Consider the following 230,686-nt stretch of genomic DNA (forward strand, 5'->3'; position numbering starts at 1 on the left):
CAATGGGTCCAGAGCCTAGCTTTGAAGGAGATCAGTGCCAAATGACGCATGAAGCTCGAGGTTCTCAGGAGCGCCACCACATCCATGCCTCAAACCAGAAATCTGGACTCATATGCAGCGCGATCTTTTTTGTCATTTACTTCATTGTTTCTTGAAGAAGTCTGGCTATCGCGTCTCTGCTAAATCCACGGTCCTTTAGAGCAGCCCAATATGCATCAAGGGTTTCACGGCGTTGGTCGCAATCAAATCCATTCTCTATGGCTCCAAAAATGTATTGGTTGAGAAAATAAATTTGTCCCTCGGCACTATAACGGGAAGATATGTTAACAATCATTTCCACAGACTGCACAAGGAAAATTTCATTTCCAGGCCGGGACGGGTATTTTTTCCCTAAGCACTCCCTTCCGAACGAAACCTGGGTTCCCAGCGTTCGGCCCAAAATAGGCGTTGTTGCAGGGACCAGCGAACAAGCGCAGATTGCCCTTAGCCATGAATTAGCTCAGCCGACACGCTCGAACTTAGCGCGGCCAAGTTCGGTCATTCTGTTAAGAGCTTGCACCCCGATCCGTGCCTCTGTTTTCTGGTTGTCGAAGGTCCGAGATCTCAGTTTCGGCCCAATCACAGCTTTCCAGCGCCCGATTTGTGCTTCTGCCCGGCTACGCTGATTGTAGCCGCTGTTGGCTTGCCAGGCCAATCGGCCGTGGGCTTGTATCTGGGAGATATGCTTGTCTCGGGGTGAGGGATCATCAGGCGATTTCGAGGTAAGAACGGCATTTCTTGGAGGTGGGATGACAATTTCGACGCCGTCACCGAAATGCGCCGCGAGCAGCTCATTTGTTGGAGCGCCATCATATGCACCGTCAGCAAGGAAACGCGAAACCGGATCGTCAATTTGGTACAAAAGCCCTGGTAAGGCGGTTGGATCACCAACGTCGTCCAGCGTCAGTTCCGCGCAAACGACCTCTCCGCTTGCAAGGTCCAGACCCAGATGGCGCTTGCGCCACGATTTACGTTTGGGATTGGTTTCATGCTTGCTTTGTTGCCACTCACCTTCGCCGAAGATTTTCAAACCGGTACTGTCCACGGTCAGGTGGATCGGTTCAGTATTTTCAATCCGCGGCTTTTCGGGCAGTTTCAGACCCTGAGTACGTCGTGACAGCGTCGAGAAATCCGGCACCGGAACTTCCACTCCCATCAGTCGTGCAATGCTGCGCATCAGCCCTTGCGTCTGGCGAAGCGGCAGTTTGTAAATCGTGCGCATAATCAGGCAAGTTGCGATGGCTAAGTCTGAGTATTTCGACTGACCTCCCGGCGTCGACCGGCGCGGCGCTCGCCATTGTTTCAGCGCGTCGTCAGTAATCCAGATCGTCAGATCGCCCCGCTGCCGGAGGCTCTCATTGTATTCTGACCAGTTCGTCACACGATATCGCTTCTTGGTAAACTTGTGCCGGCTGGCATCATTGTACTTGTGCGGCATCAGGGGCTTCCAAACTGGTGAACAAACGCTCTGGTATCAGCCAGACTGCGATCTGTGCAACAACGCCTGTGCGAGGGATCGACCAGCGCCACATCAATCGCGCCGTCGCTGTCCTTGGAACCCTACATCTTTTGCCACTGTTTCCCGTTTACCCGCGCAGGATAGAGGTTCCGGCGTATTGGGCGGTTTCGCCCAGCGTTTCCTCGATGCGAATCAGCTGGTTGTACTTGGCCAGCCGGTCGGACCGCGCCAGCGAGCCGGTCTTGATCTGACCGCAATTGGTCGCCACCGCCAGATCGGCGATGGTGGCATCCTCGGTCTCGCCCGAGCGGTGGCTCATCACATTGGTCATGCCCGCTCGGTGCGCCATGTCCACGGCGCGCAAGGTCTCGCTCAACGTGCCGATCTGGTTCAACTTCACCAGCATCGAATTGGCGCAACCCCGTTCGATCCCCATCGCCAGACGCGCGGGGTTGGTCACAAACAGATCATCTCCCACAAGCTGCACCCGATCGCCCAAAGATTCGGTTAACGCCGCCCAGCCGTCCCAGTCATCCTCGGACATGCCGTCCTCGATCGAGATGATCGGGCAATCATTCACCAGCGCCTCGAGATAGGCGACATTCTCTGCCGGGCTCAGGGTTTTGCCTTCGCCGGAAAGGATATATTTACCATCGCGGAAATATTCTGTCGCGGCACAGTCCAAAGCGAGGTAGATATCTTCTCCGGGCCGGTAACCGGCCGTCTCGATCGACTTCAGAATGAAGTCCAGCGCGTCGCGGGTGCTGGAAAGATTGGGCGCAAAGCCGCCCTCATCACCGATCCCGGTGGCCAGACCCGCCGCCGAGAGTTCCTTTTTCAGCGTATGGAACACTTCGGACCCCATGCGCACCGCGTCGCGGATGTTTTCCGCCGCGACCGGCATGATCATGAATTCCTGAATGTCGATCGGGTTGTCGGCATGTTCACCGCCATTGATGATGTTCATCATCGGCACCGGCAGCATCCGCGCCTGGGTGCCGCCCACATACCGATAGAGCGGCTGGGTGGTGAAATCGGCCGCCGCCTTGGCCACTGCCAGGCTGACGCCAAGGATCGCATTGGCGCCCAGACGCGCCTTGTTGGGCGTACCGTCCAGCTCGATCATGGTGGCGTCGAGGGCCTCTTGTTCGGTGGCGTCAAAGCCGACCAGCGCCTCGGCGATCTCGCCGTTGACGGCGGCGACGGCCTCCAGCACGCCTTTGCCCAGATAGCGCGCGCTGTCGCCATCGCGCTTCTCCACCGCCTCATAGGCCCCGGTCGAGGCCCCCGACGGCACCGCAGCCCGGCCTATCGTGCCATCGTCCAGCACAACATCAACCTCAACCGTCGGATTGCCCCGGCTGTCCAATACCTCACGACCAAAGATGTCGATTATCGTGCTCATGACCCTATCCTCAGATCAGCTTTCCCATGGCGACGGCGGTGTCCGCCATCCGCATGGAAAAGCCCCATTCATTGTCATACCAGCTCAGAACGCGGCACATATTGCCGTCCATCACCTTGGTCTGATCGGTGGCAAAGATCGAGGAATGCGGATCATGGTTGAAATCCATCGAGACCAGTTTTTCGTCGGTCACCCCCAGAATGCCCTTCAACGGCCCGTTCGCAGCAGCGGTGATCGCGGCGTTGATCTCCTCTGCGCTGGTGTCGCGGTCCGCCTCGAAGGTCAGGTCGACCACCGAGACATTCGGCGTCGGCACGCGGATCGCGACCCCGTCCAGCTTTCCATTCAGCTCGGGCAATACCAGCCCCACCGCCTTGGCCGCCCCGGTCGAGGTCGGGATCATGTTCATCGCCGCCGCGCGGGCCCGGTAGAGGTCCTTGTGCAAGGTATCCAGCGTCGGCTGATCTCCGGTATAAGAATGGATCGTGGTCATGAAGCCGCGCTTGATGCCGACCGTATCATTCAGAACCTTGGCCACAGGTGACAGGCAATTGGTGGTGCAGGAGGCATTCGAAACCACCAGATCAGAGCCAGTCAGAGTGCCGTCATTCACACCGTAGACGATGGTCTTGTCCGCATCCTTGCCAGGGGCTGAGATCAATACCCGCTTCGCGCCGTTTTCCAGATGCGCCTGGCAGGCTTCTTTCGAGGAGAAGATGCCGGTGCATTCCAGCACCACATCCACATGGTTCCAGGGCAGATCGGCCGGGTTGCGGATGGCGGTCACCTCGATCGGGCCACGGCCTGCGTCGATGGTGGTCTCGGTTGTGGTGACCTCGGAGGGGAAGCGGCCATGCACCGAATCGTAACGCAGCAGATGCGCGTTGGTTTCGACCGGGCCCAAATCATTGATGGCGACAACCTCGATATCGGTGCGACCGGATTCGATGATCCCGCGCAGCACATTGCGGCCAATACGGCCAAATCCGTTGATTGCTACTGTTACGGCCACGGTTTTCTCCTCAGACCTTGAATGACGTAGAAATTCTGATGTTGGACCGGCAGCGCATCATAATGGCCAAAGCACCCTGATCGCCCCGAGAGTGTTAGCGGTAACAAGCACAGATCCTGACCGATTGTCAAGCAAATGCCAGACCAGGAGTGTCACGCTGTCCTTCGATACCGGGCCCTGATTGCGGCTGGTCTCAGGCGGTAAAGCCCGGCATAGTCGGGTTATGTCAATTCATCCATAGCGCGCCCAATCATGTCACGACGCCACTACAACCTGCCCCCTTTCGCTACGCTTTCGGCTTTTGAAGCCGCCGCCCGGCATCAGAGCTTCAAGGACGCCGCGCAGGAATTGTCGGTGACCCCCGGCGCGGTCAGCCATCAGATCAAGGCGCTGGAGCGGGAACTGGGCCTTGCCCTGTTCCAGCGCCGACATCGCGGAGTGGAACTGACCGAGGCGGGGCGCGACCTGTTTCAGGGGTTGTCGACCGGGTTCAGCCGGATGTCGCAGAGCCTTCAGGCACTGCGCGACCGGTCCGAGGACAAGGTGGTGACCATCGGCTCGACCTCTGCCGTGGCGACGCTGTGGCTATCGCAAGCGGTGCTCCGGTTCTGGCGCGAGCACCCGGATATCAACGTGAACCAGATCGTGCGGGACCGTCCTTTTGCTAACCCGAACGACCTCGACCTGTTCATCTGGTATGGACCCTATCGCCATTCTGAGATGGATCGCACTGTGCTTTATCGCGACCGGCTGTTGCCGGTGGCGCAGCCGGAGCTGGCGGCATCACTGAACGAGTCGGGTCTGGCGACACTGGCCGGTCAGCGGCTGATCCACACGACCTCCGACAATTCAAACTGGACCGAATGGGGTGACTGGTTTCGTCAGTTGGGTCATGACGGCCCGGTCAATCCTGGCATACGCGTGAACAATTACGCCATCGCGCTACAGGCTGCACAGGACGGGGCCGGGCTGGTACTGGGATGGGAACGCCTGATTGCGCCACTTCTGAGCAACGGCGCCTTGGTGGCAATCACGCCGCATATGCTGCGCGCGCCGCATCGGTTTTACCTCCATGGCAAACCGGATGCCGATCTTTCGGCCAGCGCGATGCAGTTGCGCGACTGGATCATCCGGGAAATTCGCTCGGGCTCGCATGATCTGAGTTCATCTCAAACGCAACTTTTCTGAGGTTGTGAGAACCCGCCAAAGCGCGTTCAATACCGCTCCGACACATCACAGCGGAGGCAGCCCGATGAACAAACCGACACAGCTTGCACCGGTCATGGCATCGGTGAATACCGCCAACGGCCTGCCGAACGCGCACTACACTGATCCTGAGACCTTTGCAGAAGAGCGTTCAGCCGTCCTGTTCGGGAACTGGGCCGGGGTGGGATTTGGCAAGGACATTCCGGAAACCGGCGATGCAAAGCCCACCGACTTCCTCGGCATGCCCCTCCTGCTGGTGCGCGACAAGGACGGCGAGGTTGGCGTGTTCCAGAACACCTGCCGCCATCGCGGCATGATCCTGGTCGATGCGCCAAAGAAGATCACCGGCGCGATCCGCTGCCCCTACCACAGCTGGTGTTATGATCTGAAAGGCCGGTTGCGCGCGACGCCGCATGTGGGCGGGCCGGGCCAGAACCGGCATGAGGATGTGAAGCTGGACGAACTCGGTCTGGTGCGCATCCGGTCCCATGTCTGGAAGGACGTGATCTTCGTTAATATCGACGGCACAGCGCCCGCATTCGAAGAGGCCCATGCCGACCTTCTGGACCGCTGGGCCGAGTTCGAACAGCCCCTGCATGCGGGCGGCGGTACATCTTCCTTCAAGCTGGAGGTTGCCACCAACTGGAAACTCGCGGTCGAGAATTTCTGCGAAAGTTACCACCTGCCCTGGGTGCATCCCGGCCTCAACAGCTATTCCCGGCTGGAGGACCATTACAATATCGAGAAACGCGGGGCCTATTCCGGGCAGGGTACGCTGGTCTATCGACAGCTCAAGGGTGCGGATGGCGCGGTTTTTCCCGATTTTGCCGGGCTCAGCGACAAATGGGATGAGGGGGCGGAATATATTGCCGTCTATCCCAACGTATTGCTGGGCGTGCAGCGCGACCATAGCTTTGCGATCGTGCTGGAACCGGTCGGCTGTGAGCGCACGGTCGAGCATGTGGAACTCTATTATGCCCAGTCCAGTACGGATACGCCCGAGTTGAACGCGCTGCGCGAGGCAAATGCGCAACAATGGCTCGGTGTGTTTGAAGAGGATGTCTTTGTCGTCGAGGGCATGCAGCGCGGGCGCCATGGCATGTTGTTCGATGGCGGACGGTTCTCGCCGGTGATGGATGGGCCAACGCATAATTTCCACCATTGGGTGGCCAGTCAGGTCGAAGGGCGGCGGGCCACGCCGTGAATGCCCGCGCACTTGATCAGCAATTGCTGCAGGCCCATGCTGCGGAGGACAAAACAGCGCTGGTGCGGCTCTATACGCAGGCGGCGGATCACAGCGAAGCAGGCGGTGATCTGGACGCCGCCTGTTTTTATCTGACTCATGCCTTTGTTTTTGCGCTGGAAATCGGCGTGCCCGAAGCGCGGGCTCTGAATGCGCGTCTGGTCGACAAAGGCCGCGCGCACCCGTGGCAGCCCTGAGCGGTCAGGCGAAATTCACCGCAACCGCGCCGAAGGGGCCGAAATCCGCCTGGATGCGCGAGCCGGGCGGGCATTCGACAGGCCGGATAAAGCTTCCCGACAGGATGATCTGCCCCGGCTTGATGCGCTGGCCATAGTGCGCCATGCGGCGGGCCAGCCAGACGACGCTTTCCACCGGATCGTTCAGCACCCCCGCGCCCAGCCCGGTTTCTTCAACCTCATCGTCGCGGAACGTCAGCGCACCGACCCAGCGCAGGTCAAAATCATCGACGTCATGACGTTCGGCACCCAGCACCACACCGGCATTGGCGGCATTGTCGCTGATCGTGTCAAAGACATTGCGGGCGCGGCCACTTTCTGGGTCAGCGCGCAGGATGCGCGTATCCAGGATTTCGATGGCAGGGCAGACATAATCGGTTGCCGCGCGGATATCCTCCGCCGTCACCTCTCCGCCCACGGGGGATTTCATCACAAAGGCGATCTCGGTTTCGATCCGGGGCTGGATAAAGCGGCCCTGCGGCACCATCGCACCGGTCTCGAACGCCATGTCATCAAACAGAATGCCGCTATCGGGGATATCGATCTTCAGCGCCGATTGCATCGCTTTCGAGGTCAATCCGATCTTCCACCCGATCACCCGTCGGCCCTGCGCCAGTTTATGCGCCATCAATGCGGCCTGCACCGCATAGGCGTCATCCATATCGATCTCGGGATGGCGCAGGCTTAAAAGCCCGATCTGTTGGCCGGTCTCTTCGGCGCGCAGTAGATCCGAGGCCGCCTGCGCATGCTCTTCGGGCGTCATGCCTCGTCCTCCACCCCGTTGCGCAGGAGGCCGATGCCCTCGACCTCGACCTCGACGACATCACCCGGAACCAGATAGCGCGGCGGGTCGAACCGCGCGCCAGCACCAGTGGGGGTGCCGGTGATGAGGATGTCGCCGGGTTCAAGCGTGGTGAAGGTCGAGATATAGGCGATCTCTTCGCGGATCGGGAACATCATGCGATCCAGCGTATCCTCCTGCCGCACCTCGCCATTCACTCGCGTTACGATCCGCGCCGCATCCAACTGCGCGGGATCGGTGAAAGGCACCAGCCACGGCCCGATTGCGCCCGAAAGGTCCCAGTTCTTGCCTTGAGTGACGTTGAATTTCGCGTGCCGTACCCAGTCGCGAATGGTGCCCTCATTGCAGAGCGTCAGCGCCGCGATGTGGTCATAGGCGTCCTGCGTGGCGATCCGACGACCCCCTTTGCCGATCACCACCGCCACCTCGCCCTCGTAATCCAGCGTGTGGTTCTCGGGCGGGCGGATCAGGGGCTGGCCATGTCCGGTAAAGGATGAGGCAAAGCGCGGAAACAGCGACATGTATTTCGGCAGCGCGCTGCCATCCTTGTATTCTGCGTTGCGGTCGGGAAAGTTGACGCCCACGCAGATGATCTTGCCGGGGTTCGGCACCGGGATCTGATAGATGACATCGGCATGCGTGACCTCCCGGCCCTGCGCTGCCTGCTCCAGCACCGGCAGGCCCTGTGCTGCAATCACGTCGCGCAGCGTCGGCCACTGCGGAAATTCTGGGCTGAGCGCGATCATGCCGGCATCGGTTACGGCGCCATAAAATGTCTCGCCTTCGGCGGAATAGGTGGCAAACCTCATGCGATCTCCTTCCAGACCTCGTCGATGACCTGCGCTGCCATCATCACATCGTCGCGGGTGCAGTCGAACTGGCCAACCGAAAACCGGATGATCTTGCGGCCCTTGTGCATCCCTTGGGTCAGGTAGATGCGGCCATCATCGTTGAGCGCATCAACCAGCCTTTGCTGGGTTGCATCATCACCGGGACAGCGAAAGGAAAACAGGCTCAGGATCGGTTCGGTCACAATCTCGAACCCGTCAAGCGCGCGGATACGTTCACAAAGCTCACCGGCCCAGGTGACGTGGTTGCGGATACGCCCGCGTAGCCCCTCGACGCCGTAGGCACGCAACAGGAACCAGATTTTCAGCGCCCGGAACCGGCGGCCCAGCGGGATCGTCCATTCGGAAAAATTGGTGACCTTGGCACCCGAGGTTTTCAGATATTCCGGCTCGATCTTCAGCGTGTTGAGCTGCGCCTGCGGGTCACGCAGGAATTGGACCGAGCAATCGAACTGCGCGCCCAGCCACTTATGTGGATTGAAGACGATACTGTCGAATCCGTCCACATCCGCCCAGAAGTCATTGCGAAATTCCGGACAGATCATCGCCGCTCCGGCCCAGGCGGCATCCAGATGGGTATAGAGGTCCTCGTCCCGCGCCACCTGCAGCACCGGGCCCAGAATGTCGCTCGCTCCGATCCCCGTCGCGCCGGTCACGGCGATGATCCCCGCTGGGATATGCCCCGCAGCGCGATCTGAGGCGATGGCACGGCGCAACACCTCCATATCAATCCCATGGCGTGGTCCTGTTGTGCTGATCTTGACCAGATTGTCCTGCCCGATTCCGGCCACCCAGCAGGCCCGGTCGATCGAGGAATGGACCTGATCCGAACAATAGATCCGCAAGGCCCCCTGCCCCGACAACCCCTCGCGGTTGCCGCGCCACCCGGTGGCGCGCTCGCGCATGGTCAGCACCGCCGACAGCGTCGCCGAAGACGCGCTGTCCTGAATGACACCGCTAAAGCCCGCGCCCAGCCCCAGCGCCTGACGCAGCCAATCGACCATGACGCCCTCGACCTCGGTAGCGGCGGGCGAGGTCTGCCACAACATGCATTGCGCGGCGATCGTGGTGACCAGCATCTCGGCCAGCATCGAGGGTGGCGCGGCATTGGCCGGGAAATAGGCAAAGAAGCGGGGATGTTGCCAATGGGTGATACCCGGCATCACGATCCGCTCGAAATCGGCCATGATGGCATCCATCGCCTCAGCGCTTTCCGGCGGTGCGGTGGGAAGTTGTGCCGCGATCTTACCGGGTGCTGTCTGCGCGCGCACTGGCCGGTCCCGCAGGGTCTTGTGATACTCCGCCGCCCAATCCGAGATATGCTTGCCCCAATGGGCGAATTCATCCCACTCCATTGTTGACCTCAAGGTGCGATGATCGGGCTGGCATCCAGATCCGGGTCGTTCACCGGAACGCCCACAAATTCGGTGCCATGTTCAAACCAGCTGCGCGGTGCGGGGGCACCCCAGAGTGTTTGACGCTGCGGGTCTTTCAGGTCCCATTTGATCGGCTCGTGATCGGAATCGACGGTTTGGTAATCCGAGCTGTAGATCTCGATCCGGTGGCCGTCCGGGTCCAAGATATAGAGGAAGAAGGCATTGGAAATCCCATGCCGCCCCGGCCCCCGCTCGATATTGCCCACGTAGCCGGTGGTTGCCATCACATCCAGCAGGTCGATGATATGCAGCGGGTTGGCCACCCAGAAAGCCACATGATGCATCCGCGGCCCGCGCCCGTTGGTGAACGCCATGTCATGCACGCCGCCCTTGCGGTGCAGCCACGCGGCCCAGAGGCGCTTGCTCTCTTCATCCTCGGTATATTCCGTCACTCGGAAGCCGAAATCGCTGTAGAAGGCAACGCTGTCATCCACATCGGTCGAGAAACAGTTGAAATGGTCGATCCGGAGCGGCCGCACCCCGTGATACCGCCCATACTCCTGATGGATGGGTGCCAGCCGGTCCATCTGGTGATAGAACTCCAGCGGAATGCCCATATTGTCCGAGGTCAGCAAGGTGCGGCCCTGAAACGGGCGCTGCGCCCATTCGGTTGGCCGCCCCTTGGCGCGGAAATAGGCATCGGCCCGGTCCAGATCGCCCTCATCGAAGGTCTTGAACCCCATTACCTCAACCGTGCCGGGCTGGTCGGAGCGCTGCAGAATCACCGAATGATGCCCCCGCTCTTCCAGCGCGCGCAGGTAGATATAGGTGTCATCCTCATCGGTGACCTGCAGCCCGAACATATCGACATAAAAGGCGCGCGAGGCGGCCAGGTCGCTGACATTGAGGCACACATGGCTGAGCCGGATCGTGTTGAAAGCGGGATAAAGATTGGGGGCGGGAACGGGCATCAGGTCTCTCCTTTACGCACCCAGACGCGGGATCTTGTGAGCACCGGTGGCAAAACCGATATGTTTCTGCTCCATGTAAAATTCGAAGGACCAGTCGCCGCCATCACGCCCGATACCGCTGGATTTGACGCCGCCGAAGGGCGTGGGCAGGTGGCGGACATTCTCGGAATTTACCCAGATCATCCCCGCTTCCAGCTGGTCGGTAAAGCGCAAAGCGCGGGTCAGATCGTTGGTCCAGACATAGCCCGTCAGCCCGTATGGCGTGTCATTGGCGAGGGCGAGCGCCTCTTCCTCGGTTTTAAATGGGATCGCGGTCAGGACGGGACCAAAGATTTCTTCGCGCGCGATACGCATGTCATTGCTGGCCCCGGTGAACAGCGTGGGACGCACGAAATAACCTGCGTCACCCACCGTCTCACCCCCGGCAGCAACGGTGGCACCATCCCGCCGCGCGATATCAAAATACGAGGTGACCTTGTTGAAATGCTCCTCGCTGATCAGCGGCCCGATCTCGGTCGCCGGGTCCAGCGGGTGGCCGACATTGATGTTGTTCACCCGCTCGACCAGCTTCGCCTCGAATTCTTCGCGGATCGTGTCCTGCACCAGCAAGCGCGAGGACGAGGTGCAGCGCTCGCCATTGATCGAATAGATCATGAAGATCACCGCATCCAGCGCCCGGTCCAGATCAGCGTCGTCAAAAACGATCACCGGGTTCTTGCCGCCCAGCTCCAGATGGTTGCGCTTGAGCGTGTCCGCCCCCTGTTTGGTGATCAGACTGCCAGTCCGGCTTTCGCCGACAAAGGCAATCGCGCGGATCAGGGGGTGTTCGCACAGTGCGCGGCCCGCATCCTCGCCAAATCCGTTCACCATGTTCAGCGCACCGGGCGGCAGACCCGCCTCTTCGGCGATCTCGACCAGCAGGCGTGCGGTCAGCGGGCTGGCCTCGGCTGGTTTGTGCACCACCGTGCAGCCCGCCGCCAGCGCCGGAGCAATCTTCCAGGTGCTCAGCATGAAGGGCGTGTTCCACGGCGTGATGACCCCCACCGGGCCAATCGGTACTCGGGTGGTGACATTCATCAGCGTCGGCGATTTCAGATGTTGACCATCGCGGGCCTGTACCACCTGATCGGCGAAATAGCGGAAATTCTCGGCCCCGCGCAGTGCCGCCTTGGACATGAAACGCAATGCCTGTCCGGTGTCCCAGCACTCACATAGCGCGATTTCCTCGGCGCGCGCCTCGATGCCCGCTGCTACGTTGAACAGGATTTCGCGCCGTTCACCCGCTGACGTGTCGCGCCAACCGGCAAAGGCTGCCGCCGCCGCCTGTGCCGCCGCGTCGATATCGGCAGCGTCGCCACGCGCCACGTCGCAGATCACGCTCTTGTCCACCGGTGAGATCGTCGGAAACGTGCCACCCGATCCGCCCCGATCCTGCCCTGCGATGCGATGCCGGATACCCTTGGCGCGAAACCGGGTCAGGAACCCGTCGAGTCGTTCGATGTTCTGGGACAGCGCTGTCATCGGGGGCCTCCAAGGTGTTCACGGATCGTGCCGGTTTTGGGCGACAGCTCGGGGTCAATGTCGCGCATCTCCAGCGACAGGGCCAGCGAGTTCTGCGCCATGTAAGGCGCAAGAAATTCTTCCGCCGCGCGGAACAGTACATCCGCCGCTGCCTTGCGGGTTTCCATCGGGCGACCGGCCCGCAACCGGACCGAGATATCGACAAAGCCATGCTTGGGATCGCCATCGGCAATGGCATAGTGATCGGCGCGCAAGGCCCGCACCTGCAGCCCGGCCAGAGGAAACGCCTCGATCCCGGCAGCAGCCTGTCGCAGATGCGCGCATAGTGCCGAGATATCGACGCAGTCATCCAGATTTGCCGAATATTCGATCGACAGGTGCGGCATCACAGGTTCTCCGACTCTATTAGTTATCATGTTAATGAAAATGTAGGAAAAAGTCAACGAACTGGTTCCGTGTGCAATACCGTGATCAGATAAGGTGTTGAAATCTGAACTGGCTGTGACTGCGGTATGCCCTGTCCGGGGTCAGAATCGCGTCGGGAAAACGCGTCTGGTTCATCGCATCCGGCCAGACCTGCGGCTCAAGCGCAAGACCGCCATACCGTTGATACGGCCCGCCTTGCAGGCCGAGGCGATCCGGCTCATCGAATTGGCTGTTGGTGTAAATCTGCAAGCCTGGCTCGGTGGTGTGGAGGCTCATGCCCAGCAATCCATCAGACGACATCAATCGCCCCACTTGGCGCAGTTCTGACCGTTCGGATGACAGGCAGAGATTGTGGTCGAAAGGGTGATCACCAACCGCGCGGAGCTGGCGAAAGTCGAACCCGGTGCCCGCGACGGGATGCTGTACGCCGGTAGGGATCAGATCGCCATCAACCGGCAGGTAGTGATCCGCGGCAATCTCAAGCTGATGGTCCCGGATACTGCCGCTGCCATCCAGAATGAAGTAGTTATGAGGTGCGAAACTGCAGGGTGTTTCCTGATCGGAGTGCGCCTCGATCACGATTTCCAGCACCGCACTAGGCCGGATCGCATAAGTGACCTCCACGCCCAGATTGCCGGGAAAGCCCATTTGACCATCTGGCATTTCCAACGTCAGCGTCACCGCATCCTCGGTCTGTGCGGCCAATGACCAGAGCAACTTGTCACTGCCCTGACGGCCTCCATGCAATGTATGGCGGCCACGGAAATTCCGGTCAGTTTGGTGCCAGCGCCCGCCTGCGCGAAACCGCCCCTGCGCGATCCGATTGGCAAAGCGCCCGACAATGGCCCCGAAGTAGGCGCCGCTTTGCAGGTAATCCGCTAGCCTGGGCCAACCCAGCACCAGCGGATAGGCGACCCCGTCCAGCCGCAGGTCCTGCAGTATCGCCCCATAGGTCAGCACCTGCGCGCATAACCCGTCTCGGGCAATGGCAATGCGCTGAACCTGCCGACCATCGGGCAGCGCTCCGAAGCGTGTGACCCGCGCAGGACTCATTCGCCGTAGGGGATCCAGACGTTTTTGACCTCGGTTGCCTGCCGCAGATATTCCTGACCTTCGGCCTGTTCGGGGTTCAGCCAGTCGATGGCCTTGCCATAATTCACCCAGGTCCGTTTCAGGTTGGCAGCGGCGGCGTGTTCCACCATCTTCGACCCCTCGGCCGAGCCGTGATACCAGACCCCGTCGACGCCATAGTGATCGGCCAGCGTCTTGCTCAGCTCGTCCCGATCTCCGGTCACGATATTGACCACCCCGCCCGGCAAGTCGGAAGTGTCGAGGACCTGATAGAGGTCGGTGGCCACCAGCGGATGTACCGGCGAGGGCACTGCCACTACAGTGTTGCCCATGGCAATTGCCGGTGCCACGAGAGAGACAAAGCCCAGCAACGGTGCCTCATCCGGGCAGGCGATGCCCATCACGCCGACCGGTTCCTTCATCGCCACGGTCACGCCGCGCACCGGCACCGAATGCACCTGCCCGTCATATTTGTCGGCCCAGGCGGCATAAGTGAACAGCCGGTTGACGGCGGCGTCGACCTCTTGCGCGGCGGATTTGACCGATGCTCCGGTCATTGCGCTCAGACGGGCCCCGAACTCTTCAGCGCGTGCAGCGAGGTTTTCACCGATGAAATAAAGGATCTGCGCTTTGTTATGCCCCGAGGCTTTGACCCAGCCGCCCGATGCCGCAGTCGCCGCCTCGACCGCGTTGCGAATGTCCTTGCGGTTGCCCAGTCCCACATGGCTGATCAGCTTGCCTTTGGGGTTGGTCACCGGTGCGCTATAGCCGCTATCGGGCCGCGCCTGCTTGCCGCCGACATACATCTTGGCGGTGCGGTCGATGCCCTCACCGCCCCCTTCGCTGAGCGCATGAGGTTTGGCCGGAGCGGCATCCTTCAGCGACTTAAGGTAGCTCGGTTTGACATATTCATAGAGCCCCTCGCGCCCGCCTTCGCGCCCGAACCCGCTTTCACGGTAACCGCCGAAGCCTGCGGCGGCGTCAAATTGGTTGGTGCAGTTGACCCAGATCACCCCCGCCTTGATCTGCGGCGCGACACCAAGGGCGAGGTTGATATTTTCGGTCCAGACGCTGGCCGCCAGCCCGTAGCGGCTGTTATTGGCTAGCTGCACCGCCTCGGCGGGGGTGCGGAAATTCATCGAGACCAGAACCGGGCCGAAGATCTCTTCCTGCGCCAGAGTGTCACCTGCCTCGATCCCGGTCAGCAGGGTCGGCGGATAATAACAGCCATTCTCCGGCAAGGAGGCTTCGCCGCGAAACGCTGTGGCACCCTCGGCCACGCCCTGATCCACCATCGCGGTGATCTGCTTGTGTTGGACCGGATCGACGACGCAACCAATATCGATGGACTTGTCCAGCGGGTCTCCTACCCGCAGGCTCTGCATCCGCAGCCGCAATCGGTCATGAAAGGTCTCGGCGATGTTCTCCTGTACCAGCAGGCGCGACCCGGCGCAGCAGACCTGCCCCTGATTGAACCAGATCGCATCCACGATCCCTTCGATCGCGCTGTCCATATCGGCGTCGTCGAAGACGATGAAGGGGGATTTTCCGCCCAGTTCCAGCGTCAGCTTCTTGCCGGTCCCGGCGGTCTGTTCGCGCAGGATGCGACCCACCCGGGTTGAACCGGTAAAAGCCACCTTGGCCACGTCCTTGTGTTCGGCAATCATCGCGCCGACGGGACCGTGGCCGGTTACGATGTTCACCACACCCTCGGTCAGCCCCGCCTCGACACAGATCTCGGCAAACAGAAGCGCGGTGAGCGAGGTGTATTCAGCCGGTTTCAGCACCACCGCATTGCCCATCGCCAGCGCCGGAGCGATCTTCCATGCCAGCATCAGGAAGGGGAAGTTCCACGGGATCACCTGTCCGGCGACACCGATCGGCTCATAGCCCTGCATCTCGCTTTCCACCAGCTGTGCCCAACCGGCGTGATGGTAAAAATGGCGTGCGGCCAGCGGAATGTCCGCATCGCGGCTTTCGCGGATCGGTTTGCCATTGTCGAGGCTTTCCAGCACGGCAAACAGACGGGCGTGTTTCTGGATCAGCCGTGCCAGCGCATATAGATGCCGCGCCCGCCCGGCCCCGCCAAGCGCAGCCCAGCCTTTCTGCGCTTTCGAGGCGGCTTTGACGGCGGCGTCCACATCCTTGGCCGTAGCCTCGGTCAGCGACGCCAGCACCTCGCCATTTGCAGGGTTCACGCTGTCGAAACACGCCTTGCCGGGCTTGGTGAAAGCTCCGCCGATGAACAGGCCGAACGTGCGATCATGGCGGTCGAGCCAGGCGTTCACCTCGGACGCGCTTTCGGGGGCGGTGCCGTAATCCATGGTCTTGAAGATCTCTGAAACTGTCATGCCCTGTATCCTAGCTGATGCCGTGGCGAAACGCGGCCGAGTAGCGGCCCGTTACGAAATGTTCGAGTTGGCGTTCGATGTCGCCCAGAAGGCTGGAGGCGCCAAAGCGGAACAGGTCCGGCTCCAGCCAATCATTGCCGCGCTCTTCCTTCATCAGCGACATGTAGACCAGCGCATCCTTGGCCTTTGATATCCCACCCGCCGGTTTAAAGCCGATCTTGTAGCCGGTGCGCGCCTCGTATTCGCGTGTGGTGCGCACCATGGTGAGGCTGACGGGGAGCGTTGCGTTGACGCTTTCCTTACCGGTCGAGGTCTTGATGAAATCGGCCCCCGCCATCATGCAGACATGAGAGGCGCGCGCCACATTGCGCAGGCTGCCCAGATTGCCGGTCGAGATGATCGCCTTCACATGCGCCTCGCCGCAGGCCTCGCGATAGGCGCGCATCTCGTCATAAAGCGCCTGCCAGTCGCCACTCAGCACGTGGCGGCGCGAAATGACGATGTCGATTTCAGCTGCACCGGCCTTGACCGATTCCTCGATCTCCTGCACCCGCAGGTGGAACGGGCTGAGCGCGTCGGGAAAGCCGGTCGAGACGGCGGCAACCGGGATGCCGCTGCCCTCGAGCGCCTCGACCGCCGTGCCGATCATGTCGTGATAGACGCAGACAGCGCCGGTGGTGATGTTGAGGTCTTGGACCCCCAGCGCCTCAACAAGGTCCTGGCGCAATGGGCGTTTGGCCTTGGCGCAAAGGCGGCGGACTTTGCCGCGCGTGTCGTCACCGTTGAGCGTCGTCAGGTCCATCAGCGTGATCGCGCGCAGCAGCCAGGCGGCCTGATAGTCCTTCTTGACGCTGCGCCGCGCACCGAGGCTACCAGCGCGGCGTTCCACGGCAGAGGTGTTGGCCTGAACCGAGGACACCCAATCAAGGTCTAGTGGTATGCCGGGATTGCGCGGGAACCGCGCAGGGTGCGGCGCGACGGGCAGTTGGTCCGCCGTTTGGGTGATGTCTTTGCTGGAAACAGTCACTGTTTCTCTCCTCGCAGGGGCAGGAAGCTGGCGCCATGTGGCGTGGCGGGTACGCCCAGATGGGCGGCGATGCTGGCACCGATATCGGCGAAACCGCGCACACCCAGCGAACCGGGGGCCAGGGATTTGGATTTGATGAGAACCGGCACCTGTTCTCTTGTGTGATCGGTGCCAGCCCAGGTGGGATCGTTGCCGTGATCGGCGGTGATGATGAGCAGGTCGTCGGGGGCCATTTTTGCAAATAGCTCGGGCAGGCGCGCGTCAAAGTCTTCCAGCGCGCCCGCATAGCCCAGCGGGTCGCGGGCATGGCCGAACTCGGTGTCGAAATCGACGAAATTGGCAAACATGAGGCCACCCTCCTGCAGGTCGTCCATGGCGGCAAGTGTCAGGTCAAACAGGGCCATGTTGCCATGGGTCTTGCGGGAATCGGTGATGCCGCGTCCGGCATAGATGTCACTGATCTTGCCCATGGCCAGAACCTGCCGCCCGGCAGCGGTCAAATTGTCAAGCAGCGTATCCTCATCGGGAGGCATGGTGAAATCGCGGCGGTTGCCGGTGCGTTTGAAATCCTCGGGCGTGGTGCCCACAAAAGGCCGGGCGATGATGCGACCGACGCGATAGTCGTCGCAGATCACCCGGGCGATGCGGCAGAGGTCATAGAGGCGATCAAGGCCGAAATGTTCCTCATGGGCGGCAATCTGCAGCACGGAATCGGCCGAGGTATAGACGATGGGTTTGCCCGTGCGGATGTGTTCTTTGCCCAGTTCGCGCAGGACCGGCATGCCCGAGGCGTGTTTGTTACCAAGGATACCCGGCAGGTCGGCTTGCGCGATCAGCGCATCAAGCAGCGCTTGCGGAAACGAGCATTCCAACGCTTCGAAGACATGCGGTGGCTCCATCACCGGCAGGCCGGTGATCTCCCAATGGCCCGAAGGTGTGTCCTTTCCCCGTCCCACCTCGCGCCCCACCGCCCAAATTGCGTTTGGGCGTGGTTGCGGATCGCTCCAGGCGGTGTCGCTGGAATGGGCCAGAGCCTGATAAAGCCCCATATCGGCGAGGTTCGGCAGGACCAGCCCGGCCTCGCCCCGCGCATCGAGGATATGGCCAACAGTGCTCGACCCTTCGTCCCCGAACGCAGCCGCATCCGGCGCGCCACCGATGGCGACGGAATCCATCACGATAAGCAAGGCGCGGGTCATGAGGTGCCACCGAAACTGACGGGGGCCTCGGACAGGACGGCGCGGGCCAGATGCTCGTCCAGCACGATCTCGTCGATCAGGCCCGAGCGCAGCACGCCCAGCACCGCTTGCGTCTTGCGCAATCCAGCAGCCATGCCCAGCACGCGGCGGCCCGCCAGTTCCTGCCCCCGCATGCCCACTGTCTTGCGGCCCAGTTCGGTTTCCACGATGCGACCATGAATATCATAGAAACTGCCCGCAATATCGCCCACCACACCTGCTGCGCGCAGGTCGTTCAATTCCTGCGCGCTGATCTCCTGCGTGCGGGCCAGATTGCTTTCTGCGTCGATCGAACCGATGCCGACCACAAAGATGTCGGATTTTCGGGCCAGCTCCATCAATTCCTGCACGCTCTGATAGGACTGGAAGCTTTCGCGTTCCTCGACCGAAGAGGCAAGATACGGCACCGGCAGGAAATAGGCCTCTCCCCCGGTTTTGCGCTGCATCTGCATTACCACGTCCAGCGGGTTGGCGGAGAGCTTGCGCAACAGGCTGCCGGTGATCGAGACGATTTTCAGATCAGACCGCTGAGCCGCGTGCATCGCGGCCACGGCAGCACTCATGGTTTCGCCCATGCCGACGCCGATCTGGGTGATCGCCTTTTTCTCCAGCAGGTGCGACAGGTAGTGCCCGGCGGCCTCGCCCACGCTCTGCAGCAGCGCCTCATGGTCGTCGCGCCCGGACATGCCCGCCGAGGCCACGGTGCAGCGGGTCAGGCCAAAGCTCTGCTTCAGGCGGTTTTCCAGATCCAGCAGCTCTTCCGAGCCGCCCTCGATCCGGATGGTGACATAGCCCTGTTCCAGCGCGTGGTTGATCAGCCGGTGCACCTTGGACTGGGACATCTCAAGTTCGCGGGCGATCTGCGACTGGGTCTGGCCTGCCACAAAGGACATCCAGGCCGTCTTGGTCGACAGGTATCTGAGAGTGTCAGTGCTCTTTTTCATCTCACGACTCTGCGGTGTGCGGCTGACCCGTTTGGGTCAACGCTCTTTGGTGTAGGGTTCGCCACCGGCCAGTGGCGGGATGGCACGGCCAACCAGACCGGCCAGGATCACCACGGTCAGGATATAGGGCAGCGCGTCCATGAACTGGACCGGGATCACGAAGTTGCCGATCTCGATATTCTGGTAGCGCAGCGCCACAGCCTGCAGCACACCAAACAGCAGACAGGTCCACATGGCAGGCCACGGCTTCCACTTGGCAAAGATCAGCGCGGCCAGCGCGATGAAGCCGCGCCCAGCAGTCATGTCCTTGACGAAGCCCGCCTGCAGCGCGGTGGCCAGATAGGCCCCTGCCAGCCCGCAGAGAACGCCGCAGATAATTACCGCCATATAGCGCAGCCGCGTGACCGAGATACCGGCGGTGTCCACGGCGGCCGGGTTTTCACCCACCGCGCGCAGACGCAGGCCAAAGCGGGTACGATAGAGCACCCACCAGGTCAGCGGCACGACCAGAACTGCGATATAGACCAGCAGGAACTGGCCCGAGATCAGCTCGTAGTAGATCGGTCCAAGCACCGGCACGTTTCTCAGCGTTTCGGCCAGTGGCAACGTCACCGACTCGAACCGACCATCTCCCGTCAGGGAAGGCGTGCGCCCGCCCTGTTCGAACCAATGCTGGGCGACCAGCACAGTCACGCCAGCAGCAAGGAAGTTGATTGCCACGCCCGAGATCAACTGGTTGCCCCGGAAGGTGATCGAAGCCAGCCCGTGGATCAGCGCCAGCGCCACCGATGACGCAATGCCTGCCAGCAGCCCAACCCAGACCGAACCGGACATATATGCGATGGCGGCCGAGAAAAACGCCGCCACCAGCATCTTGCCCTCAAGGCCAATGTCGATAACGCCCGCGCGTTCCGAAAACAGCCCGGCCAGACAGGCCAGCAGCAGCGGTGTGGCCAGGCGCACAGAGGAATCGAGCACTTGCAGAATGGTCAGGAAATCCATCACGTATTCCCCCTGCGCATCATGGCAAAGAGCGATTCAAGCGGCATTCGGACCATGTTGTCCAAGGCGCCGGTGAACATGATGACCAGCGCCTGAATAACCACGATCAGCTCGCGCGGGATATCGGTCCACAGCGCCAGCTCGGCCCCGCCCTGATAGAGGAAGCCGAAAAGAAGCGCGGCCAGCAGCACCCCAAACGGGTGATTGCGGCCCATCAGCGCCACGGCGATGCCGATAAAGCCCGCGCCTTCGACCGAGTTCAGGACCAGTCGTTCGGCCTCGCCCATGGTGGTGTTGATCGACATCAGCCCCGCCAGCGCGCCCGAGATCAGCATGGCGATCACGATGGTGCGCTTGGGGTGGATGCCCGCATAATTCGCCGCTGTTTCCGACTGGCCGAAGCTGCGGATCTCATAGCCCAGCTTGGTGCGCCAGATCAGCAGCCAGACCAGCACGCAGGCAAGCAACGCCAGAAAGAAGGTGACATTCGCGGGCGCGCCGCGGAACAACGGTGTTTCTGCGGTCGAGAACATGGCCTGGAAGGTCGGCAGATTGGTCGCGTCGGGGAACGGACCCGAGGCCGGGTCCATCGCGCCAGTCGGGCGCAGCAGATTGACCAGCACGTAGTTCAGAAGTGCTGCCGCGATGAAGTTGAACATGATCGTGGTGATCACGATATGGCTGCCGCGTTCAGCCTGCAGATAGGCCGGGATAAAGGCCCAGAGTGCCCCGAACAGCCCCGCTGCGACCGTCGCCCCGACAAGGGCGATCGACCAATGCGGCCAGGGGATATAGAGGCAGACCAGCGCCACGCCGAGACCCGCAACAATCGCCTGCCCTTCACCGCCGATATTGAACAGCCGCGCGTGAAAGGCGATCGCCACCGCAAGCCCGGTGAAGATGAAGTTGGTCGCGTAATAGAGCGTATAGCCCCAGCCCGCCGAGCGCATCAGCGAGCCCTCGACCATCAGCTTGAAAGCGGCCCAGGGGTTTTCGCCGATGGCCAGCACCACCAGCGCCGACAGCAAGCCCGCCAGCAGCAGGCTGATCAATGGGATCAGGACGACATCCGCCCAATGTGGCAAGGTCCTCATGCGGCGTCCTCCCCTGTGACGCCCGCCATCAGCAGGCCCAATTCGCGTTCATCGGTGGCGGCGGCGTCGCGCTCGCCCATGATATGGCCGTCAAACATCACCGCAACCCGGTCGGCGAGCGACAGGATCTCCTCAAGTTCGACGCTGACCAGCAGGATCGCCTTGCCCTGATCGCGCAGCGCCACGATCTGCTGGTGGATAAACTCGATGGCACCGATATCGACGCCCCGCGTCGGCTGGCCGATCATCAGCAGATCCGGGTTACGCTCGATCTCGCGGGCCAGTACGATTTTCTGCTGGTTGCCGCCCGAAAAGCTTTTGGCGGCGAGGCGGGGATTGGGCGGGCGCACATCGAAGCGCCCCATCATCTGATGCGCCTCTTCCAGAATGGCGGCGTTTTTGATGAACGGTCCGGATGTCCAGCGCGCGTCATGGTGATAGCCGAAGACCGCGTTTTCCCAGGCGCTGAAATTCATGATCAGTGCCTCGCGGTGGCGATCTTCGGGCACATGGGCGATATGTACCGCCCGCCGCGCGCGCCCGTCAGAGCCCGAGCCCGTCAGTGGCAGTTCCTTACCGTTCAACCGCACGGTGCCTTCGCCCGGGCGCATGCCGCCCAGAACCTCAAGCAGTTCGGACTGGCCATTGCCTGCCACCCCGGCGATGCCCACGATCTCTCCGGCGCGGACGGTAAGGTCGATGCCCTTGACCCGCTCGACGCCGTTGCCATCCACCACGCGCAGCTTCTCGACCTCGAGTATGGGTTTGCCCGGTTGGGCCGGGGTCTTGTCGACCCGCAGCAGGACCTTTCGCCCCACCATCAACTCGGCCAGATGCTCTGGGTTGGTCTCGGCTGTCTTGACGGTTGCGGTCATCTCGCCGCGCCGCATCACGCTGACCGTGTCAGTGTATTCCATGATCTCGCGCAGCTTATGGGTGATCAGGACGATGGTTTTGCCTTCGGAGCGCAGTCGGTCAAGAATTCGGAATAGCTGATCGGCCTCGGAGGGTGTCAGCACACCGGTGGGCTCATCCAGGATCAGGATCTGCGCCTGCCGGTAGAGCGCCTTGAGGATTTCAACACGCTGCTGGTGGCCAACGCTGAGATTTTCGGTGACCGCATCGGGGTCGACATTCAGCTCATATTCCTTGGCCAGATGTTCCAGCTCGCCGCGCGCCTTGGCCAGCGACGGGCGCAGCAGGCCCCCGTCTTCGGCCCCCAGAACGATGTTTTCCAGCACGGTGAAGTTTTCGACCAGCTTGAAATGCTGGAACACCATGCCGATGCCCGAGGCGATGGCGGCCTGGCTGTCGGGGATGTCGGTCTTGGTGCCGTTGATCCAGACTTCGCCTTTGTCGGCCTTGTAAAAGCCGTAAAGGATGCTCATCAGCGTGGATTTCCCGGCGCCGTTTTCACCGATGATCCCGTGGATCGAACCGGGTCGGACCGAGATCGAGATATCCTTGTTGGCCTGAACAGGGCCAAACGCCTTGGATATGCCACGTAGCTCAATGGCGGGGGGCTGGGTGTTGCTGGCTGCCATGTCAGATACGGCTCTGCCGCGTTGCGATCACTGTCATAATGTCCTCACTCCTGGCCCGTGGACTCCATTATGACTGGCATTTCTATGGTGCACGACGATTCGGCGCAATGAATTTTAATTCACGATTGGCATATTTCTTCATTTTCTTTGGCAGCAACCCCCGGTCTACGCGTCCTGAACGCAAATTCAGACACAGAACAGCTGGAATTCAAAGGGCGGGCCTTCTTTTGGAGCACCAAGGCTGGTAGATCAGTCCCGGCAGACAATAGCATCCGCAGGCGGTTAGGAATGACGGACGATCTGGCTAAGGTTGAAAGGCGCAATTTCCCGATCATCACGGGGCAGAGCACGGTTGCGCAGGTGGCCTGGACCATGGCCAGCCCGTCGATCGTGCTGACCTTTCTTGCGGTCGCGCTGAATCTTCCGGTGTTATTTGTCGGCGCGTTGGTGACCATCCGGCAGTTGGCGGGCACGCTGGCGGATATCTTTCTGTTTGATCCGATCTCGCGCATCAGGAACCGCAAGCTGGCCTTGTCGCTGACCGATATCGCGCTGGGGGTCTGTTTCGTGCTGGCCATCGCGGCGACGCTGCTTGGGACGACGCCGGTAATCATGGTGGTCTTTGCGGTGGTGATCTTCGTTCTGGGCCTGATTGACGAAAGCCAGACCCTGCTGTTGACCGATTTTATCAGCGACAACCTGCAGTCGAAGTCGCGGATGCGGATGAAATACGCCCAACTGGCCCTGGGTGGGGGCATTGCCATCGCGTTGACTTTGGCGGCGCATGAAATGTCCAAACAGATGCCGCCCCTGCAGCGGCATTCGATCGTCATCACCATCGCGATCCTGTGTTTCATGGTGGCTGGTTTTGTCACGCTTGCCGTGCGCGATACCGGAACGAGTCTCAAACGCGAGACCGCGCCGATCCGCTCGCCCATTACGGCGCTGAGAGACTATATCCTCAACGCGTATGACATGCTGACACATCCCTGGTTCCGCAAATACATGAGCGTCCGGCTGCTTTATGTGGTGACCCTCCTGTCGGTGCCCTTCTTCGCGCTGATCTCGGCAGAGACCCACAAGCATTCCGACAAGGGGCTGACCGCGCTGATCATCTCCACCGCGGCAGGTGCTGTGGTGTCAGGGCCGCTCTGGCGGGTGCTGAACAACCGTTCGCACCGCACGGTCATGGTGACTAGCTGCCTGATGGTGGCCGCGACCGGGATGGTTCTGGTCGGGGCGCATTTCCTGCATCTGGACAACAATGTACACCTGCATGCGGTGGCGATGTTCGTCATCACCGTGGCGGTGAACGGGCTGGTCACGGTGCGGGGGCTTTATTACATGGACCTCGCCCCGAAAGAGGAGCGGGTCCGCGGCGTCGCGGTGTCGCGCAGCCTGAGCCGGTTGACCGCGATCGTCGTTTCGGCGTCGCTGGCGGCGATCGCACATATGCACGAGACGGTCTGGGCGTTGGTGATGATCGTCGGGTTCAGTATCCTCTCGGCGCTGGTCAGCTATATCGTCGCCAAGCCCGAGGTGCAGGCACAGCCCGCCTCGGCCTGAGGCGTCATTGCCCGAGGTTCAGTGGGTTCCGTTCAGATACGGAACCCGTCCTCGCGCGAGAAGAAATGCACCGCGCCGGGGTTGATGCCCACCGGAATCGTGCCGGTTCCGGCCTCGTGATCCTTGTTGACGTTAACCGAAAACGCCTGCCCGCCCAGCGTGCCATGCAGCAGCCGCTGCGCACCCAGTTCCTCGACGATCTGCACGTCGAAGGGGGTCGTGCCCTCGCCCAGCGTCAGGTCCTCGGGGCGGATGCCCACCAGGATCGGACCCGAGGAGGCGGCGGGCGCGCTGACCGGCAGTTCCAGCCCCGCGTCCAGCGTCACCTGCTGGTCGCTGACGGTGGCGTTCAGCACATTCATCGGCGGTGCGCCCATGAAGCTGGCCACAAAGGTCGAGGCGGGCGTGTTGTAGATTTCCTTGGGGGTGCCGATCTGTTCGATCCGGCCGCCGTTCAGGACGATGATCCGGTCGGCCATGGTCATCGCCTCGACCTGATCATGGGTCACATAGACCGCCGTGGTGCCAAGGCGGCGCTGCAGGGCGCGCACCTCGATGCGCATCTGATTACGCAGCTTGGCATCCAGATTGGACAGCGGTTCGTCAAACAGGAACAGGTCGGGCTGGCGCACGATGGCGCGGCCCATCGCCACCCTCTGACGCTGGCCGCCCGAAAGCTGACTGGGTCGGCGGTCGAGATAGTCGCTGAGGTTCAGCATATCCGCCGCTTCGCGCACCTTGGCCTCGATCGCGGCCTTGGAAATCCCCCGGTTCTTGAGTCCGTAGCCCATGTTCTTGGCAACCGTCATATGCGGATAAAGCGCATAGTTCTGGAACACCATCGCGATATTGCGATCCGCCGGGTCGACATCATTGACCACCCGGTCCCCGATGCTGAGCGTACCTTCTGTGATCTCTTCGAGCCCCGCAATCATCCGCAAAAGGGTGGATTTGCCGCAACCCGACGGGCCGACCAGCACCACAAACTCGCCATCCTGAATGGTGAAGCTGCAGGTTTGAACGGCCTCGAACCCGTTCGGATAGACTTTGTGAATGCCCTCAAGCAAGACCTGGGCCATATGCGTATTCCTTATTTGTCAGATTCCGTGAGGCCCTTGACGAACCAGCTCTGGAAGAAGATCACGATCAGCACCGGCGGCACCATGGCGACGATCGCCAGTGCCAGCGCCTGCCCGTGTTCGGGGATTGCGGCGTCGGAATAGGTGAGCACGATCTGTTTGATCCCGCGTACCAATGTGAACAGCGATTCATCGGTGGTGATCAGTGTGGGCCACAGATACTGGTTCCAGCCAAAGACGAACATGATGATGAAGATCGCCGCAATCATGGTGCGCGACAGCGGCACCAGAATGTCGATGAAGAACTTCACCGGCCCCGCCCCGTCGATGCGGGCGGCCTCGACCAGTTCCTCGGGCACCGCGCGAAAGAACTGCCGGAAGAAGAACGTGCCCGTGGCCGAGGCGATCAGCGGCACGATCAGACCGGTATAAGTATTCGCCAGACCCAGCCGCTGGATTGCCTCGTAGGACGGCAGGATACGCACTTCCAAAGGCAGAAGCAGCGTGGTGAAGATGATCCAGAAGGCAAAGGTCGCAAAGCGCAGCCGGAAATAGACGATCGCATAAGCCGCCATCATCGAGATGACGATCTTGCCGACCGCAAAGCCGATGCCAAGGATGAACGAGTTCTTCAGCATCACCATCCCGTCCACGGTCTTGGTGAACCCGCCCTTTTCGAACATGGCCTTGTCAAAATTGGTGCCCAGTTGGTCCCCGAAGGTCAGCGCCAGCCCCTCCCGGTGAATGGTCACCGGGTCATAGCTGGCGGTGACGAAGGCATAAACCAGCGGCATCAGCATCAGCAGCGATCCGGCGATCAGCACCATGTGATCGAAAAGCGTGCTCCATTTGAAGCGCAGCCGCGAGGGCGTCGGTTGGGCAACTCGGGTCTGTGTCAGTTCAGCCATGTCCCGCCTCACGTATAATGGATGCGCCGCTCGATCAGGCGGAACTGGAAGATTGTCAGAACAAGGACCAGCACCATCAGGATCACCGATTGCGCCGATGAGCCACCTAGGTCGTTGCCCCGGAACCCATCGATATAGACCTTGTAGACCAGCGTCATCGGGTTGGCGCCGGGCTCGCCCTTCATCATCGTGTCGATGATGCCGAAGGTGTCGAACATCGCATAGGTGATGTTGATGATCAGCAGAAAGAACGCGGTGGGTGCCAGCAGTGGAAAGGTGACATCCCAGAACCGGCGAAAGCCCGAGCCATTGTCGATCAGCGCCGCTTCGCGCACGGCGCGCGGGATCGACTGCAGACCGGACAGAAAGAAGATGAAATTGACCGGGATCTGCTTCCACACCGCCACGATGATCATCGCGGTGGCAGTGTCGAAATAATCGACCCCCAGTTTGAAGTCCCAGCCAAAGAAGCCAAAAAAGCGCGTCAGCGGCCCGTGGCTCTGATCAAAGAACATGATGCCAAGGAACCCGGCCACCGGCGGGGCAATGGCATAGACCCACATCAAAAGCGTACGATAGGTTTTGGCCCCGCGCAGCACATTGTCGGCCTTGACCGCCAGCAAAAGCGCGATCGACAGCGACAGAAAGGTCACGATGGCGGTGAAATACACGGTGAACCAGGCCACCTTGCGATATTCGGTCGATTCCGCGATGTCGGTGTAGTTTTCGGCGCCCACATAGGTCGAGCCAAATCCAAACGGATCCTGCAGGTAGAAGGACGATTGGATCGCCCAGGCCGCAGGCCAGTAGAAAAACACAGCGATAATGGACAGTTGTGGCACAAGCAGCAGGATGGGCAGCCACGGGTTGGTGAAACCGGCTCGCTTCACGGGCGTATTCCTTTGAATGAACCCGGCGGCCGCTTAGAGGCAGCCGCCGGTCGTATTGCGGTCAAACGCGCGTCAGTTCTGCGTCTTGGCGAAGCGTTCCAGCAACTTATTGGACTCGGCCTCGATATTGGCGAACGCGGTGTCGACATCGGTTTCACCGGTCAGGATGCGGCCGTATTCACGGTTCATCACGTCTCGGATCTGCACGTAGAAGCCCATGCGATAGCCCTTGGTGTGGTCCCCCGCAGGCAGCGAGAGCTGCTGGATGCCGACCTCGGCCGCCGGGAACTTGTCGTAATGACCGTCTTCCTTGGCCACGCCATAGGCAGCCTCGGTGATCGGCACATAACCGGTGTCCTTGTGCCAGCCATACTGAACCTCGGGGGTGGTCAGGTAGCGGAAGAACTCGGCGGTGGCCTTGTTTTCCTCATCCGACTTGCCCGACATCGCGAACAGTGCGGCCCCGCCGATAAAGGTCTGTTTGGGGTCAGGATTCACACCTTCCCAATAGGGCAGCATGGTGGCCGAAAACGGAAAGTCGGCCGTCTGAAGCAGGCCGCCGAACGAACCGGAGGAACCCAGCCACATGGCAACCTTACCTTCTTCGAACGGCTTGACATTGTCACCCCAGCCGGTGCCGTACCATTCAAACAGGCCCTGATCTTTCCAGTCTTTCAGGGCGGTGAAATGGGATTTGATGGCGTCATTGTTGACCAGAATCTGGGTGTCACCGCCATCATAGCCATTGTCGTTGGTCGCAAATGGCAGATCGTGGCGCGAATGGAAGTTCTCGGTAAAGATCCAGGGCAGATGCGACTGGCTGAGCGGGATGTACCCGGCCTCTTTAAGCGCCGGTGCGGTGGTTTCAGCAAACTCTTCCCAGGTTTTTGGCGCGGTTACGCCCGCCTTGGCCAGCGCATCCTCGTTGTAGTAGAGAACCGGCGTGGAGGAGTTGAACGGCATGCCGATCATCTTGCCATCTGCATCGGCGTAGAAATAGCGCACGCCGGCAATGTAGTCGTTGATATCAAACGGAATATCGTTGGCGGCAAGCAAATCCTCGACGGGGATGATCGCGCCCTCGGCCCCGATCACAGTGGCAGCGCCAGCGTCGAACACCTGCATGATGTTGGGCTATTCACCAGCGCGGAAGGCGGCGATACCAGCGGTCAGGGTTTCCTCGTAGGAGCCCTTGAATACTGGGGTGATCTTGTACTCGCTCTGGCTGGCATTGAAGTCTTCGGCGATCTGGTTGACGGTTTCGCCCAGTTGACCGCCCATGGCATGCCACCATGTGATTTCCGTCTGCGCAGAGGCAGATGTGGCGGCAAAAACCAACCCTGTTGCGGCGATTTTTAGGAGTTTCATTTCCATACTCCGATTGTTGAGCCGCTGGTCGCGGCCATTAAAATTTTCGCAGCGCTTGTTTAGCGCTACCAGGTTCCATTGGCACGCAATTAGCCCCCTCCCGCAAGCGGAAAATTGCATTGCTACAGCTGGCGTCGAGTGACCCCATCAACGTGCACCCGCGACCAGTTATAGGGTTTGTTTGACGATTCTGTGAAACAAAATACGTGATCTACGAATTAGTTCGTTGGTTCTGATACCGGATGGCTTTTTTGCCCATCTAGAATCCTACGGGCAGAAACATACATATTTTCAATGGGATGAAAAAACTTTCGAAAACCGCCATGCCCGCGATGCCCGTCCCTTACCTGCGATGCAGAAGCTCGGTGGATATGTTACGCAAGTGTTGTCGAAACCCTGCTAAGCTCGGCTGAGTTGCCATTGCGAACCCCAAGGACCTGCCCCCGTGTCTGACCTTTATTCCCTCTGGCTCACCTTTCCGCAGCCGCTTGAAGAACAACTTGGCGAACATGTGGCGACGCTCGCCCGGCTGACCACTGGGCCGGTCTTCCAGCCGCATGTCACGCTTGTGGGCGACCTGCCTCAGGACCGGGCGCGTGAGATTTTCACTTCTGAACGGATCGGACCGATCGCGCCGCGCCTGCAGGGACGGTTCGGGCAACTATCCCATGGCAACACATACTTTCAGTCGCTCTTTCTGGAGGTCGCCCTACCCGTCCAAGTCGCCCATGCGCGGCACCAATTGCTGGAGGAACTTGACCTCGATCCGGCCTACCCGCCCCATGCCAGCTTGGCCTATGGCAGTCTCGCCGGAGAAGTCCCGTTTCCACATCTCGACCGAATCACGGCCACGTTTTGCAACCAACCTGCACCGATTGCCTTTCTGGCTCTGGTTGCCTCGTCTGAAACCCGACCGGTGGAAAGCTGGAAGATCATTGAGCGCCTGCCGCTGAACGTCTGAATCTCATTCAGGTTCCGTCAACGCTCTGCCTGCCGCGCATCCAGGACAGGGTCCTCTCGCGCAGCGATTGGAAGGTCAGGTAAAGCACCGGGATCATCAAAAGGCCGACCGTGCTGTCAAAGATCATGCCGACCAGCACCGGGTAGCCGATCGAGACCCGCCCCGCCGCTCCGGCTCCGGTGGCCAGCACCAGTGGCAGTACGCCAACAATGAAACACAGCCCCGTCATCGTGACCGGGCGGAACCGAAGCTCGGCCGCTTTCAGTGCTGCTTCGCGGATCGGTGTGCCGCGCGCGCGTTCGTCATTGGCAAATTCCACCACCATGATCGCCTTCTTGGCCGCCAGACCGATCAATAGCACCATCCCCACCTGCGCGAAGATGTTGTTGCTCAGATGCGGGATCAGCGCCAGCGGCACCAAAGCGCCAAAGACCGCGAATATTGTCGAACTCATCACCGCCAGAGGCAGCGTCCAGCTTTCGTAAAGCGCCACCAGAAAGAGATAGGACAACACCACCGCACCCATCAGGATATAGGTCACCAGCCCGCCCGCCGCGACCTCTTGCTGGGTGACGCCGGACCATTCGATGTCGAAATCGTCCGGCAGGGTGGTATTGGCAATGGCCTGCATCGCGGCGATGGCCTGGCCCGAGCTCATTCCGTCGGCAAGCTGCGCATTGATCGAGGCAGCGGTGTAGAGGTTGTGGCGCGGAATGCTGTCCGGACCCAGTACCGGCGCGTACCGGACCAGCACGCGCAGGGGGAAGGACTCGCCATCGGCATTCTTGACATAGATATTGCCGATATCGTCCAGCGATTGCCGGAAATCCGCATCCGCCGATATGACGATCCAGTGGACCTTGTTGCGCTTGATGAAATTGCCGACATAGTAGGAACTCAAACTGGCCTGCAGCGCCGAGAAGATGTCGATCACCTCCACACCCAGCGTTTCGGCCCGGTCGCGGTCAACTGATAGCAGGTATTGCGGCACGCTGGCCGAGAAACTGCTATGCACATGGCTGAATTCGGGCGCGGCGTTCAGCGCGGTCAGGAACGCGGTCTTGGCCGCATCCAGCTTGTCGACATCGCCATCGGCAAGATCGACCAGTTCCGCCGACACGCCGCCGCCAACACCCAGCCCATGGATCGAGGGCAGCGGGAACACGAAAGAGGTCGCCTCGGGAAGGGTCGCCAGCTTGTCATTTGCCGCTGCCATGATCGCATACCACTGCAGTTCGGGCGTTTTACGCTGATCCCAGGGGGCAAGCGCGATCACCACCATGCCGGTGCTGGGCCTAGTGCCGCTCATCATGCTGAAGCCCGACACGGTGGTGACGCTATGCACCCCCGGCATCGCCCGGATCATGGTATCGACCTGGGTCATCACCGCCTCGGTCCGCGCCAGCGAGGCGCCGTCGGGCAGGTCAATACCAGCAAGCAGGATGCCGCTATCTTCGGGCGGAATGAACCCGGAGGGCACGGTCTTGAACAGATAGACCGTGCCGCCCACGAACCCGGCAAAGACCAGCAGGCTGAGCGCCAGATAACGCAGCATCAGCCCGACCAGCCGCATATAGAGCCCCCGCACCCAGGCGATCAGTGCCGGCACCAGCCGCAGCGGCCCGCGCGGGCGGCCCCCCTGCCGCAGCAGCAACGCGCACAGCGCCGGGCCCAGGGTCAGCGCATTCACCGCCGACAGCATGAAGGCAAAGATGATGGTCAGCGCAAATTGCAGATAGATCTTGCCGGTGATGCCCGGAAAGAAACAGACCGGCACAAAGACCGCCGCCAACACAAAGGTGGTGGCGATGATCGGGCGGGTGACCTGATCCATGGCCTTTTCGGTGGCAGCGCGCGCTTCAAGCCCCTCATCCTCCATGATCCGTTCGGCGTTTTCGATGATGACGATGGCGTCATCGACCACCAGCGTGATCGCCAGCACCAGCGCCAGCAGGGTGATCATGTTGGCGCTGAACCCGATCAGAAAGATCAGTGCCACCGCCCCCAGCAACGAGACCGGGATCGCGATGGCGGGCACGATGGTGGCGCGCCAGCTGGCCAGGAACAGGAACGTCACAAGGACCACCAGACCGGCGGTCAGGCCCAGCGTGAACAGGATGTCGCGGATCGACAGCCGCACCGCAGTGGTGATGTCATAAGGAACCTCATAGCTCACACCATCGGGGAATTTCTGCGCCAGATGGTCTAGTTCCGCTTGGACAGCGGTGGCGATATCGAGCGCATTGGCAGTGGCGTTTTGATGAATGGCGATGGCGGCCGAGCCCTTGCCGTTGAAGCGCGACGCACCCGAATAGCTTTCCGCCCCGAGCTCGACCCGCGCCACGTCGCCCAACCGCACCAACGACCCGTCGGTGTTTGAGGCGACGATGATGCGCTCGAATTCCTCAGCTTCGCGCAACAGTCCGCGCGCCTGCAGCTTGAACTGGAAATCAGGCGTCTTCGCTCCGAATGGTGGCGCGCCCAGCTCGCCTGCGGCAGCCTCCACATTCTGGTTCTGGATGGCTGTGGCAATGTCGGAGGCGGTTATGTTCAGCGCCGCCATCTTGTCGGGCCGGGTCCAGACCCGCATGCTGTATTCCAGCGGGCCGAACTGCGTCACCGCGCTGACGCCCGCGATCCGGGCCAGCGGATCCTGCACGAAATCGGCGGCGTAATTGCTGAGATACAGCTCATCCCGCGAGCCATCGGGCGAAGTCAGGTTGATGACCATCATCATCCCGCCCGAGCGTTTCGAGACATTGATCCCCTGCTGGATCACCGAGGGCGGCAGCATCGGTTCGGCCAGCGCAACACGGTTCTGCACATCGATTGCCGCAATATCGGGATCGGTGCCGATCTCGAAAGTCACGGTCAACTCATAAGTCCCGCTGTTGGAACTGCCCGACGACATATAGAGCATGCCGTCCACGCCATTGACCTGTTCCTCGATGGGTGTTGCGACTGCCTCCTGGATCAGCGCCGCATCGGCACCGGGATAGCGGGTGGTGACATAGACCTGCGGCGGCGTGATCTCGGGGTATTGCGCGATTGGGATCAGGCGGACGCCCAGCAGCCCGGCCAGAACCATCAGGATGGCGATGACGATGGCGAAATTCGGCCGCTCGATGAAATAGCGCGAGATCATTGCGTTGGGTGACCGCTGGCATCCACCGGGGTGACCGTGGCGCCGTCATGGATTTTCTGCAGCCCCTGCACCACCACTTTTTGCCCTTCTTTCAGGCCTGAGGTGATCTGCCATGCCCCGGCAATCTGCTGGCCGGTGTCGACAGGCTGGCGGTGAACCATGTTCTTGTCGTCGAGCACAAAGACGAAATGCCCGTCCTTGTCCAGTTGCAGCGCCGATTGCGGCACCGTCAGGCTTGGCGTGGCACCGGCATCCTCGAGAAAGGCCGAGACGAACTGGCCGGGCAGCAGGGCACCATCGGGGTTTGCGAAACTGGCCCGCAATTCGATCGTGTCGGTATCCTGCCGGACTTGCGTGCCGACATAGATCACCTGTCCGCTGGTGCCGTACTCACTGCCATCCGACAGATGAATACGCGCCTTCAGCTTGATCGCATGGTCGGCGATCAGCCCTTTTTTGCGCACGTCGATCAGGGTTCCTTCGCTGACGAAAAAGCTGACATAGATCGGATCAACGCTGGTGACGGTGGCAAGCACGCCACTATCCGAATTGATGACATTGCCGGCATCCACCGACGACCAGTCGATGCGGCCATCCAGCGGGCTGGTGATCTCGGTATAGCCCAGGTTGATCTGTGCCAGCTTCAGCGCGGCTTTGGCCTGATCCACCGCCGCCAGGTCCTGACCGTAGTCGGCCAGCGCTCCGTCCACTACCGATTGCGGCACATCGCCTTTTTCCAGCAGGTTCTGGTTTCGTTTGAGCACCACATCCGAGCCTTTGGCAGTCGCTTCGGCCCCGGTGACGGAAGCCCTGGCGCTGGCAACATCGGCTTCATAGACATCCTGCTCAATCCGAAACAGCACGTCACCCTTGGACACCTGGCTGCCGGGGATGAAATTTACCTCCTGCAATATCCCCTCGACCCGCGCCTGCAGATCAACGCGCTGCTGCGCGATCACCCGTCCCACATAGGCGTCGGCGGTCTGCACAACCGCGCTGGTGACGGTGGCCACAACCACGCCCGGCGCCGCATCATCCTGGGTTTGCGCAGCAGCGGTGCCGCCCAGGCAAAGCGTAAAAAGACAAGGGGTTACAAGTCTTGGAATTGGCACATCACACCCCGGATCAAGGCTATTGGCATTGCACGCACTATGAGCCGGTTGCAGCAACCAGACAACCATTATGAGCGGTCTGACACAACGCGCGCTTTGGTGAACGCGACCGCCCGGGCATGCCCGAACCGGCGCAAACCTTAGGTCGGCGATGCTCCGCCGCTTGGCCATTCCGCTCGTCACCGACAGGCCAGCCGCTTCTTGCGTTCCTGCCGGAATCTCGCCAAGCACCCGCATATGCGCCGCCTATCCGCCTTCCTCTTCATCCTTGCCACCCTGCTTGCCGCTGTTGGTGTGTTTCACCTGTCCTACCGCTATTTCCACGCAGAAGAGCTGTCGCGCGCCAAGGGGCGACTGTCGCTCTACCGCAGTTCGGTCACCGCCGAGCTTGAGCGGTTCTCGCATCTGACCCACGTGCTGGCCCGCGATACCTATGTGGTCGACACTGCCGCCGGAGCATCAACCGGGGCTCTGAACCAGCGGCTGGAAGGGTTTGCCGATCAGGCGGGACTGGATGCAATCTATCTGATGGGCGCCGAAGGACTGACCATCGCAGCCTCGAACTTTCGCGCGCCCACAAGCTTTGTCGGACAGAGCTATGCGTTCCGCCCCTATTTTCGGCAGGCGCTGGAAGGGCGGCAGGGGCGGTTTTATGCGATCGGCACCACCACCGGCCTGCCGGGCTATTTCATCGCCGACGCTGTACGCAACGCAGCCGGTCAGGTGGATGGCGTGATCGCAATCAAGATCGATTTCTCTCAACTCGAAGACAGTTGGCGCAACGCGGGCGAGCAGGTGTTTCTGGCCAATGAAGATGGTGTCATCCTGCTGGCCTCGGACCCGGGTTGGCGCTACCACGTGCTGCAAGCGCTGAGCGCCGACCAGCGCGCCCGCATCGAGGCGGCGCGGCAGTTCCCCGGCCAGAAGCTGGCGGTTCTCGACTGGTCCGGCCTGCCCGATCAGCGCGCCCGTCTGACCGGGGTCGAGCGGTTGCATCTGACCTCGGCCGACCTGCCGCATGGTTGGGAGCTGCATTACTTTACCAGCGATGATCGGGCGGTGGACCGCGCATGGCTTGTTTCCGTCTCGGTCGTGCTGCTGGCCGGGCTGGGGTTCATCCTGTTGCAGGTCCAGCGTGCCCGCCGCATGGGTGCGGCGCTGAAACGCTCGGAAGAGGAAGAGGCGCAGCTGCGTCAGGCCAATGAACGGCTGGCTGTCGAGATAACCGAGCGCCGCACCGCCGAGCACCAGCTGCAGCGTACCCAGAACGAGTTGGAACGCGCCAGCCGTCTGGCGGCGCTGGGTCAGTTGGCGGCGTCGGTCACCCATGAGCTCGGCCAGCCCATTGCCGCCATGCGCAACCACCTGGCTGCCGCCGAGATTGCCGCGCGCGAGGGCACCGGCCTCACCTCCAAGATCGGTGCGCTGGTCGAACGGATGGAAGGCATCACGCGGCAGCTCAAGTTTTTTGCGCGCTCGGATGTCGAGGAGTTCGCGAATTTCGACCTGCGCGAGGCAATGGAGGCGGCTTTGGCGCTGGTTGCGCCCAACGTGGCAGAGATCGGCGCAACCCTGCAAATCAGCTTGTCTGAGGCTCCGGTCACACTGCGCGGCAGCAAGCTGCGGGTCGAGCAGGTTATGACCAACCTGCTGCGCAATGCGCTCGATGCTGTAGAAGAGGTCGAGACGCCGACGGTCTCGGTCCGTCTGGGTGCCTCGGACAGCGAAAACTGGTTCGAGATCCGCGACAATGGCCACGGTCTGGGTGCTGCCACGCTGGCCGAACTGCAGGAACCTTTCGTGACCACACGGGAAAGCGGGCGCGGCATGGGGCTGGGGCTGGCGATCTCGGCCAGTATCGTCAAGGATCATGGCGGCGTGATGACCGCCCGGAACGCCCGCACGGTGGGCGCAGTGTTCCGGGTGAGTTTTCCCAAGGTCGAAGCAGAGCAAAGCGGGGCGGCATGACGGACAAACCTGCGTTCAACATTCTGATTGTCGATGACGACCGGTCCATGCGCCAGTCGCTGGTCGAACTGATCAAGGCCGCGGGCTGGCAGGCCGAAGCGGTGTCACGCGCCGAACGGGTGGCTGCGCATCTGGTGAATGCGCGGCCCGACGTGATCCTGTCGGATGTGCGGATGCCGGGCATGTCCGGGCTGGATCTGCTGGCCAGCCTTGATACCGGCAATGGTCCGCCCGTTGTGCTGATCTCGGCGCATGGTGACATTCCGATGGCGGTCGGGGCGATTCACAACGGCGCCTACAGTTTTGTCGAAAAGCCGTATGAGCCACGCCGTCTGCTGACCATCCTGCGCAACGCCGCTGAACGGAACCGTATGAAGCAGCGCAATCGACGGCTGGCCGACCGGCTTTACAGATTGTCGGGTCTGGACCGAATCCTGCTGGGTCAGAGCGATGACGTGATGGCATTGCGCCGCGACATTCTCGATCTGGCTGACACCGATGCGGCGGTCCTGATCGAGGGTGAAACCGGCACCGGCAAGGAACTTGCCGCCCGCGCGCTGCATGATCTGGGTACCTCACCCGACAGCCCTTTCGTGGCGCTGAACTGCGCGGCGCTCACCCCTGACCGGTTCGAGGTCGAGATGTTTGGCGTTGCGGGCGAATCCGGCGGCAGGCTGCGTGCGGCGGCGGAAGGCACCCTGTTTCTGGACGAGGTCTGTTCCTGCCCGTCACCGGTGCAGGCCAAACTGCTGCGGGTGATCGAAGACAAGCAGGTGCTGCCGGTGGGCGCCACTGCCCCGGTGCCTGTCAGGTTCCGCGTGATCTCGGCCACCAACGAGGATGTAAGCCTGGCTGTCTCAGAAAGCCGGCTGCGCCAGGACCTGCTGTTCCGGCTGAACACTGTGGTGCTGTCGCTGCCGCCGCTGCGCAACCGTCGCGGGGACCTGACCATGCTGATGACGCATTTTCTGGATCACTACGCCCAAACCTACGAGATCGCCGCACCTGAACTGAGCGCCGACGATCTCGCGGCACTGATGGCCCATGACTGGCCCGGTAATGTGCGTGAATTGCGCAATGTTGCGGAACGCCGGGTGCTGGCGGCGCGGCGTGGGGGCGGCTCGGTCGCGCAGGCGCTGCAAAGCGCGGTGCAGGCCGAAGAGGTGCCCGACACCCTGCGCGAAGCGGTCGCCGCCTTTGAACGCGAGTTGATCGGCAAGGCGATCCGGACCCATCAGGGCCGCATGGACGCCGCCGCCGAGGCGCTCGGCATCGGGCGGCGCACGCTGAACGAAAAGATCGTGAAGCTGGGGCTCGACAAAGAGGCACTGCTGTAGATTGGCTGGGCGCAGGCTGACATGTCTTGACCCGACACCTGGGCACAGGACTATGGCTCGGCCACCCTCGGATATGGGTGGCCCGTATTGATCTATACGACCTCCTTCCATTCTGGTTGCCGGTGCGAACCCACATAGGTGCGGCGGACATGTCAGACTTAGGCTGGTCTGATCGCAAACACCGCTCCTTTGGGTGAATGCGCGGTTCTAAATTGCCCGAATTGGTGCTGGGATATTTTCCGGGGTTACCACCTGAATGGCGGTGATACGTCTTTGCACCGGTTCCGAGGCAAGTTTGTGAAATGCCAGAAAGGCGTCGAAGGCGTTTTTCAGATCCAAGGGCAAGTCGTGGTGCAGAATGAAATCCAGCCGCTGATCCGCGATCAGGTCCCGATTTTCCTGGTCAAGATCATGGGCCACAAAAACATCGGGCCTGATCCCATTGTGCCGAAGTGTTTCCAGGATCGATCGATTGCCACCCCCCATCGAATAGACGGCGCGTAAATCGAGGATGCCACCAATTGCGCCCGTCAGGATTCTGGACGTTTCAAAACTGACACCACTGCCGCCGTGGACCCCCATGACCCGCAGCTTCGGACAACGACGCGTCAGTGCTTCAACGAAGGCGGTCTCGCGCTCTTCCTCTCCCAGAAAACGCTCATGGCTGCGGGTGGCCAGAACCGTCCCGGCGACATCACCGATCGACCTGGCCACAAGATAGGCGGCGGTGCGCCCGGCCCCTTTGTTGTCCAGCCCCACATAGGTCAGGCGATCAGTGTCACCAATGTCGGTCACGAGCGTCACAACCGGGATCTTGGCGACGGCCAACGAGTTCACGGCTTCCCTGATTCTTGGGGTGTCCCGCGCCTTGAGGCACACGCCGTGGCTGCCGCGTTTCAAGATGCGCATTAGCGTCGCGACAACCACGTCTTCATCCATGATCTCCTGAAACAGAAATCGCGGGCGGCAGACCGCCCTACCGATCTGCGGCAGGATCGCTTCGGCAGCCGCCTTCACTTCGCGGCTGAAACGCGCAGGCGCCTCGACGACGAAGTCGAAGAACAGACGCCTGCCCCGGGTGGCCAGCTGGACCTCTTGCGCCGCCAGTTCTTCAATCGCGGAGGCCACACGCAACCGGGTTTGAGGGCTGACATTTGCCCTGTTGTTGAGGACCCGGTCAACCGTGGCTGTCCCCAACGCGGCTTGCCGGGCAATTTCCTTTATTGGAAAGCGATGAGTCATTTGATGTGTTTTTGATGTGTTTTGAAACCCAACACAATCCCCGTTGCCACGATAATGGTCCCGAAAGAGGAGAAGCTTCCATGACAGACCTCGCCGCGACCACCGCTGCCTACTACGATCCCGATGCCTGTGACCTGCGGGAATTTACCGCTCTTATTGACCGGACCACCCGCCCAGATCAGGTGCCGCATGCCGCAGCCGTCGAAAAGAACATACCCGTCTATGACATGAAAGCGCTGCGCCCGTCTCTCGAAGATGAGGCCGCCCGCCGGATGATCATGGCAGAGTGGGCGCATGTCCTGCGCAAAGGGGCCGGGGTGGTTGCGCTCAAAGGGACTTATGCCGACACGGCGGTGCTGGATGACGCAACAAGCATCTATGAACAGATCATCGCCGATGAAAAGCAGCGCAGCGGCGGCGGTGGCGATCATTTCGCGGCGTCAGGCGCCAACGACCGAATCTGGAACTCCCTGCAGAAGCTGTGCGAAGCCTCGCCCGAGGTCTTCTTGAACTACTTTGCCAACTCTTCCATCGCTGCCGTCTGCGAGGCATGGCTGGGGCCGAATTATCAGATGACGGCACAAGTGAACCTCGTCCATCCCGGCGGTGCGGCCCAGCAGGCCCATCGTGACTATCATCTGGGGTTCCAAACTGCCGATGTCAGCGCGTCCTATCCGGCGCATGTCCACGATGTTTCGCCGATTTTGACGTTGCAGGGGGCCGTTGCGCATTGCGACATGCCGCTGGAAAGTGGCCCGACGAAACTGCTGCCCTTCTCGCAAGCCTATCGTCCGGGTTACGCAGCATGGCGCAGGGATGATTTCAGGGCCTTGTTTGAAGAGCGCCATGTGCAGTTGCCCCTGGCCAAGGGAGACACCGCATTCTTCAACCCCGCCCTGTTTCATGCTGCTGGGGCGAATACCAGCCAGGACATTCACCGCTTTGCCAACCTTTTACAGGTTTCGTCTGCATTCGGTCGCGCGATGGAAACGATCGACCGGGACAAGATGTGCAAGCTGCTCTATCCGCACGCCGCCAAGGCCCGGGCAGAGGGCCGATTGCATCCGGCGGACTTGTCTGCCGCGATTGCCGCAACGGCGGAGGGCTATTCCTTCCCGACAAATCTTGACCGGGATCCGCCGACAAACGGGCTTGCCCCCGAAACCCAGGCGGCCTTTTTCGCGCGCGCCCTGTCCGAAGGAATGAGCAATGAGGATTTCGGTAGGCATCTTGATCACACCAACGCCATGCGATTGGCCTAGCGGGCAGGATCAGGCATCCGGCCTTCTCACTCATCGCCCTGCAGTGTGGGGTTGGCGAGAGTCGCCAACAGCCGCCACTCATCAAGCGGCCTCAGCTGTGGCTCATCGAGTTCGGCGCGCACCGGATCGCTCATAAGCAGTACAGCGATGCGGCGCGAGGCCTGGGGCTGGGCATCCACCGCGATCATCAGCCGCTGAAGTCCGACATTGGGATTCTGCGCATCGCAATCGGCGTCATATGCCGTGTCGCAGGGATTGGCCGAGCGCTGCTCAAAGCGCGCCCCGGCGGGCGACAGGATGAGCGCCGTCATCTCTTGCCCCCCCTGCTTCAGCACCGCCTGCGCGCCGTCCAGGCCGAGCTCAGCTTCGGTATGCATGGTCCATGTCACGGCACCGGCAACCTCGCCGGTGATCTCATCCTGTATCAGCACCGCCGCATCGTTTATCAACGCCACGCCGCGCCGGACCGAGCCTGATTGCGCCCCATAAGGGTCGGACAGATCAGCAATGGCGAAGGTGAAGCCCGGGACCTGCGCAAAATCCTCGACAAAGGCGCGACCCGTTACCTGCTGATTGGCCCCGTCAAAGGCCAACGTGTTCTGGCCAATGGTCGCGGTCCGGTAATAGTCGAACCGCTTTGATGTGAAGTAGCCCGGCAGATCGTAATTCCCCAACCCCAGATCAACAGCCCACCGGACGCCTTTGGCATCAATCACAAAGGTGCCCGCATCGAGGTTGTTGTGATGGCTTTGCAACGGCCCGGCCTTGAACCCCACATAGGTGGCGTCAGCATCATTCCAAGCCGAGCGCATGGCGACCAGACCGCGGCCCCCGAACCACAACGCTTTTGGTTCGCGAACTTGCGGGCTGACACCCGCGCCATACCGCCAGAGCAGGTTGAGCGCGGGATGGGATGAGCCCGGCGCGCCAGTCTTGCTCCAGTCATAATCGGGCCGTCCGAACCGGTGCGACAGCCATGGCAACACCACCGGATCGGTGGCGGTGTCACTGTCGCCATAGTTGAACAGCAGGCCGGTGGGGCCGGTCATATGCATCAGGTAGTCGCCGAAACCCGGCAGGCCAGCAGCCTCGGACAGGTCGAAATCATGGCCATAAACGCTGTCCAGCGCGGTGACGAGAATTGCGGTGTCGCGCGCCGACAGGGCCCCATACATGGGGCCTTCGGGCCATGCACCGTCAGGCGCAAACAGCGCCAGCCCGTTTCGCAGCGACAGCTGCGCGCTTTCGATCACCTGCGCAGCCAGGTCCGGCTCGGCCCCCGAGACCGCCAATGCCGCGACGATCAACCCGGTGTTGCACACGATGTTCCAGTTGAACGAGGCGACCGGCCAGGTGATATCCGCCGTTGCGGTCCCGTCGGGCAACGTGTCCGGCACCTTGACCGGCGGCAGCCAGTCATGCGGCCGAATCCAGCCGGTATCGAAATACTGCCGATCCTTGTCATAGATGGCGATACCCGGCTTCAGCGCCTTGTCGACGAGTGCTGTGCGGATGATCTCATGATCCTGCACCTCAAGCGCGTCGCTCAGCCAGCTATATCCCAGCGCCACCGCCAGCGTGATCCGAGTCAGGCCCAGAAAATGCGCGGGGTACCAGCTGTCTATCTGTGCAAGCCCCAGCAATTCCTGCCTGCCGCGTGCGGCATAGCGCGCCTCGCCAGTCACACGCCAGGCCATGGCGATCGTCGTCAGACGTTCGACCGCCTTCTCGCTCAGCCCGTGCAGTGCGCTTGGATCGCCCTTGTAGTCGGTGCGGAACGCTTCGGCGATCGTCGGCTCTTTCAGATAGGCCCGCGCTGCTGCAATCAGAACCTCGTGATCCTGCGCAATCGCGGGATCGGTCTGACGCAGCGCCTTCAGCCGCGCCAGCACGTCATCGGTGAGTATGATCTGAGGAACCATGACGCCATTTTCGGGCGTCGAGCGCTGAGACGCGGTCTGGGCTTCTGGACGCGAGGCCGCCCCTGAAAACGACAGCACATGTATCACGACCAGGAAAGCGATCAAACAGGTGCGGGACATCGGGGTTTCCTTGCTTTGAGCGTCAAAAATACCGGCGGAGAACACCCCGTCAATGCTCCTGCGGATATCCGCAGGGATCGGCGCGGGGCACGCGCGGATTCCTTCATTGCCAAGCCGGAACACACAGGCGATGCTTCCCGTCATCGCATTCGAGCGCTTCTGGGAGGAACCATCATGCGCAATTATCTCACCGGGACGGCTGTTGCCGCCCTAACCCTTGCCTTTGCAGGCGAAGCGCTGGCCACTGAGTGGAATGTCTCGCTCTGGGGCAAGCGGCGCGCCTTTACTGAACATGTGGAAAAACTGGCCGAACTGGTCAATGAAAAGACCGGTGGCGCGTTCACGCTGAACATCAGCTATGGCGGGCTGTCCAAGAACAAGGAAAACCTCGACGGGATCGAGATCGGCGCCTTCGAGATGGCGCAGTTCTGTGCCGGATATCACCGCGACAAGAACCCCTCGATCACCGTGCTGGAACTGCCCTTTCTGGGTGTGAATTCGTTGGAGCAGGAGATCGAGCTGTCGATGGCGGTCTATCAGCATCCCGCCACGGTCGAGGATCTGGCGCGCTGGAACGCAACGCTGCTGATGCCTTCGCCGCTGCCGCAATACAATCTGGTCGGTGTTGGCGACGCCCCTGCCTCGCTGGCGGATTTCGAGGGTCTCAACGTGCGGGCTACCGGCGGTATCGGCAAGGCGATGGAAACCGTGGGCGCGGTGCCGACATCAATGTCCGCCACCGAAGTGCGTCAGGCGATGGATAGCGGTGTGGTCAAGGCGGTGGCCTTTGCCCCCCATGCGCATATGTCCTTTGGCACCATCGAAAATGGCGCCTGGTGGACCTCGAACCTGAACCCCGGCACGGTAAACTGCCCGGTGGTGGTCAATACCGATGCGCTGAACGACCTGTCGGAGGAACATCGCGCCGCACTGCTGGGCTCGGTCGAGGAATCGCTGGCCCATTACGTGGACAACTACAACAACAACACCATGAACGCCTGGGGTCCGGCGCTGGACGAACGCGGGATAACGCAGGTGACCTTCTCGGACGGGGATATCGAAGCTTTCAAAGCGGCCGCCGCTGCACCTGCCGCCGCGGCCTGGATCGAGGAAAACAAGGCTCGCGGCCTGCCCGCGCAGGAGCTTTATGACCTCGTGACCGGCATGATTGCCGAGGGCAACAGCTAAGCCCGACACCCCGCGCCCCTCAGCGGGGCGCGGGGCTGTGCCCAGCCAACACTTCACATGGAAGGAGCGTCCGTCATGGCCGGTTCATCTCTGGTGCTTTCCGATGACAGTCTGCTCAGCCGGTTGGACCAACGCCTGTACCGCCTTGAGGGGGTGCTGGCCCTGCTCAGCGGTCTGGCGGTGTTTTCGCTGATGCTGCTTGCCGTCGTCTCGGTCGGTGGACGCAACCTGTTCAACCAGCCGCTGCCGGGCTATGTGGACTGGATCGAACAGGCGATGCCGCTGATCGCGTTCATGGGAATCTCTTACACCCAGCGCGATGGCGGCCATATTCGCATGGACATGATCGTCGGCAAGCTGCGCGGACGCACGCTGTATCTGGTCGAGTTCATCACCACGTTTGCGATCCTGATCCTGATGGCGCTGCTGGTCTGGGGCAGCTGGGCGCATTTCGACCGCAGCTTCGATTTCGGTGCGCCGCTGTGGAGCCGCGACAGCTCGATGGATATCGCTCTGCCGATCTGGCCCGCCAAGCTGCTGGCGCCGGTTGCGTTCGGCGTGCTCTGCCTGCGGCTGGTGTTGCAACTTATCGCTTATGGCAAGGCGTTCCGAGACAATGATGCGAGACCAGTGGCGGTGCCACTGATCGCCGATGCCGCGACGCAGGCCGCGATGGAGGCCGAGCATGTCTCGGCCCACGAAGAATAGGGGTAGCAGGCCATGGAACCGATTGAAATTGGTCTGATCGTTTCAGGCGGTATGCTGGTGCTGGTCGTGCTGGGAATGCGGGTGGCCTTTGCCGCCGGGCTTGCCGGGCTCATTGGCCTGATCTGGATCTTCTGGGCCAAGTTCGGCTATGATCCCGAGCGCTTTGGCAAAGCGGTCACCGTTGCGGTCAAGACCGCAGGTCAGGTCCCGCATTCCAAGATCTCGTCCCAGGCGCTGTCGCTGATCCCCACCTTCATCCTGATCGGATATCTCGCCTATTACGCCGGCCTGACCAAGGCGCTGTTTGAGGCCGCCAAGCGCTGGCTGGCCTGGGTGCCGGGCGGGCTGGCCGTCTCCACGGTCTTTGCCACCGCGGGCTTTGCCGCCGTGTCCGGTGCCTCGGTCGCGACCTCGGCGGTCTTTGCCCGCATTGCCATCCCAGAGATGCTGAAGATCGGCTATGACAAACGCTTTGCAGCCGGTGTGGTGGCCGCAGGCGGCACGCTCGCCTCGCTGATCCCGCCCTCGGCCATCTTGGTGATCTACGCAATCATTGTCGAGCAGGATGTGGGCAAACTGCTGCTGGCGGGCTTCATCCCCGGCGCGTTTTCAGCGCTGATCTACGGGCTGCTGATCATCACCATGGCGCTGATGATCAAGGGCTTTGGCCCGCCGGTCTCGGGCTTTACCTGGCGCGAGCGGTTTGTGTCGCTGCCCCCGGCGCTGCCCATCCTCTTTGTTGTCGTGACCATCATCTTCTTTGTCTACAACCCCTTTGGCGGCGATGCCTGGGGAACCCCCACCGAGGGCGGTGCTATCGGGGCTTTCGTGGTGTTCCTGATGGCGCTCTATCGCGGTATGCGGTGGGCCGAGTTGAAGGACGCGCTGCTGGAAACCGCCAAGCTCAGCGTGATGATCTTCACAATCATCTGGGGCGTGCTGATTTATGTGCGCTTCCTGGGTTTTGCCGATCTGCCGGGTGCGTTCTCCGACTGGATCACCTCGCTGACCATGTCTCCAATGCTGATCCTGGTCTGCATCCTGCTGGCCTATGCGGTGCTGGGCATGTTCATGGACGCCATCGGCATGCTGCTCTTGACCCTGCCCGTGGTCTATCCGGCGGTGATGGCGCTGAACGGCGGCGAGGCTGTGTCAGCGGCGGACAGCACCTTTGGCATGAGCGGGCCGATGTGCGCGATCTGGTTCGGGATACTGGTGGTGAAAATGGCCGAGTTCTGCCTGATCACCCCGCCCATCGGGCTCAACTGCTTTGTGGTGGCGGGCGTGCGCGACGACCTGAGCGTGCAGGACGTGTTCAAGGGCGTGACACCCTTCTTCATCGCCGACGCAATCACCATCGCGCTGCTGGTGTCTTTCCCGGCAATCGTGCTGTGGCTGCCCAGTCAGGTCTGAACAGTCGCGGCCATCCGATTTGGCGCAAACGGATCGGCGGGTGACGGTATCCGCGCAGCGGTCGCACCCCCACGCCGACAGGCTGAGACAATTGCGATGGAGGGTTCGTTTTGGGTTTTGACGGTAGATGCATTCTGGTCACCGGCGGCGTCAGCGGGATTGGCCATGCCATTGCGCGCAAGTGTGCCTCAGCCGGTGCGGTTGTTGCCGTTGCGGACCAGAACGAAGCAGGCGCGCGCGACGCGGCTGCCGCTATTACAGCTTCCGGCAGCAAGGCAGTCGCAATAAGAGCCGACATATCCGACCCTGAAGATGTCAGCTGGATGTTCACCTTTGCATCAGCGCTCACCGGGCGAATAAACGGCATGGCGCACTGCGCCGGGATCGCGGCCAACCGCTATGGCACGCCGGAGGAAGTTGCTGAAGTTGCAGCCTTCCTGCTCAGCGAAGCGGCGGCTTACGTGAACGGCGTTGTGATGCCGATTGACGGCGCGTTCATGCGTTCAGGCGTGATCAAAAGAAACATGAACCCTGGTCGCTAGGTATCGGATCAGGCAATTTGATGGTGTGATCCGTTCGTCGGGCGGAAATCTGGAGCGTCTTAATCGGCCATTGATCTCAGAAATGCCGTGACCTCACCATGGAAAGGAATGGACGCTGCGGCACCGGTTTTCTGCACCTTGAGCGCCGCGCCCGCGCTGGCGAAGCGCATGGCCTGCGCGACCGGTTCTCCGGCAGCGTAGCGCGCCAGAAACATGCCAAAAAACGTGTCCCCTGCCCCGGTGGTATCCACTGGATCAATCCGGAAGGCCGGGACCGAGATCTCTTGGCCCTGCGACCAGTGAACGGCCCCTTTGCTGCCATAGGTGATCAGGAAATCGGGCGCGGTTAGATCGCGGTATGACCCGCCTATGGCGGCCTCGAACTGGGCGGTTTCGGTCTCGTTCATCGACACCAGATCCACCTGCCGGATCAGGTCCGGCAGGGTATCGCCATCAAAAGGCGCGGCCACCAGCGCAACCTTCATGCCCTTTTCGCGGGCAATCTTCAGCCCCAGATCATTGGCATTGGTTTCGTTCTGCAACAGCAGCCAGTCGCCCGGCAGCACCCCGGCAAGGGCGGCACGCACCATCTCTTCGGTAAAGCTGTGATTGGCACCGCCATGAATCACGATGCTGTTTTCGGATGCCGCATCCACATAGACGATCGCATGACCAGTGCTGGCCTCAACCTCGGCAATCAGTTCGCCTTTGACGCCCAGATCATCCAGCATCGCGCGCACCTGCGCGTCGCCCTGCCCGACCGCGCCGACATGTCGGATGTCACCACCCGCGCGCAGCGCGGCGACGGTCATGTTCAGCCCCTTGCCGCCCATGTTCACGATATAGTCGCGCGCCGACAGGGTCTCTCCCGGGGTGGGCAGGTGATCGACCAGATAGAGGTGGTCGATATTAATTGAGCCGAGATTGTAGATGGTCACCGGTCACCCCTATTCCAGCGTGGCGACAACATCGAAGAACCGCGCCTTGACTGCCTCGGCATCGATGCCGAGGCAGATGTCGACCGGCGGGTTTGACGGGTCGCGGATTGTCTGGCCCGAGGCCGCTTCGGTCAGGTCGACGGTCAGACCGCTGCGTTCGGTCGTGAACAGCCCCATATGCGTGGCCGCGATCACCGCCGTGGCATCATGCATGGCGCAGCCGGTCTCACCAACGACGGTTTCGTAGAAATTACGGTAGAATTCACTGATCTTCAGCAGGAACCCTCCGGCCTTGGGCGCGGCTTGGGCAAGCGTCACGAAATCCTCGCGCAGACAGAGCGTCTGCATGGTCACATCCAGACCAACCAGCGTGATCTTGGCGCCGGAGGCAAATACCTCGGCAGCGGCATGGGGGTCGTGAAAGATGTTGGCCTCGGCATGGCCGCGGATATTGCCGGGCACGTCCACCGCCCCGCCCATGATGACAATGCGCCCGACATTTGCGGCAAATTTGGGATCAAGCCGCACTGCATCAGCGATGTTGGTCAGCGGAGACACCGCGCAGACGGTCAGTTCGCCGGGATTTTCCCGCGCCATGCGCACCAGAAATTCCGCAGCGCTTTCGTCGATTGGAGCGCGCGTTGTGGCGATGTCGATATGGTCCCCGAACCCTTCGGGTCCGTGCACATGCGCCGAAGGCTTGAACCCGGTCATCTCGTAGGGAGCGGCGGCGCCCTGCGCCACCGGACAGTCCGCGCCCAGAAAGTCGACCAGGTAATTGGCGTTGCGGGTGGCCTGTTCGACCCAGACATTACCGAATACCGAGGTCAGCCCCACCAGTTCGATATCTGGCGCGGCATGGGCGTAAAAGATCGCCATGGCGTCATCCACGCCCGGATCGGTGTCTATGATGATCTTCATCGCTGCCTCCGCTCGCGGCCCGGATCGCGTCAGTACTTACCCGGGAAGACCTGCCAGATACGCCTTTAGCGCGCCCGGATCAAATGGCTTGTGCAACAGCAACGCACCCAGGCGCTCTGCCGTGTCCCGCAGCGCGATGTCGCGATCAGCAGAGACCAGACAGGCCGGCAGCGGGCCAAAGCGGTTGCGGAGCGCCGTGATTGCGTCAGAACCCGACCGCCTGTCATCCAGTTGCATGTCCGCAACCACCACATCGGGTGCGACGCCGATCTCGCCCAGCAGGGCGAAAGCCTCGTCTTCGCTGCAACAGGCCAGCACATCGAGGCCCCATTGTTCCATCGTCACGGTCAGCGCATTGCGCAGTTCCGCGTCATTTTCGATCAGCAGCACGATCAGATGGCCGATCTGCCCGTCCTGCGCTGGCGCGGCCACTCCGGGTTCGGGCGCGGCAACCCGCCCCGCCCTGGGCAATTCGACCCAGAACACGGTGCCCCCACCGGGCTGTGACGACAATCCTAGCGGATGCCCCAGCAAGGCACAGGCCCGTTCAACGATGGCCAGCCCCAGACCCATACCGTCGGCGGCGCTTGCGCTGGCGTTGAGGCGCTGAAACTCGCCAAAGATCCGGTCCTGTTCCTCTTCTTCAATACCAGGTCCGGTGTCCCAGACCTCAACCCGTACTGCCTTTCCCAGATGCCGCACACCGACCAGCACGCGGCCATTATCAGTGTAGCGGATCGCGTTCGATATGAGGTTCTGCAGGATTCGCTGCAGATAGGTGGTGTCGCTTGCAACCTGAACTCCGGTGGCCAGGACCCTGAAATCCAACCCTTTGGCATCGGCCATCGGTCGCCACTCGTCGCGCAGCTGGTTCAGCATCAGACCCAGCGAGACCGGAAGCACATGCACGCTGGCCTGCCCCGAATCCAGTTTCGAGATATCAAGCAGCGCGCCCAGAATGGTCTCGACGCTTTGCAGCGCTTTGGTCGCCTTGGAGGCCATCTCGCCGGGCGGGCCCCCGGCAAGCTCCTGTTCAAGTGACGCCAGATAGAGCTTGGCCGCCGACAAAGGCTGCAGCAGATCATGCGAGGCCGCCGCGACAAAGCGCGATTTCGAGGCGTTGGCCCGTTCTGCTTCGCTCAGTGCATCCTCAAGGTCCAATGTGCGGTCCAGAACACGTTGCTCCAGCGTTTCCTTGGCCTCGATCACCGCCCGGATCGCCTGCCGTTCCGAGGTGACATCGGTAAAGCTGATCACGAAACCGCCATCGGGCATCTGCTGCATGAAAACGGTCAGCACCCGACTGCCACGGCCCTGGATTTCGAACGAAAGCGGCTCCCGCCTGCCCTTGTGACCGGCCCAGTCCAGCACCAGCCGGGGCGAGGCATGGTCGGAAAAGCTGTAATCGCCGCGCAACCGCTTGAAGATCGTCGAGAATCGGTTACCGATTTGAAACTGGCCCACCGGGATCGACAGCAATGCGCCCGCCCGGCGGTTCCAGCCAACCAACCTGCCCTGCGTATCGAAGATGCAGACCCCCTGTTCGAGATGTTCCAACGTCGCCCGGATCAGCCGCGCCTGATCATCGAGCATGCGCTCACGTTCGCGGCGTTCCAACCGCATGATGTCGGTCACATCGGTCTGCAGGATCACGGTACCGCCATCGGTCGTGCGGTGTTCGCTGACCTGAACCCAGCGCTTGCCGGTCATTCGCGCGTTGAAGATGACCGAGTTGTCCTGATGATGCCGCATCCGCCGCTGTGCCCAGGCTTGCGGCGTCTCGCCATCCGGAAGCGACAGAAACACACTCTGGCTGACCACCTGCACATAATCCGCAAAACCCAGCCCGGGTTTCAACTGATCGCGGATGTCGGGCATATGCATGCCGAACCGGCTGTTGCACATGACCAGTTCGTCCGCAGCATTGAACAGCGCGAACCCCTCCTGCACCGTCTCGATCGCGTTAGCGAGGTTGGATCGGGCGGCTTCGGTCTCGCGGTTGGCGATGGCCAGCCTGGCATTCGATTCGTTGAGCAGATCCAGCGCACGTTCCAGGTCCTGCGTGCGCGAGCGGACCTCTTCCTCCAGCATCACGGCGCGCTGGAACTGGGTATAGGCCAAACCCGAAGCGTCGGTGTCCTGTTCAACCCGGCGCATCAGGGTTTCGGTGATCCTGAGCAGTTTCTCGTTCTGCCGGGCCAGCGAATCTCGTGGGTCGATCAAGGCATGCGGCATGGGTTACGCCCCCTTGGGCGGATAGATCGCAACGCCGGTCAAGGTCTGGTTCACATGCATCGAGTTGATCTGTTCACCATAGGTACTGAACCCCACGACCCGGTTTTCTGCCAATATCCGCGACAGCTGGCCAGTTTTCTGCTTCTGTTGCGCCTCAAGCTTTCGCAACAGGCAGTCGCAGGCCAGAATGATGTCGGGCGGACCCTCTGCGGTCAGCGCGTCCAGCTCGGATTGCAGATGCTCGCCCATGTCGCGCGGATCGGCCAAGGTCAATACAACCCCTTCGTCGATGGCTGAAAAGAAAACCAGATCGCCGTTTTCGGCAACCTGCTGGATCGAACGTACGTGATGCTGTCCACCCAACCGGACCACGACCGGATGCGCCGCAAAGGTGAACGTGTCGAGTTGTTCCGGGTCCTTGCCCAGCAGGCGGGCATATTCGCGCGCGGCGGGTTCGGCGTTGATCTCATGCACGATCCGTCGCGCCGGATCGGCGCCTGTCACCACCATGCGCTGCTCGGTCGGCAGCAGGTGGTCGGTATTGAACACCCGGATCGGGCAATTCGTGCGCACCTGAACCAGCACCGCCGCATTCGACCGCACAACCCCGTCATACAGGACATAAGCCTGCCCGAAATCGGTGCCGTCCCCGGACGAGCCGCCAAAGAGTGGAACCGGTCCAAGCCCGGGGGCCAGATCGGCGGTCAGCGCGTCTTCCTTGATTGACAGCCCGTCGATCATCATGAAGGTGAATTCGAAAGGCCAGTCGGGCGTTTCGCGCGCCATCTCGTTTCGGTGACGGATGATCTGATCGATCAGACCCTGACTGTCATAACTGTCCAGATCGTCAATCTGCAGAACCCGGGTGCAGAAATTGCCGCGCGGCAGGCCAATGGCGACGATCCCGCCATCGGAATACCCCTGTCCGGACAGCTCACCAGCGGTAGTGCATCCAACTACGTGGGCCGGGGCCAGCAAGTGCTGCGCCTGCGCCGTCACCAGCGGTAGATCGGCGGTGGGTGAGGCGAACAGGATCACAAGCTCCAGATCCGCAGGCAGAAGATCGCGCGCGAGGTGCTCAACCGCATCGGGATCACTGGCATCTGCAAAGGCTGAGCGCACGATTTCCGGGGCGCTCGCCAGCGCCCGCGCAAGACCGAGGGCCTGGCTCATCGGGTCTCCTCCCCATTTTGTGGGCGGATCGTACGCGGCCTAGACGCTGTCTTGCAAGGTGTTGGCGAAACTGGTGCTCTTGGCGATCAGCACTGCCTGGGTCCGGCTCTGGACCCCCAGCTTGCGCATGATCGCAGTGACATGCGCCTTGACCGTGGTTTCCGCGATCGACAGGTCATAGGCGATCTGCTTGTTCAGCTTGCCCTCGCAGATCAGTTGCAGGATGCGCGCCTGCTGCTTGGTCAGCGAGGCCAGGCGCGAGATCGCATCATCCGGCCCAGCCTCTTCTCGGTCCAGCAGCACATGGCCCGGCGGTAGAAAGCGCTGCCCGTCATGCAACACCCGGAAGGCGGCCTGGAACACTTCGCGCTGGCTGTGCTTGGGTACAAACCCTGACGCGCCCGCATGAATGGCCGCGCTGATGACCCGGTCATCATCCATTGAGGACACCACGATCACCGGCACCTTGACCATGTTCTTCAGCCGCACCAACCCCTCGAGCCCGTTCACATCCGGCAGGTTCAGGTCCAGCACGATCACATCGGGCGTGCCGTTCTGTGTCACAATCTGCACGGCACTGTCCAGATCGGCTGCCGTCCACACCTCGCTGATCCCGATCGACGCCTTGAGCGTCATCGACAGGGCATCGCAGAAGAGCGGGTGGTCATCCACGATCAGGGCAGAGTTGAATTCGGGGGCCGGAGGTGCCGTCAAACTGCTCATGGATTTCTTTCGGTTGCGCGGGCGTGTCTTATGCCCGCAAGATGCCATATCGCATCCTACGTGCCGAAAGGTCGTGGCTTCAATGCAGAGATGTGAGGAAACCGGGGCGGTGTGCCCTTTGACGGGCGCGGCCGGAATGCGCAACTGCGCCTTTGGTCGAATATGCCAGCCTGTCCCTTGCGCATAGGTTCGAACCACAATTTGGAGATTACAGCATGCAACTGAGCGACAGCCGCGAAATCGCCGCTCCCCGCCCCGAGGTCTGGGCCAACCTGCTTTCTGCCGAAACCCTCAAGGGTTGTGTACCGGGATGCCAGGAAATGACCGGGTCCGCCGCCGAGGGGTTCGAGGCCGTCGTCGTGCAGAAGGTCGGCCCGGTGAAGGCGACGTTCAAGGGCGCGGTGACCATCTCGGATGTGGTCGATGGCGAAAGCCTGACACTGACCGGCGAGGGCAAGGGCGGTGCTGCAGGCTTTGCCAAGGGTGGTGCCAAGGTGAAACTCAGCGATGGTGACAATGGCGCGACGCGTCTGGAATATGATGTCGAAGCCAAGGTCGGCGGCAAGCTGGCGCAGCTTGGCAGCCGCATCATCGACGGCTTTGCAAAGAAGATGGCCGACCAGTTTTTCGAAAGGTTTCAGCAGTCTGTCGAAGGGCCGGTCGAAGAAACTGTAGCCGAACGCGATGAATCATCCCAAGATGGCGATGGGGAAGCAAAGAAAAAGGGCTGGCTCGGGCGTGTTCTGGGCAGCAAGAAAGACAAATAGGGAGGAAAGGTCATATGACCAAGGTGACCATGACGATCAACGGGAAACCCAGGTCCGGCGAAGCGGAGGGGCGCACATTGCTGGCGTCGTTCCTGCGCGAAGAGCTGGGGCTGACCGGAACCCATGTGGGCTGCGACACCAGCCAATGCGGCGCCTGCGTGGTGCATGTGGACGGCAAAGCCGTCAAAAGCTGCACCATGTTCGCGCTCGAGGCTGACGGCGCGCAGGTCGACACGATCGAAGGACAGGCTGACGCGGATGGCACGCTCAACTCGCTCCAGCAGGCCTTTCAGGATTATCACGGTCTGCAATGCGGCTTCTGTACGCCGGGCATGGTGATGAGCGCGGCGGCGCTGCTCAAGGACAACCCCAAACCCAGCGAGGCGGAAATCCGTCATTATCTGGAGGGTAATATCTGCCGCTGCACCGGCTATCACAACATCGTCCGCGCCATTCTGGCCGCCAGCGGTCAGGACGTGCCCGCCGTGGCCGCCGAATAACCCGAACCAGGGAGGAGAATTTACATGCCTAAAGACAGTGGCATCGGCGCCAGCCCAAAGCGGCGCGAAGACATCCGGTTTCTGACCGGAACCGGTAACTATACCGACGACATCAACATCAACGGCCAGACCTATGCCTGGTTCATCCGCTCGGATGTGGCCCATGGCACGATCAACAGCATCGACGCTTCCGCCGCCGAAGCGATGGAGGGTGTACTCAAGGTGTTCACCTCTGCCGATTTCGCGGAAGCCGGGGGAATTCCCTGCGGCTGGGAGGTGACCGACCGGCATGGCCAGCCCATGCAGGAACCCAAACACCCGATCCTCGCCGAGGGCAAGGTGCGCCATGTTGGCGACCCGATTGCCGTGGTTGTGGCCGAGACGCTGGAACAGGCCCGCGACGCCGCCGAGGCGGTCGAGATCGATATCGACGAGCTTGAGGCGGTCATCGACATGAAAGCCGCCGTGGCCGAGGGCGCAACCAAGGTCCATGACGATCTGACCTCGAACCTTTGCTATGACTGGGGTTTTGTCGAAGAGAACCGCGAAGCGGTGGATGAGGCGATCAAATCCGCAGCCCATGTCACCACGCTGGAATTGGTCAACAACCGCGTCGTTGCCAACCCGATGGAACCCCGCGTGGCCGTTGGCGACTATAATCGCGCAGGCGATGAGCATACACTCTACACCACCAGCCAGAACCCGCATGTGATCCGCCTGCTGATGGGCGCGTTTGTGCTGTCCATCCCCGAGCACAAGCTGCGGGTGGTAGCCCCCGATGTGGGCGGCGGTTTCGGTGCCAAGATCTATCACTACGCCGAAGAAGCGTTTGTGACCTATGCCGCCAAGGTGCTGAACCGTCCGGTCAAATGGACGTCGAGCCGGTCCGAGGCCTTCATCTCGGACGCCCATGGCCGCGATCACGTGACCAAGATTGAACTGGCGATGGACGAAAACCACAAGTTCACCGCAGTTCGCACCGATACCTATGCCAACATGGGCGCTTACCTGAGCACCTTTGCACCATCCGTACCCACCTGGCTGCACGGCACGCTTATGGCGGGCAACTACATCACGCCGCTGATTTATGTGAATGTGAAGGCGGTCTTCACCAACACAGTGCCGGTGGACGCCTATCGCGGCGCGGGCCGCCCCGAGGCGACCTTCCAATTGGAACGCGTGATCGACAAGGCCGCGCGCGAGCTGGGCATGGACCCGGTCGAGTTGCGGCGCAAGAACTTTATTCAGCCCGATCAGTTCCCCTACGACACGCCTGTGGCCGTCACCTATGACACCGGAAACTATGACGCGACGATGGACAAGGCGCTTGAGGTTGCCGACTATGCCGGGTTCGAAGCACGCCGCGCCGAAAGCGAAGCGCGCGGCAAGCTGCGCGGTATCGGCGTGGCCCATTATATCGAGGCCTGCGGCATCGCGCCGTCGAACCTTGTGGGCCAATTGGGCGCCCGCGCCGGGCTTTATGAATCCGCGACCGTGCGGGTGAACGCCACCGGCTCGATCAGTGTCTTCACCGGATCGCATAGCCACGGCCAGGGCCACGAGACCACCTTTGCACAGGTCGTGTCCGAGATGATTGGTGTGGATGCCAGCCAGATCGATATCGTGCATGGCGACACCTCCAAAGTGCCGATGGGCATGGGCACTTACGGGTCCCGCTCTATCGCGGTGGGGGGCTCGGCCATGGTGCGCGCGACCGAGAAGATCATCAACAAGGCCAAAAAGATCGCGGCCCACCTGATGGAAGCCTCGGAGGCGGATATCGAGCTGAAGGACGGTGCCTTCAGCGTCGCGGGCACCGACAAGTCGGTGGCCTGGGGCGATGTCACTTTGGCGGCCTATGTGCCGCATAACTACCCGCTGGAGGATATCGAACCGGGGTTGGAGGAAAGCGCCTTCTACGATCCAGCCAACTTCACCTACCCGTCGGGCGCCTATATCTGCGAGTTGGAAGTGGACCCCGAAACCGGGGTGATCGACATGCTGAACTTCACTGCGGCTGATGATTTCGGCAATGTCATCAACCCGATGATCGTCGAAGGTCAGGTCCATGGCGGCCTGGCCCAGGGCATCGGTCAGGCGCTGATGGAGGCATGCATTTATGACGAGAACGGCCAGCTGCTGAGCGGGTCTTTCATGGACTACACGATGCCACGCGCTGACGACATGCCGATGATGAACGTCGACCATTCCTGCCAGACGCCGTGTACCCACAACCCGCTGGGCGTGAAGGGCTGCGGCGAGGCCGGGGCCATCGGATCGCCGCCTGCGGTGGTGAATGCGGTGATCGATGCGCTGCACCGGGCCGGACACAAGGTGGAGCATATCGACATGCCCGTGTCTCCGGCGCGCGTCTGGAAAGCGATGCATGGGTGAGACCGGGAGGAACGTGGGGGCCAGCCCCCCACACCCCTCGGGATATTTATAGCCAGATGAAGGGCGGATCGACGCTCTTTGGGAAGGTAAGACAAGATGTACAACTTTGAGTTTGTAAAACCCTCGACGGTCGAAGAAGCCGCGGCCGCCTTGCAGGGTGAGGGCGCGCAGGCGCTTGGTGGCGGGCAGACCCTGCTGCCGACGATGAAACAGCGGCTGGCCTCGCCGGAAACGCTGGTCAGCCTGACCGGTGTTGAAGGTATGGTGGGCATTTCCGCTGGGGACGGTACCGTCACCGTGGGTGGGGCCACCACCCATGCGCAGGTGGCGTCCGAGGCGGCCTCGGCCTATCCGGCGCTGGCGGCGCTCGCGGGCCAGATCGGCGATCCGGCGGTGCGCAATCGCGGCACGATTGGCGGGTCGCTGGCCAACAATGACCCGGCGGCCTGCTACCCGTCGGCGGCGCTGGGATCGGGCGCGTCTATCTCGACCAACAAGCGCAATATCGCGGCGGACGACTATTTCCAGGGCATGTTCGAAACCGCGCTGGACGAGGATGAGATCGTCACCTCGGTCAGTTTCCCGGTGCCCGAAGCCGCAAGCTATCAGAAGTTCCTGCAGCCTGCCTCGCGCTTTGCCCTGACCGGCGTGTTTGTGGCGAAATTCCCCGGCGGTGTCCGTGTGGCGGTCACCGGAGCGTCCAATAACGGCGTGTTCCGCTGGACCGAGGCCGAAGAGGCGCTGAGCAAGGAATTCCGCGCCGATGCGCTGATGGATCTGCGGATCAACCATCTGAACATGATCAGCGACCTGCATGGGTCGCAGGAATACCGGGCGCATCTGGTCGGTGTCATGACGAGACGCGCGGTGGACGCGGCGGGTTGAACCCGGCAGAAACCTTAAAAGACCCCATTCATGTGGGGTCTTTTTCATTTCGGTGCAGTTGCGCGTGGGTTCGGTAAAATTTTTTTGCCTTATGTGGCCTGGATTACAGAACTGCTCACAAAATTGTGGCTCAATGAGGTCATGCGGTAAGATATTCGCCGCTGTAGTTTGGGGGCAATTGACCGAAACTATTCAACCGAAGCGCACGATAATTTTCTGCGTTGGCCTGGTATTTCCGACAGGCCGCGCCTCCGGAGATCGATTTTCGATCAGTGAGTGACCCGGTGATGAACATGCGCGACAGAAACGATTATAGGCCGCGATGCGGTGTTTGATTTTGACGCTCTCCCAAAGGCGTGGTGTACCGAAACGGGTTGTCCCCGTTTCGGTTTCCATTTTTCTGCACCCGGCTTTGCGATACTCTGACTGACGCGATCACGAGTGTGACGGGCGCCGGTTCTGCGACAGGCTGCCCAGCACCAACACGATCGCCGCCACACAAGCCACGCCCGAGGCCACCAGAATCACGGTTCGGAAATCATAGGCCTGGGCGATCAGACCTGCGGCCGGACCCGCCAGGATCCCGGTCACCATCAGCGTGTTCCAATAGAGTGCGGTTGCCCGCGCGGGCCGGTTCGGAGCAAAGGACTGGACAAAGCTGATCCCAAGGCTGGCATACAGCCCATAATAGAACCCCTCCATCGCCGCACCGGCCAGCATCTGCGGATAGCTTTCCACCGAGGCCAGTACCTGAATGGTAACGATCGCCAGCAGCGTCACTGCCAACAGTGATCTCCGCAATCCGAATCGCGCGATCAGGTAGGGCGTCGAAAAGATCGCGAACACCTCGACAAAGGTCTTCACGCTGAAGGCGGTGCCCGGCGCATAGCCGGGCAGGCCTACTTCTTGCACGTAATAGAGCGGCAGTGCCGAGAAGGTCAGTGAATGTGCCGTCGACAGGCAAAACACAAACGCCGCCGCCAGCCACAGCCCGGTGTTAAGACCGCCCTGCCCTTGCTTGGATGATTGATCGTCTTTGGTCTCAAGGCGCATGTCATGCGGCACGGCCCGCCACCACAGCGCCAGCCAGAGCAGCGACAGGATCGCGCTTAGCTTGAACACCGCCGTCGCGCCCAGTTGATCGGCAACCAGAAAGGATACCGCCGGGCCGATCATCCACGCGGTCGAGGTGGTCGCCCGCATGTAGGCGTTGAACCGGCTGCGGGCGATCCCATGCCGTTCGGCCATGCTTCCACCAAGGCTGAACAAGGTCGAAACTGTACTGGTGCTGATCCCGAAGCCCAGCACACCAACGCTCAGCACCACCCAGAAGACAGGCGCGATCGACAGCACAAGATTGGCGATCAGAAAAGCGGTCGCGGCGATACCGATCAGCGGAAAGGCATTGGCCCCACCATCCAGCCGCACGGCGAAATTGCGGTTCACCAGAATCGCCAGGCAGGACACCAGCCCGGCATAGATGCTGATCGTCCAGGGCTCGTGCCCAAGCCCGTTGACGATAAAGAACCCCATATACGGCACGATCATTGCGCTGCAGACAGTTCCCACGAAAAGAAGCAGCAAGAAAGGCAGCAGCGCGGCGGGAAATGTCCTGAACATGACACTCAACCAAAAAGTGAAATTCTATGCCAGTGGCATCGCATGTGTGATCGCATAGAACAAGCCTCGCATCGGCACCAGTTGGCATCAGGGCACGGAACGGCAACACTGCCACCAAGAAAGCCTCTGCCCAGACAGGACCCGGCCCATGCCCCGATTACATTTCTGGTACGAATTCGCCTCGACATATTCCTATCTCAGCGCCATGCGGATCGAGGGGTGCTGCCGCGCCAGGGGGATTGACGTGATCTGGCACCCGTTCCTGCTTGGCCCGATCTTCCACGCGCAGGGGTGGGAAACCTCGCCTTTCAACATTTACGAAGCCAAGGGTCGATACATGTGGTGTGATCTGGAGCGTCGCGCGGCGGCACACGGGTTGCCACCGGTGCATCGCCCTGATCCGTTTCCGCAAAATGGCCTGCTTGCCGCGCGGATCGCCACCATCGGTGCCGAGGCCACCTGGGCCCCCGCTTTCACGCGCGCTGTCTATAGCGCGCAGTTCGCGACAGGGGCGTGTATCAGCGACGCTGAATTCCTGACTTGCCTGCTCGACAGCCTTGATCAGGATGGGCCGGAAATTGTCCACAGCGCGCAAACCGACCCTGCTGTCAAGGACGGGCTGCGCAAGTCTACGGAAACGGCGCAATCTCTGGGCCTGTTCGGCGCACCGAGCTTCACCACCGATGACGGAGAGCTGTTCTGGGGCGACGACCGGCTTGAGGAGGCTATGGGCTGGGCCGCGCGCCCAAAAACCTGAGCGCGCCGCCTGACCCGTTACACCGAAAGGCAGATGTATTTCATCTCCAGGTAATCCTCGATCCCGTGATGGCTGCCTTCGCGGCCAAGACCCGATTGCTTGACGCCACCAAAGGGGCCGACCTCGGTCGAGATGATACCGGTATTGACGCCAACAATGCCATATTCGAGCGCCTCGGCGACCTTGTAGACCCGGCTCAGATCCTTGGCATAGAAATAAGAGGCAAGGCCGAAGATCGTGTCATTGGCCATGGCGATGACCTGGTCCTCATCCTCGAATTTGAAGAGTGGCGCGAGGGGACCAAAGGTTTCTTCCTGAGCGACCTTCATGTCCTGGGTCACCCCAGTGACGACGGTGGGTTCATAAAACGTCCCGCCCAAAGCGTGCCGTTTGCCACCGGTCAGAACCTGCCCACCATGGGCGGTCACGTCCTGCAGATGCTCTTCGACCTTGGCCACAGCCTCGGCGCTGATCAACGGGCCGGTGGTGACGCCTTCGGTCAGCCCGTCGCCGACGTTCAGCTTCTCGACTGCCACTTTCAGCTTGGCGGCAAAAGCGTCATAGACGCCGGCCTGCACATAGATGCGGTTGGCGCAGACGCAGGTCTGGCCATTGTTGCGGAACTTGCACAGCATCGCGCCTTCCACGGCCGCATCAAGGTCGGCGTCGTCGAACACGATGAACGGTGCGTTGCCGCCCAATTCCATCGAGCATTTCATGACCTGCTCGGCGGATTGGCGCAGCAGAATGCGGCCCACCTCGGTCGAGCCGGTGAAGGTTAGCTTGCGCACCACCGGGTTTTCGCAGAACTCCTTGCCGATCTCGCTGGCCGAGGATGAGGGAACGATGTTCAGCACCCCGGCAGGAAGGCCCGCACGTTCTGCCAGCACGCCCAGCACCAGCGCCGAGAGCGGGGTTTCCGAGGCCGGGCGCGCAACAAAGGCGCAACCCGCCGCCAGCGCCGGACCCGCCTTGCGGGTGATCATCGCGTTGGGAAAGTTCCACGGCGTGATCGAGGCTGCCACGCCGATGGGCTGTTTCAGCACCATGATCCGCTTGTCGCGCTGGTGTCCGGGGATCGTCTCGCCATAGATGCGTTTCGCCTCTTCACCGAAGAATTCGATGAAGGAGGCGCCATAGCCGATCTCACCCACCGCCTCGGCCAGCGGTTTGCCCTGTTCGGCGCTCAGGATTTTGCCAAGGTCATCGGCGTTTTCGATCATCAGCTCGAACCAGCGGCGCAGGATCACCGCGCGCTCTTTGCCTGTCAGCCTGACCCAGTCCTTCTGCGCGGCTTCCGCGGCGGCGATGGCTTGTGCAACCTGTGCACGGCTCAGATCGGCGACCTCTGCGATCACATCCCCGCGTGCCGGGTTGGAAACCGCGAATGTGCCTTTGGCGCCATCCACCCACTGCCCGTTGATATAGGCTTGCGTGACCAGCAGTGAGGGGTCTTTCAGCATTGATTTCAGATCGGTGGCGGTGTCGAGCATAGTGATTCTCCGAAGGGTGTTGGATTCCGGCATCGCGGATCGTTGTCGCAACGCTAGTTGAGCCCGCGCGCCTGTGAAAGGGCCAGTTTTACCTGCCGAACGATCCAGATTGGCGGGGTCGCGACACTTGGCCGGAACAGTTTGCTCGACACCGCCGGACCCATTTGCCACATATACCAGTGAACCCCGAACCGGCCAAAGGGCACCGAAATGATCGCGGCGTTGAGATTTCTGATTCCGCTGCTTGTTATTCTGACGGTTGTCTATGTCTGCCTGTCGCTCTATTCCCGCAATGTGCGACGCGGCAAGCTCGAGGCGCGGTGGCGGGAAAAAGGCATGACGGGCGACCGGGATGCCTTTGTGAGACGGGGTCTGAAGAGATATGATGCCTCATTCCGCCGCAAGCTGATCCTTGGGGTCTATGTGGTGCCGCTCGGGCTGATCGGGCTGCTGATCTATGTAACGAATTTCATGTGAGGACCCGCCATGGTCTATGTCAAATGGGCATTCATCCTTCTCTTCTGGGGCACGGTTGCGGCGGCGCTGCACTACACGTTGCCGCAATATGACGTGGTGCGGATCACCGATACCTATGAAAAGCGTATCGACCCGGGTGACAACAGCCTGTTCTGGTCGCGCGCCGATGTGGGCAGCGATACCACGACGCCGAACCGGGACGTGTTCTTCATCCAGACCCGCAAAGCGGATGGCAAGGTCATGGTCTATCGCAACGAGGATACCGGCTGGGGCTGGCCGCCCTATTTCAAGGTGCATTCCTCGAACCTGCAAGCCGAGGCGGTGGACATGAAATCGACCGCAGAGAACCCCAAATGGGTGCTGATGCGCCATTATGGCTGGCGCAATGAATTTCTGTCGATCTTTCCCAACGCGGTATCGCTCAAGCCGGTAGAGGGACCAGACTACAAGGTCGTCAACTGGTTCAACATCGTCTTCCTGACGGTCTTTTTCGCCCTGCTTTGGGCGCTCTATGTGCGTTGGCGCCGTTTCCGCCAGCGCCGGATCGACCCGATGCTGGAAGATGTCGAAGACAGCTTCTACGCGGCAGGCGACGCCATCGCCGAGAAACAGGGACGGCTCAAGCGCTGGTTAGGTGGTTCAAAGGCCAAGTAGGTCGCTCAGTCGGCATAAAGATGGTCGGTGGCGGCGATCTGCAGACCTTTCTCTGACGAGATGGACAGGAACGCGGCCAGCTTTTCGCCATTGGTTTCCGCATCGGCGGCCTGATGGATGCGGCCATATTTCTCAAAGCCCGCGTCGCGAATCCGGTCAGCCTCATAGGTCAGGTCGTTGCGGATGGTGGGCAGCAGCCGTTCCAGCGTTGCCTGCGACGTGCGCTCGCCCGCCAGACCGACCCGGCGGGCATGACCGATCAGGTAGTCGTCGGTGAACTGACATTCGATCTCCAATATGCGCGTTTTTGAACGGTCGGAATAGAAATCGTTCAGCAACTCGATATTCGACGGGTCCATGCAGACGACAAGCCGGTCGGTGTCGAAATACTCAAACAGCATCCGCATCAATGCACGGCGGTGGCGGGTGCGTTTGCCAAGCGTTGCCTGAATGCCGCCCAGATCGGGCAGCGCGGTGGCCTCTTCGTCAAACAGATAGTCGATGGCGGGCAGGTTGGTGACCTGCCTGATCTGTTCCAGCAGGCGCTTGGCCACATGCCATTTCTTGCAGACCACAATCATCAACTCGCGCTCGCGGCCCAGCGAACTCTCAGTCTCCCAAAACCGCATCGCGAAACGACGCCCGATCCGGCCGCGCCCGGTCAGGAATTTATAGAGACTGCGCCCCTCGTTCGAAATCTGGAAATCAACGCCGCGCGTTGCATAGAGCCGGCCGAGACGGATCTTCAACTCTTTTGCCTCTGGGCTGATCTTGCGGGCGAACAGGAAATCCTGGCTCAGCAGCAGATCATAGTGATCGTTATAGAAGCTGACCGGCATGCCGTAGTCCGAAAACATCAGAAAAGTCAGCGTCCGGCTGTCGATCTCTTCCTCGGGGATCAGATGGCGGACCAGCGTCTGAAAAAAGGTCTCATCCGGGATCCAGGTGGTCCGGAAAAACCGCATCACATCGCGGCGGGTGCGGCTAAACTCCAGAATCGCCTCAATGGTCTGTCGCCGTAAGCACCACCATTGGCTGCCGATCATCATCTGGAGGTCGGCAGGAATCTCTCGTGTCAGGCCCAGTTTCCTTTGCAGGTTGAACGACGCATAGAACAGTTTTTTGTGCTTGCGCTCGTTGAAATAGTGGCGATAGATCAGCCGCTCTTCGCGCATGCCGGTCTTGATCCAGTAGCTGTCGAAGAAATCGACGCTTTCAACGAAGTCCTTGTCATTTTCATCCAGAAACTCATGGGCATATTCCGCCGTCTTGATCGCCATGCAGTCACCCGAGAGCATGTAGAAATGCGTGGCATCCGGGAACGCCTCGACTGCGGCTTCGATGGCGTTGAGCGAGGCCTGCACCAGCGACCATTCCCCCCAACCGCATTTGATGCGCTTGCGGGCGAAGGTGACATTCGGGTTGTCGTGCAGAACCTGTTGGATTTTCTGGAAATGCCGGGAATTGGCGCGGGCGTCGAAATGGATCGACATGTAATCGCCCGCCGCCGTCAGACGTTCGGCCTGCAGGATGATCGCGTCAGGATCCTTATGACAGAGAAGGATATAGGCGATTTTTGCCATTTTTAACGATCAGTCCCTGTTTCTGCCCGCCATTTGCCCATTCGCCGCTAACACCGATTGAACAAACGGAATATTTTTGCTTGGTTTAAGGTCAAGACGCCTGCGGTCAATTATGACGAAGCGGGGACAGGAGGCAAGGCAGATGGGCTTTCCAGGAACCTGGATGACTGAAAGCGAAAGCGTGGTCTATCGCGTGGTGCCAAAATGCGCCTGCTCGACCATCGGTCAGATCATGTATTACTCGGACCACGGCCAGTTTTTCGACGGCGATATCCATGATGCGCAATCCGGCCTGCACAAATGGGCGCTGGAGGGCAGCCAGCAGCCAATTGCCCACAATGTGCAGACCCATAAATCCTACGCATTCACCTGCGTCCGCAACCCCTATACCCGGATCCTGAGTTCGTTCTTCGACAAGATCTGCGGCATCCAGCGCAATGGCAGCCGGTATCGCGGCAACATGGTGCCGATGCTGGTTTATAAATACGGGGTCGAGGTCGGCGGCGACGACGGCAAGCAGGAGTTCGACCAGATCGCAAGCTTTCGACGCTTCCTGCTCTTTGCCCGTGACACCATCCGCTGGCGTCGCCCGATGGACCCGGACATCCATTGGTCGGCCATGTCAGGCCATGTCTCGACCTTCATCAGCAATGGCGGGCAGTACGACAACATCTTCTGGACCGAGACCTTCAATGACGGCATGCAGAAGGTCGTCGATGCCATTGACACCCCGCATCAGGTCGATCTGGAGACAGTGCCGCGGTTCAACGAATCCGAAGGGCACGGACCAAAGCGGCAGCATCCGGTCGAGGACTATTTCGACGATCTGTCGATGCATATGGTTTATGAGATCTACAAGCGCGATTTCGACTTGTTCAAATACGATTTCGAAAACCCGGCCAACAAGATGCCGACCGGAGAGATTGATCTGGACGAGGTCCACGCCAAGCTGGGCGCGTGATGCTTAGCGCCCCATCGCGATCCCTTCGCGACGCGGGTCTGCCGCACCGATCAGTTTGCCATCCTTGATCAGGATCGCGTGCAGCCCGCTATTGAGGTCGCGCGGGTTCACCTCATGACCCTTGCCGCCAAGCGCCTCGGCAAAGCCCGCCGCGCTTGTGCCTTCCTCCAGATCAACCGCGCCGGTGTTGCGATGCACGAAATGGCCGGTTTCGATGGCGTCCTGCGGATCCATGTCCCAATCCAGAACGGCGATGATGGTCTTGGCCACATAGTTGATGATCCGGCTACCGCCGGGGGAGCCGACCAGCAGATACGGGGCGTCGTCCTTCATCACAATTGTCGGGGCCATTGAGCTGCGCGGGCGCTTGCCGCCTTCGACCCGGTTCGCCACCAGCCGGTCGCCATCTCTTGGTGCGCGGTCAAAATCGGTTAGCTGGTTGTTCAGCAGAAAGCCGCGCGCAAAAACCCGGCTGCCAAAGAATGTCTCGATGGTCGTCGTCATCGACAGCGCGTTGCCATAGGCATCTCGGATCACGATATGGCTGGTGCCGGGGCGACCCGGGTTCTTGGAGGGCGCAAGGTTCAGCGCGCTGTCCTGATAGGGCGGGTTGCCCGCCTCGCGTTTGTCAGCCGCGCTGTTCTGATCAATCAGCTTGGCGCGCTCGGCGAGGTAAGCCGGGTCCACCAGACCCTTGACCGGAACGTCGATAAAATCGCTGTCGGCCATGTAAAGTCCCCGATCTGCGTAGGCCAGTTTGGCGGCCTCGGCATAGAGATGCACAAATTCCGGCGACCAACCCATATCCTTGATGTCGAACTTGTCGAGGATTCCCAAAATCTGCCCAACCGTCAGCCCGCCCGAGGTGGGCGGCCCCATTCCGCAGATGTCATAGGCGCGGTAGGGCGCACAGACTGCCGGGCGAATCTTGACCCGGTAGTCGGCCAAATCCTGCAACGTGATGTTGTTTTCCACCGTCGAGGTCCCGGCAACGGCGGCCACAATATCCTCGGCGATGGGACCGGCATAGAATGCATCGGCACCCTCAGCGGCCAGAATGCGCAAGGTGTCGGCAAATTCGGGGTTTTTCAGCAACGTGCCCTCGGTCAGGGGCGCGCCCGCTTCGTCAAAGAAATAGACATCCGCGCCTGGATATACATCCAGCGGCATTTCGAAATCGATCGTGCTCTGCAGCGAGCTTGCCATGCGCGGCGACACTGCGAATCCGGCCTCGGCGGTCTGAATCGTGGATTGGAACAGATCGGCCCATGGCAGCTTCCCATAGAGGTTATGGGTCACCTCCATCAGCCGCAGGATACCCGGTACGCCAACCGCCTGCCCGCCCGAGATTGCCTGTTTGAACGGCATCTTCTCGCCGTTCTCATCCAGAAACCGCTCTGGCGTGGCAGTGGCGGGGGCGGTTTCGCGCGCATCAAAGGTCATCAGCTGCTTGGTCGAGGCGTCCCAATACAGCATGAAGGCCCCGCCCCCGATGCCCGATGATTGCGGCTCGACCAGGTTCAGCATGAGTTGCACGGCGATCATCGCATCCACCGCCGTGCCGCCTTCGGCCAGCACGTCATAACCTGCCTTCACCGCCAGCGGGTTTGCCGCGGACACCATGAACTCCTGCCCGGTTACCGAGTGCTTTTCTTCCCACCCATAGCCGACCTCGGGCGCGGGGTCCTGCGCCTGGGCTGCGCTGGCCAGCACTAACCCGGGCACCAAAGCTGCGATCAACGAATATCTGTGCATTGTGGGTTTCTCCTGCGCATGTGAGGTGGCGATCACCGTGACCCGAAGCCACCAGAGGTTGCGAGGCGGCATGAGACTCACCCCCAAGCCTAACGCGACGGCATTGCAAAGCCACCTGAATTTGCAGCACCTGCCCGGCCCTCGCCGATTGCCGCCCGCGACGTTACAATTCCGTCGCTCAAACGTGAGAACAGTTTTCTTTTACCTCTAGCGGCCTATGGCTATGTCACAGGAAACAAACCGGTACGGAGACACTGATGGCGCATCGCTGGAAAAATGACCTGAGCTACGGGGATGTGACGCCGGAACATGTCTATCTGAACCGGCGTCAGGTGATCGCAGGTCTTGCAGGAACAGGCCTTGCGGTGGCAGCTGGTTCCCTTTCGGCCGAAACCCTGGAACCCAATAGCTGGGAAGAGATCACCACCTACAACAATTTCTACGAATTCGGCACCGGTAAGGAAGATCCGGCCAAGTACGCTCATCAGATGAAAACCGACCCCTGGAGCGTCAAGATCGACGGTCTGGTCGACAATCCTGGCGAATACAGCTTTCAGGACATCCTGTCCGAGATGACGGTCGAAGAGCGCATCTACCGGTTCCGCTGCGTTGAGGCATGGTCGATGATCGTGCCGTGGAACGGGTTCGAACTGGGTGATCTGCTGGCCATGGCTGGGGTTCAGGAGGGCGCAAAATATGCCGCCTTCGAGACCCTGCTGCGCCCCTCCGAGATGCCGGGCACCGCCTATCGGACCATCGACTGGCCCTATCGCGAAGGCCTGCGTCTGGACGAGGCGCTGCATCCGCTGACGATCATGGCGACCGGGATCTATGGCAAGCCGATCCCAAACCAGAACGGTGCGCCATTGCGGCTGGTGGTGCCCTGGAAATACGGGTTCAAATCGATCAAATCCATCGTGCGCATCACTCTTACTGACAAAGAGCCGCCCACAAGCTGGAGCACGCTGATCCCCGGCGAGTACGGGTTCTACAGCAACGTGAACCCGAAAGTGGACCATCCCCGCTGGTCGCAGGCCAGCGAGCGCCGGATCGGGGGCGGTCTGTTCTCCAAACGCCAGCCTACGCTGATGTTCAACGGCTATGAGAATGAAGTGGCCAGCCTTTACGAGGGCATGGATCTGGCCCAGAATTACTGACGTGCTGGACCGCTTGAATCCATATCTCAGAAAGCTGCCCGTCTGGGCGGTGTATCTGGCGGGCGCTCTGCCGCCGATGGTCTGGCTCTGGATGGGTGCGACGGGCCGGTTGGGGGTCGAACCGATCAGCGCGCTGGAGCACAAACTGGGTGAGGCGGCGCTGCAATTGCTGATCCTGGGTCTCGCGGTCACGCCGCTGCGGCGCCATCTGGGACTGAACCTGATGAAATTCCGCCGCGCCATCGGCGTCCTGGCCTTTTTCTACCTGTCCATGCACCTGTTGGTCTGGCTGCTTCTCGACGTCCAGATTCCGCAACAGATCTGGGCCGATATCGTGAAACGCCCCTATATCACGGTTGGCATGGCGGGATTTCTGCTGCTGCTGCCACCGGCGCTGACCTCGAACAACTTCTCGGTCCGCCGTTTGGGACCCAGATGGCGATCGGTGCATCGGCTGGTCTATGTGGGCGTCGTGCTGGGCGGGCTGCATTATCTGATGCTTGCCAAAGGGTTCCAGATCGAGCCGCTGATCTACCTGACAATCATCGGCGTGCTTCTGTTGCTGCGCCTTCAAGTGCAACGCAAGCGACAACCGGGATTGCCAGAGCCGCGCAATAGTCTAAAGCAGGTGTGACAGGCACGCCCCGGCAGCATGCGCTTGACGACCCGCTTGCCTCCCGGTAACCTGAAAGTAAATCAGGTATTTGCCATGGCACGAACTCTACCCCGACGGGAACCGGTGCGGGCCCCCATTCAGAAAAGAAGTCAGAAGCGGGTTGAACTGATACTCAACGCCGCCAAGAAACTGGCTCAGGAAAAGGGCACTGCTGGCATAAAAATGGGGGACATCGCCAAGACGGCCGGTGTGACCATGGGATCAATCTATCAGTATTTCCCCAACAAGCGCGCCATCGTTGCTGAACTTGCGACCGCCTATCTTGATGACAACACCAGAAAGAACCAGGAGATCCTGAGCGATCGGCCAAATTCTCTGGCCGAGTTGTCCCGCACCACCGTCAAGCTGGTGAACCAGTATTACGATCTTGGCCGCAAGGACCCGGTCGCAAGTGACATCTGGCTGGGCTACGCGACCGACAAGGAATTGCAGACCATTGATGCCAATGACACGTTGCGCAACCGGGACGCCGTTTTTGCTGCCTCAAAGCATCTGTTTCGCGAAGAAGCCTATGACCGGGCGAACCGAGCACTGCTGCTGATCATCTCGCTTGGCGGCGCGGCAGTGGCGACGGCGCTGCAGCATGACGAAGAAGAAGGCCGCAGGATTCTCGATGACGCTATCGAAATGCTGCTGGCGGCCTGGGATGTCTCGATCCTGCCTTTGGGGCATGACACCTGAGACATCCGTAAAGCGACTATCGAGTCAGCACATTTTCCGGCATTTGCTTTGGGCTGCACAGGTTCGGATCGCCGAGTGGAAAACAGCGGTCGATGGAAAACGCCGCATAGGCCAAACAAAGATAAAGCACAACAACCGCGAACCCGATGGGACCGACGCGCTTGCATCGCATCAATACGGTCTCCCCCCACGTTGGGTCGCCGAGGACGCCGTAAGGCAATGATCCGGTTGTGCCTGTTGTCTCCATGAGATGCATCCGCTCCTCAACCTGAATTATTGTCAGCTTTAGCTTTGTCAGGGCTTTGCGTCAATCATTAACTGACAAACTTTAAGATTTAGAACTTGGCAACTTGCGTTATCCGGCCGTCCCCGTCGTACCAATGCGTTACCGGGCAGGAACCGGCACACGCGGCCCGATCAGGGCTGGCCAAAGCGCAAAGAGGAAGAGGCCAAAGGCCGCGATCCACAGCCCCCCCGTCGCCAGAAGCGCTGGCAGATAGAAGATATCCAACTCAACCCCCGCCCATCTGGTGAACGCCGCCAATGTGATCAGCGCGTATCCCACTGCCATCGGGCGCGGGGCGATCAGGGCACGCCCCGAATGACCAAGCGCCGCACGGCTCATCACCGCCAGCGTCATACCCCCAACGCAGCCAATCCCCAGAACATGCAGCCCGGCCAGTTCATTGCCGATCCCAAACCGGGCCAGACCTGTCAGGATCATGCCAAGCGCCAGCATTGCCATGCCAAGATGCAGCGCCAGCAGGATCGGTTGGTTCCAGCACCATGCCCCGCCCCATCGCATGATGCGAACCCCCTGTACGCCTCCGAACAGAAGGGCAACCGAACCAATCAGCCAATCCGGCGCCGACAACATGGTCAAAGGCGGCAACGCAAGTGCACAGACAAGCGACAGGCGCTCTATCACTTTGTGGCTGCTGGGCCAGTTAACCTCGGGCACCCCCGCCCGTTTCATCGCATTGCGGGTAAAGGCGGGTGTCACACGCCCGCCCAGCACTGCGATCAGCGCACACAGGGTGATCAACCCGCCGCGCAGACCTGCAGCGGCCGTGTCATCAGTGACGCCCAGCCATTCCAGATGCACCAGCAGGTTCGAAACCCAGAGATAGACAAGAAACAGCAGAAACATCACGTTCTGCGGTTTCGGACGTTTCAGCAACTGGGTGAGAATTTTAAGCGCGAGAATCGGCAGAAAGGCCAGATCAACCACCGCGACCAGCAGCGGCGGCAGCGCGGCGGCGTACCAGATGGCCAGGCGCCCCGCCAGCCATAGCGCTGCGGCAAGCGCGATGAACCCCTGCCGGGCGCCTTGGGTATTGGTCCAGCTTGGCACCGCGGTCAGAAAGAATCCGCCTATTGCGGCGCTGGCATAGCCGAAGATCATCTCATGCGCGTGCCACATCACCGGTGGCGGCCCCAGAACGGGGGCTGCGTCCAGACCGCTCAGAAACAGCTCCCAGACCAGCCCGGTGAACAGGGCGTATAGCCCGGCCGCCAGAAAGAACACCCGGAATCCCTCGGAAAACAGGCGGTTCACGACACCCATGTCTTATCTCCTGCCCGCGCTGGCCCAAAGCTGCGCGGATCTGCTCGCTCGTTGTCCAGTCAGAGTTAGCGGCGCGATGACCGGGCGACCTTAACTTAAGTCAAGGCGGGGCACGCGCGCGGCTGACAGACTCAGGGGGCCTCACCAGCCACCGACGGAGATACCGTTATGAGAACGACCACAGCCATTCGCAGAACTTTGCTTCTGACCAGCGCTTCTTTGGCGCTGGGTCTGGCCGCACCCATGGTTTCCGCACAAGAGCAAGATCATGGCGATGACGCGACAGCTTCCTACCAACCTAGCATGACCACACTCGGAGAGTTGAACCTCGAGATCCCCGGCCGCAAGGAAGGCGATCCGGTGATGACGCAGGAAGAGTATGACATAGGAAACAAGATCTATTTCGAACGCTGCGCAGGCTGCCATGGCGTGCTGCGCAAAGGGGCGACGGGCAAACCGCTGACCACCGACCTGACCCGCGAGAACGGGTTCGAATATCTGCGCGACTTCATCACCTACGGCTCGCCCGCCGGGATGCCCAACTGGGGCACCTCAGGTGATTTGAGCGAAGAACAAATCGACCTGATGGCGCGTTACATCCTGCTGGAACCCGCCTCGCCGCCTGAGTTTGGCATGGCCGAGATGCGTGACAGCTGGCAACTGGTCATCCCGCCCGAGGACCGTCCGACCGAGAAGATGAACGATATCGATATCGACAACCTCTTCTCTGTCACCTTGCGCGACGCGGGCCAGATCGCCCTGATCGACGGCGCGTCTTATGAGATCAAGGCGGTGATCGACACCGGTTATGCGGTGCATATTAGCCGGATTTCCGCATCGGGCCGCTATCTGTTCGTGATCGGGCGCGATGCTCGGGTCAACATGATCGACCTGTGGATGGAAGAGCCCGCCACAGTGGCCGAGATCAAGGTCGGTTCCGAGGCGCGTTCGGTCGAGACCTCGAAATTCGAAGGGTTCGAGGACAAATATGCGATTGCCGGGTCCTACTGGCCGCCGCAATACGTGATCATGGACGGCAACACACTTGAGCCGCTCAAGATCAAGTCGACCCGCGGCATGATCTATGACGATCAGGAATATCACCCTGAACCGCGTGTGGCCTCGATCCTCGGTTCGCATTACAAGCCGGAATTCATCGTTAACGTGAAGGAAACCGGCAAGATCCTGATGGTCGACTACTCGGACATCAAGAACCTGAAAGTGACCGAGATCGAAGCCGAACGTTTCCTGCATGATGGTGGCCTGGACAGCACCAAGCGCTACTTCCTGGTTGCGGCAAATGCCCGTGGTAAAGTCGCCGTAGTCGATACCAAGGACTCCAAGCTGACCGCGTTGATCGAAACCGGCGGCGAAACACCGCATCCGGGCCGTGGTGCAAACATCATGCACCCGACCCATGGACCGGTCTGGGTGACCTCGCATCTGGGCGACGAAACGGTGGCGCTGATTGGCACCGATCCCGAAGGCCACCCCGATCAGGCCTGGACCGTGGTTCAGACGCTCTACAGCATGGGCGGCGGGTCACTGTTCGTGAAATCGCACCCGACCTCGAACCACCTCTATGTGGATGCGCCGCTGAACCCCGATGCCGATATCACCGGAACGATCGCGGTCTTCAAGATCGACGAACTGACCCAGGAAGAGCCGGAATACACCGTTCTGCCGATCGTGGAATGGGCCGGGATCACCGAGGGGCAGCCCCGCGTGGTGCAGGGTGAGTTCAACCAGGAAGGCAACGAAATCTGGTTCTCGGTCTGGAATGCCAAGGACCTGACCAGTGCCATCGTGGTGATCGACGACAAGACGCTTGAGCTGAAGCATGTGATCAAGGACGAGCGCCTTGTGACACCGACCGGCAAGTTCAACGTCTACAACACACGGGCTGACGTCTACTGACGCAGCCTATCGGGCGGGCCATTTCGCGTTCCTTTGGGCCCGCCCGCCAATTCATCCTCGCCAGCACCTGTCCGACCAAATGGAGCCCGCCATGACCCAGCCCGGAAAAGTCTTTCTGATCGGTGCCGGTCCGGGCGATCCCGACCTGATCACGCTCAGGGCGCTCAAGATGCTCAAAGCCGCGGATGTGGTCGTGTATGACAAGCTGGTCAGCCCCGAGATCCTTGCCCTGGTCACACCGGGCTGCCGTATGATCGCGGTCGGCAAATCCCCCAAATGCCATCCGGTGCCGCAGGAGCGGATCAATGACATTCTGGCGTCCGAGGCGCGCGCAGGCCACACCGTCGCGCGGCTCAAGGGCGGTGATCCGATGATCTTCGGGCGCGGCTCGGAAGAGGCCGCGTATCTGGCGGAACGCGGGATTTCGGTGGCCTACGCACCTGGCATCACCGCCGCGCAAGGCGCAAGTTGTGTTACTGGCGTGCCGCTAACCCATCGGGGGCTGGCCACCTCGGTGCAATATGTCACCGGGCACCGTCAGGCGGGCAAGGTGCTGGATCTCGACTGGAAGCGGTTGGCCGATCCCGACACCACACTGGTGGTCTATATGGGCGTGGCCAATATCGGCCAGATCGCCATGGGCCTGATGACCGAGAATCTGCCGGGCGGCACCCCCGTCCTTGCGATCAGCCGTGCCACCACCCCGGACGAGCGCAGGCTGGTCTCGCGCCTCGACCGGATTGCGGCGGATGTGCGCGATAAGGCGTTCAAAGCCCCCACACTTTTCATTATCGGCAAGGTGGTGTCGCTTTGCGAAGGCCAACCTGTCGCCGATCTCGTCGACCAGGTGAAGGCCCATGGCTGAACGCGTCTGCCTGCAATGGATTGCGCCACGCGCCCGCCTTGCCACCGCGATGGTCGCGCTTGTGGCAAGCTCGACTTTTGCCGCCGAGACCATTGATCCCGGCGCATTGAAACGTCTGGTGCATCAGGATTGCGGGTCGTGCCACGGGCTGACGCTCAAGGGTGGGTTGGGTCCCGATCTGCGCGCGCAGAACCTGCGGCACCATGATGCGGAAACCCTCAGTGGCGTCATTCTGGACGGCATCCCAGACACCGCCATGCCCGGCTGGCGTCCCCTGATGAGTGAGGAAGAGGCCGAATGGGTCGCCCGTTATCTGTTGGAGCCCGAGCAATGAGATACCTTGCCTTGATTGCCGCAATGTTGACCTTACCGGCGCAAGCGCAGCCCACCGCCACCGGTGATCTGGGGCTGGTAATCGAGCGCGCGACCGGTTCGGTATTGCTGATCGACCAATCCGACCGAGCCGCGCTGGCCCGGATCGACGGGCTGGGCGATCTCAGCCACGCCTCGCTGGTTTACTCGCCCGATCAGCGCTTTGCCTATGTCTTTGGCCGCGATGGCGGGTTGACCAAGCTTGATATCGTTACCCGCCAGATCGCGGGACGCGTGGTGCAATCGGGCAATGCCATTGGCGGTGCGATCTCGGATGACGGGCAACTGGTCGCCGTGTCGAATTACGACCCCGGCGGCGTACGCGTCTTCGATGCCGAGACGCTGGAAATGGTCGCCGACATTCCAACCGGTGGTAAAACCATCGGGCTGGTCGACGCGCCGGGCCGCCGCTTCGTCTTCACCATCTGGGACAGCGGCGAGACCTGGATTGCCGATTTCTCAGGCACCGCGCCCGAGATAACCAAAATCCCGGATATGGGCCGCAACCCCTATGACGCGCTGATCACTGCCAATGGCCGCACCTATATCACCGGGCTGTTTGGCGAGGACGGGCTGACGGCGCTCGATCTCTGGTCCGATGACCCGCAACCCATCCGCGTGTTGCCCGGCTACGGACGCGGTCAACAGGAAATGCCGGTCTACAAAATGCCCCATCTGGAGGGCTGGGCCGATGCGGGCAGCGAATTTGTGCTGCCCGCCGTCGGTCACCACGAGGTGCTGTGGATCGACGCCAGAACACTGAAAGAAACCGCGCGCACGCAAACCCATGGCCAGCCGGTTTTTGCCATGGCGCGGCCTGACGGGCGGCATGTCTGGGTCAATTTCGCCCACCCGCTGAACGACACGATCCAGGTGATCGACACGCTCAGCAAGCAGGTGATCCACGAATTCAAACCCGGCCCTGCCGTTCTACATATGGAATTCACGCCGCGCGGGCATGAGGTCTGGATCAGCGTGCGCGATGCCAACAAGGTGATGGTCTACGACACGCAAAGCTTCGAGAAACTGCGCGAGATCGACGCCGAGAGCCCCTCGGGCATCTTCTTTACGGCGCGTGCGCACAAGACGGGGCTATAAGCGATGCATCACGTCACCGACCCCATCGACCGCCAACTTCTGGACAATTGGCAGCGCGGGTTTCCGATCACCGGGCAGCCCTTTGGCGAACTGGCCCGCGCGCTCACCCTGTCCGAGGGTGAGGTGATCGCCCGGCTGCGCCAGATGCGGGCCAGCGGTCGGATCACCCGTGTCGGCGGCACTATCGCACCGGGCACCATCTCGGCCAGCACATTGGCCGCCATCGCGGCCCCCGAAGACCGGATCGACGAGGTCGCCGCCCGCATTGACGCCGAACCGGGCGTCAACCACAATTACCTGCGCGAGGATCACTGGAACCTCTGGTTTGTCGCCACCGGCCCCGACCGCACCCATGTGCAGGGCACGCTGGGCCGCATTTCCCGCGACACCGGGCTGCAGGTGCTGAACCTGCCGCTGCTGCGGCCCTTCAATGTCGATCTGGGGTTTCGCATGGGCGTCGGTCACGGCGCGGTGCCTGAACGCCGCCCGACCGATCTGAGCGCCCTGCAAAAGGGCGACCGCGACTTGCTGCAAAAGCTCAGCAGCGGCCTGCCCCTGACCCCGCGCCCTTACCACGATCTTGCCCTGCAGCTTGGCCGGGATGCAGATGCTGTCATGGGGCGGATTAGCATTCTGCTCAATGCAGGCATTATCTCTCGGCTGGGTGTGATCGTACGCCACCGGGCGCTGGGATGGACATCGAACGCGATGGTCGTCTGGCAGGTGCCCAAGGCCCAGGTGGATCAGGCCGGACCGGCGCTGGCCAGCGTGCCGGGCGTGACGCTGTGTTATGAGCGCCGCCCGGTGGAGGGTGTCTGGCCCTACAGCCTTTATTCCATGATCCATGCCAGATCGCGCTCCGAGGCGCGCGAAGTTCTGGCCCGTGCCGCTGACTTGCCAGTGTTGCGGGGCGTCGCCCACAAGGTGCTGTTTTCAACCCGCTGTTTCAAACAGACCGGCGCGCTGATAAAACCGAAGGAGGCCGCCGCATGACCCCGCTGGACGACACCGACCGCCGCATCCTGAATCACATGCAGGAGGACCTGCCGCTGGTCGCGAACCCCTATGTGCTGGTTGCCGACGAACTCGACCTGACCGAAGCAGACCTGCTGTCCCGCCTGAGCCGCATGAAAGACGACCGTGTCATCACCCGGTTCGGTCCGTTCTTCGATGCCGCCGCCATGGGCGGTGCGTTTTGCCTTTGCGCCATGGCGGTGCCCGAGCATGACTTCGACTCCGTCCTGATCAAAGTCAATGCGCACCCCGAGGTCGCGCATAATTATGAACGCACGCATCATCTGAACATGTGGTTCGTGCTGGCGACCGAAACACCCGAGGGGATCGGGGCCACAGCTGATGCGATCGAACGTGAAACCGGGCTGACAGTGCTCCGGTTTCCGAAACTGCAGGAATTCTTCATCGGCTTTCGGGTGGCGGCATGAGCATCACGGACACGGACCGACAGATCATCGAAGCGTTGCAGGGCGGGCTGCCATTGGTGCCCGCACCCTTCGCGCAGGTCGCCAAAGGTCTCGGCATGAACGAGGCCACGCTGATCGACCGGATCGCCGCGCTGAAGGCCAGTGGCGTGATCCGCCGTATCGCAGCCGCGCCGAACCACTACAAGCTGGGGATGGTGGCCAATGGCATGACTGTCTGGGACGTGGACGACGCACGTATCTCCGCATTTGGTGCCCGGATCGGCGCGCTGCCCTTCGTCACCCATTGCTATGAGCGCCCGCGCGCGTTGCCGGACTGGCCCTACAATCTGTTTGCCATGGTACATGGGGCAACGCGCGACGAGGTCTTCGAGAAACGCGCGCAGATCGCAGCAATCCTTGGTGATACCTGCCGCTCCAGCGACATTCTTTATTCCACCCGCATCCTGAAAAAGACCGGTCTGCGTCTGAAGGAAAGGACCTGACATGTTCCGACTGACAGAATACATGCACCAGCTTGTCGATCCGACCCCGGTGCGCAAACGGTGCGGAACGGGGCCTGTCAAACCGGTGGTGATCTGGAACCTCACCCGCCGCTGCAACCTGAAATGCCGCCATTGCTATACCGTATCGGCGGATGTGGATTTCCCCGGCGAGTTAAGCCACGAACAGGCGATGGAGACGTTGGAGGATCTTGGCCGCTTCAGGGTCCCCGCCCTGATCCTGTCGGGTGGCGAACCGCTGGATCGCAAGGACCTGTTCCAGATCGCAACGCGTGCGCGGCAACTGGTGCGGATGCTGGCGCTGTCGACCAATGGCACCAAGATCCATGGCGCGACCGCCGACCGGATCGCCGAGATCGGGTTTGACTATGTCGGCATCTCGCTGGACGGGATCGGCGCCACCAATGACTGGTTCAGGGGCGTCGACGGTGCCTTTGCCGACGCTTTGCGCGGTGTGCGCGAATGTAAGAAACGCGGCATCAAGGTCGGCCTGCGTTTCTGCCTGACCGAAGGCACGCAACACCACCTGCCTGACCTGCTGACGCTCTGCGACGACGAGGGCGTCGACAAGTTCTATCTCAGCCATCTGGTCTATGCCGGGCGCGGCGACAAGAACCGGGCTGAGGACGCCGCCCATAAACGCACCCGCCACGCGCTGGACCTGCTGCTGGAGAGCGCCTGGGCGGCTGTGACCAAGGACGCACCGCTGGATATCGTAACCGGCAACAATGACGCTGATGCCGGGTATTTCCTTGGTTGGGTCGCCCGCAATTTCGATGCCGATCGCGTGGCGCATCTGCGCGATCATCTGGCGGCCTGGGGTGGCAATTCTTCGGGGCTGGGGGTCGCGAATATCGACAATCTGGGCCGCGTTCATCCCGACACCTATTGGTCGGACTACACCGTCGGCAACGTCAAAACCACGCCGTTCTCGCAACTCTGGACCGGCGACGACCCGATGCTTGCGATGCTGCGCACCCGCCCGCGTCCGCTAAAAGGGCGCTGCGGGGCCTGCAGGCTGCAGGATGTCTGTGGCGGCAACACCCGCATTCGCGCACTGCAACTGACCGGCGATCCCTGGGCCGAGGACCCGGCCTGTTACCTCAGCGACGCCGAAATCGGCGTCACCGGCTCCGAGCGGCTCGAAGTCAAACCATTCCGGGGAAAACGCCATGATCCGGCGCATCAGTTCTTTTGACCGCCTAAGGCGACTGGCAAAACCTGTGCTGGTTCTGACGGGCCTCATGCTGGCCACGTCCCCCGTCGCGGCACAGGTGGACCCCGCTGCGGATTATGCTGAACACTGCGCGTCATGCCATGGCGCGGACCGGTTGGGCGGGCTGGGGCCTGCCCTGATCCCCGAAACGCTGCGCCGGATGCGCGGACCGAAAGTGGCCGCGGTGATCCGCGACGGGCGCGCGGCGACGCAGATGCCTGCTTTTGATGATGTGTTGGAGGCCGCGTCAATCGAAACGCTGACCGCCTACCTCAAGGAACCGCTGGTCGGCATACCGCCCTGGGGCGTGGCTGAGATCATGGCGAGCCGCGACATGGTGCCCGACTATGCCCCATCCTCCGCGCCGGTCTGGGACAGCGACCCGATGAACATCACGCTGGTGGTAGAGACCGGCGATCACCATGTCTCGGTTCTGGATGGCGACACGTTCGAGGTGCTTGACCGCTTCGCCACGCCTTTCGCCGTGCATGGCGGCCCGAAATTCAGCCCCGACGGGCGCTATGTGTTCATCATGTCGCGCGATGGCTGGGTGCAGAAATACGATCTGTGGTCACTGGCAGAGGTCGGTCGCGTGCGCGCGGGCCTCAACAGCCGCAACATTGCCATCAGCCATGACGGCAAATGGCTGGCCGTTGCCAACTACCTGCCGATGAGCCTGACCCTGCTGTCGACCGAGGACCTCTCGGTGGCCCGCGTGATGGAGGTGGTGGCCAGGGATGGCACGCCGTCCCGCGTCTCGGCGGTCTATCAGGCCCCGCAACGACAGAGTTTCATCCTCGCCCTGAAAGACGCCCCAGAGATCTGGGAAGTGGCGACCGATCCGAATGCCGATCCGGTCTATGAAGGCTTCGTGCATTCGCGCGAAAAGGGCATGATCGAGGGGATACCATCTAGCGAAGGTCTATTTGCCCGCCGCCGGATAGAAGTGAGCGAACCGCTGGACGATTTCTTTTTCGACGATGATTACCGCAACCTGGTCGGTGCGGCGCGGGACGGGGTCCGGGGCGTGGTGGTCAACCTGAATGTTGGCCGCGAGATCGCAGAGCTGCCGCTGCAGGGGATGCCGCATCTGGGGTCGGGCATCAGCTGGCTGCGTGACGGCAAACGGGTCATGGCGACGCCACATCTGAAGGAAGGCAAGCTGTCGATCATCGACACCGAAAGCTGGCAACGGATCACCACGATCCCGACCGAGGGGCCGGGTTTTTTTCTGCGCAGTCATGAAAACACACCCTATTTCTGGGCTGATGTGTTCTTTGGTCCAAACAAGGACGCCATGCATGTGATCGACAAGCAGAGCCTTGAGATCGTGCGCACCCTGCGTCCTGTGCCCGGCGCCACCGTGGCCCATGTAGAGTTCACGCGCGACGGCAAACATGCCCTCGTTTCGGTCTGGGAGGATGAGGGCGCCGTTATCGTCTATGATGCGCAGACGCTGGAGGAACTCCGCCGCCTGCCGATGCGCAAACCTTCGGGGAAATACAATGTCTGGAACAAGATCACATTCTCGGAAGGCACCAGCCACTGAGGACGGCCGCTGGCCGATCTGGAAATTGGCGCTGCTGTTTTATCCGTTTGCAATGGCAGCGGTTGCCATCAACCTGTTCATGCTCGGTCTGATCGGCGTCGCGCTGGGATGGCAGGCGATTGACCCGGTGCGCTCGGTGCTCTGGGCGATCCCGCTGGGCGTGCCTGCTGCGTGGCTTGCCGGGCGCTGGGTGCGCGGGTTGATGGATGAGGCGGAGTAGCTGGCAATCGCCGCGCGGCGTCAGGTCGCGACCTCAAGCCGCGCACCCGCGAACTGGTCTATGATGCGCGATGCCTGAGCCGGCGCACTCAGGCACAGCGCCGTGGACAACCCATCAGCAATCACCGCACGCGGGGCCGACACCGCGACCAGCCTTGGCGTTGTTGCCCGGCCATCGGGATGCAGGATATGCCCTGTTGCGCCGTTCAGCAGTGTGCCCGCCGTGGCCGATGTGGCCAGCGCCCGGTCGCTCAGGCGCACCTTGTGCCGCAGCTCGCCCGTGGGGTCGGCGACACCCACACTCCACGGCTGGCTATCCCCCCGCGATCCGTGCGCAACTATTTCACCCATGTCGATCAGCAGGTTCTTCAACCCACGCCCAGCAAGGACTGCGTGGACACGATCGCTCACCATACCCTGCGCGATGCCGTTCAGTGTCAGCGCCATGCCGGGCGTCCGCAGCACCACCTGCCCGGTGTCGAAGATCACATTCCGCCACCCGACCCTGGCCCGCGCAGCAGCGATTTCCGCAGGCGGCCGCCCCAGAGCAAGCGCGACCCAGAGAGGCTGAACGGTCGGGTCAAAAACCCCATCGCTGGCGTGATGTATCGACGCCGACAGGCTGAGAACCTCAAGCAATTCCACCGATGGCGCATCAATCCTCCCGGCATCGTTCAGGCGGCTGATCTCCGATCCCGGGCGATAGAGGCTGAAGATGTCTTCCAGCCGCAGCACCTCGCGCTCAACCGCTGCAAAGATCGGATCGGCCTCGGCCTGCGAGAGACCCTCCAGCCGCATACTGGCAGGCGCGCCAAGCGCCACACCCCGCCAATGGGCCGAGACCGAAGGCCCGGCAAAACCGGGCAGAGCTGCCGCGCTGGCAGCGATGGTCAGGAAGCGGCGGCGGGTCAGAATAGTCATACCGGGGTCTCCAGTGTCTGATCCAGATCAACGGGGCCGAGGGCCGCCTCATCGGGGATATCGCGCAGCGGTACGGCCTCGCCGCCATAGGTCGAGATGAAGCCCTGCGCGCCCTCTGCATCGCCAAAGGGCACGATCTCGGGCGCGCCCATGCCACCGGCAACGCCCGCACCGACCACATAAAGTGCCGTATCGGCTGGAATCCAATTACCTGTGCCGGGCACCTCCCAGCTCAGCGCCATTGCCATGTCGCTGACATAGGCGCCGGTGATGTCGGCCTCGCGCTCGGGGCTTTTCAGATAGGCCACCATGTCGCGCACCTGCGCAAAGAACAGCGGTTGTTCGTGTCCCTTGAGGTGAACCTGCCCCTTGGGTCCGCCATGTTCGGAGATATGCATCTGGCAGAAATAACTGAGCGCGGTTTCCGTCAAGTCAGCGGGCGGTGGCGGGGTGGCAGCCTGCTCCTCTTTGCAGCCCGTCAGTGCCACAAGCCCGATCAGGACCAGATATCTCATGGCTCGACCCTCCGGAATGCGGCACGCGCCAGCAGCAATGCCAGCACCGGCCAGATCAGCAAGGACGCCGGTGCGGCCCAGACCGGCAATGCCTGCGCAGCCCCTGTCATGCCGCTGGCCATCGCCACGCCCTCGGTCGCGGCGATGTTCCACAGACGGAAGGCGTCGGCCGGGTTGGCCACCATCACCCAGGGAAAAACGGACCGGGTGAAGGTCCCGCTTTGGTCCATGACCACTGCGCCCAAAAGGCCGAGGTCGTAGAGGACAACAAAGATCAGCCACAGCCCGGCCGACATACCCGCTGCCGCGGTGCTACCCCCGGCACACGCCGACAGCAGGTATCCCAGCGCCAGAAACACGGCGCCCAGCAGGATTGAAGTGAGGATGAGGCGGCACAGCGCCACGAGGCTCTCGGAACCGGCCCCGCCGAACCATGCGGCCAGTGCCCCGGCGGTACCAAAACCCACGGTCATGGCAAAGGCAAGCGCTGCCAGATGAGCCGTGAATTTGCCCAGCAGGATCTCACCACGGCCCGCCGGATAGGACAGCAGCAGCGCGAGACTGCCCCGGTCCACGTCGCCTGCGATGGCATCAAAGGCGATCATCAGCGCCAGAAGCGGCGCAAGATAGACCGACAGTGTGGTCATCGACGCGACCGAGACGGTCAGCATGTCGACCCCCAGCGTGCCGGTGGGCGCGCTGCCCGCAAATGTCAGGGCCAGCGCGAACAGCACCATGATCAGTGTTGCCACCAGCAGCCAGCGATTGCGGCGCAGGATCAACAGCTCGGCCCGGGTAACAGCCAGGAAACGGGTCATTGCAAAGCTTCCTTCGCGTAGTGCCGGTAGAGGTCCTCCAGCCGGGGCGGCGTCATTTCAAGGTCAACAACGGCCTCGCCCATGGCCGCGATCCGGCGCAGGGCCTGCATCTTGTCGGCGGGGGAACACAGCATCTCGACTGCGGCCCCATTGACCCGGTTACCCCCCAGATGCGCCGCCAGCGCCTCGGGGTTTTCGCGCGCACGGACGCGCAGACGGATCGGCAATCCCGCCAGGTCCGACAGGTTCGCCAATGTATCGTCGGCCACCATCACGCCCTTGCGCAGGATCGCGATGCGGTCGGTGCGGGCCTCGACCTCGGTCAGGGCGTGGCTGGCGATCAGCACCGCCGTACCCTGCCCTGCCAGTTCATCAATGATGGCATAGAGATCCTGGCGCGAGATCGGATCCAACCCGCTGGTCGGCTCATCCAGCAGCGCCAGTTTCGGCCGCCCCAGCAGCACTTGCGCCAGCCCCAGCCGCTGCCGCATCCCTTTGGAATAGGCCCCGATCCGGCGGTCCATGGCATCGTCCAGTCCGACGCGATCAAGCAAGCCCGGCACATCCCCACCCGCGCCGGAAAGCTGCGCAAACAGCGACAGTTGCTCACGACCCGTCAGGGCCGGGTGGAACGACACTGCCTCGGGCAGATAGGCCGTGTTCCGGCGCGCATCTGCGCTGCCAGGTCGTGCGCCATCAATATGGATTGCCCCACCCGCAAACGAGGTCAGCCCGAGAACACATTTGATGAGGGTAGATTTACCCGCACCATTGTGACCCAGCAGCGCCACGCGCTCGCCGGGGGCAAGGCTCAGGTCAACATCATCCAGAACGCATAGTTTACCACGAGATTTGCAGACGCTTTTGAGGGTGAGGGTCATGTCACTCATGCGGCACCTTTTTGATTGCCGGGGGTTTCGGGGCGGACATCAGCGGATGGCTGTCCACCACGCCGCCGGGCAGCAGCGCCGGGAACGCCGATTGCGACCAGCGCACCAGTTGCACGGCGGGTGAGCCCAGCAGCAGCTTGGCCGCGGGCTGGGTCCAGAGAACATGGTCCATACTGTCATTGGGCCGGTAGGGCGCGTCGGCGATGCCATTGCCATCCACGTCATAGGCGGCAAAGTCAGACCAGTAATTGCCGCGCCCCTCCTCCGACCATTCGACCCATTTGGTCGAGACATATTTCACCTGCGTACGGTTGCCGACAAACGCGTTGCCGACGATCCGGTTGCGGTCGGACCCGGCGGTGAAGTGAATGCCGATGCCGCAGCCTTCGAACCAGTTATCGGTGAATTCGTTCTTGTTGGCATTGTAGAGGAAGGTGCATTTTTCCTGCGCGCCCACCACCACATTGCCCGAGATCACGCTCTGGTTGGCATAGTTCAGCATGACGCCGTGCTCACGGTCATTGATCGAGACATTATCCGTGACCCGCACCCGTTTGGTGAACATCACCGCATAGCCCAGATCATTGCCGATCGAGACATTGCCCGAGACCTCGGAATTGTCGGCATACATATAATGCACGGCAAAGCGCAGATCGCGGAACAGGTTGTTTCGGAAGGCGTTTTTCTTCGAGGAGTTCACGAAAATCCCGTCGCGCCCGTATTGGATGTCATTGTCTTCGACCACGGCACCCGGCGCGTTCCAGACATAAACACCGTTGCCACGCGCATTCATGCGACGGTCCTGTCGGCCCTCGATCCGGTTGCCTTTGACAAGGCTGTCTTTCGCCCCGTGGATATCGACCCCGTAGAGATTGCCGATCAGCACATTATTCAGAATGTGCGGCGCGGTTGCGGTCTTGGTCAACTTGATGCCGCTGTCGATCCCTTCGTGATCCGAGCCGGACCCCACCACGGTCAACCCGCGCAGGGTCACGCCCGGCCCGGTGACAGTGATGACACTGCCCGCGCCCTTACCGTCGATGGTGGCGTGACCCATCCCGTCAATGGTGACGGGACGGTCCAGAACCAATGTCTCGGCATAGGTGCCCGGCGACAGGCGGAGGGTGTCGCCCTCCTCCGCCTGCGCCAATGTCTCGGCGATGGCCCCGGCCCGGTTGGGCACGTCCCATTCGCCCGCCCAGAGGGGTGTGGCGAGCAGGAGTGGTATAAGTCGGAGCCAGCGCATGGCTTATGCCCCCTGCGGCTCGACCAGCATCCGACCGCGCATTTCCATGTGCAGCGCGTGGCAGAACCACTGGCAATAGAACCAGTGTACGCCCGGACGGTCAGCGGTGAAGGTGACCGAGGCGGTTGCCATCGGGGCCACTTCCATCGCAATGCCGTAATTGCCCAGGCAGAATCCGTGGGTCACGTCATCCACGTCATCGAGATTGGTGATATAGACAGTCACCTCGTCGCCTTGTTTGACAGTGAACTTTTCGAGGCTGAAGGTCGGGGCCTGCGATGTCATGTAGACCCGCACCTTGTTGCCGTCGCGGATTGGCTCCTCGGCACCGTCCTCCAGATCGATGCCATCGGCCTCGGCCTGTTTGCGCGCATCTTCCCAGGTGACGTCGTTGCGGTCCCAGATATTGACCGGATTGACGATGTCGCGGCGGACCATGATCGAGTCATGCGGCTCGGCAAAGGTCGGGCCATCGTGGACCACTTTCATCTCGTTGGTCGAAATGTCGATGAGCTGTTCGTTCTCGGGCTTGAGCGGGCCCACGTTCAGGAACCGGTCTTTCGAGAACTTGTTCATCGAAATCAGCCATTTGCCGTCGGCTTCCTTGGTTTCCCCCATGGTGGTGGAGTTGTGGCCCGGCTGATAGTGCACATCTACCTTCGAGATGATCGGGTCAACATCAGAACCCGCGTAAGCTTCGATCGCTTTGCCGATGTTCCACTTCACGATCTGGCTGTCGAGGAACAGCGTGGTGAACGCATTGCCCTGACCATCATAGGCGGTGTGAAGCGGGCCAAGACCTAGCTGAGGTTCACCCACGATGCAGGACCGCGGATCGGCATCGCTGTCGAACAGAGCGTCCAGCTTGGTCACGTCCATGATCGATACGGTTGGCGACAGCTTGCCGTTGATACAGACGTGCTTGCCGTCAGGCGCGGTGTTGATGCCGTGCGGCGAGTTCGGGATCGGGATGTAACGGGTGTAGTTCTTGTTCTGGCCCTTACGCCCATCCAGAACCTTGACACCCTTCAGTTCCTGATAATCTCCGGCTTCGATCCCCGCTTCGATTTCTGCAAGGTTGAAGACGACGACATGGTCCAGCTCGTTCTCGGTCATCTCGGCGAGATTCATGCCCATTTCCGAGTTGTACGAGGTCGAATAGGCGTATTTGCCCTGATAGTCGCAGTCGGTATTGTCGAGGTTCCCCGACACGATCACCTGCCACGCCACTTCCATGGTGTCGCCGTCCAGCGCGGTGAAGATGTTCACGTATTGCGATGGATCGTCCAGCACGGTGCCGTCATTGACCAGCGGGGTTTCATCCTCGCCATTGGCAAAGACGTATCCGGTCCGCGGGAATTTCTGCGGGCGCAGACCGTGGATTGCCTTGGCGTTCGGAATCTCGGTGATCTTGTCGCATTTCATCACATCGCAGCGCACGCGGGCGACGCGGGTGTTGGCCTTGTCGTTCATGAACAGGTAGCGCCCATCATAGGTGCCGTCGGTGAACGACATATGCGGGTGGTGCAGGTCGCCATTGTCATAGGTCTTCATGCCGCGCTTGGCGAGGAAGTCCTTGGTTTCCGGCAACAACCCGTCGGACATGATCTTCAGCGACTCGTTGGTCTGACCCCAACCGGTGGCCGAGCAGCGGTTGAACACCGGCACCCGCATCAGCTCGCGCATGGACGGGAAGCCCAGAATGCGCAACTCGCCGGTCTGGCCCGAGGACCAGAAGCCGTAATATTCGTCCAACTCTCCGGGCTCCAGATTGACCTTGGCGGCAGCGCTTGCTTCGCGCGCGGTCATCAGCGTGGTGCCAAGCCCGGTCGCCGCCAGGGCGGCCCCGGTTGCGGTGGCCCCCATCAGGCCTCGGCGCGTGACGTTCAGTTTCTTGTCTTGTTCCGACATGGATGTTCCCCTTTCAGGAAGCAGTTTCTGGTTTTGCGTTCGGATGGTTCGCCGGTGGTTGGCCAAGCGGCGCCTTCAACGCGACACTGCCGACCTTGGCGCGCCGCTTGAGCTGGCGGATCACCACCGGGCATTTTGTCTCGGACTGGTAGAGCACCTGACAATGCAGGCAGGTGACGCATTCGTTCGGATTGATCTCGCCGGTGGGGTGGATCGCCTGAACCGGGCATTCATTGGCGCAGGTCTGACAGGGCGTGCCGCATTCCTTGTAGCGCTTGAGCCAGTCGAACATGCGCACCCGCGCCGGAATGGCCAGCGCCGCGCCCAACGGGCAGAGATAGCGGCAATAGAAGCGTTCAATGAACAGCCCAATCCCCAGCAGGAGCAGCGCAAAGACCACGAACGGCCAGTCGCGCATGAATTTCAGGATGATCGCGGTCTTGAACGGCTCAATCTCGGCATATTTCTCGGCCAGCGGGATCGAGACAAAGCTGAGGCCGAAGAGACCGAGGAAGATCATATATTTTGCGGGCCAAAGCCGTTCGTTCAGGCCCCACGGCAGGGTCCATTGCGGCACGTGCAATGCCCGCGCGATCTTGTTGGTCAGCTCCTGCAGCGCGCCGAATGGGCAGAGCCAGCCGCAATAGGCCCCACGACCCCAGAACAGCAGGGCGGCGGCGACAGCGAACCATTGGATGAAGACCAGCGGGTCCAGAAGGAAAGCATCCCATGAGAAGCCCGTGCGCAGGCTGCCCGCCAGCGCCATCAGGTTCACCACACTCAGCTGTGCATTGGCATACCAGCCGATAAAGAACAGGGTCATGGTCAGATAACCGATGCGGAACCAGTAAAAGACCCGGGCGTTCATCGTGGCGTGGAACTGGAAGAAGAAGGTCGCGGTCAGTATCAGCAGCATGACGCCCAGACCGGCAATCTCGACCGTGCGATCCTTCCAGATACGTTTCCACAGGGCGGCTTTGGCGGCGGCTTCTCCGGTGGCGTCATCCACTACAGTGGGGGCTGCGACTGGCAACAGGTACTGCTCGGGCAGCTTGTAGCCCAGATCGAAGGTCAGGAAGGTTTTCTCAACCGCACCCACGGCCCGTTGCACCAGCAGTTGCAGGCGGAAAGGCTCGGACGGTTTAAACTCGGCCTCGGCGGGGATTTTGAAGATGTCCAGCTCGGTGAAACTGGGCGCATCCGGGGCTGCAACCCTGCCAAGGCGCTCTTGCTGCTTGTCAAAGAAGCGGACCGAATTGTCGCCCTGAATAAGCTGAATCCGATCAAAAATCCCGCCGCGGACATAGCCGGAGCCCTTGAAACTGTAGGCCCCGCGTCCCAGCACCAGAATGGCCTGTTCGCCTTCGTCCAGCCATTCGGTCAGGTTCGCGTATTCGGCCTCACCCAGCAGCGACTTGCCGATCGACGGAACTGAGACCAGCGCCATATGCATGTCGATGAAGGTGTCATCCGGCTTGCCTGGTTCGGGGCGTTTGATCGCACGCTGATCACCGGTGGCCTCAAAGGCCGCGTTGACCTGGCCTACATCCAGTGTCAGCCGTCGGATCGAACCGTCGCCCGAAAGCGTTGCCCAGTCGTATACGGTGTCCTGCGCCATGTCGACTTCGCGCTTCGGTCCATCTGCCTGTAACGGAGACAGGTCCCCCAGACCCAGTGCACGGGCGACCTTGATCCCACCACGCACAAGGCTGTCATCGATCACCATGATCGTCACCGTCGCGCCCGAGATGATGTCCAGATCGTGGCCCTCGCCACCGGTCTCGGCCTCGCGTTTCAGATCCAGCCCGGTATAGCCTTCGGTCAGCGCCACCATGCGCGAGTTCGGAATACCGATCAGCACGATGGGCTCGGAGTGTTTGACCAGTTTCACACCGGTCAGCACCGCATCCGCATCAATGGCGGCAACCACGTGGATGGGTTTACCGGAATAGCCCGTCGTGCCCACAAAATCTGAGGTCAGAAAGGCCCAGGCCACAGTCTCGCCACCCCGCAGTACGGGCGCGACGGGCACATCCTCGCGCACCGGGCCAAAGCCATCGGCATCCGGCGCAAGCTCGGCAGGGGAAATGTCGGGCAGGAAGCTGGCCAGACTGTCGGCCCGCGCGCCAAGCGCCAGAAGGCAGGACAGGACAAGGACCAAAAACAGTTGGGTTGCGCGACTTACGACCATGGCGCACCTCCGGTTCTGGGGTCGGACGCCATGGACGCGCGCAGGGCGCGTTCAGCAATATTCAGGGCCGCGCGCGGAGGCCCCCGGTTGTCCGGCCAGAACTGCGCCGGATTTCGGACATCGCTTTGGGCCAGATGGCGCGATTCCACGTTCATTGGCTCGGATGCCATATTCAGGACCGGTTCCGAGATCAACGGCGCGCAGGAACTGATCGCGCAGAGCGTGCAGTTCTGGCACTTCGGGCAGGGTTCGCTGTCTCGTTCTTCACCTTCGCTGTCAATCTGGATCCAGACCGCCGCACCATCGGAGCAAATCTCGATCCAGTCGCCGTTACCCGCGCGGGCCAGCGACGGTGCCATCACCTGCAACAGAATCAGCACAACTCCAAAAACCGCAGAAGCGCTTTTGGGAACGGCCCTGAGTATTTTTGTGAGGTGGTTCATGAGTCCAGTTCAGCAATGCGACGCGCGACTTCTACGCCAAACCGTTCCCGCACCTCTTGACATAGATCATGTCGCAGCGGTTTTACGGTACGGAGCCGGTTGACAAAGCTGGCAGCGGGCGTGATTGCTCCGGGTCTATCGGCTTCTGCTCTAGCAAAGGTGCCAGACGTGACGCATGACGCCCATAAACTCGTGGCCCGCAAATCGCTGCTGGTCCGGTCGCTTCCTGAAAAGCATGTCGAGAATGTGCTGAGTCATGCCTTGTGGCGCAGCTATGGCCGGGGTGAAACGCTGTTCCTGCAAGAAGAGAGCGCGCAGGCGATCCATGTGGTTCTGGACGGATGGGTCAAGCTCTACCGAGTTTCGCCGACCGGTGCCGAGGCTGTGGTCAGCGTCTTTACCCGCGGCGAAAGCTTTGGCGAGGCGGTGGCCCTGCACAACCGCCCCTACCCGGTCTCAGCCGAGGCGGTGACCCCTTGCGAGGTGATGCACATTCCCGCCAATGTCCTGATCTCGCTGATGCGCAAGGACCCCGAAATCGGGATTTCGATCCTCGCCGCGACGTTCAGCCATCTGCACGGGCTGGTGGCACAGCTTGAGCAGCTCAAGGCACAGACCGGTGCACAGCGGGTGGCCGAGTTCCTGCTGAATCTGTGCCAGAACAGCGCCGGTGGCTGCGAGGTCACGCTGCCCTATGACAAAATGCTGATCGCTGGGCGTCTGGGCATGAAACCCGAAAGCCTGTCGCGCGCCTTTTCCCGCTTGAAAGCGGCCGGTGTGAGTGTCAGCCGCAACCATGCCGAGATCGCCGACATCGAGGCCCTGCGCGACTATGCCGAAACCGATCGCGCGGATAGCTGGCACAAGGGCTAGGTCAGGCGCCCACCAACTGCCGATAGATCTGCGGCAATGCCATCGTCAGACGCGCCGGATCGGGGATCACCGCGAACCCGCCCTGCCCGAACATGCGCGGGAACCAGCTTTTGCCGGTTTTGTCCACGGTCACGCCAAAGACCGATTGCCCCGCGCGGCGCGCCTCTCGCACCGCCATGGCGGTGTCCTCAATCCCATGGCGGCCCTCGTAATGGTCCAGATCGTTGGGTTTTCCGTCAGTGATCACCAGCAGCAGGCGGCGTTTGCGGCTCTGCTCCGCCAGATCGGCCGAGGCATGGCGGATCGCCGCGCCGAGCCGCGTGTAAAAGCCGGGGCGCAGCGAGGCGATGCGCTGTTCGACCCGTGGTCCCATCGCTTCGTCGAACCCCTTGCAGCGTTGCACATAGACCCGGTCGCGCTTGAGCGATGAGAACGCGTGGATCGCAAAATCATCCCCGCAGGCATTCAGACCCCAGGCCAGCGCCGCCAGCGCCTCTCGTTCAACATCGATGACCGCCTGCCCGGACACAGCGCTTTCGGTCGAGCGGCTGACATCCAGCAGGATAGACACCGCCAGATCGCGCGCCTCGGGCCGTGACTGCATCCAGATACGGTCATTGCCCTGACCGCTGACAACGCGGTCGGATTCGGCCCGCACCGCTGCATCCAGATCCATCTGATCGCCATCCAGATGGCCCCGCGTCATCACCCGCCCGGGACGCAGCGCCTCGAACTGGCGCTTGACCATGCGGATACGGCGGGCGGTGGCGGGGTCCTGAACAAAGGCGTCGGCCTCGTCCCTGATATCGGCGACTGAGGTCAGAACGTTCACGTGATCGGGCAGATACTGACCCGAGCGCACATCCCATTCGGGATACAGCACCCGGCCCGACAACCGCTCGCGATCCACATCCTCTGGGGCAAGGTCGAGATGCAGCTTCAGGCGCGTCGGCGGCGCCTTGGAAATCTGGCCGAGCCCGATCTCATCCTGATCGTCTGCGGCCTTCTTGGCGTTGTCGGGATCGTCATCATCCACGCGCCGATTGAGATTGAGGAATTCGGTCCAACTGAGGATCGCTTCGAACTTGTGCAGGATGAAGCTGTCGCTACGGGCAGCCTGATCCGATTTGCGACGCCGTGCACGATGGGTCTTCTCTCCGGACTCTTCCGGCGGTCCCTCGGTTTCGCGGCTTTCCACCTCATGCGCGTCGGAAAATGTCACCGCCCGCAACTCGGGCCAGAGGGGCACCGGGCGAAACGGCTGATAGCTGCGCGGGGCGCGCGTGTCGGGATCAAGCTGCCGTGCCTGCTCAGAAAGCGGGTTGGGATCACCCAGCATTTGGCAGATCAGCTCCTCCACCGCCGCTTCGACGGGGGGCAGGTTCGGCACCCTGCGCAGATGCAGCAACCCTTTGCACAACTCTTCATAAAGCGGACGCAGACCGGGCGCGTTTTCCAGCGTTCGGGCAACCATTTCGCGGGCCGCATCCAAGGCGCTCAGATCGGCGCGCAGCGGGTCGTGCTCTGTGATCTGCGTTCCGGCATGGGCCGAGACGGCGGCCAGCCAGACATAAAGCGCGGCATTGGCTGCGCGCACCGGATAGACCGCCAGCCGGTCCGGCAGGCGCAGGACCTCACCGTCGAAACTGGTGCGCGGCAGCGCTTCGGCTTCGGTGCCAAGCTGTCGCCGCCAGCCCAGCCGGTGACGCGAGACTTCGGGCGAGACCGGGCGCAGTTCTACACTCGCCCCACCGCCAAGCCCGCGAAAAAGAACGGCCAGCCGCCCGGCAACCTCAGAGAGGTCGACCGCGGCCTCGTCATGCGCCAGTGGCGCATCCAGACGGCTGGCAAGGCTGTGCCACAGTTTCCCGATGGTTTCTTCGGGTTCCCATGGCTCGAACTCGATCCTGGCCATCTGCCGGCCTCACCCAAAGACGGCAGTGACAAGATCGAGGAGGCCGCGTTTGATATCCTCGTCATCGGTCAACGGCTCGACCATCGCCGCAAGAATCGCGCGGTCGACCGACATGCCCTGCGCGATCAGCGTTGCGGCATAGACCACCAGCCGGGTCGAGACGCCCTCTTCCAGATCCTGGCCTTTCAAACCACGCAGCTTGCCCGCCAACCGCACCAATGCGGCGCAGCGATCCGGGTCGAGCCCGCTTTCCTGCGCTACGATCCGCGCCTCGACAGGTGCGGCAGGAAAATCGAACTCCATCGAGAGGAAACGCTGCCGGGTCGATGGTTTCAGCGTCTTGAGGATGTTCTGGTATCCGGGGTTGTAGGAGGCCACCAGCATGAAGCCGGGCGCGGCCTCCAGCTCTTCGCCGGTGCGGTCGATCGGCAGGATGCGTCGGTCATCGGTCAGCGGGTGCAGCACCACCGTCACATCCTTGCGCGCCTCGACCACCTCATCAAGGTAGCAGATCGCACCTTCGCGCACCGCGCGGGTCAGCGGGCCATCGACCCAGACGGTCTCGCCCCCTTTCAGCAGGTAACGCCCGATCAGATCGGCGGCGGCCAGATCATCGTGGCAGGCAACGGTATAAAGCGGCCGACCCAGCTGCGCCGCCATATGCGCCACAAACCGGGTTTTGCCGCAACCGGTCGGCCCTTTCAGCAGGACCGGCAGGTTGTTGGTATAGGCTGCGGTGAAGACATCACATTCATCGCCCTGGGCGAGGTAGAAGGGGGCGTCTGCCGCCCCCGTCTCAAGATGCAGGGATCCATCCATATCCATTACTCCGCAGGCGTTTCAGCCGCGCCGGGCTCGATGACCTCTTTGCGAGGCACCCAGATGGCGTAGATGAACAGCAGCGCGCCGATCACCACCACAAGGCCCGAGCCGAAGCGCATCCAGTAGAAGATTTCGACCTGATCCTGCACGTCCATGTAATAGTCACCCAGCACCCGCTGCATATGGGTCTGGATGGTGCCCGCGAAGGTCAGCACGAAGGTCATGAAGACCATGCCACCCGACATCATCCAGAACGACACCATGTTCAGCACCTGATTGTAGGGGTCACGCCCTTTCAGGATCGGCATCGCATAGGTGAAGATCGCCAGATTCAGCGAGACATAGGCCCCGAAAAACGCCAAGTGACCATGGGCAGCGGTGATCTGCGTGCCGTGGGTATAGTAGTTCACCCCGTGCAGCGTATGCAGGAAGCCCCAGACACCCGCCCCGAAGAAGGCCAGCGTGGCACAACCCAGCGACCACAGCAGCGCGGCCTTGTTGGGATGATCCCGGCGGCCCTTCCAGACCATCACAAAGGCAAAGGCCATCATCGCGAAGAACGGGACCACCTCAAGCGAGCTGAAGATCGAGCCGATCCACTGCCAATACCCCGGTGTGCCGATCCAGTAATAGTGGTGCCCGGTGCCCAGAATGCCCGAGAACAACGCGGCAGCCACAATGACATAGAGCCATTTTTCCACCACTTCGCGGTCAACGCCGGTCAGTTTCAGCATCAGGTAGGCGAGGATCGAGGCCATGATCAGCTCCCACACGCCTTCGACCCACAGATGGACGACATACCACCAGTAAAGCTTGTCCAGCCCCAGGTTTTCCGGGTTGTAGAAGGCGAACAGGAACAGCAGCGCCAGACCCCAGAGGCCCAGAAGCAGAATGTTGCTGATCGCGGTCTTGCGGCCCTTCAGCACCGTCATGGTGACGTTGTAGAGGAAGATCAGGGCGGCAACGACGATCCCGGCCTTGACCCATTTGGGCTGCTCAAGGAATTCACGCCCCTCCTTGCCGAGAAAGAAGTTCCCCTCGAACAGGTTGAAGACATAGGTGACCACGACGCCAAGCGTGCCGATTACCAGGATGGCCAGCTGGATATAGGCCAGCTTGGTCGAATGGATCTCGCGCTCGGTCTCTTCGGGGATCAGGAAATAGGCCGCGCCAAAGAAGCCGGTGATCAGCCAGACGATCAGCGAGTTGGTGTGCAGCATCCGCACGATATTGAACGGCAGCGCTTCCGACAGCGTGTTCGGAGAGACATAGATCCAGCCGGCCAGCAAGCCGCCAAGCACCTGGATCGCAAACAGCGCCATGGCCACGGCGAAGTAGGCCAGCGCGATTTTCTGGGATTGATATTTCATAGGGTTAAGCCCTCCTTAACCTGCGTCATTCGGCGGCCATTGCTGGGCGTCGATATGGTCTGTCCAGATGAGGAAATCGGTGAGGTTCTGTATGTCTTCATCGCTCAGGTCAAAATTCGGCATCTGCCGCCGCCCTTCGATCCCGGTCGGCTGGCTTTCCATCCAGCCCTTGAGCGAGTCGTAGGCTGATTCCGGGTCGTCCAGCACGCCCCAGCGGGTCATCACATTGGCCAGCTCGGGGGCAAAATAGGCGCCCTCGCCCAACAGGGTGTGGCAGTTGATGCAAGCGTGGTCCTCCCACACGCGTTTGCCGGCGGCGACGCTTTCGGTCAGCGGCTGGGACGCGGTCGAGGTGTTTACGATGTAGCGGTGTGAGTGAATTGTCAGCCCCACAAAAATGAGGATGAAGAACAATGACCCGCCATAGAAAATATTGCGGGCCATGCTTTTGGTCATGACTTCGCGCATTGCGCTCTCCTTTGCGCCGCGTTGGTGATGAGGGCAACCATGTCGGGTGCGGGCGACCGGGGCCTTAACGAAAGTCAAGCCTGCGGGATTAAGCCCGCTATTTCGGGTGCCGGGCACGGGACAGGGGAAATTTGACGACCAAAGTGGCAATCCACTTTGAACCGGATTTGATGCTAGGGTTCCGATGAACACCAGAAAGATGACCAAGCCGAAAGCGAACAATCGGCTTGCGCGGGATGGTCACATCGCACAGCCCTCCGGGCCAATGGCTATTGGTGGCCCGGACCTGCCAATAACTGAACGAAGAAACACTCAGGGAGGACAGAATGCTCGATACAACACTTGCCGACCGGACTCAGGCTTTTCTGGACGATTTCGGACAACTGAAAGCACAGCAGGAGGGGATCGACACCCCGGTCTATGGCCTGCAGAAGGTGCATCACCTGGGGCGCTGATGCCACGTGTTCTGAATGGATCTGGAGATCAGGGCATCGGGTTTGGCCCGCGCGAGTTCGTCACCAAAACTGGTAAGCCCACCACGCGCGAGCAATTCCGGTCGGTCCGCCAGCATGTGCGCGCGCCGCTCCATCAGGCGCTCTGAAATGTCAGGCTGGCCGGCTTGCAGCGCCAATTCGCCCAGGTCTTTTGTGTCGTCGACATAATCTTGCGGGTTTTCCATCGCCTGATCAGCCTCCAGCGCCGCCAGAAGCATTGCAGTCGCTTTGCTGTTTTCACCGTTGGCCAGATAAGCCCTTACCAACATTCGGTGGATCGACAGGTCGTTGGGGTTCAGTTGATGTGCGGCCTCGAGCAACGCAATACCGCGTTGAGTATCGCCGCCCGACTTTGCGGGTAAGAGCAGAATCTGGCCCAGCAGCCTCTGGCCTGTGCCCTCAAGCGCCTCGGGGTTGTCGGCGATCGCGCGTTCCAAGTCCACTGTCGCCGAGCGAAGGGCAGCGATGCGCTGTGCGGAGGTCGTGTCTCGCCGGGTCGAGGCGGTCGCGAAAGCAGCCCGCAGAATGCGGGCTTCGGGAATTGAGGACAGCAAAGGCTTGATGCGGGCGATAATCTCGGCGCCCGAGGCACGGGTCTGCTCCCAGCGAACTGCCAGTTCGCTTGATAGGGCGACGCTCAGGTCGGGGTCGGAATAGCGCTTGTCCAGAACATCAAAATATTCGACATGCGCTGCTAGGACACCCAACGTGGTTTCGACCTTGTCGGCGCGAAAAGTCAATATCGCCCAAAGTGCCGAACTGGGCGCGGAAAGCTGCTCCACCGCCTCAGTTCCGTACAAAATCGCGCACCCCATCGTGGCGCGGTCCCACTTATGCGTTGCAGCCGCCTCGAACGCCTTCATTTGCGCGCTCCAACCCTCGATCTTGGGGCATTTGATCGACGCCTCCACCTTGGCCCGGTGATGTGTATTCACTGCGGGATCAGAAGATTTCAGGCTTGCGGTTTGCGCAATCGCAGCGCTGCCGCACAATGCAACTGTCAATGCCACCCGGCACAGAGACCTTGGGAGTGTCGACCATGCCCGCGCCGCTTTCCCGCGCGTCGTCCGGGAACGGGCGCAGCGAAGCAACCGGCGTGTCGCCATTGGATTGCGGGCTTGAGACAGGGTCATATTCTGGGTGCTTTTCTGGCGAAGGGCCTGCGACGATATCTCATGTTGTCTGTCACGCAAAAATAGACCTTCCGGCGCGATCGGTATTGACCAACCCAACAGCATTTTTGACATTTCGAGACAAATGCGCCCAGATCACGCGGTTGTTGCATGCCGAAGCCCCGGCTCGGGTGGCCTGATTGGGGACGCCCAATAACCGGCGACCAACCCTTTCTTGAGAGGCATGGACGAACGGACCGGCATCTGAGCCGACTCCAATGCGATCACGCCATCGGAGTCATTCCACGCCAACAAGCCGGGAGGTTAGATCGCGGACAGCCCGGCGTTTGTGTTCAGCAGATATTGCGAGAAAAACGGAGTGCTTGCCGCGCCGATCCCACGGGCGTTACCGCCAATACCGCCCGGATCAATATTGGGGACCACCAATCCGCGCGTGTCCTGGTTGACCAGGTAGCGTCGCACCCGCTCCACCAGCTCATTGCGAACGGGTTCGGGAAAGGCACCGTCGATCAGGATCCCCTCGAAATCGATTACCGAGCAGATAGACAGGGACGCCTTGGCAAGCTCCTGCGCCGTCTCGCCGATCCAGGGGTCGACATAACGTGACAGGGCGCTCCAGTCCTGTGGTTGTTGCCAGAGCAGTTGCGGGTCCAGGCCCGCCTCGATCAGACGCGCCTCGAGCAGGTGGATTGAGGCCACGTCGATCAGTTGTCGGCTTTCCCCCAGGGGTCCGGTGCTGCGCATTGATCCAAGTGCCCCGGCATTCCCCTGGTTGCCCTCAAAAACCGTGTCATTCAGCACAACCCCACCGCCAATGAACGATCCAATGAAGAAATAGGCGTAGTCGTGGTATTTCTTGGCACTGCCGTAAAGATGCTCGGCGCGGCAGGCCGCGGTCGCGTCATTGACTACAAAAACCGGCAAGTCGCTGAAATCCGCGACCCGCGCCGCAAAGCTCAGGTCTTTCCAGACTTCGAGCTTTCCAGCAGGTGCGCCCACCAGATCGTGCCATTTCCACAATTGGAACGGCACCGCTACTCCAATGCCGCAAAGACGGGCGCGCGTGCTCTCGTCCATCTCCTGGCACAGGGATTCGATGCCCTGTTCAAGAAATTCCAGAAGCGTTTCGGGCATCGGATAGGGAAACGACGTATGCAGCTGGTTGCGCACCCTGCCCGCGAAATCGAGCAACAACAGATCCGCGCTGCGGCGCCCGATCTTCAATCCCAACGACAACACGCCGTCGGGGTTCAACTCCATCGGAATCGACGGTTTCCCGACCTTGCCCCGGATCGGCTGACCGCGCGTGACGAACCCGTCTTTCTCTAGCTTGCGCAAGATCACCGAGACCGTCTGCGGCGACAGCCCGGCGCGGCGCGCCATGTCGATCCCCGGCAAGGCGCCGTTGCGTTGCAACATGGACAGAAGCAGACGTTCGTTATAGTCGCGAACCCCACTTTGGTTCACGCCTCCGGCACGTCCTCTGACATCCTGGCCATCCATGACGCCGACCATACTCATCTCCTGTTCAGAGGAAAGATGCCAATCACCGTTTAATAAATCAAGTTTATTTATTTATTGACAGGTCGCAGGGAATCAGGCTTGCTAGAAGCCAACCTGAAGCCGGGAGAGCGTTCAGGTGCAGGCCGGGTGAGTTTGCCCCGGCGTCAGGATAATTCCTTGGGAGGACATCATGAAAAGACTTTTGACTTCGTCGGCATTGGCTTTGACCGCGCTGGCCGGAACCGCGTCGGCGGATGAGGTTGCCGCCTGTCTCATCACCAAAACGGACACCAACCCCTTCTTCGTCAAGATGCGCGAAGGTGCCGAAGCCAAGGCTGCCGAACTTGGCGTGAGCCTGAACAGTTATGCCGGCAAGGTTGATGGGGACCACGAAACCCAGGTCGCCGCCATCGAAACCTGCATTGCAAGCGGTGCCAAGGGCATCCTGCTGACGGCGTCCGACACCAGTTCGATCGTACCGGCCGTTGAGCAGGCCCGCGACGCAGGACTGCTGGTCATCGCACTGGACACGCCGCTTGAGCCGATCGATGCCGCGGACATGACCTTTGCCACCGACAATTTCCTGGCCGGTGAACTGATCGGTCAATGGGCAGCGGCGGCTCTTGGAGACGAAGCAGCCAATGCCAAGATCGCAATGCTTGACCTGGCCGTCAGCCAGCCGACAGTGGGCGTGCTGCGCGACCAGGGTTTCCTGCAGGGGTTCGGCATTGATCTGGGCGATCCCAACAAATGGGGCGATGAGACCGACCCCCGTATCGTCGGCAATGACATCACCGCCGGTAACGAGGAAGGCGGTCGCAAGGCGATGGAAAACCTTCTGGCCAAAGATCCGGAAATCAATGTGGTCTACACCATCAACGAACCCGCCGCCGCCGGGGCCTATGAAGCGCTCAAGGATATCGGGCGCGAGAACGACGTTCTGATCGTCTCGGTCGATGGCGGCTGCCCTGGCGTGGACAACGTCAAGGATGGTGTGATTGGTGCCACCTCGCAGCAATACCCGCTGCTGATGGCGGCCAAGGGGATCGAGGCTATCGCGGCCTGGGCCAATGACGGCACCAAACCGCAAGCCACCGATGGCAAGGATTTCTTTGATACCGGCGTGTCGCTGGTCACCGACCAACCCGTCGATGGCGTGGACAGCATTGACACGGCCAAGGGAACCGAGTTGTGCTGGGGCTGACCTGCCTTCGCGCCACCTGAACATACAAGGAAAGAGCGGGAACCGCCCCGCTCTTTCCGGCCACCCTTTTCTACGCTTCTGCCGAGAGAAAACCGATGCCCCCATCAGACAATTACGAGTCTGTCGCCACAAGCGCAGAACCCGAGATCGCCTCATTTGATGACACCGGGAAAGGGTTGGTCGGACGGTTTCATCACGCGCTTCATACCACGCCGGCACTTGTTCCGCTGATCGTTCTGCTGGCAGCGATCACGATTTTCGGCCTCCTGCTGGGCAGCAAGTTCTTCTCGCCTTTTGCCCTGACCCTGATCCTGCAGCAGGTGCAGATCGTAGGCATCGTGGCCGCCGCACAAAGCCTTGTCATCCTGACGGCAGGCATCGACCTGAGCGTCGGGGCCATTGCAGTGATCTCATCGGTGGTGATGGGCCAGTTCACCTTCCGCTACGGTTTGCCGGTCGAGATTTCGGTGATCTGTGGCCTGCTCTGCGGCACCGCAATCGGATACGCCAACGGCTGGCTGATCGCGGTGATGAAACTGCCACCCTTCATCGTGACGCTTGGTATGTGGCAGATCGTGTTGGCCGCCAATTTCCTCTACTCCGCCAACGAAACCATCCGCAGCCAGGATATCGAAGACAACGCGCCCCTGCTGCAGGTGCTGGGCGCCAAGGTCAATGTCGGTGGTGCGGTCTTTACCGTGGGTGTGATCTTCCTGATTTGTCTTGTTCTGGTGCTGGCCTATGTGCTGCGACATACCGCCTGGGGGCGGCATGTCTATGCGGTGGGCGACGACCCCGAAGCGGCCGAATTGTCGGGGGTCGACGTTCGCCGGACACTGATCTCGGTCTATGCGCTTGCCGGTCTGATCTGTGCTTTCGCGGGCTGGGCTCTGATTGGCCGCATTGGATCGGTTTCGCCCACTTCAGGACAGCTTTTGAACATCGAAAGCATCACGGCCGTGGTGATCGGGGGCATCTCGCTTTTTGGCGGACGCGGTTCGATCCTGGGCACGTTTTTCGGGGCACTGATCGTCGGTGTCTTCACGCTGGGCCTGCGCCTGCTGGGTGCGGATGCGCAATGGACCTTCCTGCTGATCGGCGCGCTCATCATCGCGGCCGTCGCCGTGGACCAGTGGATCAGAAAGGTGGCAGCATAATGGAACCGATCCTGAAAGGCCGTGGACTGGTCAAACGCTATGGCAAGGTGACCGCGCTGGACAAATGCGATTTCGACCTGATGCCCGGAGAGATCCTGGCCGTAATCGGCGACAACGGTGCGGGCAAAAGCTCTTTGATCAAAGCGGTTTCGGGCGCCGTGATCCCGGATGAAGGCACCGTGACGCTGGAAGGTCAGGATGTACAGTTCTCCTCACCGATCGAAGCCCGCGAGGCGGGGATCGAGACCGTGTACCAGACCCTCGCCATGTCCCCTGCCCTGTCGATTGCGGACAACATGTTCATGGGCCGCGAGATTCGCAAACCCGGCTGGCGCGGCAAGTATCTGCGCCAGTTGGACCGCACGGCGATGGAGAAGTTCGCACGCGACAAGCTGACCGAGCTTGGGCTGATGACGATCCAGAACATCAATCAGGCAGTGGAAACGCTGTCGGGCGGGCAACGGCAAGGCGTTGCGGTGGCCCGCGCCGCCGCCTTCGGGTCAAAGGTCATCATTCTTGACGAACCCACCGCCGCGCTGGGGGTGAAGGAAAGCCGCAAGGTGCTGGAACTGATACAGGACGTGAAATCGCGCGGCATCCCGATCATTCTGATCAGCCATAACATGCCTCATGTCTTCGAGGTCGCCGACCGCATTCATGTGCATCGGCTGGGCAAGCGGCTCTGTGTGATCGATCCAAAGGATTACACCATGTCCGACGCCGTGGCCTTCATGACCGGCGCAAAAGAGGCGCCCGTTGCCGCATGATGGCGCTGGACCCACCGGTCGCGACGCTGATCGACACCATCCGCGCCGCCCCCCGTGCGGGCCGACGGCGGCTTGTGGCGCTGGCCGGAGCGCCTGCCAGTGGCAAATCCACATTGGCCGAAGCGCTGGCGCAGGGGCTCAACGCCTGCGGATGTAACACCCAGGTGGTGCCCATGGACGGGTTCCACCTGCACAACCCTATCCTGATCGAGCGCGGATTGCTTGACCGCAAGGGCGCGCCCGCGACTTTCGATGTCCTGGGTTTTGCCCACCTGATATCCCGCCTGCATGCCGAAGACGAGGTCTTTTACCCGACCTTCGACCGCGCCCGCGACATCGCGATTGCCGGAGGCGGTCTGATCGGCCCGCATTGCGACACGGTCATCATTGAGGGGAATTACCTGCTTCTCGATACCCCCCAGTGGCGTGACCTGCACAAGCACTGGGATCTCTCTATTCGCCTGGACGTGCCATTGCCAACCCTCGAGAAACGGCTGATTGACAGGTGGCTGGATCACGGGTTGTCCCAAGAGGACGCCACCGCCCGCGCAACCCGGAACGACATTGCAAACGCCCACACCATAGCGCAGGCCACCCTACCCGCAAACGTGACAGTCACGACAGTTTGACACGGCCCCCACTGGCAATTTCACAGAGCATCCGGCGCAGGCCTGATGGTTTCGCCAAATCCCCACGCAAATGCCATTGACCAGCATAGGTTGCAGTCCTGCCGGGCCACCCTTATGGGCGAAACCTTGCGCAGATCAGGAGGGGCGTTTGACGGAACCGGGGTCGGATGGTACCATTTCGCCATATATTTTTAAGTTACTGCAATTTTTTGTGCGCACCCATTTGCGCAAAACCAAGGTAATGAGTGACTACAACTTTCGAAGGCCAGCCCCATCCGATCCAAGCGACCCCACACGTCTAACGCGTCTTGTGATCTAGAAATTTTCGCATCGGTCGTTCGATAACCAAACCCTTGTCGCTCGTTATTCAGAACCTCAATTTCAGAGGAGCGTCTGATCATGGCGAATTCTAAGTCGACGAAACCAAAGACACGAAAACCCAGGAAAAAGGGCTCTGGCGGCTCCGGCGGTGGGAACGGCCGGGGATACGGCGACGGCGGAGGCGATGACGAGCCTACCGGCGAAGTGCCTGAAAACCTCGATGTTCACGAGGCCTTTCTGAAACACCGGCTCGAAGGGGGTGAAGAACCCTCTTCGCAAGCCTATGCCCGCGCTGTCGAACAATTCAAGAAACTTCCCGGCGCCATCCGCGGCAAGCCTGCCTTCATCCCACCCACCCCTCCGGACGACGATGACGGAGACGACGGCGATAGCAGTGGCGGAGCGGAGGGCAAGAAATGATACCGGGAACAGTTTGGAAACCCATTGGCCCCAGCCCGATCACGGGCGGGCGCGAAGATAACGGTCTGATCACATCCATCGCGACGCATCCCAGCGATCCGGATATCGTTTATGTCGGCACTGCCGATGGCGGCATCTGGAAAACCGGAGACGGAGGAGCAAATTGGCTGGCCCTTTTTGACGAAGAACTGTGCCTGGCGATCGGTGAACCCAATTGCGTGGCCATCGACCCCGGCGACACCGATGTGATCTATGTCGGCACAAGCACGCGGGGTGCAGTCTCGGTGCAGCAGAGGGTCGGCATCTTCAAATCCTTCGACGGCGGGTCCAGTTGGATTCTGCTCGGTTCGGGCTATCCCGAGGGCAATGACGGCAATGCGGATGATTTCGCGAACCGCAATGTTAATTCGATCGTTGTCGATCCGGCAAACTCGCAGATCGTTTATGCCGCGACGAGCAGTGGCGTCTGGGTCTCGAACGATGGTGGCCAGAACTGGGTTCAGGGTGCCGGGACGGCGACTTTCGACGCAAGATCGCTGGAGCTTGACACCACCTCACCGGCAGGTGCGCGCATCCTTTATACGGGTATGAGCCGTCAGGGCGTGTTCCAGTCCACCGATGGCGGTGCCAACTGGGCACCGATCATGACGACAGCCACCCCGGCGGTTGCGGCCGTTCTGGGCGGCGGTGTGGTGATGGGCCAGGTCCTGGCGCGGCTTGCACCCCCGACCTCGCCCCCTGCTGTGGGCGGTATTCAGGTTATCTATGCGGTCATCGCCCATAACGTTCGGGGCTCCAACCCCGATCCGATCGGTCTGTTCATGAGCACGGATCAGGGCGCGACTTGGACCCAACAGGCCGCAGCAGGTGCTGCCGCCGCGACCACCTTTGCGGGCTACTGCATGACGCTGGCGGTTGATCCGGCCTCGCCCGGGGATGGGGCCAACGATATCCTGTATTGGGGCACCCAGAACCAGGTGCGGTCTTCCGATTCAGGCGCAAACTTCGCCAATGTCTCGAACGGTCTGCATGCCGATACCCATGCCTGGGGCTTTTTCCAGCCGCCAGCGCCCGCGTCTACCACGGTCTATTGCGGAAATGACGGCGGCATCTTCCGGTCGACGGATGATGGCGCGACATGGACTGCGCTGAATTCTGGCGGCTTCCAGACCACGCTGATCTACAACATGGACATCAAACCCGGAGCTTCCGGTGACGTGACCGTCGCGGGCTTTCAGGACAACGGGCACAAGCGCACTAATGGCGCGCTGGGATGGACATCAATCGGCGGCGCGGATGGCTGGGACATTGTCTATGACGGCGTGACCGCCGATCGCATGCTGTTCACGCGCAACGGCGGCAACCCCGCAACCCGGGTGCGCCGGTCGACCGATGATGGCGGCAGCAACAATGACGTAACACCATGGGCTGGAGGCAGCGCCGAAGATGCCTTCTATCTGGCTAGCCTTGCCGCTGATCCCGGAAATGACGGAGTCTTCTACGTCGCGAGCAACGCGAATATCTGGCAGAGCCTCGATGGTGGTGTCACCTGGCGTGCGATCTTTCCGATTGCCTCGGGCTTTGTCACACCAAGGATCTCTGTCTCGCCCACCAACGGCAATAACGTGGTCGTTTCCGCCGGCAGTCAGGTTTTCGTGTCGACCAACGCGATGGCGGCAACGGTCGGGCTTCCCAATGGCGTCACTTTCACCAACATCACACGGAACTTGCCGGGCCGAAATGTCACCCGGTCGGCCTTCGATCCCAACGATGAAACGGCGATCTTCAGCGTGCTTGGAGGTTTCGCCACGGCTTTCGCGCCGGGGCACGTTTTCCGTACCACGATTGGCGGCACCCAATGGGCCGATATATCGCCCGATGTGAACGTGCCGTTCGGCGCCATTGCTCTGGACGGTGACGAGACTCCCTCGACCATTTATGCAGGCTGCGATTTGGGCGTGCTGCGCTCGGTTGATCGGGGCAATACATGGTACGTGCTGGACGACCTGCATTTTCCCAACGCGCCGGTGACCGATATCGTTGTCGGGCGCGGTTCAAACGTGTTGCGTGCGGCGACCTATGGGCGTGGCGTGTTCGAATTTGCCGCGCCAGAAGGCCCGGTTATTGCCGTCAACCTTGAGGACAGGTTCGAATTCGGCAGAGTCTGCGAAGGCCCGGTGTCGTTGACCTTGCAGATCTTCAATGTCGGCACTGAAGATCTGATCATCAAAAGCGTGCAGCGTATCCTCGGCTCGACCGCGTTCAACGTCGAAGCCTTCCCTTCCACACCCCTGTCGATTGCCCCCGGAGGAGAGGTCGACTTCACGCTGACCTATACGCCTTCGGCTCCGGGCGCGACGGACCTGGCAACCATCCGGATCGCAAGCAACGACCCGGAATCGCCAACCGTCGATCTGCTGGCAAGCGGCGAGGGCGGCACTGCGGCAGCCGAGTTGTCGATTGCCGATAGTGGCGATTTTGGTGAGGTCTGCGTCGGCAAATTCCGCGATCAGGGGCTCGTGATCAACAATTCCGGCCACTGCCCGCTGCTGGTCAGCGGTATCGCGTCTTCCGCGCCGGAATTCTTCGTGCCCAATACGGTGTCCTTCCCGCTGAAGATCGCACCCGGTGCAAGCATGACGCTGCCGCTGCGCTATCAGCCTACGGCGTTCGGCAATGACCTGTCGGTGATCACCGTCAGCAGCAATGACCCGGACAGCCCTGCGCAGCTTGAGGTGCGTGGAACCGCGCCACCTCCGCGTCTGGTGCTGTCATTCGCCGATGACGGCGATTTCGGAAAGGTCTGTGTCGATCATTTCAGCGACAAGACGCTGGTGTTGTCCAACAGTGGCAAATGCCCGTTGACGATCACGGCAATCTCGTCGAATTCGGCAGAGTTCATCGTGCCGCAGGTCCTGACCTTCCCGATTGTCATCGCTTCGGGGGCTGCAGTGCCGGTGACCATTCGGTTCCAGCCGACCTCCTTCGGCCCAAAAGCAGGCACCAACACGGTCGTCAGCGATGACCCGGCGAGCCCGGCAACCATCGATCTCACCGGGTTTGCCCCAAGCGGCAAACTGACGATCACCGGCACAGGGTGCTTCGGCGGGGTCGAACTTGGGACCCACGCCCTGACCACCTTTGCGATTTGCAATACCGGCGATTGCGATCTTCATGTGACCAAGGTGGGCTTCAAACCACCCAGCCGCTGCGAAGAGCTCTCTCATTGCGACAACTGCGGATGCGATTGTGACTGTGGATGCGATTGCGGATGCAAGGACGACGGCTATGGCAAACACGGGAGGAAAAAGCCGCACTGCGATCAGAAATGCCTGAATTTCAAGATCGTCAGCAATCCGTTCCCGGCGACGGTCAAGCCCGGCTCCTGTCTGGACCTGATCGTGAAATACACGCCGACCTGCAACAATTCGGCCTGTTGCAAGCTGGTGGTCAGGACCGACGACCCGGACAATAGAAAGGTGTCGATCTTCGTGACCGGCCACCTGAAACGCACTTTGCATTCGGCCCTGAAATGCTGGGCCGGGCAAGAGCTGAGTGACATGATCAAGGCGGGGAAATCCTGTTGACCCATCGCCGCACGATCACCCGTTACGAAGGCGACATGCCAGTGGTGCGGCAGCGTTTCGGCAGAAAAGCGCTGCTTGCACTGTCACCCGAGCTCGCGGTTCTCCTCTCGGCCTTTTTGGCCGGGGCGGTGGCCGCCATGTTGATCATGAGTGTGTTTATTCTGGCAATCACCGTGTTGGTTCTGGGCTTGATTGCCCTAGGGGCAGGCAGGCATATGAGTGGCCGCTGCGGTCCGACCCGGCAGCAAAGGCGTAATGACATGGACCGAGGTTAGGTTTGTTGCCGCGTGAGAACGCCCTGGCCGGGGGATCGGCGCTTGTCGCGCTGTTCCTCGCCGACCTGATCGTGCGGACAAGCTATCAGATCGGCAAGGCGCCAGTGTTGCCGGTCTTTGCGCACGGTCTTGGTGCCTCGCCCCTGTTGCTCGGCGCAATCATATCGGTATCGACCGCGACCGGACTGTTTCTCAAGCCACTGTTTGGCCTGCTGTCGGATTATCGCGGTCGGTGGATCTGGCTGCTGACAGGAACCACGCTGTTCACTGTCATCCCGTGCCTCTATCTCTTTGTCGAACGACCCTCCGACCTGTTCGTGCTACGCCTAATCCACGGGCTTTCGACTGCAATTTATGGGCCGGTGACCCTGGCCTATATCGCCGCCTGGCGCAGTGAAAAAGCGGCCGAAGCCTTTGGCTGGTTCGGGCTGGCACGCACCACGTCCTACATCCTTGGCCCGCTTATCGGAGGTGTCGCCTTGACGTTCGCCGCGCCTGAGATGATCTATGCCGCGACCTGCTTCCTTTCCGCGCTGGCCTTCATTCCGACATTGTACCTGAAAAACGCCGATCACGTCGCGGTTCCGCAAAAATGGTCGCTGACTGGCGCGGTGCGAGCCATCGCATCCAATCGCCCGCTGTTCATTCTTGCCGTTGTCGAGGGCACAACCTATGTGGCGATCTACGCGGTCAAGGCCTTTATGCCGGTCATGGCCCTTGTTGCCGGTCACCAGCCTATCGAGATTGGCACATTCCTTGCGATCCAGGAGGTTGCAAATGCCGTGTTGCGTCCGCCCATGGGACGGCTCGCCGACCGGACCCGCCCCGTGGTTCCGCTACTGCTTGGCCTGGGAGCGCTTGCCACGGGGCTGCTGGTTTTATCGGCTATGGGTCCAACGTGGGTCGCCATGCTGACGGCGGCACTGTTCATTGGCGCGGGTCAGGGCGCGTTCGGCCCGGCGACATTGTCGCTTGTCGCGGGCGCAACATCGGCGCAGCATCTCGGCCTTGCCTTTGGCAGCATCGGCGCCATCCGGAACGCGGGCAAGATCGCCGGCCCAATCGTGGCAGGTGCGCTGGTCAGCACGATGTCCTACCAGGCCTCGTTCGCAAGCATCGCGGCGATCCCCTTGCTGATTGCGCTGTGGATTCTGTGTCTATCCGGAACCTCGTTGGCGATACCTGCCAATGAGGCCATGCGCGTCGAACGGGCGAAGGCACCCCGGAGAGGACGCTAGCGCGCAGTCCGAAAAGCAGCACGTGATGTCTCGATCGATCTTGCCGCTCTGGCAGTTCTATTGCGACGCCCCGAGCTTGATCGCCAACCAATCTTCGACATGTGGCATGTAACTCGCGATTTCTTCTGCAATAGCGGGGGTGCTTTTGAGCCAGGTGTCATAAGCAACAACGTTCTCGGGCCATTGAACCGCCGTTCCAAGCCGATCCGTGATGACACGCAACCAAACGAAGGTGATCGGGTAACCGCAGTCGAACAGTCGCAATCGCTCATGGTCAAACCCCGAAAGCATCGTGTCGAGTTGTTGGAGTCTGGCATTCATCGCAATGATCGCGGCACCAATAATGTCTTGATCTCTGGTGGCCGGATCGACCAGGGGAAAGAACAGCCTGAGCGCTGGCTCCAGTCGGGTATCGTGAAACCTGCTCATCTCGCGGTATTTGGCCCGTTGTCGCGGGTTTTCCGGCATCAGCGGATTGGTCGGGTAAGCCTCTTCCAGATACTCGATGATTGCCTCTGAATCCCCCAGGATGAATTCGCCATCTTTCAGCGTCGGCAGGTTGCCCGAGGGGATGATTGACCTGTATTTGTCAGAACCGACGCCATCCGGTGGCAGTTCCTCTTGCCAGACCAGTTGCTTGTGCCGCAGGGCTATACGCAGTTTCGCGCAGTACAGGCTGTGAGGTATCGCGTAGATCGTCAGCATTCATCCAACCGTCAAACCGTCTGACCGCTCGCCGTGGCGGACAGTCAGACATAGACCCAATCATTGGTCTGCTACTGGGTAAGCTTCCACTTCAGGGCAAGGTCATCAAAGAAATTGCGCTCTGATTTCAGCGCGATCCAGGTGTTCACATAGTTGATCCACACCTGATCCGACTGCGGCAGCAACATGGCAATGGGCGTTGGCGACCGCGGCTCCGATACCGGCACGATCATCATCTGCGGGTATTTTTCCACCAGCTTGATGGCCTCGACATTGGAGGTAATATGGGCGTCTGCGCGACCGGACAGCACCTCCTGAAAATCGCGCGCCGGGGCTTCCACGATCTGATGCTTGGCATCCGGGAAATACTGTTTGACCTGTTTTTCCTGGGTTGTGCCAAGCGTGGCGGCCACGGTTGTTTCCGGCGTGTTCAAATCGTTCCAATCCGAAAAGCGCTCGGCATTCTCGGACAGGATCAATGGAACCGTGGCGAGCGAGAAATAGCTGTCGGAATACCCTGCCGCCTTGGCACGCGCGGCCGAAACCGAGGCCGACCCGGTAATGTGGTATTTGCCCGAGCTGACGCCGTTGACGAGCGTCTTCCAATCCGTTGGCACGAACTCCACCTCGACCCCCAGATCGGTGGCAAGCGCCGTCATGACGTCGATATCATAGCCCGTGTAGCTGTTGGTCGCCGGGTCTTTCATCGTCATCGGGTTCCAGTCACCCGTTGTGCCGACCTTCAGGACCCCCGTACTCAGGACGTCCTGCAAAGCGGATTGCGCTGCTGCCGGCACGGCAAACAGCATCAGCAGAACAAATCCAAGGAGCGGCTTGAGACATTTCATTGTTGGGTCCTCCGGTACACCTGACAGAGAAAGCATTGCTTCAAGATTAATTTATTGCATTTAGGTCAACTAATTACTACCCCTATCTTTAGCAGGAGGAGGTCGCAGGCATGCCAACCGCTAGCCCACTTATCAAGCTGGACGCCGTTTCTAAGCACTTTGGAGAGTTCCAGGCATTGAAACAAGTGTCGCTTGAGGTGAAGCGTGGTGAAAAGGTTGTGATCTGCGGGCCATCCGGGTCCGGGAAATCCACACTGATCCGGTGTGTGAACCGTCTGGAGGCACATGAAAGCGGCACAATTGTCATTGATGGCATCAAGCTGGATGAGAATCCGCAAAACATGCGAAAGATCAGGTCCAAGGTTGGGATGGTCTTTCAGCAATTCAATCTGTTTCCACACCTGACCGTTCTGGAAAACCTGATGCTGGGACCGGTGCGGGCGCGAAAGCTGTCTGCTGACAAGGCCCGCGAAACGGCCCTGACATATCTGGGACGCGTGCGGATTCCCGAACAGGCGGACAAGTATCCGCGGCAATTGTCCGGCGGTCAGCAGCAACGCGTCGCGATCGCGCGCTCCTTGTGCATGGAGCCGGAGATACTGCTGTTCGACGAACCGACATCCGCGCTTGATCCCGAGATGATAAACGAGGTTCTGGATGTGATGGTTGAACTTGCAGACAGCGGGATGACGATGATCTGCGTGACCCATGAAATGGGCTTTGCCAAAAAGGTCGCGGACAAGATGATCTTCATGGATCATGGCGAAATTGTCGAGGAAGCAACGCCGAAGAAGTTCTTCGCCGCCCCGGAAAGTCAACGCTGCCAGGACTTTCTGGAAAAGATCCTGCAACACTGAAGCATTGGAGGTAGGGATGCTGGTGACGCGCCCGTTAAACAAAATCCTGGTCTTGCTGCTTCCACTACTGCTGTCAGGTTGTGCTGCGGACTGGGGTTGGTACGTGGTCAATCCGACAACCAAAACCGGCATGACCAACCTCAGATTTCTGCTCAGCGGGCTGTATTATACGGTTTCCCTCTCGCTGATTGCGATTTTGATTTCCGTTTTTGTGGGCTTGCTGGTTGCCTTGCCGGGGTTGTCACAAAAACCCTACTTGCGGCGGATCAACAGGGTCTATGTCGAACTGGTCCGCGCGATCCCCATTCTGGTTCTGATCTTGTGGGTCTATTATGGCTTGCCGCAGGTAACCGGCTTGTCCATCGGTGTGTTCTGGGCCGGGGTGATTGCGCTCGCGCTGTCCGACAGCGCCTTTCAGGCCGAGATTTTCCGGGCCGGCATCCAATCCATCGACAAGGGGCAGTACGAGGCCTCGCACAGCATCTCGTTGAGCTATACCGACATGATGCGGTTCGTGATCCTGCCGCAGGCGATCAAGCGCATCCTGCCTGCTTTGGGCAACCAGCTGGTCTATATGCTCAAGATGTCCTCTCTGGTTTCCGTGATCGGGATGCAGGAACTGACCCGCAAGGCAAACGAGCTGGTCGTGTCCGAATACCGACCCCTGGAGATCTACACGATTCTGGTACTGGAGTACTTGGTTCTGATCCTGATCGTATCCGCCGGTGTCCGTTGGCTGGAACGAAGGATGAAGACAGATGAGCGTTAATGACCCATGATTTCCATGATGGAAACACGATCGGATCGACTTGAATTTCGAGATGCAATAAGTTGAAATTAATATAAAAATTGACAGTTCATCAATGCAAAATCAGGAACAGGGTGAAACTTAGTACCTCGTTGTGTTGCAACCGTTGCAACATGGCCGTCACTCCGACCAGGCCTGCATCTTGCGGTCGATGGTCTTGCGGGATACCCCCAGACGACGGGCCGCTTCGGCGCGGTTGCCGCCACACAGGTCAACCATGCGCAGGATATGCCGCTGCACAACGAGATCCAGATTTTCGATCGCCTGTGTCCCGATGACACTGCCACCACCGGAAAATTCCTCGGGGAAACCGCCCAGGATCACCGATCTTTCGATCAGGTTGCGCAGCTCTCGGACATTGCCTGGCCAGTCATAGCGGCGCAGCTTCAGCAAGGTTTCCTCGTCCAGCTGCAACGAGGGCATGGCAAGTGCCGCTGAAAACTGGGCCATGAAATAGGCGGCAAGTTCGACGATGTCATCCATCCGGTCCCTGAGCGGCGGCATGTCGATCTTCACCACATGGATGCGGTGATAGAGATCGGCGCGGAAGCGCCCCGCCGAGACAGCCGCCTCGATGTCATCATTGGTGGCGAACAGGAACCGGACATTCAGCGGTATCTCACGCTCGGCTCCCACCGGGCGCACTTTCTTATCCTCAAGCACGCGCAATAACGCGGCCTGCACCGTTTCGGGCATCTGTGCAATCTCGTCCAGCAGCAGCGTACCGCGATCGGCCAGCAGCAACAGGCCTGGCTTCAGCCGATCCTCGGCCCCGACGATGCCGAACAACTCCTCGGCAAAGCGGTCCGGCTGGATCGTGGCGCAGTTGACCGGGACAAAGGGGGCCACCGCCCGGTCTGACGCGTCATGCAGATGCCGTGCGGCCAGTTCCTTGCCGGTACCACTGCCGCCGGTGAACAGAACCGACGTTGGCAGCGGTGCAAGACGCGCCAGCATGGCACGCACCTCTTCCATCGGCTCGGAATTGCCCAGCAATTTGCCATGCCCGCTGCCCGAGGACAGTTCGCGCCGCAGCAGCGTGTTGTCGCGTTCCAGATACTTGCGGTCAAGAGTCCGGGCGACGGCGCTCAGGATCTGGTTCGCGCGAAATGGTTTGAGGACAAAGTCACTGACCCCGGCCCTGAGCGCCGCGATGGCCGTTTCCAGATCGGCATAGGCGGTGATCAGAATCGCGTCGGCAAAGAACCCCTTGCGCTTCTGCTCGGTCAGCCAATCCAGACCTGTGCCACCCGGCATCAAGTTGTCGAGGATCACCAGGTCATACTGCGCCTCATCCAGCGCTCTGGTCGCCTGCGCGGGTGAGCCAACGGCATCCGCGCGCTTCACCCGTGTCTCCAGCGTTTTTGTCAGAAAGTGGCGCATTCCCGGCTCGTCATCGATCACCAGGATCGACGCCCCCGACAACGAGGGGCCGTACATGTCCAAAGAGTGGCTTGGTGGCGCATTCATGATGTCAATCAAGCCTCACAGTGTCGCCCGGACTGCGCGCATCGGTCGAATAGCCCAGTTCGTGCAGCCCGAAATACGCACCCACCGAAATGACGATCATCGCGGCAAAGCCCATCATCATGGCCTTCATGGTCAGTCCTCCCTTGTTGCTCGGCGCAGGAATGCGATCAGATCGGCCCGGTCGCGCTCACCGGCAATCACCTGCATCGGCATTTTCGAGCCGGGGATATAATGGTCCGGCCCCTTGTCGAACAGCGTGTCGATAGTAGTGTCGGTCCAGATAATTGCAGACCCGTCGAGCGTTGGCGAGTAGCGATAGCCCGGCACGACCCCGGCCCTGCGCCCAAACAGACGGTGCAGCGTCGGCCCCGCCTTGCGCGATGGACCGGCCTTGAGACTGTGGCAGATCGAGCATTTGCGCATAAATTGCCGCTCGCCGTTATCCATGGTGGCTACATCGCGCAGGAAACTGCGCCTGCCACCCCCGGCGGGGTCGTAAGTGTCCAGCAACGCGACGGGCCAGGCAAAGATCACGTCCTCGATCCCGCCCGCGTGAATCACGGTGCCATCGGTGGAAAAGGCCAGCGCCCAGACCGGCCCCTCACGCATGGCGCGGAAATCACGGGTGATCAGCCAGGTGTTGGTGTCCACGATCATGATATGCCCCTCGCCGTCCCCGATAGCAAGCTGGCCGGTCTGCGGGTGGTGCTCCATCGACAGGATCGGGCGGCGGTCGAGCGTGAAATCAGCCAGTTGCGCACCCGTCTCCGGGTCGATCACGCGCGTCGCGCCGTCAACGGCGCCATAGGCAATCCAGTCATCATGCACGACAATGCGGTTGATCCCGAAGCCGTGATTGGCAATCACGCGCGCGGTCAACTGGCTGTCCGTTCCCTCCCAAACCCGCAGGGTTCCATCTGATGAAGACGAATAAAGAGTGCCATCTGGTGAGAACGCGACATCCGTCACGTTTGACCGGTGGTCCAGCAAGTCAAAGATCTCAAGGGCCAAAGAGTCTGGCACATCGGTGCCTGACAGATCAACAATGTGCAGCAGGCGGATGGTTCCATCCCAGCTCGCGACAGCGATACGAACGGGATCGGCGCCAATGGCGATGGCGCTGATCTTGCCTTTGAGTTTTGTTAACTCGACAGGGTCGTTTCGCTGCGAGTGCCAGAGAAGAACACGAAAGTCGTCGCCCCCCGACAGCAACGCAGGCGCAGCCTCGTAATTCAGAGCAGTCACCGCGGCATCGTGGCCCTCCAACCATTCCGGCCCCGGCCAGAGCCCCACCGAGTTGTCAAAACTCGCTGACGCGAGCCGACCCTCGGGCGACACGTCAAGCGCCATGATCGGCCCGCCATGACCCTTGTAGGTGATAAAGTCCTGTGCCGCAGCAGGCAGCGCCAGACACAGGCACAGGCACAGGCACAGGCTATTGAGCAGGCGTTGCATCTTTGGGTGCCGCCTTGCCTTCTTCTTCCAGCTCTTCCAGCCAGAGCGAATGATGCTGTCGGGCCCAGGCCTCGTCCACCTCGCCCGAGCCCATGGCATCATAGGCGCCTTCCATCCCGACAGAGCCGATATAGATATGGGCGATGATGATCGCCATCAGGACAAAGGCGACGATGGCGTGCCAGGCTTGCGCATATTGCATCTCTTCATGCGGGGCGAGGTCCGTGGGCAGCGGGCCGTAGAAAGGCAGTTCGGTAATCCCCACGCTGCGCAGGATGTCGAAGGTTTTCAGGAACATCGGGAATTCAAACGGGAACAGCAGCGACACCCCGGTCAGAGAAATTGATGCCCCCAGCAGGATCACGCTCCAGAAGATGATTTTCTGACCGCCATTGAACTTCTTGGCGGGCGGGTGTTTGGAACCGACAATGCCCCCGGCCTGCGCGAACCAGGTAAAATCAGTGCGGTTCGGGATGTTGTGCCAGACCCAAAGGCAGAACACGGCGATCAGCGCGACTTCAAAGGCCCAGGCCACGTTGTTGTGAATAAGTTTCGCCCCCATCAGCAGGGTCGCGTTGAATTCCTTTGAAATGTAGGGCGCAACGAACATACGCCCGAACAGGGTCAACAGGCCGGTGATCCCCAGCAGGATGAATGACCCCGCCAGCAACCAATGGGCCGCGCGTTCAAAGCTCTTGAACCGTGTCACGGTGCGCCCCGTCTTCTCATAGTCCAGCCTGATCCGGCCCCGCAGGACAAAGAACACCAGCAACAGTGCAAGGGTGCCCAGCAGCAGATACCCGCCATAGGTCGCCAGCGGCCCCTTGCGGAATTCCAGCCAGGCCATGCCGCCATCCTGCATCAGCACCGAGGCGACCTCGCCCCCTGAGGACACGGTTATGTCCGCCGACCCGTAGCGCAGCGCGCGCCACAGCTCGGGGTCTGACGCTCCGCCGAGCGTACCCAGCTGGCCCGACAGATCACGGGCCGCACCGGCGGCGTCACCTGTCTTGGGCGCGACCTGCTCGCCGCGCTGGCGCGCCATGATATCCTCAAGCGTTTGCGCCCCGCCGGTGGCAGAACGGTCCGGTGTCGGCGTAGCTTCCTGCGCCGCGACCGGAAGCGCCAGACAAAGGGCGAGTATACAAAGAAGAAAGCGCATAGGAGTCCTCAAGTAGCGAAGCGATAGGACATTGAAGAGGTCCTCACGTGGTGAAGCGGCAGGGCACGAAGAAACATCCTCAAGTAGCCGGGCAGCGGATCACCCCACCACCCTTAATCAGAAATGCACCCAACGTTGCGATATCCAACAACACCTTCAGGGACAGTCTTGCCACGGTTCCGGCCTGATCAAAGCGGCGCGCGCTTGAACCCGCGCCGTGAATAGCTCCCGGGATTACCCGTCCTGACGGCCATAGGCTGAACCCCAGCCCCACGCGCCCGAACCGAAACCACGGGCAACCACACGCTCGCGGTAGATGGCCGACACGACATCGCCATCCCCGGCCAGCAGCGCCTTGGTCGAACACATCTCGGCGCAGATGGGCAGCTTGCCCTCGGCAATCCGGTTGCGCCCGTATTTTGCAAACTCGGCGGTGGAGTGGGTTTCTTCGGGGCCGCCAGCGCAGAAGGTGCATTTGTCCATCTTGCCGCGCGACCCGAAATTGCCTGCCTGCGGGAATTGCGGCGCGCCGAAGGGGCACGCGTAGAAGCAATAGCCGCAGCCGATGCAGAGGTCCTTGGAGTGCAGAACCACCCCTTCTTCGTTCTGATAGAAGCAGTCCACCGGGCAGACCGCCATACAGGGCGCATCGGAACAATGCATGCAGGCCACGGAAATCGACCTCTCACCGGGGTCCCCATCGTTGATGGTTACCACGCGGCGGCGGTTGATGCCCCAGGGCACCTCATGCTCGTTTTTGCAGGCCGTGACGCAGGCGTTGCACTCAATGCAGCGCTCGGCATCGCAGAGAAACTTTGCTCTTGCCATCTCTCGGGTCTCCTTACGCTGTCCAGATCTTGCAGAGAGTCACTTTGCTCTCCTGCATCTGGGTGACTGAATCATAGCCATAGGTCTGGGCCGTGTTGCAGCTTTCGCCCAACACATAGGGGTCCGCCCCTTCGGGGTATTTGGACCGCAGATCCTCGCCCTGGAAATGGCCACCAAAGTGGAACGGCATGAAGGCCACGCCCTCGCCGACCCTGTTGGTGATCATTGCCATCACCTTGACCTTGCCGCCTTCGGGTCCTTCGACCCAGACTTGGCTGCCGTCCCGCAAGCCCAGATTGTTGGCGTCACGCGGGTTGATCTCGACAAACATGTCCTGTTGCAGCTCGGCAAGCCACGGGTTCGAACGGGTTTCGTCGCCGCCGCCCTCATATTCAACCAGACGACCGGAGGTGAGGATGATCGGATAGTCCTTTGAAAAGTCCTGCTTCTGGATCGATGCGTACATCGTCGGCAGGCGATAGAACTTACGGTCCTCATAGGTCGGATAGTCCGCCACCAGGTCCCTGCGGTTGGTGTAAAGCGGCTCGCGGTGCACCGGCACCGGATCGGGGAAAGTCCACACGACCGTGCGGGCCTTGGCGTTCCCGAAGGGCGCACAGCCGTGCTTGATCGCCACCCGCTGGATGCCGCCTGACAGGTCGGTTTTCCAGTTTGTCTCGGGGCCCGCCACGGCATCAATCGCGGCGCGTTCCTCGCTGGTCAGATCACCATCCCAGCCCAAATCCATCAGCATCTGCATGGTGAATTCCGGATAGCCATCCTGAATTTCCGACCCCGCGCTTGCGACCCCTTCGGCCAGCAGGTTCTCACCGTCCCGCTCAACACCAAAGCGCGCGCGGAAGGTCAGGCCACCCTCGGCCACAGGCTTGGACATGTCATAGAGGTTCGGCGTACCCGGATGGTTCATCTCGGGCGGACCCCAGCTGGGCCATGGCAGACCATAATAGTCGCCATCTGCCGGACCACCCACGGCTTGCAGCGTCGTCCGGTCGAAGGTGTGCTGGTTCGCCATATGCTTCTTGATCCGCTCGGGGCTTTGGCCGGTATAGCCGATTGTCCACATGCCGCGATTGATCTCGCGCAGTGTATCCTCGGGCTCGGGTGTCAGGCCGTCTTCTTCCAGCTTGATATTGCGGAAGATGCGGTCATGGAAACCGAACTTCTTCGAAAACAGAGCGATAATCTCGTGATCCGGCTTTGATTCGAAGAGCGGGTCGATGACCTGCTCGCGCCACTGAAAGGACCGGTTCGAAGCAGTGACCGAACCACGGGTTTCGAACTGGGTCGTCGCCGGCAGCAGGTAAACCCCGTCGGTGCGGTCATGCAGCACCGCCGAGACGGTTGGGAAAGGGTCGATGACGACCAGCATGTCGAGCTGCTCCATCGCCGTCTTCATTTCCGTCATTCGGGTCTGCGAGTTGGGCGCGTGGCCCCACAGTACCATGGCGCGGACCTTGCTGGGCTGATCGGTGTTTTCCGGGTCTTCCAGAACACCGTCGATCCAGCGCGACACCGGGATACCGGTGAGGTTCTGCAGCGACTTCTCCTTGCCGTCCGCACCTGTGGTCTTGTCAAACTGACTGGCCAGCCATTCTGGGTCTTCGCCCCAAACGCGGGCCCAGTGGCCCCAGGCCCCTGCTGACAGGCCATAATAGCCCGGCAGCGTGTGGCTGAGAACGCCAAGATCGGTCGCGCCCTGCACATTGTCATGACCGCGGAAGATGTTGGTACCGCCACCTGCGGTCCCCATGTTCCCCAGCGCAAGCTGCAGCACACAATAGGCGCGGGTGTTGTTGTTGCCATTGGTGTGCTGCGTGCCACCCATGCACCAGATCACGGTGCCGGGGCGGTTGTTGGCCATGGTCCGGGCAACGCGCTTGAGCTGCGAGCCGGGGGCACCGGTCACACGCTCGACCTCTTCGGGGGTCCAGCGGGCAACTTCGTCCTTGATCTGATCCATGCCCCAGACGCGGGTGCGGATGAACTCTTTGTCCTCCCACCCGTTGTCAAAGATGTGCCACAGGATCCCCCAGATCAGCGCCACATCAGTGCCGGGGCGGAAGCGCACATACTCGTCCGCATGGGCCGCGGTGCGGGTAAAGCGCGGATCGCAGACGATGACCGGCGCGTTGTTCTGCTCCTTGGCGCGCAGCAGGTGCAAGAGCGAGACGGGATGCGCCTCGGCCGGGTTGCCGCCGATGATGAAGATCGCCTTGGAGTTATGGATGTCGTTGTAGCTGTTGGTCATGGCGCCGTAGCCCCATGTGTTCGCAACACCCGCAACGGTGGTCGAGTGGCAGATACGCGCCTGATGGTCGACGTTGTTCGTGCCCCAGTAGGCTGCGAATTTGCGGAACAGATAGGCCTGTTCGTTGTTGTGCTTGGCCGAGCCCAGCCAATAGACGCTGTCCGGGCCGCTTTCGTCCCGAATCTTCATCATGCCGCCGCCGATCTCGTCGATCGCCTGTTCCCAGCTGATGCGCTTCCACTCGCCACCCTCTTTCTTCATCGGGTATTTGAGACGGCGCTCGCCATGGGCGTGCTCACGGACCGAAGCCCCCTTGGCGCAGTGCGCCCCCAGGTTGAAGGGGCTGTCCCAGCCGGGTTCCTGACCCGTCCAGACACCGTCCTGCACCTCGGCCATGACCGTACAGCCGACCGAGCAATGCGTGCATACCGTTTTCTTCAAATCAACTTTGCCCGCTGCCGCCGTGGCAGCGTCGGCTTGGGTGACCGTCCCGCCCGTGGCGGCGATCGCCGACAGGCCCCCAATCACCAGCCCCGAACCGCGCAAAAAAGCGCGCCGGTCTACCGAGGCATTGGCTGCTTCAGACAGGATACTTGTCCGCTGGGGGCGTCGCGCAACCCCGTTGGTCTTTTTCCTCAGCATGGTTTCCTCCCTTGCTTGCGTCCCGTTGACCCGGGTTGCTCGCTTGGTTTCGTCTTTGGCCTGCAGCAGTCGGGCGTCACGCAACCAGTCGCTGTTGGCCTGCCTCGTCCGGGCTGATTCCCGGGCGCGGCCCTCCTCCCGTGTTGGCGCGCCTAAAACCGCGCGCTGTCAAAATACGCGCGGGTATGCGCCGTATCCTGCATCGTTTCCTTGCTCAGGTCCGGTTCAACCGCCTCGGCCTGTGTACCGGTCGCCACTGCAACCGCCGCAACGGGTGCCGCCGTTGTGGCCAGTTTCAGAAAGTCGCGGCGCGTTGCACCGTCTTCTTTCCCGTTCATCGACATGTCTCCTTTTGATGTTGCCGGCAGGTTGCCCTGCCCTTGATGACGCCGATCACTCGGTGCCGCTCATCCGGAAGGCTTCCGCCTCCACCGTCATGAAAATCCGCCCCACCGTGCCCACCGGCGTGTAAAAGACCGAGGTCTTGGCCTCTTCGAGGTCGGCAAAGAAATGCCCGGCCCAAGGGCCGATATGCGTGTTGAAGAACTGTTTTTGCGCGGCAAGCTCCGCTGGCGGACCGAAACGGCCAACGATCATGGCCGCCATCATCTCCATCAGGCTGGCAATGCTGTCTTCGGGTTCGAACACGGTCTCTGACCGCTGCATTCCCTTTGCCGCCATGTTCTGGCGCAGCAGCGCCAGCGGTTTTTCGTTCAGGAACCCGGTCAGGTAGTAACTGGCGAAGGGCAACAACTCGCCCCGCCCCAGACCGATGAAAAGCTTGTTGAACTCTGTTTCCGCCGCCTTGGGCTTTGTCACGCGGGCCAGCTTGGCCAGCATGCCGATGGCCTGCCCCAACTCTGTTGCGTCACCGTTCAGGCTGCCAGTCTGCGCCAACAGCATCTCGTCGGGCGGGCTGGCCAGCAGCGCGCCGAGAAAGTTGTAAAGATCGGCGCGGGCGCGATCCATGTCTGCAATCTGAATGTCCTGGGCGGCGTTCATCTTCGTGTCTTCCATTCTTAGGCCGTGTCAAAACTGAACCGCATCCGCCGCTGCGGCATCGCAACGGGCGCGGGATCAGGCTCTGGTAGAGGCTGCGGGTCGGCCTGCGCGACAAGCGGCGCGGTGTCGGCTTCTGGCTCAATCTCTTCGGTGACAGGGTCCCGCGTCGCCTGCTCTTCGGTCTCCTCGACAAAGGCTGTCAGCATGCCTTTGCCCACCTGATAGGCGGTCTGCAGGTTTTCGACGACGGTCGCGGCGTCGGTGTAATCCTCGCCGTAATCGACCAGCCCGTCGAGATTGGCGAGCGTCGGGTTCAACCGCCAGAGCCGCCGCAGCGCGCGGGTCTTGAGACGCTGAGGCAGTTCGGCCCGCAGGAAATCCCGAACCGCGTCGGGACTGTCCAACGCCTCGGGTTCGGGCAGGTCGAGTTCCGTCAAAATCTCGTCATCCGGGCGGGCCTCAAGCCTGGCAGCCTCAGTTTCGACCATGCGGACCTCGACCGCCTGCGCTTCGGCCTCAACCCCGGCGCGGCGCCGGGACCAGAAATCGCGCCCGTCACTCAATGCACCCGCCTCCGCTGCCGCGCAGGCGAGGCATAGATGTCCCCCGCTCCTGCGATCCGTGGATCACCGATGCCGTCCTGGGTCAGGTCGGTGCGTTTCTTGTCTCGCTTTCGTTTGATGAAAACCTCATCGTGATGGAAGTCGGTGACAAAGGCCTGCACCCAGGCCATCAGACCATCGGGCATCGGCACTTTCTCGACGATCTCCTCGCCGCTATCGGTGTAATCCTGCGCCTCGTAAGGCGACGCGGTGACCAACACCATGTCGAGCGGCTGTTCGCCACCTTCCTCGCGCATCACGACATAGATCGCAGGCACCTGAGCCGACAATCCATGCAAATACGCCTCGGTCTCGGCCCCGTGCAGATTCAGAGTCAGGGTCGCGGCGTGGTATTCGACCGCCTCGCTGTCGCGGCGCAGCTCCTGCCAATCGGCGGGTCCGGCTCCGGGCAAGACAGCGACGGCTTTCCAGCTGTAAGAGGCCCAGCGGGTCACGCCCGGCAGCCGTCGCAAGACGACACCCAACGGCATGTATCGGTGCTGGTCGGGGTTTCGGATCACCCAATCTCCTCCTTGAGATCTATCAAACCGCCAAAGCCAGTAGCCGAGAAGGGCATACTTCGAGATCTATCAAACCGCCAAAGCCAGTAGCCGAGAAGGGCATACTTCTGTAAAAGACACTTCACGAGGCGCTTCTGGCAAATTGGCCAGCCTGCCCGAAGGCCGCGCGAGATATGGGACGAAATGTCCAATGTGAGCGTTTGACTCAGGATTTCAGATCCGAGCCGGGTCGCGAATCATCCGCCGGAAAAATGGCCTGTTGAGGCCCCTTGCCCGCACTGAAAATGGTTTGTGATGCGCCCCGATCCTGACTAGGCTGAGGTCAAAGAATGCTCGAACAGGGGGCCAAAAGCCACCTGCGGCAGGGGAGAAAAACGTGATCAAATCATTGATAACGTGCGATTGTTTGGGAAGCCAGACCATCGATGCCGAGGGCTTGTCTCGAGCGACCGGACTGAACGTCGTTCGGCCCTGCTCGGCCCTGTGCACAACCCAACTGGACCGCGCGCAGACTGCGCTCGAAGACGGGGATGCTGTTTTTTGTTGCAGCCAGGAAGCCTTGGTTTTCGAAGAGTTGGCAGAGGGTCTGAACCGCCCCGCACCGCCGACCCTGGACCTGCGAGACCGCGCTGGTTGGAGCGACGACAACGCCCCGAAACTGCCCAAAATGTCCGCGCTCATCGCCGGTGCAATGATGCCCGCAGAGCCGGAAAAGACCTTGGATGTGATCAGCGAGGGCATGTGCCTGATCCTCGGTCCCGCCGACGTGGCGCTGGAAGCCGCCGCGCAGTTGAAAGAGTATCTGGGCGTCACCGTGTTGATCGAAAGCAGCGATCTGCCCGATACGCGGGAGTTTGACGTGGTTCTGGGCAGGTTGCGCCGCGTCTCGGGAGCGTTTGGCGGATTCGAGGTGGTGATAGACGCGCTGCAACAGGTGAACCCCGGCGGTCGCGGGGCGTTCACGTTTAGCGAACCGCACGACGGGGCCGTGTCGCACTGCGATATCATCCTGGATCTGCGCGGCGGCACGTCCCTGTTCGCCGCACCGGACAAACGCGACGGCTACCTGCGCGCCGACCCGGGCCATGCAGCTAGCGTGGCTGCCGCGATCATGGCCGCCTCGCATCTGACCGGCACTTTCGAAAAGACGCTCTACGTCAAGACCACGCCCTTGCTCTGTGCTCATTCCCGCGCCGAACAGACCGGGTGCACCAATTGCCTCGACCTGTGCCCGACCGGGGCCATCACCTCGACCGGAGAGCATGTGGCGATTGACCCGATGATCTGCGCGGGCTGCGGGGCTTGCTCCGCCGCCTGCCCATCCGGCGCGATCTCCTATGACGCACCGCCGGTGGATGTGACGATGCGGCGGGTGCAGATCATGGCCAATGCCTATCTGGACGCGGGTGGCACCGCACCGCGCCTGCTGGTCCATGACGCCCATGGCGCAGAGATGGTGCGGCTGTCGGCACGCCACGGGCGCGGGCTACCTGCCGATGTTGTCCCGCTAGAAATGTCCGCGATCGGTGCTTTTGGCCATGCCGAAGCCGTCGCTGCCCTCGCCGCCGGCTTTGCGTCAGTCACAATGTTGCCCGGCCCCACCGCCGATCTCCCGGCGCTGGAGGCACAAATCGCACTGACCACCGCCATTGCCGGTGCGGGCAGGGCTTTCCTGCTCGATACGTCCGACCCGGACACTATGAGTGACGCGCTTTACGACGAAACGGTCCCTGCCCCGGTCGACAGCCCCGTTCGCCCCATCGGCACACGGCGGCAGATCACGCGGCAGGCGGCACGCGCACTGCATCCCGGCACCGACGAGGTTCCGCTGCCCCCGGATGCGCCCTATGGCGCAGTGCTGGTCGACACAGATGCGTGTACTTTGTGCCTGTCCTGCGTGTCGCTCTGCCCCTCGGGCGCGCTTGGCGACAACTCCGACAAGCCGCAATTGCGCTTTCAGGAGGACGCCTGCCTGCAATGTGGTCTGTGCGCCAGCATCTGCCCCGAAGATGCGATCACCTATGAACCCCGCCTCGACCTGACCAACGCAGCGCTGAGCCAAAGGGTTCTGAACGAGGAGGAACCCTTTGCCTGCATCGAATGCGGCGCGCTCTTCGGGTCCAAATCCGCCATCGACCGGATCAGTGACAAGCTGAAGGATCACGCCATGTTCTCGGGCGACAAACTGCGCATGATCCAGATGTGCGACAATTGCCGGGTGAATGCGCAGTTCCACGCGACCGACAACCCCTTTGCGGGCGGCGAACGGCCCCGCGTGCGCACCACCGACGACTACCTGTCAAAACGGCGCGATCACTGATGTTGCAGGGGTTGGCCCAGATCGGCAGGGTCCAGAATGGAGATATAGGCCAGGATCGCCTCCAACTCGTCCAGCGTCAGCACGACAGGCGCAATCGGCGACGGGCGATCGACCGGAAACGGGTCGGTCACCTCTGCAATCTGGGTGAAGGCTGCGTGGGGTTTGAGCACATAGAACCCGGCGAACCGCACCCGCCAGTCGTCAAACCCGCGCATGACGAAGAAACTGGGGGTAGAGCCGATGCCGAAACTGTCCCTGCCCCGCTCGGTCACGTGGCAGCGTCCGCATTTGGTCCAGGCCAGTCCCTGCCCCACTACGGCATCGCCCGCCATGTCGACCCGTGCTGCCGCTGCCTTTTGCACCCTTGGCTCGGTGAAGATCGGCGCGCCCTCGGGCGCAAAGCCCTGAATGGTGCGGCTGCCCACCTGCGAGGTCAGCCAGTCGGCAAAACGTTGTGCGCCCTTGGCCTCACCGCGCAACTGCATATGCCAGGTTTGCCCAAGGCCCGAAAACAGGGCATGCCCCTCCGGGCCCAACAGCAACTCGGCCTGTGCCGGATCGCCCACGAGGTCGACCTTGACCTGGGTCTTCAACGAAAAGCGCGGTGCGATGTATCGGATCAACCCGCTTTCGACCAGCGCGGACGGGGCGTAAAAGGCCACCCGCTTGTCATCGGCCATTGCCAAACTCGGCAACAGGACCAAGATCAGAACCAGAAAGCGCATTGGGTCAACCTAGGACCCCTGGGCGCAATTCGTCAACGATAGCGAGGATACAACCCAATGAGCGACGTGGCCGACGTCACCTTTCCTCCGCTGATGTGGGGCGAAGAAGCGCCGGGCAGCGCCTTCGACCACGCGATCATGCGCGCGACGCTTGGCTGTGACGCAGGGCTGATCGCGTATAAGCTGGGTGCAGCGGAAATGGAGGCGGCGCTGGTCTTTGCCCCCGAGGTGCCGCTGGGCCAGGCGATGACCATGCTGCCCCTTTGTGGCGTGGGCTTGCAGAACGCGCTGGGTGCGCTTGCCCCACCCGAGGTGGCCGTACATCTGGATTGGTGGGGCGGAATCCGCTTGAACGGCGCGCGCTGCGGCAGGTTTCGCGCTCGCGCCTCGGACACCGATCCCGAATCCATTCCGGACTGGCTGGTAATTGGCTTCAACTTGCCCCTGATCCCCGCGACCCGAGAGACAGGCCAGACGCCGGATGAAACAACACTCTTTGCCGAAGTCTGCGCCGATGTCGCGCCCCCGGCCCTGCTCGAGGCTTGGGCGCGACACACGCTGAACTGGCTCAGCCGATGGGAAGACGAAGGCGTCGCGCCGGTTCATGCCGAATGGCGCGGGTTGGCGCTTGGGATCGGGGAAGACGTGCGGAACCGGTCCCTGACCGGGACGTTTCGGGGTGTGGATGAGGCATTCGGCATGCTGTTGCGAGACGACGACACAACCCACCTGATCCCGCTCACCACTGTGTTGGAGGGCCCGGCATGAAACTCGCCCGCGCGATCCATTTCGACGAAAGCGACATGAACGTGTTCGCCTCCCCTGCCCGCACGGGAGAGTGGTGCATCTCTGGCGGGTTCGAGTTTTCGAACTGGTCCGACGCGGACCTGACAGGCAAGGCGCGGCAAGCGTTTGCCAATGGTTGGCTCGGGCTGGAAACCGGCGGTCGGGTGACCTTTGTTGCCGTGACCGCGCTGGAACCGGCCGAGTTGGACAAGCTCACCGACCTTCTGTCGCATCATTTCGTGTCCTATTACGGCGCGCCGTCGGTCAAGGATGCCCGCCCCGTCGCCGCCGAGGAACTGGCGCAGATGGTCGAGCTGTGCGAGGATCATGACCCCAACACGCTGCTGACCGTGGCGCGCGAACTGGCCGAGGCAGGTGTGCGCGAAGCCTATCGCACGATCCAGCCGCAGGATGCCGGGCTGGACCAGTTCGCAATCCATGGCGATATCGACGAATAGGCGGTGCCAATCCCTATTGTGCGTTGAACACAAACAGTGTTTCGCCGTCGATCATGTAGCCATCGATCAGGACCTGCGCGCGCCCGGAGGTCAGCCAGTCTTCCAGCTTGGCTACCAGATCGGATTTGACATGCGGGTGCCGCACCGGGTTTATGGGCAGATAGGCATATTGATTGAACAGCACCGGATCTCCGGCGAAGAGCAGCGCCAGATCGCCCTTGTTGCCAAAATTCAACCAGCTTGCCCGGTCGGACAGGATATAGGCGTCAAGGCCAGAGGCCGTGTTCAGCGCCGCCCCCATGCCCGCGCCCACGGCACGATACCATGTGCCGAAACCCTCGGCCTCCAACCCCGCATCCTGCCACAGGGCAAGCTCTTTCTTATGTGTTCCGCTATCGTCGCCGCGACTGACAAAGGCGGCCTCGGACGCCGCAATATCACGCAGGGCGTCAGCAGCGGTCTCTGAATCCGCGATACCCGCAGGGTCGCCGGACGGCCCGACAAAGACAAAGTCGTTATACATGATCTCGCGCCGATGCGTGCCATAGCCTTCACCCACAAACGCCTCTTCGGCGGTCCGGGAATGCACCAGGATCGCATCCACGTCCCCGGCCCGGCCCAACCTGAGTGCCTGACCTGTGCCAACGACCAGCAGCTGCACCTCCAGATTCAGATCGCTGGCAATCTCTGGCAGCAGCACCTCGGCCAGCCCCGAATTGTGAAACGAAGTCGTGACCGCCATACGCATCTGATCCGCCGCAAGGACCGTATTTGCGATGAAAACCGTCAGAATCCCGGCAATGAACCCCTTTGTCATTCCACAATATCCCCTTTCAAAAAGGCCCGCGCTTCGGGCGTTTGTGGTCCGTCGAAAAAGGCGTCGGCCGGTCCTGTTTCATGCACTTTGCCGCCCAGGATGAACACAACCTGATCCGCGATCCGGCGCGCTTGTCCCATGTCATGGGTGGACAGGATCAGACGCGTTCCCTCACCCTTGGCCTGCAGCAGGATCGCCTCGATCTCGCGGGTGGCGCGCCCGTCGAGCGAGGCCGTGGGTTCATCGAGAAAAACCAGCGCAGGGTCGGTGATCAAAGCGCGTGCGAGGGCAAGCTTTTGTTGTTCGCCACCCGACAGGACCATGGCGCGGCGCGGCAGATGCAGCTCAAGTCCGACGCGTTTGGCCCATTTCCGCGCTGCCTCTCGGGCCACGCCACGCGCCACGCCGCGCAGGCGCAACGGGTAGATCAGGTTGTCTTCCACTGTGCGGCGCAGGACTATGGGACGTTGGAAGACAAAGGCCTGGTGATGGCGCGCAACACCCGTGTCGCAGGCCCATCGTACCGTGCCACCCGTCAGGCGCGCGGTGCCGTGCATCAACCGCAACAGCGTCGTCTTGCCTGCACCGTTGGGGCCCATCACCACACACAGGCCTCGCCCGTCCAGCGTCAGGTCTGCAGGCCCCACCAGCCGTTTGCCCCGGCGCGAGGTCTCGGCCCCCTCAAGGACCAGCGGGAACAGCTCGGTCACCATCGGCTGTCCCTCTCGGTCTGGCCGATCCAGTGGATCATCAGGTTCACACCAAGCGCCAATGCAATCAGGATGATGCCAAGCGCAAGGGCCAGCGCAAACTGCCCTTTGCCGGTCTCAAGCGCAATGGCAGTGGTCAGCACGCGCGTTGCATGGTCGATATTGCCGCCGACGATCATGATGGCACCGACCTCTCCGATCCCGCGTCCGAACCCGGCCAGCGCCGCCGTCAGCAGGGCCCGCCTAGCGTCCCAGATCAGCGTCCTCATCTTCTGCACCTGCGTCACGTTCATCGAGATCAGCAGGTCGTGATATTCAGCCCAGAGCTCGCGTAGCGATTGGTGCGCGACAGAGGCGATCAGCGGCACGATGATGATCACCTGCGCCACGATCATGGCGGTGGGTGTGAACAGCAGCCCCAAGGCACCAAACGGACCCGAGCGGGACAGAAAGATATAGACGATCAGGCCGACCACCACAGGCGGCAGACCCATGAGCGCGTTCAGCATCGCGATGGTGGCACGACGCATGCGAAAGCGGCGTACCGCCAGCAGCGCAGCCAGAGGCAGGGCGATCACGCAGGCGATCACCAACGCGGTCAAGGTGACGCGCAGCGAGAGCAGCGCGATCTCTGTCAGTTCTGGATTCAGCGTGACGACCAGCCAAAAGGCGTGGCGCAGCCCCTCCCAAAGATCGACGATGGTCAATCCTCCGCGTGTTAGTCATGTGCAGGTTGGCCGGTTTTTCCGGGGGATACCAGCCCTGTTGCCGTGCGCTGCATCGGTGATGTCAACCTGTCTCTCAAACCGGATCAAAGCGCTGTTTTCAAGGTCAAATTGTCCGAGGCTGGCTCTGGTGTCGAGCCGCAGGGAATGCCCAGATGGCGGGGGCTGTTTCTGAACTTTTGCGCTCGGCACGCCGCTTTGCTAGCGTGAGCGCATGACCTCTGTCCGCTTCCGTCTGCTGATCCTGGCCCTTGCGCCGATGGTGCTGCTGATGCCGCTCCTGCTGTTTCTGGGCATGACGCGGTGGACGGCGGATTATGACGAGGTGCTAATCGCAAATGTCGAAAGCGATCTGAGGATTGCCGAGCAATACCTGTCGCGTCTGATGGTCGAGACTGGCGACGAACTGCAGGCCGTTGCCGGTTCGGTGGAATTTGCGCGAACCCCTCTGACCGGCTTTGAGGCGTTCTTTGAAGAAAAGCGTGCGGAACTTGAGCTGGACTTTCTCTACTACCAGCCGCGCACCGAGGTCACCGGTGCCTGGCCGGTGATCGAAAGCGCGACGCAGGGACAGGGTCAGACCGAGATCGATGTCTTCACCGGCGCGGCCCTCGGCGCGATTTCACCCGACCTTGCCAGCCGCGCCCGCCTGCCCCTGATCGAGACGGAGGCCGCCGTACCCACCGACCGCGAGGTTGAGGATCGCGGCATGATCATCCATTCCGCCACCCCGGTCCGCCTGCCCGGTCGCGACGGGGTGCTGGTGGGGGGCATCCTGCTGAACCGCAACCTGGGTTTCATCGATACGATCAACACACTGGTCTACCAGGACGCGGTGGCGGGCGGCTCGCGTCAGGGCACGGCCACCCTGTTTCTGGAAGATGTGCGCGTGTCGACCAATGTGCGCCTCTTCGAGGACGTGCGCGCCCTTGGCACCCGCGTGTCCGCAGCGGTCCGGGGGAAAGTGCTGGGTGAGGGGCAAACATGGCTCGACCGCGCATTTGTGGTGAATGACTGGTATATCTCGGGCTACCTGCCCCTGAAAGACAGTTTCGGGGACTATGTCGGCATGCTCTATGTCGGCGTTCTGGAAGAGCCGTTCACCATCGCCAAACGCAACGCCTTCCTTGCGATCCTGGTCGCGTTCATGGCCGTGTTGCTCTTGTCCGCGCCGGTTTTCCTGCGGCTTGCCAAGGGCATCTTTGCACCGCTTGAGCGCATGACCCGTACCATGGACCAGGTGCAGCGTGGCGACTTGTCGGCGCGTAATGGACAGATTGGCGGTAGCGGAGAGATCGGAGAGGTGGCAGGCCATCTGGATAATCTACTGGATCAAATACAGGAGCGGGACCGGACATTGAGGTCGTGGAACGAGGCGTTGAACATACGCGTTGATCAGCGCACAGCTGAATTGCAGCGCGCCAATGAAAAGCTCGAAGAGACGTTCCGCCAGTTGGTAATGAGCGAAAAGCTGGCCTCGATCGGTGAAATCACTGCTGGCGTTGCGCATGAAATCAACAACCCCGTCGCCGTCATTCAGGGCAATATGGACGTGATCCGCGACAGTTTGGGGGATGGCGCCGAGATAATTCGGACCGAACTTGGTCTGGTCGATCGGCAGATCGCCCGCATCCGAACTATTGTGGGCAAGCTGTTGCAATTTGCCCGCCCTGGCGAGTTTGCCGATCTTGAACAGACGGTGCCGGTAAACCCGGTCATCACCGATTGCCTGGTGCTGGTCAATCATGCCATCTCGCACGGCGATATCCAGGTCGAAACGCAGTTAAGAACCGACGCGTCGGTCCGCATCGACCCCGGCGAATTGCAGCAGGTCCTGATCAATCTGATCCTGAACGCGGTTCAGGCCATGGGCGAGCGCGGCATGCTGACCCTCGCGACCACAGATGCCGATCAGGAGGGCGTCGAAGGCGTCCGCATCATCGTATCTGACACCGGGCCGGGCATCGCACCCGAAGATGTCGATGATGTCTTTGCCCCTTTCTACACCACCAAGCAGGCCGAGGGGACAGGCCTGGGCCTGTCGATATCGCAAACACTGATACAGCGGGCCGGAGGCCTGATCACGGCGCATAACCAACCGGCCGGCGGTGCCCGGTTCGAAGTCTGGCTGCCGGCTGCAACCGCACATGCAGCGCCGCTGCAACAAGCAGTCTAGCTGTTTGATCCAAATGCCGCCGCGTGGCTATTTGCGCCGTCAAAGCTGCGTTTGAATGGGTTCCCAACTGGCATCGCGCGCAGACGACCGCAGGCAGGCATCGACGAAAGCCATGCCGTGGACGCCTTCCTCCAGGGTGGTGAGCAGGAATTCCTGCGCCGGATCGAGACCACCCCGATGCGCCCGGATTGCTTGCGCCGCCGAGGTATAGATAGTTGCGAAGGCTTCCAGATACCCTTCTGGATGACCGCCCGGCACCCGCGTGACCGCGTTGGCAGCGGCATTGGCCCCAGCGCCGCCGCGGGTCAACAGCTGTTTGGGTTCTCCAAAGCGAGTGAACCACAGCCGATTGGGGTTTTCCTGTTGCCACTCCAGACCGCCCGTGTCGCCATAGACCCGTATCGACAATCCGTTTTCATTGCCCGGTGACACCTGACTGGCCCATAACATGCCCTTGGCGCCACTTGGGTATCGCATCAGAATGGCCGCGTTGTCATCCACCTGACGACCTGGAACAAAGGCGGTCAAATCGGCGGCCACCCGTCCCGCACGCTGCCCGGTGACAAAACAGGCCAGTTGGTAGGCATGGGTGCCGATATCCCCCAATGCCCCGGCCGCGCCCGATTTCGATGGGTCGGTGCGCCAGGCGGCCTGTTTGTTGGCCGCATCCGCCGGTTCGGTCAACCAATCCTGCACATATTCCACCTGCACGTGGCGCAAGGTTCCGATTGCACCCAGAGCGACCATTTCGCGCGCCTGACGGACCATCGGCGTGCCGGGATAGTTGTGGGTCAGAACGAACAGGGCATCGGAATTTGTCTGTTCCGCCAGAAAATCCCGCGCGGCCTGCGCTGAAGTGGTCAGGGGCTTGTCGCAAATGACATGTATCCCTGCCTTCATGAAGGCTCGCGCCACCGGCAGGTGCATATGATTGGGCGTCACGATCGAGACGGCTTCGATCCCGTCGGGGCGGGCGGCTTCGGTGCTGGCCATCTCTTCGAAACTGCCATAACTGCGTTCGGGTGGCAGCCCCAGCGCCGCGCCGGACCTCCGGGCTCGTTCCGCGTCCGACGAAAACGCGCCAGCGATCAGATCGTACTGGCCGTCCAGCCGGGCGGCAATTCGGTGAACGCCCCCGATGAACGCGCCCTCACCGCCGCCGACCATGCCCCAGCGGATGGGCGATTTGCAGGTCCCGTTCATCCCGTGATCCCCAGCATGGATTTCAGCAGGGCCGGATTGCTGTCACCCCCGGCGAAATCGTCAAACGCCTTGTCGGTGACGTGAATGATGTGATCGCGGATAAAGGGCGCGCCTTCGGCGGCACCGGTTTCGGGGTGTTTCAGGCAGCACTCCCATTCCAGAACCGCCCAGCCGTCATATCCATGAGTGGCAAGCCGCGAAAAAATGCCGATGAAGTCCACCTGCCCATCCCCCAGCGACCGGAACCGCCCGGCGCGGTTCAGCCAGGGCTGATAGCCCGAATATACCCCCTGACGTGCGTCCGGGTTGAATTCGGCATCCTTGACGTGAAAGGCGCTGATGCGGTCGTGGTAGAGATCGATGAACCCAAGGTAGTCCAACTGTTGCAGCAGGAAATGCGACGGATCGTAATTGATGGTACAGCGTTTGTGGCCATCCAGCGCGTCCAGAAACATCTCGAACGTGGCGCCGTCAAAAACGTCTTCTCCGGGATGCAGCTCATAGGCAACATCAACCCCCTGATCTTCGTAGGCGTTCAGGATCGGCGTCCAGCGGCGGGCAAGTTCGCCAAAGGCTTCGTCAATCAGCCCCGCCGGGCGCTGCGGCCACGGGTAGAGAAACGGAAAGGCCAGGGACCCGGTGAACGAGGCTGAAACGTCCAATCCCAGATTGCGCGAGGCTTTTGCCGCCTTGAGCATCTGCTGCACCGCCCAGGCCTGCCGCGCGGCAGGATTGCCGGCGACCTCCTGCGGCGCGAACGCGTCGAATTGTGCGTCATAGGCAGGATGCACCGCGATCAGTTGCCCCAGAAGATGGGTTGCCAATTCGGTTATCTGCACGCCGTTCCCGGCACAGATACCCGCAACTTCGTCACAATAACCCTTGCTTTCGGCAGCGCGATCCAGATCGAACAACCGCGTGTCCCAGGCCGGGATCTGCACGCCCTCATAGCCTAGCTCACCCGCCCATTTCGTGATCGCATCCAGCGAGTTGAACGGGGCCAGGTCCCCCGCAAACTGCGCCAGAAAAATCGCAGGTCCTTTGATCGCGCCCGGCATGTGAGCCTCCGTTTTTTTATTCGGGTTTGCCGGGCCCCGCCCTGGGGGCCCGGCAGGTTCAGACGATTACTTGCCGCCCCAACGTTCGGGATAGCCCGGCATCCCTTCGCAACCGCAAGCCGCGTAGTGCAGCGGCGGCATCGCAGAGTTCACGAAGTCAGCCAGATTGTCGTTGGTAATCGCGGGCTGTGGCAGGTTCCATTCCGGCCCCGGGATCGCTTCGCCATCCAGAACCTTCAGCGCTGCCAGAATAGGCGTGCGCCATTGATAGGTCGGATAGGTGGGTGCGATGGTGTTCATGCCGATCTCCTGCCATTTCTGCAGGAAATCCTGCTGGTCCTCACCAGTGACGATCGGCACATCCAACCCCATGTCCTCAAAGGCTTCGATGGCCGCAACCGAGGTCGCGCCCGCATCCATCCAGACTGCGCCAAGCTGGTTGCCGCGCTGGATATAATCCTCGACAATCGCTTTGGTCTTGGCCCGGTCTCCATCGGTGAATTCCGCGCCCACGATGTTCAAGCCAGCATCTTCGAGAATGCGTTTGGCGGCGGAATAGCGGGTTTCCAGAACATCCACGCCGGGCAGAATGCGCAGCATCAGAATGTCAGAACCTTCGGGTGCGTTGGCCGCGATGAACTCGCCGGACTGGATGCCGAACCCGTAACCACCGACAGGCTTGATGAATGTCACAGGGCAGTCGGTATTTACCCCGCGGTCGAACACGATGACGGGCAGCTGCTCGCAGGCTTTCTCGACCGCCGGTGTCAGCGCGGCGGTGGTGTTCGGTGAAACGATCAGCGCGTCACAGGTGCCACCGGCCAGCAGATCCTCGATATCGGCGATCTGCTTGTCGTCCGAGCCTTCTGCATCCGTCACCACGAAATCGGCGATGGCGTCATGCTGCTCGACCTCGGCCTGCATTGTGTTCCAACCGACAACGCGCCACGGGTTGTTCACTCCGGCATTCGAGAAGCAGATTGTGTGCGGGCCGTCCTTTTTGAAGCTCGAAGTATCCGCCATCACGTCGCCGTAATGCTGTAGCCACGGGGTTTCAGCCGGACCGTTTGCTGTTGCGCCCAGCATATCCTTTTGCTTGGCGAATTCGGCCGGGTCATCAAAGTTCTGCGCCTGCGCGGGCAAAGCCACCACCAGCGCCGTCAGGGCTGTCGCCGTGAATTTGTTGATCATCTTGTTTCCTCCTCAGTTAAGTTGTTGGGTGCCTATCCACCGGATCGGCGTCGTCGGTATCCGGCGATCACCACCGCCGAGATCAAAATCAGCCCCTGCACCACGTCGCGGACCGGCTTTGGAAAACCCAGAATGTTGAGCAGAGTGAACATCGCCTGCAAGACCAGAGCGCCCGCAATCGTTGCGCCGACCGTCCCGCGACCGCCGAGCAATTGCGCGCCACCGATGACCGCTGCGGTAATCGCCTGCAATTCCAGCCCGACGCCGACATCGGTGGACACGCCGGCAAAGCCGCCCAGCAGAATTCCGGCGATGACCGCCGAGATCGACGACATGGCAAAAGCCACGATCCGGGTTTGGGTCAGTGGCACCCCGGCAAGCAGCGCTGCCTTGGGATTGTCGCCCATCGCGATCAGCCGTTTGCCATAGTTGGTACGATGCATCAGCCACCACAGCAGCGCACAGACGACGATCATCACGATCACCGCCACGGGCAGGATCTTGATCAGCGGCAGGTCCTTGATCAGAAAGCGGCCGAAGAACCGGAAGTTTTCGGGCAGATAGCCGCGCGGCGCACCGCCTGACCATGTCAGCGCAATACCGCTGAGCGTGATCATCATCCCCAGCGTCGCGATGATCGACGGCACCCTGAGCCACGACACCACCAGCGCATTCACCGTGCCGACAGTCACACCGACGCCCAGCATGGCAAGGATCACCCACCAAGTCGCGCTGGCCTCGCCATCAAGCAGGATCGAGCTGCCGATCACCGTCAGCGTCACCAGCGCCCCGGCCGACAGGTCGAATCCGCCAGAGTTTATGACATAGAGCTGCCCCACCGCCAGGATCGCAATCGGCGCGGCGCGTTTGAGAAAGTTCATGTAGCCCGTGGGCTGCAGGAAATACGGCGACAGAATCGCAATTGCCACAAACAGCAACAGCAGCACCAGAAAGACAGGGTTCATTTGTTTCAGCCGGTCCATCATGCCTCGATCCTCCGGCTGCGCATCGCATAGATTGCGACGGCGGCCACGATGATCACCCCGCGCAGGATCTGCTTTGCAAACGCGTCGACACCGGCAAGATTGAAAATCGAGTCGATCAACGAAAAGATCATCACCCCCATCAAGGTACCCCAGACGCCGCCGCGCCCTCCGGACAGGGCAGTTCCGCCGATCACCACCACCGCGATTGATTCCAGGTCATATACCCCATCGCGCCCGATCCATGGCGCGCCCGAGCGCAACCGGCTGGCCAGATACAACCCAGCAATCGTTGCGCAGACCGAACAGATCACATGCGCCAGGATGACCACCCGGGTCGTGCGCATCCCCGCCAGCTTGGCCGCATCCGGGTTGCCGCCAACGGAATAGATTTTGGACCCGGCCCGGGTGAAGCGCAGAAACACCCAGGCAGCAACCGTCAGGCCGATCAGAAAGATCAGGCTGATCGACACACCTCCAACCTGCCCGTAGGCAAAGACCTGGAACTCTTCCGGGACTTCTCCGGCAAAGTTGTTGAACGCCGCGCTGAGCAGCCCTTGCAGCACCAGCGCCATTCCCAATGTGGCAATCAGCGGGTTCACCTCGAACTGGGTGATGATCAGCCCGTTGATCAGCCCCACCACAACGCCCACGGCCAGCACCGCCACAATCGCGGGCAGCATCATCGACGGGTCACCCGACATGATCGAGGACCCCAGCACAGCCGCCACTGAAATCAGATTCGCCACGCTCAGGTCGATCGACGCGATCAGGATCGCAAATGTCTGACCGACCGCCGTGATCCCCAGCGCAATCGAGCGCCCCAGCAATCCCAGCAAGTTTTCCGCAGTCAGATACTGGGTTTGGCCCGTGGCCACCGCCACGCCGACATAGATCGCAACCGCAACCAGCAGCAGCAGAAACGGCGCAAGACCTGTTAGGTTCCTTGGCCTTTGGAACTTCATGAGGCTTCCAGCCCCAGATGCGCCTCGGTCGCGGCATGCATGACCTCGGCTTCGCTGGCGCCATGGCCGAACTCTGCCACGATCTTGCCATCGCTCATCACCAGCACCCGGTCCGAAATGCCGAGAACTTCAGGCAGGTCCGACGAGATTGCCATGACGGCGGCCCCGTTTTGCGCCAGTTTGCGCATCTGGGCATAGATGCCCGCCTTGGTGTTGACGTCGATGCCGCGCGTGGGTTCGACAAAGATCAGCAGTTTGGGGTCCAGAGACAACCAGCGCGCCACAATGGCCTTTTGCTGATTGCCGCCGGACAAGGATTGTATCTCGACTTCATAGCTGGCGGCGCGCAGATCAAAGGCGTCGAATGCCTTATCCATCTGATCCAGCGTTGCAATCGGCGATTTGTCCGGGTGCCCCAAGGCTCGGGAAAACGCCCGCACCGACAACATCCCGTTGTCGCGCACCGACTGCATCAGAACCAGGCCTTCGGCCTTGCGGTCTCCGGGCAGCATTGCAATTCCGGCCTGTGCGGCCTGGCGTGGATTGGTCAGCGTGACCCGCCGTCCCTCAACCGATACCTCACCCGTCTCAAATGGCTCTGCCCCGAACAAAGCCAATGCCAAAGCGGTGCGCCCGGCCCCCTGAACACCCGCAAAGCCTGTGATTTGACCTGCATGCAGGTCCAGATCAATGTCGAACAGCCGGGAATTGCCACCGCCCCTCACGGTCAGAACCGCCGCGCCAATGTCGTCCTTGGCGGCCGGTTCCGGGTAGAAATGCCCGATGTCGCGGCCAACCATGGCTTCGATGATCCGGCTGGTTTCGGGCACCTCATCGAAGCTTGCCGTCACTTTGCCATCCTTGATCACCGTCACCCGATCCGCCAATCTGCGGATTTCGCGCATCCGGTGCGTGATATAGACGATTGACCGCCCCTGCCCGCGCAGATCATCAACCAACTGGAACAGCAATTCGCATTCGGTATCGTTCAACGCTGCCGTTGGCTCATCCATCACAATGACCTTTGCGTTCAGCGACAGCGCCTTGGCGATCTCGACCATCTGCTGTTGCGCGACATCCAGGTCACCCACCAGCGTATCGGGACCAAACCGGTGGCGGTCTCCGAACAGGGCCAGGACCTTCTGCGTCTCGCGCCGCATCCGTTCGGCATCCAGAAAGCCCCAGCGGCGCACGGGTTCACGCCCCAAAAAGATGTTCTGGGCCACGGTACGATCCGGCAGCAGCGAGAACTCCTGATAGATCACACTGACACCCTGCGCGAGCGACTCGAGCGGATGGTAGAATGCAACCTGTTTCCCGCGCAGAAAGATAGCGCCTTCTTCTGCCTGATAGACGCCCGACAGGACCTTCATCAGCGTGGATTTCCCAGCCCCATTCTCACCGGCCAGCGCGTGAACCTCGCCCGCGCGCGCCGTGAAACTGACGCGGTCCAGCGCCTTGATGCCCGGGAACACCTTGGTGATGGCCTTCATTTCAAAAACGATTTCGCCGCTCATGCCCGCTCCCACGCCTCACGGATGAACCGTGCACTGTCACGAAACAGCGTTGGATGGTCCTCGAACATCGGTCGCCAGATCCGTGTGGCCGCCGCAATCTCGGGCACGCCAGCGCCAAAAGCCTCCATCACCACCCAACCGTCGAAGCCCGTTGCCTTGACCGCCGAAAAGACCGAAGGAAAATCAATCTGACCAGTGCCGGGTACGCCCCGGTCATTCTCGGACACGTGAAGAACGTTGATCCGTCCTGCCAGCACCCGGATTGCGCTGGCCTGGTCCTTTTCCTCGATATGGGAATGAAACGTGTCGTACATGATACCGAACGCGGGATGATCGACCATTTCGCAATAGTGCGCGGCCTGTTCCGCCGTGTTCAGAAAATGCGTCTCGAACCGGTTGAGCGGCTCAAGCGCAAGCAGAATGCCCCGTTCCGCCGCCTTTTCAGCCATCAGGTGGTGCGCTTCGGCCCCCCGCTGCCATTCATCCATGGTCGGACCGCTGCCGGTAAAATGTCCGATGGGCGCGTGAAACGGCCCGCCGATGGTTTGAGCACCCAAGGCGGTTGCACAGTCCAGAATCCAGTCCAGATGCGCGATACCGCGCGCCCGGATGGTCGGGTTCGCACTGGTCGGGTCTGCGCCCGGGTCCGGGACAATGGCGGTGCAGGTCCGCTCCAACCCCATCGCATCCAATTGCGCGCCCAGCCATCCGTAGTGTTCGGGAGAGCCATCCAGAACGGGAATTTCAACGCCGTCATAGCCCTCTTGTGCGGCCAGGCGGCAATGTTCCAGATGCGCCGCTTCGATCAGTCCGCCCACACAAAGCAGGTTTACACCCAGCTTCATTTTTCCTCCCCAGGATGGTTCCGCAGTCGATTCCTATGTAATCGTTTTCATTTGCAATGTAAACCATTACATTTCTCATTCCGCCCTGTTACAGTTGCCTCATGAAGACCACGCAATCGCAGAAAAGACCCACGGTTAGGGACGTGGCCAGGGTGGCCGGTGTATCGACCGCAACCGTCAGCCGCGCCTTGCAATCCCCGAATATCGTATCGGAAAAGACCCGCAACGCCGTGTTCGATGCGGTTGCCGAAACCGGCTACAGCGTCAATACCGCCGCGCAGATGTTGCGGCGCAATCGGGCCGGAACCGTTCTTGTCATCCTGCCCGACATCGCAAATCCGTTCTTTTCCAAGATCCTGTCTGGAATCGAAGAGGTGGCCACCCAGGCGAACCTGACGATCCTGATTGGCAACACCAATGGCGAGGATGAAAGATTTGCCAATATCCTGGAAAATTTACGCAACGGTCGCGCGGATGGTGCTCTTCTTCTGAACGGTCGTGCGCCCCCGGCGGACCTGGTGCCTGACGGGGTGCCAATCCTGTCGATCTCCGAACGGATCGACAGCAACACCATTCCGCATGTCGGTACCGATAATGTAAAAGCAGCCTATGATGCCACCACCCATCTATTGTCGATGGGGCACAGGTCGATCGTTCACGTCACCGGTCCGCAAGGGAACTCTCTGACCAAAGACCGATGTGGTGGCTATTTCGCCGCGATGATAGATGCTGGGCTTGAAGACGAAGCGGCAACAATTGCTGGCGGCTTTACCTTTCAGGACGGCAAGCGGGTGGCAGAGATTCTGCTGGCAGAGCACCAAAGCTCCACCGCAGCATTCTGTGCAAATGACGAATCCGCCATGGGGGTCATTCGGGGCTTGCAGGAGGCGGGTGTCAACGTCCCGGGGGAATTCTCGGTGATGGGGTTCGACGACGTCCCGTTCGCCGCCATTTTTCAACCTGAGCTTACAACCGTGCACCAGGCGCGGAACCTGATCGGGAAACGGGCAATGGAAACCTTGTTGGCCATGTTGGAGAACAGCCCGGCCCCAACCGGACCGGCATTCCTTGTTCATGATATCGTCACCAGACAAAGCACCGCACAGTTGCTGGAGCCGCAACTTACCGGGCGGCGCATCGAATGAATTGAAGCCATGCAGTTCGCACGAACCGAATGCGCGAGGCTATTCCAATCTGTTTATGTGAAACGGAGCCCCCGAACGCGCGCACCTCTACGGCCACCTAACGCAACAGCACCTGACTTCTTGCAACAATGTGGTCTACAAACAGGCGAACCTTTGGATCTTGCAACTTTTTGTGCGGGTAAATGCACCCAAAGATTGTAGGCAGCGGCGGGGCAGAGGGAAGAATTTCGACCAGACGCCCATTTGACAGATGCTCCGATACATCAAACCGTGGCTTGTTGACGATGCCTCGACCCGCAAGAGCCCAGTCTGTCAGGACGTCCCCATCATCGGCATCGAACTTGCCTTGCACGTCGAGCTTGATTGGCCCCGTTTCCGGGTTAAGCGTCCAGAAATACTCTGGCGATCGCGGGTACCGCAACAGCAGGCAGTTATGATTCAGATCCAGCAGATCCTCTGGCGTCTCAGGCGTGCCGAAATCCGAAAGATAGTTTGGGGACGCGCAAAGGACTCGCTCGCAATCAGCGATTTTGCGTAGTTTCATGTTCGAGTCCTGCGGTTGACCGACAAAGAATGCAACATCCAGACCATCGGCCAGCATATCGACCTTGCGGTCTGACAACCGCATTCTGACTTCGGTTTCCGGGTAGCTATCGACAAAATCCGGAACAAGTGGCGCAACTATTCTGCGGCCGACACCCAGCGGGGCGGTGACCCGGATGGCGCCCTTTGGCGTGTCCGAAAAATTGGCAACTTTCGCCTCTGCCGTTTCCAGGACGGACAGAACGCTTTTGGCTTCGTCATAGAACACCGTTCCAACCTCGGTTGGCGTTATCGACCGGGTGGTTCTGTTGAACAGCCGCACGCCAAGGCGTTTTTCAAGTTCCTTTATGCGCTTGCTGGCGACGGCAGGTGTCAACCTGAGGTCGCGCCCGCCAGAGGTGATGCTGCCAAGCTCAACCACCCTGACAAAGACACGAAGGCTTTCTACATACGACATTTTTTCACGCCCTTCGCAAACTCTGTGCGGGCAGTTTGCGCTCGCGCTATCCTATTTTCAACAAAACGTTGAAAGTATTTGCCGTTTGCGGCTGTTTTTTATCGTAATGGGCCGCTTTAGAGTGTCCCGGACTTGACGTTTTGCAACCACGACACCGGGAAACGACGCACATGGCACATCGCAGCGAAATACGATTTGTACTGAACGGTCGGGACGTTTCAATCAACGATGTCGGCGCAAGCCAGACGCTGCTCGATTACCTCCGGCTGGAGCGCCGCCTGACCGGCACCAAGGAAGGCTGCGCTGAAGGCGATTGTGGCGCCTGCACCGTCCTCGTTGGAAGGCTAACCTACACTGGCCTGACCTATGCCCCCGTCAATGCCTGTATCCGGTTTCTTGCCTCTGTGGATGGCTGTCATGTGGTGACGGTCGAATATCTGTCAGGACCTGACGGGCGGCTGCATCCGGTTCAACAGGCCATGATCGATCACCACGGCAGTCAGTGCGGGTTCTGCACGCCGGGCTTTGTCATGTCGCTCTATGCGCTCTGGATGGAGACTCCCGAACCTTCCGAGGCACAGGTTGAAACCGCGCTGCAAGGCAATCTGTGCCGTTGCACCGGGTACGAGCCGATCATCCGCGCCGCCGTTGCTGTCAGCCGATATGGATCGCCAGCCTCGGATCATCTCAACACAGAGCGCGCGACCGTCACGACCCACCTACAAGCACTGCAGGACGGCAAGCGGGTTGTGTCCGGGCCACAGAACAACCTCAGCATTCTGCCCGCGGACGTGGACGATTTCGCCGAATGCCTTCTCAGCCATCCCGACGCAACAATTGTCGCGGGCGCAACGGATGTCGGCCTCTGGGTCACCAAATTCCTGCGCAGTATCGGTCCTGCCATCTTCATCGGACATCTGAACGACCTCAAGCAAGTCGAAACCCAAGGCAACGATCTGCTGATCGGTGCCGGGGCGAGCTATACCGACTGTCAGGACGCGCTGTCCCGCCATCTGCCCCATCTTTCGGCCTATTGGGATCGCATCGCCGGATGGCAGGTGCGCAACATGGGCACTGTTGGTGGAAACATCGCAAACGGCTCGCCAATCGGTGACACCCCCCCGGTCCTGATCGCGCTGGGGGCAGAGATCACTCTGCGTCGTGGCGCTGACCGCCGGACCCTGCCGCTTGAAGCGTTCTTTGTCGATTACGGCAAGCAGGACCGGCAGTCGGGCGAATTCGTCGAAACCATCCGCATTCCGCTTCCCGAACCCAACCAACACCACGCAGCCTACAAGATATCGAAGCGGCGGGACGAGGATATCTCGTCTGTCGCGGTAGGGATCAACGTGAGCGTTACCGATGGCGTCATCACCACCTGCCGCCTCGCCTTTGGCGGCATGGCCGCTACCCCAAAGCGCGCCGCCGCAGCCGAACAGGCGCTTGTCGGCCAGATTTGGTCCGAAGCCGCATTCGATCAGGCCGCCGCCGCGCTTCCGCAGGATTTCTCGCCGCTCAGTGATTGGCGGGCCTCGTCCGACTATCGGATGCTCTCCGCCCAGAACCTGCTGCGCCGGTTCTTCCTCGAACATGACGCCGCAACAGCGGCCCCCATTCAACTGGCCTCAGCCTGACAAAAGGAGACTATCCGATGAAAGACAACGTTTCCGTTCAGGGCACCGCGCATAGTGACCGCATTCATGACAGCGCCATCAAGCATGTCACGGGACGCGCGGACTACACTGACGATATCGCGCTGCCCACAGGTGCGCTGCATGCCTATTTGGGGGTTTCGGATGTGGCCCATGCCACGCTGAAAAGCATCGATCTTTCCGCAGTGCGGGCTGCGCCCGGTGTGGTCGGGGTGCTGACGGCCGAAGATGTGCCCGGCGTGAACGACATCAGCCCCACCGGGCTGAATGATGAGCCCGTCTTTCCCACCGACAAGATCCAGTTTCACGGCCAGCCTCTGTTTGCCGTCATCGCCGAAACCCGCGACGCGGCGCGACGCGCGGCGGAACGGGCGCAGATTGACTGTGACGTGCTGCCCCATGCGCTTGATCCGATCGCCGCGCAGGAGGCCGGTTACCCGTACGTGACCAAACCGCTCAAGCTGGAACGCGGCGACATTGCGCCCGCCTTCAAAACTGCACCGAACCGCATCAAGGGGCGGATGAGCGTGGGCGGTCAGGACCATATGTATCTCGAAGGGCATATCGCCTTTGCCATCCCCGGCGAAGATGACGATGTCGTTGTGCACTGCTCGACCCAGCACCCCTCCGAGGCGCAGCATATGGTGGCGCATGTTCTGGGCGTGCCCTCGAACGCAGTGGTGGTGAATGTGCGGCGCATGGGCGGCGGTTTCGGCGGCAAGGAAAGCCAGATGAACCTGTTCTGCGCTGTTGCCGCGATTGCCGCAAAAAAGTGGAACCGTGCCGTCAAGATCCGCCCCGACCGCGATCAGGATATGACCGCCACCGGCAAGCGGCATGACTTCGTGATTGATTACGACGTCGCCTTTGACGAGGTCGGGCGTATTCAGGCGCTGGACGGCAGCTTTGCCGCCCGTTGCGGGTTTTCGGCCGATCTGTCGGGGCCAGTGACCGACCGCGCGCTGTTTCACGCAGATAATGCCTATTTTTACCCCAATGTGCGCCTGACCAGCCATCCGATGAAAACCAACACCGTGTCGAACACGGCTTTCCGTGGCTTTGGTGGCCCGCAAGGCGTGATCGCAGCGGAGCGCATCATCGAGGAAATCGCCTATGCCACAGGCCAGGACCCGTTGGATGTACGCAAGGCCAATTTCTATGGCGGCGAGGGCCGCGATCTGACGCCGTATCACCAGACGGTCGAGGACAATATCCTCGACCGTTTGGTGAGCGAGTTGGAAGACAGCGCGGAATATCGCCAGCGTCGGCAGGAGATCATCGCATTCAATGCCGACTCGCCGGTCTTGAAAAAGGGCATCGCGCTGACACCGGTGAAATTCGGCATCTCCTTCACCGCCACCTGGTACAATCAGGCCGGGGCTCTGGTGCACATCTATAATGATGGCTCGATCCACCTCAATCATGGCGGCACCGAGATGGGGCAAGGGCTGAATACCAAAGTCGCACAGATTGTCGCCGAAGCGTTTCAGGTCGATATTGATCGGATCAAGATCACCAAGACCACCACCGAAAAGGTGCCGAACACCTCTGCTACCGCCGCCTCAAGCGGAACCGACCTGAACGGGATGGCGGCGCTGGATGCGGTCAGACAGATTCAGGCGCGTCTTGTTGATTTCGCTGTCGAGACATGGGGTGTCGCTCCCGATGAAGTCGTTTTCCGCGCCAATGAGGTACACGCGGGCGCGCAGGTCTTCCCCTTCGACGCCTTCATCAAGCAGGCCTATCTGGCGCGGATTCAACTTTCTGCTGCGGGCTTCTACAAGACGCCGAAAATCCACTGGGACCGGGATAAGGGTCAGGGACGCCCGTTCTACTATTTCTCCTATGGCGCAGCCTGTTCCGAGGTGATGATCGATACGCTTACCGGCGAATACCGGGTCGAGCGCACCGACCTCTTGCATGATGTCGGTCGCTCACTGAACCCGGCGCTGGACAAAGGTCAGGTCGAAGGCGCGTTTGTCCAGGGGATGGGCTGGCTCACCACCGAGGAACTTTGGTGGGACGATACGGGCCGCCTGCGAACCCATGCGCCCTCGACCTACAAGATCCCGCTGGCATCGGACCGGCCGCGCATCTTCAACGTGAACCTCGCCGACTGGTCGGAGAACCGCGAGTTGACGATCAAACGCTCCAAAGCGGTGGGCGAGCCGCCCTTCATGCTGGGGATTTCGGTGTTCGAGGCGCTGTCGATGGCGGTTGCCTCGGTGGCCGGTTACACGACCTGCCCGCGACTGGATGCACCCGCCACGCCGGAACGTGTGTTGATGGCGGTGACCCGGCTCAGAGACGGGGGGTAGGATATGGCCAGCGCCTCCAAATCCCTTTCGACATTCCTGCAGGTCCAAGGCCCGGTGATCCGCGTGGCGCTCACGCGGGTGCGCGGGTCGTCCCCACGCAACGAAGGGACCGAGATGTTTGTCTCGGCGCAGGGGCTCTGGGGCACCATCGGCGGCGGGCAGTTGGAACATCTCGCCATCGAGCAGGCGCGCGACATGTTGCGCGCCGGTAACCTCGACAAGGATATGGATGTGCCCCTGGGCCCCGAGATCGGGCAATGCTGCGGCGGGCGGGTGGAACTGTCGCTGTCGCGCATGCGGGCGTCGGACAAGCGCGCCGCCCTGTTGCGCGCGGGCGACGCCGAAGCAGCCCTGCCACATGTCTATGTCATGGGCGGCGGACATGTCGGGCGCGCGCTGGCGGAACTGTTCCAGCACCTGCCGGTGCGCTGCATCGTGATCGACACGCGGGCGCAGGAGATCGCGCTTTGCGGGGCCGATGTGGAATGCCGCGTCAGCGCCATCCCCGAGGTCGACATCATGACCGCCCCACAAGGCAGCGCGTTTATTGTCCTGACACATGATCACGGCCTCGATTTCCTGCTGACATCGGCTGCGCTGGAACGCGGTGACGCGTGTTACGTGGGGATGATCGGATCAGGCACCAAGCGGACCAAGTTCCGCAACTGGGCGCGCAAGCACTGCGACGGCCAGACAATCGAACATCTGAATTGCCCTATCGGGGCAAGCGGCAGCCGCGACAAGCGGCCCAGCGTCATTGCCTCCTTCGTGGTGGCCGAAGTGATGGCTGAATTGACCTCTGAAACTGCCGCAACCGCCCCTTACGGGCCACTCGACGCACCCGCATCGGGACAACACCAAGGCCAGCAAGGGATTTCGGGCTGACATCGTCAGAGCGAGGGCTGGCTCCATCAGAGGAGGAGACCGTCATGGACGGGAGGACCTACGACTACAAGCTGTTCACGCGCAGCGATTTCAGCGCCTTCTGGGCGCTGTTCACCGACAACCTTGTCAATCTGCTGATCCTGTCCGGGGTCTGCCAATTCGTGTTTCAGATGCCTGCCGAGATTGTTTTCGGCCGCATCGTTCCGGGCGCTGCCATCGCCATTCTGGCCGGTGTCGCCGTCTATACCTACATGGCCAAATGGGCGGCAAAGACGCAGGGCAAGGATGTGACCGCCCTGCCCTATGGCATCTCGACACCGGTGATGTTCGTCTATCTTTTTGGCGTGATCGGACCGATCTATTGGGCAACGCAGGACCCGCTTCTGGCCTGGCAGGTCGGCATCGGCGCGGGTTTCATGGGTGGCATCGTTGCGGCGCTTGGCGCCATTGTCGGCCCGTTTCTCAAACGCATCACACCGCGCGCGGGGATGCTGGGCACGCTCTGCGGCATCGCGCTGGTCTTCATCGGATCGGTTCCGCTCGCAGAGATCTTCGAGCATCCGATCATCGGCTTCACGTCGCTGCTCTTCATCCTGTGGGGGCTGATCGGACGGTTTCGCCTGCCGGGCAACATTCCTGCGGGCCTTGTTGCCATTGGCGCAGGTACAATCATCGCGATCGCTTTGGGAGAGTCCAAGATTGACGTCAGCGGCATCGGGTTCTACCCGCCCATTCCCTATTTTGGCGATCTGATCGTCGGTGTGCAGTATCTGTTTGCCAATCCCGAGCTGTTCCTCGTGCTGATCCCGGTACAGATCTACAACTTCATCGAGACAATGAACAACGTGGAATCCGCCGAAGCCGCAGGCGATCACTATCCGGTTGGCCTGTGCCAGGTCACGGATGGTGCGGGCACCATGATCGGCGCCCTGTTCGGCTCACCCTTCCCGACGACGGTCTATATAGGGCATCCGGCCTATAAGCGTCTGGACGCGCATGCTGGCTATATCGTGGGGGTCGCCCTTGTGATCGCTGCTGCGGCCTTCCTTGGGTTCCTGTCTTTTCTGGCGGGCCTCATTCCTATCGCCGCCGCTGCCCCGGTTCTGGTCTTCGTGTCGGTCAGCCTGATCACCAACACCGCCTGGGCGGTCAAACCACTGCACATGGCTGCCGTTTCCTTCGCCATCCTGCCGCATATCTCTGCGTTCCTGATGGTCAAATGGGGCTCACTGATGAATGCATTGCGCAGCTCTGGCGTGGAAGGTCTGCCCGCCCTTGGTGATGAGGGTCTGACGGCAGCGCTGCTCATGGAGGGCGCCCATTACGAAGGCCATCTGGCGCTCAGTCAGGGTGCCATCCTGACCGGTTTGATCTGGGGCGCAATCGTGGCGGATGTGATCGACGGGCGCTTCCGCATGGCGGGTGGTTTTGCCATCGCGGCGGCGGTGATGTCCTCGATCGGGGTGATCCATTCCTTCACGCTGCAGGCTCCGCAACTGGACGGGATCACCATCGGCTATCTGATCATCGGGGCGTTCCTTTATGTGTACCCCATGTTCGCGCCGAAGGAAGATCTGGAGCATCGTGTCATCGTCCCTGACGAACCCGACTTGATCGACGACGATACGCCTGCGCAACAGGCCTGAACACAGGCCGGGGCGGCACAACGACCGCCCCGACCCCTTCCCAGTGATGCGACGAGAGCGATCATGACCCAGACTGTGCTGCGCGGACGCGTGCTGACATTTCACGCCGAGCCCAACGATGGCCAAGACAACAACGCCTACAGCTACATCGAAGATGGCGCCGTGCTGATCCGTGATGGGCTGATCCAAAAAACCGGCAGCTTTTGCGACGTGGCGGCCATGGCACCAGATGCCCCGGTCATCGACCACCGGCCACACCTGCTGATGGCCGGTTTCATCGACACCCATCTGCATTTTCCGCAGGTTCAGGTGATTGCCTCCTGGGGATCGCAGCTGCTGGATTGGCTCAACACTTATACCTTCCCCGAAGAAACCCGCTTTGCCGACGCCGATCACAGCGCGATTATGGCCGAGAAGTTCTTCGACCAGCTGATCGCCCATGGCACCACCACGGCTGTGGCCTTCTGTTCTGTCCACAAAGCCTCGGTCTCCGCGTTTTTTCAGGAAGCCACAAAGCGCAAGCTGCGGATGCTGGGCGGCAAGGTGATGATGGATCGCAACGCGCCCGCCGGGCTGCTGGACACGCCGCAAACAGGCTATGACGACAGCAAAGAGCTGATCGCCACATGGCATGGCACCGGACGGTCTAGCTATGTCATCACACCGCGTTTTGCCATCACCTCAACGCCTGAACAGATGGAGATGGCGCAGGCTCTGGTACAGGAACACAGCGACTGCCATGTGCAGACCCACCTGTCCGAGAACCGCGACGAAATCGCCTATACGTTAGAGCTTTATCCGCAGGCCCGCGACTATCTGGATGTCTATCAATCCTACGGCTTGCTCGGCCCCAAAACCTTGCTCGGACACTCCATCCATCTTGAATCGCGCGAGGTCGACGCCCTGGTCGAGACCGGCGCACACCCGGTCTTTTGCCCAACCTCAAACCTGTTTCTGGGCAGCGGGCTGTTCGACAATGCCGGTCTGCGCGGGCGCGGCATCACCAATGGGATCGCAACCGATGTCGGCGCGGGCACAAGCTATTCCATGCTGCAAACCCTCAATGAAGGCTACAAGGTTCTGCAAATGCAGCGCCAGTCCCTGCATCCGCTGCAAGCCTTCCACTGGGCCACGCGCGGGAACGCCTGCGTCCTTGGGATGGAGGACAGGATCGGAACGCTCGATCCCGGCACCGAGGCCGATATCGTCGTCCTCAACGCGCGCAGCACCGAGGCGATGGCCCTGCGCATGGACCGGGCCAGCACCTTGTCGGAAGAGTTGTTCGTCTTGCAAATGATGGGCGACGACCGGGCCATCGAAGAAGTATATGTCAACGGTACAGCGAGCAAGACAGCCCCGGCCACGCGCGCGCGCAAAGTACGGGTTCCGGAGTTTTCCTGACCCGCACCGCGCCCGTCAGTCGGGGGGTCTCGGGCGGGACCAGCATTTAACGGCAATTCAAGCAGCACGCCGGGATTATCAAGCGAATGCGAAAGGTGCTGTAACCCTGACACGGGTGGCCAGCCGGTGCCTGGCCCAACATATTTGACCCAAACTGTACAAAAGACAGGAGCATTGATGTCAACGAATTACTACTCCCCAAAAGGTGGGCATCCCGGTCAAGACCAGCTCCTGACGGATCGGGCCGTATTTACCGATGCCTATGCGGTCATTCCAAAAGGTACGATGCGCGACATCGTGACCAGCTATCTGCCGTTCTGGGACCAGACCCGGCTTTGGGTGATCGCCCGCCCAATGAGCGGCTTTGCCGAAACCTTCTCGCAATACATCATGGAGGTTGCGCCCGACGGTGGCTCGGACCATCCCGAAGCCGACCCGGGCGCCGAAGGGGTCTTGTTTGTCGTCGAGGGCAGCGCATCCCTGAACGTGGACGGGGCCGAGCATACCCTGACCGAGGGCGGCTATGCCTATCTGCCGCCTTCGACGGATTGGACCCTGCACAACAAATCGGACGGGATGCTTCGCTTCCACTGGATCCGCAAAGCCTATGAGATGGTGCCGGGTTTGGCGAAGCCGGATGTGATTATCGCCAACGAGAAGGACATCGCGCCAACAATCATGCCCGACACGGATGGCAAATGGGCAACGACGCGCTTTATCGATCCAACTGATCTGCGTCACGACATGCATGTCACCATCGTCACTTTCGAGCCCGGAGCGGTCATTCCCTTCCTGGAAACCCATGTGATGGAGCATGGTCTTTATGTGCTTGAGGGCAAAGCCGTCTACCGTCTGAACAATGACTGGGTCGAGGTGGAGGCAGGCGATTACATGTGGCTGCGCGCTTTCTGCCCGCAAGCCTGTTATGCGGGTGGACCGGGTAAATTCCGCTATCTGCTTTACAAGGACGTCAACCGCCACATGACGCTGCGCCCGCTGGCGGGCAATGCGAAAGCAACTGCGCCCCTCAGGTCCGCGGCCGAGTAACCTGCCCCCCGATGGCGAGCGAGAGCGCCTGTGCGGCCTCCATCACGGAGCCGCTCAGGCGCTCGATATCGTTGGTGCCGACACGACTGGTCGGGCCGGACACCGAAATCCCGGCAACCGCCTCTCCGTTCACGTCAAAAACCGGTGCCGCGATGCAGCGCATCCCAAGGTTCTTCTCTTCGCCGTCAATGGCAAACCCGGCACGACGTACCTCTGCGAGATTGTCACGCAAGGCGGCGAGGTCGGTGATGGTGAATTCGGTGAAGGCCTCAAACGGCTTGCCCTGCAAGGTTCGGGTCAACCGCGCATCGTCCATCTCGGCCAGCAGGGCTTTGCCAATGCCCGAGGCATGCATCGGTGACAGGGTACCGGGCGGAAAGAAGGCGCGGATGTTCGCATAGGTCTCAACCTGGCTCAGAAACAGCACAGAGCCTTCTTTTTCGATCCCCAGATTGGCCGTTTCCCCGGTCTCTTCCATCAGCTTTCGCAACAGCGGTCGCGCGCAATCGACAAGGCTTGTGCGTCTGAGAAACCGCGCCCCGATCACAAATGCCTGTGGGCCGATATGCCAGACCTGTTCGACTGGGTCGAATTCAACGAGGCCCCTCCCCTCGAGCGTGACGAGCACCCGATACACCGTCGCCGGAGATTGCCCCATCTCGGCAGAGATCACCGTCAGCGCCTTGCCCTGCGCCTCGCTCAGGAACTCGAAAACCTCCATCGCGCGATCAAGGGATTTGATCGTGTTCTGCGCGGTCTTGTCTTCCCAGTCGCGAGGCCTGCCGCGCGCTCTGCGGGGGCTGGAATCGTCATTGTTTTGGGATTTCATATAAAGCCTCAGATTTTCGCGAAGAGCATTTTCACAATATGAAAAACGTAACATACTGACAATAAAAAACTATTCCGTAAAAACAAAAAATGAAAAACGATTTCAAAAAAATATCTCAGGGTTCGGGACCACGCTAGAAACAGGGTAACGATCTAAGGAGATGGATATGAGCTTTCAAAACCCTGTTTTCATTCCGGGGCCAACCAACATCCCGGAAGCTCTGCGCAAAGCCTGCGACATGCCGACCATTGACCACCGCTCGCCGCTGTTTGGGCAGATTCTGCACCCGGCCCGGGACGGGGTGCGCCGGGTGCTCAAAAGCGGATCAGCCGAGATCTTCATCTTTCCGTCCACCGGCACCGGTGGCTGGGAAACGGCGCTGACCAATTGTCTGAGCGCTGGTGACACGGTTCTGGCCGCGCGCAATGGCATGTTCTCGCATCGCTGGATCGACATGTGCCAGCGCCATGGTCTGGACGTGCGGATTGTGGAGACGCCCTGGGGCGATGGCCTGCCCGCCGACCGCTACGAAGGGATTCTGACCGCCGACACGCAGCACCAGATCAAGGTCGTGCTTGCGACCCATAATGAAACCGCAACCGGTGTGAAGTCCGATATCGCTGCCGTCCGACGCGCGCTGGATGCAGCTGGTCACCCGGCTTTGCTGTTTGTTGATGGTGTGTCCTCGATCGGGTCAATGGATTTCCGGTTCGACGAATGGGGCGTTGATGTTGCCGTCACCGGGTCGCAAAAAGGCTTCATGCTGCCCGCCGGGCTTGCCATTGTCGGGTTCAGCGAAAAAGCCATGGCAGCCACCAAGACCGGCACCCTGCCCCGAACCTTCTTTGACGTGCATGACATGGCCAGGGGCTATGCCAACAACGCCTATCCCTACACGCCCGCCGTCGGCTTGCTGAACGGCCTCAACGAGGCTTGCACGATGCTATTGAGCGAAGGGCTGGACAACGTTTTTGCCCGCCACCACCGCATCGCCAGCGGCGTGCGCAAGGCGGTTTCGGCCTGGGGGATGGAGCTCTGCGCCACCAGCCCCGAGGTCTATTCGGACACGGTCAGTGCCATTCGTACGCCTGAGGGCTTCAACGCAACTGACATCGTGACCCATGCCGCCGAGACTTATGGCGTCGCCTTTGGTGTCGGTCTGGGCGAGGTCGCCGGCAAAGTGTTTCGCATCGGCCATCTGGGCAGTTTGACGGATGTGATGACCCTGAGCGGTATCGCAACAGCTGAAATGTGCATGGCTGATCTTGGCCTCGACATCACGCTCGGCTCGGGCGTTGCCGCGGCACAGGAGTATTACCGGGGCCACCCGTCGCTCGCGCGAAAGGATGCTGCGTGATGAAGGATAGCGCGATGTATATTCCAACCTATGACGACATGCTGGCCGCCCATACGCGAATCAGTCCCTACATCCACCGCACGCCGGTCCTGACCTCGTCATACCTGAACGAGTTGACCGGGGCGCAGCTGTTCTTCAAATGCGAGAACTTCCAGAAAGCGGCGGCGTTCAAGGTGCGCGGTGCGTCTAATGCGGTGTTCGGGCTGAGTGAGGACGAGGCCCGCAATGGTGTCTGCACACATTCTTCCGGCAACCACGCGCTTTCGCTTAGCTACGCGGCGGGTCGCCGTGGCATCCCCTGCAATGTGGTGATGCCGTGCACCGCGCCTCAGGCCAAAAAAGACGCGGTCATCGGCTATGGCGGTACGATCACCGAGTGCGAGCCCTCGACCACCTCGCGTGAAGCGGTGTTTGCCGAGGTTCAGGCCGCGACCGGGGGCAATTTCGTGCACCCCTATAACGACCCGCGCGTGATTGCCGGTCAGGGCACCTGCAGCCGCGAGTTGATGGAGCAGACCGGTGGCGTTGACATCGTGGTTGCCCCGATCGGCGGCGGCGGCATGATCTCGGGCACCTGTCTGACCCTGTCGAACATGGCGCCGGAAACGCAGATCATCGCTGCCGAGCCTGAGCAGGCCGATGACGCCTACCGCAGCTTCAAGGCGGGTCACATCATCGCGGATGACGCGCCCGACACGATTGCCGACGGTCTGAAAGTGCCGCTCAAGGATCTGACCTGGCACTTTGTCTCGAACCACGTGAGCGACATTCTGACAGCAAGCGAGGACGAGATCGTCGAGGCCATGAAGATCACATGGAAGCGCATGAAAATCGTGATGGAGGCAAGCTCGGCGGTGCCGCTGGCCACCATTCTCAAGAACAAGGACTGGTTCGCGGGCAAGCGCGTCGGTGTCATCGTTACTGGCGGGAATGTCGATCTGGACAGCCTGCCCTGGATCAATTGAAGGGAGCCAACCCAATGAACGTACAGTCAGATTTCGAAGGCCTCGAAGTGGGCTTTGACGTCCCCGCCCTGCCCGGCATGGACGAGACCGACATCCAGACTCCCTGCCTGGTGCTGGATCTGGACGCGCTGGAACGCAACATCACAAAAATGGGCGACTATGCAAAAGCCCACGGCATGCGCCACCGGGTGCATGGCAAGATGCACAAATCCGTTGATGTCGCCAAACTGCAGGAAAAACTCGGCGGCTCCGTCGGCGTGTGCTGTCAGAAAGTGTCCGAGGCCGAGGTCTTTGCCCGAGGCGGCATCAAGGATGTTCTGGTCTCCAACCAGGTAACCGACCCGATCAAGATCGACCGGCTGGCGCGGATGCCAAAGCTGGGCGCGCGGGTTCTGTGTTGCGTGGACGATCCGGAGAACGTCGCGGCACTGTCCGCCGCTGCGGTCAAGCATGGCACACAGATCGAAGCATTGGTCGAGATCGACTGTGGCGCAGGCCGCTGCGGTGTGACGACCACACAGCAGGTCGTCGATATTGCCAAATTGCTCGACGCCGCCGAGGGGCTGAAATTTGCGGGCATTCAGGCCTATCAGGGCGCGATGCAGCACATGGACAGCTACGAGGATCGCAAAGCCAAGCTCGACGTGGCGGTGGCGCAGGTCGCGGATGCGGTCACTGCCCTCAAGGCGCAGGGTCTGGAGTGTGATATCGTTGGCGGCGGTGGCACCGGGTCCTATTATTTTGAAAGCGCTTCGGGCGTCTATAACGAGCTTCAATGCGGCTCCTACGCGTTCATGGACGCCGATTACGGGCGCATTCTGGACAAGGACGGCAAGCGCATCGATCAGGGCGAATGGGAGAACGCGCTGTTCATCCTGACCACCGTGATGAGCCACGCCAAAGCGGACAAGGCCATTGTCGATGCAGGTCTGAAGGCCCAATCGCTGGATAGCGGCCTGCCGACCATCTATGGCCGGGACGATGTCGAATACGTCAAATGTTCGGACGAGCATGGCGTGGTTGCCGACCCGGACGGCGTGCTCAAGGTCAATGACAAGCTCAAGCTGGTGCCAGGCCATTGCGACCCGACTTGCAACGTTCACGACTGGTATGTCGGGGTCCGGAACGGGAAGGTTGAAACACTCTGGCCAGTCTCGGCGCGCGGCAAGGCGTACTGAACAGCTTAGGGGATCCGGCAGGTTGCTGGATCAAGACGCCCGCGTGCAGTGGCCACCCAGGGTATGCACGCGGGCGCACGAGTTTTTGCGACAAGGAACACACATATGCTGATCGTCCCCGAGCGCGAGATCGCTGATCTCATGACGCGCGAGGCCGCCTTTGAGGCGGTCGAAAACGTTTTCGCGGCCATGGCCGCCGGAGACGCCTATAACTTTCCCGTGGTCCGCGAAGCCATCGGCCATGAAGACGCGCTTTATGGGTTCAAAGGCGGGTTCGATCGGGCCGGTCTGACCCTTGGGTTGAAAGCGGGCGGATACTGGCCCAACAATCTTGAGAAGCGTCAGATCATCAACCACCAATCGACCGTATTCCTGTTCGATCCCGACACCGGCAAGGCCAAGGCCATGGTCGGCGGCAACCTGTTGACCGCGCTGCGCACGGCGGCGGCCTCTTCGGTGTCAATCAAACATCTAGCCCGTCAGGACGCCTCGGTCATCGGGATGATCGGGGCCGGTCATCAGGCGGCGTTCCAGCTGCGTTCTGCCCTGGAACAACGCGATTTCGAGAAGGTCATTGGCTGGAACTTCCACCCCGAAATGTTGCCGAACATCGAAAAAGTGGCCGCTGAGGCGGGCCTGCCCTTCGAGGCGGTGCAGCTTGACGGTATGGTCGAGGCGGAGGTCATCATCTCGATCACCTCGGCCTTCTCTCCTTCGTTGATGGCAGATCACGTGTCACCGGGCACCCACGTCGCCTGTATGGGCACCGACACCAAAGGCAAGCAGGAGGTCGAAACCGCTTTGTTGGCCAAGGCGGATGTGTTCACCGATGAGGTGGCGCAGTCCATTTCCATCGGAGAAGCCCAGCATGCAATCGCAGAAGGGCTGATCACCGAGGCGGATGTTGCCCAGCTCGGCGCGGTGATCAATGGCACCCATGCCGGGCGGAGCTCTGATGAGCAGATCACGCTGTTTGACGGCACCGGTGTGGGTCTGCAGGACCTCGCGGTGGCGGCATCCGTGGTCGAGCTGGCAGTTGCCAAGGGCATCGCCATCGAGGTCGATTTCTGATCTGGAAAGCTATTCTGGAAAGCTATAGGGCGAGGCCCCAACGCAAAAAAGCGGCACCCTTTTGGGCGCCGCTTTTCTGTTTGTCCACATGAGAGCAACGCCAGAGCATCGCACCCAACCTGCTTAGTGCGGCAGCGATCCCTCGCCATGTCCTGCCATGCCGCCCGAGACCTCCTCGGTCGCTTCGTCCGACAACTCCTCGGGCAGGATCAGGTTCAGCACGATGGCGATCAGGGCCGCAGGCAGCAACCCGCTGGTCATCAGGATGCGCAGCGTGTCCGGCAGGTATTGCACGGCTTTCGGGTCAAGCTGCAGGCCAAGCCCGATAGACAGCGAGATCGCAAAGATCACCATGTTGCGGCGGTTCCAGTTCACGTCCGAGAGCATCGAGATGCCCGCCGCGACAACCATGCCGAACATGACAATCACACCACCGCCCAGAACCTCGATTGGGATGGTGCGGATCACGGCGCCCACTTTCGGCACCAGCCCGCACAGGATCAGGAACAGCGCGCCGATGGTCACCACATGTCGGCTCATCACACCGGTCATGGCGATCAAGCCCACGTTCTGGCTGAAGGATGTGTTCGGGAACCCGCCAAAGACTCCGGCAACCGCAGACCCGATACCATCGGCATAGGTCGCGCCGGTGATTTCCTCTTCGGTCGCTTCTCGCCCCGCGCCGCCCTTGGTGATGCCCGAGACATCGCCCACGGTTTCCACCGCCGAGACAAAAGCCATCAGGCAGAAGCCGATGATCGCGGCAAAACCGAACTCGAACCCGTATTTAAAGGGAACCGGGAAGGCGATGGGTGCCGCGCGGCCCCAGCTGGTTGCGATGCCCTCAACGGTGACCATGCCCATCGCCATGGCATAGAAATATCCTACAACGATACCGATCACGACCGCAGACACAGCCAGCATGCCCTTGGCGTAGAATTTCAGCGCCAGCGTGACAAAGACCACAACCAGAGCGGCCGACCAGTTCAGCAGGCTGCCATATTCCGGCTTGTCGATCGCAGGCACGCCACCTGCGGCGTATTGAATGCCGACTTTCACCAGCGCCAGACCAATCATCGTGACCACGAGGCCGGTGACCAGCGGCGGCAGCGCAAAGCGGATTTTGCCAATGAACGTAGCGATGAAGGCATGGAACAGCCCGCCAACCAGAACACCGCCGAAAAGAACCGGCAGTGCCTCGACCCCCTTGCCCGCAACCAGCGGGATCATGATCGGGATGAAGGCAAAGCTGGTGCCCTGCACAATCGGCAGCCGCGCACCGACCGGGCCAAAGCCGATGGTCTGCAAGAGCGTTGCAACCCCTGCAAACAGCATCGACATCTGGATCAGATAGGTCATGTCCGGAAAGCCCTGCGCACCCGCATCGGACCCGAACCCAAAACCGGCAGCGCCCGCGATGATGATCGCGGGCGTCACATTTGACACGAACATGGCCAGAACATGCTGAATGCCCAAAGGTATGGCGCGGTGAAGCGCCGGCGTGTAATTCGGGTCGCGGAGCTGTTCCGGTGTCCCGATAGATGTGTCTGCCATGGTGGTTGTCCTCCCGTGAAGATGCTTTGTGCTGGCTCCTTCGCCAACTTCGCTTTTCATCTTTCGATTACGTATTCCGTCTCGAACCAGTGTTCTTCAAGATTCGCGCCGCCTCCGATGCGGTCGATGACTGCAAACAGTCCCGGTTCAGACAAGGGTGTCAGAACACCGTGCCATGTGCCGCGGTGAAAATTGATCGCCTGGCCGGGTTGGGTCAGAAAAGCGACCGGGTTTTCCGGCACGCCATTGGTGTCGCTGGCCACGACAACCAGAAACGGATCAGCAGACATCGGCACAAAGGCCTGGCTGCCCGCCGGGTGCCGTTCGACCATCTTCAGCGCCAGTGGCAGGGTTTCCCTCTCGCCCTTGAAGATGCTGATGCCCGCCGCCCCGTCAGAAAAATCCAGGCGCGCGCGGTCATGGAAGCGGGCGCACCGGCCCTGATTGATCAGCTTGTCGGGGTCGCCGCTGGCCGCCATGACATCACCATAAGGTGCAAAGGCGCTTGCGGTCAGCGGCTGGGCCTTGAGGCGCCTGCTCATGCGTCCAGCTTTTCCAGCAGCCGCAATTCGGCGATGCGTTCGACCTGCCTGCAGGCTGCGTCGAATTCGGTTGCGCGGTCATGGCCGATGCGGTGCTCGAACGCCTCCATGATCGACGCTTTGGTGTTGTCGCGCACCGCGATGATGAAGGGAAACCCGAATTTCGAGGTATAGGCCTCGTTCAACCGCGTGAAGGTGGCGCGTTCCTCATCGGTGAGCGCGTCCAGACCGACAGAGGCCTGCTCCGCAGTGGACTCCTCGGTCAGCCGTTTGGCCTCGGCAAGCTTTCCTGCCAGATCCGGGTGCGCGGTCAGAACGCCAAGGCGTTTGTCCTCGGGTGCGGATCGGAATACGCGGGCCAGCATCTGGTGAACGCCGCGCGCCGTGTCATGCGTGGGGCCCAGTTCCAGATCATGTGCACCTTCGGCGATCCAAGGGCTGTGCTCAAATATGCCTCCAAACTCGGCCACGAAGGTGTCGCGGTCCATCTCGGACGGACGGGTATGTTGCATCGGGGGGTTCTCCTTTGCCCAGTGTTGCGCGATCTGCAGCCGTGTCGCGAACCAGACACCGTCATGGGATTTGAAATACTCGATCACCCGGCGCAGGGCGGCGGCGCGACCTGGACGACCGATCAGGCGGCAATGCAGACCGATCGACAGCATCTTGGGGGCACCGTCGGCACCTTCTTCGTAAAGCGTATCGAAGCTATCCTTGAGGTAGGTTTCGAACTGATCGCCCGTGGTGAACCCCGCCTGAATGGCAAAGCGCATGTCATTGCAATCCAGCGTATAGGGAACGATCAACTGATCCCGCGTGCCGACGCGCGTCCAATACGGCAAATCGTCGGCGTAGCTGTCGGCGACATAGTCGAACTGGCCGGTCTCGGAGGCCAGCCGCACCGTATTGTTGGAACACCGGCCAGTGTACCATCCGCGCGGCGCCTCGCCGGTTACCTCACGATGCAAGCGGATCGCTTCAGCAATCTGCGCGCGCTCTTCCTCCTCGGGCATATCCTTGTGTTCGACCCATTTCAGGCCGTGGCTGGCAATCTCCCAGCCCGAGGCCTTCATCGCGGAAACCTGCTCCGGCGCGCGCGCCAGGGCGGTCGCAACCCCGTAGACCGTTACTGGCAGATCGCTCAGCAGCCGGTGAACCCGCCAAAACCCGGCGCGCGCGCCGTATTCATAGATCGATTCCATGTTCAGATGGCGCTGACCCGGCCAGGGTTGTGCGCCGGTGATCTCGGACAAAAACGCCTCCGAGGCGGCATCCCCGTGCAGAACACAGTTTTCGCCGCCTTCTTCGTAGTTCAACACGATCTGCACGGCGATCTTCGCATCGTTGGGCCAGTTGGCGGCAGGTGGATTGGCACCATATCCTGTCATGTCACGGGGGTAGTGGGTCACTTGAGGCTTTCCTTCTTAGCTTAATTCCTCTGTAATCCAAAACAATACGAGATTTTTTCAAAAAACCCGAGAAAGAGTATCTTGTTCGGAGTGTTTTGCAGTTTGCCAAACCTTGGGCCTATAAACCAACACCCCTAAAGGAGAAGCGCGAATGACCGGATATTTGACAACACATGTGCTCGACACCGCGCGTGGCTGTCCGGCGCAAGGCCTCAGGATCGAACTTTTCCGTCTCGACGGCGAAAAGCGCACGCATCTCAAGACGCTTGTGACCAATGACGACGGGCGCACGGATGAGCAGATCCTGCCGGCAGATGCGTTTGAAACCGGCGTGTACGAGTTGGTGTTCCATGCTGGCAGTTATCTTGACGCCTGCGGCGTGGATCCTGAAATGCCGCGTTTCCTCGATGTCATCCCGCTCAGATTCGGCATGTCAGAGGCGTCGCACTACCACGTGCCGCTGCTGCTGTCCCCGTTCGGGTATTCCACCTATCGGGGCAGCTGAGCCCTCAGCGTACTGTCGCGGACAACCTTGCTGATCCGCTCGATCACAAATTCCATGAACAGGCGCGTTTTCGGGTCCTGCCATTTCCGATGTGTGAACAGGCAAGCCATCTGGATAGAGTCCGGTGGTGTTTCAACGGCGACGGGCACAAGGGCACCCGACTTGATGTGTTCGGAAACCTCGAACACCGGTTTCATCGCGATGCCATTCCCCGCCAGGGCCCAATCCGTCAGGACATCGCCGTCGTCGGACTCGTAGCGTCCCGAAACCGGGAATTTCTTGGGGCCGTCCGGCGTCATCAGCGGCCATTGAAACTCGGTGGCACCGGGAAACCGCAGGTTCAGGCATTCATGCCGCTCTGACACCAGTGTGTCGCCATTCGCCGGATTGCCACGCGCGGCGATGTAAGACGGGGCGGCACAAAGAACCCGGTCCACATCGGCAATCTTGCGAATGCGCAAGTTGCTGTCTTCCGGCTGGCCCAGAAAAAACGCCAGATCAAGCCCCTCGGTTGTCAGATCGACATTGCGGTCGGTCAGGCGCAGCCGAATTTTGACCTCTGGGTATTCCTGCAGAAAGTTCGGGACCTGTGGCGCGATCAGCCTGCGCCCGACCCCCAGTGGGGCCGCCACATAGAGTGATCCCTTTGGGTATTCCGTGATATTGACGACCTGTGCCTCGGCGCTTTCAACGGATTCCAGAATTTCACAGGCACCGCTGTAAAAGGCCTGCCCCTGCTCGGTCGGCGTCAGGCTGCGCGTGGTGCGTTGGAACAATCTGACGCTCAGATGTTCCTCAAGCTGCGAAATGCGTGACGACGTCACGGCCGGAGAGATGCGCAGATCGCGCCCCGCTGCCGACATGCTGCCCAGCTCATAGACACGGACGAAGGTTCGGATGTTGTCGAGATAGGACATTGTTTTGTTTTTTTTGATGCTATTTGATATTCATCGACGATACCAGAACAATACGCGATCGCATAGTGTGCTCCGGTGAGAGAATAGAAGGAATCTGCTATGTATGATCTGGCTGTGGCGTGGGACTGGATCGCGTTTTCGGTGCGCTGGCTGCATGTCATCACCGCTATGGCGTGGATCGGCGCGTCATTCTATTTCATTGCGCTGGATCTGGGCCTGCGCAAAGCACCCAACATGCCGGTTGGCGCCTTCGGTGAAGAGTGGCAGGTCCATGGGGGTGGATTTTATCACATCCAGAAGTACCTCGTCGCGCCCGAAAACATGCCCGAGCATCTGGTCTGGCATAAATGGCAGAGTTACATCACCTGGGTGTCCGGCGCGGCCTTGCTGATGATCATCTACTGGGTTGGCGGCGAATTGTTCCTGCTCGATCCGACCAAGGCCAATCTGTCGCTGTGGCAGGGTATCCTGATCTCGGGAGGTTCCCTGACCATTGGCTGGCTGGCCTATGATTATCTGTGCAAATCCAAACTGGGCGAGCGGCCTACTATGCTGATGCTGTTGCTGTTCGTCATTCTTGTAGCGATGTCCTGGGGGTATAATCAGATCTTTACAGGCCGCGCCGCGCTGCTGCATCTGGGTGCCTTCACGGCCACCATCATGACCGCCAACGTCTTTTTTCAGATCATGCCCAACCAGCGCATCGTTGTGGCGGACCTGAAGGCGGGACGCACACCCGATGCGAAATACGGAAAAATCGCCAAGCTGCGTTCGACCCACAACAACTACCTGACGCTGCCGGTCGTGTTCCTGATGCTGTCCAATCATTATCCGCTGGCCTTCGGCACGGAATATGCCTGGATCATCGCAAGCCTGATTTTCCTGACCGGCGTCACCATCCGGCACTATTTTAACACCATGCACGCCACGGGTACCGGCCCGCATTGGACTTGGGCGGTGACGGTCCTTTTGATGATCCTGATCGCCTGGTTGTCTTCGGTGCGCCCGACCCAATCCCTGGAAGAGGCCGAAGCCGAACCACTGACCCCCTACGAGCAGAAATTCGCCTCGGCCGCCGGTTTCGAAGAGGCATATGATACCATCCTTGGCAACTGCTCGATGTGCCATGCCAGAGAACCTGTCTGGGGCTCCATGAAATGGGCCCCCAAAGGGGTTTATCTGGAAACCCCCGGAGATGTGGCGCGGCAGGCCAGCCAAATCTACCTTCAAGCCGGGATAAGCCACGCTATGCCTCCCCCGAATGCGGTTCAAATGGATGAAGACGCCCGCGCAACGATTGTCTCATGGGTGAACGGGGTCCGGGAAACAGAGTGAATTCAATCTGCCGGTACAGGCCCACGCCACAATGTATTCGATCCGGTCACCGATAGCTCAACGCCAATTCCGGGCTTGCCAGGCAAGATACAGCATTTGCAACATTTCGCTTTCGCGCACGTTTTACGTCAGGTGCAAAATTGTACGTGAGATGCAAAGGGGAGGTCCGATACAAAAAACCATTATGGGACGGCATATTGTATCCGCCCGGAAAAAATAACTTGGGGACCCCCCCCTGCGATACCGGTGTATCATAAGCTCGCCACTCACACGCGCCATAACCGGTATGTATAAACTAGGGCATTAAATCATCGATGTCAGTAATTAGTTTTTTACGAATCACCGATTCGTTTTGTGGGAATTATGTCCAATAATTCTTTTGTGAGGTCGGTCGATAGGCAAACTTGTGTCAATTCAATACTTTGGTGCGCCGCCGCTCGGCAAAACCCTGCCTATCGCTTCACCCGCAGTCTGGGCCTTGTTTTCCGGAAAGTGATGCGATCAGGACACAGTTCTATTGCTTTTGCAAAGATTAGATGCTTGTTGAGAACAATCCGCTCGGATTTTCAGGTTTTTTGCCTTCGGGATCGTCCCGTGCCTCGGCTTCTCCAACAGAACGATTCGACTGGAGTAGGGAATTGAAGGCATCCCCCCTTGCCACCCCGGATCCGGCCTTTTGAACTAAGCGGCTCAAAAGTTTGAAATGAATTTGGAGATTATAAGTTCAAACTCCTCGCCTTTATTTAGCCGAGTGAAATTAATCTTTTCCTTAACGCATGAAACAATGTCGCGAATTCAATAAACGCACAATCCCGGTAGACCTCGAATTGCTTTGGCTTTCATTTCACCGCCACTTAAAAATGTTGCTTCCTGTCATGCCCCCTCAAAGTCTCCGCAGTCATCGTTTGCCTTCGTTTTTGCTCGTTTTGCCTTCGCTTGAAGCACAAAACTTGATAGATACCACAGGACATAGACACTCAGCACAGGTGGCGGCCCGCTGCCGCTGAATACCGCGAGCGTCGCATCTCGGAAGGTAAGAACAAATGGCGGATACGGCTCTGGTTCTGGCAATTGACCAAGGCACAACATCGACACGGGTGATCCTGTTCGATCAGGCGCTCAGCATCCGCAAGACGGCCCAGCAGGAGTTCCACCAGCACTTCCCGGAATCGGGCTGGGTCGAACACGACCCCGAAGAGATTTGGTCCACCACCGTCGCCATGTGTCGGCAAGCGGTGGACAGCGCGGGCGCGTCCGCCGCACAGATCGCAGCCATCGGCATCACAAACCAGCGCGAAACCACCGTGGTCTGGGACAAGACCACTGGTCGCGCCGTCTATAACGCCATCGTCTGGCAGGACCGCCGGACCGCAGCCTATTGCGAAAGCCTGCGTGCGGCGGGGTATGAAACGGATGTGACCGCCCGGACCGGGTTACTGCTCGACCCTTATTTTTCAGCCACCAAGCTGCGCTGGATTCTGGAAAATGTCGAAGGCGCGCGGGCGCAGGCCGAGGCGGGAAATCTGCTGTTCGGCACCATCGACACCTACCTGATCTGGCGCATGACCGGCGGCAAGCGGCATGTAACCGACGCCACCAATGCCGCACGCACAATGCTCTACAACATCACCAAAGGCGACTGGGACGACGATATGCTGACGCTGCTGGATATCCCGCGCGGCATGCTGCCCGAGGTGCTGGATTGCGCCGCAGTATTCGGCGAGACCGAGCCGGGTCTTCTGGGCGCGCGCGCGATCCCGATCCTGGGCGTTGCCGGCGATCAGCAGGCGGCCACGATCGGGCAAGCCTGTTTCGCGCCGGGCATGCTGAAATCCACCTACGGGACCGGGTGTTTTGCCCTGCTCAATACCGGTACCGCGCCGGTTTTTTCAACCAACCGGCTGCTGACCACTATCGCCTACCAACTTGACGACACACCGACCTACGCGCTGGAGGGGTCGATCTTTATCGCGGGCGCAGTGGTGCAATGGCTGCGCGACGGGCTGGGTGTGATAACCTCGGCCGCCGAGACGCGGGCGCTGGCCGCCAAGGCCGACCCGCATCAGGACGTGATCATCGTTCCCGCCTTCACCGGGTTGGGCGCGCCTTATTGGAACGCCGAATGCCGGGGCGCGGTCTATGGGTTGACCCGCAATAGCGGCCCCGCCGAACTGTCGCGCGCCGCCCTGGAAAGCGTCGGTTTCCAGACCCGCGATCTGCTTGAGGCGATGATGGCCGATTGGACCGGCCCGGCGGGCCAGAACGTGCTGCGGGTGGATGGCGGCATGTCCGCCTCGGACCCCGCCATGCAGTTTCTGTCCGATATCATCAATGCCGAAGTAGACCGTCCGCAGGTACTGGAGACCACAGCATTAGGTGCTGCCTGGCTGGCGGGCAGCCATGCGGGTGTGCTGCCGGGACAAGCAGAGTTTGCCAGCAACTGGTCCATTGAGCGCCGGTTCAGCCCGTCCATGAACGAAGGCGCACGCGACACACGCTACGCCCGCTGGAAACGCGCGGTCGCGGCGACGATGCAGGTCTGAACCGCGCTGTCCTAATTGGCCCAGCGAGCCCAATCTTCGGGCGAACCGCGAAAGGCGTTGATATCGACCGGGCCGGACACGCCCGGCACCTTGCCGGTGCCGGTATATTGCCAGATCGTCCAGTCCGCGCCGGGATAGATTTCGCTCGGGTGGCCCGCGACCGAGCGCAGCCAGAATTCGGTGCCCCGCAATTCTCCGATCCCGGTGTCGCGATAGAAATCAACCGTGGTGTAAACGATGGGTCGACGGCCGTAATGACGTTCGAGAATGTCGAGAAAGCGCTTGGCCTCGGCCCGCACCACCCGCCCCTCGGGACGTTTGCGGCAGGTGGGCGAATGCGGGTTCCATTCCATATCCAGCACATGCGGCAAGGCGCGCCCGTCGCGTGGCACGTTCTTGATGAACCAGCGGGCCTGCTCGGCAGCAGGACGGCAGAAATAGAAATAGTGATAGGCGCCATAGGGCACCCCTGCCTTGCGGGCGCCGCGCCGGTGATCCTCAAAGGACGGATCGACCAGATCTCCGCCCTCGGTGGCCTTGATGAAAACAAAGGAAATGCCCGAGGCCTTCGCCGACTTCCAGTCAATCCCGTCTTGCCAGCGCGACACATCGATCCCATGCACTCCATAGCGCCAGGGCGCGCGACCCGACCAGTCATGTGGATCGTGATCGGCGAAGCGCATCGGCCCTCCTGTCCGAGTGGCCAGCCTAAGCGGCTCTGCCCGTTCGACCGGCTTCGGCTGTCCGCAGGCGCAGAGCATACAAAGTGCCAAAAATCCCAGAATCCGCTTCACTGCTACCTCGGCCCGACCCGTGCCTTTGGGCACAGCAAAGCGGGCAATCGGCGCCGTGGCAATTGTTAATTCCGCGCCCGGGAAGTCAGTGGGCGCTCTCGGCTGGATCAAGCCGAAACGGCACGGGTTAAAATCGGAATCGAAATGTGTATCACTACACGCGACACGCCGGATCACCCGGCCCCGAGATGGAGCGTGCCATGGCCAGCGACATGAGCAGTTTTTCACATCGCGAGATGGAGCTTCTGTCCGCCTTGCGGCGCGCGGGTGGGTCAGCGCGGGGCACCGAACTGGCCAAGGCGATGAACGTTTCGGAAGAGACTGTGCGCCGTACGATCAAATCGCTTGCCACTTCGGGCGCGCTGGTGCGGGTACATGGCGGGGCCTATCTGATCGGCACGCGCAATGACCCCAGTTTCTTTCGGCGCATCAACAAACATGCCGAGGAAAAGCGCCTGATCGCCGCAACCATTGCCAGGATCGTGACGGATGGCATGACGATTTTCCTTGATGTTGGCTCCACCACCGCTTTTGTCGCCGAGGAATTGCGCCACCAGCATGCCGGGCTGACCGTGGTGACAAACTCGATCGGGGTGGCGCAGACATTGGTCAACACCAATGGCAATCGGGTTCATATGCTGGGGGGAGAGCTGCAAAGCAACGAACGCGGCACTTTCGGCCATGTTGCCGAGCGTCAGGCGCGCCGCTTTGCCTATGATATGGCGGTGCTCAGTTCCGACGCGCTGTCAGCCGAGCGCGGGTTCCTGTACCTGAGCGCCGCCGAGGCGCATCTGGCCACCGAGATTGCGGTCAGCGCCGCGCGGGTCCTGATGGGCATCGACCGCCACAAGTTCAGCGCGACCGCACCCCATTGCGGCCCCGAACCCGAGGCAGTGGATCAGATCGTCTCGGACCAGGCACCACGTGGCCGCCTTTCGGCCGCGCTGCGCAACTGGGATATCGACGTGACCACCGCCCAATAGCACCCAGCGGCAGTGTGTTTGCAATGCGCAGGCCCTAGCGCATGCTCTGCTTCGGGCCGTCTTCGGTGATCGAATAGAGCGATAGCGTGTGATCCGCATTGCGCATCCGGTGGCGCAGCAGGGTGCGGGTCAGGCGTGCCAGATCGCTCTGGTATTCGGGCCTGTCTGCCACGTTCTCCATCTCTCCGGCCCCGTCATGATCAAACAGGACGGGCGGCAGATCGGCGGCGAACTCGACCAGGGTAAAGCGGTTCTCGCGAAGAATGCACAGGCTTGAATCACCCGGTCCGGTGCCCAGACACCGTTCTGCTTCCGTCGGCGTCAGCGGATCTGAGAAATCGAGTTCGGAATAGGTGTGTTCCCGCCAACCTTGTGGGGCTTCGCCATGGATCAGCGGCAACAGCGACCGTCCATCCATGGAATTGGGCACATTTGCCCCCATCCAGTCCAGAATGGTCGGCGTCACGTCGATCGATTCCGACGGCAGGGTCACCCGGCGCCCGGCATTCTCTGTATTCCCCGGACAGCGCACGATCAGCGGCGTGTGATAGGCGGCGTCAAAGATCGTCGACTTGCCCCAACCATGGTGATCGCCCAGCATCTCGCCGTGATCGGCGGTGATCACCACCAGCGTATCGTCATACTGGCCCGAGCTTTTGAGGAAGTCGACGACCCGACCGATATGGCTGTCCACCTCGCTGGCAAGCCCCAGATAGATCGCGCGCAGGCTCTGGACGGTCTCGTCGCTGGCGTCAAGACCGTCGAACCCCTCGACCATGCTGGCAGCGGTATTATTGTCCAGCGCGGGGCCGATGAACGGATGAATGGCCTCTTCGGAGGCGCGACTGTCCTTGCGCACCGGCAGCGGCAAGCGTGCGGGGTCGTACATGTCATTGTAGGGCGCGGGGGCCACAAGCGGGGGATGCGGGCGAATATAGGTCAGATGCGCAAACCAGCTTTCGCTGGCATAGGCGCGCATCTTGCCCAGAAAGCTGTCAGTCAGAAAAGCCGTGTCGCTGTCTTCGGCCCGATAAAGCGCCGGATCGGTCAGCCGCGGCGCACGCCCACTGGGCGAAACCGGTTTGTAGACATCAAAATACCGGTCAAACTCGTACCCCTGCGCCATCAGATGCGACCGCCAGGGAAAGGACATCTCCATCCGCATTTCGGTGATCTCGTGAAATCCGTTCATGGGGAATTCATAGGTTTTTAGCGCCGGATCGCCCGGATCATAGGCGCGCGGATCCTGCGATGTGTCGGTATATCCAAACAGCATCGGCAGGTAGCCCAGCTTGCGCATCTCGGTGGCGATATTGGGCGTGTCATGGCGCAGCGGCGTGCCGTTGCGGATCGAGCGATGATTCATCGCATATTGCCCGGTCAGGATCGAGGCGCGCGACGGGCCGCACGGATTGGTGACCGAAAAGTGCCGCTCAAACGACACCGCCTCATCCATGAAGGCACGTAGGTTCGGCAGATCGACATGCGCGGCCAGCGCACCGTTCAGGCAATCGGCCCGCAGTTGATCGATGATGATGATAAGGACGTTTTTCGCGCCTGCCATCCTGACCTCCGGGTTTGCGCCGCATTGGTCGCAGCTTTGCCCGGCAAACCCCGATATGCCAAGCCCTGGCATCGCCAAATGCATGCAAAATCGGCACCTTTTTGGATGGCCTCAATATGATACTCTCGGTATTTGCAAACTCGTGCTAAGATTGACTGATCTGTATTTGTATGAGTTATTGCTTAAAAGGATGCCAACCATGTCAGATCGACCTCAGGGCCATTATGCGCTCAGACCATTGGAGAAAGCAGATCTGACCCTGATTTCCCGCTGGTTTCGTAACGTTGATGATCTGGCCGCGTTCGACCGGACGTGCCGGATGCCGCTGAACCTGACGGGCACCGAACGCGCCTGGGAACGCGCGGTCGAACAGCCGGCAGAGTGTGAGCGTTGCTGGTTCGTGATCGAATCGGACGCCGAGGTGGGCGTAGGCATCGTCGGGCTAGAAGGAATATCACCCACGAATCGGGACGGCATCATTGCCACATTCCTCGATCCATCCTTGCGTGGGCAGGGTGTGGGCACCCGCGCCGCAGCGTTAGTGCTGGATCTGGCCTTTCGGCAGCTTGGCCTGAACCGGATCACGTCCTATTATCGCGAAGACAACCACACCAGTCATCAGGTACTTGGGCAACTTGGGTTTCAGATAGAAGGACGCATGCGCAAAGCATGGTTTGCGCAGGGAAAATTCTTTGACATGATGGTCGTTGGTCTTTTAAACGACGAATGGGAGGCGCGCCGCACGTCGCTGTCCAGCGAGCTTGATGGCGAGACCAGCGTGGGGATGGGCGAGGCAGGATCCTCGGGGTGGAATTGGCCGCTCATTGACCCGGATGTAAATTAAATTCAATTGTATTTGTCGACTTTGACGGAGGGAATGGGGTCATGGCCCATGGCCAGCCCCGGGTGTAGAACAGAGGTGGAGCACGGAACGTGAGCGCAGACAGCCCAAGTTCTGAGATCAAGCACCGGCTTGGGGCGGTGCTGTTTGCCGATGTGGTCGGGTATTCCCGGCTGATGGGCCAGAACGAGGTCGATACCTATAGCGCGTTGAAATCCCTGTTGGTCCGGCTGGAAGATGCTTGCCGCAAGTTCGACGGGCATGTGGCCGAGATTCGCGGCGACGGGGTTCTGGCGTTGTTTGACACCGCCTCAAGCGCGGTGCGCTTTGCGGTGGAACTGCACCGGATCGCCGATGAAAACAACGAAACCCGCCCGGAGGACCAGCGCATCCATTTCCGCGCCGGTGTGCATCTGGGCGAAATCATGACCGATGAGCGTGGCGTTCACGGCGACATCGTCAATATCGCTGCCCGCCTGCAAGAGATCGCCGATCCCGGTCGTATCTGCGTAAGCGCTACGGTCTATGAACAAATTCGCAACCGGCTGCGATATGGCTATGAATTCCTCGGGCCGCAGACACTCAAGAACATTGCCAATCCGATTCCCACCTATTGCGTGCGCAGCGAGGTCGAGGGCGTGACCATGGCCGCCACCCTGCGGCCCTCTCCGGTGCAGCCGGAACAGCCAAGACCAGATACACCTTCTGTGGCGGTGCTGCCCTTTGTTAGCATGGGGGGAGATCCCTCGGATGGCTGGGTAGCGGATGGGCTGACCGACGACATCATCCTGAACCTGTCAAAATTCAAAAACCTTTTCGTCATCGCCCGCAATTCGGCGTTTTTCTTCAAGGCGCAATCCATGTCCCCGCGGGACGCGGCCCGCAAGCTGGGGGTGCGCTATATCGCGCGCGGCAGCGTGCGGCGGGCGGGCAACCGGATCCGGATCAGCGTCGAACTGATCGACGCCGATTCCGAACGCACCATCTGGGGCGAGCGCTATGACCGGGTGATCGACGACATCTTTGCCATTCAGGATGAGGTGACCGAATCCATCGTCGCCTCGACCGCCGTGCTGATCGAGGCGCAGGAGCGCCAGCGGCTGGCGCAGATGGTGCCCAACGATCTGGCTGCCTACGGCTATGTGCTGCGCGGCCAGCAATATCTGCACAAATACACGCGGCAGGACAATCACGAGGCCCATACGCTTTACGAACAGGCGTTGGAACGCGACGAAGGCTATGCCCGGGCATCGGCCGCGCTATCGCGGACGCTGAATATCGACTGGCGTTATTCCTGGACCAATGATTCCGATCAGGCTCTGGATACCGCATTGGGGTTTGCCCAGCGGGCCGTCAACCTGGATCCCACCGACGCGCGCGGGTTCGGAGAGCTGGGCTTCGTGCATCTCTACCGCAAGGATCACGACGCGTCGCTCGGGTCGTACCGGCGCGCGCTGGCGCTGAACCCCAACGACGCCGATCTGCATTCCGATTTTGCTGATGCGATGGTTCATTCCGGCGACAATGAGACCGCCATTCACCATCTGAAACAGGCGATGCGGCTGAACCCGTATTTTCCGGATCAATACCTGTGGCATCTGGGCGGCGCCTATTACAACCTCAAGCAATATGACGACGTCATCGAAACCGTGAACAAGATGAACAACCCGACCGAAGGGCAACGCATTTTGGCCGCCAGCTATGCGCAGTTGGGCAAAGTGGACACCGCCCGCACGATCGCGGACAAGCATCGCGAGGCGCATCCAAACTTCTCGCTCGACCATTGGGCCAAGGTCCAGCCGGACAAGCTGGAGGATGACACCCAGCATTTCGTCGAAGGGCTGAAGAAGGCAGGTTTCTGAAAGCGGCCTGACAACCTGCCTGAAACGCAAAAAGGGCGCGTATGAAACGCGCCCCGATGCCAAAACTGTCAGTACGATCAGTCGCCGCCACGCGCCTTTGCACCGCTGACTTTCGCGCCGCTTACCTTGGCGCCACTGACTTTCGCGCCGGAAACCTTGGCCCCGCTGACCTTTGCACCGCTGACCTTGGCCCCTCCCATGGAAGGCAGTTCAACGCCAAAATAAACATCCAGCAGCACTTCTTCGAATTGTCCGTTCATCACATCCATGCGGATCGTGTAGTCGGATTTGTCATAGTCCCAGACCTTGACGTCATTCGAGAACTGGAAGTCAGCCGCCGCGACGCCCGTTCTTCCGGGATCGTTGGGCGCGCGTGACGCCAGATCGCCAGGGGCATTTTCGATCACGTTGCCGTCTTTGTCTTTGATTTCGTTTACCGGTTTTCCCGGCCCGCGTACCAAAAACAGTGCAGGTGCCGGCAACTCGAAATAGACACCATCATAAGAAAACCCGTAGATACGTGCGAAATTCGCCTTTCCCGAGTTATCGTCATCACATTCCTCGATCTGTTCTTCGAGGAACCTGTTCCTGCTTTTGGGGTTATTTTTTGTGTTCTTGTAGGTCAGATCGTCGACCAGTCGTCCAAATAGCAGCACTTCCGAAAAACTGAGTAAAGATTCACCCACTTCACCCACTCCTTGTGTCTGGGGGATTGCAACAGGGCGATCCGCCCCAAATCCCGTTGTGGCGGCCCCGCCAAGCCGGGGCCTAAATAAAGATAAGAATAACTCCTTCAGCCACCGTGCCATAAAATTCATCATTTACAAAGAAGTTTACGCAGGGGTCAGTCCGGCACCCGGGTCCGGGTCGAAACCGCATGGCTGTGTTCATCCGGCTCGGTCAGTCTTGGACCAACGTCGACAATGCCAACCTCGCGCATGCGGAAATTGCCCTCGATGATCTGCCGGAACGCGCCATCGGTGATGTCCTGGTCCACCTGCACCAGTGCCCGCTCGACACCCAGATAGCTCAGCATCTCGGCATCCAGCAGGCTCCAGGCATCTGCCAGATAAGAGCCCAGGAAATCGCGTGCCTCGAGCAGCGCGATGCGGAATCCGTCGGGGTTTTCAGCGTAGCGCGCGTCGAACATCTCCTGCATGACCTCGCCATATTCGGGCGAATCCTCGAGCTGGTCTGACAGGTCTTCCATCTCTGGCGAGATCAGGTCATGCACCAGCAGCCGCTCGTGATAGATATCGACGAAGATGTCGAACATCGCACCGGTCAGCGGTTCGGAAAGCGCGTGCTCGCTGCTCCAGCCGCATTCGAATTGCGACAGGGTCTTGTCATTGGCAGCCATGCGGATCTGGGCGTTTTCCGACAATTCGGCAAAGCGGCTGAGTCGGTTGAAGGAATAGAGATTGCCGCGCGTGTTCTCCAGCAGCTCCTCGACCACCGAGCCGAAATGCAGCGCCGCCACCAGCGCCACCATATCCGCGGCGGATTCGTGAAAGCCGTAATATTCGCCCGGCGTATCCTCGGGCGCGGGCATGCCGATGACGCTGTAGATGATGGCATGGCCGATCTCATGGGCGACCACGTCGAAGTTCAGACTATAGGCGCGGTATTCATCGCCATGTTCCCAGGTGCCACCGGTTTCCAGAAATCCCCAGCCGATATGGGCATTGTCGAGGCTGGGCAGAAGCGACAGTTCCAGCCGCTCGAAATCGCGTTCGAAATGCCACGGGATCGGGCGGCCGAAATAGCCTTCCCAGACATCCATGGTGAAATGTGCCGATCCAAAGAGATGCGCGGCCTCAAAAGCCGGGTCTGACGGATCGAGATAGGCGAAATTGCCGCCTTCATCGGGTTCGGCAGGCGGATGAACCGGGCCGTCCCAGGGCGGCAGATACATGCCCGGCCCATTCGGTCCGTCAATGATCGCGCCAAAAGGCGTGGTCTTGCCCACCGCGTTGATCGTGTACATGCGCGGCCCCGAAGGACCGGGACCCAGGCTGCCGGGCGGCGCCGAGACCTCGACCAGTTCCGGAACCGGGTTGCTTTCGAAAAACGGCGATTGCGGAAAGAGCAGAAACCGCGTGCCCGGCGCTTCGTCCTCTGGCAGGTCGGGTTGGTACATGCGTCCCTCCAATCGTTCAACTATACGTCTGGCGCCACGGCAGCATCGCCACCAGCCTGAGAATACAGGAACTCGCGCGTGACCAGTGTACAGAATTCTTCGCGATCTGCGAGCCCGAGGCTGTGGGCATGCGCATCCAGGTCCTCCGGGACCGGTTGACCCAAGTGCTCCTCAAAGTACCAGATCAGCAACCGCAGCCGGTCCTGCGCGGAAAAGGCACCGTTTTCAGCGCCCTGCAGGGCCGCTTTCTTGGCCTCGGCCCGAGCTTTGAGATCGGTGTAATTCCCCGCCCACCGCAGCGCGGAGAGCATATGCGGCTCCAGCCGGTCGGCCCGTAGCGCACGTATCTCGTCGGTGAGCGCGGCACCGCCCAGGAAATCCTCGTACCCGGCCTCGTCCAGATCATTGTCCTCCAGCCAGCGCAACACATCGCGCCGTTGGCTCAGCCCGGTCTGCGAACGGTGACGATCCATCTGCGCCAGCAACGCGTCGCGATCCGCCTGCAATCCGCGCCGAGCGGCGTCTTCCTGCGTCAGAACGCCCAGCATCGCCCGCTCGCGCAGTTCTGCAAAGCGCGCGGGATCAAGCCGTAACTCGTCCAGCAGGTCCTGCGCGCCTGATCGATCCCGCACGGTTTCGCCATCGATACGCCGGGTCAACCCTTGCCAGGCCAGTGTCCGTTCGACCCGCGCGGGCGCCTCTGGGACCTGTGCCCCGCTCTCCAGATAGGCCGCCATCCTTCGCAGCATCTCGCAGGCATCGTCGCGCTTGGCATCAACCTTGCCCTCGGGCAGCCAGTCGCTGAACGCCCTCAGATCGTGATGCTGTGTCAGCATGGACTGCAGGCGCGGCCAGTCCCGGTCGCGATAGTGCAGGATCTTGCCCGCCTTAAGGATCGCCTCAGCCGGGCCAGACGACAGAACTCCGGCCTCCAAGGCCCGGACCACGGTGGCGCGGATCGACACCATCGGCTCGCTAAGCGGCTGAAACCCCAGCTCCGCTGGGCTGTGCAGCACCGCAACCTCATCATCATCCTGTAGTACACCCGTGTGGTAATCTTCGAAGATCCGGCCCACACCGATCATCCCGAAATCAGCCAGTTCAGCAGCACGCAGCGCGCCCATGCTGGCGCTGCCGAAGACCGGAATCCCCTGTTCCATCGCCCAGAGGATTTCCTTGTGCCAGACCGAGGGCACGCCCTCGAAATACCCGTCGATAATGCCGATGGCGCGGGGGGTCTCGCGGGCCACGCGATAGACATCGCCCTGTCGCACCGGCGGCAGAATATCGGCCTCCAGAATCTCTCCCACCGATGGCGCAGCCAGCGTCGGGCCGACAAAAACCACCACGCTCATGCACGTACCCCTCGCGCGCGTGGCCCCGGCACGAAATCAGGATCGTCATGCGGCGCTTCCAACCCCGGTATGACCGCGCGCACAACGGCGATGTCGAGCCCCTCTTGCGACAGATCGACGGAGATCACCTGCTTGATCCCAACCGAAGCCAGTCGCGACACCAGCCAGTCCAGATCGCCCGCAAAGGACTCGGTCGCGTTGCTGGGACAGGCACTGAAATCTCCCGTCGGCACCGCCCCGTCGATCAACTCGCGCACGTAGCGGCCCCGCGCCTGCAAGGCAGTGTCGGTGAAATCCTTAGGTTCAAGATCGTCGCGCGTGCCCGAGATATAGGTCAGCCGCGTTTGCGCCGCTTCGGTCAGGGCACGCAACAGCGCGATGGCCCGGTCTGGGTGACAGCCATCACCCAGCCCGATATGGCCCGGCTGCGTCCCCGCCTCGCAGATCGCGCAGTGGAAACAGTCCACGCCCACATCCGAGGTCGTGTTCCACACCCCCACATCTATCCCGGCGGCGGTGAACCGCTCCAACGCCTCGCGACAGCGCGGATCGTTAATTGTTGCCGGGTCGATGCGCTGATCGCGCGGCCCCTGATGCCAGAGCGTGGTGGCGTCCCGTTCGATCACCTCGCAGATCGCGTGGCAGGTCGCCTCGCTCAGATCGTTGCCTGAAGCCAACCCGTTGGTCGAGCGGGGAAAGGCGCAATGGCCACCATTGGGCGGTTCTGTGTAATCGGTATCGACCATCTCATGGGGCACCCAGCAGGGGCTATCCGCGCCAAGATCATGGCCTTCGATCCAGAGCAGGCGGCGATGCGGATCGAAACGCCCGCCGGTGACCTTTGGCAACCGGTCGATATCGGCCACGTTCGCCTCTGCCCGCAGATCTGCATAAGACGCCCGGCGCAGGGGTCGCGTGATCCGTTCGGCATGCCAGCTTTCGATCGCCTCCATAACGCCCGAGGCTTGTGCCGCCTCCAGTGACAACCCCTTGCCCAACGACACCGCGACCGAGCGGGAATTGGGGCGGCACACCATCACCGTGGGCAACCCGATCCGGTCCAGCCCGGTCAGGTTGGCCACCCGCGTGATGCCCATGCGTTTGAGATGCGGCTGCACCAGCGCCAGCGTCTGCGACGGGTCGCGCAGCCGATGGGTATCGAGGCGATAACGCTTGGTTGACGCATCTGTCATGGGGCCAGCCTTCGGGAACGGTCACGGCCCATGGGACGCGCGAGGGGAATAATGCCCGTGAGGATGAGCGATCAGCGCCCACCGGTCAATATCGCCTGTCGATCAGCTCAAAAGACCCGCGCGCCATCCTTCCAGACCGCCACTCCGCAGGGCTCAAGCCGCGCACCGTTCCAGTCCACCGCATGGGCGCTGTAGTTCACCACAAAACGATGCGCGCCCATATCACGCAGCCGCAGACCCTCGGGCAATCGCGTAACAGCAAGCCCCGCGCGCTCAGCCGCCGCCGCCACAATCCGGTCCCAGAGCATCTCATCGGGGTAAGCCCCGATATAGCTGAGCCCATCACCGCCCATCTGCACCGGCGCGCCCGCTTCGGTCTGCAGCAGCACCTCGGCCTCACCGCTCAACTGCTCCTGCCAGTGGATCACCTGCCCGCCGCCAGAAACCGCGCGGGTATGATCGGGCGGCAGCGACTCGACCAGATCGACATGCACGTCCAGACCCGGCACACCGGGACGGCCCGCATCCGGTATTTGGTAGTCATCGTTGATCGCTCCGCTGCGCGGCCCCAAGACCACCTGCGCGCCCGAAGCGTTGAGCGCCGCGCTCAGGTCGGGTGGCAGAACCGCCAGACCGGGGGCGAGGATCAGGTCATAGCCGCTGAACGCACGCTGCCGCGAAGGTAGGAAATCAACCGACAGCCCGGCCCGCCGCAGTGCCTTGTAAGCCGAAAGGATCAGGTTGAAATAGCTGAACCCCGCCCCCTGCGGTTGCGTCGCCCAGGCCCAATCCGACGGGTAGTCGAACAAGATTGCCACCCGTGCCTGCGCTTGCGTCAAGTCTCCCAGCTTTGCCAGATCATCGACCACCTGCACCGCCTCATCCGCCCCGACCGCGTCTCGCCCATCCGGCTGCAACAGTCCCGCGTGGTATTGCTCCTGCCCGAAGGGTGCCTGTCGCCAGCGGAAATAGCTGACCACCTCGGCTCCGTGTGCCACCGCCTCCAGCGACCAGAGCCGGACCATCCCCGGTAGCGGCGCAGGGTTGTAGGGCGCCCAATTCACCGGTCCGGGTTGCTGTTCCATCACCCACCAGCGCCCACGCCCGACCGCGCGGTAGAGGTCGTGGTGCATCGCCTGCATGTCGGGATCGCCCTGTTGCAGGAAGGCCAGTTTATGCGCTGCCGTTTCGTCCAGCCGATCGGAAAGGAACCCGATCGGATAGCTGTCCCAACTGGCGATATCCAGATCGTCGCCAACTTCGAAATGATCGTACTCCAGTACCCGGCCCATATAGTTGTGGATCAGCGGCGCGTCTGTATGGGCCTTCAGCACCTTGGCCTGCGCCCGGTTGAACCGCACCACCTGATCCGAGCTATAGCGGCGGAAGGCCAGCACATGCGACGGGTTCGGGTCGGTCACGGTGAGGTTGGGCAGGTCGACCTGATCAAAGGAGCCGTATTCCATCGACCAGAACACATTGCCCCAGGCACGGTTCAACGTCGCAATATCGCCGTACCGCGCGGCCAGCCAATCCCGGAACCCTTGCCGCGCAGCCTCGCTATAGCTCAGCACAGAGTCATGACAGCCATATTCGTTGTCGATCTGCCATGCCGCCACATGGGGGTTGTGCGCATAACGCTGCGCGAGGATGTCGGTGATCCGCACACATTCATCAAGATACCCGGGATGGCTGAAGCAATAGTGCCGCCGCGAGCCGAACTTGCGCGGCTTGCCCTCGGCATCCACGGCCAACATGTCCGGATGCCGGTCGATCATCCAGCGCGGCGGTGTCGCCGTGGGCGTGCCCAACACCACCTTGAGTCCTGCCGCCCCCAACACCTCAATGGCGCGGTCCAGCCAGCCAAGCTGCACTTGCCCCGGAACCGGTTCTATCCGACCCCAAGCGAACTCGCCGATGCGCACCCAGGTCAGGCCTATCCGGGCCATGCGGGCGGCGTCATCCGCCCACCCCGCCTCGGGCCAGTGTTCGGGGTAATAACAGACGCCCAGTTCCGGTCTCATAGGATCACCTGATGCTCAGCGCGGCCTTTGCCAGCGCCACGCGCCACAAAGGTCATCCCATTTTCCGGCTCGGCCCGCAGCCTGTCTGCGCCGATCCCCTGCCGCGCAGTGGTGCAGTAGAGATCGCGAAAATCCGCTCCGCCAAAAGCCGGGCAGGAGGTGTGCCGCCCACCAAAGCGCACCGCTTTCAGGAAGGTGCCCAAAGGCGAATAGGCCGCCACACGGTTCGCACCCCATTGCGCGATCCAGACATTGCCACCCTGATCCACCACAGCTCCATCGGGGTTCAGCCCATCAACCCGCAGGTCGAGAAACACATGTGGGTCGCCCTCGGGCCAGCCGGTTTGCGCCTCCAGTGGCTGGCGCTTCACCTGTCCGGTTTTGGAATCCGTGTAATACGCGCAGCGACGGTCCGGCGCGAAACAGATCGCGTTCGAGATGGTGACATCCGGCACCAGTTGTCGCAACTCGCCCCGATAAAGGCGATAGATCGCACCGGCACCCCGCTCGGCCTGTTTGCCCATCGTTCCGATCCAGAACCCGCCCCAGGGATCCGCCCGCCCGTCATTTGAGCGTGTGACCGCGTTCTCTGCCTCTAGTGCCACCACCAGATCGCGCTTGCCATTTTGCAGATCGAAGTGCCAGAGGCCGGTCTCGGACGCAATCAGCAGCGTCTCGCGATCCACCCAGCCTGCGGCCGAGACATGTTCGTCAAACTGCCAATCCCGCGCGCCATCCGCGTCGCGCGTCATCAGGCGCTTGCCGAGAATGTCGAACCAGAATAGCTGCTGGCGCTGTGGATGCCAGAGCGGCCCCTCGCCCAGCTCACAGGGGCGGTCGTCGAAGATCTTGCTCATCAGATGGCCTCGTCATACGCCGCCACGATACCCACCGCGCGCGCGCTGACATCTGCCACCGACATGCCCGGCTTGAAGAGGGCCGAACCGATGCCGAACCCGTCAGCACTCGCCGCGAACCACTCGCCGAAATTCTCCGGCCCCGCGCCGCCCACGGCATAGACTTGCGTACCTGCAGGCAGGATGGCGCGCATCGCCTTCAGCCCGCCAGGTCCCGCCATATTGCCAGGAAACAGCTTCAACCCGCTGGCCCCGGCCCAGAGCGCGGCAAAGGCTTCGGTCGGGGTGAAGATACCCGGCCAGCTTTCCAGCCCCAGCGCCCGGCTGCGCGCAATCACTTCGGTATCGCAATTGGGCGACACGATCAGCCTGCCGCCCGCGCCAGCCACCTGTTCGACCTGCTCCACCGTCAGCACCGTGCCCGCCCCGATCAGCGCCCGGTCGCCGCAGGCGCGCGCCATGTCGGCGATGCTCTGCAACGGGCTCGGCGAGTTCAGCGGCACCTCGATCCGGGTGATTCCGGCGGCGATCAGCGCTTCACTCATGGCGACAGCATCCTGCGGGTCAAGGCCGCGCAGGATGGCGATAATGGCTCGTTCCATTTTAGTGCTCCAGCAGTTTCCGGGCCGCATTCAATCCGGCAAGTGTCATCCTCTGGCCGTCCGCGACGATTGCCGGGACACCCTGTAATTCCAACGCCTTGGCATAGATCGCCGACATGCCCGAAGCACCGATCAGGGCGATCTGCTGGCCCAGCCAATAGGACCGCGCAGCCGCCAGTTCCGCCCCGATCAAAAGGCCCGAAAGACGCGCGCGCGCCACCGATCCTTCGACCGCCTCAAGCAGATCGCTGGCGCGAATACCAAAGAGCCGCGCAGCCATGGTTTCAGGCCGCGACAGCGTCATCTCAACCGCCTCGCGAAAGGCGTCCTCGTCCCAGCCCTCGCCCACAGAATGGCGCAGGACCGAAACCGTCGAGAACTGGTCAAACATCTCGCCGGTCATGAAAGTCTGGAAACTCACCACTTCGCCCGCGCTGATATGCACCCATTTCGAATGGGTGCCGGGCAGGCAGATCACCCCGTCCCAATCGGTGTTCAGCGCCAGGAACCCGGCGATCTGGGTTTCCTCGCCGCGCATCACATCGGCAGGTTTGACCTGTTTCAGACCCGGCACCACATAGGCCCGGAGACGCGGATCGGTATCCGGCACCCGGATCGGCGCGCCCGAGAGCGGCGCAACCGGGACCGCTGCATAGGGCGCTTCGACCCAGCCTTGGCGCGCGCCGACCATGCCGCAGGCGATCACGTCGATAGGTGCCTCAGCCAGCCAGTCATCGACCAGTTCCAGCAGCGCGCCCTGAAACCCGGACCGTGCCAGCCGGCCCATGCCCTTGTCCGAGCGCGCCTCAGCCACGGCGCGCTGCCCTTGCATGGCCCAGACCCGCAAATGCGAGGTGCCCCAGTCAACCGCGATCCATTCGGCTTTGACGCTCATGTCCTATCCCGTCACCACAACGCCGCCATCCACGACCATGCACTGGCTTGTCATCATCCGGCTGGCATCCGAGGCCAGATACAGCACCGGCCCGATCATGTCATCCGGCGTCAGATGCTCTTTCAGGCATTGCCGCTCCATATGGGCCTCCAGCCCTTCGGGGGTGGCCCATTGATCGAGCTGCTTCTGGGTCAGAACCCAACCGGGTGCAAGGGCGTTCACGCGGATATTCTGCGGCCCCAGCTCGCGCGCGAGCGAACGGGTCATGCCGGTGATACCCGCATTGGCGGTGGTATAGGCGGTATAGCCCGCATTGCCCATCATGTAGCTGATCGAGCTGAAATTGACGATCGAGCCGCCTGTGCCTCGCATCTGCCGCGCGGCTTCCTTGCAGGCAAAGTAATAGGCCTTGAGGTTGATCGCCTGCATCCAGTCCCAGAATTCGGGCGTCGCCTCTTCCAAAGAATGGCGCTTGTCGTTGGCAGCATTGTTGACCAGCACCCGGATCGGACCATGGGCCGCCTCGGCCTGACGCATGGTCGCCAGCAACTGGTCGGTATCGGTGATGTCGCCCTGCAGGAACAGCGGCGCGCGCCCGTGTTTGCCCTGCATCTCGGCAACGAAGTCACTCGCATCCGAGCGTCCGATAAAGGCGACATTGGCCCCCTGCCCCATAAACCCATCAGTCAAGGACGCGCCGAGACCCGAGCCACCACCGGTGATATAGACCGACGCGCCTTTCAGATCGGGATGTATCACCTGTGTCATTCGCTCACCTCTTTGCTTGTCCAGGAGGAACACTCGATTTTTCTTCCCGGAATTTTCCTAAAAATCTTGCTCCCGCCCGGCATCAATGACTCTCCCGTGTGACCGGACGGGTGTCCTTGCCGACCAGAAAGTCCAGATCAGCCCCCTGATCGGCCTGTAGCACGTGATCGACATACATCTTCGCATAGCCGCGCGTATAATGCGGTGCGGGTGGGGTCCAATCTGCGCAGCGAGCCGCAAGCTCTGCCTCCGGCACCAATAGCTCCAACACGCCGGTCGCGACCGAGAGCCTGATCCGGTCGCCGGTGTGCACCAGTGCCAGAGGCCCGCCCGCCGTCGCCTCGGGGCTGACATGCAGGATGACCGTGCCAAAGGCGGTGCCCGACATGCGCGCATCGCTGACCCGTACGATATCGCGCACGCCGCGTTTCACCAGCTTGGCCGGGACCGGCATATCACCGACCTCGGGCATGCCGGGATAGCCTTTGGGGCCGCAATGTTTCAGCACCAGCACGGTGTTTTCATCCACCGGCAGGTCATCGCGGTCGATATTGACCTTCAGCTCTTCGATTGTCTCAAAAACATAGGCCGGGCCCTCATGTTCCAGCAGATGATCGCTGGCCGCCGAGGGTTTCACAATCGCCCCTTTCGGGGCCAGATTGCCGCGCAGCACGCGCAGGCCCACCGCCGGTTTCAGCGGCGCATCATAGGCATGGATGACATTGCGATCATAACATTCGGCCTCGTCATAATAATGCGAGATATCCTTGCCCATAACCGTATTGGCGGGGCGCAATTTGTGGCTGAGTTCGTTCAGAACCACCGGTACGCCGCCCGCGTAACAGAAATCTTCCATCAGATAGGTGCCGGATGGCATGCAATTGACCAGCAGCGGAATCTCTCCGCCGATCTCGAAATCCTCCATCGTCAAATCAACGCCGACGCGTCCTGCCAGCGCCAGCAGATGCACGACCGCATTCGTCGACCCGCCAAGGGCGGCATTGGCCAGTATGGCATTCTCGAAGCTTTCTTTGGTCAGAACATCCGACAGTTTCAGCTCTTCCTCCACCATCTCGACGATGCGCTTGCCGGTCATATGTGCCAGCGCCATGCGGCGCGCATCAACCGCCGGAAGCGAGCCGTTCATCGGCAGGGCCAGCCCCATCGCTTCGGTCAATGAAGACATGGTCGAGGCGGTGCCCATGGTCATGCACACACCCTTGGACCGGCTCATGCCGGACTCGGTGGCCATGAAGTCCTTGAGCGTCATATCCCCCGCCTTCACGTCCATGGCAAACTTGCGCACATCGGTGCCCGAGCCCAGATCGCGGCCCTTCCACTTGCCGTTCAGCATCGGCCCGGCGCTGACCACGATCGTCGGCAGATCGACCGAGGCCGCGCCCATCAATTGCCCCGGCGTGGTCTTGTCGCAACCGCCCAACAGCACCACGCCGTCCATACCATAGGCGCGAATGCTTTCTTCCACATCCATCGACAGCAGGTTGCGGAACAGCATTGCGGTGGGTTTCATCTGGGTCTCGCCCAGGCTCATCACCGGAAATTCGACCGGAAACCCGCCTGCTTCCCAAACGCCACGTTTCACCCCCTCGGCCAGATCGCGCAGACCGGAATTGCGAGGTGTCAGTTCCGACCAAGTATTGCAGATGCCGATGACAGGCCGCCCGTCAAAGACATGGTCAGGAAAGCCCTGGTTCTTCATCCAGCTCCGGCGGATGAAGCCATCCTTGTCCAGCATTCCATACCAGGTGCGATTGCGGCGCTCGCTCATAGTTTGCTGCCTTCAATAACCCACATACTCTGCGGGAAGCTCCACGGCAGGGTCAGGCCATGGCTCATCAGGTATTGACCGCTGACGGTCATGGGTTCCTGCTTCAGGATCGGATGCCCGCGCGACAGGGTCGGTGGCACTTCGGCCGTTTTGCGCAGCGATACGCGATATTGCGCATCTGCCTCCAGACGGGTCAAACGCAAGGGGCGCGGTGCAATCTGGGCCGAGGTATCGACCTTGCCCACAAAGACGACAAAGCGCGAGCCGTCGCTGGTTTGTTGCTGCTCGGCCAGCACCGCCGGATCGGGGCTGTCGAGCCGCAGAATATCGGCGTAGTAAAGCCAGTCACGATTGTCCTTCCACCACTCGGTGACCTCGCGCAGCACCCCGGCCTCTTCCTCGGTCAACTCGCGCGGGTCCATTTCGAACCCCATATGCCGCTGGGCGGCGACCCAGGCGCGGAAGCGTATGTCCAGCACCCGGCCCGAGGTATGGCAGACGCGCGGACCCACATGGCTGCCCGTCACTGCCATCGGCAGGAAGATCGCCGCGTTGTGCTGAATGCGCAGTCGCTCCAGCGCGTCGTTGCTGTCGCTCAGCCAGACTCGCTGGGTGCGCTTGAGGATACCGAAATCGATCCGCCCGCCGCCCGAGGCGCAGCTTTCGATTTCCACATCCGGGAAATCGGCGCGCAGCCGGTCGATCAGCGCATAAGACCCGCGCGTCTGCGCCGCGTCCGGCATCGGCAGCACGCGATTATGGTCCCATTTGATATAGTCGATGTCATGGGCCGACAGGATCGCCGCCATCCGCTCGTAAAGAAACTCGCGCACCTCGGGCAGCGCCATGTTCAGCGCCTTTTGCTGGCGACCGAGAATTTGATCCTCACCTCCCAGCGCCCATTCCGGATGCGCCCGGTGGATCGAGCTGTCGGGATTGATCATCTCGGGTTCGAACCAGATGCCAAAGGTCATGCCCAGCGAATGGACATGTTTGATCAGCGGGTCGAGTCCCTCGGGGTATTTGCGTGGATCGACCTCCCAATCGCTGAGCGATGAGGTGTCATCATCGCGCTGCCCGAACCATCCGTCATCCAGCACGAAGCGTTCGGAACCCAGATTGGCGGCACGCTCTGCGATGTCCTTCAGCTCCGGCAGGTTGTGGTTGAAATAGACCGCCTCCCAGCAATTGTAATGGACCGGGCGAGCGCGATCCGGCTTGGGGAAGGCCACGATCCGGTCACGCAGATGGCGCTGGAAGGCCACCGCGCAGCCATTGATCCCGTCATTGGAGAACACCGCATAAAGCGGTGCACTCTGGAACCGGGTCATCGCCTGCCGTTCCATCCGCGCGGCATGCCCGAACTGAATCTGGCGGCGGCCATCGGGCAGTTCTTCGGCCACCATCCGATGGCCGCCGGACCAGCCATAGTGGAATCCATAGGCCTGGCCTTGCGCATTCGTCGCCCCGCGCACCGGAACGATCAGGCCGGGAAAGTGTTCGTGCCCGGTGCGGCCCGTCCGGTTCTCGCGGTAGCGAATGCCCGGCGACCAGGCGGTGCGGTTCATCTGAAACTCACCACACCAGCGCCCGGCGAAATCCAGCATCTCATCCGACAATTGCGGCGCCGGAAAGACCGGCGCACTGAGCCAGTGCAGCAGCACCGGGCGGTCTGCCTCCAACGTGGCCTGCGCCTCGATGATATGGGTCTTGGGGTCGACCGAAAACCGCGCCACATAGGTCAGGCGATGTGCCTCGTCCCGATAGGTCAGGACAATGTGCTGGTCATCGACTTCTTCACCCACATAGCAGAACTTGGGCAGCAGTGGTGTGCCGTCCCCATCGCGCACAATCAGGCCCGGCTGGCCCGGAAAACTGCGCGTCGCCTCGGGGCAGATCGACAGCTCGGGGTTGGCGTCCAGCATGCCCCCGGTGACGTCCAGCCCGTAGGCCTTGAACAGTGTTTTCTCATTTTCGCCCTCGGGCAGGCGTGGCCCGAAATAGACGATCTCGGGCAGGCGCTCGCGGTCTGCCGCGAGCACCAGAGATTGCCGCTCATCATGCAGCGACCACGTGCGTATCATTACTTGACGGCTCCGAGGGTGAGACCCGCGATGAAATGTTTCTGCATCAGGAAGAACATCGCCACCGGCGGCAATGCGGCCACGATGCTGCCCGCGCTCATCAGGTGATAGGCGGCGCGGAACTGCGCGTTGAAACTGGTGATCCCGGCCGTGACCGGCTGGCTTTCCGCCCCTTGCGTCAGCACCACCGCCCAGAAGTAATCGTTCCAGATGAAGGTGAACATCAGCACGCTGAGTGCGGCCAGCGCCGGTTTCATCAGCGGCAACACCACATACCAGAAAATCTTGATCTCGCTGATGCCCTCGACCCGCGCTGCCTCGATCAGGGCAAAGGGCAGCGCCTTGATGAAATTGCGCATGAAGAGCGTGCAGAACCCGGTTTGGAAGGCGATATGGAACAGCACCAGCCCGGTCTTGGTGTTATACAGCCCCAGATCCAGCGTCAGATCGCGCACCGGCACCATCAGGATCTGGAAGGGCACGAAGTTGCCCGCAACAAACATGAAGAAGATCCACAGGTTCGACTTGAACTTGTAGATCCCCAGCGCAAAGCCGGTCATCGAGCTGAGCGCCACCGCCCCGATCACCGTCGGCACGGTGATCAGGATCGAGTTCAGCATGTAGCGCGGCATGTCGCTGTTGAAGAACACCTGCCCGTAGTTCTGGAAAAACTCGAACGAGCTGGGCATCCCCCAGTAGTTGGCGTTGACGAAATCCGCATCCGGCTTGACCGAGAAGAGCGCCACTGCCAGCAGCGGCCCGAGCCACAGCAACAGGGCAACGGGCAGCAGCGCCTTATAGGTGATCTGAGCGGCTTTGGGCTGTTTTTCAATCGGCGTGGGAAACATGGATCAATGCCCCTTCTCTTCGCGGTACATCGACCACAGGAAGTAGGTGATGAAGCACATCATGATCATGAACAGCACCACTGCGATCGCCGCGCCATAGCCCATGCGGAAACCGTATTCGGACAACGCCACCTCGAACATGTAATAGGCCAGCACCCGGGACGATCCGAACGGTCCGCCCTGGGTCATCACTGAGATCAGGTCGAAGGATCTGAGTGCGCCGATGATCGTCACTACAAAGGCGATGAATGTGGCGGGCCGCAATTGCGGCAGCACGATATACCACAGCATCTTGATACCCTTGGCCCCGTCCAGCCGCCCGGCCTCGATCTGTTCGGGATCGACCGCGTTCAGGCCGGTGAGGTAGAGGATCATGCAATAGGCGGTCTGTGGCCAGAGCCCGGCTGCGATGATGCCATAGGTCACCAGATGCTCATTGCCCAGCACGTTGATCGGCCCCATGCCAAACACGCCCAGCATCTGGTTCAGCAGCCCGAAGGTCGGGTCATAAAACCAGGTGAATACCAGCCCGACCACAACCTGGCTGATCACGAAGGGGAAGAAAAACAACGATTTGTACAGCCGGATGCCAAACACCGTCTGGTTCAGCAGCAACGCAATGAACAGACCCGCCGGGATCGCCAGAAGATACAGCACCAGCCAGATCAGGTTGTTCTTGAGCGAGGTATAGAACGCGTCGCGATCGACCCATTCATAATACAGGTCCTCGTAATTGCGCATGCCGATATATTCCGCCTGCCCCAACCCGTCCCATTCATAAAGCGACAGATTGAAGGACTGAAAAACCGGGGCGATCACATAAACGACGAAGAACAAAATACCCGGTGCCAGAAACAACCAGGGTGCAATGGCTTGCTGATTGCGGTGGAACCAGCTTTCGGGTTCGGAATCAATGATATCGGTCGAGGCGGACATGGCGGCCATCTCTTTCAGACTTTAGGGGGTGCGGCGGCGGGAACAGGCCCCGCCCTGCCGCGGTCTTAGGCGTCAGGTGGGGTCACCCCCACCCGCATTTTGTTATTTGTAGATACGCCCGCGTGCGCGTTCCAGCTTGGCCAGGATCTTGTCAACCTGATCTGGCTTGACCATGAATTCCTGGAAGCCTTCCATCGACACTTTGGCCATTTCGGCCGGGGCATCGCGGTCCCAGAACTGGGCCACGCCGCCGGGGCTGTTCTCGCTCAGCATGACAAAGCCCTTTTGCAGGAACTTATCGTCATCCACGCTGGACTTCGAGTTTACCGGCAACTGTCCGAGGTTCTTGCCATCGTTGATGATGGTCTGCTCTTCGGGTGAGGCCACGAAACGCAGGAATTCGCGCGCGGCTTCCTTGTTCTTGGCCGCAGAGGGAATGTGGAACGTGTCGGTGGGCGCGTCCTCGGCCAGTTCGACATCCGGGTTGATCGAAACGAACTGGTAGAAATCCAACTGATCGTCGGTCAGACCCGCATCCCGCAGAGGTGCCACAGCAAAGTTGCCCATCAGATAGGCGGCCGCCTCGCCATTGACCATGAACGGTAACGCCTCCTGCCAGCTATAGGTCTGGTGGTTGTCGATGAAGGCGCCCATGTCGATCAGCTCTTTCCAGTTCGCGAAAGTCTGCTTGACCCGGTCGTCCTCCCAGCTGATCTCGCCATTGGCCAGCTGATTGTGGAAATCATAGCCGTTGGTGCGCATGTTGAGATAGTCGAACCAGCCACCGGCGGTCCACAGGAACTTGGTGCCGATCGTGTAGCAAGCGCGGCCCGAGGCGACGATCTTCTCGCAATTGACCTTTTCCTCCTCCCAGGTGGTCGGCGCGCTCAGCTCCAACTCGTCAAAGATGTCTTTGCGGTAATAAACGCCCCACTGGTAGTAGGTATAGGGAACGCCCCACTGCTTGCCGTCGATGGTCATCGCACCTTTGGTGGACTTCAGATCATCGGCGAACATCGGCTCGGCCCAGAGGTCCGACACATCGTCGAACAGGCCCGCATCAACATAAGGCTTCATCCGGTTGGCGGCATACCAGGTCGCCACATCTGGCGCATTGGCGGTCAGGAAGTTGCGGATCTGGGTCTTATATGCTTCGCGATCGATCACCGTGATCTCGATGTTGAGGTCCGGGTTCTTCTCACCAAAGCGTTCGATCATGGCTTCCATCGTCGCGCGTGGCGCGGGGTTCGACGTATCCAGAAAGATCGACAGATCGCCGCTGACCTGCGCCAAGGCCGGCGCCGACAATGCCGTGCAGGCTGCAAGAGCGGCAAGAGTCCGCTTGGTCATGGAATGCATGGTGTCCTCCCTGTAGCTTCCAATTAGTTCCATTATTTGAAACCATGTTTTACATATTGAAAACTACACATCACTTCGGCTAGGGTTGTCAACAATAATCCTGCGCAAGGTCAGGACAACAGGAGGAGACGTCACCCAATGTCAGGGGACGGAACAGTCGGAAAAGCATGTGATGTGCTGGACCTTGTCGCGGGGTTCAATCGCCCTGTGCGCTTTGGCGAATTGCTGGATCACAGCCCCTTCCCCAAGGCCACGCTTTACCGGTTTTTGCAGACCCTCACGAATCAGGGCATGCTCAGCTACGACAGCGACCGGCAATCTTACACGCTGGGTATCAGGCTGGTGCGGCTGGCCCATGCCGCCTGGACCCAAAGTTCACTGGCGCCCGTCGCGCGACCGCATCTGGATGCGCTCAGCCGTGATCTGGGTGAAACCGTACATCTGGCGCAACTCGATGCCAGCCAGGTGCTCTATGTCGACAAGCGCAACGCCGATGACCCGGTCGAGATGTATTCGCAGGCCGGCAAGGTCGGTCCGGCCTATTGTACCGGGGTCGGCAAGGCGATGCTGGCCTTCCTGCCCGAAGACGCGTTGACCCGCGCGATCCAGCAGCAGAGCTTTCACCGCTTCACGCCCCATACGCTGGGGTCCGAGGCAGAGCTGCGCGCCGAACTCGACGCGATCCGCGCCCGCGGCTATGCCTTCGACCGTGAGGAACACGAACCCGGCATCATCTGCATCGCCGCCCCCATCCTGACCCCGGGCGATCGGATGCTGGGGGCGATGTCGATCACCGGGCCGACCAGCCGGACCGACCTGAAAACACTCGAAAAATGGGCCCCACGCGTGCGGCAGGCCGCTGACGATATCGGGCGCGAGGCACAGGCCTGGCGCTTTCCCGAAACACTCCACAAAGAGGCGATGGCGACATGACAGGTGTGACGCTGGAAGGCGCAATCAAGCGCTATGGACAAACCCAGGTGATCCATGGGGTCGACCTGCAGATCGAGGATGGCGAGTTCTGTGTGTTTGTCGGCCCCTCGGGTTGCGGCAAATCCACCTTGCTTCGGATGATCGCCGGGCTCGAAGAGACCAGCGAAGGCACTATTCGCATCGGCCAACGCGATGTGACCCATCTGGACCCGGCAAAGCGCGGCGTGGCGATGGTATTCCAGACCTATGCGCTTTATCCGCATATGAGCGTGGCCGAAAACATGGGCTTTGGCCTGAAGATGAATGGCGTCGCCAAAGCTGAGATCGACCGCAAGGTGCAGGAAGCCTCGGACATCCTGAAGCTTGGCCCCTACCTGAAACGCAAACCCAAGGCGATGTCGGGCGGTCAGCGCCAGCGCGTCGCCATCGGCCGCGCCATCGTGCGCGGACCTGACGTGTTCCTGTTTGATGAACCTCTGTCCAATCTGGATGCCGAACTCCGGGTCGAGATGCGGGTGGAAATCGCCCGTCTGCACAAGGAAATCGGTGCCACGATGATCTATGTGACCCACGATCAGGTCGAAGCCATGACCATGGCCGACAAGATCGTGGTGCTGCGCGACGGACGTATCGAACAGGTCGGCGCGCCGTTGGAACTGTACCGCAATCCCGACAACATGTTCGTCGCGGGTTTCATCGGCTCGCCCTCGATGAACTTCTTCGACTGCGACGTGGTCGATGGCAAGCTGACACACCCGGCCCTCTCCGCCCCGCTTGAACCGCCCGCGCCGATTCCGGCCGGGGCCAGCAAAGTCACGCTGGGGCTGCGCCCCGAACATATCGGACTGGACCACGACGGAGACGCGCTTTCGGTGGACCTGACCGAGGCGCTTGGCGGCGTGTCCTACGTTTACCTGACCGCATCGAATGGCGACAAGCTGATCGTCGAGGAGCGCGATGACGAACGCAGCACCGAAGGCAGCCGCGTCAGCCTTATCCTGCGCCCCGACCGGGCGATGCTGTTCGACGCCGAAAGCGGCACGCGCCTGCGTTGAGGCAGCATCGGCGCGGGTCACTGGCCCGTATCATGGTCTCATTGATCTTGACGCGAGACCCTGTTTTTTGCAGCACGAAGAACATACGGGTTTAATCAACCTCCGCCTCGTCTATGAGCGCCGCCGCCAGGGCTTCAAGTTTCGGTTTCAGGTTGCGCGCAAGCTCATGGGTCGCTCTATCCAGACGATTTTGATTTCTGAGGCGGCCGCCCCAGAAGTTGGTCCTGCCGCGTCCTGGTACGTCGGTTTCGATGCTGGCATAGGGATACCCGGTACCCACATCCAGAAAGAGGGCCTCTGCGGTGTTCTTCCCAGGATCGAAGGACAGCACCAAAACATAGCTTAGATGGCGAGATGCCGCCAGTTGCCTGATGCCCGCTTGATCCAGCCGTGCAAACCGCTGGAGTTTTGCCAATTGTGCTTCCAGTGGACCCAAGTGCACAAGTTTTCCGAGCGCATCAGGTAACCCTTCGGCGTACAAACGGCGCTCCTTGTCTGGCATAGTTGTGACTTCCCCATAGACCAGCCTAACGACACCGACCCGAGCGGGAAACTTCAGATTTGGCTCGTAAGCAGCGTGTCTTGCGACAGCAGACCCATCAAAGCCGGTCGCGGCCAGGTAGGCGCGGCCTGACGTATATTGCATTTCGGGCGAACAGGCAGAAATCGCTACCGTTGTGACAATAACAATAAACCGGAACATGGGGATCTCCTAAAAAATGTACTTGATCATTTGTTTCGACCGCTTGCGCGCCTTGCGATCGCCAAAGGGCTGCGGTTTGCTGACGTGGCAGAGCGTTTGCGAAGGGCATACGTTGAAGTCGCGGTCGAATTGGCCGGGGCCAACGTCACCGTCAGCAGATTGAGTGTGATGACGGGGTTGCAGCGGCGCGATGTGGCGCGCTTGCTTGAAAGCCAAGACAGTCTGGAAACTAAGCGACCGGATCAACTGTCACGGCTCGTGGCGGTTTGGCTTGCAAATTATGACGGTACGCCATTGCCACAACATGGATCAAGCGCCTCGTCTGACGCTCTGGCCAAATCCATACGCAAGGATGTTCACCCCAAATCAATGCTCGATGCGCTGATCGAAGTTGGAACAGTTGCGATTGATGGCCCCAAGGTACGGTTGTTAAGAAACGCGCATGTACCCCTTGAAGGATCGGATGCTCAGATTCGCTATCTGGGGCAAAATGTTGGCGATCATCTTGCAACTGCGGTTGGCAATGTTCTGGGCGACCCACCCGCCTACGATCTGGCGGTTCACTACGATGGGTTAAGCATCGAGGCCGCCCGAGCCCTCGAAGAGCTCTGGCGCGCGCGCATGGGGCCAGTGCTGCAGGAAGTGAACGCCAAAGCACTAGAATACCAAGTCAGAGAAAACGGACCCGCGCGCTTTCGCGGCGGTGGTTACTTCCATGTGGAGACAGATGAATGAGAACCCTTTTGACTTTGGCGCTTCTGCTTGCGCTTACAGCTTGCAGCAATGTCTCTTGTTCAGATCGCGAGCGGGATGGAAGTATCGGAGGATACTGGCGGTTGCACCAATGAAACACAAGACCAGACGACATATGCTTACAACAGTGGGGAATTCACCAAGCACGCCGGCTGATTGCAACGCGCAAAATCTGGAACGCGGAATTCACGCCGCCACGTTCTGACGTGTCACGTCCCCCGCCCGGTAAAGCTGCCCGAACTCGGTTTGCAGGAACGCCCCCAGCGGCACCTGTTCCTGCCGGATGAAGCCTGATTGCGGCAACTGGCCGGTGCGCATCAAATCAACCACACCCAGCACGCCAGCGGCGGTGGTCACCTGAATGGCGCTCCAGACCCGCCCATCAATCTCGCGGGCGAAGGACTTATTGATATAGCTCTGCTCGCGCAGTTGTCCGTCCTTCAACCCCTTGGCGGTGCAGTAGACCAGCACCACATCCTGATCGGTGCGCGGCAGGGCGGCCTCGAAGATTTCTTTCAGCAGATCGCGCCGCCGTTCCAACCCCAAATCGTTCAGAAGCAGCTTCAGGATATCGCGATGCCCCGGATAGCGGATCGAGCGATAGGAGATTGCCCGTGCCTGTCCCTCCAGCGTTTCCGGCAGAGTGCCCAACCCACCAGACGTGTTGAAACACTCATATTCCACCCCGTCATGGCCCAGCAACTCATAATCTTCCAGCGGTGCGGTCTTGACGCGTGCGCCATTCACGATGGCATCGCAGGGATTGCAATATTCATTGATCAACCCGTCCGTCGACCAGGTCAGGTTGTATTTCAGCGCATTGGTCGGGAAGAGCGGCAACGCGCCAACCCTCATATGCAGGCTGTCCAACTCATCGAACTCCGCCGCCAACGCCGCGCCCGCGATACCCACGAAGCCAGGCGCCAGACCGCATTGCGGCATGAACGCCGTTTGACTGCCCTGCGCCAGTTCGCGCACGGCCTGGGTGGCTGCCACATCTTCGGTCAGGTCGAAATAATGCGCGCCCGCCTGTTTGGCCGCATCGGCAATCACCGGGGTCAGAAAGAACGGCGCCGCCGAGATCACCGCGTCGAAGCCATGCAACGCCTCGACCAGCCCGTTCGGATCGTCGGCGTCGATCTGCATGGTTGGCAGCCCGGCCCGGTTCAGCGTGCCCAAGGCCGCCAGATCGCGATCGGCCACGGTGACCGCATAATTGCGCGACCCGGTCAACAGCGTTGCGATCATCCGCCCAATTTTGCCCGCCCCAACGATGCAGATGTTCCAATGCATGGCATGCCTCCGGTTTCCTTCCCTAAGATTCTGGGGAAAAACCCGTCCGGATCATAGGGCACAGAGTGTCGGAATGACTCATGATGCCGTTAAAATGACGAAATACTTGCCGTTTCGTCAGGCTCGGTCGATTTTGCGACCAAACACCACGGACGTGTTGGTTCGCTGCACGCCGGGGATACGCGCCAGTTCGTCGACCAGCACATCTAAATCCTCGATCCGTGGCGCTTCGGCTGAGAGGAGCAGATCGAACTCTCCATTGATCGACAGGCACAGCTTGACCTCTGGGTAAGCCTCCAACCGTTTGATGATACGGGTGGTTTCCTGTTGTTGCACTTCAAGCATTACGATGACCTGCACCTTGCCGCCCTCGTCAGGGTCGCGCAGAACGACCGAGTACCCGGCAATTACACCGCGCGCCTCCATCCGCGTGATACGCTCATGCACGGTGGTGCGCGCCACGTCACACTGCGCCGCAATCGCGGTGGTCGATTGCCGGGCATTGTGGCTTAATGCGGCGATAATTTTGCGGTCTAGCGTGTCCATCCCTGATCATTAGCGCCGTAGCAAGATCAGGCAAAGCAGCTTATTGCCTTCATGATGGTTTTGCGGACAAAACTGACGTCGGTTGGTTCAGCACTAAGAGACCGCTATGTTCGCTTCACAACAACCGTAAGAATCGGCCTGCGCATAAAGCAGAGAATGAGCCGTATTATTCGACTGAGCCACTCCCAGACTGACCACCTAAACCCTCAACCTCGAGGAAAGGAGACTTCTGGCATTGTTGCTCCGTTGAACCATCACAATAGTCGCACAAACCCTACTATCTTGAACAAAATGTGCTGGCGACAGATGCCGCCAGCGCAGTGCGCGTCACTGGGTTATGATTTCCGGTCCCATGAATGTGTTGGGGAGGAATGTGGACAGGAACGGAACATAGGTGACGATGATCAGGAACACGAACAGCACAGCCAGGAACGGCAGGGCTGCCTTGACCACGCTCATCATCGGCATCCCGGCAACGCCCGAGGTGACAAAGAGGTTCAGGCCCACCGGCGGGGTAATCATACCGATCTCCATATTGACCACCATGATGATGCCCAGATGGATCGGATCGATGCCCAGCTCGATAGCGATGGGAAAGACCAGCGGTGCCACGATTACAAGCAAGCCCGAGGGTTCCATGAACTGACCACCGATCAGCAAGATGATGTTGACCACCACCAGGAGCATCACCGGCCCAAAGCCTGCCGACAGCATTGCATTGGCGACCTGCTGCGGGATTTGCTCGTCCGTCAGCACATGTTTCAGGATCAGCGCGTTGGCGATCACAAACAGCAGCGTCACGGTCAGTTTCCCCGCATCGAACAGGGTCTTTAGAGTGTCCGGATGCACAATCGCGGTAACAACTGCCCAGGGCTTGCTTTTCAGGGGAATGCGCGGTCCGGCGGGCGCGTCCTCGATCACCGCGGCGGCGGACAGACTACGCGTTATTGGGGCGGCCAGCGGCCCCATGTCCATGTAGACAAAGGTAGCGATGAAGAAGGCATAGACGGCGGCCACGGCGGCGGCTTCGGTGGGGGTGAAGATACCACCATAGATACCGCCCAGAATGATCACGATCAGGAACAGGCCCCAACCGGCTTCGCGACCTGACTGGAACACTTCGCCCCAGCCCTTCCACTCGCCCTTGGGTAGGTTCTTGATCTTGGCGATGACATAAATGGTGACCATCAGCATCACACCGGCCAACAGCCCGGGAATGACACCTGCAAGGAACATCCGGCCCACAGATACTTCGACCGAGGCGGCATAGACCACCATGACGATGGAGGGTGGGATCAGGATGCCCAGCGTACCAGCGTTACAGATCACACCGGCGGCGAATTCCTTAGTGTATCCGACCTGCCGCATACCAGAGATCACGATTGCGCCGATGGCGACAACGGTGGCAGGCGAGGAACCTGACAGCGCGGCAAACAGCATACAGGCAAACACACCCGCAATCGCGAGGTCGCCGGGGAAATGGCCGACACATGCTATCGAGAAGCGGATGATCCGCCGCGCCACGCCGCCTGTCGTCATGAAGGCCGAGGCGAGGATAAAAAACGGGATCGCCAGCATAGTAAAGTGGCCTTCGAATGCGACAAACAGCGTTTGCGCGACCGACGCCAGTGAACTGTCTGAAAACCACAGCAAAAACAGGATCGAAGACATCCCAAGCGAGATTGCAATTGGAACACCGATCATCAGAAATCCGATGACCATGGCAAAGAGAAGGACGACATCCATTACTTCGCCTCCGCGTTCTTGGCTTCAATCTCAGCCAGTTCATCTTCAACCTCGTGGCTGCCACGAGTCGATCCATCTTGCCGTTCAGTATGCTAAACGTGGCCTGAACAAACCGCAGCAATAGCAAGCCCATCGAAATCGGCAGCACGATGTAGGGCAAAAAACGCGGGATCTTTTCATAGGCCTCACCCTCGTTGAATGTGTCTGCCATCCAGACGAGGATACCGGGCATCGGGATGTCGTTGGTCTCGTACCAGCCCTTTTCGCGATAATCCTGCTCGAACCCAAGCGGGAACCAGCGCCCTTCGGTGGCAGGCAGGTTGGCGAAGTTGGCCCAGTAGTCCCACGAACCTTTCAGCATCAGAAGCGAGAAGGCGACACAAACAGCGGCAGCGGTCAAAGCCAGCCATTTTCTGGCGTCGGCGTTCAGCATGTTAACCACCAGATCGACCCCCAGATGCGCGTGTTTTTTTACCGCATAGGACGACCCCAGCAGAACCAGCCAGGCGAACAGGAAGACTGTCATCTCTAACGCCCAAAGGATATTTGAATCAAAGACATATCTGGCAACGACGTTGGCAAATGTCAGTGCGGTCATCAGACCCAGAATACCGGCGATCAAAGTCTCTTCGATCCGGTCAGCGAACGAGTGGTTGTCGACCATAGCCTACCCTTTCAACATGATAGAAAGCGGGCAGGAATGTCCTGCCCGCGCCGGGTGCTTCAAAAGCCAGAGTTGATCTGAACTGCTGCGTCGAGGGAGTCCTGACCGATATCGCCCGAGAACTGCTCCCATACCGGTTGCATGGCGACGATCCAGGCTTCGCGCTCTTCATCCGTCAGCGAGCGAATGGTTCCGCCCGCATCCAGTATTGCCTGTCGGTTTTTCTGGTTCACAGCGTAGGATTCCGAGTTACGGGTCGCGGTTACCTCGCCCAGAATAGTCAGGAACTGATCACGCACTTCGGGGTCGAGGCCGTCCAGCCAGTCCACCGAAGTCACCACCATATAGTCGATGATGCCGTCCTGCACCTCGAAGAACTTCTTGCCATAGATGTTGGACCAGACGTTTTCCTGACCGTCGACAACACCTTGCTGAAGCGCGCCGTAGACCTCGGAAAAGGCCAATTTCTGCGGGCTGCCGCCAATCGCTTCCATCTGCGCCACCAGCACGTCCGAGGACATGACCCGGAATTTCAACCCATTCGCATCGACCGGCGTAACCAGCGGGACGTTGGCCGACATCTGCTTCATGCCGTTGTGCCAGAAAGTCAGCCCCTGAAGGCCGCGACGCTGCATCGAACCCAGCAGGGCCCGCCCGGCGTCAGAGGTTTGGAATGCATCGACCGCCTCGATGTTCTTGAACAGGAACGGTAGATCGAAGATGCGGAATTTCTTGGTAAATTTCTCGAACTTCGACAGCGATGGTGCCGCCAGTTGAATATCGCCGTTCAGCAGCGCCTCAAGCACTTTGTCATCATTGTAGAGAGTTGAGTTCGGAAAAACCTCCATACAGGCTTTTCCGCCCATCTCATCATTGACGCGTTGTTCCAGCAGCGTCGCCGCGATGCCCTTGGGGTGTTTATCGGTGTTGGTAACGTGGCTGAACTTGATGACGACTTCGCCCGGATCACAGGCGGCAAAGGCCGCACCTGCACCGGTGACAAGCGCAACGACCAGACTTGATGTCTTCCAGAACTTCATAGCTTCCTCCCTTTCTGTCAGGCCGGTCTGACCCGATCAAATATGCTGATCGAGGGTACATGCTGTGGCAGCGATGATTTTTCGGAAGAATTGATCAGTAAATCCGATCAGTATTGTCGAAAAAGTCGGCTATCTTGAATAACTAACCGATTTAGCGGAGCGCACCGAAATGTTTCTGGATTTCGAGGAACTGACTTTGAATGTCGGCGAGCAGAAGATTTTTGTGCGCCACGGTGGCGACCCCGGCAATCCCGGCCTTTTGCTATTGCACGGCTATCCGCAAACGTCGGCCATGTGGCATGCTGTTGCCCCGCAACTGACAGATCAGTTTCATGTCATCTGCGCCGACCTGCGCGGATATGGCCGCTCGTCCAAACCTGCCTCAGATGATCGGCATACGCCGTATTCGAAACGTGAGATGGCAAAAGACATGGTCTCGGTCATGTCTCAGATGGGGCACGAGGCGTTTCTGGTCGGTGCCCATGATCGTGGCGCACGGGTCAGCCATCGGATGGCTCTGGATCATCCGCAGAATGTACGTGCGATGGTCTTGCTGGACATCGCGCCGACGCGCGAGATGTACCGCGATACCTCAAAGGAATTCGCGAGCGCCTATTGGCATTGGTTCTTTCTGATTCAGAACGACCCCATCCCGGAACAGATTATCGGCAATGACCCCGCGCAGTTCTGGAAATTGAAATGCTTTAATCAGGCCAAGGGTGAAAACCCCTTCACCACCGAAGCGCTCGACGAATACATCACCGCCTTCAGCACACCCGAGGCGGTCCATGCCGCATGCGAGGACTACCGTGCCGCCGCGACCATCGACATCGAACATGACGATCAGGACGACGGGCAGAAGGTTGAACAACCGCTGATGGTCCTATGGGCCAAGCGCGGGGTGATCGAGACCTGTTTCGACGCGATGGCGCTTTGGCGTGAGCGTGCAAACCAGGTCGAAGGCGAAGCCGTCGATGCCACCCATTACATGGCCGAAGAGATCCCGGACGAAATTGCCAGCCGAATGCGCGCATTTTTCCTGCGCCAGACCGAACAGAAGGATGCTGCCGAATGAGCCGGACGCTTTATGACAAATTGGTGGACGCACACAAAGTCTGCGACCTGCCCGACGGTGACATGCTGATCTATGTCGATTTCCACATCATGAATGAATACACCAGCTCGCAGGCCTTTTCCGGGCTGGATCAGAAGGGGCTCTCCGTCTGGCGGCCCGAGGCTCATCTGTCGGTCGTCGATCACGTGAATGCCACGCGGCAGCGCGATCCGCATGATGCGGCCTCGAAGCTGCTGATCGACAATCTGGAAGCCAATTGTGAAAAGCACAATATCGCCTTTTACGGCCTGGGTGACCGCCGCCAGGGGATCGAGCATGTTGTTGTGCCTGAACAGGGGCTTGTCGCGCCGGGGATGTTGATCGCCTGCGGTGACAGCCACACCACCACCTATGGGGCCTTTGGAGCGCTTGGTTTTGGCATCGGCACGTCCGAGGTTGAACATGTGCTGGCGACGCAAACCCTGCGCTATAAGCGGCTGAAGACAATGCTGGTCAAAATCGATGGCGATCTTGCCCCCGGTGTGACCGCCAAGGACATCATCATGAAGGTCGTTCAGGTGGTCGGCGCGGGCGGTGCCAATGGCTATGCCGTCGAGTTTTCCGGCTCGGCCATCCGCGCGCAGGAAATGTCCGGTCGGATGACGATCTGCAACATGGCAGTCGAGTTGGGCGGACGGGCCGCCCTGATCGGGGCTGACCAAAAGGCGCTTGAGGCAATCAAGGGGCGCGCGCATAGCGGCACACTGGATTTTGGCGGGCTGGAATGGAACTCGGATGCGGGCGCGGATTATGACACGGAGTTCGAGATTGACGCCGCCGACATTGCTCCGCTTGTCAGCTGGGGCACCAGCCCGGATCAGTCGGTTCCCGTCGACAGCTTGGTCCCCGCCGAGACCGAAGGGATGACGCCCAAGGCACGCGAGGCGCTGAACAGGGCGCTGGACTACATGGACCTGAAGGCAGGTCAGGCGATGATCGATATCGAAATCGACAGCGCCTTTATCGGCTCGTGCACCAACAGCCGCATCGAGGATCTGCGCGCCGCTGCCGCAATCCTGAAAGGGAAAAAGGTCGCCGGATCGGTGAACGCCATCGTCGTTCCCGGCTCGACCTATACCCGCCTGCAGGCCGAAGCTGAGGGGATCGACCGGGTGTTCAAGGAAGCGGGCTTTGACTGGCGCCCGGAAAGCGGCTGTTCGATGTGCCTTGCGATGAATGACGATATCGCCATGGATGGCGAGCGGATCGCATCCTCCACCAACCGCAACTTCGAAGGTCGACAGGACCGCGGGGCGCGCACCCATCTGATGAGCCCGGAGATGGTGGCCGCCGCCGCCATCCATGGCCGTATCGCCGATGTTCGCGATTTTCTAAGCGAAGGAGCGGAATAAGATGCCAAAGATTGTCCACGGGCTGGCCGCCGCCTTGCCGCTGGCAAATGTCGATACCGATGTGATCATGCCCAAACGCTTTCTGATCACCATCACGTGCGAGGGGCTGGCAGAGGGCACCTTCGCCGATCTGCGCTTTCACGACGATGATACGCCGCGCACGGATTTCGTGCTTAACACACGCCCGTGGCACGGCGCCAGAATACTGGTCGTCGGCGATAATTTCGGATGCGGGTCCAGCCGGGAACACGCGGTCTGGGGGCTGGTTCAACTGGGCATTCAGGGCATCATAGGCACCAGCTTTGCCGGCATTTTCTATGACAATGCGCGCAAGAACGGCCTGGCCCTGCCGATCGTCAGCCCCGAGGTGCGGGATCAGCTGATGCAGGCGGCGTCCCATGAGGATGGCGTTAGCTACACGATTGATATCGAAAACCGGATTATCAGAACCGGCGAGACGGAACTGCCGTTTGACATGGACGACGCGACGCAGACCGCCCATCTTGAGGGGCGCGAAGACACCCTGAACTCGCTGGAGTTTGCGGACGCGAACCGCAACTATGAACGCGGACTGGACGATCAGCAACGTGTGCGCGTCATACAGTAGTTAGGACAGGTTGACTTGGAACTTCGCCAACTACAGTGCTTTGTAGCGGTCGCCGAAGAGCTGCATTTTCGAAAGGCGGGCGAACGCCTCGGCATCAGCCAGCCTGCCTTGTCCGATCGTATTTCCGCGCTGGAACATGAGTTGGGTTTTGCCCTGTTCTTTCGGACAACCCGACAGGTCAGCCTAACGCAAGCGGGGTCCGAGTTCCTGCGCGACGCCAAGCGTATTCTAGCGGATATCGACAAATCCGTTTCCAAGGCCCGGCACGCAGCCGACAGCGAGCTGAAAACGTTGCGGGTCAGCGGCGTTGACGAGGCGATCTCGATGCTGCTGCCACCCGCGCTGATGGAGTTCCGCAAACGGCAACCTTCGGTGCATGTGGAAATTCTTGAGATTTCATCTTCAGACTACCATACGCAAGAGCTTGCAAATCACCGCACTGACATTGCCTTTGTCCGCAAACCCCCTGAAGAAGGGTTTTTGAAAGCGGACCTTTTGTACCGGCAGGATGCTGTCGTGGTCTTGCCATCCGCATCCGAACTTGCGGGCCGGGCATCACTGTCAGCGGCGGATATCCGAGATCACCCAATTATCGGGTTTCCAAAACACGCCCGCCCGATCCTTCACGACCTGCTCTGGAACAGCTATCGCGCCCATGGGTGGCAACCGGACATCGCCTGCGAAGTCATTGACAAGTCCACCATGTTGCAACTGGTGGCGCACGGGGTTGGCATTGGACTGGCACCTGCCTGGATCCGCGCCCTGGCACCTTCGCATTTGAGTTGCATCCCCTACCAAACGGACGGTCAGAGCATCGAACTCTACGTCGCGCGACGGGCAGCGGGAAACTCGAAAATGGTGGATGAGTTCGTGGACGTGGTCAAAGACGTCTCGTCGGGCCTGCAGCCCGCCGGGGCAGGTAAGTGACACGACCCCGATTGTGTTCCACAGAAGCATTCGTCGGCTAAAGCGGAACAATTCCGGGAACCTTGAAATAGCCCCAGTGCTCGCCTGAAGTGTGTATTTCGGAATACTACGCGATAAGGCGAAAGTGCTGTCGACGATCCGGCGAAGTTGGATCGTTGGTGAAGTTTGGCTTGGACCCCTCGTCCAGACAATAACGGCAGTCATCTACGGGCTATGGTCGTTCGTGCGTACTGCAGCATAAGAAAAAAGGACTGAGAAATAACATTCTCTGCAATCAGTTCGATTGGCCGGTGGCAGCCGGAAGCAGCCATTCGAATTCTACCTGCCGATCGACAGCTGCGCGGACGACGAGCCGATTTGTGCCAAGATCACAGCTCAGGAAATCAAAAGCTGAGTCTTCGATTAATCGCCATGCAACAAGGGAGTTCAATGAACAAGATGTCTTTCAGGCTGATACCCAACCCAGGTAACATGGTGGCCTCGGATTTCACCGATCCTGGCGCCTTCGCAAACAGTGATACGAACGAATCTGGTTCAAGTTTGCGAGCGACGACGAAACTACTCTAACGGGCGTCTGGGAATGCCCACCCTGTCGTGAAGAGATCGACGCCTATCCGGTATATGAAATGATGACTGTGATTTCCGGGTCTGTAACACTAGCCCATCCTGACGGAGACGCCGAGACCTTCACGGCTGGTGATGCGTTTCTTATCAAAAAAGGGAGCAGGTTGATCTCGGGGATCACCGAGAATTTGCGGAAGTACTATATGATCGTCTCTTAAGAGGTTCGAATTGCGAGGCGATCCCTGCGATCAAACCTACGACCAAAATGGGCTCATTGCTGCCGTCTATTCCGTTTCCTCATAGATGCATTCCACAAGATCGGTTTTGATCGGCCACCTAGGCTCCTATGCTGGCGTGAACAGGGCGAGTGAACGCAAAGGGTTGAATATGGACCGCGCCGATATTGTCGATCAGAGGTTTCGCACGCGACTGGCCTCGGGCGATCTACCCAGGGGTAACCCGGCGCATGGGCCGCTTTCGGATACGCTGGCAGTGGCGATCTTTCGGGCGCAGTGCCTCAGCCGCAATCTCGACCGTCGCTCGCGCAAGATGCAGGCCGAGGGGCAGGGGTATTATACCATCGGCTCATCGGGGCACGAGGGCATGGCTGCTGTCGCCGCCGCATTGCGGCCTGACGATATGGCGTTTCTGCATTACCGCGACGGCGCGTTTCAGTGCATGCGCAGTCAGCAGGTGCCTGGTGTCACACCCGCCTGGGGCATGCTGCTGAGCTTTGCCACCGCGATGGACGATCCGATCAGCGGTGGGAGGCACAAGGTCTTGGGATCGAAACCACTGCTGATCCCACCGCAGACATCAACCATCGCCAGCCATGTGCCCAAAGCAGTTGGGGCAGCCTATTCCATCGGCCTTGCCAAACGCCATCCGCCCGAACATCAGGTGCTGGCCCAAGACAGCCTTGTGATGTGTTCCTTCGGGGATGCCTCGGCCAACCATTCCACCGCTCAGGGCGCCTTCAACACCGCCGCCTGGACCGCTTATCAGTCGACCCCCCTGCCGCTGCTGTTTGTGTGCGAAGACAATGGCATCGGCATCTCGACCCGCACGCCGCGCGGCTGGGTGGCGGCGAATTTCGCGCAGCGCCCGGGGCTGAAATATTTTCATGCCAATGGGCTCGACCTCTATGACACCTACCGGGTCGCGCGCGAGGCCGTCGAACACACCCGCCACCAGCGCAAACCCGCCTTCCTGCATCTGTCTCTGGTGCGGCTCTACGGCCACGCGGGTTCGGACCTGCAACAGGCCTATCTGCCCAAACAGGTCTTTGAGGGCTGGGAGGCGGACGATCCCCTGCTGCACTCCGCCCGGCTGCTGATCCAGCGTGGCATCCTGAGTGCTGACGAGGTGCTGGATATCTACCAGCAAGCAGAAGATCAATGCACCCGCGTCGCAGCCGAGGTTGTCACCCGGCCCCGCCTGCAAACCGCCGAGCAGGTGATGGCCTCGCTGATCCCGCCACCCCGCGCCTGCGCGCCCAGCAACGGAGCCGGTGAAACAGCACGGCAAACGGCCTTCGGCTCGGATCACAAGCAGCTTGATGCGCCCCAGACCATGAACCGGCTGATCAACTGGGCGCTCACCGACCTGATGCTGGCGCATGATGAGATCGTCATGATGGGCGAGGATGTGGGCACCAAGGGCGGCGTCTATGGCGTCACCCAGAAACTGGCCGAGCGGTTTGGACCGGACCGGATGATCGACACGTTGCTGGACGAACAATCCATCCTCGGGCTGGCCATCGGCATGGCACATAACGGTTTTGTCCCGATCCCCGAGATCCAGTTCCTCGCCTATCTTCATAATGCCGAGGACCAGCTGCGCGGCGAGGCGGCCACCCTGCCCTTCTTCTCGAACGGCCAGTTCACCAACCCGATGGTGATCCGCATCGCGGGGCTGGGGTACCAGAAGGGCTTTGGCGGCCATTTCCACAACGACAACTCGCTGGCGGTGCTGCGCGATATTCCGGGGTTGATCATCGCCTGCCCCTCGCGCGGGGATGAGGCCGCCATGATGATGCGCGAATGCGTGCGGCTGGCGCGCGAGGAACAGCGCGTCGTGGTGATGGTCGAACCCATCGCGCTTTATCCGATGCGCGATCTGATGGCCGAGAAAGACAGCGGCTGGATGGCGACCTATCCCAGCCCCGACCGCCGGATTGGCCTGGGCGAGGTCGGTGTTTCAGACGATGGCCCGCTGGCGATCCTGACCTATGGCAATGGCCGCTATCTCAGCACTCAGGCCGCCAGCGACCTCGCGGATCAGGGCATCGAGACCCGCGTGATCGACCTGCGCTGGATCGCGCCCTTGCCGGTCGAGGGCATTCTTGCCGCGCTGGAGGGTGCCGAAAAAGTGCTGATCGTCGATGAATGCCGCAGCACCGGCAGCCTGTCCGAGGCGCTGATGGCGATGCTGCAGGAACAGACCGCCCTGCCCCATGCCCGACTCGCCGCTTGTGACAGCTTCATCGCCACCGGCCCGGCCTATGCCGCCACCATGCCCTCGCGCGCCAGCATCTCGGAGGCCGCGCGCACCCTGTGGGCCGCGCCATGAAACAGACTGCCATCGTCATCGCGCCGGGACGCGGCACCTATAACCGCGAGGAACTTGGCTATCTCACCCGCTACCACGGTAACAAATCCGCGCTGATCGACGCGTTCGATACCTACCGGCGTGCGCAAGGGCAGCCCCCGCTGTCGGAGTTGGACACTGCCGCACGGTTTTCCGGCGCGGTGCATACACGCGGCGACAATGCCTCGGCCCTGATCCATGCCTGCGCCTATTGCGATTTCCTGTCCATCGACCGCGACAAGTTCGAGATCCTCGGGGTGACCGGCAATTCGATGGGCTGGTACATCGCACTTACCTGCGCGGGCGCTCTGAACCCGATGAACGGGCTGCGCGTGGTCAACACGATGGGCACGCTGATGCAGGAGCAGATGATCGGCGGGCAGGTGATCTATCCCTTCATGGATAGCAACTGGCAGGTGATCCCCGGCGCGCGCGAAAAAACCCTCGCCAAAGTGTCCCAGATCGCCGCCCGCCCCGATCACGCGCTGGACCTGTCCATTGATCTGGGTGGTATGCTGGTACTGGCTGGCAACGCCGCTGGTCTCGCCGCCTTTGAAGTCGAAATACCGCAACTGCAGGACCGTTTCCCGATGCGCCTGCCCAACCATGCCGGATTTCACACCGCGCTGCAGGCCACGGTCGCGAAACTGGGTCAGAGCCAATTGGACCAATGCCTTTTTGACCAACCGCAGCTTCCCCTGATTGACGGGCGCGGCGCGATCTGGCGGCCCAAATCCAGCGACTTGGCCGCCCTGCGCGACTACACGCTGGATCACCAAGTGACCAAGACCTACGACTTCACCACCGCCATCCGCACCGCCGCGCGTGAGTTTATGCCGGACGTGTTTATTATTCTGGGCCCCGGCGCCACGCTTGGCGGGGCCGTGGCGCAAAGCCTGATCCTGTCGCACTGGCGCGGTTGGTTCGGCAAAGCGAGCGTCCAGACGTCGGAGCCCCCGCGCCTCCTCTCAATGGGCCGCGCGGACCAGCGGGACCTGATACTCGGATAACCGGGTCGCAAGGAATGTCGCCTTATTTCCCTTTGTGTTCTTCCCGAACGCAACCCAGTTGCAAAAAACCGGGTGTCAACCATACTCGGAATGTCACTAGGGGATATTTATGACGCGAGAGGCAACCTGCTCGTGTGGCAACTTGAGAGTTCTTTGTACCGGGGAACCAGAATTGGTCTCTCTGTGCCACTGTATCGCCTGCCAAAAGCGTACGAGCGCCCCTTATGGCGTTGCAGCGTTCTTTCTGAAACAGCACGTCGAAGTCAGTGGTTCCTACAAGAACTATCGGCGCTCGTCGGATGCTGGCTACGACTTGGTTTTTCACTTTTGCGCCAGATGTGGTTCAACCGTCTTCTGGGAACCATTGCGCAAGCCTGACATGTTCGCAATTGGCGTTGGATCGTTCGGTGATCCGGGTTTCCCGAAGCCCCGCAAAGAAGTTCACACAGACTGCCGTCACGCTTGGGTCAAACCACTTGATCCTATGTCAACATAACGGCGGCAATACCCGCGTCGCTTGGGCTGCACCTTTTGACTGGCAATAACGCTATGCTGCCAAAGCGCCTCACACCAGCGCCGCCCAGAACCGGTAGCGCTCCTGCCCGGTCACCTCGCGGATCAGACCCAACTCATGGAACAGCGTCAGGTTGCGCCGGGCCGAGGGGCGCGAACAATCAGCCGCCTCGGCCGCCAGTTCCGCCGACAATATCGGATAACGCAACAGCGCCGCGATCAGCAGCGGCGGGGTACGGCCCGACAATCCAGCCGTAGCCTGAACCGCCTTGGTGCGCCAGGCCGCCAGTCGATCCAACTCCATCGCGGCGCGCAGTGCCCCGGCCTCGATCGCGGTCAGGAAGGTGACCAGCCGTGCCACCGCCGCATCCGAGCTCTGCGCCAGCTGGTGGCGGTCGAACCGGTGCCCCTCGGCCATGGGCAGGAACGGCGCCTCATCGCCCGCGCCCAGCAGTAGCGCCGCAACCGATGGCTCCAATATCTGCTCATACGGTGTCAGCGCCTGTTGCCGCCAGGCGGCAAAGCTCTGCGCAGCACGGGTCAGCAGATGGCCGGTTTCCGGCAGACCCTCGGCCCAGTCCTGCCCGGCCAGATCCAGTTCCGGCCCGATGGGGCGGTCTTCGTCGGGATGCGGGTCGCTTACTGAGACGCGGCCCAGAAAATCCCGCATTCCGTCCTGCGGCAGTGGCCCCGCCAACAACCGCCGCACCGCCCAATCCGCGCGGCTCTGGTCGCGGGCCATGTCGTCGCTGCCCAGCCGGAAGGCGCGGTAGAGCGCGATCTGGTCGGAGCCCAGCCAGATACCTTCGGCCCGCAGCAACGCCGACACCGTCATCAACGCCAGACGCTCGCTCACGCCTGGTGCGGCATGCCGCAGCCGTTCGCCAAAGCGCGCTACCGCCTGCGCTGCGGCCACAAGCAACGGATATTGCGCAGCCTCGGCCGCTTGCCAGGTACGCCCGTCCAACCCCACCTCGCGGGCGGCCACGGGCCAGGGCATCTCGCCGGGAGCCATATCCTCGGGAGGCTGCGGCAGGAACCACAGGTCCGCGTCCTCGATTGGCTCGGGATCGTAAATCGAACGCGGCGTGGCCTCTTCATCATCGTCAGGATTTTCAATACGGCGGCGCATGTAACGATCATAATCGTCAATCTTTGGTACAGCCAGTTTTTTGTCGCAGAACCGCGTGTACTTTGGCCATCTACTGGCTGGGCTGCTGAACCAGGATCGGCCTGTCCTGGGCGTTCTGTGAATCCAGGTTTTCAGCAGCGCCTAGATCCTGAGCCAATCCTCAATCGTTGGACAGGATCAGACGCGATTGGCTGGACATTCATTGATTGCCGAATACAGCCAAACCGATGACGGCGCATTTGAAATCCGCCGCTGCCGGTGCTGTCAGTCAGGTAATTCGACCTGTCTCGGTCTCGGGGCAAATCTGAGGCGGGCTAGCCACAATGCCTACATTCAAAGTTTGCAGAGTGGGGCACGTCGCCGTCAGGTGGTCGCCGACATCGACCGCGCCGACACCCTCGGGGGTGCCGGTGTAAATGATGTCGCCCGCACGCAAGGTCAGGAAAGCCGACAAGGCCGAAATGGTTTCCGCGACACCCCAGATCATATCGGACAGATCGCCCGATTGACGGGGTGCGCCGTTCACATCCAACTGGATGGGACCGGATTGCGGCAGCGTGGAAGGGTCAAACTCCGTCATTGGCCCGATCACCGCCGAGCCATCAAAACCCTTGCCCATCTCCCAGGGTCTGCCGGCTTTCTTGGCCTCGCCCTGCAAGTCACGGCGGGTGAATTCGATGCCCAACGCGGCACCAAAAACATGCCCGAGCGCCTCTTCGACCGGAATGTCGAGCCCACCGGATCTGAGACCAACAACCATCTCGACCTCATGGTGCAGATCATTCGTTTTGGGCGGGTACGGCAACTGCAGATCAGCCCCCGTCAAGATGGCATCCGCCGGTTTGGCGAAAAAGAAAGGCGGCTCCCGCATCGGATCCGCGCCCATCTCGCGCGCATGGGCGGCATAGTTGCGCCCGACGCAAAACACGCGGTTGACCGGAAAGACGGTATCCGAGTCAACAACGGGAATGGTCGAACGCTCGGCGATCGGAAAGGCATGGCGAGTCATCGTGGTACCCTTACATGGTTCCGGGGAAGGCGCCACCGTCAAGCAACCGGATCTGACCGGTGATGAATCCAGCCTATTCGTTGACCAGAAAAGCCGCCACCGCGTCAAATTCCTCGGGCCTGCCAAAGCGGCGTTCATGCAATCTTTGATCGCTCGCAAGCTGTGATGTCACCGCACTGCCTACCTTCAAATGCTAATTAAAACAGGAAGATAGCAGGTGAATTTTGCGCTGAACCCGGATTACAGCAGACCCTGATCGAGCCATTCTTCGAGCTTGTTACGGCTCACCTCGAAATGCATCGAATCCTCACGGCCCCAGGCGGCACCCCAGACCCAGCCCTCTTGCCGGAAAAAATCCGCCAGGATGGTCAGGCCCAGCTGGGTCTTGCCATCCCCCAACGTATCCAGAACGCCGTCGATGTTCAGATCGACCGCCAGACCGTATGCGTGCGCCGAGGCCGAGGTGGTCGAGCCGCGAATGAACCTGACGCAGAGCGAGCCTGCCGTGTTGATGCGGGCATAAAGGTCGGGGTCGGTGCGCTGAATATTGTCGAAAACATCGCGCAGGGATTCCACCGCAGGTTTCAGCATCCGCACCCGAACCGGGCCTACCTCCTCCAGCACCAGCTTGGATTTCAATCGCTCGTTGGTCATCGACTGGCAATCGTTGTTCAGGTCTTCGCGGGGCAGCCCGAAGGTTTCGCGCAGGAACGAGGGCCGCGCGAGCTGGAGGCCATCATTGACCTTGTCGCGTTCTGCAATCAGCACAACCTGCGCATAGGCATCGATGATTTCGTTTGGAGTCGAACTGTCATAGCCGAAAGAATCAGCCGCATCGTCATAGTCCTGCAACAGCGTCACACCGCCGATCTGGACCTGGCTCAACTCGCTGGCCATGCGATCGATTTTGTTGTTCAGATGTTCGATCTGCTGGCTCAGCATTTCGATCTCGATCCGGGCACCCGAATCGATTGCAGGCCCTTCGAAATTTTCCTCCATCGGGACGAGGATCGGAAAGACATACCACAGGATCGGGGCCAGAATGATCGCCACGGCCAGAATGATCGCTGGTACGATACGCATGATGCCTGTTGTCCTCGTTGCCTGTCGTTCCAGCGGGCACTCTAGAATCCGCTCCGATGGTTGTCACGGGGCACGCGCACGGAATGTTACGGTTTGTGTGACCTTATTCATTGTTCCTTGCAATCAGCATGAAGTAGCTTTGCACCCAAAGACGAACTAAGATATGGTCACCGGCGACGAAGGAGCCAGAAATATGTGCGCGATCAAATCACTAACCCGGTTATGTGCCCCTGCCCTGATTGCAGTGGTTTCGGTTCAGACAGCGCTTGCGCAGGATGCCGGATTGACGGCCGAAGAGATCACCGATGCCTTCAACAAGCAGAAGACGCGTGGATTGGTGATCGTGCCTTCGGGTCAGCAGGAACCAGCAACGGAAGACGCCGCAACCACCGTTGCGACGGCGCCAACCGAATACACCGCGGTTCCGAAAGATCAGCAGGTCAACATCCAGATCAGCTTCGATTTCGACAGCGCGGCGCTGCGTGACGACCAAAAGCCCAAGCTGAGCGCGCTGTGCAACGCCATGAAGGATGTGGATGTGAATGTGTTCCAGATCATCGGTCACACTGACAGCTCCGGCTCGGCAGCCTATAACGAGAACCTGTCGCTGCTGCGCGCCAAAGAGGTTAAACGTCACCTTGTAAGTGATTGCGGTATCGACGAGTTTCGGCTTGAGGCGGTCGGCGCAGGTGAAAGCCAGCCCTTTAACACATCCAATCCGCGCGCGGATGAAAATCGGCGGGTCGAATTTCAGGCGCTTGGCTGATAGGGTCACTGCAGAACGCGTAAATTCCCGAGGCCTGCATGACCGAATCCCGCGCCGGTGACCTGTTCCAACCCGGAGACCTGGTCAACAATACCTACCGGATCGAGGCCATTCTGGGGCGGGGCGGAACCTCGGATGTCTATCGCGCCCGCTCCGAGATATCGGGGCGGTTGGCGGCGCTCAAGGTGCTCAAGGCCGAGTTCTCCAGCAACGAAGATTTCCTGGTCCTGCTGACGCGCGAAGAGGAAATTCGCGAGATTCGCCATGATGCAGTGGTGCGCTATTCCGAAAACAACCGCACGCCCGAAGGCCATGTCTATCTGGTGATGGATTTCATTGATGGTCCCGGCCTGGACCAGAAGCTGAAACAGGGCCCGATGCCCCCCGATCAGTTGCTGACGGTCTGCAAACGGGTCTGCGAGGGGCTGGAAGCGGCCCATGCCCGCAATATCGTGCATCGCGACCTGAGCCCCGACAACATCATCCTGCGAGATGGGGATCCGTCACAGGCGGTGATCATCGATTTTGGCATCGCCAAGGATACCAATCCGGGTGCCGAAACCATTGTGGGCAACGAATTCGCCGGCAAATACGCCTATGCCGCGCCCGAACAGCTTTCGGGCAAGACCGACACCCGCACCGATATCTACTCTCTGGGCGCGCTGCTGCTGGCCAATTATCGGGGCGAATCCCCACAGGCAGGCCGCAACCCGATGGAAGTGGTCGAGAACAAGAAAAACCCGCTGGAGACTGACGGCGTACCCGAGCCGTTGAAATCCATCATCGACCGGATGACTGCCCCAGACCCCGCCGATCGTTTCCAGAGCGCAACGGCCGTGTTGCAGGCGCTCTCCAATGGCGGGCCGGTGCCGGTCGCAGACGATCCGGTACTGGATGACGCCACCGTCATCGTGCCGCGCAGGGCTTCGGTTGAAAGTGACGAGGTTTCGGTCCCCCCCGCCAGCATTCCGCCATCAAGCCCGCCTCCTGCCCGGCCCAAGGCTGCGCAGGAAAAAGGCGGGCGCGGCGGGCTGATCCTGGGGGGTGGTGTTCTGGCCATGGTCGCGCTTGGGGCAGGCGGTTATTTCAGTGGCGTCTTCGACAGTTTCATGGGGCCGATCTATCCAGTGGTTCAGCCCTATACGCTGGTGGTTGAAAAGCGCGAAGGCCTGCCGCCACGCGCCACCGGTTTTGCCCCTTCGGAAGAGGTTCGTACCGAGTTGACCGACGAAATGACGCTGCAACAGGGCACTGCCGATCTGACGCTGGCCTCGGGTGATATTTCTCCTGATTGGGGTCAGGGCGTGACGTCGATCGTCGATACGATGGCCGATCTGGATACCTGGCGAGTTTCGGTCAGCGGCAATAGCGCCGAAATCAGCGGCGATACCACCGACCGGCAGGTGCATGACACGGTAATGCAGGCCTTTGTGAATGGGCTGCCTGGCGGGTTGACCGGCGATGTCGATATCGAGCTTGAACCGCTGTTTCTGGCCGCGGCCTCGGTGCAGACGGTTCTGGACAGCATGGCCGATTGCGGCCCGCTCGATCTGATCCGGCCGCCCTCTACCGGGTATGGCCCCGATACATCGATCGCGTTCTCCGGCACCGTGGCCGCCGAAACCACGATGGCGGCACTGCAGTCCGGGCTAGGAGCGGTTGCGGGCGACCGGCCCGTGGAGGCCGATGTCGAGGTGTTGAACCCGTCGCTGTGCCTGATCGAGAATTTTCTGCCTGCCGCACCGCCGGGTCCGATCGGGATTGATTTCAGAAAGGGCGGCGAAGACGAGTGGCGGCGGCCCGATGGCGCCTTTGTGGTTGGCGAGAACCCGATCATCGACGTGATCCTGCCCCGTGACATCCAGGACGGCTACCTGTCGGTTTCGGTGATCGACGTTTCCGGCAACGTGTTCCATCTTCTGCCAAATATCTCGCGCGCGGACAACGACATCACGGACCTGCGCAAGGGCGACAACGGCATCAAATCCGTCCGCGTGGCCTATTCGCTGGAGGAGAGCGAAAAGAACGGCGGTATCGCCTTCATGGTTGATGACAGCGCGCTTGGCAAAAGCAAGGTCATCGCGATCCGTTCGGACAAGCCACTTTTTACTGACATGCGTCCGACCACGGAATCCGCCACCGGCTATGCCGAAGCGCTACGGGATCGCAGCCGCAGCCAGGACACCAATATCCTGTCGATCAACAGCAAGATCCTCACGACTGTCGCCGAATAACCGACGTCGATTGTACAACCCTCTCTGGCTAATCAGCCCCCGGTGTGCGCTTTCGAGGAAAACCAGTCCATCACGGCCTGCGTCGCAGAATCGCGTCTTTTGCTGCGCGTGGCCAGAAGATAGAAATCCTGCTTTCCGACCAGTGCCTCTGGCCTGACCTGCAAAAGCTGCCCTGCAGCAAGATCGTGAACGACCAGAAACCGGCTGACCAGGGCGACCCCTTGCCCCGCGCGCGCGGCATCTATCGACAAGGCGGTCTGACTCAGGTGCAATCCACGCCCGCTTTGATCATTGATGCGCAGATCTTTCAGGAAGTCAGGCCAATGATCATGGGTGTCATGCAGCTTGGGCAACGTTGCCAAGACAGCGGGATCAAGCGGCAGCGGCTGGTCTGCCACCAGAGACGGCGCAGCAACGGCGATGATTTCCTGGCGGAAAAGGCGTATCGCCTCCAGCGCTGCACCAAAGGGCGGGTCCCCCTGACGAACCGCCAAATCTATGCCATCGCCATGAAAACGCGATATATTTTCGGTCGCCAGTATCTCCAGATCGATATCGGGATGGCGGGCTGCAAAATCCGGCAAGTTTGGGATCAGCCATTTGGCCGCAAAACTCGGCGTCACGCTGATCAGAACCTTACCCGGCGCAGGGCGCAACGCGTCCGTGGCCACGCGCAGGTCCTGAAACGCCGCTGCAATCCGGGCATGATAACTGCGCCCGGCAGGGGTAAACGACACCCCCTTGGTCTGGCGTTCAAACAGCGGCTGACCCAGTTGCGCCTCCAACTGCCGAATATGCTGGGCAACGGCGCCTTGCGTGACGCCCAACTCATCCGCCGCTGCGCGAAAGTTCAGATGCCGGCCCGCCGCATCAAAGGCCCGCAACGCGTTAAGAGGGGGAAGCTGCGCCATTCGGCAATAGTATTCCTACAGTCAAGAAACATCAAACCCAAAGCGAATTGTCAGTCTGCCCGTGTTACGCCCCCAATGCTGGCGGGCCAGATCAGATTGGTCGCGCCGAAGAAAAACTGCCCGAGGAATAACACTGATGCTACACGCAATTACCCCGAGCGCGACCCAATCGGAGCGGATCGCATTCACCGTCAAATGGCTGGCCTCAATCATTCAGATCATGGGGTACACGGCCACCGCAGTCGGGTGGACGCCGATGAACCTCTATCTGTTTCTGGTTGGGGTACTGGGCTGGTTTGCTGTGGGCGTGTTGTGGAACGACCGGGCCATCATGCTGATCCATATCGTGGCGCTTGGGGCGATGCTTGTCGGGATGAGCAGCGGTTAGTGGTCAGACAACCTCGACCACGATGACAGAGATGTTGTCGGCACCGCCACCATCCAGCGCCATTTGCACCAACCGGTCGGACACGGTTTCAAGCGGCAGCTCTTTCAGTGCCTTCTCCAGCATGGCGAAAGTGGCGTATTTGGTCAGCCCGTCCGAGCACAGCAGGAACCGGTCGCCCGGTTGCAATTCGCCTCGGATCTTGTCGAGCTCCAGCTCGTCCCCGACACCGACAGCGCGGGTAATCGCGTTGGATTGCGGGTGATGTTCGGCCTCGTCCCAGGTCATCTTGCCGTCACGCACCAAATCGGCGACGAAGGAATGGTCGCTGGTCAGCATCTGGATCTTGCCATCGCGCAGCAGGTAGATACGGCTGTCCCCGGCCCAGAGCCCGACGAAATGCCCGTTGGCCAGCATCAGGCTAACCACGGTTGCGCCAATGGTCTTGCCGCCACGTTTGTCGGCCTCGGCCCGGATCACCTTATGCGCCTTGCTGAGGGTATCGCGCAGCGCGTTCAACTTCTCGGCAGGTGGCAAGCCCGGCGGGATCGAGGCTGTCATGTCGGCAATCAACCTGCTTGCGTAATCCCCGGCCTCGTGCCCTCCCATCCCGTCGGACACCAGCCAGAGCCCTTCGTCAAGCATGGCAAGAATGGCGTCTTCATTCACCTTTCGCACCAGGCCAACATGGCTACGGGCGCTGTATCGGACCCGGGGTCGTGAATTCATATGGGCCTTGCCTCGGTCCAGATTGCAGCGGTCAGGTTGAACAAACCTTGCATGTTTGCACCCGTCGGTAAACCTTCGCAGATCATCAGGCGCGGCACACCGGCGATTTCCGTGCTCCAGATGCTGGGTGCGCGGTAATCGCCCGTCATCAGCCCGGCGGCCAGGTCGGGCAGGATGTCACCAATTCCTTCGCCCTGGGTCAGGACCAGCGTGCTGCCGGCCTTTCTGACGCGGGCGTCGCTGCGGCGTTGGGGGGATGGCAGATCACTCAGCGCCTCGGCCAGCCGGTCTTTGGTCATGTCGTCTTCCAACGCGGCGAGAGCCACATCTTCCAGCTGAACATAAAGCTCTGTCTCGCGGAAATGGTCCAGAATGGCCGACCCTTCAGCCGAGGCCGGGGCAGCCAGCGTCAAGGGAAACCGACGCCCGACGCGATCGACCGAGGGCATCAGCACTCCCAGCATCTTTTGAGGCCCCGCCAGAGCGGGCGACAGGCAAAACCGCCAGATCGGCGCGGACATATATTGCCTGTCCCAAGCCTCGCCGGATGCGCCTTGCCCCTCCAGCATGCCACGCTGAATCCAGTCGTCCCAGACCTGCACGAACGAGGCCGGGACATTCAGGCGAAAGAAATCGCCCACCGATGGCATCTTGCCAAACGCTCCGAAACCGGGGTGTTCCATCAGAACGACTTCGGACAGCTGAACTTACTGAGCGCAGGCAGCGCAAACGGGTTGAGCACCGAGCCGGACTGCAGCTGGAAGATCGCGATGCGCCCGCCCACATTGAAGATCACCTTTTTGCGGTCCGATACATTGGTGCGGCGCACCTCGGCGGCGTCCAGCAGACGGAACCAGGCCCAGGGTCCGTCCCGCGTCAGAACGCTTTCGATATTGCGCTTGGCCGGTTCAAAGCTGACCCGCGCCAAACCGACCGGGCCGGGCCAGTTGATCGCCATGGGGGAAGGCAACCCGCCGCGATGGCGAAAGTCCAGCGTCTGGCCGTCAATCTCAAGCTTCACGCTTTTGGCTTTGGGATCCAGCGCCTCGGGCATGATCTGGAACTGGATCTGCGGCTGCGGTCCATTGGCAAAGAACGCCTCCTTGATCTCGGCGGCATATTGCATCTGCTGCAGCACCGCCGGGCTGATGCCCAGATCGGTCTGGTTCACGCCGGTTTTCCACGACCAGGGCCGCGTGCGCATATCCACGTGCTTGGCCAGTGTTTGGGTGAAGAAGCTGTCGATCAGCCCGCTGGGGCCGAACAGTTTGGCGAAATCGCCCATCGCCACATCGGCGCGCGACCGGCGGCTGAACGGATAGCGGTTGTCCAGCACCTGGCTGCAGAAGGGCAGCACATCCGCCTGCCAGCGCGCATTGATCGAGGCGCGGGTGCTATCGCTGGTGATCCCGCTCGACCCGGTGATGACCTGCGTGGCCCAGCGTTCCATCGGCCCGTCGACGCGACCGGCCTCCTGCTGGAACCGCTGCAGTGCCACGCCGGTTTCGCCGCCCGACACGCCGCTGAACGACATCTTGTTCAACTCCTGATAGACCTCGGTCAAGCTGCCCATCAACTGATCCAGCTGCGAGGGCTGGCCTTCGGGCCGCGCGGTCAGATTGTGCAGCCACTCGAACCGGTCCTGCACATAGGTGCCCGGTGGTGCGGGTGGTGGGCCGCCCTGGGCTGATGCGGATTTCGCCAGCGCTTCCAGCAGAATACGGGTCTGGACAGATGTATTGGCCTGCAACTCGATGCCCGCGACTGTACCCAGCCCCTCGCTGACCTCGGAATTGCCCAGAACCGAACGATCCTCGGCCAGTTTGGTTTCCTCCGAAATGGCATTCAGGATGTTGACGATGGGCGAGGTCGGACCGGACAGCACATTGGTCACCTCCACCGCATGGCTGAGGCTTTCCATCGGGATGATATCGACATCGCCCAGCACCTGATCATAGCGGGCGATATAATCGTTGTAATACAGGTCCAGCACGTCGCGGCTAAGCGCGGCCAGCGCCTGTTCGGTCTGCTCCGCCTCGCCGCGCGGGCCCAGCACCCAGCTTTCTCCCTGCACCCGTCGGGCGACACCCAGAGCCTCGCCCAGGAAGACATTGTTGAAACCATCATAGGTAAAGATGCCCTCGATCCCGTCATTCAGCGGTCGACCGGACGAGCGGACCAAGACCCGGCTGACCGCCGGACCACCTGCATCGGTGACACGCCATTCCGGCAAGGCCTGCGCCGCCTGACTGGCGATGATCCCGTTATAGACCCGCTGGGCCAGCGGCATCTGCGACAGGATGCCCTGCACCTGTTCGACCAGCGGACCGTTCAGGGCAATTTCCTGCATCGGTTGGGTCAGCAGCGCGTCGAGATGATCGTTCAGGTCCTGCCGGAACTCTGCCCTGCTGCCATCGGGGAACGAGACAGACCAGTCGAGGTTCATCCACTGTTTGACCAGATCCTGGTTCATCGGCCCCTGCAGGCCAAGCATCAGATAGACCTTGAGCGCCTCATAGAGCAGATCGGGGTTGTTGATATTGGCGGCCATCTGCTCTTCCAGCCGCAATAGAAGACGCGGCAGGAAGCGCTGGTTCAGCGCCGCGCGGTAGGTCTGCGAGGCCTGGGTGCCGATCACCTCGCCCTGATAGAGGCCATAGGTCAGTTTCGGGTCCGGGCTGGGGTCGGACAGCACCGGGTTGGCGGGCATGTCGCGCAGATTGTTCAGCGCCTCGACGACGGGCACCAGATCGGTGTCGCCCACCGGGCTGGGTGGCAGGGTGGCGGCGGCGGCCTGATAGGCGCTGACATGATCCTGCGCGTCGGCGATCAGGTCGGAATTGCCGATAAAGGACCGCACCAGCAGCCCGCCAATGCCAAGCGCCGCGATGATCGTCGCGGCAATCGACACCCATTTGGTTATCTTGTAGCGCCGTTCGACCTTGTCATCAGCGCTGACTAGCCCGGCCTCGCGAAAGATCACGTGATCAAAGAGCCGCGTCAGGAAATAGGATCGCCCGGCGCCCGTCCCCGACCCGATCGCCTGCCGCCCGATGCCAAAGGTGCGAGCCATGCCCAACATCAGCCGGTCGATCGGTGTGCCTTCCTGCGTGCCGGAGGTGAAATAGACCCCGCGCAGCATCTGGCGATGCTGGTAGCGGTTGTCGTTGAACACCTCGGCCAGAAACTCACGCGCGGTCTTGCGCACGCTGGCCACCTGCACCGGGAACCCGGCAATCAACGCGCGCCGCTGCGGGTCTGTTTCGGTCTGCATCCGCTCCAGCGCTTGCGAATTCAGCCGTGCCAGAATACCCCCAAATTCCTCGTCAAAGGCCGCCACCGGGCTAGCCTCGCCGCGTGTCTTGTCCAGCGGCAGGGTAAAGCCCCAGACCTGTTCGCGGTCTTCCTTACCGAGATTGTCGTGAAACTCGGCGAATCCGGCGATCAGATCGGCTTTGGTAAACAGCACATAGATCGGAAACCGCACGCCCAGTTTCTCGCGAAGCTCTTCCAGACGGCGGCGGATCGCCTTGGCGTTTTCCTTCTGGGTAATCTCATCCTGCAGCGACAGGTCGGACAGAGAAATGGCGATCATCGCGCCATTGATCGGCTGGCGCTTGCGGTATTTCTTGAGCAGGCTCAGAAATCCGACCCAGGCGGCACTATCCGTCTCCGCGTCGCTTTCCTGCGTCGTGTAGCGCCCCGCCGTGTCGATCAGCACCGCGTTCTCGGTAAACCACCAGTCGCAATTTCGCGTACCACCGACCCCGCCGATGGCGGTCTTGCCCATCTCTCCGGCCAGCGGGAACTGCAGGCCCGAGTTGACGATGGCCGTGGTCTTGCCCGCGCCGGGCGGGCCGATCATCACATACCAGGGCAGTTCGTTCAGATGCCTGCGCCCGTTCTTGGACTTGCGCAGCGCGGCCATCGCCTGTTTCAGCTTACCGCGCAGCTCGTCCAACTCGCTGCCCAGCATGTCGGGCTCTTCGGCGACGGCTTCGGTGATCTCTTCTTCCATCTTCTTGTCGCGCCGGCGACGGATGAAGAAAATGATCATCGCGATCACGAAAAAGAGCCCAAAGATTGCGCCGCACCAGATCAGCCGCGACCAAACGGAGTCAAACGGACGCCACTCTTCGCTGCCGATCATCGGACCAAAGTAATAGAGCGCCCCGGCCAGAACGGCGGCGGTGAAAAACAGGACGAAATAGATCGAGCGGAACAGGGGGAACAGGTATCTGCGGATGAACATCAGGTCTCCTCCTGCACCAGCAGGACTTCGATGCGCCGGTTGGCGGCGCGGCCTTCTCGGGTCGCGTTATCGGCAATCGGGTCGTTATCGGCCCGGCCCTCGGCGCTGAGCCGGGCGGGATCACTGAGCGAGGCCGCCATCTGGTTCATCACCGACTTCGCCCGCGCCAGCGACAGGGCCAGATTGGACGGAAAGCGCGAGGTGCGGATCGGGACATTGTCGGAATGGCCCGCAACGATCACCTTGCCCGGCTCATCGTTCAGCGCAACCGCCACGCGGCGCACCGGGTCTTCATACTTGCCCTGCAATTTGTCGGACCCCGAGCCAAACATGCCCGAACCCTTGATGCGGATGATCAGTGTATTGCCTTTCTGGAACACCTCGACCAGCCCCTCGTCGATCTCGGGCTTCAGGAATTCCACCACCTTTTCGACCTGCGGCTGTTCCTGTACCGGCTGCGGCGGCGGCGGCGGCGCGCGGCGCTGCAATTCAGCCACCGGCCCGGCATCAATCACCGTAAGCTGACCGATCAGGTTCTCGGTCCGGTTGGATAGCGCGTAAGAAAGCCCTGAAAATTCCAGAATCAGCAACAGCACTGTGACGGCAACGGCGATCCAGACCGGTCGCCACAAGCTGAGCGCGCGATAGGGTTTGTCGACGCCTTCCCAATGGGGCGAGAGATCACGCTCCATCGGGCCACGCTGTGCCCGGATGATCCGGGCCAGACCCTGACGGATCTGCAAATGCTTGTCGCTGCCGCCCTGCTCTACGCGCAGCCGCCCTTCGAAGCCAAGCGAGAGGCACATATAGACGAACTCAAGCAGTTCGATGTTGTTTGCCGGGTCTTTCTCCAACCGGGCCAGCAGGTCGTAGAACCGATCGCCGCCCACCGTTTCGCGATGGAAGGTGCCGACCAGCGATTGCGTGGCCCAGACCGATTGCTCACCCCAGGGCGTATTCAGAACCACGTCGTCAAGCGTCGCGCAGAGCGCATAGCGGGCAATCTTGACCGTCTGCGCCGGGATACCCGCTTGCAGGGCGGCGTTTTCAAAGGCGCGGATTTCGGACACGACGCTATCGCGCAGCTTGTCGGGGTCCATATGCTGGGCGCGGTTGCGGATACGGCTGACCAGCGAGAAGAGCGGTGTGGCACAGGCGCTGAGCCGGTTCATGCCGGTCATTACCACCGCATCGGTCTCGGGCGCGGGCTGGCTTTGCGGGGCCTGCGGCTGCGGCGCGGGCGGCACGCCATAGGCTTCGGCGCCGGATGGGTGTTGCGGTGGCTGCTGGGGCGGATAAGGCTGCGCAGGCGGCACGCCATAGGCCGGTTGCTGCGGGGGCTGCTGGGGCGGGTAGCCCGGATGTTGCGGCGGATAGCCCGGTTGCTGAGGGGGATAGCCGGGTTGACCCTGCGGCGGATAGGGCTGCTGTGGCGGGGCCATGTTCGGATCGGGGTAGCCCGGCGCTGGCGGTTGCTGTTGAGGCGCAGAGCGCCGCCCGCCGGGATTTGGGCGGATCACCGTCTTGTCCGTATCATCCGGTTCGGCAAACGGGTCCTTGTCAGACATGGGGCTATTACCTGCGTTCTTCTCTGGCCTGCGCCAACACTGTGGCGCAGCGGCGCGGTGGTATCAATTCGTTTCGAGGTCTTTTGATGCACCTTTTCGCACAACGCGGCCATGTGGCAGGTCGAGCACGGTGGCGAACAAGGGTCGGCGCGTCAAAGAGTCCGAGGTCGCGACGCATCACTTCGGCCGCTATCCATTGCCCCATCACAGGTCTCGCGCCTGTTTGACATGCCAAAAAAGCTGACCGGCAGGCCGCGCCAGGAGATGCGCTGCGCCCGGATCGTTACTGATCTGCCGACGAAAGCTCAATACTGCCGGGTGTATGATCCATCCACCTGCTACCACGGCTACCGGTGCCGGGGAGTGAACCGCAGCTAGCTTGCCCCGCCGAAAGCGCGCAGCACCTTGCGGGTGGCGGTAACCAGCGGATCGTGTGTCTCAGACAGGATCTGCACGCGGTCGAAACGGTCTGGATCGCGGTTTACCGCGTCGCGCAAGGCTGCGCCAAAGGCCATGCGCAGCTCAGTCCCGATGTTGAATTTGCAGATCTTCGAGCCCTGCGCCAGCAACCGCCGCTGCGCCTCGGGCACACCCGAGCCGCCATGGATGACCAATGGAACATCCGTCATTGCCTCAATGGCGCGGATGCGCGCCTCGTCAAGACCGGCAGAGCTTTCCTGTTGCAGATGCACATTGCCGACCGAGATCGCCATGGCGTCCACACCGGTCTCGCGCGCGAATTGCGCAGCCTCTTCCGGGTCGGTCCCGGCAGAGTTTTCGCCGCCCGAATAGCCCACAAACCCAATCTCGCCCTCGCAGGAGATACCCGCGGCATGGGCCATTTCCGCGATCGCCGCAGTTTCGTCGATATTCTGCGTCAGGGGTTTGCGCGAGCCGTCGAACATCAGCGAGGTGAACCCACTGTCGAGCGCCTCGCGGCATTCCTGAGCCGTGTAGCCGTGATCGAGATGCGCCACCACCGGGACCGACGCGCCTTCGGCCAGATGGCGGAACATCTTGCCCAGAACCGGCAGCGGCGTATGGGCGCGGCAGCTTGGCCCGGCCTGCAGGATCACCGGCACGTCCTCGGCCTCGGCGGCGGCCACATAGGCGCGCATGTCTTCCCAGCCCAGTGTCACAAGGCCGCCAACGGCATGACCCTGCCGCAGGGCGGGTTGCAGTACGTCTGCGAGTGTCGCGAGTGTCATTTGAACTTTGCCACCATGTCCTTGATGCCCGGTATGGTCTCGATCTGATAGGCATGGGTGGGTTGGAAGAACTGCACCAGCGAGCGTTGGGTCAATCCGCCGAGAATTGTGAAATAGTACATCTCGTAGCCGGGCAACACCGAACAGGGGTGATAGCCCTTGTCGATGCAGATCGTCGACCCGTCAACGATGTGATAGGCATCGCCCGATTTGCCTTCCTCGCGCTGCAGCATTTGCAGGCCCGAGCCCCAGTTCGGTTTGAACCTGAAATTGTAGGTCTCATCATGGCGCGTCTCGTCCGGCAGGCGGTTGGTGTCATGTTTGTGCGAGGGGAAGCCCGACCAGCCGCCCTGCCCCACAGTGAACAATTCCGAAACCAGCAGACGCCCGACCTTGTCGGCCTGTTTCTGGCCCAGAATATGCTTGATCTTGCGGTGGGTCTTGGTGTCGTCGCTACCATACTGCACCAGGTCGATCCCGCCGGCGCGCACATCGAAAGGGTCCAGAACCTTGTCATATTTCGCCCCCGCGATGAAGGTCTCGGTCTCGTCCGAGACACAGACGATCCGCGCCTTGGCACCTGACGGCACATAGGCGCCTTCGGGTTCGCCATCCCAGACATCCTCGCCACGATTGCCCAATGCGCGGAATGCGACGCCTTCGATCTCAACATCGACGCTGCCGGTGGCGGGCACGATGCAGGTCTCGTATCCCGGCACTTGGTACTCGAAGGCCTCGCCCTTCTTGAGCTTGACGATATTGAAGTAGTTCAATGGCACCAGCCCGTCATCGGCATCGACGATGGGTTTGTTCTGGTTGTCAAAGGGGGGAATATGCATGTTGTGATCCTCTTATGCGGCCTCGGACGGGCCGGGATGGGATGCGATGAAGTCTTCGAGCTGGGGCGTGGAGGGCATGGCTGGCGCGCAGCCGGGCTGCGACACCACGATTGAGGCGCAGGCAGAGCCACGCAACACCGCGTCACGCAGAGAATACCCTGCCGCGATCGACGCTAGCAGTCCCGCCATGAAGCTGTCGCCCGCCCCGTTTGGTTTGACGGCGGTGACCGGGTAGATACCGGTACGGATTTCCTTTCCACCAGAAAAGGTTACAGCGCCTTCTTCACCCTTCTTGTAGATGACGATCCGGCCTGGCATTTCTGCCAGCTCGCGGGCTTTGTCGAGGCCCTTTTCGATGCCACCGGCCATGAAGCCGAACTCTTCATCATTGCCGACGATCAGATCGCTTTCCTCGCCTGCGCGCGACAGAACCTCGGCGGCCACGTCCGGCGAGGGCCAGCTATAAGGGCGGTAATCGATGTCGAAGATCACCGGCAACCCGGCGGCGCGGGCGTTCTCAAACGCCCGGAAGGTGGCGCTGCGCGAAGGTTCGGCGGCAAAGACGGTGCCAGCCGTGATCAGTGCGGTAAAGGCACTGTACTCCACCGCGTCCATATCCGCTTCGGTCACCTGAAAATCAGCCGCGCCATTGCGATAGATGACATTCTGAAAATTCTCGATGCAGCTTTCATAAACCGCCAGCGAGGTGCGCGCCTCGCCGCCCACCGCCCGGACATACCGCGTGTCGACGCCGTAATACTGCAACCGGTTCACACAGAATCGGCCTACCGCATCATCGGACACCGATGTCACCAGCGCCGCCTGCGATCCCAGCTTGACCAGCCCGGCACAGATATTGGCCGAGGAACCGCCCAGATCGGCGCGAAAGCTTGTCGCATCTTCGCTCTTGGTGCCGATGGGGTCGGCGAACATATCCATGCCCGCGCGTCCAAACACGGCAAAGCGGTTGCCTTTGATGCCGTCCAGAAGCGCGCTCATCACACGCCCCGCCGCTGTTTGGACCGGCTGCTTTCCCACTCTACATGGGCGTCGCGCACCTTGTCGCTTTCGGTGATATGAGGCGTCCCTACCTCCCACCAGGCATGGCCCTGGGTGGTCCAGCCGTCATAGGCATCGACCTTCATATAGATCACGTGGGTCTTGTCGCTTGCCTTGGCACGGGTGAACGCCTCGCCCAGTTCAGCGGGGTTCGCGACGGTTTCCGCGATGGCCCCCATTGCGGCCGCGTGCGCTTCGAAATCAACGCCGAAGGGCTCGGGAACCGTCGGGCAATCGGCGATCAGGTTGTTGAAGCTTTCATTGCCGGTGTTGTTCTGCAGCTTGTTGATGACCGCAAAGCCGCCATTGTCCAGCACCAGAATGATCAGTTTCTTGCGGCTGAGGACCGAAGAGTAGATGTCGGAATTCATCATCATGTAGGACCCGTCGCCAATAAAGACGATGGTGTCCTGATCGGGTTCAGTCTCGGCCTGTGCAATCCGAGCTCCCCAGGCACCGGAAATCTCGTAGCCCATGCAGGAGAAGCCGAACTCCACATCCACAGTGCCAATATCGAGTGTGCGCCAATTGGCGGTGACTTCGGCGGGCAACCCACCCGCTGCGGCCACAACGCGGTCGCGCGGATCACATAGCGCATTCACCAAACCGATGACCTGCGCGTAGGAATTCGGGCGATTTCCATGGGCCACGTTCTCGGCCACATAGGCGTCCCAGGTGCGACGCTCGCCTTGGGCGAACTGGGTCCAGCTTTCGGGGGTCTTGTAGCCGGTCATGGAACTGGCCAAAGCGTCGAGCGATCGTTTCGCGTCGCCCACCACCGGCAGCGACATATGTTTGCCCGCGTCATGGCGCGCGGCGTTGATCGAGATGAAGCGAGCGTCCTTGGCAAAGGCGGTCCAGGACCCGGTCGTGAAGTCCTGCAGCCTTGTGCCCACAGCCACGATCACATCCGCTGCCTCGGCAACCGCGTTTGCGCTGTCCGATCCGGTCACCCCGATGGGACCGATATTCAGCGAATGGGTATCCAGCATGTTGGCACGGCCCGCGATGGTTTCGACGACCGGGATCTGATGCGCCTCGGCAAAGCTCGCCAGTTCGGCCACCGCCCTGGAATATTGCACTCCGCCACCCGCGATGATCATCGGGCGTTCGGCGGTTTTCAGCAGTTCGGCGGCGGCGGCAAGTTCCGCCTCATCCGGGGCCTGGCGGCGGACGCGGTGGACCTTCTTCTTGAAGAAGACCTGCGGGTAATCAAAGGTCCAGCCCTGCACATCCTGCGGCAGACCCAGAAAGGCCGGGCCGCAATCGGCGGGGTCCAGCATGGTGGCAATCGCCGCTGGCAAAGACTGGATCACTTGCGCCGGATGAGTGATCCGGTCCCAGTAACGGCTGACGGCTTTGAACGCATCGTTGACCCCCAGCGCCGGGTTCCCGTAATGCTCCAGCTGTTGCAGCACCGGGTCGGGCAGCCTCGTCAGGAAGGTGTCGCCGCACAGCATCAGCATCGGCAACCTGTTGGCATGGGCCAGCGCGGCGGAGGTGAGCAAGTTGGTCGTGCCCGGCCCCGCAGAGGCGGTGCAGAACATGAAGCGCTGGCGCAACCACTGTTTGGCGTAACCGGCGGCGGCAAATCCCATGCTCTGTTCATTCTGACCGCGATAAAGCGGCAGTTCGTCCTGAACCCCATGCAGCGCCTCGCCCAGACAAGTCACATTGCCATGGCCAAAGATGCCAAAGCCACCGCCGCACAAACGGTATTCCTGCCCGTCGATTTCGATGAACTGGTTTGTCAGCCAGCGGATAATGGCCTGCGCGGTGGTCAGGCGGATCGTGTCGTCGCTCATCTGTTTGGTTCCCTCAAAACGGTGCGGGCGTCGCAAGCCAGTCAAATGCCACTTGCGCAGGATCGATTCCGAGGATACTAATTTTGCAACCGGTTGCAAACTGTATTTGCGCAAAGGTGGGAATGGCCATGGCAGAAATTGGAATCGGCATTGTCGGTGGTGGCTATATGGGCAAGGCGCATTCGGTTGCCATGGCTGCTGTTGGGGCCGTGTTCGAAACGCGACTGCGGCCCCGGCTTGAGATGATCTGCGCCAGCAGCCCCGAGTCCGCCGAGCGCTATCGCCGCGCTTTCGGATTTGCGCGGGCCACGCATGACTGGCGGGCGTTGGTCGAGGACCCGCAGGTCGCCGCGATCATCATCGCCACGCCGCAGGCCCTGCATCGCGAGATATCCGAAGCCGCTTTTGCCCTTGGCAAACCAGTGATGTGCGAAAAGCCCATGGGCACCTCGGTGGCCGAGGCGCAGGCTATGGTCGACGCTGCCGAGGCCAGCGGACAGGCCAATATGGTCGCCTATAATTACATCCGCACCCCGGCCAGCCAGTTCGCTCGCAAGCTGATTGCCGATGGCGAAATCGGCGATATCACATGGTTCCGCGCCGAACATACCGAAGATTTCTACGCCGACCCGCAGGCCCCCGCCACATGGCGCGCGACAGGCCGCGCCAATGGCAACATGGGTGATCTGGCACCACATATCCTGAATGCCTCCCTAGCGCTGATTGGCCCGATCCGCTCGATCATGGCGGATATCGAAACCGTCCACGCCGACCGCCCCGGCGGCACTGTGACCAATGACGATCAGGCGCAGATCATGTGCCGGTTCGACAATGGTGTGATGGGACATCTCTATATCAGTCGCACCGCTACCGGGCGCAAGATGGGCTATGCCTATGAAATCTTTGGAACCAAGGGCGCGATCCGCTTCGATCAGGAAGACCAGAACGCGCTCTGGCTTTACCGCGCCGAAGGACCCGAGGCAGAACGCGGTTTCCGCAAGATCCTGACCGGGCCAGCGCATCCAGATTACCTGCCCTTCTGTCAGGGGCCGGGACACGGCACCGGCTATCAGGATCAGATCATCATCGAGGCGCATGATTTCCTCAAAGCCATCGAGACCGGCGAACCTGTCTACCCGACCTTCCGCGACGGGCTGGCGGTAAACCACTTAATCGAAGCGGCCTGGGCCTCGTCCGAGACGCGGTCCTGGCAAGATGTTGCAACGCTCTGAGCATCCGAAAGGCACCAATATGAGCATAAAAATTGGCAATGCACCCTGTTCCTGGGGCGTCGAATTTGCGGATGATCCGCGCAATCCCCACTGGCAAACCGTGCTGAAAGAATGTGCCGAGGCCGGATACAAGGGCATCGAACTGGGGCCTGTCGGCTTCATGCCCGAAGACCCGGCGCAGGTTGCGGACGCGCTGGCCGAGCATGATCTGGAACTGATCGGCGGCGTTGTCTTCCGCCCCTATCACGACCCGGCAAAATGGGAGGACGTGCTGGATGGCACCCACCGCACTTGCAAGGCGCTGGCGGCCCATGGCGCGCAGCATCTGGTGCTGATTGATTCGATTTCAGAGCGCCGGGCACCGACTGCCGGGCGGGCGCAGGAAGCCGAGCAGATGGACGGTGCCGAATGGGCCGCCTATCGCGACCGGATCGCGGAAACCGCGCGGATCGGAACCGAGGAATACGGGCTGACCGTGGGCATCCATGCCCATGCGGCGGGCTTCATGGATTTCGAGCCCGAGCTTGAGCGGCTGCTGGACGAAGTGGACGAAAAGCTGCTGAAGATCTGCTTTGACACGGGCCATCACTCTTATGCGGGCTTTGACCCGGTGGCGTTCATGAACCGCTATGTGGATCGTATTTCCTACATGCATTTCAAGGATGTCGACCCGGCAGTTAAAGCGGACGTGATCGAGAAACGCACCGGTTTCTACGATGCCTGCGGGCAGGGTATTTTTTGCAATCTGGGCGAGGGTGACGTTGATTTCACCACTGTGCGTCAGGTGCTGCTGGACAATGGGTTCACCGGCTGGTGCACGGTGGAACAGGATTGCGACCCGACGATGGATGTGCGGCCGATGGACGATGCGCGCACCAATCGGGAATATCTTGAATCGATCGGTTTCAGGTAAGGAGCAGGCAGATGGCAAAACTGCAATGGGGCATGATCGGCGGCGGTGAAGGCAGCCAGATCGGCCCGGCACATCGGTTGGGCGCAGGGCTGGACGGAGCGTTCGACTTTGCCGCAGGCGCGCTGGATCACCGGCCCGACGTGGGGCGTGACTATGGCCAGCGGCTGGGTCTTGCCTCTGACCGGGCTTATGGCGATTGGCGCGAGATGCTTGAAGGCGAACAGGTGCGCGAAGATCGCATCGATCTGGTGACCGTGGCCACACCCAACGCGACCCATTACGAGATCACCAAGGCCTTTCTTGAGGCCGGGTTCAACGTGCTCTGCGAAAAGCCGATGACCATGACCGTCGAAGAAGGCGAGGACATCGTCCGCACGTCCGAGCGCACCGGCGCGATCTGCGCGGTGAATTACGGCTATTCCGGCTATTCGCTGGTGCGGCACATGAAGGCGATGATCGCCCGTGGCGATCTGGGCAAGATACGGTTGGTCAAAGCCGAGTTTGCTCATGGCCACCACGCCGATGCCGAGGATGCCGACAATCCGCGCGTACGCTGGCGCTATGACCCGGCGCAGGCGGGCGTGTCGGCACAATTTGCCGATTGTGGCATTCACGCGCTGCATATGGCCAGCTTCGTGACCGGGCAGGAGGTGCACCGCCTGTCCGCCGATACCGTCTCTTGCATCGCCTCGCGGGTGCTGGAGGATGACGCGATGGTCAACTTCCGCATGGAGGATGGCGCAGTCGGGCGGCTCTGGACCTCATCGGTGGCGATTGGTCGCCAGCATGGTCTGACGCTGCAGGTCTTTGGCGAGACCGGCGGGCTGCGCTGGTCTCAGGAACACCCCAACCAGCTTTATTACATGCCGCTGAACGGGCGGTTGCAGACCATTGAGCGTGGCGAAGCCAACCTGTCACCCGAGGCCGACCGCACCACCCGCGTCACCATCGGCCATGCCGAAGGGATGCCGCTGGCCTTCGCCAATATCTACAGCGATCTGGCTGAGGCGATCCGTGCCCGCAAGGAAAACCACGCCATGGACCCCGCTGCGGATCACTATCCGCGTGCGCAGGACGGGTTGCGGTCGATGGCGGCAGTGTTTGCGGTGGCTGAGTCGGGCAGCAAGGACGGGACTTGGGTCGACGCCCGCCCGCCTATGTATCGCTAGAACGTGAGGGGGCGTGGGTCGCCCCTTTACAACACCTCTGCGACAAAGCCGCCATTGCGCCAGAGATCCAGTGCATTCTCGAACCCCGGACCGGACAGCCCGTCGATGGTGCTGTTGTAATATCCGGCCTTTTGCAGACGTTTCTGCACTTCCATCAAGGTATCGCGCGACCAGTTTGCGGCCCCTTCGGTCATCTGCACGATGGCCGCGCCATCATCTTCGGCAGCACCCCGCAGCAGCATTTCTGCAGCAGCCATCGGATCGCGCGGCAGGCCCCTGCCCTCGTCCAGCAGGATGGCCGCAGCCAGATAGCCCTGATGCTCGCCATCCCGCGCGGCTTTCTGGAAATGGGCGAGCGCTTCTTCCGGTGAGCCGACCAAACCGTCCTGCGCCAACACGCCCAGATTGAATGTGGCCTTGGCCGACCCCTCACGCGCGGCGCGTTGCAAAAGCTCAATTGCGCGGGCATCATCTTTTGGCACGCTCGTGCCTTCGAACAGGGTCACGGCAAGATTGATCATCGCATCCAACGATCCACCCTCTGCCGCCGCCTCGTTCAAGGAGACAGCGCGCGCCACATCCTGCGGGACGCCCATGCCGCTTTCGTAAAGCTGCGCCAGGCTGACCATAGCCCGCAAATCGCCCCGCTCGGCGGCGCGTTGATAGAGCGTCACGGCGCGCTCCACGTCCCCCGCCGCAATCGTCGCACGTGCCAGCAGCGCCACGTAATGCGGCAGATCCGGCGATTGCGCCGCTGCCGCGCCACAGGCCTGGATCGCGGTCAGAGCATTCTGTTTGAGCCGTGAAAACGGCACCCCCGTCAGGCTGGCCGTGCTGTCGCGGGGATGGGTGGCCAGCCGTTCGCACATGCCACCGGGCGTCGTATCTTCGCGGCGCGGGATGGATTGCACCAGACGGCGCGCCTGCTCGGCATTGGCGCCATCGGGATATTGTTCCAGATAGAACTCCAGCAAGGGCCGCATCCGGCTGCGCTGAGCCAGTTTCCACAACCGGTCGGCCTGCACATCCTGATCGTCGATGTTCAGCTTACGGGTCTGTGGTTCGGAACTGTCCAGAAAGGCCATCACGTCGCTGGTATGGGAACCCTGCGGATAGCGGTCCATGTAAAGCTGCATCAGTTGCGGGTCCTGCGCGCTGGCGGCAACCTGCCACAGCAGGGTCTCCTCGGATGCTGTCACCGGGCTGGTGTCGAAGCGGAACTGACGGGTGAGCGAGGAATTGTCCCACGGGATCTGCCGCCCGCCGGTGGACGCGATCACATCCTTGCGGACCGATATCAGCAAGTCCGAGATATCCTGCCCCGGCGTGTAGATATGGCTCAGCAGCGCCTCGGTGAAGAAACTGTTCCGCCCGGTTCCGTCATAGGCCACATTGTCAGGCTGGGTGGCATAGGCGAACATGAAATCCGCCGCACTGCCGATCCGTGCCAGACCGCCCTCGCCAGTGGTCTCTTCAAACGGGTTGTCGCGGCAGGCATCCAGAATGATCAGTTTGAGCCCGTCCGACCGTTCCATCCGGCTGACGATGTCACCCATCGCCACGGTCTGTTCCGGGATATCCGCGCCTGACGTGAGATGCGCATTAACCGGAACCAGATAATTCTGCCCGCCGACCTGAAACCCGTGCCCGGCATAAAAGAACAAAGACACATCCGCATCAGCCGCCGTCACGCCATAGGATTCGGCCAGCGACAGCATTTCGTCCCGGTCGAGGTCGGTGCCCAGAAACACCCGGAAGCCCAGCCCCTCAAGCGCGATGGCCAGGTCCGACGCGTCATTGACCGGGTTGTCCAATCCGCCAACCGAGTCGTAATCCGAGTTTCCGATCACCAGCGCCACGCGCTTTTCAGCAAAGGCCTGCGTGGCGCACAGCAAAAACAGGCCAAAAGCCATGATCAAACGGATCAATCGCACTCTTTATTTTCCCAGCCGTCAGAGTTCCAACACGCGGGACAGACCGATCTCGGCACTGCCCACGGCGGCTACTATCGTCTCTACTTGCTCTCTTTGCAAACTCACAAGCTCGGGATCTTCGGCGCGGATCAGCGTGATCGCCTTGCGAATCTCGGTCTGAGCGCTGCGGATCGCCACACGGGCCTCTTGAATGGCCTCGCTGCGAATTTGCTGGCGTTCGGCCTCGGTAGTGGCCAGCGCCAGCCGCGCCTGCGCCTTGTCGCCAGCCGCACGCACGCCCGCGCTGGCACCGTTGATGATGTCGCCGATGCTTTCCAGCCCCGGCGGCAGACCTTGGGCAATGGCGTCCAGGTCCTGGGCATAATCGTCCATCGCATCGGCCACGCAAGCCAGATAAGTCGACACATCCTCGCTCACGCAGCCAGAGGCCTGAGCCTCGAACTCGGTCGACGCCCCCTGCACGGTTTCCAGGGTCCCTTCGGCTGTAACAACGGGGTTCACCGCTGTGCCACCACCGCTGCCACTACCTGAATCGCCGCCACCGGTCTCGGTTTCAAGCGTACCTTCAAAGCTGGTTCGACCGGGGGGAGTAACCTCGATCACCGGGATCGGCGGCGGGTCGACCGTACTCCCAGGTGGCAGAATGAAGAACTCGCCGGTATTCAATGTCAGTATATAGTTCTCAAGGCCGGTGCCAGAGACGCCTGAAATATCAATGATATAAGGCGATCCATCCTCAGTGGCGTCGGCACTTGCCCCATCGCTGAACAGCACAGCAGAGTCAACGCTATCCGCTGGATTCAACAAGCCTGATGAAACGAACTCTGTACCGGAGAACGTGAAGTTCTGACCCTCCAGTTTGAATTGATCGGTCGCGGTGACCGTCAGCGATGCCGGAGTGACATCAAGCGAACCGGTTTCATATGTGATGTCGTAATTCCCAGCTCCGCTGCCGGTCGCGTTGCTGCCTATGATGTCATAGCCCGTCGAAACCTGCGCGAACCGATCTGCCCCCGTGCTGGTCAGGGTCACGCTGTCCACCATATCGCTTTCGGTCAACAGGCCCTGAACCGTGAACTCAGTTCCCTCAAAAGAAAACCCGTCTCCATAGACGCGCGTCAGGTCATCGGCGGTCACCGTCAGCGGCGCCGGGTTGACGGTCAGGTTGCCAGTTTCATACGTGATGACATAGTTGGACAACCCGGTTCCCTGAGCGTCGCTCGGAGTGATCATATAGGGGCTGTCCACGACCGGCGCAAACTGAGCCACTCCGGTGCTTGAAAGGGCAACTGAGTCGATGGTGTCTTCGAAGAAAAGGTCACTTGTCAGTGAGAAATCCGTGGTCCCGAGCGAAAATTCGTCGCCGTAGGTCCGGCTCTGGTCATCCGCAACAACAGTCAGCGGCGCCGGTGTGATCGTGGCGTCTCCGGTCAGTGAGATCACCTGATAGGACAGCCCGAGATCGCTGGTCAGGCTGGTATTGGTCAGCACATAGGTTGTTTCCCCCACACTCACCTGTCCAAAATCCAGATTCGACAGCGCCCCGGATGTATCCAGCGAATCCCCGTCGGGGCCGAAGACATAGGTTCCTGTACCACCCGAGATGGGTCCGGTGCCGGTTGCACTGTCCGTTTGGCCATATTGCACCGACAGCGGATCAGGCTGCACGAACACAACCGCGCTGGTGGTCAGGTTCAGCGGGTGCTGCCCCTGGGTCCCGGGCGCCCAATCGTTCACATAGTCCCAACCCAGCGGGCTGGTCAGATCGAAGAAGCTCTGCGTGTCCTGAAATTCCGCAGTGGTCAGCCCGGTGCCCCCGTCGCTCGCGGATTGTCCCGACAAATCTGTGTCCCAGAAGGAGGCGGTAACAGTGCCCCCCGAGGTCAGGCCGATCAGCCCTCCTGGATTGTTCGTCGTAAAATCGGTGACCGAGACGGTGCCAGTGGAATAACTGCGCTCGACAAGCGACTGGTTGAGGCCAACAAGCCCGCCGCCATTCCCGGTACCACCGCCGGAAAATTGTTGCGCGGCGCTGACGTCACCGGTCGCGTAAGAGCTTTGGATCGTGCCCGAATTGACTCCGACCAGACCCCCAGCATTGACAGCCAGGCCAGAGCCGAAATCGACGCCCTGCACGTCACCTGTCGCATGAGACCGGGTGATGGTTCCGCTGTTGACACCGGCAAGGCCGCCAATTGCACCATCGCCTTCGCTGCCCTCACCAACGCTTCCGCTCACGCTGACATCGGCTGTGCTGTCGGTGATAGTGCCGCTATTGAAGGCCACCATGCCGCCCGCCAGACCGTCAAAGCTGTCTACTGTTCCGGTAACGATCACATTCTCGATCGCGCCATCGTTGCTGGTCGCCAGAACGCCGCCTTCGAAGCCGTTGATCGAGGCGTTGGTCACGCCGAGATCGAAAACCCGGGCCGTTTCGTTCAAATTCTCGAACAAACCGCCTTGCGAAGCGTCGATGATCATAAGGCCGTCGATTCCGTGCCCGGCCCCGTCAAGTGAGCCATCGAAGCTGAAAATCGGGACGAAGCCGCCTTCGCCAAACCCCCAGTTTTCGGTCCCTGTTGCGTCGATCTCGTTGTTCAGCCGGAAATGCGAGGCGTGCAGGCTGTCGCTGTCCATTCCCTGCAGACCGAACACATCGGTCAATACATAGGGGTCGGCTTCGCTTCCGTCACCATCGAGGGCGCGCAGGAAACTGCCGTCGGTCGAGTTCAGTTGGAAATCCGTGACGTCGAACCCCGGCAGGGTGGCGCTGTTCTGCACCCAGTCGCCTGCCTCCAGAAGGAACGTATCCACATCAATCGCACCATCAGCGCTGGTGGTGATCGTCCCGGCGGCATCCAGCGACAAGGTGCCGGTGTTGCCGGTGATGGCGGCGTTCAGCGCGATATCGTTATCCGCGATCAGTTGGAACAGGGTACCCGACGACCAGGAAATCGATTCGTTGATGGTGATATCGCCCGGCTCGCCCGATCCGTCCACCGATGTGTCCAGTGTGAAACCGGTGCTGTCGAGATTGGCCTCAATCGTAGCTGCATCAAACGTGTCGCCAGGATCGCTGCCCACTGTGATGTTGCCCGGATCAAGCAGCAACATGCCGGTTGCACCATTTGGCGCGCGGGTGTCGGTCAGGCCGCGATAACGCATGTCATCCTTGCCCGAAACCTCGACAAAGCCGCCGTCGCCGGCCAAATCGCCGCCGCGGGCCGAGATGGTGCCGTTGAATTCGGTGAATATGTCGGACCAGACAGCGATCCGACCGCCCGAACCGGATGCGCCGCCATCGGCGTTGATCCTTGTGGCCGCATCCACGAAGGTGGTGACCGCCCGTTGCAGGTTGCCTTTGCCCTCGAAATCGCCGCCCACACGGATCAGGCCGCCATCGCCGGCACCGGCTCCGCTTGCGTCCAAAGTGGCCCCGGCCAGCGCGATCGCCTCGCCGGTGATGGTAATGTCACCGCCCTGAACCGGGCGCGCCACCGGTCTGGGCGATGTTTCGACCAGCACCACGTCGGCCGATGTGTCGATGCGCCCACTCACCCGGACGCCACCACCGCTGCCGCCCAGCACCACGGCGCCATTGCGCCCGCTGACCGAGCGGGCCTCGATCACGCCCGACATGTTGACCACCTGCCGCGCTGCATCGCGGGCGCTGGCCGCCAGCAGTTGCACCTGACCGCCATTGGCCTCGATCACGCCAGAGTTCTCGACCAGTGCGTCCATCGTGTCGTCGCCATTCGACGGCACCGCCACCTGCAGGAACCCGTCGCCGGTGAAATCCAGCGTCACCTGTTCACCCGCGCCCAGGCCGACCTTGCCCAGCGGTACGCGAATGACGCCTGAGTTCTTGACCTTGCCGCCGATCAGCGCCGCATAACCGCCCGGCACCGATTGAATCAGGCCCGCATTCTCGACTCCAGCCGAAGCGCCGTTGCCCTCGAACCGGTAACGACCCGCCATGAAATCATCATCGCGAATAGCAAGCGTCGAAGCCACGAAGCCGCTGGTGTTGATCTGGCCACGCGGCCCAATGAAGATGCCGTTGGGATTGACAACAAAGACCCGGCCATTGGCATTGATCTGGCCGTGAATGGCGCTGGTGGCATTCCCTGTCACCCGGTTCAGTATCGTCGACTGCGCCGAAGGCTGGGTAATATCGACTCGCCCCCCCTGTCCGACCGAGAAGGTGTTCCAGTTGACGACGGCAGCATTGCTGCCCTGATTGATGGTCATCTGACCGGGCGCTGGCGTTGCAATCATTGCATTGCCCGCAGCGACTGTCCCGCCGGTGGGCAGTTCCTGCGCGCCTAGCGGTGCCGCCGCGATCAGCAGCGCCGCCGGAGCCACGCTCAGCCATAGCCGTACTGCCAGCCGTTTAGAACCTGCGGCTTGCAACGATACCGAAGCGGTTACCTTCCGGGCCATTGTCATCGCGTTCTCCCCTACCGAACTCAAGTCGCAGGGTGCCTGAGCTGAAGGATGAGTCCTCCAGCGTCAAAATCTCGACTCCCACGCCATATGCCGATGCTTTTGTTGTACTTTGCTCCAAAAAGGTAGGCTCTTCCAGCCCAAGTTGGCTATAGGCGCCAAACAGGTAAGGTTTGACCAGAAGCGGGAATCCCCCGACCGTCGTACGGTTCTGACGACCGATCTCGGCGCGCAGCACATAGCCGTCATCCCCTTGCAGCGTGCCTGCATCAAAACTCGACATCTCACCGGTTCCCGCGACACTCATCTGTTCCGAGGTCACCAGCGGATCGCCAAAACTGGTCTGCGCCCGCCCGCTCAGGCCAAGAACCCAATTGGTATTGAACCCCATGTCATAGCGCGCATTGACTACCAATTTGGTGAACTCGGGGCTAGCGCCCTGCGCCGACAAGGGCACGTCGACCGACGCGGTGCGCGCCCCGAAGGCGTCCAATCCCCGTGACAGAACCGCCCCACCCTGCAAGGCCGCGCCATTCTCGAACCGCCAACTACCGTCCAGCGTGGCCCGCAAGACGCTGAGCTTGTCGTTATAGATCGGCCCACCTCCGAATTCGTCGGTAAAATTCTGCTTGTCGTTGGTGCGATCCAGGATCAGTTGCGACGTAAGGTTAAGCTGCCGTGACCTTATCCAGGGATAGTACAACCGGAATGACAGCCGGTCGAACTCGCTGGTAGTCGGCGCAAAATCGAGATCGGGATTGGCCCGGCTGGCGGTCCCCTCGATGTTGAAGGTCATACCCTCTGTGCCGATCGGCACAACTGCCCCCAACGCAAAGATGCGATAGCGCGGATCACTCGAGAAAAAATCTTGCACCGCGCCGCCGATCCTGCCGTAGAACGTCTCGCCCAGACCGAGGGCGCTGTTCAACTCCAGCCCGGCGTTGAGATTGACAGTGCCCAAATTGTTTTCAAGCAGGTTGTCAAACCCGTAAGACCCGGTAAGCCGCTTG

196 protein-coding genes and 2 pseudogenes (1 of these 198 cut by a window edge) are annotated in these 230,686 nt (G+C 60.9%); 83 read left to right on the top strand and 115 right to left on the bottom strand.

Annotated features, from left to right (window positions below; all coding sequences use genetic code 11):
• Positions 1–499: 499 nt before the first annotated feature.
• The 3 genes from M3P21_RS03235 to gap form a co-directional block, all read right to left on the bottom strand.
• Entirely contained in the window at positions 500–1,477 is a 978-nt protein-coding gene (locus M3P21_RS03235; protein WP_444544556.1) for an IS5 family transposase, read from the bottom strand.
• A gap of 148 nt (positions 1,478–1,625) precedes the next feature.
• Positions 1,626–2,903 carry a phosphopyruvate hydratase gene (gene eno, locus M3P21_RS03240; RefSeq protein ID WP_249706751.1) on the bottom strand — a complete coding sequence of 426 codons (1,278 nt, stop codon included), beginning with the start codon at positions 2,901–2,903 and terminating at the stop codon, positions 1,626–1,628.
• 10 nt (positions 2,904–2,913) lie between these two features.
• Positions 2,914–3,915 carry a type I glyceraldehyde-3-phosphate dehydrogenase gene (gene gap / locus M3P21_RS03245; protein WP_249706753.1) on the bottom strand — a complete coding sequence of 334 codons (1,002 nt, stop codon included), beginning with the start codon at positions 3,913–3,915 and terminating at the stop codon, positions 2,914–2,916.
• Positions 3,916–4,167: 252 nt separating this feature from the next.
• Here gap and M3P21_RS03250 point away from each other — a divergent pair, with 252 nt between their 5' ends.
• The 3 genes from M3P21_RS03250 (at position 4,168) to M3P21_RS03260 (ending at position 6,561) form a co-directional block, all read left to right on the top strand.
• Positions 4,168–5,103 (top strand): LysR substrate-binding domain-containing protein, encoded by a 936-nt coding sequence (locus M3P21_RS03250; RefSeq protein ID WP_249706757.1) that lies wholly within the window; start codon positions 4,168–4,170, stop codon positions 5,101–5,103.
• Between the two features lie 64 nt (positions 5,104–5,167).
• Positions 5,168–6,325 carry an aromatic ring-hydroxylating oxygenase subunit alpha gene (locus tag M3P21_RS03255; RefSeq protein WP_249706758.1) on the top strand — a complete coding sequence of 386 codons (1,158 nt, stop codon included), beginning with the start codon at positions 5,168–5,170 and terminating at the stop codon, positions 6,323–6,325.
• Positions 6,322–6,561: a hypothetical protein gene (locus M3P21_RS03260; RefSeq protein ID WP_249706759.1), complete on the top strand. Its 240-nt coding sequence runs from the start codon at positions 6,322–6,324 to the stop codon at positions 6,559–6,561. The genes M3P21_RS03255 and M3P21_RS03260 overlap by 4 nt, the downstream gene beginning before the upstream one ends.
• Before the next feature lie 4 nt (positions 6,562–6,565).
• On the opposite strand, the gene hpaH is transcribed toward M3P21_RS03260, so the two are convergent.
• The 14 genes from hpaH to M3P21_RS03330 all read right to left on the bottom strand — a co-directional run bounded on the left by hpaH (position 6,566) and on the right by M3P21_RS03330 (position 22,815).
• Positions 6,566–7,363 (bottom strand): 2-oxo-hept-4-ene-1,7-dioate hydratase, encoded by a 798-nt coding sequence (gene hpaH / locus M3P21_RS03265; RefSeq protein ID WP_249706760.1) that lies wholly within the window; start codon positions 7,361–7,363, stop codon positions 6,566–6,568.
• Positions 7,360–8,211, bottom strand: a complete 852-nt coding sequence (locus M3P21_RS03270; RefSeq protein ID WP_249706761.1) for a fumarylacetoacetate hydrolase family protein — start codon at positions 8,209–8,211, stop codon at positions 7,360–7,362. Before M3P21_RS03270 ends, hpaH begins: the two co-directional genes overlap by 4 nt.
• Positions 8,208–9,605, bottom strand: a complete 1,398-nt coding sequence (locus M3P21_RS03275; RefSeq protein WP_249706762.1) for a pyridoxal phosphate-dependent decarboxylase family protein — start codon at positions 9,603–9,605, stop codon at positions 8,208–8,210. Before M3P21_RS03275 ends, M3P21_RS03270 begins: the two co-directional genes overlap by 4 nt.
• Before the next feature lie 8 nt (positions 9,606–9,613).
• A complete protein-coding gene (hpaD, locus tag M3P21_RS03280; protein WP_249706763.1) occupies positions 9,614–10,597 on the bottom strand; it encodes a 3,4-dihydroxyphenylacetate 2,3-dioxygenase in 984 nt (327 codons plus the stop codon).
• Between the two features lie 12 nt (positions 10,598–10,609).
• Entirely contained in the window at positions 10,610–12,118 is a 1,509-nt protein-coding gene (gene hpaE / locus M3P21_RS03285; protein WP_249706764.1) for a 5-carboxymethyl-2-hydroxymuconate semialdehyde dehydrogenase, read from the bottom strand.
• Positions 12,115–12,504, bottom strand: coding sequence for a 5-carboxymethyl-2-hydroxymuconate Delta-isomerase (locus tag M3P21_RS03290; RefSeq protein ID WP_249706765.1), 390 nt, complete (start codon positions 12,502–12,504; stop codon positions 12,115–12,117). Before M3P21_RS03290 ends, hpaE begins: the two co-directional genes overlap by 4 nt.
• A gap of 85 nt (positions 12,505–12,589) precedes the next feature.
• A complete protein-coding gene (locus tag M3P21_RS03295) occupies positions 12,590–13,597 on the bottom strand; it encodes an aldose epimerase family protein (protein ID WP_249706767.1) in 1,008 nt (335 codons plus the stop codon).
• The gene (locus M3P21_RS03300) at positions 13,594–15,966 is read right to left on the bottom strand and encodes an aldehyde dehydrogenase family protein (protein ID WP_249706769.1); all 2,373 of its coding nucleotides are present in this window, start codon (positions 15,964–15,966) and stop codon (positions 13,594–13,596) included. Before M3P21_RS03300 ends, M3P21_RS03295 begins: the two co-directional genes overlap by 4 nt.
• A 10-nt stretch (positions 15,967–15,976) precedes the next feature.
• Positions 15,977–16,951, bottom strand: a complete 975-nt coding sequence (gene deoC, locus M3P21_RS03305; protein WP_249707113.1) for a deoxyribose-phosphate aldolase — start codon at positions 16,949–16,951, stop codon at positions 15,977–15,979.
• 38 nt (positions 16,952–16,989) lie between these two features.
• The gene (locus M3P21_RS03310) at positions 16,990–18,192 is read right to left on the bottom strand and encodes a phosphopentomutase (RefSeq protein WP_249706771.1); all 1,203 of its coding nucleotides are present in this window, start codon (positions 18,190–18,192) and stop codon (positions 16,990–16,992) included.
• The gene (locus tag M3P21_RS03315) at positions 18,189–19,175 is read right to left on the bottom strand and encodes a sugar-binding transcriptional regulator (protein WP_249706773.1); all 987 of its coding nucleotides are present in this window, start codon (positions 19,173–19,175) and stop codon (positions 18,189–18,191) included. The genes M3P21_RS03310 and M3P21_RS03315 overlap by 4 nt, the downstream gene beginning before the upstream one ends.
• A gap of 36 nt (positions 19,176–19,211) precedes the next feature.
• Positions 19,212–20,177, bottom strand: coding sequence for an ABC transporter permease (locus M3P21_RS03320; RefSeq protein ID WP_249706775.1), 966 nt, complete (start codon positions 20,175–20,177; stop codon positions 19,212–19,214).
• Positions 20,177–21,271 carry an ABC transporter permease gene (locus M3P21_RS03325; protein ID WP_249706777.1) on the bottom strand — a complete coding sequence of 365 codons (1,095 nt, stop codon included), beginning with the start codon at positions 21,269–21,271 and terminating at the stop codon, positions 20,177–20,179. Before M3P21_RS03325 ends, M3P21_RS03320 begins: the two co-directional genes overlap by 1 nt.
• Positions 21,268–22,815: an ABC transporter ATP-binding protein gene (locus tag M3P21_RS03330; RefSeq protein ID WP_249706779.1), complete on the bottom strand. Its 1,548-nt coding sequence runs from the start codon at positions 22,813–22,815 to the stop codon at positions 21,268–21,270. Before M3P21_RS03330 ends, M3P21_RS03325 begins: the two co-directional genes overlap by 4 nt.
• A 288-nt stretch (positions 22,816–23,103) precedes the next feature.
• Between M3P21_RS03330 and M3P21_RS03335 the strand changes: the two genes are divergently transcribed.
• A complete protein-coding gene (locus M3P21_RS03335) occupies positions 23,104–24,381 on the top strand; it encodes an MFS transporter (protein WP_249706781.1) in 1,278 nt (425 codons plus the stop codon).
• Positions 24,382–24,413: 32 nt separating this feature from the next.
• Here the strand turns inward: M3P21_RS03335 and M3P21_RS03340 are convergent, their stop codons facing one another.
• From M3P21_RS03340 to M3P21_RS03355, 4 genes and pseudogenes are all read right to left on the bottom strand, one after another.
• Complete coding sequence (locus M3P21_RS03340) at positions 24,414–25,460, bottom strand: ABC transporter ATP-binding protein (RefSeq protein ID WP_249706783.1); 1,047 nt, start codon at positions 25,458–25,460, stop codon at positions 24,414–24,416.
• Between the two features lie 11 nt (positions 25,461–25,471).
• Positions 25,472–26,368: a sn-glycerol-3-phosphate ABC transporter permease UgpE gene (gene ugpE / locus M3P21_RS03345; RefSeq protein ID WP_249706785.1), complete on the bottom strand. Its 897-nt coding sequence runs from the start codon at positions 26,366–26,368 to the stop codon at positions 25,472–25,474.
• Between the two features lie 8 nt (positions 26,369–26,376).
• A complete protein-coding gene (locus M3P21_RS03350; protein WP_249706786.1) occupies positions 26,377–27,258 on the bottom strand; it encodes an ABC transporter permease subunit in 882 nt (293 codons plus the stop codon).
• Between the two features lie 72 nt (positions 27,259–27,330).
• A pseudogene (locus M3P21_RS03355) lies at positions 27,331–28,626 on the bottom strand (extracellular solute-binding protein).
• Between the two features lie 445 nt (positions 28,627–29,071).
• On the opposite strand from M3P21_RS03355, the gene M3P21_RS03360 reads away from it, so the two are divergent.
• Positions 29,072–29,587: a hypothetical protein gene (locus M3P21_RS03360; RefSeq protein WP_249706788.1), complete on the top strand. Its 516-nt coding sequence runs from the start codon at positions 29,072–29,074 to the stop codon at positions 29,585–29,587.
• Between the two features lie 7 nt (positions 29,588–29,594).
• Here M3P21_RS03360 and M3P21_RS03365 read toward each other — a convergent pair whose 3' ends face one another.
• A complete protein-coding gene (locus tag M3P21_RS03365; protein ID WP_249706790.1) occupies positions 29,595–32,732 on the bottom strand; it encodes an efflux RND transporter permease subunit in 3,138 nt (1,045 codons plus the stop codon).
• Positions 32,729–33,844: an efflux RND transporter periplasmic adaptor subunit gene (locus M3P21_RS03370; protein WP_249706792.1), complete on the bottom strand. Its 1,116-nt coding sequence runs from the start codon at positions 33,842–33,844 to the stop codon at positions 32,729–32,731. The genes M3P21_RS03365 and M3P21_RS03370 overlap by 4 nt, the downstream gene beginning before the upstream one ends.
• A 237-nt stretch (positions 33,845–34,081) precedes the next feature.
• Between M3P21_RS03370 and M3P21_RS03375 the strand changes: the two genes are divergently transcribed.
• Positions 34,082–35,812: a sensor histidine kinase gene (locus M3P21_RS03375; RefSeq protein ID WP_249706793.1), complete on the top strand. Its 1,731-nt coding sequence runs from the start codon at positions 34,082–34,084 to the stop codon at positions 35,810–35,812.
• Positions 35,809–37,149 carry a sigma-54-dependent transcriptional regulator gene (locus M3P21_RS03380; RefSeq protein WP_249706796.1) on the top strand — a complete coding sequence of 447 codons (1,341 nt, stop codon included), beginning with the start codon at positions 35,809–35,811 and terminating at the stop codon, positions 37,147–37,149. Before M3P21_RS03375 ends, M3P21_RS03380 begins: the two co-directional genes overlap by 4 nt.
• A 207-nt stretch (positions 37,150–37,356) precedes the next feature.
• On the opposite strand, the gene M3P21_RS03385 is transcribed toward M3P21_RS03380, so the two are convergent.
• Complete coding sequence (locus M3P21_RS03385) at positions 37,357–38,391, bottom strand: LacI family DNA-binding transcriptional regulator (protein ID WP_249706798.1); 1,035 nt, start codon at positions 38,389–38,391, stop codon at positions 37,357–37,359.
• An 80-nt stretch (positions 38,392–38,471) separates the two neighbouring features.
• Here M3P21_RS03385 and M3P21_RS03390 point away from each other — a divergent pair, with 80 nt between their 5' ends.
• Positions 38,472–39,653: a phytanoyl-CoA dioxygenase family protein gene (locus tag M3P21_RS03390; protein ID WP_249706800.1), complete on the top strand. Its 1,182-nt coding sequence runs from the start codon at positions 38,472–38,474 to the stop codon at positions 39,651–39,653.
• 26 nt (positions 39,654–39,679) lie between these two features.
• Here the strand turns inward: M3P21_RS03390 and M3P21_RS03395 are convergent, their stop codons facing one another.
• Positions 39,680–41,695 (bottom strand): heparinase II/III domain-containing protein, encoded by a 2,016-nt coding sequence (locus tag M3P21_RS03395; protein ID WP_249706801.1) that lies wholly within the window; start codon positions 41,693–41,695, stop codon positions 39,680–39,682.
• Between the two features lie 174 nt (positions 41,696–41,869).
• On the opposite strand from M3P21_RS03395, the gene M3P21_RS03400 reads away from it, so the two are divergent.
• From M3P21_RS03400 to M3P21_RS03415, 4 genes are all read left to right on the top strand, one after another.
• Positions 41,870–42,883 (top strand): C4-dicarboxylate TRAP transporter substrate-binding protein, encoded by a 1,014-nt coding sequence (locus M3P21_RS03400; protein WP_249706803.1) that lies wholly within the window; start codon positions 41,870–41,872, stop codon positions 42,881–42,883.
• A 75-nt stretch (positions 42,884–42,958) separates the two neighbouring features.
• Positions 42,959–43,591: a TRAP transporter small permease subunit gene (locus tag M3P21_RS03405; RefSeq protein WP_249706805.1), complete on the top strand. Its 633-nt coding sequence runs from the start codon at positions 42,959–42,961 to the stop codon at positions 43,589–43,591.
• Between the two features lie 12 nt (positions 43,592–43,603).
• The gene (locus M3P21_RS03410) at positions 43,604–45,004 is read left to right on the top strand and encodes a TRAP transporter large permease (protein WP_249706807.1); all 1,401 of its coding nucleotides are present in this window, start codon (positions 43,604–43,606) and stop codon (positions 45,002–45,004) included.
• A 110-nt stretch (positions 45,005–45,114) separates the two neighbouring features.
• Positions 45,115–45,546, top strand: coding sequence for an SDR family oxidoreductase (locus M3P21_RS03415; protein ID WP_249706809.1), 432 nt, complete (start codon positions 45,115–45,117; stop codon positions 45,544–45,546).
• 59 nt (positions 45,547–45,605) lie between these two features.
• Here M3P21_RS03415 and M3P21_RS03420 read toward each other — a convergent pair whose 3' ends face one another.
• From M3P21_RS03420 to M3P21_RS03440, 5 genes are read right to left on the bottom strand one after another with little or no spacing between them, the layout of a single operon-like run.
• Complete coding sequence (locus M3P21_RS03420; protein WP_249706811.1) at positions 45,606–46,484, bottom strand: ribokinase; 879 nt, start codon at positions 46,482–46,484, stop codon at positions 45,606–45,608.
• Positions 46,485–46,493: 9 nt separating this feature from the next.
• The gene (locus tag M3P21_RS03425; RefSeq protein ID WP_249706813.1) at positions 46,494–47,405 is read right to left on the bottom strand and encodes a nucleoside hydrolase; all 912 of its coding nucleotides are present in this window, start codon (positions 47,403–47,405) and stop codon (positions 46,494–46,496) included.
• Between the two features lie 36 nt (positions 47,406–47,441).
• Entirely contained in the window at positions 47,442–49,640 is a 2,199-nt protein-coding gene (locus M3P21_RS03430) for a PAS-domain containing protein (protein WP_249706814.1), read from the bottom strand.
• Between the two features lie 3 nt (positions 49,641–49,643).
• The gene (locus tag M3P21_RS03435; protein ID WP_249706815.1) at positions 49,644–50,813 is read right to left on the bottom strand and encodes an FIST N-terminal domain-containing protein; all 1,170 of its coding nucleotides are present in this window, start codon (positions 50,811–50,813) and stop codon (positions 49,644–49,646) included.
• 39 nt (positions 50,814–50,852) lie between these two features.
• Positions 50,853–51,536, bottom strand: coding sequence for a response regulator (locus M3P21_RS03440; protein WP_249706816.1), 684 nt, complete (start codon positions 51,534–51,536; stop codon positions 50,853–50,855).
• Positions 51,537–51,751: 215 nt separating this feature from the next.
• Between M3P21_RS03440 and M3P21_RS03445 the strand changes: the two genes are divergently transcribed.
• The 4 genes from M3P21_RS03445 to M3P21_RS03460 all read left to right on the top strand — a co-directional run bounded on the left by M3P21_RS03445 (position 51,752) and on the right by M3P21_RS03460 (position 56,082).
• Positions 51,752–52,303, top strand: a complete 552-nt coding sequence (locus M3P21_RS03445; protein WP_249706817.1) for an SRPBCC family protein — start codon at positions 51,752–51,754, stop codon at positions 52,301–52,303.
• Between the two features lie 14 nt (positions 52,304–52,317).
• On the top strand, positions 52,318–52,803 hold the full coding sequence (locus tag M3P21_RS03450) for a (2Fe-2S)-binding protein (RefSeq protein WP_249706818.1): 486 nt from the start codon (positions 52,318–52,320) through the stop codon (positions 52,801–52,803).
• A gap of 24 nt (positions 52,804–52,827) precedes the next feature.
• Positions 52,828–55,197, top strand: a complete 2,370-nt coding sequence (locus M3P21_RS03455) for a xanthine dehydrogenase family protein molybdopterin-binding subunit (RefSeq protein ID WP_249706819.1) — start codon at positions 52,828–52,830, stop codon at positions 55,195–55,197.
• Positions 55,198–55,293: 96 nt separating this feature from the next.
• A complete protein-coding gene (locus M3P21_RS03460) occupies positions 55,294–56,082 on the top strand; it encodes an FAD binding domain-containing protein (protein WP_249706820.1) in 789 nt (262 codons plus the stop codon).
• A 435-nt stretch (positions 56,083–56,517) separates the two neighbouring features.
• Here the strand turns inward: M3P21_RS03460 and M3P21_RS03465 are convergent, their stop codons facing one another.
• The gene (locus tag M3P21_RS03465; RefSeq protein WP_249706822.1) at positions 56,518–57,702 is read right to left on the bottom strand and encodes an MFS transporter; all 1,185 of its coding nucleotides are present in this window, start codon (positions 57,700–57,702) and stop codon (positions 56,518–56,520) included.
• Between the two features lie 148 nt (positions 57,703–57,850).
• Between M3P21_RS03465 and M3P21_RS03470 the strand changes: the two genes are divergently transcribed.
• A complete protein-coding gene (locus M3P21_RS03470) occupies positions 57,851–58,459 on the top strand; it encodes a 2-hydroxychromene-2-carboxylate isomerase (RefSeq protein WP_249706824.1) in 609 nt (202 codons plus the stop codon).
• 17 nt (positions 58,460–58,476) lie between these two features.
• Here M3P21_RS03470 and M3P21_RS03475 read toward each other — a convergent pair whose 3' ends face one another.
• Positions 58,477–59,952, bottom strand: a complete 1,476-nt coding sequence (locus M3P21_RS03475) for an NAD-dependent succinate-semialdehyde dehydrogenase (protein ID WP_249706826.1) — start codon at positions 59,950–59,952, stop codon at positions 58,477–58,479.
• A 210-nt stretch (positions 59,953–60,162) separates the two neighbouring features.
• Between M3P21_RS03475 and M3P21_RS03480 the strand changes: the two genes are divergently transcribed.
• Together M3P21_RS03480 and M3P21_RS03485 are read left to right on the top strand one after the other, a co-directional pair.
• Positions 60,163–60,429 carry a hypothetical protein gene (locus M3P21_RS03480; protein WP_249706828.1) on the top strand — a complete coding sequence of 89 codons (267 nt, stop codon included), beginning with the start codon at positions 60,163–60,165 and terminating at the stop codon, positions 60,427–60,429.
• 9 nt (positions 60,430–60,438) lie between these two features.
• Entirely contained in the window at positions 60,439–61,083 is a 645-nt protein-coding gene (locus M3P21_RS03485; protein WP_249706831.1) for a DUF1523 family protein, read from the top strand.
• Positions 61,084–61,088: 5 nt separating this feature from the next.
• Here the strand turns inward: M3P21_RS03485 and M3P21_RS03490 are convergent, their stop codons facing one another.
• On the bottom strand, positions 61,089–62,666 hold the full coding sequence (locus M3P21_RS03490) for a DUF5928 domain-containing protein (RefSeq protein WP_249706832.1): 1,578 nt from the start codon (positions 62,664–62,666) through the stop codon (positions 61,089–61,091).
• A 142-nt stretch (positions 62,667–62,808) separates the two neighbouring features.
• Here M3P21_RS03490 and M3P21_RS03495 point away from each other — a divergent pair, with 142 nt between their 5' ends.
• A complete protein-coding gene (locus M3P21_RS03495) occupies positions 62,809–63,627 on the top strand; it encodes a sulfotransferase family protein (protein WP_249706834.1) in 819 nt (272 codons plus the stop codon).
• 3 nt (positions 63,628–63,630) lie between these two features.
• On the opposite strand, the gene ggt is transcribed toward M3P21_RS03495, so the two are convergent.
• Positions 63,631–65,382 carry a gamma-glutamyltransferase gene (gene ggt / locus M3P21_RS03500; protein WP_249706836.1) on the bottom strand — a complete coding sequence of 584 codons (1,752 nt, stop codon included), beginning with the start codon at positions 65,380–65,382 and terminating at the stop codon, positions 63,631–63,633.
• A gap of 257 nt (positions 65,383–65,639) precedes the next feature.
• On the opposite strand from ggt, the gene msrP reads away from it, so the two are divergent.
• The 3 genes from msrP to M3P21_RS03515 all read left to right on the top strand — a co-directional run bounded on the left by msrP (position 65,640) and on the right by M3P21_RS03515 (position 67,896).
• The gene (msrP, locus tag M3P21_RS03505) at positions 65,640–66,539 is read left to right on the top strand and encodes a protein-methionine-sulfoxide reductase catalytic subunit MsrP (RefSeq protein ID WP_249706837.1); all 900 of its coding nucleotides are present in this window, start codon (positions 65,640–65,642) and stop codon (positions 66,537–66,539) included.
• A gap of 1 nt (position 66,540) precedes the next feature.
• Entirely contained in the window at positions 66,541–67,173 is a 633-nt protein-coding gene (msrQ, locus tag M3P21_RS03510; RefSeq protein ID WP_373319941.1) for a protein-methionine-sulfoxide reductase heme-binding subunit MsrQ, read from the top strand.
• 75 nt (positions 67,174–67,248) lie between these two features.
• Positions 67,249–67,896, top strand: coding sequence for a TetR/AcrR family transcriptional regulator (locus M3P21_RS03515; RefSeq protein WP_249706838.1), 648 nt, complete (start codon positions 67,249–67,251; stop codon positions 67,894–67,896).
• A 385-nt stretch (positions 67,897–68,281) separates the two neighbouring features.
• On the opposite strand, the gene M3P21_RS03520 is transcribed toward M3P21_RS03515, so the two are convergent.
• Positions 68,282–69,463 (bottom strand): NnrS family protein, encoded by a 1,182-nt coding sequence (locus M3P21_RS03520; protein WP_249706839.1) that lies wholly within the window; start codon positions 69,461–69,463, stop codon positions 68,282–68,284.
• Positions 69,464–69,631: 168 nt separating this feature from the next.
• On the opposite strand from M3P21_RS03520, the gene M3P21_RS03525 reads away from it, so the two are divergent.
• From M3P21_RS03525 to M3P21_RS03570, 10 genes are all read left to right on the top strand, one after another.
• Positions 69,632–71,380, top strand: a complete 1,749-nt coding sequence (locus tag M3P21_RS03525; protein ID WP_249706840.1) for a nitrite reductase — start codon at positions 69,632–69,634, stop codon at positions 71,378–71,380.
• 91 nt (positions 71,381–71,471) lie between these two features.
• A complete protein-coding gene (gene cobA, locus M3P21_RS03530; protein WP_249706841.1) occupies positions 71,472–72,245 on the top strand; it encodes a uroporphyrinogen-III C-methyltransferase in 774 nt (257 codons plus the stop codon).
• A complete protein-coding gene (locus M3P21_RS03535; RefSeq protein WP_249706843.1) occupies positions 72,238–72,579 on the top strand; it encodes a c-type cytochrome in 342 nt (113 codons plus the stop codon). The genes cobA and M3P21_RS03535 overlap by 8 nt, the downstream gene beginning before the upstream one ends.
• Entirely contained in the window at positions 72,576–73,715 is a 1,140-nt protein-coding gene (locus M3P21_RS03540) for a cytochrome D1 domain-containing protein (RefSeq protein ID WP_249706845.1), read from the top strand. The genes M3P21_RS03535 and M3P21_RS03540 overlap by 4 nt, the downstream gene beginning before the upstream one ends.
• A gap of 3 nt (positions 73,716–73,718) precedes the next feature.
• Positions 73,719–74,708, top strand: coding sequence for a siroheme decarboxylase subunit beta (gene ahbB, locus M3P21_RS03545; RefSeq protein ID WP_249706847.1), 990 nt, complete (start codon positions 73,719–73,721; stop codon positions 74,706–74,708).
• Positions 74,705–75,157 (top strand): Lrp/AsnC family transcriptional regulator, encoded by a 453-nt coding sequence (locus M3P21_RS03550; RefSeq protein ID WP_249706849.1) that lies wholly within the window; start codon positions 74,705–74,707, stop codon positions 75,155–75,157. The genes ahbB (M3P21_RS03545) and M3P21_RS03550 overlap by 4 nt, the downstream gene beginning before the upstream one ends.
• On the top strand, positions 75,154–75,639 hold the full coding sequence (ahbB, locus tag M3P21_RS03555; protein WP_249706851.1) for a siroheme decarboxylase subunit beta: 486 nt from the start codon (positions 75,154–75,156) through the stop codon (positions 75,637–75,639). The genes M3P21_RS03550 and ahbB (M3P21_RS03555) overlap by 4 nt, the downstream gene beginning before the upstream one ends.
• A 1-nt stretch (position 75,640) precedes the next feature.
• Positions 75,641–76,855: a heme d1 biosynthesis radical SAM protein NirJ gene (nirJ, locus tag M3P21_RS03560; protein ID WP_249706853.1), complete on the top strand. Its 1,215-nt coding sequence runs from the start codon at positions 75,641–75,643 to the stop codon at positions 76,853–76,855.
• On the top strand, positions 76,830–78,422 hold the full coding sequence (locus M3P21_RS03565; protein WP_505973656.1) for a cytochrome D1 domain-containing protein: 1,593 nt from the start codon (positions 76,830–76,832) through the stop codon (positions 78,420–78,422). The genes nirJ and M3P21_RS03565 overlap by 26 nt, the downstream gene beginning before the upstream one ends.
• 25 nt (positions 78,423–78,447) lie before the next feature.
• Entirely contained in the window at positions 78,448–78,642 is a 195-nt protein-coding gene (locus tag M3P21_RS03570; RefSeq protein WP_308445909.1) for a hypothetical protein, read from the top strand.
• A 20-nt stretch (positions 78,643–78,662) separates the two neighbouring features.
• On the opposite strand, the gene M3P21_RS03575 is transcribed toward M3P21_RS03570, so the two are convergent.
• Genes M3P21_RS03575 through M3P21_RS03610 form a run of 8 tightly spaced genes read right to left on the bottom strand, consistent with a single transcriptional unit; the run spans position 78,663 to position 87,576 of the window.
• The gene (locus M3P21_RS03575; RefSeq protein WP_249706856.1) at positions 78,663–79,562 is read right to left on the bottom strand and encodes an FAD:protein FMN transferase; all 900 of its coding nucleotides are present in this window, start codon (positions 79,560–79,562) and stop codon (positions 78,663–78,665) included.
• Positions 79,559–80,077, bottom strand: coding sequence for a nitrous oxide reductase accessory protein NosL (locus M3P21_RS03580; protein ID WP_249706858.1), 519 nt, complete (start codon positions 80,075–80,077; stop codon positions 79,559–79,561). Before M3P21_RS03580 ends, M3P21_RS03575 begins: the two co-directional genes overlap by 4 nt.
• A complete protein-coding gene (locus M3P21_RS03585) occupies positions 80,074–80,895 on the bottom strand; it encodes an ABC transporter permease (RefSeq protein WP_249706859.1) in 822 nt (273 codons plus the stop codon). Before M3P21_RS03585 ends, M3P21_RS03580 begins: the two co-directional genes overlap by 4 nt.
• Entirely contained in the window at positions 80,892–81,785 is an 894-nt protein-coding gene (locus M3P21_RS03590) for an ABC transporter ATP-binding protein (protein ID WP_249706860.1), read from the bottom strand. The genes M3P21_RS03585 and M3P21_RS03590 overlap by 4 nt, the downstream gene beginning before the upstream one ends.
• Positions 81,778–83,031 carry a nitrous oxide reductase family maturation protein NosD gene (locus M3P21_RS03595; protein ID WP_249706862.1) on the bottom strand — a complete coding sequence of 418 codons (1,254 nt, stop codon included), beginning with the start codon at positions 83,029–83,031 and terminating at the stop codon, positions 81,778–81,780. The genes M3P21_RS03590 and M3P21_RS03595 overlap by 8 nt, the downstream gene beginning before the upstream one ends.
• 3 nt (positions 83,032–83,034) lie before the next feature.
• Positions 83,035–84,942 carry a TAT-dependent nitrous-oxide reductase gene (gene nosZ / locus M3P21_RS03600; protein ID WP_249706864.1) on the bottom strand — a complete coding sequence of 636 codons (1,908 nt, stop codon included), beginning with the start codon at positions 84,940–84,942 and terminating at the stop codon, positions 83,035–83,037.
• Positions 84,943–84,955: 13 nt separating this feature from the next.
• Positions 84,956–87,133 (bottom strand): NosR/NirI family protein, encoded by a 2,178-nt coding sequence (locus tag M3P21_RS03605; RefSeq protein ID WP_249706866.1) that lies wholly within the window; start codon positions 87,131–87,133, stop codon positions 84,956–84,958.
• On the bottom strand, positions 87,124–87,576 hold the full coding sequence (locus M3P21_RS03610) for a DUF2946 family protein (RefSeq protein WP_249706868.1): 453 nt from the start codon (positions 87,574–87,576) through the stop codon (positions 87,124–87,126). Before M3P21_RS03610 ends, M3P21_RS03605 begins: the two co-directional genes overlap by 10 nt.
• A gap of 168 nt (positions 87,577–87,744) precedes the next feature.
• Between M3P21_RS03610 and M3P21_RS03615 the strand changes: the two genes are divergently transcribed.
• A complete protein-coding gene (locus tag M3P21_RS03615; RefSeq protein ID WP_249706869.1) occupies positions 87,745–88,449 on the top strand; it encodes a Crp/Fnr family transcriptional regulator in 705 nt (234 codons plus the stop codon).
• 1 nt (position 88,450) lies between these two features.
• Here the strand turns inward: M3P21_RS03615 and M3P21_RS03620 are convergent, their stop codons facing one another.
• From M3P21_RS03620 to M3P21_RS03635, 4 genes are read right to left on the bottom strand one after another with little or no spacing between them, the layout of a single operon-like run.
• Positions 88,451–90,364: a nitric oxide reductase activation protein NorD gene (locus tag M3P21_RS03620; RefSeq protein ID WP_249706870.1), complete on the bottom strand. Its 1,914-nt coding sequence runs from the start codon at positions 90,362–90,364 to the stop codon at positions 88,451–88,453.
• Positions 90,365–90,373: 9 nt separating this feature from the next.
• On the bottom strand, positions 90,374–91,183 hold the full coding sequence (locus tag M3P21_RS03625) for a CbbQ/NirQ/NorQ/GpvN family protein (protein ID WP_373319942.1): 810 nt from the start codon (positions 91,181–91,183) through the stop codon (positions 90,374–90,376).
• A 5-nt stretch (positions 91,184–91,188) separates the two neighbouring features.
• Complete coding sequence (locus tag M3P21_RS03630) at positions 91,189–92,556, bottom strand: cbb3-type cytochrome c oxidase subunit I (RefSeq protein WP_249706874.1); 1,368 nt, start codon at positions 92,554–92,556, stop codon at positions 91,189–91,191.
• Positions 92,557–92,571: 15 nt separating this feature from the next.
• Positions 92,572–93,024 carry a c-type cytochrome gene (locus tag M3P21_RS03635; protein WP_249706876.1) on the bottom strand — a complete coding sequence of 151 codons (453 nt, stop codon included), beginning with the start codon at positions 93,022–93,024 and terminating at the stop codon, positions 92,572–92,574.
• 326 nt (positions 93,025–93,350) lie between these two features.
• Between M3P21_RS03635 and M3P21_RS22515 the strand changes: the two genes are divergently transcribed.
• Positions 93,351–93,479, top strand: coding sequence for a hypothetical protein (locus M3P21_RS22515; RefSeq protein ID WP_283780832.1), 129 nt, complete (start codon positions 93,351–93,353; stop codon positions 93,477–93,479).
• Here the strand turns inward: M3P21_RS22515 and M3P21_RS03640 are convergent.
• Both M3P21_RS03640 and M3P21_RS03645 read right to left on the bottom strand, forming a co-directional pair.
• Positions 93,464–94,765: a tetratricopeptide repeat protein gene (locus tag M3P21_RS03640; protein WP_249706878.1), complete on the bottom strand. Its 1,302-nt coding sequence runs from the start codon at positions 94,763–94,765 to the stop codon at positions 93,464–93,466. The genes M3P21_RS22515 and M3P21_RS03640 overlap by 16 nt on opposite strands.
• Before the next feature lie 189 nt (positions 94,766–94,954).
• Positions 94,955–96,154, bottom strand: coding sequence for an ROK family transcriptional regulator (locus tag M3P21_RS03645; protein WP_373319946.1), 1,200 nt, complete (start codon positions 96,152–96,154; stop codon positions 94,955–94,957).
• A 190-nt stretch (positions 96,155–96,344) separates the two neighbouring features.
• Here M3P21_RS03645 and M3P21_RS03650 point away from each other — a divergent pair, with 190 nt between their 5' ends.
• The 8 genes from M3P21_RS03650 (at position 96,345) to M3P21_RS03685 (ending at position 105,752) form a co-directional block, all read left to right on the top strand.
• Positions 96,345–97,358: a sugar ABC transporter substrate-binding protein gene (locus M3P21_RS03650; protein ID WP_249706881.1), complete on the top strand. Its 1,014-nt coding sequence runs from the start codon at positions 96,345–96,347 to the stop codon at positions 97,356–97,358.
• Positions 97,359–97,453: 95 nt separating this feature from the next.
• Entirely contained in the window at positions 97,454–98,515 is a 1,062-nt protein-coding gene (locus M3P21_RS03655) for an ABC transporter permease (RefSeq protein WP_249706884.1), read from the top strand.
• Positions 98,515–99,282, top strand: coding sequence for an ATP-binding cassette domain-containing protein (locus M3P21_RS03660; protein ID WP_249706887.1), 768 nt, complete (start codon positions 98,515–98,517; stop codon positions 99,280–99,282). Before M3P21_RS03655 ends, M3P21_RS03660 begins: the two co-directional genes overlap by 1 nt.
• Complete coding sequence (locus tag M3P21_RS03665) at positions 99,279–99,911, top strand: nucleoside/nucleotide kinase family protein (protein ID WP_308445910.1); 633 nt, start codon at positions 99,279–99,281, stop codon at positions 99,909–99,911. Before M3P21_RS03660 ends, M3P21_RS03665 begins: the two co-directional genes overlap by 4 nt.
• A 399-nt stretch (positions 99,912–100,310) precedes the next feature.
• The gene (locus tag M3P21_RS03670) at positions 100,311–100,652 is read left to right on the top strand and encodes a hypothetical protein (RefSeq protein ID WP_249706890.1); all 342 of its coding nucleotides are present in this window, start codon (positions 100,311–100,313) and stop codon (positions 100,650–100,652) included.
• The gene (locus tag M3P21_RS03675) at positions 100,649–104,239 is read left to right on the top strand and encodes a choice-of-anchor D domain-containing protein (protein ID WP_249706893.1); all 3,591 of its coding nucleotides are present in this window, start codon (positions 100,649–100,651) and stop codon (positions 104,237–104,239) included. Before M3P21_RS03670 ends, M3P21_RS03675 begins: the two co-directional genes overlap by 4 nt.
• Positions 104,236–104,514, top strand: coding sequence for a hypothetical protein (locus M3P21_RS03680; protein WP_249706896.1), 279 nt, complete (start codon positions 104,236–104,238; stop codon positions 104,512–104,514). Before M3P21_RS03675 ends, M3P21_RS03680 begins: the two co-directional genes overlap by 4 nt.
• 5 nt (positions 104,515–104,519) lie before the next feature.
• Positions 104,520–105,752, top strand: coding sequence for an MFS transporter (locus tag M3P21_RS03685; protein ID WP_249706898.1), 1,233 nt, complete (start codon positions 104,520–104,522; stop codon positions 105,750–105,752).
• Positions 105,753–105,809: 57 nt separating this feature from the next.
• Here the strand turns inward: M3P21_RS03685 and M3P21_RS03690 are convergent, their stop codons facing one another.
• On the bottom strand, positions 105,810–106,457 hold the full coding sequence (locus M3P21_RS03690) for a glutathione S-transferase family protein (RefSeq protein ID WP_249706900.1): 648 nt from the start codon (positions 106,455–106,457) through the stop codon (positions 105,810–105,812).
• Between the two features lie 71 nt (positions 106,458–106,528).
• Positions 106,529–107,305, bottom strand: coding sequence for a transporter substrate-binding domain-containing protein (locus tag M3P21_RS03695; protein ID WP_249706903.1), 777 nt, complete (start codon positions 107,303–107,305; stop codon positions 106,529–106,531).
• 110 nt (positions 107,306–107,415) lie between these two features.
• On the opposite strand from M3P21_RS03695, the gene M3P21_RS03700 reads away from it, so the two are divergent.
• Both M3P21_RS03700 and M3P21_RS03705 read left to right on the top strand, forming a co-directional pair.
• On the top strand, positions 107,416–108,162 hold the full coding sequence (locus M3P21_RS03700) for an amino acid ABC transporter ATP-binding protein (protein ID WP_249706906.1): 747 nt from the start codon (positions 107,416–107,418) through the stop codon (positions 108,160–108,162).
• Between the two features lie 16 nt (positions 108,163–108,178).
• The gene (locus M3P21_RS03705) at positions 108,179–108,931 is read left to right on the top strand and encodes an amino acid ABC transporter permease (RefSeq protein ID WP_249706908.1); all 753 of its coding nucleotides are present in this window, start codon (positions 108,179–108,181) and stop codon (positions 108,929–108,931) included.
• A 159-nt stretch (positions 108,932–109,090) separates the two neighbouring features.
• Here the strand turns inward: M3P21_RS03705 and M3P21_RS03710 are convergent, their stop codons facing one another.
• The 10 genes from M3P21_RS03710 to M3P21_RS03750 form a co-directional block, all read right to left on the bottom strand.
• Entirely contained in the window at positions 109,091–110,440 is a 1,350-nt protein-coding gene (locus tag M3P21_RS03710; protein WP_249706911.1) for a sigma-54-dependent transcriptional regulator, read from the bottom strand.
• Between the two features lie 4 nt (positions 110,441–110,444).
• Positions 110,445–110,570, bottom strand: a complete 126-nt coding sequence (locus M3P21_RS22520) for a hypothetical protein (RefSeq protein WP_283780833.1) — start codon at positions 110,568–110,570, stop codon at positions 110,445–110,447.
• 2 nt (positions 110,571–110,572) lie between these two features.
• The gene (locus M3P21_RS03715) at positions 110,573–111,895 is read right to left on the bottom strand and encodes a c-type cytochrome (RefSeq protein WP_249706914.1); all 1,323 of its coding nucleotides are present in this window, start codon (positions 111,893–111,895) and stop codon (positions 110,573–110,575) included.
• Positions 111,876–113,057 (bottom strand): formate dehydrogenase subunit gamma, encoded by a 1,182-nt coding sequence (locus M3P21_RS03720; protein WP_249706917.1) that lies wholly within the window; start codon positions 113,055–113,057, stop codon positions 111,876–111,878. Before M3P21_RS03720 ends, M3P21_RS03715 begins: the two co-directional genes overlap by 20 nt.
• 234 nt (positions 113,058–113,291) lie before the next feature.
• Complete coding sequence (gene fdh3B, locus M3P21_RS03725; protein ID WP_249706918.1) at positions 113,292–113,885, bottom strand: formate dehydrogenase FDH3 subunit beta; 594 nt, start codon at positions 113,883–113,885, stop codon at positions 113,292–113,294.
• Positions 113,886–113,898: 13 nt separating this feature from the next.
• Positions 113,899–116,796, bottom strand: coding sequence for a formate dehydrogenase subunit alpha (locus tag M3P21_RS03730; protein ID WP_249706920.1), 2,898 nt, complete (start codon positions 116,794–116,796; stop codon positions 113,899–113,901).
• 152 nt (positions 116,797–116,948) lie between these two features.
• Positions 116,949–117,134 (bottom strand): ubiquinol-cytochrome c reductase iron-sulfur subunit N-terminal domain-containing protein, encoded by a 186-nt coding sequence (locus M3P21_RS03735; RefSeq protein ID WP_249706922.1) that lies wholly within the window; start codon positions 117,132–117,134, stop codon positions 116,949–116,951.
• 55 nt (positions 117,135–117,189) lie between these two features.
• Positions 117,190–117,813: a TorD/DmsD family molecular chaperone gene (locus M3P21_RS03740; protein WP_249706923.1), complete on the bottom strand. Its 624-nt coding sequence runs from the start codon at positions 117,811–117,813 to the stop codon at positions 117,190–117,192.
• A 2-nt stretch (positions 117,814–117,815) separates the two neighbouring features.
• Positions 117,816–118,361 carry a DUF3306 domain-containing protein gene (locus M3P21_RS03745; protein ID WP_249706925.1) on the bottom strand — a complete coding sequence of 182 codons (546 nt, stop codon included), beginning with the start codon at positions 118,359–118,361 and terminating at the stop codon, positions 117,816–117,818.
• Complete coding sequence (locus M3P21_RS03750; protein WP_249707119.1) at positions 118,358–118,891, bottom strand: DUF3305 domain-containing protein; 534 nt, start codon at positions 118,889–118,891, stop codon at positions 118,358–118,360. The genes M3P21_RS03745 and M3P21_RS03750 overlap by 4 nt, the downstream gene beginning before the upstream one ends.
• A 406-nt stretch (positions 118,892–119,297) precedes the next feature.
• Between M3P21_RS03750 and M3P21_RS03755 the strand changes: the two genes are divergently transcribed.
• Positions 119,298–121,241, top strand: a complete 1,944-nt coding sequence (locus M3P21_RS03755; RefSeq protein ID WP_249706927.1) for a 4Fe-4S binding protein — start codon at positions 119,298–119,300, stop codon at positions 121,239–121,241.
• On the opposite strand, the gene M3P21_RS03760 is transcribed toward M3P21_RS03755, so the two are convergent.
• Positions 121,235–121,921: a hypothetical protein gene (locus M3P21_RS03760; protein WP_249706929.1), complete on the bottom strand. Its 687-nt coding sequence runs from the start codon at positions 121,919–121,921 to the stop codon at positions 121,235–121,237. The two genes, M3P21_RS03755 and M3P21_RS03760, sit on opposite strands and share 7 nt — an antisense overlap.
• 102 nt (positions 121,922–122,023) lie before the next feature.
• Here M3P21_RS03760 and M3P21_RS03765 point away from each other — a divergent pair, with 102 nt between their 5' ends.
• Entirely contained in the window at positions 122,024–122,734 is a 711-nt protein-coding gene (locus tag M3P21_RS03765; RefSeq protein WP_249706931.1) for a biotin/lipoate--protein ligase family protein, read from the top strand.
• On the top strand, positions 122,731–123,210 hold the full coding sequence (locus M3P21_RS03770; protein ID WP_249706934.1) for a DUF6505 family protein: 480 nt from the start codon (positions 122,731–122,733) through the stop codon (positions 123,208–123,210). Before M3P21_RS03765 ends, M3P21_RS03770 begins: the two co-directional genes overlap by 4 nt.
• 13 nt (positions 123,211–123,223) lie before the next feature.
• Here the strand turns inward: M3P21_RS03770 and M3P21_RS03775 are convergent, their stop codons facing one another.
• From M3P21_RS03775 to M3P21_RS03785, 3 genes are read right to left on the bottom strand one after another with little or no spacing between them, the layout of a single operon-like run.
• Positions 123,224–124,027, bottom strand: a complete 804-nt coding sequence (locus tag M3P21_RS03775; protein ID WP_249706936.1) for an ABC transporter substrate-binding protein — start codon at positions 124,025–124,027, stop codon at positions 123,224–123,226.
• The gene (locus M3P21_RS03780) at positions 124,024–124,740 is read right to left on the bottom strand and encodes an ATP-binding cassette domain-containing protein (RefSeq protein WP_249706939.1); all 717 of its coding nucleotides are present in this window, start codon (positions 124,738–124,740) and stop codon (positions 124,024–124,026) included. The genes M3P21_RS03775 and M3P21_RS03780 overlap by 4 nt, the downstream gene beginning before the upstream one ends.
• On the bottom strand, positions 124,734–125,438 hold the full coding sequence (locus M3P21_RS03785) for an ABC transporter permease (RefSeq protein WP_249707121.1): 705 nt from the start codon (positions 125,436–125,438) through the stop codon (positions 124,734–124,736). The genes M3P21_RS03780 and M3P21_RS03785 overlap by 7 nt, the downstream gene beginning before the upstream one ends.
• Before the next feature lie 238 nt (positions 125,439–125,676).
• On the opposite strand from M3P21_RS03785, the gene M3P21_RS03790 reads away from it, so the two are divergent.
• The gene (locus tag M3P21_RS03790; protein ID WP_249706942.1) at positions 125,677–127,638 is read left to right on the top strand and encodes a sensor histidine kinase; all 1,962 of its coding nucleotides are present in this window, start codon (positions 125,677–125,679) and stop codon (positions 127,636–127,638) included.
• A gap of 39 nt (positions 127,639–127,677) precedes the next feature.
• On the opposite strand, the gene M3P21_RS03795 is transcribed toward M3P21_RS03790, so the two are convergent.
• The 7 genes from M3P21_RS03795 to M3P21_RS03825 form a co-directional block, all read right to left on the bottom strand.
• Entirely contained in the window at positions 127,678–128,841 is a 1,164-nt protein-coding gene (locus M3P21_RS03795; protein WP_249706945.1) for a Gfo/Idh/MocA family protein, read from the bottom strand.
• A complete protein-coding gene (locus M3P21_RS03800; protein ID WP_249706946.1) occupies positions 128,838–129,899 on the bottom strand; it encodes a sugar phosphate isomerase/epimerase family protein in 1,062 nt (353 codons plus the stop codon). The genes M3P21_RS03795 and M3P21_RS03800 overlap by 4 nt, the downstream gene beginning before the upstream one ends.
• A 66-nt stretch (positions 129,900–129,965) precedes the next feature.
• On the bottom strand, positions 129,966–131,090 hold the full coding sequence (locus M3P21_RS03805; protein WP_249706948.1) for a substrate-binding domain-containing protein: 1,125 nt from the start codon (positions 131,088–131,090) through the stop codon (positions 129,966–129,968).
• A gap of 32 nt (positions 131,091–131,122) precedes the next feature.
• Entirely contained in the window at positions 131,123–132,076 is a 954-nt protein-coding gene (locus tag M3P21_RS03810; protein ID WP_249706949.1) for an ABC transporter permease, read from the bottom strand.
• A complete protein-coding gene (locus M3P21_RS03815) occupies positions 132,073–133,038 on the bottom strand; it encodes an ABC transporter permease (RefSeq protein WP_249706952.1) in 966 nt (321 codons plus the stop codon). Before M3P21_RS03815 ends, M3P21_RS03810 begins: the two co-directional genes overlap by 4 nt.
• Positions 133,035–134,555, bottom strand: a complete 1,521-nt coding sequence (locus tag M3P21_RS03820; RefSeq protein WP_249706953.1) for a sugar ABC transporter ATP-binding protein — start codon at positions 134,553–134,555, stop codon at positions 133,035–133,037. The genes M3P21_RS03815 and M3P21_RS03820 overlap by 4 nt, the downstream gene beginning before the upstream one ends.
• The gene (locus tag M3P21_RS03825) at positions 134,552–135,400 is read right to left on the bottom strand and encodes a sugar phosphate isomerase/epimerase family protein (RefSeq protein ID WP_249706954.1); all 849 of its coding nucleotides are present in this window, start codon (positions 135,398–135,400) and stop codon (positions 134,552–134,554) included. Before M3P21_RS03825 ends, M3P21_RS03820 begins: the two co-directional genes overlap by 4 nt.
• A gap of 101 nt (positions 135,401–135,501) precedes the next feature.
• Between M3P21_RS03825 and M3P21_RS03830 the strand changes: the two genes are divergently transcribed.
• On the top strand, positions 135,502–136,545 hold the full coding sequence (locus M3P21_RS03830) for a LacI family DNA-binding transcriptional regulator (protein WP_283780836.1): 1,044 nt from the start codon (positions 135,502–135,504) through the stop codon (positions 136,543–136,545).
• A 97-nt stretch (positions 136,546–136,642) separates the two neighbouring features.
• On the opposite strand, the gene M3P21_RS03835 is transcribed toward M3P21_RS03830, so the two are convergent.
• Complete coding sequence (locus M3P21_RS03835) at positions 136,643–137,545, bottom strand: LysR family transcriptional regulator (RefSeq protein WP_249706956.1); 903 nt, start codon at positions 137,543–137,545, stop codon at positions 136,643–136,645.
• A gap of 170 nt (positions 137,546–137,715) precedes the next feature.
• Between M3P21_RS03835 and xdhA the strand changes: the two genes are divergently transcribed.
• From xdhA to M3P21_RS03865, 6 genes are all read left to right on the top strand, one after another.
• Positions 137,716–139,179 carry a xanthine dehydrogenase small subunit gene (gene xdhA, locus M3P21_RS03840; RefSeq protein ID WP_249706958.1) on the top strand — a complete coding sequence of 488 codons (1,464 nt, stop codon included), beginning with the start codon at positions 137,716–137,718 and terminating at the stop codon, positions 139,177–139,179.
• A 17-nt stretch (positions 139,180–139,196) separates the two neighbouring features.
• Entirely contained in the window at positions 139,197–141,515 is a 2,319-nt protein-coding gene (gene xdhB, locus M3P21_RS03845) for a xanthine dehydrogenase molybdopterin binding subunit (protein WP_249706960.1), read from the top strand.
• Positions 141,516–141,518: 3 nt separating this feature from the next.
• Positions 141,519–142,400: a xanthine dehydrogenase accessory protein XdhC gene (gene xdhC, locus M3P21_RS03850; RefSeq protein WP_249706961.1), complete on the top strand. Its 882-nt coding sequence runs from the start codon at positions 141,519–141,521 to the stop codon at positions 142,398–142,400.
• A 44-nt stretch (positions 142,401–142,444) separates the two neighbouring features.
• Positions 142,445–144,046 (top strand): xanthine/uracil/vitamin C permease, encoded by a 1,602-nt coding sequence (locus M3P21_RS03855; protein ID WP_249706963.1) that lies wholly within the window; start codon positions 142,445–142,447, stop codon positions 144,044–144,046.
• Between the two features lie 63 nt (positions 144,047–144,109).
• Positions 144,110–145,447, top strand: coding sequence for a guanine deaminase (guaD, locus tag M3P21_RS03860; protein WP_249706965.1), 1,338 nt, complete (start codon positions 144,110–144,112; stop codon positions 145,445–145,447).
• Positions 145,448–145,624: 177 nt separating this feature from the next.
• Positions 145,625–146,494, top strand: coding sequence for a bifunctional allantoicase/(S)-ureidoglycine aminohydrolase (locus M3P21_RS03865; protein ID WP_249706967.1), 870 nt, complete (start codon positions 145,625–145,627; stop codon positions 146,492–146,494).
• Here the strand turns inward: M3P21_RS03865 and bhcR are convergent.
• Entirely contained in the window at positions 146,475–147,323 is an 849-nt protein-coding gene (gene bhcR, locus M3P21_RS03870; protein WP_249706970.1) for an HTH-type transcriptional regulator BhcR, read from the bottom strand. The genes M3P21_RS03865 and bhcR overlap by 20 nt on opposite strands.
• A 166-nt stretch (positions 147,324–147,489) precedes the next feature.
• Here bhcR and bhcA point away from each other — a divergent pair, with 166 nt between their 5' ends.
• From bhcA to bhcD, 4 genes are all read left to right on the top strand, one after another.
• A complete protein-coding gene (gene bhcA / locus M3P21_RS03875; RefSeq protein ID WP_249706973.1) occupies positions 147,490–148,680 on the top strand; it encodes an L-aspartate--glyoxylate aminotransferase BhcA in 1,191 nt (396 codons plus the stop codon).
• Positions 148,680–149,645: a beta-hydroxyaspartate dehydratase BhcB gene (gene bhcB, locus M3P21_RS03880; RefSeq protein WP_249706976.1), complete on the top strand. Its 966-nt coding sequence runs from the start codon at positions 148,680–148,682 to the stop codon at positions 149,643–149,645. Before bhcA ends, bhcB begins: the two co-directional genes overlap by 1 nt.
• A 14-nt stretch (positions 149,646–149,659) precedes the next feature.
• A complete protein-coding gene (bhcC, locus tag M3P21_RS03885; RefSeq protein WP_249706977.1) occupies positions 149,660–150,823 on the top strand; it encodes a 3-hydroxy-D-aspartate aldolase BhcC in 1,164 nt (387 codons plus the stop codon).
• 105 nt (positions 150,824–150,928) lie between these two features.
• Positions 150,929–151,894 (top strand): iminosuccinate reductase BhcD, encoded by a 966-nt coding sequence (bhcD, locus tag M3P21_RS03890; protein ID WP_249706979.1) that lies wholly within the window; start codon positions 150,929–150,931, stop codon positions 151,892–151,894.
• Between the two features lie 123 nt (positions 151,895–152,017).
• On the opposite strand, the gene M3P21_RS03895 is transcribed toward bhcD, so the two are convergent.
• From M3P21_RS03895 to puuE, 3 genes are read right to left on the bottom strand one after another with little or no spacing between them, the layout of a single operon-like run.
• The gene (locus M3P21_RS03895; RefSeq protein ID WP_249706981.1) at positions 152,018–153,448 is read right to left on the bottom strand and encodes a nucleobase:cation symporter-2 family protein; all 1,431 of its coding nucleotides are present in this window, start codon (positions 153,446–153,448) and stop codon (positions 152,018–152,020) included.
• A 56-nt stretch (positions 153,449–153,504) separates the two neighbouring features.
• Positions 153,505–153,990 (bottom strand): ureidoglycolate lyase, encoded by a 486-nt coding sequence (locus M3P21_RS03900; RefSeq protein ID WP_249706983.1) that lies wholly within the window; start codon positions 153,988–153,990, stop codon positions 153,505–153,507.
• Positions 153,987–155,399, bottom strand: coding sequence for an allantoinase PuuE (gene puuE / locus M3P21_RS03905; RefSeq protein WP_249706984.1), 1,413 nt, complete (start codon positions 155,397–155,399; stop codon positions 153,987–153,989). The genes M3P21_RS03900 and puuE overlap by 4 nt, the downstream gene beginning before the upstream one ends.
• A 151-nt stretch (positions 155,400–155,550) precedes the next feature.
• On the opposite strand from puuE, the gene uraH reads away from it, so the two are divergent.
• The gene (uraH, locus tag M3P21_RS03910) at positions 155,551–155,904 is read left to right on the top strand and encodes a hydroxyisourate hydrolase (protein ID WP_249706986.1); all 354 of its coding nucleotides are present in this window, start codon (positions 155,551–155,553) and stop codon (positions 155,902–155,904) included.
• Here the strand turns inward: uraH and M3P21_RS03915 are convergent.
• A complete protein-coding gene (locus M3P21_RS03915) occupies positions 155,889–156,821 on the bottom strand; it encodes a LysR family transcriptional regulator (RefSeq protein ID WP_249706988.1) in 933 nt (310 codons plus the stop codon). The genes uraH and M3P21_RS03915 overlap by 16 nt on opposite strands.
• Positions 156,822–156,920: 99 nt before the next feature.
• Here M3P21_RS03915 and M3P21_RS03920 point away from each other — a divergent pair, with 99 nt between their 5' ends.
• Both M3P21_RS03920 and glpK read left to right on the top strand, forming a co-directional pair.
• Positions 156,921–158,156 carry a urate hydroxylase PuuD gene (locus M3P21_RS03920; protein ID WP_249706990.1) on the top strand — a complete coding sequence of 412 codons (1,236 nt, stop codon included), beginning with the start codon at positions 156,921–156,923 and terminating at the stop codon, positions 158,154–158,156.
• Between the two features lie 1,043 nt (positions 158,157–159,199).
• Positions 159,200–160,699, top strand: a complete 1,500-nt coding sequence (glpK, locus tag M3P21_RS03925) for a glycerol kinase GlpK (protein ID WP_249706992.1) — start codon at positions 159,200–159,202, stop codon at positions 160,697–160,699.
• Between the two features lie 11 nt (positions 160,700–160,710).
• Here the strand turns inward: glpK and M3P21_RS03930 are convergent, their stop codons facing one another.
• Positions 160,711–161,460 carry a glycoside hydrolase family 25 protein gene (locus M3P21_RS03930; RefSeq protein WP_249707124.1) on the bottom strand — a complete coding sequence of 250 codons (750 nt, stop codon included), beginning with the start codon at positions 161,458–161,460 and terminating at the stop codon, positions 160,711–160,713.
• 179 nt (positions 161,461–161,639) lie between these two features.
• Between M3P21_RS03930 and M3P21_RS03935 the strand changes: the two genes are divergently transcribed.
• Positions 161,640–162,476 (top strand): DeoR/GlpR family DNA-binding transcription regulator, encoded by an 837-nt coding sequence (locus M3P21_RS03935; RefSeq protein WP_308445911.1) that lies wholly within the window; start codon positions 161,640–161,642, stop codon positions 162,474–162,476.
• A gap of 34 nt (positions 162,477–162,510) precedes the next feature.
• Here M3P21_RS03935 and M3P21_RS03940 read toward each other — a convergent pair whose 3' ends face one another.
• Complete coding sequence (locus M3P21_RS03940; protein ID WP_249706995.1) at positions 162,511–164,040, bottom strand: alkaline phosphatase family protein; 1,530 nt, start codon at positions 164,038–164,040, stop codon at positions 162,511–162,513.
• A 199-nt stretch (positions 164,041–164,239) separates the two neighbouring features.
• Here M3P21_RS03940 and M3P21_RS03945 point away from each other — a divergent pair, with 199 nt between their 5' ends.
• Both M3P21_RS03945 and M3P21_RS03950 read left to right on the top strand, forming a co-directional pair.
• Complete coding sequence (locus M3P21_RS03945) at positions 164,240–164,884, top strand: GNAT family N-acetyltransferase (protein WP_249706998.1); 645 nt, start codon at positions 164,240–164,242, stop codon at positions 164,882–164,884.
• An 89-nt stretch (positions 164,885–164,973) separates the two neighbouring features.
• Positions 164,974–166,743, top strand: a complete 1,770-nt coding sequence (locus M3P21_RS03950) for an adenylate/guanylate cyclase domain-containing protein (protein WP_249707000.1) — start codon at positions 164,974–164,976, stop codon at positions 166,741–166,743.
• A gap of 77 nt (positions 166,744–166,820) precedes the next feature.
• Here the strand turns inward: M3P21_RS03950 and M3P21_RS03955 are convergent, their stop codons facing one another.
• From M3P21_RS03955 to M3P21_RS04020, 14 genes are all read right to left on the bottom strand, one after another.
• Positions 166,821–167,552 carry a hypothetical protein gene (locus M3P21_RS03955; RefSeq protein ID WP_249707002.1) on the bottom strand — a complete coding sequence of 244 codons (732 nt, stop codon included), beginning with the start codon at positions 167,550–167,552 and terminating at the stop codon, positions 166,821–166,823.
• Between the two features lie 35 nt (positions 167,553–167,587).
• Entirely contained in the window at positions 167,588–168,883 is a 1,296-nt protein-coding gene (locus M3P21_RS03960) for a gluzincin family metallopeptidase (RefSeq protein WP_249707004.1), read from the bottom strand.
• A gap of 20 nt (positions 168,884–168,903) precedes the next feature.
• On the bottom strand, positions 168,904–170,238 hold the full coding sequence (locus M3P21_RS03965; protein ID WP_249707005.1) for a TfuA-like protein: 1,335 nt from the start codon (positions 170,236–170,238) through the stop codon (positions 168,904–168,906).
• Positions 170,235–171,431, bottom strand: coding sequence for a YcaO-like family protein (locus M3P21_RS03970; RefSeq protein ID WP_249707007.1), 1,197 nt, complete (start codon positions 171,429–171,431; stop codon positions 170,235–170,237). Before M3P21_RS03970 ends, M3P21_RS03965 begins: the two co-directional genes overlap by 4 nt.
• 107 nt (positions 171,432–171,538) lie before the next feature.
• Positions 171,539–173,455, bottom strand: a complete 1,917-nt coding sequence (locus M3P21_RS03975) for a beta-galactosidase (RefSeq protein WP_249707009.1) — start codon at positions 173,453–173,455, stop codon at positions 171,539–171,541.
• Complete coding sequence (locus M3P21_RS03980) at positions 173,452–174,312, bottom strand: SMP-30/gluconolactonase/LRE family protein (RefSeq protein ID WP_249707010.1); 861 nt, start codon at positions 174,310–174,312, stop codon at positions 173,452–173,454. Before M3P21_RS03980 ends, M3P21_RS03975 begins: the two co-directional genes overlap by 4 nt.
• Complete coding sequence (locus tag M3P21_RS03985) at positions 174,312–174,914, bottom strand: 2-dehydro-3-deoxy-6-phosphogalactonate aldolase (protein WP_249707012.1); 603 nt, start codon at positions 174,912–174,914, stop codon at positions 174,312–174,314. The genes M3P21_RS03980 and M3P21_RS03985 overlap by 1 nt, the downstream gene beginning before the upstream one ends.
• A 1-nt stretch (position 174,915) precedes the next feature.
• Entirely contained in the window at positions 174,916–175,809 is an 894-nt protein-coding gene (locus M3P21_RS03990) for a 2-dehydro-3-deoxygalactonokinase (protein ID WP_249707015.1), read from the bottom strand.
• Between the two features lie 3 nt (positions 175,810–175,812).
• Positions 175,813–176,577 carry an SDR family NAD(P)-dependent oxidoreductase gene (locus M3P21_RS03995; protein WP_249707016.1) on the bottom strand — a complete coding sequence of 255 codons (765 nt, stop codon included), beginning with the start codon at positions 176,575–176,577 and terminating at the stop codon, positions 175,813–175,815.
• Between the two features lie 82 nt (positions 176,578–176,659).
• Positions 176,660–178,366, bottom strand: a complete 1,707-nt coding sequence (locus M3P21_RS04000; protein WP_249707017.1) for an IlvD/Edd family dehydratase — start codon at positions 178,364–178,366, stop codon at positions 176,660–176,662.
• Positions 178,363–180,450 (bottom strand): alpha-galactosidase, encoded by a 2,088-nt coding sequence (locus M3P21_RS04005; RefSeq protein WP_249707018.1) that lies wholly within the window; start codon positions 180,448–180,450, stop codon positions 178,363–178,365. The genes M3P21_RS04000 and M3P21_RS04005 overlap by 4 nt, the downstream gene beginning before the upstream one ends.
• Positions 180,450–181,298, bottom strand: a complete 849-nt coding sequence (locus tag M3P21_RS04010; protein WP_249707020.1) for a carbohydrate ABC transporter permease — start codon at positions 181,296–181,298, stop codon at positions 180,450–180,452. The genes M3P21_RS04005 and M3P21_RS04010 overlap by 1 nt, the downstream gene beginning before the upstream one ends.
• A gap of 3 nt (positions 181,299–181,301) precedes the next feature.
• Positions 181,302–182,234 carry a carbohydrate ABC transporter permease gene (locus M3P21_RS04015; protein WP_249707022.1) on the bottom strand — a complete coding sequence of 311 codons (933 nt, stop codon included), beginning with the start codon at positions 182,232–182,234 and terminating at the stop codon, positions 181,302–181,304.
• A 102-nt stretch (positions 182,235–182,336) separates the two neighbouring features.
• Entirely contained in the window at positions 182,337–183,593 is a 1,257-nt protein-coding gene (locus M3P21_RS04020) for an ABC transporter substrate-binding protein (RefSeq protein ID WP_249707024.1), read from the bottom strand.
• A gap of 138 nt (positions 183,594–183,731) precedes the next feature.
• Between M3P21_RS04020 and M3P21_RS04025 the strand changes: the two genes are divergently transcribed.
• Both M3P21_RS04025 and M3P21_RS04030 read left to right on the top strand, forming a co-directional pair.
• Positions 183,732–184,526 carry an IclR family transcriptional regulator gene (locus M3P21_RS04025; protein WP_249707027.1) on the top strand — a complete coding sequence of 265 codons (795 nt, stop codon included), beginning with the start codon at positions 183,732–183,734 and terminating at the stop codon, positions 184,524–184,526.
• Positions 184,523–185,581 carry an ABC transporter ATP-binding protein gene (locus M3P21_RS04030; protein WP_249707029.1) on the top strand — a complete coding sequence of 353 codons (1,059 nt, stop codon included), beginning with the start codon at positions 184,523–184,525 and terminating at the stop codon, positions 185,579–185,581. The genes M3P21_RS04025 and M3P21_RS04030 overlap by 4 nt, the downstream gene beginning before the upstream one ends.
• 91 nt (positions 185,582–185,672) lie before the next feature.
• Here the strand turns inward: M3P21_RS04030 and M3P21_RS04035 are convergent, their stop codons facing one another.
• A complete protein-coding gene (locus tag M3P21_RS04035) occupies positions 185,673–186,284 on the bottom strand; it encodes a hypothetical protein (protein WP_249707032.1) in 612 nt (203 codons plus the stop codon).
• Positions 186,285–186,314: 30 nt separating this feature from the next.
• Here M3P21_RS04035 and M3P21_RS04040 point away from each other — a divergent pair, with 30 nt between their 5' ends.
• Positions 186,315–187,019, top strand: coding sequence for a DUF6502 family protein (locus M3P21_RS04040; protein ID WP_283780837.1), 705 nt, complete (start codon positions 186,315–186,317; stop codon positions 187,017–187,019).
• A gap of 204 nt (positions 187,020–187,223) precedes the next feature.
• Here the strand turns inward: M3P21_RS04040 and M3P21_RS04045 are convergent, their stop codons facing one another.
• The 5 genes and pseudogenes from M3P21_RS04045 to M3P21_RS04065 form a co-directional block, all read right to left on the bottom strand.
• Entirely contained in the window at positions 187,224–188,330 is a 1,107-nt protein-coding gene (locus tag M3P21_RS04045) for a saccharopine dehydrogenase family protein (protein ID WP_249707038.1), read from the bottom strand.
• A gap of 117 nt (positions 188,331–188,447) precedes the next feature.
• Positions 188,448–188,876 (bottom strand): Lrp/AsnC family transcriptional regulator, encoded by a 429-nt coding sequence (locus M3P21_RS04050; protein ID WP_249707041.1) that lies wholly within the window; start codon positions 188,874–188,876, stop codon positions 188,448–188,450.
• A 327-nt stretch (positions 188,877–189,203) separates the two neighbouring features.
• Entirely contained in the window at positions 189,204–190,622 is a 1,419-nt protein-coding gene (locus tag M3P21_RS04055; protein ID WP_249707043.1) for a TRAP transporter large permease, read from the bottom strand.
• Positions 190,622–191,286, bottom strand: a pseudogene (locus M3P21_RS04060) (TRAP transporter small permease). Before M3P21_RS04060 ends, M3P21_RS04055 begins: the two are co-directional and overlap by 1 nt.
• 59 nt (positions 191,287–191,345) lie before the next feature.
• Positions 191,346–192,326 (bottom strand): DctP family TRAP transporter solute-binding subunit, encoded by a 981-nt coding sequence (locus M3P21_RS04065; protein ID WP_249707044.1) that lies wholly within the window; start codon positions 192,324–192,326, stop codon positions 191,346–191,348.
• A 169-nt stretch (positions 192,327–192,495) separates the two neighbouring features.
• Here M3P21_RS04065 and M3P21_RS04070 point away from each other — a divergent pair, with 169 nt between their 5' ends.
• From M3P21_RS04070 to M3P21_RS22715, 8 genes are all read left to right on the top strand, one after another.
• Positions 192,496–193,401 carry an alpha/beta fold hydrolase gene (locus M3P21_RS04070; RefSeq protein ID WP_249707045.1) on the top strand — a complete coding sequence of 302 codons (906 nt, stop codon included), beginning with the start codon at positions 192,496–192,498 and terminating at the stop codon, positions 193,399–193,401.
• Entirely contained in the window at positions 193,398–194,792 is a 1,395-nt protein-coding gene (gene leuC, locus M3P21_RS04075; RefSeq protein WP_249707046.1) for a 3-isopropylmalate dehydratase large subunit, read from the top strand. The genes M3P21_RS04070 and leuC overlap by 4 nt, the downstream gene beginning before the upstream one ends.
• A 1-nt stretch (position 194,793) precedes the next feature.
• Positions 194,794–195,399, top strand: coding sequence for a 3-isopropylmalate dehydratase small subunit (gene leuD, locus M3P21_RS04080; protein WP_249707048.1), 606 nt, complete (start codon positions 194,794–194,796; stop codon positions 195,397–195,399).
• Positions 195,400–195,414: 15 nt separating this feature from the next.
• Positions 195,415–196,326 carry a LysR family transcriptional regulator gene (locus M3P21_RS04085; protein ID WP_249707049.1) on the top strand — a complete coding sequence of 304 codons (912 nt, stop codon included), beginning with the start codon at positions 195,415–195,417 and terminating at the stop codon, positions 196,324–196,326.
• Positions 196,327–196,853: 527 nt separating this feature from the next.
• The gene (locus M3P21_RS22710; RefSeq protein ID WP_373319947.1) at positions 196,854–197,108 is read left to right on the top strand and encodes a cupin domain-containing protein; all 255 of its coding nucleotides are present in this window, start codon (positions 196,854–196,856) and stop codon (positions 197,106–197,108) included.
• Positions 197,109–197,277: 169 nt separating this feature from the next.
• Complete coding sequence (locus tag M3P21_RS04090) at positions 197,278–199,461, top strand: dehydrogenase E1 component subunit alpha/beta (protein ID WP_249707052.1); 2,184 nt, start codon at positions 197,278–197,280, stop codon at positions 199,459–199,461.
• On the top strand, positions 199,458–200,489 hold the full coding sequence (locus M3P21_RS04095; protein WP_249707054.1) for an ACP S-malonyltransferase: 1,032 nt from the start codon (positions 199,458–199,460) through the stop codon (positions 200,487–200,489). The genes M3P21_RS04090 and M3P21_RS04095 overlap by 4 nt, the downstream gene beginning before the upstream one ends.
• Before the next feature lie 109 nt (positions 200,490–200,598).
• The gene (locus M3P21_RS22715) at positions 200,599–200,985 is read left to right on the top strand and encodes a GFA family protein (RefSeq protein WP_373319943.1); all 387 of its coding nucleotides are present in this window, start codon (positions 200,599–200,601) and stop codon (positions 200,983–200,985) included.
• A 69-nt stretch (positions 200,986–201,054) separates the two neighbouring features.
• On the opposite strand, the gene M3P21_RS04100 is transcribed toward M3P21_RS22715, so the two are convergent.
• The 3 genes from M3P21_RS04100 to M3P21_RS04110 all read right to left on the bottom strand — a co-directional run bounded on the left by M3P21_RS04100 (position 201,055) and on the right by M3P21_RS04110 (position 204,226).
• Complete coding sequence (locus tag M3P21_RS04100) at positions 201,055–202,134, bottom strand: helix-turn-helix domain-containing protein (RefSeq protein ID WP_249707057.1); 1,080 nt, start codon at positions 202,132–202,134, stop codon at positions 201,055–201,057.
• A 268-nt stretch (positions 202,135–202,402) separates the two neighbouring features.
• Positions 202,403–203,143: a fumarylacetoacetate hydrolase family protein gene (locus tag M3P21_RS04105; protein ID WP_249707058.1), complete on the bottom strand. Its 741-nt coding sequence runs from the start codon at positions 203,141–203,143 to the stop codon at positions 202,403–202,405.
• Positions 203,144–203,383: 240 nt separating this feature from the next.
• Positions 203,384–204,226 (bottom strand): M15 family metallopeptidase, encoded by an 843-nt coding sequence (locus tag M3P21_RS04110; RefSeq protein WP_249707059.1) that lies wholly within the window; start codon positions 204,224–204,226, stop codon positions 203,384–203,386.
• 193 nt (positions 204,227–204,419) lie between these two features.
• Between M3P21_RS04110 and M3P21_RS04115 the strand changes: the two genes are divergently transcribed.
• Both M3P21_RS04115 and M3P21_RS04120 read left to right on the top strand, forming a co-directional pair.
• Positions 204,420–204,992: an OmpA family protein gene (locus tag M3P21_RS04115; RefSeq protein ID WP_249707060.1), complete on the top strand. Its 573-nt coding sequence runs from the start codon at positions 204,420–204,422 to the stop codon at positions 204,990–204,992.
• A gap of 38 nt (positions 204,993–205,030) precedes the next feature.
• Positions 205,031–207,226: a serine/threonine protein kinase gene (locus tag M3P21_RS04120; RefSeq protein WP_249707062.1), complete on the top strand. Its 2,196-nt coding sequence runs from the start codon at positions 205,031–205,033 to the stop codon at positions 207,224–207,226.
• A 32-nt stretch (positions 207,227–207,258) separates the two neighbouring features.
• On the opposite strand, the gene M3P21_RS04125 is transcribed toward M3P21_RS04120, so the two are convergent.
• A complete protein-coding gene (locus M3P21_RS04125) occupies positions 207,259–208,137 on the bottom strand; it encodes a LysR substrate-binding domain-containing protein (RefSeq protein ID WP_249707063.1) in 879 nt (292 codons plus the stop codon).
• Positions 208,138–208,273: 136 nt separating this feature from the next.
• Here M3P21_RS04125 and M3P21_RS04130 point away from each other — a divergent pair, with 136 nt between their 5' ends.
• Positions 208,274–208,525, top strand: a complete 252-nt coding sequence (locus M3P21_RS04130; protein ID WP_249707064.1) for a DUF6552 family protein — start codon at positions 208,274–208,276, stop codon at positions 208,523–208,525.
• Between the two features lie 3 nt (positions 208,526–208,528).
• Here M3P21_RS04130 and M3P21_RS04135 read toward each other — a convergent pair whose 3' ends face one another.
• From M3P21_RS04135 to iolD, 8 genes are all read right to left on the bottom strand, one after another.
• Entirely contained in the window at positions 208,529–209,251 is a 723-nt protein-coding gene (locus M3P21_RS04135) for a PP2C family protein-serine/threonine phosphatase (protein WP_249707065.1), read from the bottom strand.
• Positions 209,248–209,934: a type VI secretion system-associated protein TagF gene (gene tagF, locus M3P21_RS04140; RefSeq protein WP_249707067.1), complete on the bottom strand. Its 687-nt coding sequence runs from the start codon at positions 209,932–209,934 to the stop codon at positions 209,248–209,250. Before tagF ends, M3P21_RS04135 begins: the two co-directional genes overlap by 4 nt.
• Positions 209,934–213,503, bottom strand: coding sequence for a type VI secretion system membrane subunit TssM (gene tssM, locus M3P21_RS04145; RefSeq protein WP_249707069.1), 3,570 nt, complete (start codon positions 213,501–213,503; stop codon positions 209,934–209,936). Before tssM ends, tagF begins: the two co-directional genes overlap by 1 nt.
• Positions 213,503–215,071: a type IVB secretion system protein IcmH/DotU gene (icmH, locus tag M3P21_RS04150; RefSeq protein WP_249707071.1), complete on the bottom strand. Its 1,569-nt coding sequence runs from the start codon at positions 215,069–215,071 to the stop codon at positions 213,503–213,505. Before icmH ends, tssM begins: the two co-directional genes overlap by 1 nt.
• Positions 215,072–215,445: 374 nt before the next feature.
• Complete coding sequence (locus M3P21_RS04155) at positions 215,446–216,279, bottom strand: class II fructose-bisphosphate aldolase (protein ID WP_249707074.1); 834 nt, start codon at positions 216,277–216,279, stop codon at positions 215,446–215,448.
• Positions 216,276–217,118: a 5-deoxy-glucuronate isomerase gene (locus M3P21_RS04160; protein WP_249707076.1), complete on the bottom strand. Its 843-nt coding sequence runs from the start codon at positions 217,116–217,118 to the stop codon at positions 216,276–216,278. Before M3P21_RS04160 ends, M3P21_RS04155 begins: the two co-directional genes overlap by 4 nt.
• A gap of 12 nt (positions 217,119–217,130) precedes the next feature.
• Positions 217,131–218,117 carry a 5-dehydro-2-deoxygluconokinase gene (iolC, locus tag M3P21_RS04165; RefSeq protein ID WP_249707079.1) on the bottom strand — a complete coding sequence of 329 codons (987 nt, stop codon included), beginning with the start codon at positions 218,115–218,117 and terminating at the stop codon, positions 217,131–217,133.
• Positions 218,117–219,982 carry a 3D-(3,5/4)-trihydroxycyclohexane-1,2-dione acylhydrolase (decyclizing) gene (gene iolD / locus M3P21_RS04170; RefSeq protein ID WP_249707081.1) on the bottom strand — a complete coding sequence of 622 codons (1,866 nt, stop codon included), beginning with the start codon at positions 219,980–219,982 and terminating at the stop codon, positions 218,117–218,119. Before iolD ends, iolC begins: the two co-directional genes overlap by 1 nt.
• Before the next feature lie 128 nt (positions 219,983–220,110).
• On the opposite strand from iolD, the gene M3P21_RS04175 reads away from it, so the two are divergent.
• From M3P21_RS04175 to M3P21_RS04185, 3 genes are read left to right on the top strand one after another with little or no spacing between them, the layout of a single operon-like run.
• Entirely contained in the window at positions 220,111–221,214 is a 1,104-nt protein-coding gene (locus M3P21_RS04175) for a Gfo/Idh/MocA family protein (protein WP_249707083.1), read from the top strand.
• A gap of 19 nt (positions 221,215–221,233) precedes the next feature.
• On the top strand, positions 221,234–222,127 hold the full coding sequence (locus M3P21_RS04180) for a sugar phosphate isomerase/epimerase family protein (protein WP_249707085.1): 894 nt from the start codon (positions 221,234–221,236) through the stop codon (positions 222,125–222,127).
• Between the two features lie 11 nt (positions 222,128–222,138).
• Entirely contained in the window at positions 222,139–223,296 is a 1,158-nt protein-coding gene (locus tag M3P21_RS04185; protein WP_249707087.1) for a Gfo/Idh/MocA family protein, read from the top strand.
• A gap of 26 nt (positions 223,297–223,322) precedes the next feature.
• On the opposite strand, the gene M3P21_RS04190 is transcribed toward M3P21_RS04185, so the two are convergent.
• The 3 genes in view from M3P21_RS04190 to M3P21_RS04200 are tightly spaced (at most 18 nt apart) and all read right to left on the bottom strand, a layout consistent with a single transcriptional unit that may run on beyond the window.
• A complete protein-coding gene (locus M3P21_RS04190; RefSeq protein ID WP_373319945.1) occupies positions 223,323–225,230 on the bottom strand; it encodes a caspase family protein in 1,908 nt (635 codons plus the stop codon).
• An 18-nt stretch (positions 225,231–225,248) separates the two neighbouring features.
• Positions 225,249–229,679, bottom strand: coding sequence for a two-partner secretion domain-containing protein (locus M3P21_RS04195; RefSeq protein ID WP_249707091.1), 4,431 nt, complete (start codon positions 229,677–229,679; stop codon positions 225,249–225,251).
• On the bottom strand, positions 229,624–230,686 hold the 3' portion of the coding sequence (locus M3P21_RS04200) for a ShlB/FhaC/HecB family hemolysin secretion/activation protein (RefSeq protein WP_249707092.1). It continues 620 nt past the right edge of the window; the window shows 1,063 of its 1,683 coding nt (coding positions 621–1,683); its start codon lies off the right edge, out of view; it ends in the stop codon at positions 229,624–229,626. Before M3P21_RS04200 ends, M3P21_RS04195 begins: the two co-directional genes overlap by 56 nt.

It is taken from the genome of Ruegeria spongiae, from assembly GCF_023502395.1.
GTDB lineage: Bacteria > Pseudomonadota > Alphaproteobacteria > Rhodobacterales > Rhodobacteraceae > Ruegeria_C > Ruegeria_C spongiae.

Coding starts and splice junctions, on each gene's coding strand:
- M3P21_RS03650 (WP_249706881.1), top strand. CDS start 96,345: ATGAAAAGACTTTTGACTTCGTCGGCATTGGCTTTGACCGCGCTGGCC.
- M3P21_RS03535 (WP_249706843.1), top strand. CDS start 72,238: ATGGCTGAACGCGTCTGCCTGCAATGGATTGCGCCACGCGCCCGCCTT.
- ggt (WP_249706836.1), bottom strand. CDS start 65,382: ATGCACAGATATTCGTTGATCGCAGCTTTGGTGCCCGGGTTAGTGCTG.
- M3P21_RS03550 (WP_249706849.1), top strand. CDS start 74,705: ATGACCCCGCTGGACGACACCGACCGCCGCATCCTGAATCACATGCAG.
- M3P21_RS04115 (WP_249707060.1), top strand. CDS start 204,420: ATGTGCGCGATCAAATCACTAACCCGGTTATGTGCCCCTGCCCTGATT.
- M3P21_RS04155 (WP_249707074.1), bottom strand. CDS start 216,279: ATGACACTCGCGACACTCGCAGACGTACTGCAACCCGCCCTGCGGCAG.
- M3P21_RS04130 (WP_249707064.1), top strand. CDS start 208,274: ATGCTACACGCAATTACCCCGAGCGCGACCCAATCGGAGCGGATCGCA.
- M3P21_RS03750 (WP_249707119.1), bottom strand. CDS start 118,891: ATGCCGTTGGGTGTCGTCTTGCGACGGCTGCCGGGCGTGACCCGCTGG.
- M3P21_RS04175 (WP_249707083.1), top strand. CDS start 220,111: ATGGCAGAAATTGGAATCGGCATTGTCGGTGGTGGCTATATGGGCAAG.
- M3P21_RS03805 (WP_249706948.1), bottom strand. CDS start 131,090: ATGATCAACAAATTCACGGCGACAGCCCTGACGGCGCTGGTGGTGGCT.
- M3P21_RS03645 (WP_373319946.1), bottom strand. CDS start 96,154: ATGGATGGCCAGGATGTCAGAGGACGTGCCGGAGGCGTGAACCAAAGT.
- M3P21_RS03720 (WP_249706917.1), bottom strand. CDS start 113,057: ATGCGCTTTCTTCTTTGTATACTCGCCCTTTGTCTGGCGCTTCCGGTC.
- fdh3B (WP_249706918.1), bottom strand. CDS start 113,885: ATGGCAAGAGCAAAGTTTCTCTGCGATGCCGAGCGCTGCATTGAGTGC.
- M3P21_RS03820 (WP_249706953.1), bottom strand. CDS start 134,555: ATGAGCGGCGAAATCGTTTTTGAAATGAAGGCCATCACCAAGGTGTTC.
- leuC (WP_249707046.1), top strand. CDS start 193,398: ATGAGCCGGACGCTTTATGACAAATTGGTGGACGCACACAAAGTCTGC.
- iolC (WP_249707079.1), bottom strand. CDS start 218,117: ATGAGCGCGCTTCTGGACGGCATCAAAGGCAACCGCTTTGCCGTGTTT.
- bhcD (WP_249706979.1), top strand. CDS start 150,929: ATGCTGATCGTCCCCGAGCGCGAGATCGCTGATCTCATGACGCGCGAG.
- M3P21_RS03295 (WP_249706767.1), bottom strand. CDS start 13,597: ATGAGTCCTGCGCGGGTCACACGCTTCGGAGCGCTGCCCGATGGTCGG.
- M3P21_RS03340 (WP_249706783.1), bottom strand. CDS start 25,460: ATGGCCCAGGTCTTGCTTGAGGGCATTCACAAAGTCTATCCGAACGGG.
- M3P21_RS04090 (WP_249707052.1), top strand. CDS start 197,278: ATGGACCGCGCCGATATTGTCGATCAGAGGTTTCGCACGCGACTGGCC.
- M3P21_RS03815 (WP_249706952.1), bottom strand. CDS start 133,038: ATGAAGTTCCAAAGGCCAAGGAACCTAACAGGTCTTGCGCCGTTTCTG.
- M3P21_RS03855 (WP_249706963.1), top strand. CDS start 142,445: ATGGACGGGAGGACCTACGACTACAAGCTGTTCACGCGCAGCGATTTC.
- ahbB (WP_249706851.1), top strand. CDS start 75,154: ATGAGCATCACGGACACGGACCGACAGATCATCGAAGCGTTGCAGGGC.
- M3P21_RS03390 (WP_249706800.1), top strand. CDS start 38,472: ATGACAGACCTCGCCGCGACCACCGCTGCCTACTACGATCCCGATGCC.
- hpaD (WP_249706763.1), bottom strand. CDS start 10,597: ATGCCCGTTCCCGCCCCCAATCTTTATCCCGCTTTCAACACGATCCGG.
- uraH (WP_249706986.1), top strand. CDS start 155,551: ATGACCGGATATTTGACAACACATGTGCTCGACACCGCGCGTGGCTGT.
- M3P21_RS03955 (WP_249707002.1), bottom strand. CDS start 167,552: ATGGCACGGTGGCTGAAGGAGTTATTCTTATCTTTATTTAGGCCCCGG.
- M3P21_RS03795 (WP_249706945.1), bottom strand. CDS start 128,841: ATGAACGGGACCTGCAAATCGCCCATCCGCTGGGGCATGGTCGGCGGC.
- bhcC (WP_249706977.1), top strand. CDS start 149,660: ATGAACGTACAGTCAGATTTCGAAGGCCTCGAAGTGGGCTTTGACGTC.
- M3P21_RS03455 (WP_249706819.1), top strand. CDS start 52,828: ATGCCTAAAGACAGTGGCATCGGCGCCAGCCCAAAGCGGCGCGAAGAC.
- M3P21_RS04010 (WP_249707020.1), bottom strand. CDS start 181,298: ATGTTTCCCACGCCGATTGAAAAACAGCCCAAAGCCGCTCAGATCACC.
- M3P21_RS03900 (WP_249706983.1), bottom strand. CDS start 153,990: ATGAGCAGGCGCCTCAAGGCCCAGCCGCTGACCGCAAGCGCCTTTGCA.
- M3P21_RS03995 (WP_249707016.1), bottom strand. CDS start 176,577: ATGACACAGGTGATACATCCCGATCTGAAAGGCGCGTCGGTCTATATC.
- msrP (WP_249706837.1), top strand. CDS start 65,640: ATGGCGCATCGCTGGAAAAATGACCTGAGCTACGGGGATGTGACGCCG.
- M3P21_RS03825 (WP_249706954.1), bottom strand. CDS start 135,400: ATGAAGCTGGGTGTAAACCTGCTTTGTGTGGGCGGACTGATCGAAGCG.
- xdhC (WP_249706961.1), top strand. CDS start 141,519: ATGGCCAGCGCCTCCAAATCCCTTTCGACATTCCTGCAGGTCCAAGGC.
- M3P21_RS03965 (WP_249707005.1), bottom strand. CDS start 170,238: ATGAGCGTGGTGGTTTTTGTCGGCCCGACGCTGGCTGCGCCATCGGTG.
- ahbB (WP_249706847.1), top strand. CDS start 73,719: ATGCATCACGTCACCGACCCCATCGACCGCCAACTTCTGGACAATTGG.
- M3P21_RS04045 (WP_249707038.1), bottom strand. CDS start 188,330: ATGCATTGGAACATCTGCATCGTTGGGGCGGGCAAAATTGGGCGGATG.
- M3P21_RS03445 (WP_249706817.1), top strand. CDS start 51,752: ATGCAACTGAGCGACAGCCGCGAAATCGCCGCTCCCCGCCCCGAGGTC.
- tssM (WP_249707069.1), bottom strand. CDS start 213,503: ATGTTCATCCGCAGATACCTGTTCCCCCTGTTCCGCTCGATCTATTTC.
- M3P21_RS04005 (WP_249707018.1), bottom strand. CDS start 180,450: ATGATACGCACGTGGTCGCTGCATGATGAGCGGCAATCTCTGGTGCTC.
- M3P21_RS04065 (WP_249707044.1), bottom strand. CDS start 192,326: ATGAAGTTCTGGAAGACATCAAGTCTGGTCGTTGCGCTTGTCACCGGT.
- M3P21_RS03595 (WP_249706862.1), bottom strand. CDS start 83,031: ATGCGCTGGCTCCGACTTATACCACTCCTGCTCGCCACACCCCTCTGG.
- M3P21_RS03660 (WP_249706887.1), top strand. CDS start 98,515: ATGGAACCGATCCTGAAAGGCCGTGGACTGGTCAAACGCTATGGCAAG.
- M3P21_RS03760 (WP_249706929.1), bottom strand. CDS start 121,921: ATGGCCGATGACAAGCGGGTGGCCTTTTACGCCCCGTCCGCGCTGGTC.
- M3P21_RS03710 (WP_249706911.1), bottom strand. CDS start 110,440: ATGAATGCGCCACCAAGCCACTCTTTGGACATGTACGGCCCCTCGTTG.
- M3P21_RS03575 (WP_249706856.1), bottom strand. CDS start 79,562: ATGACTATTCTGACCCGCCGCCGCTTCCTGACCATCGCTGCCAGCGCG.
- M3P21_RS03835 (WP_249706956.1), bottom strand. CDS start 137,545: ATGTCGTATGTAGAAAGCCTTCGTGTCTTTGTCAGGGTGGTTGAGCTT.
- M3P21_RS03380 (WP_249706796.1), top strand. CDS start 35,809: ATGACGGACAAACCTGCGTTCAACATTCTGATTGTCGATGACGACCGG.
- M3P21_RS03635 (WP_249706876.1), bottom strand. CDS start 93,024: ATGCGCGAAGTCATGACCAAAAGCATGGCCCGCAATATTTTCTATGGC.
- M3P21_RS03865 (WP_249706967.1), top strand. CDS start 145,625: ATGTCAACGAATTACTACTCCCCAAAAGGTGGGCATCCCGGTCAAGAC.
- M3P21_RS03700 (WP_249706906.1), top strand. CDS start 107,416: ATGCCAACCGCTAGCCCACTTATCAAGCTGGACGCCGTTTCTAAGCAC.
- M3P21_RS03425 (WP_249706813.1), bottom strand. CDS start 47,405: ATGAAGATCATCATAGACACCGATCCGGGCGTGGATGACGCCATGGCG.
- M3P21_RS03300 (WP_249706769.1), bottom strand. CDS start 15,966: ATGACAGTTTCAGAGATCTTCAAGACCATGGATTACGGCACCGCCCCC.
- M3P21_RS03735 (WP_249706922.1), bottom strand. CDS start 117,134: ATGAACGGGAAAGAAGACGGTGCAACGCGCCGCGACTTTCTGAAACTG.
- M3P21_RS03395 (WP_249706801.1), bottom strand. CDS start 41,695: ATGTCCCGCACCTGTTTGATCGCTTTCCTGGTCGTGATACATGTGCTG.
- M3P21_RS03800 (WP_249706946.1), bottom strand. CDS start 129,899: ATGCCGGGCGCGATCAAAGGACCTGCGATTTTTCTGGCGCAGTTTGCG.
- M3P21_RS03705 (WP_249706908.1), top strand. CDS start 108,179: ATGCTGGTGACGCGCCCGTTAAACAAAATCCTGGTCTTGCTGCTTCCA.
- bhcA (WP_249706973.1), top strand. CDS start 147,490: ATGAGCTTTCAAAACCCTGTTTTCATTCCGGGGCCAACCAACATCCCG.
- M3P21_RS22715 (WP_373319943.1), top strand. CDS start 200,599: ATGACGCGAGAGGCAACCTGCTCGTGTGGCAACTTGAGAGTTCTTTGT.
- M3P21_RS03375 (WP_249706793.1), top strand. CDS start 34,082: ATGCGCCGCCTATCCGCCTTCCTCTTCATCCTTGCCACCCTGCTTGCC.
- M3P21_RS03525 (WP_249706840.1), top strand. CDS start 69,632: ATGAGAACGACCACAGCCATTCGCAGAACTTTGCTTCTGACCAGCGCT.
- leuD (WP_249707048.1), top strand. CDS start 194,794: ATGCCAAAGATTGTCCACGGGCTGGCCGCCGCCTTGCCGCTGGCAAAT.
- hpaH (WP_249706760.1), bottom strand. CDS start 7,363: ATGACGCCCGAAGAGCATGCGCAGGCGGCCTCGGATCTACTGCGCGCC.
- hpaE (WP_249706764.1), bottom strand. CDS start 12,118: ATGACAGCGCTGTCCCAGAACATCGAACGACTCGACGGGTTCCTGACC.
- M3P21_RS04135 (WP_249707065.1), bottom strand. CDS start 209,251: ATGAATTCACGACCCCGGGTCCGATACAGCGCCCGTAGCCATGTTGGC.
- M3P21_RS03670 (WP_249706890.1), top strand. CDS start 100,311: ATGGCGAATTCTAAGTCGACGAAACCAAAGACACGAAAACCCAGGAAA.
- M3P21_RS03640 (WP_249706878.1), bottom strand. CDS start 94,765: ATGTCAAAAATGCTGTTGGGTTGGTCAATACCGATCGCGCCGGAAGGT.
- M3P21_RS03625 (WP_373319942.1), bottom strand. CDS start 91,183: ATGGATGGATCCCTGCATCTTGAGACGGGGGCGGCAGACGCCCCCTTC.
- xdhA (WP_249706958.1), top strand. CDS start 137,716: ATGGCACATCGCAGCGAAATACGATTTGTACTGAACGGTCGGGACGTT.
- M3P21_RS03585 (WP_249706859.1), bottom strand. CDS start 80,895: ATGACCCGTTTCCTGGCTGTTACCCGGGCCGAGCTGTTGATCCTGCGC.
- M3P21_RS03790 (WP_249706942.1), top strand. CDS start 125,677: ATGACCTCTGTCCGCTTCCGTCTGCTGATCCTGGCCCTTGCGCCGATG.
- M3P21_RS03590 (WP_249706860.1), bottom strand. CDS start 81,785: ATGAGTGACATGACCCTCACCCTCAAAAGCGTCTGCAAATCTCGTGGT.
- M3P21_RS04030 (WP_249707029.1), top strand. CDS start 184,523: ATGACAGGTGTGACGCTGGAAGGCGCAATCAAGCGCTATGGACAAACC.
- M3P21_RS03435 (WP_249706815.1), bottom strand. CDS start 50,813: ATGAGCCAGGCCCTCGGTCTTGCGCGGGCGCTGGCGAGCGCCCCGGAA.
- M3P21_RS03945 (WP_249706998.1), top strand. CDS start 164,240: ATGTCAGATCGACCTCAGGGCCATTATGCGCTCAGACCATTGGAGAAA.
- cobA (WP_249706841.1), top strand. CDS start 71,472: ATGACCCAGCCCGGAAAAGTCTTTCTGATCGGTGCCGGTCCGGGCGAT.
- M3P21_RS03675 (WP_249706893.1), top strand. CDS start 100,649: ATGATACCGGGAACAGTTTGGAAACCCATTGGCCCCAGCCCGATCACG.
- M3P21_RS03975 (WP_249707009.1), bottom strand. CDS start 173,455: ATGAGACCGGAACTGGGCGTCTGTTATTACCCCGAACACTGGCCCGAG.
- M3P21_RS04055 (WP_249707043.1), bottom strand. CDS start 190,622: ATGGATGTCGTCCTTCTCTTTGCCATGGTCATCGGATTTCTGATGATC.
- M3P21_RS03320 (WP_249706775.1), bottom strand. CDS start 20,177: ATGGATTTCCTGACCATTCTGCAAGTGCTCGATTCCTCTGTGCGCCTG.
- M3P21_RS04185 (WP_249707087.1), top strand. CDS start 222,139: ATGGCAAAACTGCAATGGGGCATGATCGGCGGCGGTGAAGGCAGCCAG.
- M3P21_RS03940 (WP_249706995.1), bottom strand. CDS start 164,040: ATGGCAGGCGCGAAAAACGTCCTTATCATCATCATCGATCAACTGCGG.
- M3P21_RS04070 (WP_249707045.1), top strand. CDS start 192,496: ATGTTTCTGGATTTCGAGGAACTGACTTTGAATGTCGGCGAGCAGAAG.
- ugpE (WP_249706785.1), bottom strand. CDS start 26,368: ATGGCTGAACTGACACAGACCCGAGTTGCCCAACCGACGCCCTCGCGG.
- M3P21_RS03480 (WP_249706828.1), top strand. CDS start 60,163: ATGATCGCGGCGTTGAGATTTCTGATTCCGCTGCTTGTTATTCTGACG.
- M3P21_RS03315 (WP_249706773.1), bottom strand. CDS start 19,175: ATGAAAAAGAGCACTGACACTCTCAGATACCTGTCGACCAAGACGGCC.
- tagF (WP_249707067.1), bottom strand. CDS start 209,934: ATGGAACACCCCGGTTTCGGAGCGTTTGGCAAGATGCCATCGGTGGGC.
- M3P21_RS03235 (WP_444544556.1), bottom strand. CDS start 1,477: ATGCCGCACAAGTACAATGATGCCAGCCGGCACAAGTTTACCAAGAAG.
- M3P21_RS03970 (WP_249707007.1), bottom strand. CDS start 171,431: ATGACAGATGCGTCAACCAAGCGTTATCGCCTCGATACCCATCGGCTG.
- M3P21_RS03655 (WP_249706884.1), top strand. CDS start 97,454: ATGCCCCCATCAGACAATTACGAGTCTGTCGCCACAAGCGCAGAACCC.
- M3P21_RS03495 (WP_249706834.1), top strand. CDS start 62,809: ATGGGCTTTCCAGGAACCTGGATGACTGAAAGCGAAAGCGTGGTCTAT.
- M3P21_RS03770 (WP_249706934.1), top strand. CDS start 122,731: ATGAAACTCGCCCGCGCGATCCATTTCGACGAAAGCGACATGAACGTG.
- M3P21_RS03250 (WP_249706757.1), top strand. CDS start 4,168: ATGTCACGACGCCACTACAACCTGCCCCCTTTCGCTACGCTTTCGGCT.
- M3P21_RS03430 (WP_249706814.1), bottom strand. CDS start 49,640: ATGCCGCATGCCTTGATCGACCCACGAGATTCGCTGGCCCGGCAGAAC.
- M3P21_RS03665 (WP_308445910.1), top strand. CDS start 99,279: ATGATGGCGCTGGACCCACCGGTCGCGACGCTGATCGACACCATCCGC.
- M3P21_RS03610 (WP_249706868.1), bottom strand. CDS start 87,576: ATGAACCACCTCACAAAAATACTCAGGGCCGTTCCCAAAAGCGCTTCT.
- M3P21_RS03780 (WP_249706939.1), bottom strand. CDS start 124,740: ATGGTGACCGAGCTGTTCCCGCTGGTCCTTGAGGGGGCCGAGACCTCG.
- M3P21_RS03540 (WP_249706845.1), top strand. CDS start 72,576: ATGAGATACCTTGCCTTGATTGCCGCAATGTTGACCTTACCGGCGCAA.
- M3P21_RS03325 (WP_249706777.1), bottom strand. CDS start 21,271: ATGAGGACCTTGCCACATTGGGCGGATGTCGTCCTGATCCCATTGATC.
- M3P21_RS04015 (WP_249707022.1), bottom strand. CDS start 182,234: ATGTCCGCCTCGACCGATATCATTGATTCCGAACCCGAAAGCTGGTTC.
- iolD (WP_249707081.1), bottom strand. CDS start 219,982: ATGAGCGACGACACGATCCGCCTGACCACCGCGCAGGCCATTATCCGC.
- M3P21_RS03930 (WP_249707124.1), bottom strand. CDS start 161,460: ATGCTCTGCGCCTGCGGACAGCCGAAGCCGGTCGAACGGGCAGAGCCG.
- M3P21_RS03515 (WP_249706838.1), top strand. CDS start 67,249: ATGGCACGAACTCTACCCCGACGGGAACCGGTGCGGGCCCCCATTCAG.
- M3P21_RS04105 (WP_249707058.1), bottom strand. CDS start 203,143: ATGACTCGCCATGCCTTTCCGATCGCCGAGCGTTCGACCATTCCCGTT.
- guaD (WP_249706965.1), top strand. CDS start 144,110: ATGACCCAGACTGTGCTGCGCGGACGCGTGCTGACATTTCACGCCGAG.
- M3P21_RS03620 (WP_249706870.1), bottom strand. CDS start 90,364: ATGGCCAGGATCGAGTTCGAGCCATGGGAACCCGAAGAAACCATCGGG.
- M3P21_RS03915 (WP_249706988.1), bottom strand. CDS start 156,821: ATGTCCTATCTCGACAACATCCGAACCTTCGTCCGTGTCTATGAGCTG.
- M3P21_RS04195 (WP_249707091.1), bottom strand. CDS start 229,679: ATGACAATGGCCCGGAAGGTAACCGCTTCGGTATCGTTGCAAGCCGCA.
- M3P21_RS04000 (WP_249707017.1), bottom strand. CDS start 178,366: ATGAGCGAGCGCCGCAATCGCACCTGGTATGGAATGCTGGACAAGGAT.
- M3P21_RS03830 (WP_283780836.1), top strand. CDS start 135,502: ATGAAGACCACGCAATCGCAGAAAAGACCCACGGTTAGGGACGTGGCC.
- M3P21_RS04180 (WP_249707085.1), top strand. CDS start 221,234: ATGAGCATAAAAATTGGCAATGCACCCTGTTCCTGGGGCGTCGAATTT.
- M3P21_RS03465 (WP_249706822.1), bottom strand. CDS start 57,702: ATGTTCAGGACATTTCCCGCCGCGCTGCTGCCTTTCTTGCTGCTTCTT.
- M3P21_RS03270 (WP_249706761.1), bottom strand. CDS start 8,211: ATGAGGTTTGCCACCTATTCCGCCGAAGGCGAGACATTTTATGGCGCC.
- M3P21_RS03400 (WP_249706803.1), top strand. CDS start 41,870: ATGCGCAATTATCTCACCGGGACGGCTGTTGCCGCCCTAACCCTTGCC.
- M3P21_RS03450 (WP_249706818.1), top strand. CDS start 52,318: ATGACCAAGGTGACCATGACGATCAACGGGAAACCCAGGTCCGGCGAA.
- M3P21_RS03765 (WP_249706931.1), top strand. CDS start 122,024: ATGAGCGACGTGGCCGACGTCACCTTTCCTCCGCTGATGTGGGGCGAA.
- M3P21_RS03290 (WP_249706765.1), bottom strand. CDS start 12,504: ATGCCGCACCTGTCGATCGAATATTCGGCAAATCTGGATGACTGCGTC.
- M3P21_RS03565 (WP_505973656.1), top strand. CDS start 76,830: ATGATCCGGCGCATCAGTTCTTTTGACCGCCTAAGGCGACTGGCAAAA.
- M3P21_RS03275 (WP_249706762.1), bottom strand. CDS start 9,605: ATGGAGTGGGATGAATTCGCCCATTGGGGCAAGCATATCTCGGATTGG.
- M3P21_RS04020 (WP_249707024.1), bottom strand. CDS start 183,593: ATGCATTCCATGACCAAGCGGACTCTTGCCGCTCTTGCAGCCTGCACG.
- M3P21_RS04025 (WP_249707027.1), top strand. CDS start 183,732: ATGTCAGGGGACGGAACAGTCGGAAAAGCATGTGATGTGCTGGACCTT.
- M3P21_RS03630 (WP_249706874.1), bottom strand. CDS start 92,556: ATGAAATATCAATCCCAGAAAATCGCGCTGGCCTACTTCGCCGTGGCC.
- M3P21_RS03605 (WP_249706866.1), bottom strand. CDS start 87,133: ATGGTCGTAAGTCGCGCAACCCAACTGTTTTTGGTCCTTGTCCTGTCC.
- M3P21_RS03920 (WP_249706990.1), top strand. CDS start 156,921: ATGTATGATCTGGCTGTGGCGTGGGACTGGATCGCGTTTTCGGTGCGC.
- M3P21_RS03810 (WP_249706949.1), bottom strand. CDS start 132,076: ATGATGGACCGGCTGAAACAAATGAACCCTGTCTTTCTGGTGCTGCTG.
- glpK (WP_249706992.1), top strand. CDS start 159,200: ATGGCGGATACGGCTCTGGTTCTGGCAATTGACCAAGGCACAACATCG.
- M3P21_RS03740 (WP_249706923.1), bottom strand. CDS start 117,813: ATGGAAGACACGAAGATGAACGCCGCCCAGGACATTCAGATTGCAGAC.
- icmH (WP_249707071.1), bottom strand. CDS start 215,071: ATGTCTGACAAGGACCCGTTTGCCGAACCGGATGATACGGACAAGACG.
- M3P21_RS03335 (WP_249706781.1), top strand. CDS start 23,104: ATGACGGACGATCTGGCTAAGGTTGAAAGGCGCAATTTCCCGATCATC.
- M3P21_RS03330 (WP_249706779.1), bottom strand. CDS start 22,815: ATGGCAGCCAGCAACACCCAGCCCCCCGCCATTGAGCTACGTGGCATA.
- M3P21_RS03405 (WP_249706805.1), top strand. CDS start 42,959: ATGGCCGGTTCATCTCTGGTGCTTTCCGATGACAGTCTGCTCAGCCGG.
- M3P21_RS04110 (WP_249707059.1), bottom strand. CDS start 204,226: ATGCGTATCGTACCAGCGATCATTCTGGCCGTGGCGATCATTCTGGCC.
- M3P21_RS04120 (WP_249707062.1), top strand. CDS start 205,031: ATGACCGAATCCCGCGCCGGTGACCTGTTCCAACCCGGAGACCTGGTC.
- M3P21_RS03460 (WP_249706820.1), top strand. CDS start 55,294: ATGTACAACTTTGAGTTTGTAAAACCCTCGACGGTCGAAGAAGCCGCG.
- M3P21_RS03980 (WP_249707010.1), bottom strand. CDS start 174,312: ATGAGCAAGATCTTCGACGACCGCCCCTGTGAGCTGGGCGAGGGGCCG.
- M3P21_RS03410 (WP_249706807.1), top strand. CDS start 43,604: ATGGAACCGATTGAAATTGGTCTGATCGTTTCAGGCGGTATGCTGGTG.
- M3P21_RS03895 (WP_249706981.1), bottom strand. CDS start 153,448: ATGGCAGACACATCTATCGGGACACCGGAACAGCTCCGCGACCCGAAT.
- M3P21_RS03695 (WP_249706903.1), bottom strand. CDS start 107,305: ATGAAATGTCTCAAGCCGCTCCTTGGATTTGTTCTGCTGATGCTGTTT.
- M3P21_RS22515 (WP_283780832.1), top strand. CDS start 93,351: ATGCTCGATACAACACTTGCCGACCGGACTCAGGCTTTTCTGGACGAT.
- M3P21_RS03960 (WP_249707004.1), bottom strand. CDS start 168,883: ATGTACCAACCCGACCTGCCAGAGGACGAAGCGCCGGGCACGCGGTTT.
- M3P21_RS03985 (WP_249707012.1), bottom strand. CDS start 174,914: ATGGAACGAGCCATTATCGCCATCCTGCGCGGCCTTGACCCGCAGGAT.
- M3P21_RS03580 (WP_249706858.1), bottom strand. CDS start 80,077: ATGAGATATCTGGTCCTGATCGGGCTTGTGGCACTGACGGGCTGCAAA.
- M3P21_RS03365 (WP_249706790.1), bottom strand. CDS start 32,732: ATGATCTCGCGCTATTTCATCGAGCGGCCGAATTTCGCCATCGTCATC.
- eno (WP_249706751.1), bottom strand. CDS start 2,903: ATGAGCACGATAATCGACATCTTTGGTCGTGAGGTATTGGACAGCCGG.
- nosZ (WP_249706864.1), bottom strand. CDS start 84,942: ATGTCGGAACAAGACAAGAAACTGAACGTCACGCGCCGAGGCCTGATG.
- bhcB (WP_249706976.1), top strand. CDS start 148,680: ATGAAGGATAGCGCGATGTATATTCCAACCTATGACGACATGCTGGCC.
- bhcR (WP_249706970.1), bottom strand. CDS start 147,323: ATGAAATCCCAAAACAATGACGATTCCAGCCCCCGCAGAGCGCGCGGC.
- M3P21_RS03490 (WP_249706832.1), bottom strand. CDS start 62,666: ATGGCAAAAATCGCCTATATCCTTCTCTGTCATAAGGATCCTGACGCG.
- M3P21_RS04100 (WP_249707057.1), bottom strand. CDS start 202,134: ATGCGCCGCCGTATTGAAAATCCTGACGATGATGAAGAGGCCACGCCG.
- xdhB (WP_249706960.1), top strand. CDS start 139,197: ATGAAAGACAACGTTTCCGTTCAGGGCACCGCGCATAGTGACCGCATT.
- M3P21_RS03385 (WP_249706798.1), bottom strand. CDS start 38,391: ATGACTCATCGCTTTCCAATAAAGGAAATTGCCCGGCAAGCCGCGTTG.
- nirJ (WP_249706853.1), top strand. CDS start 75,641: ATGTTCCGACTGACAGAATACATGCACCAGCTTGTCGATCCGACCCCG.
- M3P21_RS03715 (WP_249706914.1), bottom strand. CDS start 111,895: ATGCAACGCCTGCTCAATAGCCTGTGCCTGTGCCTGTGCCTGTGTCTG.
- M3P21_RS03730 (WP_249706920.1), bottom strand. CDS start 116,796: ATGCTGAGGAAAAAGACCAACGGGGTTGCGCGACGCCCCCAGCGGACA.
- M3P21_RS03470 (WP_249706824.1), top strand. CDS start 57,851: ATGCCCCGATTACATTTCTGGTACGAATTCGCCTCGACATATTCCTAT.
- M3P21_RS04095 (WP_249707054.1), top strand. CDS start 199,458: ATGAAACAGACTGCCATCGTCATCGCGCCGGGACGCGGCACCTATAAC.
- M3P21_RS22520 (WP_283780833.1), bottom strand. CDS start 110,570: ATGAAGGCCATGATGATGGGCTTTGCCGCGATGATCGTCATTTCGGTG.
- M3P21_RS04160 (WP_249707076.1), bottom strand. CDS start 217,118: ATGCATATTCCCCCCTTTGACAACCAGAACAAACCCATCGTCGATGCC.
- M3P21_RS04035 (WP_249707032.1), bottom strand. CDS start 186,284: ATGTTCCGGTTTATTGTTATTGTCACAACGGTAGCGATTTCTGCCTGT.
- M3P21_RS04125 (WP_249707063.1), bottom strand. CDS start 208,137: ATGGCGCAGCTTCCCCCTCTTAACGCGTTGCGGGCCTTTGATGCGGCG.
- M3P21_RS03310 (WP_249706771.1), bottom strand. CDS start 18,192: ATGACCCGCGCCTTGCTTATCGTGATGGATTCCGTCGCCATCGGTGGC.
- M3P21_RS03485 (WP_249706831.1), top strand. CDS start 60,439: ATGGTCTATGTCAAATGGGCATTCATCCTTCTCTTCTGGGGCACGGTT.
- M3P21_RS03440 (WP_249706816.1), bottom strand. CDS start 51,536: ATGAGCAGTTTGACGGCACCTCCGGCCCCCGAATTCAACTCTGCCCTG.
- M3P21_RS03690 (WP_249706900.1), bottom strand. CDS start 106,457: ATGCTGACGATCTACGCGATACCTCACAGCCTGTACTGCGCGAAACTG.
- M3P21_RS04050 (WP_249707041.1), bottom strand. CDS start 188,876: ATGGACACGCTAGACCGCAAAATTATCGCCGCATTAAGCCACAATGCC.
- M3P21_RS03475 (WP_249706826.1), bottom strand. CDS start 59,952: ATGCTCGACACCGCCACCGATCTGAAATCAATGCTGAAAGACCCCTCA.
- M3P21_RS03255 (WP_249706758.1), top strand. CDS start 5,168: ATGAACAAACCGACACAGCTTGCACCGGTCATGGCATCGGTGAATACC.
- M3P21_RS03775 (WP_249706936.1), bottom strand. CDS start 124,027: ATGACAAAGGGGTTCATTGCCGGGATTCTGACGGTTTTCATCGCAAAT.
- M3P21_RS03990 (WP_249707015.1), bottom strand. CDS start 175,809: ATGAGCGTCAAAGCCGAATGGATCGCGGTTGACTGGGGCACCTCGCAT.
- M3P21_RS03520 (WP_249706839.1), bottom strand. CDS start 69,463: ATGGGTGTCGTGAACCGCCTGTTTTCCGAGGGATTCCGGGTGTTCTTT.